The organism is Pseudomonas piscis, from assembly GCF_009380155.1.
Lineage (GTDB): Bacteria > Pseudomonadota > Gammaproteobacteria > Pseudomonadales > Pseudomonadaceae > Aquipseudomonas > Aquipseudomonas piscis.
Map to the genome: position 1 here is coordinate 1,123,672 of NZ_WHUV01000001.1, position 221,168 is coordinate 1,344,839.

220 protein-coding genes, 2 tRNA genes and 1 pseudogene (1 of these 223 running past the window's edge) are annotated in these 221,168 nt (G+C 64.1%); 120 read left to right on the plus strand and 103 right to left on the minus strand.

The features are described from left to right. Positions 1-117 precede the first annotated feature (117 nt). Positions 118-2,409 carry a beta-glucosidase BglX gene (bglX, locus tag GDH07_RS05315; RefSeq protein ID WP_152896846.1) on the minus strand — a complete coding sequence of 764 codons (2,292 nt, stop codon included), beginning with the start codon at positions 2,407-2,409 and terminating at the stop codon, positions 118-120. Between the two features lie 332 nt (positions 2,410-2,741). Here bglX and GDH07_RS05320 point away from each other — a divergent pair, with 332 nt between their 5' ends. The 5 genes from GDH07_RS05320 to GDH07_RS05340 all read left to right on the plus strand — a co-directional run bounded on the left by GDH07_RS05320 (position 2,742) and on the right by GDH07_RS05340 (position 7,054). Beyond that, the gene (locus GDH07_RS05320) at positions 2,742-3,350 is read left to right on the plus strand and encodes a LemA family protein (protein WP_022642785.1); all 609 of its coding nucleotides are present in this window, start codon (positions 2,742-2,744) and stop codon (positions 3,348-3,350) included. After that, the gene (locus GDH07_RS32645) at positions 3,350-4,273 is read left to right on the plus strand and encodes a TPM domain-containing protein (RefSeq protein WP_152896847.1); all 924 of its coding nucleotides are present in this window, start codon (positions 3,350-3,352) and stop codon (positions 4,271-4,273) included. Before GDH07_RS05320 ends, GDH07_RS32645 begins: the two co-directional genes overlap by 1 nt. 33 nt (positions 4,274-4,306) lie before the next feature. Further along, entirely contained in the window at positions 4,307-5,059 is a 753-nt protein-coding gene (locus GDH07_RS05330) for a TPM domain-containing protein (protein ID WP_152896848.1), read from the plus strand. A 30-nt stretch (positions 5,060-5,089) separates the two neighbouring features. Beyond that, positions 5,090-5,707 (plus strand): TPM domain-containing protein, encoded by a 618-nt coding sequence (locus GDH07_RS05335; RefSeq protein ID WP_152896849.1) that lies wholly within the window; start codon positions 5,090-5,092, stop codon positions 5,705-5,707. A 129-nt stretch (positions 5,708-5,836) separates the two neighbouring features. Then, entirely contained in the window at positions 5,837-7,054 is a 1,218-nt protein-coding gene (locus GDH07_RS05340) for a class I SAM-dependent methyltransferase (protein ID WP_152896850.1), read from the plus strand. Here the strand turns inward: GDH07_RS05340 and GDH07_RS05345 are convergent. Further along, entirely contained in the window at positions 7,042-7,956 is a 915-nt protein-coding gene (locus GDH07_RS05345) for a DMT family transporter (RefSeq protein ID WP_152896851.1), read from the minus strand. The two genes, GDH07_RS05340 and GDH07_RS05345, sit on opposite strands and share 13 nt — an antisense overlap. A gap of 281 nt (positions 7,957-8,237) precedes the next feature. On the opposite strand from GDH07_RS05345, the gene GDH07_RS05350 reads away from it, so the two are divergent. After that, a complete protein-coding gene (locus GDH07_RS05350; RefSeq protein WP_152896852.1) occupies positions 8,238-8,819 on the plus strand; it encodes a DJ-1/PfpI family protein in 582 nt (193 codons plus the stop codon). Positions 8,820-8,833: 14 nt separating this feature from the next. Beyond that, positions 8,834-9,136 (plus strand): ribbon-helix-helix domain-containing protein, encoded by a 303-nt coding sequence (locus tag GDH07_RS05355; RefSeq protein WP_152896853.1) that lies wholly within the window; start codon positions 8,834-8,836, stop codon positions 9,134-9,136. A gap of 147 nt (positions 9,137-9,283) precedes the next feature. Here the strand turns inward: GDH07_RS05355 and GDH07_RS05360 are convergent, their stop codons facing one another. From GDH07_RS05360 to GDH07_RS05390, 7 genes are all read right to left on the minus strand, one after another. Continuing rightward, positions 9,284-9,904: a hypothetical protein gene (locus GDH07_RS05360; RefSeq protein WP_152896854.1), complete on the minus strand. Its 621-nt coding sequence runs from the start codon at positions 9,902-9,904 to the stop codon at positions 9,284-9,286. A gap of 9 nt (positions 9,905-9,913) precedes the next feature. Then, entirely contained in the window at positions 9,914-10,204 is a 291-nt protein-coding gene (locus GDH07_RS05365; RefSeq protein WP_246195903.1) for a hypothetical protein, read from the minus strand. A 198-nt stretch (positions 10,205-10,402) separates the two neighbouring features. Then, entirely contained in the window at positions 10,403-12,964 is a 2,562-nt protein-coding gene (locus tag GDH07_RS05370) for a TonB-dependent receptor (RefSeq protein ID WP_152896856.1), read from the minus strand. Between the two features lie 121 nt (positions 12,965-13,085). Then, positions 13,086-14,048, minus strand: coding sequence for a FecR family protein (locus tag GDH07_RS05375; protein WP_152896857.1), 963 nt, complete (start codon positions 14,046-14,048; stop codon positions 13,086-13,088). Beyond that, positions 14,045-14,593, minus strand: coding sequence for an RNA polymerase sigma factor (locus GDH07_RS05380; RefSeq protein ID WP_022642796.1), 549 nt, complete (start codon positions 14,591-14,593; stop codon positions 14,045-14,047). Before GDH07_RS05380 ends, GDH07_RS05375 begins: the two co-directional genes overlap by 4 nt. 154 nt (positions 14,594-14,747) lie before the next feature. Next, positions 14,748-16,331, minus strand: coding sequence for a rhodanese-related sulfurtransferase (locus tag GDH07_RS05385; protein ID WP_152896858.1), 1,584 nt, complete (start codon positions 16,329-16,331; stop codon positions 14,748-14,750). Beyond that, positions 16,328-16,957, minus strand: a complete 630-nt coding sequence (locus GDH07_RS05390) for a cysteine dioxygenase family protein (RefSeq protein WP_152896859.1) — start codon at positions 16,955-16,957, stop codon at positions 16,328-16,330. The genes GDH07_RS05385 and GDH07_RS05390 overlap by 4 nt, the downstream gene beginning before the upstream one ends. A 106-nt stretch (positions 16,958-17,063) precedes the next feature. On the opposite strand from GDH07_RS05390, the gene GDH07_RS05395 reads away from it, so the two are divergent. From GDH07_RS05395 to GDH07_RS05430, 8 genes are all read left to right on the plus strand, one after another. Then, positions 17,064-17,963, plus strand: a complete 900-nt coding sequence (locus tag GDH07_RS05395; protein WP_022642800.1) for a LysR family transcriptional regulator — start codon at positions 17,064-17,066, stop codon at positions 17,961-17,963. Positions 17,964-18,119: 156 nt separating this feature from the next. After that, positions 18,120-18,941, plus strand: coding sequence for an ABC transporter permease (locus GDH07_RS05400; protein WP_152896860.1), 822 nt, complete (start codon positions 18,120-18,122; stop codon positions 18,939-18,941). Between the two features lie 3 nt (positions 18,942-18,944). Then, positions 18,945-19,739, plus strand: a complete 795-nt coding sequence (locus tag GDH07_RS05405; RefSeq protein WP_053135420.1) for an ABC transporter ATP-binding protein — start codon at positions 18,945-18,947, stop codon at positions 19,737-19,739. Further along, positions 19,736-20,935, plus strand: a complete 1,200-nt coding sequence (locus tag GDH07_RS05410; protein ID WP_152896861.1) for an acyl-CoA dehydrogenase family protein — start codon at positions 19,736-19,738, stop codon at positions 20,933-20,935. Before GDH07_RS05405 ends, GDH07_RS05410 begins: the two co-directional genes overlap by 4 nt. Then, positions 20,932-21,870 carry a D-isomer specific 2-hydroxyacid dehydrogenase family protein gene (locus GDH07_RS05415; RefSeq protein WP_343038173.1) on the plus strand — a complete coding sequence of 313 codons (939 nt, stop codon included), beginning with the start codon at positions 20,932-20,934 and terminating at the stop codon, positions 21,868-21,870. Before GDH07_RS05410 ends, GDH07_RS05415 begins: the two co-directional genes overlap by 4 nt. A gap of 202 nt (positions 21,871-22,072) precedes the next feature. Then, entirely contained in the window at positions 22,073-22,882 is an 810-nt protein-coding gene (locus GDH07_RS05420; protein ID WP_053135410.1) for a class II aldolase/adducin family protein, read from the plus strand. Between the two features lie 11 nt (positions 22,883-22,893). Next, on the plus strand, positions 22,894-23,856 hold the full coding sequence (locus GDH07_RS05425; protein WP_152896862.1) for an ABC transporter substrate-binding protein: 963 nt from the start codon (positions 22,894-22,896) through the stop codon (positions 23,854-23,856). Positions 23,857-23,893: 37 nt separating this feature from the next. Next, positions 23,894-25,093 carry a dipeptidase gene (locus GDH07_RS05430; protein ID WP_152896863.1) on the plus strand — a complete coding sequence of 400 codons (1,200 nt, stop codon included), beginning with the start codon at positions 23,894-23,896 and terminating at the stop codon, positions 25,091-25,093. A gap of 7 nt (positions 25,094-25,100) precedes the next feature. Here the strand turns inward: GDH07_RS05430 and GDH07_RS05435 are convergent, their stop codons facing one another. Together GDH07_RS05435 and GDH07_RS05440 are read right to left on the minus strand one after the other, a co-directional pair. Then, entirely contained in the window at positions 25,101-25,793 is a 693-nt protein-coding gene (locus GDH07_RS05435) for a hypothetical protein (protein ID WP_343038174.1), read from the minus strand. Positions 25,794-25,843: 50 nt separating this feature from the next. Continuing rightward, on the minus strand, positions 25,844-26,860 hold the full coding sequence (locus tag GDH07_RS05440) for a hypothetical protein (RefSeq protein WP_152896865.1): 1,017 nt from the start codon (positions 26,858-26,860) through the stop codon (positions 25,844-25,846). Positions 26,861-27,181: 321 nt separating this feature from the next. Here GDH07_RS05440 and GDH07_RS05445 point away from each other — a divergent pair, with 321 nt between their 5' ends. The 10 genes from GDH07_RS05445 (at position 27,182) to GDH07_RS05490 (ending at position 38,543) form a co-directional block, all read left to right on the plus strand. Continuing rightward, positions 27,182-28,759, plus strand: coding sequence for a flavin monoamine oxidase family protein (locus GDH07_RS05445; RefSeq protein ID WP_152896866.1), 1,578 nt, complete (start codon positions 27,182-27,184; stop codon positions 28,757-28,759). An 89-nt stretch (positions 28,760-28,848) separates the two neighbouring features. After that, entirely contained in the window at positions 28,849-29,346 is a 498-nt protein-coding gene (locus GDH07_RS05450; protein WP_022642810.1) for a RidA family protein, read from the plus strand. Positions 29,347-29,371: 25 nt separating this feature from the next. Beyond that, positions 29,372-31,840: a TonB-dependent receptor plug domain-containing protein gene (locus GDH07_RS05455; RefSeq protein ID WP_152896867.1), complete on the plus strand. Its 2,469-nt coding sequence runs from the start codon at positions 29,372-29,374 to the stop codon at positions 31,838-31,840. Positions 31,841-31,843: 3 nt separating this feature from the next. Beyond that, entirely contained in the window at positions 31,844-32,806 is a 963-nt protein-coding gene (locus tag GDH07_RS05460; protein ID WP_152896868.1) for an aliphatic sulfonate ABC transporter substrate-binding protein, read from the plus strand. A 289-nt stretch (positions 32,807-33,095) separates the two neighbouring features. Next, positions 33,096-33,872 (plus strand): 2OG-Fe(II) oxygenase, encoded by a 777-nt coding sequence (locus GDH07_RS05465; protein WP_152896869.1) that lies wholly within the window; start codon positions 33,096-33,098, stop codon positions 33,870-33,872. Positions 33,873-33,876: 4 nt separating this feature from the next. Then, entirely contained in the window at positions 33,877-34,626 is a 750-nt protein-coding gene (locus tag GDH07_RS05470) for a tRNA-dependent cyclodipeptide synthase (protein ID WP_053135393.1), read from the plus strand. A 73-nt stretch (positions 34,627-34,699) separates the two neighbouring features. Then, positions 34,700-36,127: an MFS transporter gene (locus GDH07_RS05475; RefSeq protein ID WP_022642815.1), complete on the plus strand. Its 1,428-nt coding sequence runs from the start codon at positions 34,700-34,702 to the stop codon at positions 36,125-36,127. 13 nt (positions 36,128-36,140) lie between these two features. Then, the gene (locus tag GDH07_RS05480) at positions 36,141-37,472 is read left to right on the plus strand and encodes an LLM class flavin-dependent oxidoreductase (protein ID WP_152897326.1); all 1,332 of its coding nucleotides are present in this window, start codon (positions 36,141-36,143) and stop codon (positions 37,470-37,472) included. A gap of 62 nt (positions 37,473-37,534) precedes the next feature. Beyond that, a complete protein-coding gene (locus GDH07_RS05485) occupies positions 37,535-37,873 on the plus strand; it encodes a YegP family protein (RefSeq protein ID WP_031321093.1) in 339 nt (112 codons plus the stop codon). 166 nt (positions 37,874-38,039) lie between these two features. Then, entirely contained in the window at positions 38,040-38,543 is a 504-nt protein-coding gene (locus GDH07_RS05490) for a hypothetical protein (protein WP_152896870.1), read from the plus strand. A 67-nt stretch (positions 38,544-38,610) separates the two neighbouring features. On the opposite strand, the gene GDH07_RS05495 is transcribed toward GDH07_RS05490, so the two are convergent. Continuing rightward, the gene (locus GDH07_RS05495; RefSeq protein ID WP_152896871.1) at positions 38,611-39,498 is read right to left on the minus strand and encodes a dihydrodipicolinate synthase family protein; all 888 of its coding nucleotides are present in this window, start codon (positions 39,496-39,498) and stop codon (positions 38,611-38,613) included. A gap of 34 nt (positions 39,499-39,532) precedes the next feature. Then, the gene (locus GDH07_RS05500) at positions 39,533-40,315 is read right to left on the minus strand and encodes an aldolase (RefSeq protein ID WP_152896872.1); all 783 of its coding nucleotides are present in this window, start codon (positions 40,313-40,315) and stop codon (positions 39,533-39,535) included. 161 nt (positions 40,316-40,476) lie between these two features. Between GDH07_RS05500 and GDH07_RS05505 the strand changes: the two genes are divergently transcribed. Continuing rightward, on the plus strand, positions 40,477-41,019 hold the full coding sequence (locus GDH07_RS05505; RefSeq protein ID WP_152896873.1) for a helix-turn-helix domain-containing protein: 543 nt from the start codon (positions 40,477-40,479) through the stop codon (positions 41,017-41,019). A 141-nt stretch (positions 41,020-41,160) separates the two neighbouring features. Here GDH07_RS05505 and GDH07_RS05510 read toward each other — a convergent pair whose 3' ends face one another. Beyond that, positions 41,161-42,180 (minus strand): DUF4917 family protein, encoded by a 1,020-nt coding sequence (locus tag GDH07_RS05510; protein WP_152897327.1) that lies wholly within the window; start codon positions 42,178-42,180, stop codon positions 41,161-41,163. Positions 42,181-42,337: 157 nt separating this feature from the next. Between GDH07_RS05510 and yiaY the strand changes: the two genes are divergently transcribed. From yiaY to GDH07_RS05550, 8 genes are all read left to right on the plus strand, one after another. Next, entirely contained in the window at positions 42,338-43,486 is a 1,149-nt protein-coding gene (yiaY, locus tag GDH07_RS05515) for an L-threonine dehydrogenase (RefSeq protein ID WP_085596077.1), read from the plus strand. Positions 43,487-43,568: 82 nt separating this feature from the next. Continuing rightward, positions 43,569-44,309 carry a PA3715 family protein gene (locus GDH07_RS05520; RefSeq protein ID WP_152896874.1) on the plus strand — a complete coding sequence of 247 codons (741 nt, stop codon included), beginning with the start codon at positions 43,569-43,571 and terminating at the stop codon, positions 44,307-44,309. A gap of 10 nt (positions 44,310-44,319) precedes the next feature. Further along, complete coding sequence (locus tag GDH07_RS05525; protein ID WP_152896875.1) at positions 44,320-45,045, plus strand: PA3715 family protein; 726 nt, start codon at positions 44,320-44,322, stop codon at positions 45,043-45,045. 3 nt (positions 45,046-45,048) lie between these two features. Beyond that, on the plus strand, positions 45,049-45,465 hold the full coding sequence (fos, locus tag GDH07_RS05530) for a fosfomycin resistance glutathione transferase (protein WP_152896876.1): 417 nt from the start codon (positions 45,049-45,051) through the stop codon (positions 45,463-45,465). Between the two features lie 126 nt (positions 45,466-45,591). Further along, entirely contained in the window at positions 45,592-46,230 is a 639-nt protein-coding gene (locus tag GDH07_RS05535; RefSeq protein WP_085596071.1) for a LysE family translocator, read from the plus strand. Positions 46,231-46,340: 110 nt separating this feature from the next. Next, on the plus strand, positions 46,341-47,690 hold the full coding sequence (locus tag GDH07_RS05540) for a sensor domain-containing protein (protein ID WP_022642828.1): 1,350 nt from the start codon (positions 46,341-46,343) through the stop codon (positions 47,688-47,690). Positions 47,691-47,816: 126 nt separating this feature from the next. Beyond that, positions 47,817-48,341 (plus strand): DUF4142 domain-containing protein, encoded by a 525-nt coding sequence (locus GDH07_RS05545; protein WP_022642829.1) that lies wholly within the window; start codon positions 47,817-47,819, stop codon positions 48,339-48,341. Between the two features lie 193 nt (positions 48,342-48,534). Then, positions 48,535-49,305: a GNAT family N-acetyltransferase gene (locus tag GDH07_RS05550; protein ID WP_152896877.1), complete on the plus strand. Its 771-nt coding sequence runs from the start codon at positions 48,535-48,537 to the stop codon at positions 49,303-49,305. 42 nt (positions 49,306-49,347) lie between these two features. Here GDH07_RS05550 and GDH07_RS05555 read toward each other — a convergent pair whose 3' ends face one another. From GDH07_RS05555 to GDH07_RS05575, 5 genes are all read right to left on the minus strand, one after another. Continuing rightward, entirely contained in the window at positions 49,348-50,124 is a 777-nt protein-coding gene (locus tag GDH07_RS05555; protein WP_152896878.1) for an AraC family transcriptional regulator, read from the minus strand. 101 nt (positions 50,125-50,225) lie between these two features. Then, positions 50,226-51,494, minus strand: a complete 1,269-nt coding sequence (locus GDH07_RS05560; RefSeq protein ID WP_152896879.1) for an NAD(P)/FAD-dependent oxidoreductase — start codon at positions 51,492-51,494, stop codon at positions 50,226-50,228. Further along, positions 51,491-51,724 (minus strand): (2Fe-2S)-binding protein, encoded by a 234-nt coding sequence (locus GDH07_RS05565; protein ID WP_022642833.1) that lies wholly within the window; start codon positions 51,722-51,724, stop codon positions 51,491-51,493. Before GDH07_RS05565 ends, GDH07_RS05560 begins: the two co-directional genes overlap by 4 nt. After that, entirely contained in the window at positions 51,721-52,842 is a 1,122-nt protein-coding gene (locus GDH07_RS05570; RefSeq protein ID WP_022642834.1) for an NAD(P)/FAD-dependent oxidoreductase, read from the minus strand. The genes GDH07_RS05565 and GDH07_RS05570 overlap by 4 nt, the downstream gene beginning before the upstream one ends. After that, positions 52,839-53,771 (minus strand): 4-hydroxyproline epimerase, encoded by a 933-nt coding sequence (locus GDH07_RS05575; RefSeq protein WP_152896880.1) that lies wholly within the window; start codon positions 53,769-53,771, stop codon positions 52,839-52,841. Before GDH07_RS05575 ends, GDH07_RS05570 begins: the two co-directional genes overlap by 4 nt. Positions 53,772-54,090: 319 nt before the next feature. Between GDH07_RS05575 and GDH07_RS32245 the strand changes: the two genes are divergently transcribed. Together GDH07_RS32245 and GDH07_RS05580 are read left to right on the plus strand one after the other, a co-directional pair. Beyond that, positions 54,091-54,243 (plus strand): hypothetical protein, encoded by a 153-nt coding sequence (locus tag GDH07_RS32245; RefSeq protein ID WP_157064368.1) that lies wholly within the window; start codon positions 54,091-54,093, stop codon positions 54,241-54,243. 109 nt (positions 54,244-54,352) lie between these two features. After that, positions 54,353-55,924 (plus strand): APC family permease, encoded by a 1,572-nt coding sequence (locus tag GDH07_RS05580; RefSeq protein ID WP_022642836.1) that lies wholly within the window; start codon positions 54,353-54,355, stop codon positions 55,922-55,924. Positions 55,925-56,042: 118 nt separating this feature from the next. On the opposite strand, the gene GDH07_RS05585 is transcribed toward GDH07_RS05580, so the two are convergent. After that, a complete protein-coding gene (locus GDH07_RS05585; protein ID WP_152896881.1) occupies positions 56,043-58,220 on the minus strand; it encodes a TonB-dependent receptor in 2,178 nt (725 codons plus the stop codon). Between the two features lie 200 nt (positions 58,221-58,420). Between GDH07_RS05585 and GDH07_RS05590 the strand changes: the two genes are divergently transcribed. Then, positions 58,421-58,975: a GNAT family N-acetyltransferase gene (locus GDH07_RS05590; RefSeq protein WP_022642838.1), complete on the plus strand. Its 555-nt coding sequence runs from the start codon at positions 58,421-58,423 to the stop codon at positions 58,973-58,975. 42 nt (positions 58,976-59,017) lie between these two features. On the opposite strand, the gene GDH07_RS05595 is transcribed toward GDH07_RS05590, so the two are convergent. Next, positions 59,018-59,392: a hypothetical protein gene (locus tag GDH07_RS05595; RefSeq protein WP_053135351.1), complete on the minus strand. Its 375-nt coding sequence runs from the start codon at positions 59,390-59,392 to the stop codon at positions 59,018-59,020. Positions 59,393-59,553: 161 nt separating this feature from the next. Continuing rightward, positions 59,554-59,841 (minus strand): hypothetical protein, encoded by a 288-nt coding sequence (locus GDH07_RS05600; RefSeq protein ID WP_031321097.1) that lies wholly within the window; start codon positions 59,839-59,841, stop codon positions 59,554-59,556. Positions 59,842-60,419: 578 nt separating this feature from the next. On the opposite strand from GDH07_RS05600, the gene GDH07_RS05605 reads away from it, so the two are divergent. The 3 genes from GDH07_RS05605 (at position 60,420) to GDH07_RS05615 (ending at position 64,047) form a co-directional block, all read left to right on the plus strand. Continuing rightward, positions 60,420-62,195, plus strand: a complete 1,776-nt coding sequence (locus GDH07_RS05605; protein WP_152896883.1) for a sensor domain-containing diguanylate cyclase — start codon at positions 60,420-60,422, stop codon at positions 62,193-62,195. Between the two features lie 181 nt (positions 62,196-62,376). Further along, positions 62,377-63,465 carry an alpha/beta hydrolase family protein gene (locus GDH07_RS05610; RefSeq protein WP_178124010.1) on the plus strand — a complete coding sequence of 363 codons (1,089 nt, stop codon included), beginning with the start codon at positions 62,377-62,379 and terminating at the stop codon, positions 63,463-63,465. A 153-nt stretch (positions 63,466-63,618) separates the two neighbouring features. Beyond that, positions 63,619-64,047 (plus strand): SMI1/KNR4 family protein, encoded by a 429-nt coding sequence (locus GDH07_RS05615; RefSeq protein WP_152896885.1) that lies wholly within the window; start codon positions 63,619-63,621, stop codon positions 64,045-64,047. 63 nt (positions 64,048-64,110) lie between these two features. Here the strand turns inward: GDH07_RS05615 and GDH07_RS05620 are convergent. The 6 genes and pseudogenes from GDH07_RS05620 to GDH07_RS05645 form a co-directional block, all read right to left on the minus strand. Continuing rightward, positions 64,111-65,592, minus strand: a pseudogene (locus GDH07_RS05620) (type VI lipase adapter Tla3 domain-containing protein); the annotation flags it as partial. 325 nt (positions 65,593-65,917) lie between these two features. Continuing rightward, positions 65,918-66,652 (minus strand): hypothetical protein, encoded by a 735-nt coding sequence (locus tag GDH07_RS05625; protein ID WP_152896886.1) that lies wholly within the window; start codon positions 66,650-66,652, stop codon positions 65,918-65,920. A 327-nt stretch (positions 66,653-66,979) separates the two neighbouring features. Beyond that, a tRNA-Gly gene (locus GDH07_RS05630) sits at positions 66,980-67,053 on the minus strand. Between the two features lie 152 nt (positions 67,054-67,205). Beyond that, on the minus strand, positions 67,206-68,090 hold the full coding sequence (locus GDH07_RS05635) for an alpha/beta fold hydrolase (protein WP_152896887.1): 885 nt from the start codon (positions 68,088-68,090) through the stop codon (positions 67,206-67,208). A gap of 324 nt (positions 68,091-68,414) precedes the next feature. Continuing rightward, the gene (locus tag GDH07_RS05640; RefSeq protein WP_152896888.1) at positions 68,415-69,107 is read right to left on the minus strand and encodes a pseudouridine synthase; all 693 of its coding nucleotides are present in this window, start codon (positions 69,105-69,107) and stop codon (positions 68,415-68,417) included. A gap of 33 nt (positions 69,108-69,140) precedes the next feature. Further along, on the minus strand, positions 69,141-69,365 hold the full coding sequence (locus tag GDH07_RS05645) for a cysteine-rich CWC family protein (RefSeq protein WP_152896889.1): 225 nt from the start codon (positions 69,363-69,365) through the stop codon (positions 69,141-69,143). 266 nt (positions 69,366-69,631) lie between these two features. Between GDH07_RS05645 and GDH07_RS05650 the strand changes: the two genes are divergently transcribed. Next, complete coding sequence (locus GDH07_RS05650) at positions 69,632-70,012, plus strand: hypothetical protein (RefSeq protein ID WP_085596054.1); 381 nt, start codon at positions 69,632-69,634, stop codon at positions 70,010-70,012. A gap of 31 nt (positions 70,013-70,043) precedes the next feature. On the opposite strand, the gene GDH07_RS05655 is transcribed toward GDH07_RS05650, so the two are convergent. Then, positions 70,044-71,156, minus strand: a complete 1,113-nt coding sequence (locus GDH07_RS05655; RefSeq protein WP_053135331.1) for an enoyl-CoA hydratase/isomerase family protein — start codon at positions 71,154-71,156, stop codon at positions 70,044-70,046. Between the two features lie 131 nt (positions 71,157-71,287). On the opposite strand from GDH07_RS05655, the gene ung reads away from it, so the two are divergent. After that, positions 71,288-71,980: a uracil-DNA glycosylase gene (gene ung / locus GDH07_RS05660; RefSeq protein ID WP_031321099.1), complete on the plus strand. Its 693-nt coding sequence runs from the start codon at positions 71,288-71,290 to the stop codon at positions 71,978-71,980. Positions 71,981-72,023: 43 nt separating this feature from the next. Here ung and GDH07_RS05665 read toward each other — a convergent pair whose 3' ends face one another. From GDH07_RS05665 to GDH07_RS05685, 5 genes are all read right to left on the minus strand, one after another. Beyond that, complete coding sequence (locus GDH07_RS05665; protein WP_152896890.1) at positions 72,024-73,052, minus strand: AbrB family transcriptional regulator; 1,029 nt, start codon at positions 73,050-73,052, stop codon at positions 72,024-72,026. After that, on the minus strand, positions 73,045-74,559 hold the full coding sequence (locus GDH07_RS05670) for a tripartite tricarboxylate transporter permease (protein ID WP_022642852.1): 1,515 nt from the start codon (positions 74,557-74,559) through the stop codon (positions 73,045-73,047). The genes GDH07_RS05665 and GDH07_RS05670 overlap by 8 nt, the downstream gene beginning before the upstream one ends. Before the next feature lies 1 nt (position 74,560). Further along, entirely contained in the window at positions 74,561-75,019 is a 459-nt protein-coding gene (locus GDH07_RS05675) for a tripartite tricarboxylate transporter TctB family protein (protein ID WP_152896891.1), read from the minus strand. A gap of 58 nt (positions 75,020-75,077) precedes the next feature. Beyond that, positions 75,078-76,064: a Bug family tripartite tricarboxylate transporter substrate binding protein gene (locus GDH07_RS05680; protein ID WP_053135321.1), complete on the minus strand. Its 987-nt coding sequence runs from the start codon at positions 76,062-76,064 to the stop codon at positions 75,078-75,080. A gap of 102 nt (positions 76,065-76,166) precedes the next feature. After that, positions 76,167-77,453 (minus strand): OprD family porin, encoded by a 1,287-nt coding sequence (locus GDH07_RS05685; RefSeq protein ID WP_152896892.1) that lies wholly within the window; start codon positions 77,451-77,453, stop codon positions 76,167-76,169. A gap of 233 nt (positions 77,454-77,686) precedes the next feature. Between GDH07_RS05685 and GDH07_RS05690 the strand changes: the two genes are divergently transcribed. Together GDH07_RS05690 and GDH07_RS05695 are read left to right on the plus strand one after the other, a co-directional pair. Next, on the plus strand, positions 77,687-78,358 hold the full coding sequence (locus tag GDH07_RS05690; RefSeq protein ID WP_022642855.1) for a response regulator: 672 nt from the start codon (positions 77,687-77,689) through the stop codon (positions 78,356-78,358). Next, positions 78,351-79,748, plus strand: a complete 1,398-nt coding sequence (locus tag GDH07_RS05695; RefSeq protein ID WP_152896893.1) for a sensor histidine kinase — start codon at positions 78,351-78,353, stop codon at positions 79,746-79,748. The genes GDH07_RS05690 and GDH07_RS05695 overlap by 8 nt, the downstream gene beginning before the upstream one ends. A gap of 10 nt (positions 79,749-79,758) precedes the next feature. Here GDH07_RS05695 and GDH07_RS05700 read toward each other — a convergent pair whose 3' ends face one another. Together GDH07_RS05700 and ygfZ are read right to left on the minus strand one after the other, a co-directional pair. Continuing rightward, positions 79,759-80,580 (minus strand): HDOD domain-containing protein, encoded by an 822-nt coding sequence (locus GDH07_RS05700; RefSeq protein WP_053135312.1) that lies wholly within the window; start codon positions 80,578-80,580, stop codon positions 79,759-79,761. A gap of 37 nt (positions 80,581-80,617) precedes the next feature. Next, positions 80,618-81,559, minus strand: coding sequence for a CAF17-like 4Fe-4S cluster assembly/insertion protein YgfZ (ygfZ, locus tag GDH07_RS05705; RefSeq protein ID WP_022642858.1), 942 nt, complete (start codon positions 81,557-81,559; stop codon positions 80,618-80,620). 149 nt (positions 81,560-81,708) lie between these two features. Here ygfZ and GDH07_RS05710 point away from each other — a divergent pair, with 149 nt between their 5' ends. Both GDH07_RS05710 and GDH07_RS05715 read left to right on the plus strand, forming a co-directional pair. Beyond that, entirely contained in the window at positions 81,709-81,963 is a 255-nt protein-coding gene (locus GDH07_RS05710; protein ID WP_022642859.1) for an FAD assembly factor SdhE, read from the plus strand. Beyond that, the gene (locus GDH07_RS05715) at positions 81,947-82,399 is read left to right on the plus strand and encodes a protein YgfX (RefSeq protein WP_343038175.1); all 453 of its coding nucleotides are present in this window, start codon (positions 81,947-81,949) and stop codon (positions 82,397-82,399) included. Before GDH07_RS05710 ends, GDH07_RS05715 begins: the two co-directional genes overlap by 17 nt. Here GDH07_RS05715 and nadB read toward each other — a convergent pair. After that, entirely contained in the window at positions 82,362-83,984 is a 1,623-nt protein-coding gene (gene nadB, locus GDH07_RS05720; RefSeq protein WP_152896894.1) for an L-aspartate oxidase, read from the minus strand. The two genes, GDH07_RS05715 and nadB, sit on opposite strands and share 38 nt — an antisense overlap. Before the next feature lie 558 nt (positions 83,985-84,542). Here nadB and rpoE point away from each other — a divergent pair. The 4 genes from rpoE (at position 84,543) to GDH07_RS05740 (ending at position 88,362) form a co-directional block, all read left to right on the plus strand. Next, a complete protein-coding gene (gene rpoE, locus GDH07_RS05725) occupies positions 84,543-85,124 on the plus strand; it encodes an RNA polymerase sigma factor RpoE/AlgU (RefSeq protein WP_022642864.1) in 582 nt (193 codons plus the stop codon). Positions 85,125-85,155: 31 nt separating this feature from the next. Then, positions 85,156-85,743 carry a sigma-E factor negative regulatory protein gene (locus GDH07_RS05730; RefSeq protein WP_022642865.1) on the plus strand — a complete coding sequence of 196 codons (588 nt, stop codon included), beginning with the start codon at positions 85,156-85,158 and terminating at the stop codon, positions 85,741-85,743. An 8-nt stretch (positions 85,744-85,751) separates the two neighbouring features. Next, on the plus strand, positions 85,752-86,708 hold the full coding sequence (locus GDH07_RS05735; protein ID WP_031321102.1) for a MucB/RseB C-terminal domain-containing protein: 957 nt from the start codon (positions 85,752-85,754) through the stop codon (positions 86,706-86,708). A 223-nt stretch (positions 86,709-86,931) separates the two neighbouring features. Continuing rightward, entirely contained in the window at positions 86,932-88,362 is a 1,431-nt protein-coding gene (locus GDH07_RS05740) for a DegQ family serine endoprotease (RefSeq protein WP_152896895.1), read from the plus strand. Between the two features lie 75 nt (positions 88,363-88,437). Here the strand turns inward: GDH07_RS05740 and GDH07_RS05745 are convergent, their stop codons facing one another. After that, entirely contained in the window at positions 88,438-89,871 is a 1,434-nt protein-coding gene (locus GDH07_RS05745) for a M48 family metalloprotease (RefSeq protein WP_031321103.1), read from the minus strand. A 222-nt stretch (positions 89,872-90,093) separates the two neighbouring features. Here GDH07_RS05745 and GDH07_RS05750 point away from each other — a divergent pair, with 222 nt between their 5' ends. Beyond that, positions 90,094-90,333, plus strand: a complete 240-nt coding sequence (locus GDH07_RS05750) for a sulfurtransferase TusA family protein (protein WP_011059792.1) — start codon at positions 90,094-90,096, stop codon at positions 90,331-90,333. A 33-nt stretch (positions 90,334-90,366) separates the two neighbouring features. Then, entirely contained in the window at positions 90,367-91,437 is a 1,071-nt protein-coding gene (locus GDH07_RS05755; RefSeq protein ID WP_022642870.1) for an AI-2E family transporter, read from the plus strand. 48 nt (positions 91,438-91,485) lie between these two features. Here the strand turns inward: GDH07_RS05755 and GDH07_RS05760 are convergent, their stop codons facing one another. After that, positions 91,486-91,959: a peroxiredoxin gene (locus GDH07_RS05760; protein ID WP_053135301.1), complete on the minus strand. Its 474-nt coding sequence runs from the start codon at positions 91,957-91,959 to the stop codon at positions 91,486-91,488. A 10-nt stretch (positions 91,960-91,969) separates the two neighbouring features. After that, positions 91,970-92,530, minus strand: a complete 561-nt coding sequence (locus GDH07_RS05765; RefSeq protein ID WP_022642872.1) for a glycine cleavage system transcriptional repressor — start codon at positions 92,528-92,530, stop codon at positions 91,970-91,972. Positions 92,531-92,856: 326 nt separating this feature from the next. Between GDH07_RS05765 and dapA the strand changes: the two genes are divergently transcribed. From dapA to GDH07_RS05820, 11 genes are all read left to right on the plus strand, one after another. Further along, positions 92,857-93,735: a 4-hydroxy-tetrahydrodipicolinate synthase gene (dapA, locus tag GDH07_RS05770; protein WP_152896896.1), complete on the plus strand. Its 879-nt coding sequence runs from the start codon at positions 92,857-92,859 to the stop codon at positions 93,733-93,735. 17 nt (positions 93,736-93,752) lie between these two features. Continuing rightward, the gene (gene bamC / locus GDH07_RS05775) at positions 93,753-94,868 is read left to right on the plus strand and encodes an outer membrane protein assembly factor BamC (protein ID WP_031321104.1); all 1,116 of its coding nucleotides are present in this window, start codon (positions 93,753-93,755) and stop codon (positions 94,866-94,868) included. Between the two features lie 4 nt (positions 94,869-94,872). Beyond that, positions 94,873-95,631: an MBL fold metallo-hydrolase gene (locus GDH07_RS05780; RefSeq protein WP_152896897.1), complete on the plus strand. Its 759-nt coding sequence runs from the start codon at positions 94,873-94,875 to the stop codon at positions 95,629-95,631. A gap of 28 nt (positions 95,632-95,659) precedes the next feature. Next, entirely contained in the window at positions 95,660-96,373 is a 714-nt protein-coding gene (gene purC, locus GDH07_RS05785; RefSeq protein WP_022642876.1) for a phosphoribosylaminoimidazolesuccinocarboxamide synthase, read from the plus strand. An 84-nt stretch (positions 96,374-96,457) separates the two neighbouring features. Beyond that, positions 96,458-96,547 (plus strand) — tRNA-Ser (locus GDH07_RS05790). A 203-nt stretch (positions 96,548-96,750) separates the two neighbouring features. Continuing rightward, entirely contained in the window at positions 96,751-97,464 is a 714-nt protein-coding gene (locus GDH07_RS05795; protein WP_152896898.1) for a GntR family transcriptional regulator, read from the plus strand. After that, positions 97,461-98,249, plus strand: coding sequence for an SDR family oxidoreductase (locus GDH07_RS05800; RefSeq protein ID WP_022642880.1), 789 nt, complete (start codon positions 97,461-97,463; stop codon positions 98,247-98,249). The genes GDH07_RS05795 and GDH07_RS05800 overlap by 4 nt, the downstream gene beginning before the upstream one ends. A 102-nt stretch (positions 98,250-98,351) precedes the next feature. Then, on the plus strand, positions 98,352-99,284 hold the full coding sequence (gene kce, locus GDH07_RS05805; protein ID WP_022642881.1) for a 3,5-dioxohexanoate:acetyl-CoA acetone transferase: 933 nt from the start codon (positions 98,352-98,354) through the stop codon (positions 99,282-99,284). Between the two features lie 67 nt (positions 99,285-99,351). Then, complete coding sequence (locus GDH07_RS05810; protein WP_152896899.1) at positions 99,352-100,230, plus strand: SMP-30/gluconolactonase/LRE family protein; 879 nt, start codon at positions 99,352-99,354, stop codon at positions 100,228-100,230. Between the two features lie 65 nt (positions 100,231-100,295). Next, on the plus strand, positions 100,296-101,618 hold the full coding sequence (locus tag GDH07_RS05815) for an MFS transporter (RefSeq protein ID WP_152896900.1): 1,323 nt from the start codon (positions 100,296-100,298) through the stop codon (positions 101,616-101,618). 69 nt (positions 101,619-101,687) lie between these two features. After that, positions 101,688-103,025: an MFS transporter gene (locus GDH07_RS05820; protein WP_085596037.1), complete on the plus strand. Its 1,338-nt coding sequence runs from the start codon at positions 101,688-101,690 to the stop codon at positions 103,023-103,025. A gap of 51 nt (positions 103,026-103,076) precedes the next feature. Here the strand turns inward: GDH07_RS05820 and GDH07_RS05825 are convergent, their stop codons facing one another. The 5 genes from GDH07_RS05825 to GDH07_RS05845 form a co-directional block, all read right to left on the minus strand. Next, the gene (locus tag GDH07_RS05825) at positions 103,077-104,093 is read right to left on the minus strand and encodes an Ldh family oxidoreductase (RefSeq protein WP_022642885.1); all 1,017 of its coding nucleotides are present in this window, start codon (positions 104,091-104,093) and stop codon (positions 103,077-103,079) included. Positions 104,094-104,190: 97 nt separating this feature from the next. Beyond that, complete coding sequence (locus tag GDH07_RS05830) at positions 104,191-105,768, minus strand: aldehyde dehydrogenase (NADP(+)) (protein WP_152896901.1); 1,578 nt, start codon at positions 105,766-105,768, stop codon at positions 104,191-104,193. A gap of 117 nt (positions 105,769-105,885) precedes the next feature. Continuing rightward, entirely contained in the window at positions 105,886-106,830 is a 945-nt protein-coding gene (locus GDH07_RS05835) for a dihydrodipicolinate synthase family protein (protein ID WP_022642888.1), read from the minus strand. Positions 106,831-107,018: 188 nt separating this feature from the next. Further along, positions 107,019-108,392 carry a fosfomycin efflux MFS transporter AbaF gene (gene abaF / locus GDH07_RS05840; RefSeq protein ID WP_152896902.1) on the minus strand — a complete coding sequence of 458 codons (1,374 nt, stop codon included), beginning with the start codon at positions 108,390-108,392 and terminating at the stop codon, positions 107,019-107,021. 298 nt (positions 108,393-108,690) lie between these two features. Then, positions 108,691-109,356, minus strand: a complete 666-nt coding sequence (locus GDH07_RS05845) for a GntR family transcriptional regulator (protein WP_022642890.1) — start codon at positions 109,354-109,356, stop codon at positions 108,691-108,693. A gap of 152 nt (positions 109,357-109,508) precedes the next feature. On the opposite strand from GDH07_RS05845, the gene GDH07_RS05850 reads away from it, so the two are divergent. From GDH07_RS05850 to GDH07_RS05860, 3 genes are all read left to right on the plus strand, one after another. Further along, positions 109,509-110,435: a LysR substrate-binding domain-containing protein gene (locus GDH07_RS05850; RefSeq protein WP_085596033.1), complete on the plus strand. Its 927-nt coding sequence runs from the start codon at positions 109,509-109,511 to the stop codon at positions 110,433-110,435. A gap of 95 nt (positions 110,436-110,530) precedes the next feature. After that, positions 110,531-111,718 carry a low temperature requirement protein A gene (locus GDH07_RS05855; protein ID WP_152896903.1) on the plus strand — a complete coding sequence of 396 codons (1,188 nt, stop codon included), beginning with the start codon at positions 110,531-110,533 and terminating at the stop codon, positions 111,716-111,718. Between the two features lie 79 nt (positions 111,719-111,797). Beyond that, positions 111,798-112,163, plus strand: a complete 366-nt coding sequence (locus GDH07_RS05860; RefSeq protein ID WP_085596032.1) for a 5-carboxymethyl-2-hydroxymuconate Delta-isomerase — start codon at positions 111,798-111,800, stop codon at positions 112,161-112,163. Between the two features lie 204 nt (positions 112,164-112,367). On the opposite strand, the gene GDH07_RS05865 is transcribed toward GDH07_RS05860, so the two are convergent. The 5 genes from GDH07_RS05865 to GDH07_RS05885 form a co-directional block, all read right to left on the minus strand. Then, positions 112,368-113,306: a LysR family transcriptional regulator gene (locus GDH07_RS05865; protein ID WP_031321117.1), complete on the minus strand. Its 939-nt coding sequence runs from the start codon at positions 113,304-113,306 to the stop codon at positions 112,368-112,370. A gap of 168 nt (positions 113,307-113,474) precedes the next feature. Next, on the minus strand, positions 113,475-114,395 hold the full coding sequence (locus tag GDH07_RS05870) for a DMT family transporter (RefSeq protein WP_152896904.1): 921 nt from the start codon (positions 114,393-114,395) through the stop codon (positions 113,475-113,477). A gap of 31 nt (positions 114,396-114,426) precedes the next feature. Next, positions 114,427-115,611 (minus strand): cyanate transporter, encoded by a 1,185-nt coding sequence (locus tag GDH07_RS05875; protein WP_053135274.1) that lies wholly within the window; start codon positions 115,609-115,611, stop codon positions 114,427-114,429. Between the two features lie 157 nt (positions 115,612-115,768). After that, entirely contained in the window at positions 115,769-116,239 is a 471-nt protein-coding gene (gene cynS / locus GDH07_RS05880; RefSeq protein WP_022642898.1) for a cyanase, read from the minus strand. 35 nt (positions 116,240-116,274) lie between these two features. Next, positions 116,275-116,934, minus strand: coding sequence for a carbonic anhydrase (locus GDH07_RS05885; RefSeq protein ID WP_152896905.1), 660 nt, complete (start codon positions 116,932-116,934; stop codon positions 116,275-116,277). A 108-nt stretch (positions 116,935-117,042) separates the two neighbouring features. Between GDH07_RS05885 and cynR the strand changes: the two genes are divergently transcribed. After that, positions 117,043-117,930 (plus strand): transcriptional regulator CynR, encoded by an 888-nt coding sequence (gene cynR, locus GDH07_RS05890; protein WP_103327014.1) that lies wholly within the window; start codon positions 117,043-117,045, stop codon positions 117,928-117,930. On the opposite strand, the gene GDH07_RS05895 is transcribed toward cynR, so the two are convergent. Then, positions 117,909-118,691: a transporter substrate-binding domain-containing protein gene (locus GDH07_RS05895; RefSeq protein WP_152896906.1), complete on the minus strand. Its 783-nt coding sequence runs from the start codon at positions 118,689-118,691 to the stop codon at positions 117,909-117,911. The genes cynR and GDH07_RS05895 overlap by 22 nt on opposite strands. A gap of 174 nt (positions 118,692-118,865) precedes the next feature. Between GDH07_RS05895 and GDH07_RS05900 the strand changes: the two genes are divergently transcribed. The 4 genes from GDH07_RS05900 (at position 118,866) to GDH07_RS05915 (ending at position 122,120) form a co-directional block, all read left to right on the plus strand. Continuing rightward, positions 118,866-119,522 (plus strand): class I SAM-dependent methyltransferase, encoded by a 657-nt coding sequence (locus GDH07_RS05900; protein ID WP_022642902.1) that lies wholly within the window; start codon positions 118,866-118,868, stop codon positions 119,520-119,522. Between the two features lie 122 nt (positions 119,523-119,644). After that, complete coding sequence (rnd, locus tag GDH07_RS05905; RefSeq protein WP_022642903.1) at positions 119,645-120,778, plus strand: ribonuclease D; 1,134 nt, start codon at positions 119,645-119,647, stop codon at positions 120,776-120,778. Next, complete coding sequence (locus GDH07_RS05910; RefSeq protein ID WP_031321118.1) at positions 120,775-121,068, plus strand: YcgL domain-containing protein; 294 nt, start codon at positions 120,775-120,777, stop codon at positions 121,066-121,068. Before rnd ends, GDH07_RS05910 begins: the two co-directional genes overlap by 4 nt. 119 nt (positions 121,069-121,187) lie before the next feature. Continuing rightward, positions 121,188-122,120, plus strand: a complete 933-nt coding sequence (locus tag GDH07_RS05915; protein WP_022642905.1) for a D-2-hydroxyacid dehydrogenase — start codon at positions 121,188-121,190, stop codon at positions 122,118-122,120. A gap of 68 nt (positions 122,121-122,188) precedes the next feature. Here GDH07_RS05915 and GDH07_RS05920 read toward each other — a convergent pair whose 3' ends face one another. Next, positions 122,189-122,782 (minus strand): nitroreductase family protein, encoded by a 594-nt coding sequence (locus tag GDH07_RS05920; protein WP_022642906.1) that lies wholly within the window; start codon positions 122,780-122,782, stop codon positions 122,189-122,191. 270 nt (positions 122,783-123,052) lie between these two features. On the opposite strand from GDH07_RS05920, the gene GDH07_RS05925 reads away from it, so the two are divergent. Both GDH07_RS05925 and GDH07_RS05930 read left to right on the plus strand, forming a co-directional pair. After that, a complete protein-coding gene (locus GDH07_RS05925; RefSeq protein WP_022642907.1) occupies positions 123,053-123,502 on the plus strand; it encodes a YcgN family cysteine cluster protein in 450 nt (149 codons plus the stop codon). Positions 123,503-123,579: 77 nt separating this feature from the next. Further along, the gene (locus GDH07_RS05930) at positions 123,580-124,815 is read left to right on the plus strand and encodes a hypothetical protein (protein ID WP_152896907.1); all 1,236 of its coding nucleotides are present in this window, start codon (positions 123,580-123,582) and stop codon (positions 124,813-124,815) included. Positions 124,816-124,825: 10 nt separating this feature from the next. On the opposite strand, the gene GDH07_RS05935 is transcribed toward GDH07_RS05930, so the two are convergent. The 4 genes from GDH07_RS05935 to GDH07_RS05950 all read right to left on the minus strand — a co-directional run bounded on the left by GDH07_RS05935 (position 124,826) and on the right by GDH07_RS05950 (position 127,085). Beyond that, the gene (locus GDH07_RS05935; RefSeq protein WP_152896908.1) at positions 124,826-125,200 is read right to left on the minus strand and encodes a YgaP family membrane protein; all 375 of its coding nucleotides are present in this window, start codon (positions 125,198-125,200) and stop codon (positions 124,826-124,828) included. A gap of 83 nt (positions 125,201-125,283) precedes the next feature. Then, the gene (locus GDH07_RS05940) at positions 125,284-125,751 is read right to left on the minus strand and encodes an RNA methyltransferase (protein WP_031321120.1); all 468 of its coding nucleotides are present in this window, start codon (positions 125,749-125,751) and stop codon (positions 125,284-125,286) included. A 220-nt stretch (positions 125,752-125,971) separates the two neighbouring features. Further along, positions 125,972-126,349, minus strand: a complete 378-nt coding sequence (locus GDH07_RS05945) for a YajD family HNH nuclease (RefSeq protein ID WP_022642911.1) — start codon at positions 126,347-126,349, stop codon at positions 125,972-125,974. Between the two features lie 49 nt (positions 126,350-126,398). Beyond that, the gene (locus tag GDH07_RS05950; RefSeq protein WP_085596022.1) at positions 126,399-127,085 is read right to left on the minus strand and encodes a spermidine synthase; all 687 of its coding nucleotides are present in this window, start codon (positions 127,083-127,085) and stop codon (positions 126,399-126,401) included. A gap of 75 nt (positions 127,086-127,160) precedes the next feature. Here GDH07_RS05950 and GDH07_RS05955 point away from each other — a divergent pair, with 75 nt between their 5' ends. Beyond that, entirely contained in the window at positions 127,161-127,466 is a 306-nt protein-coding gene (locus GDH07_RS05955; RefSeq protein ID WP_053135259.1) for a hypothetical protein, read from the plus strand. Between the two features lie 18 nt (positions 127,467-127,484). On the opposite strand, the gene GDH07_RS05960 is transcribed toward GDH07_RS05955, so the two are convergent. Then, entirely contained in the window at positions 127,485-127,958 is a 474-nt protein-coding gene (locus GDH07_RS05960; RefSeq protein WP_152896909.1) for a cyclic nucleotide-binding domain-containing protein, read from the minus strand. Positions 127,959-128,038: 80 nt separating this feature from the next. Then, complete coding sequence (locus GDH07_RS05965) at positions 128,039-130,093, minus strand: S9 family peptidase (RefSeq protein ID WP_103327023.1); 2,055 nt, start codon at positions 130,091-130,093, stop codon at positions 128,039-128,041. A gap of 109 nt (positions 130,094-130,202) precedes the next feature. Here GDH07_RS05965 and GDH07_RS05970 point away from each other — a divergent pair, with 109 nt between their 5' ends. The 3 genes from GDH07_RS05970 to GDH07_RS05980 are packed head-to-tail and all read left to right on the plus strand — an operon-like array spanning position 130,203 to position 132,042. Continuing rightward, complete coding sequence (locus tag GDH07_RS05970) at positions 130,203-130,679, plus strand: hypothetical protein (protein ID WP_022642915.1); 477 nt, start codon at positions 130,203-130,205, stop codon at positions 130,677-130,679. A gap of 33 nt (positions 130,680-130,712) precedes the next feature. After that, positions 130,713-131,489 carry a class II glutamine amidotransferase gene (locus GDH07_RS05975; protein WP_152896910.1) on the plus strand — a complete coding sequence of 259 codons (777 nt, stop codon included), beginning with the start codon at positions 130,713-130,715 and terminating at the stop codon, positions 131,487-131,489. Positions 131,490-131,499: 10 nt separating this feature from the next. Continuing rightward, entirely contained in the window at positions 131,500-132,042 is a 543-nt protein-coding gene (locus GDH07_RS05980) for a DUF2937 family protein (RefSeq protein WP_152896911.1), read from the plus strand. 16 nt (positions 132,043-132,058) lie between these two features. Here GDH07_RS05980 and GDH07_RS05985 read toward each other — a convergent pair whose 3' ends face one another. Beyond that, positions 132,059-132,979 carry a LysR family transcriptional regulator gene (locus GDH07_RS05985; protein WP_152896912.1) on the minus strand — a complete coding sequence of 307 codons (921 nt, stop codon included), beginning with the start codon at positions 132,977-132,979 and terminating at the stop codon, positions 132,059-132,061. Between the two features lie 133 nt (positions 132,980-133,112). Here GDH07_RS05985 and GDH07_RS05990 point away from each other — a divergent pair, with 133 nt between their 5' ends. From GDH07_RS05990 to GDH07_RS06005, 4 genes are all read left to right on the plus strand, one after another. Continuing rightward, a complete protein-coding gene (locus tag GDH07_RS05990) occupies positions 133,113-134,396 on the plus strand; it encodes an MFS transporter (protein WP_022642918.1) in 1,284 nt (427 codons plus the stop codon). A 67-nt stretch (positions 134,397-134,463) separates the two neighbouring features. Then, the gene (locus GDH07_RS05995) at positions 134,464-135,216 is read left to right on the plus strand and encodes a 5-oxoprolinase subunit PxpA (protein WP_085596016.1); all 753 of its coding nucleotides are present in this window, start codon (positions 134,464-134,466) and stop codon (positions 135,214-135,216) included. Further along, positions 135,213-135,917 carry a 5-oxoprolinase subunit B family protein gene (locus GDH07_RS06000; RefSeq protein WP_152896913.1) on the plus strand — a complete coding sequence of 235 codons (705 nt, stop codon included), beginning with the start codon at positions 135,213-135,215 and terminating at the stop codon, positions 135,915-135,917. Before GDH07_RS05995 ends, GDH07_RS06000 begins: the two co-directional genes overlap by 4 nt. After that, positions 135,914-136,831, plus strand: coding sequence for a 5-oxoprolinase subunit C family protein (locus GDH07_RS06005; RefSeq protein WP_022642921.1), 918 nt, complete (start codon positions 135,914-135,916; stop codon positions 136,829-136,831). Before GDH07_RS06000 ends, GDH07_RS06005 begins: the two co-directional genes overlap by 4 nt. A gap of 121 nt (positions 136,832-136,952) precedes the next feature. On the opposite strand, the gene GDH07_RS06010 is transcribed toward GDH07_RS06005, so the two are convergent. From GDH07_RS06010 to GDH07_RS06020, 3 genes are all read right to left on the minus strand, one after another. Continuing rightward, positions 136,953-138,131 (minus strand): vWA domain-containing protein, encoded by a 1,179-nt coding sequence (locus tag GDH07_RS06010; RefSeq protein ID WP_022642922.1) that lies wholly within the window; start codon positions 138,129-138,131, stop codon positions 136,953-136,955. A gap of 12 nt (positions 138,132-138,143) precedes the next feature. Next, positions 138,144-138,989 (minus strand): AAA family ATPase, encoded by an 846-nt coding sequence (locus GDH07_RS06015; RefSeq protein ID WP_022642923.1) that lies wholly within the window; start codon positions 138,987-138,989, stop codon positions 138,144-138,146. Between the two features lie 143 nt (positions 138,990-139,132). After that, positions 139,133-140,209, minus strand: a complete 1,077-nt coding sequence (locus GDH07_RS06020; RefSeq protein WP_152896914.1) for a DUF748 domain-containing protein — start codon at positions 140,207-140,209, stop codon at positions 139,133-139,135. Positions 140,210-140,334: 125 nt separating this feature from the next. On the opposite strand from GDH07_RS06020, the gene cysK reads away from it, so the two are divergent. From cysK to GDH07_RS06035, 3 genes are all read left to right on the plus strand, one after another. Beyond that, positions 140,335-141,309, plus strand: a complete 975-nt coding sequence (cysK, locus tag GDH07_RS06025; RefSeq protein WP_022642925.1) for a cysteine synthase A — start codon at positions 140,335-140,337, stop codon at positions 141,307-141,309. 226 nt (positions 141,310-141,535) lie between these two features. Further along, positions 141,536-142,474, plus strand: coding sequence for an aspartyl/asparaginyl beta-hydroxylase domain-containing protein (locus tag GDH07_RS06030; protein ID WP_022642926.1), 939 nt, complete (start codon positions 141,536-141,538; stop codon positions 142,472-142,474). A gap of 351 nt (positions 142,475-142,825) precedes the next feature. Then, positions 142,826-143,689: a DMT family transporter gene (locus GDH07_RS06035; RefSeq protein ID WP_152896915.1), complete on the plus strand. Its 864-nt coding sequence runs from the start codon at positions 142,826-142,828 to the stop codon at positions 143,687-143,689. A gap of 64 nt (positions 143,690-143,753) precedes the next feature. Here the strand turns inward: GDH07_RS06035 and GDH07_RS06040 are convergent, their stop codons facing one another. Next, complete coding sequence (locus GDH07_RS06040; protein WP_031321123.1) at positions 143,754-144,647, minus strand: DMT family transporter; 894 nt, start codon at positions 144,645-144,647, stop codon at positions 143,754-143,756. 265 nt (positions 144,648-144,912) lie between these two features. Here GDH07_RS06040 and aceK point away from each other — a divergent pair, with 265 nt between their 5' ends. The 6 genes from aceK (at position 144,913) to GDH07_RS06070 (ending at position 154,617) form a co-directional block, all read left to right on the plus strand. Next, entirely contained in the window at positions 144,913-146,634 is a 1,722-nt protein-coding gene (gene aceK / locus GDH07_RS06045) for a bifunctional isocitrate dehydrogenase kinase/phosphatase (RefSeq protein WP_053135220.1), read from the plus strand. A 91-nt stretch (positions 146,635-146,725) separates the two neighbouring features. Next, complete coding sequence (gene hrpA / locus GDH07_RS06050) at positions 146,726-150,637, plus strand: ATP-dependent RNA helicase HrpA (protein WP_152896916.1); 3,912 nt, start codon at positions 146,726-146,728, stop codon at positions 150,635-150,637. Between the two features lie 252 nt (positions 150,638-150,889). Continuing rightward, positions 150,890-152,011, plus strand: coding sequence for a beta-ketoacyl-ACP synthase III (locus GDH07_RS06055; protein WP_022642935.1), 1,122 nt, complete (start codon positions 150,890-150,892; stop codon positions 152,009-152,011). A gap of 79 nt (positions 152,012-152,090) precedes the next feature. Continuing rightward, positions 152,091-152,705: an RNA polymerase sigma factor gene (locus GDH07_RS06060; protein WP_022642936.1), complete on the plus strand. Its 615-nt coding sequence runs from the start codon at positions 152,091-152,093 to the stop codon at positions 152,703-152,705. Beyond that, positions 152,699-152,932 (plus strand): anti-sigma factor family protein, encoded by a 234-nt coding sequence (locus tag GDH07_RS06065; RefSeq protein WP_152896917.1) that lies wholly within the window; start codon positions 152,699-152,701, stop codon positions 152,930-152,932. Before GDH07_RS06060 ends, GDH07_RS06065 begins: the two co-directional genes overlap by 7 nt. Positions 152,933-153,282: 350 nt before the next feature. Continuing rightward, complete coding sequence (locus GDH07_RS06070; RefSeq protein ID WP_152896918.1) at positions 153,283-154,617, plus strand: OprO/OprP family phosphate-selective porin; 1,335 nt, start codon at positions 153,283-153,285, stop codon at positions 154,615-154,617. Between the two features lie 95 nt (positions 154,618-154,712). Here the strand turns inward: GDH07_RS06070 and GDH07_RS06075 are convergent, their stop codons facing one another. Then, complete coding sequence (locus GDH07_RS06075; protein ID WP_152896919.1) at positions 154,713-155,114, minus strand: nuclear transport factor 2 family protein; 402 nt, start codon at positions 155,112-155,114, stop codon at positions 154,713-154,715. After that, on the minus strand, positions 155,095-156,465 hold the full coding sequence (locus GDH07_RS06080) for an MFS transporter (RefSeq protein WP_152896920.1): 1,371 nt from the start codon (positions 156,463-156,465) through the stop codon (positions 155,095-155,097). The genes GDH07_RS06075 and GDH07_RS06080 overlap by 20 nt, the downstream gene beginning before the upstream one ends. An 84-nt stretch (positions 156,466-156,549) precedes the next feature. On the opposite strand from GDH07_RS06080, the gene GDH07_RS06085 reads away from it, so the two are divergent. Both GDH07_RS06085 and GDH07_RS06090 read left to right on the plus strand, forming a co-directional pair. After that, the gene (locus GDH07_RS06085) at positions 156,550-157,458 is read left to right on the plus strand and encodes a LysR family transcriptional regulator (RefSeq protein WP_083456953.1); all 909 of its coding nucleotides are present in this window, start codon (positions 156,550-156,552) and stop codon (positions 157,456-157,458) included. A gap of 70 nt (positions 157,459-157,528) precedes the next feature. Continuing rightward, positions 157,529-158,653 carry a GNAT family N-acetyltransferase gene (locus tag GDH07_RS06090; protein WP_152896921.1) on the plus strand — a complete coding sequence of 375 codons (1,125 nt, stop codon included), beginning with the start codon at positions 157,529-157,531 and terminating at the stop codon, positions 158,651-158,653. 3 nt (positions 158,654-158,656) lie between these two features. On the opposite strand, the gene aqpZ is transcribed toward GDH07_RS06090, so the two are convergent. The 5 genes from aqpZ to GDH07_RS06115 form a co-directional block, all read right to left on the minus strand. Further along, positions 158,657-159,355, minus strand: coding sequence for an aquaporin Z (gene aqpZ / locus GDH07_RS06095; RefSeq protein ID WP_152896922.1), 699 nt, complete (start codon positions 159,353-159,355; stop codon positions 158,657-158,659). A 338-nt stretch (positions 159,356-159,693) separates the two neighbouring features. After that, positions 159,694-161,526 carry an ABC transporter ATP-binding protein gene (locus GDH07_RS06100; protein WP_022642944.1) on the minus strand — a complete coding sequence of 611 codons (1,833 nt, stop codon included), beginning with the start codon at positions 161,524-161,526 and terminating at the stop codon, positions 159,694-159,696. A gap of 88 nt (positions 161,527-161,614) precedes the next feature. Continuing rightward, positions 161,615-162,178 carry a peptidylprolyl isomerase gene (locus GDH07_RS06105; RefSeq protein ID WP_022642945.1) on the minus strand — a complete coding sequence of 188 codons (564 nt, stop codon included), beginning with the start codon at positions 162,176-162,178 and terminating at the stop codon, positions 161,615-161,617. 3 nt (positions 162,179-162,181) lie between these two features. Next, positions 162,182-162,985 carry an alpha/beta fold hydrolase gene (locus GDH07_RS06110; RefSeq protein ID WP_022642946.1) on the minus strand — a complete coding sequence of 268 codons (804 nt, stop codon included), beginning with the start codon at positions 162,983-162,985 and terminating at the stop codon, positions 162,182-162,184. A 31-nt stretch (positions 162,986-163,016) separates the two neighbouring features. Continuing rightward, entirely contained in the window at positions 163,017-163,940 is a 924-nt protein-coding gene (locus GDH07_RS06115; RefSeq protein WP_022642947.1) for a PA3225 family LysR-type transcriptional regulator, read from the minus strand. Positions 163,941-163,990: 50 nt separating this feature from the next. Here GDH07_RS06115 and GDH07_RS06120 point away from each other — a divergent pair, with 50 nt between their 5' ends. The 4 genes from GDH07_RS06120 (at position 163,991) to GDH07_RS06135 (ending at position 167,658) form a co-directional block, all read left to right on the plus strand. Further along, positions 163,991-164,305 carry a hypothetical protein gene (locus tag GDH07_RS06120; protein ID WP_053135209.1) on the plus strand — a complete coding sequence of 105 codons (315 nt, stop codon included), beginning with the start codon at positions 163,991-163,993 and terminating at the stop codon, positions 164,303-164,305. A 158-nt stretch (positions 164,306-164,463) separates the two neighbouring features. Continuing rightward, positions 164,464-165,063: an FMN-dependent NADH-azoreductase gene (locus tag GDH07_RS06125; protein ID WP_022642949.1), complete on the plus strand. Its 600-nt coding sequence runs from the start codon at positions 164,464-164,466 to the stop codon at positions 165,061-165,063. A 212-nt stretch (positions 165,064-165,275) separates the two neighbouring features. Next, positions 165,276-166,139 (plus strand): carboxylate/amino acid/amine transporter, encoded by an 864-nt coding sequence (locus tag GDH07_RS06130; protein WP_022642950.1) that lies wholly within the window; start codon positions 165,276-165,278, stop codon positions 166,137-166,139. 274 nt (positions 166,140-166,413) lie between these two features. Continuing rightward, the gene (locus tag GDH07_RS06135) at positions 166,414-167,658 is read left to right on the plus strand and encodes an MFS transporter (RefSeq protein ID WP_103324890.1); all 1,245 of its coding nucleotides are present in this window, start codon (positions 166,414-166,416) and stop codon (positions 167,656-167,658) included. Positions 167,659-167,837: 179 nt separating this feature from the next. Here the strand turns inward: GDH07_RS06135 and GDH07_RS06140 are convergent, their stop codons facing one another. Next, positions 167,838-169,136 (minus strand): mechanosensitive ion channel family protein, encoded by a 1,299-nt coding sequence (locus GDH07_RS06140; protein ID WP_022642952.1) that lies wholly within the window; start codon positions 169,134-169,136, stop codon positions 167,838-167,840. A gap of 193 nt (positions 169,137-169,329) precedes the next feature. On the opposite strand from GDH07_RS06140, the gene GDH07_RS06145 reads away from it, so the two are divergent. Further along, positions 169,330-170,673, plus strand: a complete 1,344-nt coding sequence (locus tag GDH07_RS06145) for a DEAD/DEAH box helicase (RefSeq protein WP_031321130.1) — start codon at positions 169,330-169,332, stop codon at positions 170,671-170,673. Positions 170,674-170,735: 62 nt separating this feature from the next. Here GDH07_RS06145 and GDH07_RS06150 read toward each other — a convergent pair whose 3' ends face one another. Next, positions 170,736-171,011 (minus strand): hypothetical protein, encoded by a 276-nt coding sequence (locus GDH07_RS06150; protein WP_152896923.1) that lies wholly within the window; start codon positions 171,009-171,011, stop codon positions 170,736-170,738. Between the two features lie 452 nt (positions 171,012-171,463). On the opposite strand from GDH07_RS06150, the gene GDH07_RS06155 reads away from it, so the two are divergent. Genes GDH07_RS06155 through GDH07_RS06165 form a run of 3 tightly spaced genes read left to right on the plus strand, consistent with a single transcriptional unit; the run spans position 171,464 to position 175,459 of the window. After that, a complete protein-coding gene (locus tag GDH07_RS06155) occupies positions 171,464-172,591 on the plus strand; it encodes a merozoite surface protein 3b (protein ID WP_152896924.1) in 1,128 nt (375 codons plus the stop codon). A gap of 1 nt (position 172,592) precedes the next feature. After that, the gene (locus tag GDH07_RS32750) at positions 172,593-174,017 is read left to right on the plus strand and encodes a DUF6384 family protein (RefSeq protein ID WP_178124011.1); all 1,425 of its coding nucleotides are present in this window, start codon (positions 172,593-172,595) and stop codon (positions 174,015-174,017) included. Beyond that, positions 174,017-175,459, plus strand: a complete 1,443-nt coding sequence (locus GDH07_RS06165) for a coiled-coil domain-containing protein (RefSeq protein WP_152896925.1) — start codon at positions 174,017-174,019, stop codon at positions 175,457-175,459. Before GDH07_RS32750 ends, GDH07_RS06165 begins: the two co-directional genes overlap by 1 nt. A gap of 67 nt (positions 175,460-175,526) precedes the next feature. On the opposite strand, the gene GDH07_RS06170 is transcribed toward GDH07_RS06165, so the two are convergent. Both GDH07_RS06170 and GDH07_RS06175 read right to left on the minus strand, forming a co-directional pair. Next, positions 175,527-176,471, minus strand: coding sequence for an AraC family transcriptional regulator (locus GDH07_RS06170; protein WP_152896926.1), 945 nt, complete (start codon positions 176,469-176,471; stop codon positions 175,527-175,529). 67 nt (positions 176,472-176,538) lie between these two features. After that, complete coding sequence (locus GDH07_RS06175) at positions 176,539-177,285, minus strand: DUF899 domain-containing protein (protein ID WP_022642959.1); 747 nt, start codon at positions 177,283-177,285, stop codon at positions 176,539-176,541. 159 nt (positions 177,286-177,444) lie between these two features. Here GDH07_RS06175 and GDH07_RS06180 point away from each other — a divergent pair, with 159 nt between their 5' ends. Then, positions 177,445-177,837, plus strand: a complete 393-nt coding sequence (locus GDH07_RS06180; RefSeq protein WP_152896927.1) for a transcriptional regulator — start codon at positions 177,445-177,447, stop codon at positions 177,835-177,837. Position 177,838: 1 nt separating this feature from the next. Here the strand turns inward: GDH07_RS06180 and GDH07_RS06185 are convergent, their stop codons facing one another. The 3 genes from GDH07_RS06185 to GDH07_RS06195 form a co-directional block, all read right to left on the minus strand. Next, a complete protein-coding gene (locus tag GDH07_RS06185) occupies positions 177,839-178,708 on the minus strand; it encodes a DUF6279 family lipoprotein (protein WP_152896928.1) in 870 nt (289 codons plus the stop codon). 66 nt (positions 178,709-178,774) lie between these two features. Beyond that, positions 178,775-179,494, minus strand: coding sequence for a TorF family putative porin (locus tag GDH07_RS06190; protein WP_053135194.1), 720 nt, complete (start codon positions 179,492-179,494; stop codon positions 178,775-178,777). 192 nt (positions 179,495-179,686) lie between these two features. Next, positions 179,687-179,875 carry a hypothetical protein gene (locus GDH07_RS06195; protein WP_022642963.1) on the minus strand — a complete coding sequence of 63 codons (189 nt, stop codon included), beginning with the start codon at positions 179,873-179,875 and terminating at the stop codon, positions 179,687-179,689. A 349-nt stretch (positions 179,876-180,224) separates the two neighbouring features. Between GDH07_RS06195 and GDH07_RS06200 the strand changes: the two genes are divergently transcribed. Then, positions 180,225-181,061, plus strand: coding sequence for a CvfB family protein (locus GDH07_RS06200; protein WP_022642964.1), 837 nt, complete (start codon positions 180,225-180,227; stop codon positions 181,059-181,061). Positions 181,062-181,108: 47 nt separating this feature from the next. Here GDH07_RS06200 and GDH07_RS06205 read toward each other — a convergent pair whose 3' ends face one another. Then, positions 181,109-182,029: a LysR family transcriptional regulator gene (locus GDH07_RS06205; protein ID WP_152896929.1), complete on the minus strand. Its 921-nt coding sequence runs from the start codon at positions 182,027-182,029 to the stop codon at positions 181,109-181,111. 175 nt (positions 182,030-182,204) lie between these two features. On the opposite strand from GDH07_RS06205, the gene GDH07_RS06210 reads away from it, so the two are divergent. After that, positions 182,205-183,050, plus strand: coding sequence for an SDR family NAD(P)-dependent oxidoreductase (locus tag GDH07_RS06210; protein WP_152896930.1), 846 nt, complete (start codon positions 182,205-182,207; stop codon positions 183,048-183,050). Positions 183,051-183,056: 6 nt separating this feature from the next. Here GDH07_RS06210 and GDH07_RS06215 read toward each other — a convergent pair whose 3' ends face one another. After that, positions 183,057-184,217 carry an MFS transporter gene (locus GDH07_RS06215; protein ID WP_152896931.1) on the minus strand — a complete coding sequence of 387 codons (1,161 nt, stop codon included), beginning with the start codon at positions 184,215-184,217 and terminating at the stop codon, positions 183,057-183,059. A 104-nt stretch (positions 184,218-184,321) separates the two neighbouring features. Here GDH07_RS06215 and ptrR point away from each other — a divergent pair, with 104 nt between their 5' ends. Both ptrR and GDH07_RS32660 read left to right on the plus strand, forming a co-directional pair. Next, positions 184,322-185,215 carry a putrescine utilization regulator PtrR gene (gene ptrR, locus GDH07_RS06220; RefSeq protein ID WP_053135185.1) on the plus strand — a complete coding sequence of 298 codons (894 nt, stop codon included), beginning with the start codon at positions 184,322-184,324 and terminating at the stop codon, positions 185,213-185,215. Between the two features lie 134 nt (positions 185,216-185,349). Continuing rightward, a complete protein-coding gene (locus GDH07_RS32660; RefSeq protein WP_022642969.1) occupies positions 185,350-185,478 on the plus strand; it encodes a PA1414 family protein in 129 nt (42 codons plus the stop codon). 78 nt (positions 185,479-185,556) lie between these two features. Here the strand turns inward: GDH07_RS32660 and GDH07_RS06225 are convergent, their stop codons facing one another. From GDH07_RS06225 to speB, 4 genes are all read right to left on the minus strand, one after another. Next, positions 185,557-185,817: a hypothetical protein gene (locus GDH07_RS06225; protein ID WP_152896932.1), complete on the minus strand. Its 261-nt coding sequence runs from the start codon at positions 185,815-185,817 to the stop codon at positions 185,557-185,559. A 27-nt stretch (positions 185,818-185,844) separates the two neighbouring features. After that, positions 185,845-186,108, minus strand: a complete 264-nt coding sequence (locus GDH07_RS06230; RefSeq protein WP_022642971.1) for a hypothetical protein — start codon at positions 186,106-186,108, stop codon at positions 185,845-185,847. 280 nt (positions 186,109-186,388) lie between these two features. Continuing rightward, positions 186,389-187,768 carry a sodium:solute symporter family protein gene (locus tag GDH07_RS06235; RefSeq protein ID WP_152896933.1) on the minus strand — a complete coding sequence of 460 codons (1,380 nt, stop codon included), beginning with the start codon at positions 187,766-187,768 and terminating at the stop codon, positions 186,389-186,391. A gap of 802 nt (positions 187,769-188,570) precedes the next feature. Beyond that, a complete protein-coding gene (gene speB / locus GDH07_RS06245; protein ID WP_022642973.1) occupies positions 188,571-189,521 on the minus strand; it encodes an agmatinase in 951 nt (316 codons plus the stop codon). Between the two features lie 356 nt (positions 189,522-189,877). On the opposite strand from speB, the gene GDH07_RS06250 reads away from it, so the two are divergent. Continuing rightward, entirely contained in the window at positions 189,878-190,771 is an 894-nt protein-coding gene (locus tag GDH07_RS06250; RefSeq protein ID WP_031321135.1) for a LysR family transcriptional regulator, read from the plus strand. Between the two features lie 172 nt (positions 190,772-190,943). Beyond that, the gene (locus GDH07_RS06255; protein ID WP_152896935.1) at positions 190,944-191,540 is read left to right on the plus strand and encodes a tRNA-uridine aminocarboxypropyltransferase; all 597 of its coding nucleotides are present in this window, start codon (positions 190,944-190,946) and stop codon (positions 191,538-191,540) included. Positions 191,541-191,555: 15 nt separating this feature from the next. Here the strand turns inward: GDH07_RS06255 and GDH07_RS06260 are convergent, their stop codons facing one another. After that, positions 191,556-191,951, minus strand: coding sequence for a YbaN family protein (locus tag GDH07_RS06260; RefSeq protein ID WP_152896936.1), 396 nt, complete (start codon positions 191,949-191,951; stop codon positions 191,556-191,558). A 10-nt stretch (positions 191,952-191,961) separates the two neighbouring features. Next, complete coding sequence (locus GDH07_RS06265; RefSeq protein WP_053135167.1) at positions 191,962-192,549, minus strand: UPF0149 family protein; 588 nt, start codon at positions 192,547-192,549, stop codon at positions 191,962-191,964. 332 nt (positions 192,550-192,881) lie between these two features. Here GDH07_RS06265 and recQ point away from each other — a divergent pair, with 332 nt between their 5' ends. Both recQ and GDH07_RS06275 read left to right on the plus strand, forming a co-directional pair. Then, a complete protein-coding gene (recQ, locus tag GDH07_RS06270) occupies positions 192,882-195,005 on the plus strand; it encodes a DNA helicase RecQ (protein ID WP_152896937.1) in 2,124 nt (707 codons plus the stop codon). A 120-nt stretch (positions 195,006-195,125) separates the two neighbouring features. After that, positions 195,126-195,560: a MarR family transcriptional regulator gene (locus GDH07_RS06275; RefSeq protein WP_022642978.1), complete on the plus strand. Its 435-nt coding sequence runs from the start codon at positions 195,126-195,128 to the stop codon at positions 195,558-195,560. 100 nt (positions 195,561-195,660) lie between these two features. Here GDH07_RS06275 and GDH07_RS06280 read toward each other — a convergent pair whose 3' ends face one another. Then, complete coding sequence (locus GDH07_RS06280; protein ID WP_152896938.1) at positions 195,661-197,850, minus strand: patatin-like phospholipase family protein; 2,190 nt, start codon at positions 197,848-197,850, stop codon at positions 195,661-195,663. Between the two features lie 71 nt (positions 197,851-197,921). Between GDH07_RS06280 and GDH07_RS06285 the strand changes: the two genes are divergently transcribed. Beyond that, on the plus strand, positions 197,922-198,209 hold the full coding sequence (locus GDH07_RS06285; protein ID WP_022642980.1) for an Rdx family protein: 288 nt from the start codon (positions 197,922-197,924) through the stop codon (positions 198,207-198,209). On the opposite strand, the gene GDH07_RS06290 is transcribed toward GDH07_RS06285, so the two are convergent. Beyond that, positions 198,203-199,096, minus strand: coding sequence for a DMT family transporter (locus GDH07_RS06290; protein WP_152896939.1), 894 nt, complete (start codon positions 199,094-199,096; stop codon positions 198,203-198,205). The two genes, GDH07_RS06285 and GDH07_RS06290, sit on opposite strands and share 7 nt — an antisense overlap. 46 nt (positions 199,097-199,142) lie before the next feature. After that, a complete protein-coding gene (locus GDH07_RS06295) occupies positions 199,143-199,958 on the minus strand; it encodes an AraC family transcriptional regulator (protein WP_053135158.1) in 816 nt (271 codons plus the stop codon). Positions 199,959-200,090: 132 nt separating this feature from the next. Between GDH07_RS06295 and GDH07_RS06300 the strand changes: the two genes are divergently transcribed. Then, positions 200,091-200,912: a UDP-2,3-diacylglucosamine diphosphatase gene (locus GDH07_RS06300; RefSeq protein WP_022642984.1), complete on the plus strand. Its 822-nt coding sequence runs from the start codon at positions 200,091-200,093 to the stop codon at positions 200,910-200,912. Positions 200,913-201,049: 137 nt separating this feature from the next. Here GDH07_RS06300 and GDH07_RS06305 read toward each other — a convergent pair whose 3' ends face one another. Continuing rightward, positions 201,050-201,361 carry an Mpo1-like protein gene (locus GDH07_RS06305; RefSeq protein WP_022642985.1) on the minus strand — a complete coding sequence of 104 codons (312 nt, stop codon included), beginning with the start codon at positions 201,359-201,361 and terminating at the stop codon, positions 201,050-201,052. A 159-nt stretch (positions 201,362-201,520) separates the two neighbouring features. Between GDH07_RS06305 and GDH07_RS06310 the strand changes: the two genes are divergently transcribed. Next, on the plus strand, positions 201,521-202,582 hold the full coding sequence (locus GDH07_RS06310; protein WP_152896940.1) for an AraC family transcriptional regulator: 1,062 nt from the start codon (positions 201,521-201,523) through the stop codon (positions 202,580-202,582). Here the strand turns inward: GDH07_RS06310 and GDH07_RS06315 are convergent. After that, entirely contained in the window at positions 202,539-203,993 is a 1,455-nt protein-coding gene (locus GDH07_RS06315; RefSeq protein ID WP_053135149.1) for a TrkH family potassium uptake protein, read from the minus strand. The genes GDH07_RS06310 and GDH07_RS06315 overlap by 44 nt on opposite strands. Positions 203,994-204,116: 123 nt before the next feature. Between GDH07_RS06315 and GDH07_RS06320 the strand changes: the two genes are divergently transcribed. Further along, positions 204,117-204,683: an NAD(P)H nitroreductase gene (locus GDH07_RS06320; RefSeq protein ID WP_022642987.1), complete on the plus strand. Its 567-nt coding sequence runs from the start codon at positions 204,117-204,119 to the stop codon at positions 204,681-204,683. An 80-nt stretch (positions 204,684-204,763) separates the two neighbouring features. Here GDH07_RS06320 and GDH07_RS06325 read toward each other — a convergent pair whose 3' ends face one another. From GDH07_RS06325 to GDH07_RS06350, 6 genes are all read right to left on the minus strand, one after another. Continuing rightward, positions 204,764-206,104 (minus strand): sensor histidine kinase, encoded by a 1,341-nt coding sequence (locus GDH07_RS06325; protein WP_343038176.1) that lies wholly within the window; start codon positions 206,102-206,104, stop codon positions 204,764-204,766. A gap of 64 nt (positions 206,105-206,168) precedes the next feature. Further along, the gene (locus GDH07_RS06330) at positions 206,169-206,606 is read right to left on the minus strand and encodes a Spy/CpxP family protein refolding chaperone (protein WP_053135142.1); all 438 of its coding nucleotides are present in this window, start codon (positions 206,604-206,606) and stop codon (positions 206,169-206,171) included. A gap of 193 nt (positions 206,607-206,799) precedes the next feature. After that, the gene (locus GDH07_RS06335) at positions 206,800-207,477 is read right to left on the minus strand and encodes a response regulator transcription factor (protein WP_152896941.1); all 678 of its coding nucleotides are present in this window, start codon (positions 207,475-207,477) and stop codon (positions 206,800-206,802) included. Positions 207,478-207,484: 7 nt separating this feature from the next. Then, the gene (locus GDH07_RS06340) at positions 207,485-207,895 is read right to left on the minus strand and encodes an SH3 domain-containing protein (RefSeq protein WP_022642991.1); all 411 of its coding nucleotides are present in this window, start codon (positions 207,893-207,895) and stop codon (positions 207,485-207,487) included. 109 nt (positions 207,896-208,004) lie between these two features. After that, complete coding sequence (locus GDH07_RS06345) at positions 208,005-208,304, minus strand: YciI family protein (protein WP_022642992.1); 300 nt, start codon at positions 208,302-208,304, stop codon at positions 208,005-208,007. A 1-nt stretch (position 208,305) separates the two neighbouring features. Then, on the minus strand, positions 208,306-208,902 hold the full coding sequence (locus tag GDH07_RS06350) for a septation protein A (RefSeq protein ID WP_022642993.1): 597 nt from the start codon (positions 208,900-208,902) through the stop codon (positions 208,306-208,308). Positions 208,903-208,989: 87 nt separating this feature from the next. Between GDH07_RS06350 and GDH07_RS06355 the strand changes: the two genes are divergently transcribed. The 5 genes from GDH07_RS06355 (at position 208,990) to rluB (ending at position 213,679) form a co-directional block, all read left to right on the plus strand. Then, positions 208,990-209,850, plus strand: a complete 861-nt coding sequence (locus tag GDH07_RS06355) for a PHP domain-containing protein (RefSeq protein ID WP_343038177.1) — start codon at positions 208,990-208,992, stop codon at positions 209,848-209,850. A gap of 13 nt (positions 209,851-209,863) precedes the next feature. Further along, on the plus strand, positions 209,864-210,493 hold the full coding sequence (locus tag GDH07_RS06360) for an L-threonylcarbamoyladenylate synthase (RefSeq protein ID WP_031321142.1): 630 nt from the start codon (positions 209,864-209,866) through the stop codon (positions 210,491-210,493). Positions 210,494-210,613: 120 nt separating this feature from the next. Continuing rightward, entirely contained in the window at positions 210,614-211,312 is a 699-nt protein-coding gene (locus GDH07_RS06365; RefSeq protein WP_174435383.1) for a segregation and condensation protein A, read from the plus strand. 12 nt (positions 211,313-211,324) lie between these two features. Further along, positions 211,325-212,320 (plus strand): SMC-Scp complex subunit ScpB, encoded by a 996-nt coding sequence (gene scpB / locus GDH07_RS06370; RefSeq protein WP_152896943.1) that lies wholly within the window; start codon positions 211,325-211,327, stop codon positions 212,318-212,320. A 177-nt stretch (positions 212,321-212,497) separates the two neighbouring features. Beyond that, on the plus strand, positions 212,498-213,679 hold the full coding sequence (rluB, locus tag GDH07_RS06375; RefSeq protein ID WP_152896944.1) for a 23S rRNA pseudouridine(2605) synthase RluB: 1,182 nt from the start codon (positions 212,498-212,500) through the stop codon (positions 213,677-213,679). Between the two features lie 77 nt (positions 213,680-213,756). Here rluB and GDH07_RS06380 read toward each other — a convergent pair whose 3' ends face one another. Next, entirely contained in the window at positions 213,757-214,722 is a 966-nt protein-coding gene (locus GDH07_RS06380; protein ID WP_053135133.1) for a M29 family metallopeptidase, read from the minus strand. A gap of 63 nt (positions 214,723-214,785) precedes the next feature. Then, positions 214,786-214,923 carry a hypothetical protein gene (locus tag GDH07_RS32250; protein ID WP_022643000.1) on the minus strand — a complete coding sequence of 46 codons (138 nt, stop codon included), beginning with the start codon at positions 214,921-214,923 and terminating at the stop codon, positions 214,786-214,788. Between the two features lie 1,024 nt (positions 214,924-215,947). Here GDH07_RS32250 and GDH07_RS06385 point away from each other — a divergent pair. Both GDH07_RS06385 and arfB read left to right on the plus strand, forming a co-directional pair. Beyond that, positions 215,948-217,369 carry an amino acid permease gene (locus GDH07_RS06385; protein WP_022643001.1) on the plus strand — a complete coding sequence of 474 codons (1,422 nt, stop codon included), beginning with the start codon at positions 215,948-215,950 and terminating at the stop codon, positions 217,367-217,369. A 114-nt stretch (positions 217,370-217,483) separates the two neighbouring features. Further along, positions 217,484-217,897 (plus strand): alternative ribosome rescue aminoacyl-tRNA hydrolase ArfB, encoded by a 414-nt coding sequence (gene arfB, locus GDH07_RS06390; RefSeq protein WP_022643002.1) that lies wholly within the window; start codon positions 217,484-217,486, stop codon positions 217,895-217,897. On the opposite strand, the gene GDH07_RS06395 is transcribed toward arfB, so the two are convergent. The 5 genes from GDH07_RS06395 to GDH07_RS06410 all read right to left on the minus strand — a co-directional run. Continuing rightward, complete coding sequence (locus GDH07_RS06395) at positions 217,894-219,093, minus strand: MFS transporter (RefSeq protein WP_085595927.1); 1,200 nt, start codon at positions 219,091-219,093, stop codon at positions 217,894-217,896. The two genes, arfB and GDH07_RS06395, sit on opposite strands and share 4 nt — an antisense overlap. A gap of 107 nt (positions 219,094-219,200) precedes the next feature. Next, positions 219,201-219,383, minus strand: coding sequence for a hypothetical protein (locus GDH07_RS06400; RefSeq protein WP_022643004.1), 183 nt, complete (start codon positions 219,381-219,383; stop codon positions 219,201-219,203). Between the two features lie 77 nt (positions 219,384-219,460). Continuing rightward, the gene (locus GDH07_RS32665) at positions 219,461-219,592 is read right to left on the minus strand and encodes a hypothetical protein (protein WP_022643005.1); all 132 of its coding nucleotides are present in this window, start codon (positions 219,590-219,592) and stop codon (positions 219,461-219,463) included. 190 nt (positions 219,593-219,782) lie between these two features. Next, the gene (locus GDH07_RS06405; protein WP_022643006.1) at positions 219,783-220,973 is read right to left on the minus strand and encodes an amino acid aminotransferase; all 1,191 of its coding nucleotides are present in this window, start codon (positions 220,971-220,973) and stop codon (positions 219,783-219,785) included. Beyond that, a protein-coding gene (locus tag GDH07_RS06410) for a 4a-hydroxytetrahydrobiopterin dehydratase (RefSeq protein WP_007930096.1) crosses the window boundary here: on the minus strand, positions 220,973-221,168 show its 3' portion. Its footprint extends 161 nt past the window's final position; 196 of the gene's 357 nt are visible here — the last part of the coding sequence; the start codon falls outside the window, past its right edge; it ends in the stop codon at positions 220,973-220,975. The genes GDH07_RS06405 and GDH07_RS06410 overlap by 1 nt, the downstream gene beginning before the upstream one ends.

The window sequence follows — 221,168 nt, forward strand, 5'->3', positions numbered from 1 at the left end:
TCCTGCGGACCTTTGCGCAGCCTCCCAGGCTCGGCAGCGGCTGCAGATATTGCAGCGATTGCGGGGATTGCAGAGGCAGCCGGCCGACGCAGGTCATGCGCCAGCCGGTGAGGGGGATCAGAGCAGTTCGAAGCTCTGTTGCTGGACGTCCTGGGAATCCAGGCCGATCTGTACGTTGAAGTCGCCAGGTTCGGCGGCGTACTTGAGCTGGGCGTTGTAGAACTTCAGGTCGTCTTCGTTGATGTCGAAGCGGATGACCTTCTCTTCGCCGGCCTTGAGCATGACCTTCTGGAAGTTCTTCAGCTCCTTGATCGGACGAATGATCGAGCCGGCCACATCCTGGATGTACAACTGCACCACGGTCTCGCCATCACGCTTGCCGGTGTTCTTCAAGGTCACGCTGGCCTCCAGCTTGCCGCCCTTGTGCAAGGTGGTGGCGGACAGGGCCATGTCCGACAGGCTGAAGCGGGTGTAGCTCAAGCCATAGCCGAACGGGAACAGCGGGCCGGTGATGTCATCGAAGTACTGCGAGGTGTAGTTGCCCGGCTTGCCCGGGGTGAACGGCCGGCCGATGGTCAGGTGGTTGTAGTAGGTCGGGATCTGGCCCACGGAGCGCGGGAAGGTGATCGGCAGCTTGCCCGAGGGGTTGTAGTCGCCGAACAGCACGTCGGCGATGGCGTTGCCGCCCTCGGTGCCGCTGAACCAGGTTTCCAGGATCGCGTCGGCCTGCTGGTTTTCCTCCAGCAGGGTCAGTGGCCGGCCATTCATCAGCACCAGCACCAGGGGCTTGCCGGTGGCCTTGAGGGCCTTGATCAGCGCCCGCTGGCTGGCCGGGATGTTCAGCTCGGTGCGGCTCGAGGATTCATGGGACATGCCCCGCGACTCGCCCACGGCGGCGACGATCACGTCAGAAGCCTGGGCTGCCTTCACGGCCTCGTCGATCATCTGTTGCGCCGGGCGTGGGTCGTCCACCACTTCCGGGGCGTCGAAGTTGAGGAAGTTCAGGTAGTCCACCACCTTCTTGTCGTCGGTGATGTTCGAGCCCCTGGCGTAGACCAGCCGGGCCTGGTCGCCCAGCACATTGCGCATGCCGTCGTAGAGGGTCACCGATTGCGCCGGCACGCCGGCGGCGGCCCAGCTGCCCATCATGTCGATCGGGGCCTTGGCCAATGGGCCGACCACGGCGATCCTGGCGGTCTTTTTCAGCGGCAGGGTGTCGTTCTGGTTCTTCAACAGCACCAGGCTGCGCCGGGCGATATCCCGGGCGTCGCTGCGGTGCAGGCGGCTCTCGGCGTTGGTGTCGGCCGGATCGTCCTCGGCCTTGCCGATGCGCAGGTACGGATCCTTGAACAGGCCCATGTCGTACTTGGCCCCCAGGACTTCACGCACGGCGTTGTCGATGTCCTTCTCTTCGATCTCGCCGGACTTGAGCAGCCCGGGCAATTCCTTGCCATACAGCGAGTCGTTCATGCTCATGTCGATGCCGGCCTTGATCGCCAGCTTGGCGGCCTCGCGACCGTCCTTGGCGACGCCATGGCGGATCAGTTCGATGATCGCGCCGTGGTCGCTCACCGCCAGGCCCTTGAAGCCCCACTCCTTGCGCAGCAGGTCGTTCATCAACCAGGTGTTGGAGGTGGCGGGCACGCCATTGATCGAGTTCAGGGCCACCATCACCCCGCCGGCACCGGCGTCGATCGCCGCGCGGTAGGGCGGCAGGTAGTCCTGGTACATCTTCACCGGGCTCATGTCGACGATGTTGTAGTCGCGACCGCCTTCCACCGCGCCGTACAGGGCGAAGTGCTTGACGCTGGCCATGATGCTGTCGGGTGCCGCCGGGCTCTTGCCCTGGTAGGCGTTGACCATCACCTTGGCGATTCGCGAGACCAGGTAGGTGTCTTCGCCGAAGCCTTCGGAAGTCCGTCCCCAGCGTGCATCGCGGGAGATGTCGACCATCGGTGCGAAGGTGATGTCCAGGCTGTCGGCGCTGGCTTCCTGGGCGGCGATACGCCCGGAGCGGCCGATGGCGTCCATGTCCCAGCTGGAGGCCAGGGCCAGGCTGATGGGGAAGATGGTCCGGTGGCCGTGGATCACGTCGTAGGCGAAGAACATCGGGATCTTCAGGCGGCTGCGCATGGCCGCGTCCTGCATCGGCCGGTTTTCCGGGCGCGAGATGGAGTTGAAGGTGGCTCCGATATTACCGGCGGCGATCTCCTTGCGGATCAGTTCCCGGGGCATTTCCGGGCCGATGCTGATCAGGCGCAACTGGCCGATCTTTTCCTGCAGGGTCATCCGCTTGAGCAGATCGGTGATAAAGGCTTCCTTGTTCTCCAAGGGGACCGGGGCAGACTCGGCCAATACAGGGTGACTGGCCAGGCTGACCAGCAGCCCCAGCAAACACAGCTTCTTCATGAATTTGTTCTCAAGGGCTCAAGACCGACGCATGAGTGACGCGCCGAACAGCCAAAATTTAGGGGGCAGCTATTGTTGTTCAGATAATTCCCGCACACTTCAGACCGTGTGAAAACTGCTGCATTCGGCAATACGGCGTTAAAAACAGGCTTGTCTTGCCTTGACTCGCGACGTTTTCACACAGTCTTATTTCTGAACTCTTTTTCGCGCTGGGCATCTTTTAGCCCATCAGCCCGATGCATTCCAGTAGCGTTGGCAGATTTTGCCCTGCCAGGGCCTGAAAACACGGGCAAAAGATTCTCTTCAACCAGGTTGTGCAAGGAGCCTCACCCATGAACCTCACCCAAAGCCTGCGCTCGAGCTGGCCTGTCGCCGCCCTGTTGCTGCTCACCAGCCTGCTCAGCGGCTGCGGCATCAACAACATTCCTACCCTCGACGAGCAGGTCAAGGCCGATTGGGGCCAGGTGCAGAACCAGTACCAGCGTCGTGCCGACCTGATTCCCAACCTGGTGGAGACCGTCAAGGGCTACGCCAAGCACGAGCAGGAAACCCTGACTGCGGTGATCGAGGCCCGGGCCAAGGCGACCTCGATCCAGGTGGACGCCAGCACCCTGGATAACCCGGAAAAACTCAAGCAGTTCCAGCAGGCCCAGGACCAGTTGAGCGGTGCCCTGAGCCGCCTGATGGTGGTTTCCGAGCGCTACCCGGATCTCAAGGCCAACCAGAACTTCCTGGCCCTGCAATCCCAGCTCGAGGGCACCGAGAATCGTATCGCCGTGGCCCGCCGTGACTTCATCCTCGCGGTGCAGAAGTACAACACCGAGATCCGCACCTTCCCCGGTCGCCTGTGGCACAGCCTGATGTACAGCGACTTGCCGGTGCGTGAGTCGTTCGAGGCCACCAGCCCCGACGCCGACAAGGCCCCGCAAGTGAAATTCTGATGAACCACGGGCAGCGCGTGCTGCGAGGCGCGCTGCTGTGGCTATGGCTGGTGAGTGGCGCCGTACTGGCGCAGCAACCAGGGCCAACGCCCACGGATGGGGTGCAGTTGCGTTCGGCGCAACCCACTGTCCAGGTCGAGCCCGCACCGGCTACTGCGACAGCGGTGCCGCTTGAAAGCCTGTTCCCCAAGCTGACGGGCAGGGTGGTGGACACGGCGCAGATGCTCACGCCTTCGGCGCAGGTCTACCTGACGCAGATGCTCGAACGGCTCGAGCAGAGCACCACCGACCAGGTGGTGGTGGTCACTGTGCCGAGCCTGGGCGGCTACAGCATCGAGGAGTTTGGCCTGCGACTGGGGCGGCACTGGGGGATCGGCCAGAAGGACAAGAACAACGGAGTCCTGCTGCTGGTGGCCAAGGACGATCGCAAGGTGCGGATCGAAGTGGGCTACGGCCTGGAAGGGCGGATCGACGATATCTGGGCGCACCTCATTATCAACGACTCGATCATTCCGTATTTCAAGGATGAGCTGTACTCCTCCGGGATCATTACCGGCACCACCTCCATCGTGCGTCTGCTGGAGCCCAACAGCACGCGGATGCTGGCGCACCGCTGGGTGGTGCAGAGCTGGTACCAGCAGATCGAATGGATGTGGTGGTTCAAGGTGTTGTTCTTCCTGGTGTTCGCCGTCTTGCCCCTGGGCGCGATCCTGGCTTCGTGGCGCAACAGCGAGACTGAACCAGGCCGTGCCAGCGATGATCCGCCCACACGTGAACCCAGGGCCGAGCGTGATTCGGGATCGAGCAGTTCATTCGACTGGTTCGACTCCGGCAGTTCGAGTTCCGGCTCAAGTTCCGATTCGGATGGTTTCAGGGGCGGCGGTGGCGGTTTTGGTGGTGGCGGGGCATCCGGCAGTTGGTAGTGCAAGCGAAAAGTCATTGAGGACGAGGTGCTGATGCGACTCTATAAAATCGGCCTGGTGCTGTTGCTCTGGGTCTTGGCGATTTCGGCCCAGGCCGAGCTGAAGTTCCCGGCCCTGAGCGGGCGGGTGGTGGACGATGCGCAGATGCTCGAGCCGGCCACGCGCGCCCAGTTGACCCAGGAACTTGCAGCCCATGAGCAGGCCACCAGTGAACAATTGGTGGTGGTGACCCTGGCGAACCTGCAGGGCGCCACCATCGAGGATTATGGCTACCAGCTGGGGCGCCACTGGGGCATCGGCCAGAAGGACAAGAACAACGGCGCGCTGCTGATCGTCGCCCGGGATGAGCGCAAGCTGCGCATCGAAGTGGGCTATGGCCTGGAGGATCGCCTGACCGATGCCCAGGCCTCGGTGATCATCAACCAGGTCATCACCCCGGCGTTCAAGAACGGGCAGTTCAGCAAGGGCATCAGCGACGGGGTTTCGGCGATGCTCCTGGTGCTGGGCGGCACGCCGCTGGATGAGCCAGCCACCGCTTACGGCACGGGTGAGAGCAGCGCTCAGGATGATTTTGTCCAGCGTCACCCGTTGCTGTTCATCTTCCTGGTGCTGCTGTTCATCCTGGTGATCATGGTCGCGCAGGCGCTCGGTTTGATCTCCACCACCAGCGGCCGCGGTGGCGGTGGTGGCTTCGGAGGCGGCGGATTTGGCGGCGGGTCCGGCGGTGGCGGTTTCAGCGGTGGCGGCGGCAGCTTCGGCGGCGGTGGTTCGTCCGGTGGCTGGTAACTCAAAATAAAAAATCGGATATCCAACGACATGGCATTACTCAGTGAATTCGAACAACGGCAGGTGGCCGAAGCCATTGCCCGGGTGGAGCAGCAAACCGACGCCGAACTGGTGACGGTGCTGGCCGCCCGAGCCGACGACTACGCCTATATCCCGCTGCTCTGGGCCAGCCTCGTGGCGCTGGTGGTGCCAGGCCTGGTGCACTACACCACCGGCTGGCTGAACATGCACCTGTTGTTGCTGGCGCAATGGGCGACCTTCATCGTGCTGTGCCTGGTGTTCCGCCTGCCGCGGATCACCACCCGGCTGATCCCGCGTTCGGTAAGGCATTGGCGGGCCTCGAACCTGGCCCGGCGCCAGTTCCTCGAGCAGAACCTGCACCACACCGTGGGTGGTACCGGGGTGCTGATCTTCGTCAGCGAGGCCGAGCGCTACGTGGAGATCCTGGTGGACGAGGGTATTTCCAAGCGCCTGGACGACAAGCGCTGGGACACCATCGTCCGCGCCTTCACCCAGCAGGTGAGGCAAGGCCAGACCTTGCAGGGCTTTCTCGACTGCATCGACTCCAGTGGCGAGCTGCTCAAGGAGCATGTGCCCCTGACCCAATCGCGCAACGAGCTGCCCAACCGCCTGGTGGTGCTCAACTGAGCCCTGAGGGCTCGGTTGCTGAAGAATCTGCGCCGTCGGGTCAATAACTCCGTGCCCCGACGGCCTATCCCCCCTAAAATACCCGCCATTTCCCGATTCGCTCCCCGCACCGCCCGAGGCTCCAGCCCCATGTCCGTCACCGCACCTTCCGTCCGGCCCGCGCCGGACCACCATGCCCAGTTCCTGCAATTGCTGGAGACCAGCCTGGCGCAAAACGCCTTCATCAAGCTGGTACTGGCCAAGCACGTGGGCGCCGAGGCGGACCTGCAACGGCTGATCATCAAGCAGCTGACGGTCAAGGAGCAGCCGTGCCTGTCCTTCGTCTATCGCTACAAGACCCGCGATATCACCAAGAACCTGCCCCTGGCCGAAGGTGTGGCGAGTATCGCCGGGCTGCTCCCGGCCTCTTTCAAGAATGCCCACTTGCTGACCCTGTCCGATGAGGTCCAGCTGGAGTACAGCAAGAAGGGCAAGAGTTCGTTGTTCAAAGGCAAGCCGCAAACCCAGCGCGATGTGCCGTCCGCCGAGCACAACCGCGAGAAGAACCGCTTCCTCGACCTGGATCGGCCGTTCCTCGCCGACCTGGGCGTGACCAACAAGCAGCACGAGCTGATTCCGGCGATGTCGCGCAAGTGGAAGCAGATCAACAAGTTCATCGAAGTCTTCAGCCATGCCCTGGGCAGCTCGCCGATCGACCTTGCGCAACCGGTGCGAGTGGCGGACTTCGGCTCAGGCAAGGGGTACCTGACCTTCGCCATCCACGACTACCTGCGCAATACCCTCAAGGCCCAGGGCGAAGTCACCGGGGTCGAGCTGCGCGAGGACATGGTGACCCTGTGCAACGCCGCCGCGCAGCGCCTGGAGCATCCCGGCCTGGTGTTCAAGTGCGGTGACGTGCGCAGCGTGGCCCCCAGCGAACTGGAAGTGATGATCGCCCTGCATGCCTGCGACATCGCCACCGACTACGCGATCCACACCGGCATCCGCTCCGGGGCGGCGATCATCATGTGCTCGCCGTGCTGCCACAAGCAGATCCGCCAGCAGATCCAGAGCCCGGCGTTGCTCAAGCCGATGCTGCAATACGGCCTGCACCTGGGGCAGCAGGCGGAGATGGTCACCGACAGCCTGCGGGCGCTGTTCCTCGAGGCCTGTGGTTACGAAACCAAGGTCTTCGAGTTCATCTCCCTGGAGCACACCAACAAGAACAAGATGATCCTTGCGGTCAAGCGCGCCGAACCCCAGGACCCGACCCAGTTGCTGGCGCGGATCGACGAACTCAAGGCCTTCTACCGCATCAGCGAACACTGCCTGGAAACCCTGCTCAAGGCCGACGGCTACCTCGGCTGAGGGCTGGCCGGCGGGGTGGGGAGCGGTGCCGCGGGGCGCACTGCGGTGTTGCGCCCCAGGACCACTGTGAGGATCACGCCCACCGCGAACACCCAGGTGATGGGCTGCACCTGTTCACCGAAGAACAGGGCGGAAAAGGCGATGGTGAAGAAGATCTGCAACAGCTGGATCTGGCTCACCCGGGCAATTCCACCCATGGCCAGTCCGGCATACCAGGCGAAAAATCCCAGGAACTGGGAAAACAGCGCAACGTAGCCGAAGGCCCACCAGGTCCTCATGGAAATCGCCCCCTGATGCTGCGCCGCCAGGTACCACACCGGACCGATCAGCAGCGGCGTGGACAGCACCAGTGCCCAGCAGATCACCTGCCAGCCGCCCATTTCCCGCGCCAGCCGACCCCCTTCGGCATAACCCAGGCCACCTACGGCTATCGCCCCGAGCATCAGCAAGTCACCGGCCTGGATGCTGCCCGCGCCGCTGATCAGCGCATAACCCAGCACCAGCGTGCTGCCCAGGGCCGCACAGGCCCAGAAGGCCTTCGAAGGTCGCTCGTGGGACAGCCACGCCGCATACAGCGCCACGCACAATGGCTGCAGGCCGTTGACCAGGGCGCCATGGGACGCGGGCAGGGTTTGCATGGCCCAGGCCGACAGCACCGGAAAGCCGAGGATTACCCCGAGAATCACTACGCTCAGGCCCTTGACCTGTTTCCAGGTCGGCCATTTCTCCCGGCGCCAGAGCAGCAGCAAGGCTGCCGGGACCGCCGCGAACAACGCCCGCCCCAGGCCGTTGAGCAACGGGTGCATTTGCTCCACCACGATCCGGGTGAAGGGCAGGGTCAGGCTGAAAATGATGACACCCAGCAGGCCGAGGACCATGCCGGTGTTTTCGCGTGAGGACATGATGGCTACCAGAATTCGCACAGGGACACAGGTGCTTGCATCTAGCCATAAAGCCGCGTGACCCTGCTGCTACAGCTAGGTACAGAGTTGTCCGTACAGTTGGAGAACAGCAGCCACAAGCCACAAGCTGCAAGAGTCAGGGCATCCACTTGCAGCCTGCAGCCTGCAGCCTGGCGCTTGAAGCTTGCCGCTGTAGTACCCCGTTATTACCCGGGCTGGTGAATTGGAACTACCTTGAACACTTCTTCTGCCCACGTCTTTCCCTGAAAGGAGTCCATTCCATGGCCGCGAAAAAAATCCTCATGCTGGTTGGCGACTACGTCGAAGACTACGAAGCGATGGTGCCGTTCCAGGCCCTGCAGATGGTCGGGCACACGGTGCACGCCGTGTGCCCGGACAAGAGCGCCGGGCAGACCGTGCGCACCGCCATCCACGACTTCGAGGGCGACCAGACCTACAGCGAGAAGCCCGGGCACCTGTTCGCCCTGAACTTCGACTTCGCCAAGGTGCAGTCCAGCGACTACGACGCGCTGCTGATCCCCGGCGGCCGTGCCCCGGAATACCTGCGCCTGAACGAACAGGTGCTGCAACTGGTCAAGGAGTTCGACCGGGCTGGCAAGCCGATTGCCGCGGTGTGCCACGGTGCGCAACTGCTGGCGGCGGCGGGCATCCTCGAAGGCCGCGAATGCAGCGCCTACCCGGCCTGCGCTCCGGAAGTGCGGTTGGCGGGAGGCACCTATATCGATATCCCCGTGACGCAAGGCCATGTCCAGGGCAACCTGGCCACCGCCCCGGCCTGGCCGGCCCATCCCAATTGGCTGGCCGGTTTCCTGGGCTTGCTGGGCACCCGCATCAGCCTGTAAGCGAGGACCGCGCCATGTGCGAGCTGTACGTCAAGGCCGACCCGATCCTCTACGAATCGCGTTCGCGTTCGCTGCGCATCTGTGGCGTGGTCACCACCTTGCGCCTGGAAAACCAGTTCTGGGACATCCTCAGCGAGATCGCCGAAGTGGACGGCATGACTACCAACCAGCTGATTGCCAAGCTGTATGAAGAGGTCATGGACTACCGTGGCGAGGTGGTGAACTTCGCCTCCTTCCTGCGGGTCAGCTGCACCCGCTACCTGAGCCAGCGACGCACCACCGCCCCCAACCTCAACCTGGTTCGCCTCAACCGATGAGCCGTAGCCACTGCTGAGCCTGCGAAGCTGCGCACGCTCCGAAGGGGCGCAAGGTCTGCGCTGTAGATGTCAAGCAAGGTCCTGCGGACCTTTGCGCAGCCGCAAAAGCTCGACAGCGACTACAGGGCCTCTGCTCAAGGCTGAAGGTCACAGCCCCAGGCGCACCAGCTGGCGCAGGTCGGCGATCACCGCCGGGTTGCCGCCTTCGAGCACATCCAGGCGAATCTGCGCGATCAGAGATTTCAGCAGTTCGGTCTGGGTCATCCGCGTCGCCTGCAGCAGGCGCGCGAGATCCTCGGCCACATAGTGGTTGACCTTCAGCGACAGGCGTTTCATTGCATTCACGGCAGGTATCTGGCGGACCTCGGCCTGTTGGGCCAGGTACTGGGCGAAGTCGTCGTGCACTTGTTCCAGGGCAGGTACAAGGGGGGCGCTGAAGTAATAGCTGAAGAACAGCTTGCGCATCTGCACCCCGGCGTCTTCGGCCACCGAGTGCATCGCGGCGTCCAGCACGTCGAGGTAGACCGCAGGCAGCCGCGCCTCGATGGAGGTCAGTTGCTGGCGGCGCGCTTCCTTGATCGCCGGGGTCGACTGGGGGGGAATGGCTACCGTGGTAGCGCACTGATCGCAGACCCCCACCAGGATCTCCCGGGCCTGGCCGTTGCCGTCGCTGAAGGGCACGTCGCGCCGGGTGTAGGTAATGCCCACGACCTGCTGGCAATGCTCACAAAGTGCCTTGCCCCGGTCGCCCTGCAGATAGAGTTTCATGGGTTGTCCTCATCGGTGAACGCTGATGAACCACGCATCTGGCTCGATAAAGTAGAACTTGATGTACCAGCCCGCCTTCCTTAGCACATGGAAGGCAAGGTCCGGGGCGCTGTGGTGGGCACTGCACTGGTGGTCGCTGCCCTTGCAGGCGACGATGACCTCGATCAGTTGGCCGGCCGAAACCTCGCCGGTGGCCAGCAGGTTCTTGACCTCGATCGAGCCGCGTGCGGCATGTAGATAGTTACCGCTCTGTAGTGCATTGATCAGGTCCCGCCTGACCTTCCTGAAACCTCTGTCCATGATGCTTGTCTGTTTGTACGATAATATTCGTACGAGATCAATGGAGCGTTGGCTGAAAGCGCCCAAAGGCATTCCAACGGTTTTCAGGGGGGAGGTCGATCCTAGCCCAGGGAGGGCCAGTGGGAGGGCGAAGCTAAAGGTTTGCAATACATCGGTGGTGCTTCGCCTGGCGCAGCGTGCTGTGCCAGGCGAAGGCCTTCAGAAGAACCGCGTCACGCTGATCTTGGCGTTGCGCCCCAGGCTGTAGGCGTTGTCGCCACTGAGCGGCGGGCGGTAGTCGCGGTTGAACATGTTGTCCAGGGTGAAGTTGACTTCGGTGCCCTTGAGGTAGGCCTGCTGGGGTTTCCAGTTGGCGAACAGCCCGTGCACGTTGTAGCGGTCGTTGCCGTACTGGTTCCAGTAGGAGTCGCCCAAGTCGCTGGCCGGGCCGCTGGGGTACTTGTCGCTGGGCAGGCGGTCGGTCTGGCGCACCCATTGGCCCTGCCAGCCCACCTGGGCATCCCACTGGGGAATCTTCAGGCCCAGGGTCGCCACCCATTTGCGCGGCGGAATGTCCCGGGCCCAGACGTTCGGCCCCCAGGGGTTGGTGTAGGCGCCCTGGTGCTTGCCGGTGATCCACGAATAGGACAGGGCGCCGAATAGGTAGGTGGAGTCGTAGTAGCTTTCGACTTCGAAGCCCTTGATGGTCAGGTCGCCGATATTGCGATACACCGACATCGGCGACTCCTTGCACACCTGGGCGATGCTCTTGCCGGTGCTCAATTGTTCCGCGCAGCCGATCCCGGTGGCCTTGAGAATCTCGTCGCTGATCTTGTTCTGGAACACCGTGGTGCGGATCTGCGCGCTGTCGTTGTCGGTCAGCAGCTTGGAGAAGTTGTGGATGGTTCCCGCCCGCAGCGCGGTGATGCGTTCCGGGTCCAGGTTGCGGCTGGTGGCCGAGCGGGTGCTGCCGGGGGCCTGCACTTCGTACTGTTCGTCGATCACTGGCGCGCGCCAGGTCTTGCTGTAGTCGGCGAACAGCGCCAGGTTCGGGTTGACGTTCCAGTACGCCGAGAGTCGTGGCGACCAGCCGGTGTAGGTCTTGTCGCCATAGTCATGGCCGTCCTTGGGGTTGGTGCTGTTGTACAGCGGCGCGTCGTTTTCCTGGCCACGGTTGCGCACATGGTCATAGCGTAGCGACGGGGTCAGGGTGAAGTCCCCTAGGGTCACCGCGTCCTGAATGTAGAAGGCGTTGTTGTCGACCTTGCCATGGGGCATGAACCCCGGCTGGTAGTGGCCGTAGTTGTACTTGGGCACTTCATAGGTCTTGCCCGGCATCCACATGTCCACCTTGCGGGTGTGCTTGCGGATCTGGCTGCCGAGAGTCAAGGCGTGGTCCAGAGGACCGGTGCTGAAGCGGCTGATGTTGGTCACTTCGAGGATCTTGTCCTCGTAGCCCACGGTGATCTTGCGCCCGCCGGTGACCGGTTGATAGAAGGCGGTCGGGCCGCGTTCGTCGGTCTGATCGGTCTTGGAGTTGGAATACTGGACCTTGAGGTCGACCCAGGGGTTGTCCACCGGCTGGTACTCGTACTTGGTCAGCCAGGTGGTGTCTATGGTGTTGCGCTGGGCCAGGTAGCGCTTGGTGGCGCCGTCATAGCCGTACTTGTCGATGTTGGCCTTGCTTGGCGGCTCCGGGTAGTTCTTGGCCGAGAAGGGCGCCCAGATATCGCTGTCGGAGCTGCTGTAGGTGAAGCCCAGGCGCTGCTCGTCGGTCAGTTGCATGTTGAGCTTGAATAGCTGGCCGTCCAGGTCCTGGGCGGTATTGGGCAGGCGCTTGGGGTTGACCAGGTACTGGTTGCGCGGATCGGGGATCGAGCTGGCCAGCTTCATGTCGTCGCCATCGCGTTTGGTCCAGTAGGCCAGGGCATCGAAGCGATGATCGTCGGTGCGGCCATAGACCGCAGAGGTGTAGGCCTGCTGATGGTCGTTGCTGCTGTAGCCGTACTTGACCATGGCACCGACATTGCGTCCGTCCTGCAACAGGTCCGGGGCGTCTTTGGTCTCGGTGTGCACGGTGCCGCCGAAGCCGCCGTTGCCGGTCTTGGGCGAGTGCGGGCCCTTTTCCACCTCGACCCGGCGGATCAGTTCCGGCTCGATGAAGATCACCCCTTGCTGGTAGCGCTCGAAACCGCTCTTGGTGGCGCCGTCGACGGTGATCGGCACATCCTCGGCGTCTCCCAGGCCCCAGATATTGATGGTCTGGCCACCCGGTTTCAGCGAGCCGCCCAGGCTCACGCCGGGCAGGGTATCGATCAGGCTGACCACGTTGTTGGCCTGGTGGCGATCGATCTCCGCCTGGTTCAGGGTCGAGCGGCCGACGCTGGAGGAGTCCACCACCGAGCCGTTGCCGATCACGCTCATGGCCCCCAGTTGCAAGGCCGAGCCGCTGCTCTGGCTGGTTTCGGCAGGGCGCACGATATAGGTGTTGTCGACTTTGACCAGGCTGAACTGGCCATTGCGCAGCAACTGGCGGATCGCCTCTTCCGGGCTGTAGTCGCCTTGCAGGGCTGGCGCCTTGGCGTTACGCAGCAGTTGCTCGTCGAACAGCAGCTGGATTTTCGCTTGCTGGGCGATCTGGCTCAGGGACGCGGCCAGGGGCTGCGCCGGCAACTGGAAATGGAGTGATCCGGCATGGGCCTGCAGGCTGAAGGCCAGGCAGGCGGCCAGCAGGGTCGGGCGGGTACGGACTAACGGAACAGGCAAGAGCGCGCGAAACATGACTTCCCCCAGAGCGGCTTAAAGGCCAGAAAAGCGCTGCGGACAAATCGCAGACGGGAGGAAGACGGGGCAGTGAAAAAAAACCTCATATGCAAATGAAAAATATTCTCATGTATCGCATTCAACGGGCTTCGATCTTCACCTGGCCATCGGCCAGGGTCACGGTTTTAACCGGTATCAGCGCGGGCAGGGCCTTGATCAGCGCATCCGGATCGTTGACGTCCAGGTTGCCGGAAACCTTGTATGCACCCAGTGGACCTTCGGCCAGTTGCACCGGCTGGCGGCGGTAAAGGTTCAGCTCGTCCACCAGGCTGGCCAGGTCGCGGTTGCGAAAGGCCAGGTGCCCGGTACGCCAGTCGGCCACGTCATCGTTGTCCAGGGTCTGCTGACGCAGGGTGCCCTTCTGCAAGTCGTAGATGGCTCGTTGCCGAGCGCCCAGCAGTGCCAGGTCGTCGGTCCGGCCGTCGGGGCTGAAGGCCACCTGGCCATGGGCGACGCTGACCACCAGCTGGTGCTGGCCGCGCCGCACGTCGAAGGCGGTACCCACCACCCGCACCTTGGCTGCACCGCTGTGGACCCACAACGGACGCTCCTTGTCGGCGGCCACCTCCAGGTACAGCTGGCCCTGTTGCAAGTAGACATCGCGCTGCTGCGCACTGAAGTCGACCTTCACCCGGGTGTTGGCATTCACATACAAAGTGCTGCCATCGGGCAACTTGAAAGCCCGGGCCCCGTGTTCCTGGGCCGCGATCTGCTGGACATGGGGAGCCGGGGAGGTTCCCAGGTTGAGCGCCAGCACCGCGCACAGCACGGCGGCGGCCGCTGCCAGGGCCGGGCGCCAGGTCGGTGACTTGCGCCGGGGCAGGGGGATCGGACGGCTCAGTTGCTGCAACTGCGCCAGGTCGACCCAGAGTTCTTCGAATTCGGCATAGGCCCGGGCATGGGCCGGATGTGCCATCCAGGCATCGAAGGCCTTGCGGCTGGCGCGATCCGGGTCGTTGCGGTTACGGGCGAACCAACTGGCGGCCTCGACATCGATCTGCTCGCTGTCGTTGTCGTCGTGGCGGCCGGGAAAGCGGGTCATTCAGGCAGCTCCTTGCCGTTTTCTCGTTGTAGGTGCTGCTTGCAGTGCAGCAGGGCAAAGGCGATGTGTTTTTCCACCATGCTGATGGAAATCCCCATGCGCTCGGCAATCTGCGCCTGGCTCAGCCCTTCGAAGCGGTGCAGCATAAGGGCTTCGCGGCGGCGCGGCGAGAGCTGGGCAAGGACTTCCTTCAATTGTTCCAGGCGTTGCAGGCGCTGGGCGGCGGGCAGCGGCTCATGCCGTTCGTCGGCCAGGGGCTCGTTGTCGAAGCTTTCTTCGGGATGGGCCTCCTGGTGCGCCTTGGAGCGCACCTGCTGGCGCCGCCAATGGTCACGCAACAGGTTGCGTGCCATCTGGAACAGGAAGGCCCGGGGCTGTTCCACCTGGGCCCGATCACGGTAGTCGAGCCACTGGGTGAATACGTCCTGGGTCATGTCCGCCGCGTCGCTGGCGTTGTCCGTGCGCTTGCGCAGGAAATGCAGGATATCCGCATAGAACCCGCGAACTGAGTCCACCGAAGCAGAGTCGGGCTTGGAGCGAGACATGGATATCCTTCTTGACGACGCGTTGGGCAGGAGGTCGCGAATGATATCGAGAATTATTGCTATTTGTCACTTGGCCATTTGATGGCACTTTCCAGGCGCCCAACAGCCCCCCGCAACGGCTTGTCGACCCGTGCCGACAAGCCGTTGGCTGCCTTCAGATCACGAAGAACCCATGGGTGCCATCGCGTCCCAGCTGCGCCACCAGGCCGAACTCCCAGTCCAGGTAGGCCTGCATGGCGTCCCGGGGATTGTCGGTGCCCTCATAAGGGCGCCGGTAGCGATCGATGCGAGGCGAGGCCAGGCGCTGCTGGCCTTGCTCCACGGGCAGCCCGGCTTCGATCCAGGCACTGGTGCCGCCGCTGAGAACGAACACCGGGCGTTGGGCCAGGGCCTGCAAATGCGGGGCGACGAAGCGCGCCAGCAGGCTGCTGCCGCAGGTGAGGACGAAGCGCTCGGGCGGCGGCAGTTGCTCCAGGGCCTGGGCCAGTTGGCTGGGCAAGACCCACCAGGCACCAGGGATATGGCGTTGTACATGGTTGGCGCTGGCAGTGACGTCCAGCACCAGGGTGCCGGGCTCGCGCAGCCAGTCGGCCAGGGTCCGCGGACTGATTTCCTCGACCGCCGGGCTGTCCGGCAACGGCGCCTGCCACGCCCCGCGCACGCTGAAATCGCTGCCCCGCAAGCCGTCGAGCACGGCCACTTGCCAGCCCATCTGCGCCAGCCAGGAAGCGCTCATGTTGGCCCGCACGCCATCGTCGTCCACCAGCACCAGGCGCGCGCCGCGCACGCTGGCGAAATGGTCGGTCTCCTGCACCAGCTGGCCGCCTGGGGTGGAGCGGGCAGCGGGCAGGTGGCCGGCGGCGAATTCTTCCGGGCTGCGCACATCGAACAGGTAGCTGGTGCGCTGGGGTTCGGCCTGCCAGCGGCGCCACTGGGCCAGGTCGATGCGCGCCACGTCGGCCCGATCGGCCACCGCCCGGGCCGCGGCCTGGGCTTGCGCGCGATGGGCGCCGACGTGTGCGCTGAAGCGCCGCTGCTGGCCGTGTTCCAGGGCCTGGCCGGCGAGTGTCCAGCCGATGGTGCCGTTGCGCAGGGCCGCCACCGGGTTGGGAATACCTGCGTTCACCAGCGATTGGGTGCCGATGATGCTGCGGGTGCGTCCGGCGCAGTTGACCACCACCCGGGTTTGCGGATCGGGCGCCAGTTCGCGGACCCGCAGCACCAGCTCGGCCCCGGGCACGCTGGTACTGCCAGGGATGCTCATGGTCTGGTACTCGTCGAAGCGCCGGGCGTCGAGCACCACCAGGTCGGCTTGTTGATCGAGCAAGGCCTGCAACTCCTCGGCGGCCAGCGATGGCGTGTGGCGCTCGGCCTCCACCAGTTCGCCAAAGGCCTTGCTCGGTACGTTGACGTCCTTGAACAACTCGCCACCGGCGTTGCGCCAACCGTCGAGGCCGCCCGCAAGCAAGGCGACATCGCTGTAGCCCAGTTGCCGCAGGCGGGTCGCAGCGCGTTCGGCCAGACCTTCGCCCTGGTCGTAGAGGGTGATGGCGGTATCGCGCCTGGGGATGCGCGCATACACCTCCAACTCCAGTTTCGACAGCGGGATATTGGCGGCGAACAGCGGATGGGCTTCGGCGAAGGGCGCTTCTTCACGCACGTCCACCAGGGCCAGCTCCTGGCGTTCGAGCAGGGCCTGGCGAATCTGTGCCGGGCTGCGGGTCGGGAAATCGGTCATTGCAGGGGCTCCTTCGACAGGTCCCAGAGGTTGGGCAGCAAGGTATTGGAATAGCCGGAGATGAAGAGCTTCTCGTGACCGTCCAGGTCGTGCACCCCACGCCGCACCGCGCCGATGTTGGCACCGTAGACATGGATGCTGATGGACACCCGGTCGGCATGGGCGTTGGTCACCTGGTGGATATCGCCAATATTCGGTGACACCGCTTCCACCTGGCCCGGCACCAGGCGCACCGGTGCCCCGGCAGGTTGCAGGCGGCCGCCGGCCAGGCGCTCGAAGCCCTGGGAGTCCTCGGCGCCGCGCAGCATGCCGATCAGGCCCCAGGTGCGGTGGTCATGAATCGGCGTGCGTTGGCCCGGGCCCCAGACGAAGCTGACGACGCAGAAGCGTTGGCGCGAGTCGACGTGCAGCAGGAATTGCTGGTAGCGCTGCGGATCGGCCTGGGCGAAGGCGTCGGGCAGCCAGTCGTCCTGGCTCACCAGGCGTTGCAGCAAAGCCGCGCCCTGGTCCAGGACCCGGGCTTCGTCGGGATGACTGTCGAGCAATTCGGCCAACTCGCCGATGAAGCCGCGCAGGCGGGCCAGGTTGGGTGAGGCGATGGAGACGGTCGAGGCGTTGTGGGGCATGGATTCCCTCCGTGGACACAGGACGAGCGACACGAACTACACGGTCGAGCTAAAAGGTATTATTCTTATCGAACATTTTTCCAGTCATTTATTATGCGAAAAAAGAATGAAGATAGATGATCTGAACGCATTCGTGGCGGTGATCCGCTGCCAGACCATCAGCCAGGCCGCCGACGCCCTGCAACTGACCCAGCCGGCCATCACCCGCCGGGTGCAGAACTTCGAGGAGGCGCTCGGGGTCGAGCTGCTCGATCGCAATACCAAGCCGCTCAAGCCCACCAGCATGGGCCTCCGGGTGTATGGCCAATGCCTGGAAGTGCTGCGCAGCATCGATGCGCTGAACGAGCTGGTGGCCAGTGACGGCGCTCCCAGCGGCGCCCTGCGCATCGGCGTGCCACAGACCATCGGCGATGTGGTGCTGCTCGATGCCCTGAGCCAATTGAAGGCCCTCTACCCGCAGTTGCAGACCTCGGTGGCCACCGGTTGGGGCAGCCACCTGCTGGGCAAGGTCGAGAACGGCGAGCTGGATGTGGTGGCCGCGCTGTTCCCTGCCGGCAAGGTGTTTCCCGAGGCGGTGGTGGGGCGTTCCCTGGCCAGCATGAGCCTGGTGGTCGTGGCGGCTCGGGGCGAAGCACGCAAGCGCTCGTGCAAGCTTGCCGATTGTTACCAGCGCGGCTGGGTGCTCAATCCCGATGGCTGTGGTTTCCGCGCCGGACTGCAACGGGCCCTGAGTGCCCAGGGCCTGTCGCTGCAGATCAACCTGGAGACCTTCGGCACCGAGCTGCAACTGGGGCTGATCGCCAATGGCCTGGGGTATGGCCTGGTGCCGCTGCCGTTGTTGGAAAACAGCAGCCACCGGGACAAGCTGGAGATAGTGCCGGTCAGTGATTTCAAGCCGGTGATCGACCTCTGGCTGATCCATCCGCGCTTCCTCGGCAACCTCCAGGAGCCGGTGAGCATGTTCGGCGAAATGGTGGCCGCCCGTGTCGGCCAGTCACCGTCCTGAATGGCGTGGACAGCTCGCCGATATTAAAGTTAATTGCATATATTGATTGTCAGTTAATGCAATTTTTGTATATTAATTTAGAACCAAAACGAATTTCACGGACGTTTTTTATGTAGTTAGCATGGGATTCGAACGCGCTGAAATAGGGATGTTGAAATGCCTGAGCAAGCCCCGCTCAAAGTCTTCGGCCATTGGACCGCAAGCCCTGGATATCGGGCCCTGGTGCAGCTGCTGCTACGCCTGGCCAGCCCCTTGCTGCTGCTCTTGCTGTGGGAGCTGGCCGCGCGCACCGGGTTGTTGCCGGCGCGAGTCATCGCCGCCCCCAGCACCATCGGTGCCACCCTGTGGCAGATGCTGGGCAGCGGTGAACTGGGCGGACATCTGTGGGTGTCCCTCAAGCGGGCTTTCGCTGGCCTGGCCATCGGCGTCAGCCTCGGTACGCTGCTCGCCCTGTTGGCTGGCCTGTCACGCGGTGGCGAGCTGGCCATCGATTCGCCGATGCAGATGCTGCGTACCTTGCCGTTCCTGGCCATCGTGCCGCTGTTCATCCTCTGGTTCGGGGTCGGCGAGACGCCCAAGATCGCCCTGATCGCCCTGGGCACCACCTTTCCCATCTACCTCACGCTGTTCTCCGGCATCCGCAGCCTCGATCCCAAGCTTGTGGAAGCCGCGACCCTGCTGGGCCTCAAGCGCTGGGAACTGATCGTCCACGTGATCCTGCCCGGGGCCCTGCCGGCGTTCTTCGTTGGCCTGCGCTATGCCTTCGGCATCAGCTGGCTGGGCCTGGTGGTGGTGGAGCAGATCAACGCCAGCGCCGGCATCGGCTACCTGGTCAACGACGCCCGGGACTTCATGCGCACCGACGTGATCGTGATCTGCCTGCTGGTCTACAGCGTGCTCGGCCTGGGCATCGATGCCCTGGTACGGGGCCTTGAACGTTTCGCCCTGGCCTGGCGGCCGATTTTCATCAGGAGTTGAGCCATGCACCTGTCATCTTCGCCACCGAGCCCGACTGCTGCTGGCCATTCGCCGGCCGCTGTCGAAGGCCGTGGCATCACCCGGCGCTTCGCCGGGCAAGCGGTGCTCGACGAACTGGACCTGGACATCGCCCCGGGAGAGTTCGTCGCCTTGCTGGGCCGCAGCGGCTCGGGCAAGACCACTTTGCTGCGCGCCCTGGCCGGCCTGGAACCCATCGACGCCGGGCGCTTGCAGGTACCGACGGCCATGGCTGCGGTGTTCCAGGAGCCACGCTTGATGCCCTGGAAGCGCGTTTGGCGCAACGTCGCCCTCGGCGTGCGTGGCGAGCAGGTGCGCCAGCGGGCCCAGGCGGCGCTGGAGGAAGTGGGCCTGGCCCATCGCCTGGCGGCCTGGCCCGGCACCTTGTCCGGTGGCGAGGCCCAGCGTGTGGCCCTGGCCCGGGCCCTGGTGCGTGAGCCGCAGCTGTTGTTGCTGGACGAACCCTTTGCCGCCCTCGACGCGCTGACGCGGATCCGCATGCATCGGTTGATCATCCGCCTGTGGCAGGCCCATGCCCCGGCGGTGCTGCTGGTGACCCACGATGTCGATGAAGCGCTGCTGTTGGCCGACCGCGTGCTGGTGCTGGCCAACGGGCGCATTGCCGAACAACTGCCGATCCGCCTGCCGCGCCCGCGCCAGGCCGGCCTTCCCGGGTTCCAGCAACTGCGTGGGCAGTTGCTGCAATTACTGGGCGTCGAAACCGAGGCCGAGCCGGCCTCCCTTGTTGCCCCACCCCTGAGCAGGATTGCCAGCCGATGAGCCTTTGCACCGAACCATCCATCGCCACTGCGGCGCCCCTTGAGCTGGACTCCGTAGCGTTCGCCGACCTGCTGCAGCAGTTGAGCGAGGAGTTTGCCGCCACGGCGGCCCACTATGATCGCCACAGCGAGTTTCCCCATGCCAACCTGCAACGCCTGCACCAGCATGGTCTGCTGGCCTTGACCGTACCCCGGGCCCTGGGCGGCAGCGAGGCGACCCTGGCCCAGGCGCGGCGGGTGATCGGCGCCGTGGCCCAGGGCGAACCTTCCACCGCCCTGGTGCTGGTGATGCAGTATCTGCAGCACACGCGCCTGCAGCAGAACACCGCCTGGCCCCTGCACCTGCGCCAGCAAGTGGCCCGCGAAGCGGTGCAGGATGGGGCGTTGATCAATGCATTGCGGGTTGAGCCGGACCTGGGCACTCCCGCTCGTGGCGGCCTGCCGGCGACCCTGGCGCGGCGGGTCGAGGGCGGCTGGTCGCTCAGCGGTCGCAAGATCTACTCCACCGGCATTCCCGGGCTGACCTGGCTGGCGGTGTGGGCCCGCAGCGACGAGCCCGAGCCCCGCGTGGGTACTTGGTTGGTACACCGTGACAGCCCGGGCATCCGCATCGAGGAAACCTGGGACCATCTGGGCATGCGTGCCACCGGCAGCCACGATGTGATCTTCGACGAGGTGTTCGTGCCCCTGGAACAGGCGGTGGACATCCAGCCGGCCAACGCCCCGCGACCTTCGGAGCTGGACAGCAAGGGCGTGCTCTGGCTGGCGGTCTTGCTGTCGGCGATCTACGACGCGGTGGCCCGCGCCGCCCGCGACTGGTTGCTGGGCTGGCTCGCTCAACGGGCCCCGGCCAACCTCGGCGCGCCGCTGTCGAGCCTGCCGCGTTTCCAGGAACTGATCGGGCGTATCGATGCCTTGTTGCTGAACAACCGGGTACTGCTCGACGCCGCCGCCGAAGGGCGGATCGCCGCCAGCGAGGCCACCCAGGTCAAGTACCTGGTCACCAGCAACGCCATCAGTGCGGTGGAGTTGGGGATCGAGGCCATCGGCAACCCGGGGCTGGCCCGGGGCAATCCCATCGAGCGCCACTATCGCGATGTGCTGTGCAGCCGCATCCATACGCCGCAGAACGACGCCATCCTCGGCGCGGTGGGGCGTGCCGCGTTCGCCTTGCCCAGCCGTGGAGCCCAGGTGTGACGCGCATCGCCAGCCAGCTCGATGCAGACTTCAACCGGCAGTTGCGCCAGTGGCTGCCCGGGATCGAGGTGCTGGACCTGCCCCGGGGCATTCCCGCCGGCTTGCCCGCAGATATCCAGGTGCTGCTGGCCGCCCCCCATGCCGACTTGCGCGACGCGGCGCAGCCACCGACCGGCTGGCCCTTCGGCCTGGGTTTCGTGCAACTGGCCAGTTCCGGCCTGGATTATTTCCCGCGCTGGCTGTTCGAGCACCTGCCGGTGGCCAGTGCCCGGGGCTGCACTGCGTCCAGCATCGCCGAGTTCGTCCTGGCGGCGATCTTCGCCGCCGCCAAGGGATTGCCCCAGGTGTGGGTCGAGCGCGCCGAACATTGGCAGCAACGACCGCTGGCGGCGGTGGCCGGCAGCACCCTGGGCTTGTTCGGTTTTGGCAGCATTGCCCGGGAGCTGGCGCCCAAGGCCCTGGCCCTGGGCATGCGGGTGCTGGCCTTGCGGCGTTCGCCGCAGCCTTTGCAGGTGCCCGGAGTGGAAGCGGTGAGCGACCTGGGGCAACTGTTTTCCCGCGCCGACCACCTGTTGCTGGCGGTGCCGCTGACCGAGCAGACCCGCCAGGCGATCGACGCCGATGTGCTGGCCATGGCCAAGCCGGGGCTGCACCTGATCAATATCGCCCGGGGCGCGCTGATCGATCAGCCGGCGCTGCTCAAGGCCCTGGACAGCGGGCGCATCGGCCTGGCCAGCCTGGATGTGGCTGATCCCGAGCCGTTGCCCGAGGGGCATCCGTTCTACCGCCATCCACGGATTCACCTGTCGCCGCACACCTCGGCCAACTCGCCCGGGGTCTACCTGAATATCGCCCGGCTACTGGAGCGCAACCTCCGGCGTTGGGGCGATGGTTTACCCCTGGAGAATCCGGTGGAGATCCAGCGTGGCTACTAACCTGCGGTGCCTAGGTCTTCCGGTGATCGCCAGGCAAAGCCCTGCGGGCCTCTTCGCAGCCTCGCGGGTTCGGCAGCGGCTACAGGGCCCCTGGCGGTTTGTGTAGCCGCTGCCGAAGGCTGCGTAGCAGGCGCGGGGATCTTGAGACCGCAGAAGGGCTGGCGGGAGCAGGGTATTGATGAGCATTTCAAGGAGAGTGGATATGACCGCACATTTTCGTCCCGCGGTGTATGACTTGCCCCGCGATGGGCATACGGTTTTTCGCTGGGAGCACCCGCCGCGCCAAGCCAGCGTCGAGCTCGAGCGATTGCAACGCAAGCAGAGCCTGGCGGCGGCGTTCCGGGTCTTCGCCCGGTTGGGTTTCGACATGGGCGGGGCCGGGCATATCACGGTGCGCGACCCGGAGCACCCGGAGCATTTCTGGGTCAACCCGGTGGGGGTGTATTTCGGCCATGTACGGGTCTCCGACCTGCTGCTGGTGGACCCTGACGGCGCCGTCGTCGAAGGCGAGGGCGCGTTGAATCTTGCAGCCTTCGCCATTCATGCGGCGCTGCACCAGGCCCATCCCGAGGTGGTGGCCGCCGCCCATGCCCACTCGTTGCACGGCAAGGCCTGGTCGAGCCTGGGTCGCCTGCTGGACCCGCTGACCCAGGATGCCTGCGCCTTCTATGAGCGACACGCGCTGTTCGACAACTTCTCCGGGGTGGTGCTGGAGGCCAGCGAAGGGGCGCGGATCGCCGCCGCCTTGCACGGGCACAAAGCGCTGATCCTGCAGAACCATGGCCTGCTCACGGTGGGCGAGACCGTCGAGGCGGCGGCCTGGCGCTTCATCGCCATGGACAACGCCGCCCAGGCCCAACTGCTGGCGGAGGCTGCCGGTACGCCCCGGCCCATTCCCCATGAAGTGGCCCGCCACACGGCGCGCCAGGTGGGCACCGAGTTCGGCGGCTGGTTCAGTTTCCAGCCCTACCGCGAGCGCATCCTGCGCGAAGAAGCGGATTTTCTCGATTGAGGACAGCCAGCATGCAGCGTCGTCGTTTCCTGCAACTCTCGGCCCTTGCCGGCCTGGTCGGCGCCTTGCCGCGCCTGGGCCTGGCAGCCGCCACCGATTGGTCCGGGGTCACTTTGAACGTCGCCACCTACAAGGGCGCGGCCCCGAGCTTCTTTACCCAGGCGGGTATCGAACCACCCCCTTACCAGGTCAAGTACGCCGAGTTCACCGGCGGCAACCTGAGCTTCGAGGCCCTGGTCAGCGGCACCCTGGACATCTCGCCGATGAGCGAGATCCCGCCGATCTTCGGCATCAAGAACCAGGCCCCGGTGAAGTTGATCGCGGTGCTCACCGGCGACGTCAACAACCAGGCCTTCATCGTGCCCAAGGGCTCCACGGTGCAGTCGGTGGCCGAGCTCAAGGGCAAGCGCATCGGCTACATCCGTTCCACCAGTTCCCATTATTTTTTACTCAAGGCGCTGAAGGAGCAGGGGCTGGGTTTCGCCGACATCGTGCCCATGGCCCTGACCCCGCAGGATGGTTTCGCCGCGTTCCAGAACGGCGCCCTGGATGCCTGGGTCAGCTTCGGCTACTTCATCCAGCTGGCCGAGTTGCGTGCCGGGGCCCGGGTGCTCAAGACCGGGCAAGGCTACCTGTCGGGCAACTACGTGATCGCCGCCAACCAGCAGAGCATCGCCGACCCGCGCAAGCATGCGGCGATCACCGACTACATCCTGCGCGAGTACCGCTCCTGGCAGTGGATCGCCAGCCACCCCGAGGAATGGGCGACCCGCAGCGCGCAGATACTCGGCATGCCCCGGGAAGTGTTCCTGGCCCAATACCGCGCCCAGAGCGGCCCGCGCTTGCTGCAACCGGTGGACGATGCGGCGGTGAAGTCCCAGCAGGACGTGGCCGATCTGTTCTACGAGGCCGGGGTGTTGCCCCAGCCGCTGGATGTTTCCGGCCTCTGGGACCGCAGCTTCCATTGGGGCTGAGGGCCTGAGTGTCCTTCCAACCGGCCCTGGAGGCCCCATGCTGCGCCGATCCTTGCTGACCCTGGCCCTGGCCAGCTCGTGGGCACTGGCCCAGGAGCCCGCCGCGGCCCTGCACCAACGCCTGACCGTACTCGACAGCCACCTCGACACCCCGATGCAACTGGCCCGGCCGGGCTGGGACATCCGCCAACGCCATCGCTACCAGGACGACCTGTCCCAGGTCGATCTGCCACGGATGCGCGAGGGCGGCCTGGATGGCGGCTTCTGGGCGATCTTCACGCCCCAGGGGCCGCTCGATGCCGAAGGCCGGACCCAGGCCAGCGAGCACGGCCTGGCGGTGCTGACCCGAATCCGCGACCTGGTGGCCGCCCATCCCCAGGACTTCGCCCTGGCCCTGCGCGCCGAGGATGTGCCGGCCATCGTCGGCCGTGGCCAGCGCGTGGTGTTCATCAGCATGGAGAACGCCGAGCCCCTGGCGGCCGATCCCCAGCGGCTGCTCACCTACCATCGCCTGGGCCTGCGCATGCTGGGGCTGGTGCATTCGGCCAACAACGATTTCGCCGATTCGGCCACCGCGTTGCCGCAATGGCGGGGCCTGAGCCCCGCCGGACGCGAGTTGGTGAGCGCGGCCAATCGCCTGGGCATCCTGCTGGATGTGTCCCATGCCTCGGACCAGGTATTCGACCAGGTGCTGGCCCTGTCCACGGCGCCGATCATCGCCTCCCATTCCAGCAGCAGGGCGATTACCCACCATCCACGCAACCTGGATGACCAGCGCTTGCGCCAGCTGGCGGCCAAGGGTGGGGTGGTGCAGGTCAACAGTTTCCCCAGCGACCTGATCGACGCCGTCCCCAACCCCGAGCGTGCCAAGGCCCTGGGGCCGCTGTACCGCGAGTTTCGCCTGGCCGCCAGCCTCAGCCCCGGACAAGTGGCGGACCTGGCCGAACGCATCCGCCAGGTGGAGGCCCGTTACCCGCAACCCAGGGCGACCCTCGACGACTACATGAAGCACCTGCTGCATATCCTCGACGTGGTGGGGCCTGAGCATGTGGGCATCGGCGCCGACTGGGATGGCGGTGGCGGGGTCGAGGGGCTGGAGGATGTGACGCAACTGCCACGCATCAGCGAACGCCTGCTGGCGGCGGGCTACAACGAAGCCGACCTGGAGAAAATCTGGGGCGGTAACTTGCTGCGGGTGCTGGCAGCGGCCCAGGCCAAGGCAGTTGCGGATAACTGAGCCCAGGTCAGGCCAGGTGAAAGGCTTGTCTGATTCGCTGGAGCACGGCGGGCAGTTCTTCGTTCAGGCCAAGGGTTGCCGGCTCAATCGACTGTTCGGCCAGCAGCGCCAGGCACCGGCTCAATTCCTCGGCGATGGCTTGGGGCAACACTATCGATCGGGGGGCCAGCAGCACCGAAAGGCTGAGAATGTCATTGCGATGCTTGCGAATATTCCTGCTATCGACACTTTCACCGTTGCTCTGTTGCTGGGTCAGGTTCAGCCAGGCATGAGCCTTGAGTGGGATCAGGCGATCGGCCCCGATGTGGCTGATGAAGTCGGTTTGCTGTATGCCGCCCAGCAGGAAGTTGTAGTAACGGTCGTCGAGCAGGATGGCGGACAGGCTCGATACGGCTTCTTCGACGGGAAGCGGGCTCAAGGTTGCCCCCTCGGCGAGGTCGATTCCACTGGGGCTGCGTGAGAAAAGTTCGAGCTGCGCTGGAAAGCTGTCGTCTTGCGGTGTGGTGAATCGATAGAAGACCGGCCTGTCGTTACGTTGCCTGATCCGATAACCACCATGGCGCACAAAGTCCCAGAAGCTGGCGGCGAAGGAGCTGTCCAGGGCCTCGACGATCAGCACGATGTCCAGATCCCTGGTGGCCCTGAATGCCTGGCCGGCTTCCTCCATGCTCAGGTAGGCGGCTACCCCGCCGATCAGCACATAGCGATCGCTGTAGTCGGCAAAGAACTCTCGAAAACGCTCCAGCCCCCTCACCATTGCATGTCTTCCTCCAGTTGGCCCAGGGCGATCTGGATCCGTTCATCCTTGCTCTCCTGCAGGCTCAGGAGCAGCGAGAAAGGATCGACCCAAGGCTTGGCCCACGCATAGATCGTGGGTTCGTAGGTCCAGATTTCCAGCGCGCAGACTGCTTCGTCCCGAGCGACTTCGATGATCGTCGCGTCGATGCCCTGGAGACTGGCCAGGGTTTCACTCGAGCAGGCATAGATCGGCAACCGGGGGGCGACCAACAGTGTCTGGCCTGCCAGGGCCGACTCGCCCGCGAGCAGCAAAGGTTGCCCATCGAGCTGCGGGACCGTATTCAGCCACAGGGTTCTCCTAGTCGGGGAACGCATGTGTTTCCTGGCGTTGCGCCAGAGCTGGCGGGCAGGAGTGTGGATCTCGATGTGTTGCTGGCGATCTGCGCCCAGCGTGACCAGATCCAGACTCTTGAGCTCCTTCACTGCCCGCGAGATGGTCATCTTGGAGTATTTGAACGGTTGGCCCAGGGTCGCCTGGGAGAGCTGCAGGGAGGATGTGCAGTTGTTCATCAGCAGGTGAATCAGCATGGCTTGGGTCGCCGGGCTCAGGTGTTCGATCTTTTCCTGACGGGCCCGGAAGTATTCCCGCAGATCCAGGCCCAGCTCGGGAATGAACAGCTGGTTGCCTGGCACGATGAACTGCACGCCTGCTTCGATTAGCCGCTTGCGTTCATAGGAAGCCAGTGCGGGCGCCACCAGCAGCAGTGGTGCATCGGTCAGCTTGCGCAGGGCCTGCAGGTGTTTCTTGATATCGGGAAGGCTGATGGACACCTGCTGGTTTTGCATGAGTACGATACAGGCCTGCCCCAGCAGCTTCATCTCCAGGCAGGAATAGGTGCTGGTCAGGTAATGGGGGAGTTTGGCGGCCTGGGACCAGGTAGCGAATGTTGGCCGGTCGCCTAGCACGGTTTCGATATAGGCGGCCAACAGCAGCAGATCTGCTTCGATTGGCTGGAAATCTTGAGTCATGACTCACCCTTGGTAACTATTTTTTTGAACGGTATCATCTTAAATGTTACCGTTCAATAATTATGTTATAGGCTTGGGCGAGTGGAGCCAGGCTAGTCTTTTCCACGCAGTGCACTGAGGCTATGCAGGGGTGAATATTTATGCGTGTGACGCAGTTCATAATCGTTTGAATATGAAACAAAGTAATATTTGCATATGCTTAAAATGTATTTCTCTTATTAAATAAGCGCCCCTAGGATGGCCTCACATAGACCCAAGTGACTGCACAAGTCGCCGGGCTATAACCGAACGTACTATCCATCCGCAGCAGGGAGCGCTGGCATGCCACTGACCAGAAGACAATTGATCGCCCGTATCGCGGCGGTCGGCGGCGTCCAGGCGGCGAGTGCGGTCATGGGCTTGTTCGGCGTGGCGGGCAATGCCGAGGCGGTCGAGGAAAACTACGCCTCGTTGCCGGCCATACCGGTGGGCAAGGGCGCCAGGGTGGTGGTGATCGGTGCCGGGATCGGCGGCCTGGTCAGTGCCTATGAGCTGCACAAGGCCGGGTTCAAGGTGACCTTGCTCGAGGCCCGCGACCGGGTCGGAGGGCGCAACTGGACGGTGCGCGGCGGCGATCGGGTGGAGTACAGCGATGGCAGCGCGCAAGTGGCGCGCTTCGATCCGGGGTTCTATCTCAATGCCGGCGCCGGGCGCCTGCCCAGCCACCACCAATTGATGCTCGGCTACTGCCGCGAGCTGGGGGTGGAGCTGGAGGTGCTGGTCAACACCAGCCGCAATGCCCTGGTCCGCCCTGACTTGAACCAGCCGGCGCTGCAGATCCGCCAGGCGGTCAATGACAGCCGCGGGCATTTTTCCGCACTGCTGGCCAAGGCGGTCAATCGCCACGCCCTGGACCAGGAGCTGAGCGCGGCGGATCGCGACAACCTGCTGAGCTTCCTCAAGACCTGGGGCGACCTGTCGGACAAGCTCGAGTACCTGGGTTCGGCCCGCTCCGGCTACAAGGTCTGGCCCGGGGCCGGCGACCAGCTGGCGCAGAAGAACGATCCACTGCCCTTGCAGACCCTGCTCAATCCGGCGCTGACCACGGCGCTGATGATCGACGAATACCCGGAGTTCTCGCCCACCATGTTCCAACCGGTGGGTGGCATGGACCGCATTCCCCAGGCCTTTGCCCGGCACTTGAAGGGGCAACTGCGGCTGCACAGCGAGGTGCGCTCGATCAGCAACCGCCAGGACAGCGTCGAGGTGACCTACCTGGACCGGCGCACCGGCCGCAGCCAGCGCCTGGTGGCCGACTATGTGATCAGCTCCTTGCCCTTGCCGCTGCTGGCCCGGGTCGAGAACAACTTCAGCGCACCGGTGCGCCAGGCCATCGCCGCCGTGCAGTTCGGCTACGCCAACAAGGTGGCCTGGCAGTCGCGGCGCTTCTGGGAGAGCCAGTACCAGATCTACGGCGGGCTGTCCTTCATCAACCAGGAGGCCTCGGGGCTGTGGTATCCCAGTGGCGGCTTCAACCAGCCCGAGGGGGTACTGGTGGCGGCCTACAACAATGGCGAGACCGCGCGCAAATTCGGCGAGAAGAGCCTGGCCCAGCAGATCGAGATCTCCCGCCAGGCAGTGGAGTTGCTGCATCCGGGGCACAGCCATGAACTGCGCAATCCGCTGGTGATCGCCTGGAGCCGGATTCCCTACAACTTCGGGCCCTGGATCAGCCATGAAGTGGTCGAGCCGGACTACAGCCTGCTCAATCAGCCCCAGGGCCGGGTCTACCTGACCAGCGACGGCCTGGCGCACAGCGGCGTGGGTATCTGGCAGGAGGCCGCCGCCGGCGCCGCCCGCCGGGTGGTGCGGCAACTGTTCCAGCGGGCGCAAGGCGCATCGCTACAACAAACGGCCTGAACCGGCCGAGCATTCATAAAAACAGCGGTAACCCATGCCGGGTAGCGGACCTCCGAGGCTGGCAACCACAACCTTGGGAGCGTCTTTGCATGTCTTTGAAAAATACCGTCGTAGGGCTGGGGCTGCTGTTCGCTGCCGCCAATAGCTGGGCCGCAGGAATCCAGCGCATACCGTCCACCTATCCCAATTCGCCGATCCTGCAGGCCGTGACCCTGCCGGCCAATAGCGAGGTGACCTACCTGTCCGGCCTGTTACCGGACCCGGTGGACCCCAAGGCCGCCAAGGAGCAGATCCACGCGGTGGGCAATACCGAGGCCCAGGCGCGGGTGGTGCTGGGCAAGGTGCGAGCGATCCTCGCCAGCCAGGGCTTGGGCCTGGGCGATGTGGTGCAGCTGCGCATCTACCTGGTGGGCGATCCGGCCCTGGGCGGCAAGCTGGACTTCGATGGCCTGCAAACCGCCTTTCGCGAGTTCTTCGGGACCCAGGAACAGCCGCTCAAGCCAGCCCGGACCACGGTGCAAGTGGCGGGACTGGTCCTGCCCGGCGCCTTGATCGAAGTCGAAACCGTTGCCGCCCGAGCGCGCTGAGCATTCTTCGAAAGGATCTGAAGTCATGGGTATTTCCTTGCATAAAATCGCCTTGGGCGCTGCCCCCCTGGGCCTCGGCCTGCTGGGCCTGGCCCCGGCGCAACAGGTGCTGGCCGCCGACGAGACCCTGGGCACCGTGGTGGTCACCGGGGTGCGTGGCAGCCAGCAGCGCACGGTCACCGACAGCCCGGCGCCGATCGATGTGATCGACAGCGAGCAACTGCGCAGCATTGGCCAGAACGGCCTGAAAGAGATGCTCGGACGGCTGCTGCCGTCGTTCAACGTGCCCACCATCAACGGTGGCGGTACCGCGTTCCTGGTGCGTGGGGTGAGCATGCGCGGCCTGGGCGGCGACCAGGTGCTGGTGCTGATCAACGGCAAGCGCCGGCACAACTCGGCGCTGATCAACAACGGAGCGCGGGTCGGTAACGCCTCGGTGCCGGTGGACCTGGACCTGATCCCCACCGCCGCCATCGAGCGTATCGAGGTGCTGCGCGATGGCGCGGCGGCCCAGTACGGTTCCGACGCCATCGCCGGGGTGATCAACATCATCCTCAAGCGCAATGCCGAGGGCCTGACGTCCGACACCAGCCTGGGCCAGTACTACGACGGCGACGGCACCACCGGCCACGAGGCCTTCAACTGGGGCAGCAAGCTGGGGGACAACGGCGGGTTCATCAACCTGTCCTGGGACGCCAAGCTCCAGGAACCCTACGAGCGTTCCAGCGCCGCCAGCGGCCAGCTGTATTTCAACCAGCCCGATGGTTCGCCCGACCCCAGGGAAAGCCATCGCCAGGGCTGGGGCACCGAGTACGGCCTGGGGCGCGATCGCACCACCAGCCTGGCCTATAACGCCGAATTGCCCCTGGAGGACGACCTCAAGCTGTATTCGTTCTCCACCTTGAGCTACCGCAACAGCAACAAGGACCTGGGGCACCGCAAGCCCACCGACATCACCAGCCTGGCCGGGGTGCCCAACGCCCCGTACCCCAACGGTGGCCAGGCCCGCCGTGAAATCCGCGAGACCGATTTCCAGGTCGCCGGCGGCGCCAAGGGCCTGTCGGGCGGCTGGGACTGGGACCTGTCCAGCACCTATGGCAAGGACCGCGGGGTGCTGGACACAGCCAACAACCTGAACATTTCCAACGGCCCCTACAGCCAGCACGACTTCCACCTGGGCAACCTGGTGTTCGACCAGTGGACCAACAACCTGGATTTCTCCCGGGCCCTGGACATCGGCTGGAGCAGCCCGCTGGAAACATCCTTCGGTGTGGAATACCGCTGGGAGAAGTACGCGCTGGAGGAGGGCGAGGCCAACTCCTATAACCAGGGCAGTTATGTCCCGGCCACTGGCCCCTTCGCCGGCGTGGTGCCCGACCCGGGGCTGTTCTCGGTCAACGGCACCACCCCCGAGGATGCCTACAGCCTCAAGCGGCATAGCGAGGCGGCCTATATCGACCTGGGCCTGAACATCACCCCCAACTGGTACGTGGGGGCGGCGGCGCGCTACGAGAAGTACAACCTCGGGGTGGGCGACACCACCAGCGGCAAGCTCACCACCCGTTACGAGTTCCTGCCCGGCTACGCGGTGCGGGCAGCGGTGAGCAACGGCTTTCGCGCGCCGTCCCTGGCCCAGAGCGTGTTTTCCACCACCAGCACCGTGACCCAGTTCGGCGCGGCCGGCACCACCACCTCGGTGCGCACCAAGCAGATGCGTCCCAACTCGCCCGAGGCCATCGCCCTGGGCGCCAAGGACCTGGAACCGGAAACCTCGCGCAACTACAGCCTGGGCTTTACCGCCGAGCCTACCGAGCGCCTGCGCCTGACCGCCGACTTCTACTTGATCGACATCGACAAGCGCATCCTCCAGACCGGCATCCTCAAGGGCCCGGCGGTGTCGCAGATCCTGGTGGAGAACGGCCTGTCGCCCAACCTTGCCGGGCAGTACTACACCAACGCCGCGGACACCCGGACCAAGGGCGTGGATGTGGTGGCCGACTACAGCCAGTCGTTCGGTGAGTACGGCACGGCCAAGTGGAGCATCGCCTACAACCACAACAAGACCACCATTCGCGACCTGGCCGACACCCCGGCGGCGCTGTCGCGGCTGGGGGCCGGTTATGTGCTGTTCGACCGCCAGCAACAGATCGACCTGACCCAGTCCACGCCCAAGGACAAGTGGATCCTGTCCACCAACTACAAGGTCGGCGACTGGACCACCAACCTGCAGCTGACCCGTTTTGGCGAATACACCGAGGGCTCGAACATCCCGGCCAACGACCGGACCTACAGCGCCAAGTGGATCACCGACCTGGACGTGGCCTACGACGTGACCCAGAACCTCACGGTGGCGGTGGGGGCCAATAACCTGTTCGATGTCTACCCGGACAAGATCGGCCTCAAGGCCTGGGCCGGCACCTACGAGTACGGGATGTTCTCGCCCTACGGCCTGGGTGGCGGCTACTACTACAGCCGCGTCAGCCTGGCGTTCTGAGTGATGGCCGAATCTACCGGCAAGTCCTGGCGCCAGCGCTTGGGCCAAGTGATCGCACTATGCGGCGGCTTGCTGCTCGGCGCCCAGGCCCTGGCCGAACCGACGCTGCGGGTCTCCAGCCAGAAGCAGTCGCTGAAGATCCTGTTGCAAGCGGCTGGGGAGCTGGAGCAGGTGCCGTATCCCATCGAATTCGCCTCGTTCGCTGCCGCCGCGCCCACCGCCGAGGCCCTGGCCGCCGGGGCGGTGGACATCGGCAGCCTGGGAGATGCGCCGTTCGTGTTCGCCGCCGCGGCTGGGGCGCCGCTCAAGACGGTGGGGGTGATCAAGCTCAAGGTCACCCCCACGGCGGTGGCGATCGTGGTCAGGGACGCCTCGCCATTGCAGGACGCCAGCAGCCTCAAGGGGCGGCGCATCACCACCACCCGGGGGTCCATCGGCCATTTCCTGGCGCTGGCGGCGCTGCGCTCGGTGGGCCTGCATGGCAGCGATGCGCAGTTCATCTTTCTCCAGCCTGCCGAGTCCCGCAGCCTCTTGAGCAACGGCCAGGCCGACGCCTGGGCGACCTGGGACCCCTACACCAGCATGGTGCAGCTGGAAGGCGGCACTCGGGTGCTGGTCAGCGGCGCGGGGTTGTTCGCCGGGCATATGCTGCTGGTGGCCAACGACCAGGCGATTGCCGAAAAACCTGCGCAGATCGCCGATTTCCTGCGTCGCCTGGGGCGTGCCTATGCCTGGGCCAACCAGCACCAGGAGGCGTTCTCGCGGATCCAGGCTAGCTACAGCGGGCTGCCGGTGGAGGTGCACCTGCGTTCCAACCATTATTCCGAACCCCGGCGTATCGCCGTGGGGCCGCCGGTGGTGGAAGACCTGCAACGCACCGCCGACCTGTATCGGGAAGAGGGCATCATCCAGAAGTCTTTCGACGCCTCGGCCCATATCGATCGGCAGTTCAATGAAGTTGAATGAAAGATGGCGGTTTGATTAATAAAGCTCAGGAGGAAAGAGTAACTACCAAATTGAAGATGTGAATCTTTCAAGTTAACTATCAGTGAATTTAATACTTGTTTTGCAGCCTGTTAAAAGGACCTGTGATGGCCGGTATTTGCCTGATTTCCGATACGTTTTTAAGTTTGGATGTTAGAGATAAAGGGTATTTCACAAGCCTTTGGCGACTGCCTAAGGTGGCCTTGCAACAAATTCTTACGTTCCATCCAGATGCACTTCATCGCTACTTCCAGGGAATAAGGGAGCTTGCATGTTCACAGTCACTACTGCCGACAAACTTGAAGCGCGGCACATTATCGATGTGGTGGAAAAACGCTCTTACGGCGTTCAGCTCAAGGGTTTCTGTCCGCCGGATACCTTGCAGGTGGCACGCGACCACCTGTACCAGCAGGACCTGCGCAGTGCCTTCAGCCAGCAGCAGGAGTTCGTGCGCATCGGCAAGGCCTATATCGAGATCCAGGATGAGCAGAGCCGGGCCGAGTACCACGCCCTGGCGCTGCCCAACATCCGCAAGATCCGCAACCTGTTCCGCCCGCTGGCCTCGCCCATCGATGAGCTGCGCCTGCTGCTGGACGAGGTCTGGCCCCAGGGGGCGCACCTTTTGCAAGTGGACGGGCAGAAGTGCTTTGTCGGTATCGCCCGTTTCCAGGGCTCGGGGGTCGATCTCACGCCCCATACCGACAAGCTCGAGCGCAATGCGCCAGAGGGCCACAGCCCACCGTTGCTGACCCAGCTGTCGACCAACATCTACCTGGAGATTCCCGAGGACGGTGGCGAGCTGGAGATCTGGGGCATCGAGCCGGACGAAGAGGAATACGAGCGCCTGCGCGGCGAACGGGCCTACGGCATCGAACGCCATCTGCTGCCGCCGCCGGACTTCGTGGTCAAGCCCGAGCCCGGCGACCTGATCCTGCTCAACCCGCGGCTGATCCACGCGGTGCGACCCTCGGCCACCAGCACCCGGCTCACCCTCGGGGTCTTCATCGGTTACTACGGCGAACAACAACCTTTGGCCTACTGGAGCTGAATTCATGAGCAAGGTGCAGGAAATCAACCTCAAGGCCTACTTCAACAAGGGTGGCGAAGAGCATCAGTTCGAGGGCAAGCGGGTGGTACTGGCGGTCAGCGTCGGCCAGGAGTACCACGAGGACCAGAAGCTGCGCTCGACCATCCACCTGATCAACCAGTCCGGCTTCAGCCACGTCAAGGTGGTGGTGGCCGACACCCTGCAACGGCACAACAAGCATGGCCAGTCGCCGGGGGAGGCGCTGTCGGCGGCGATCCGCGATGGCGATGCCTGGCTGGCGCGCAACCAGGTGATCCTCGATGGCCTGCGGGTGCCCTACCACATCACCCGCTGGAACCAGGAGCTGGCCAGTGATCGTTATGCCGAACTGCGCCAGCAACTCAACCTGGTCTACCAGCAGCAGGTGGAACTGCGCGAGGCCATCGACAGCACCATCGGCGTGTTCATCGAGCGCCTGCGCCTGCGTGACGAGCATGCTGACCTGGAGCGGGCAGCGGCCCAGTGCCGGGAATACATCCTCGAGGAGATCCCGATCATCCTGCCGCTGTGGGCCGACGAGGGTTACCACTACGTGCTCTATCCGCAGCAGATGACCACGGCCATGGCTACCAGCCGCGACTTGCTGATCGAGCCCCACAGCCCGGACCGGGTGCGCTGGTTGCCGCTGAAGTTCAAGAAGCGCGGAATCCCGATCCCGTTCACCTTGCCCGGCGCCATCCACCCGAACTGGACCAGCGGCGCCATCGCCATCTGAGTCCGTGTTTTTTCTGCCAATGGCCGTCGCCGTGGGGCACGGCCAACGGGATTCGTGAATTCAAGGAGTTTCCATGGGCGTTTTTGCGCAACAGCAACGCAAATGGTGGGCCTTGCTCGGAGTGAGCATCGCCAGTTTTCTCGGTTGTGTGGATTTCACCATCGTCAATACCGCGCTGCCGGCCTTGCAGGCCGACCTCGGGGCGGCGGTGGACAGCCTGCAATGGGTGATCAACGGCTTCATCCTGGCGTTGTCCAGCTTCATGGTGCTGGTGGGGCGGCTGGCCGACCTGCACGGTCGCAAGCGCGTGCTGTTCATTGGCCTGAGCGTGTTCGGCCTGGCTTCGCTGGCGGCGGGCCTGGCCGGGCAGATCGACACCCTGATCGCGGCCCGGGTGCTCCAGGGGCTGGCTTGCGCGGTGCTCTACACCGCCTCGGGCGCCATCGTCTCCAGCACCTTCGACAGTGCCGAGCAGGGCCGGGCCTTCGGTGTGCTGTTCGGGGTCAACGGCGTGGGCCTGGCGGCCGGGCCGGTATTGGGCGGGTTGATCACCAGCAGCTTCGGCTGGCAGTGGATCTTTTTGATCAACGTACCGTTCGTGCTGCTGAGCCTGGGGATCTGCAGCTTCAGCGTCAGGGAGTCGCGAGCGGCGCAGGCCGGGACCCGGCTCGACGGCTGGGGCGCCTTGCTGTTGCTGATCGGCCTGCCGAGCCTGGTGCTGGTGATCGTCCAGGGCGCGGCCTGGGGCTGGGGATCGCCGCCGGTCCTGGGCCTGGCGCTGTTGGCGCTACTGGCCCTGGGCGGGTTCGTGGCAGTGGAGCGGCGGGTCGCGGCACCGATCATCGATCTCAAGCTGTTCGCCAACCGGCGTTTCGTCGCGGCGGTGGTGGCGAGCTTCAGCCTGGCGGTGTTCTATTGCGTGGCGTTCTTCGTCATGCCGCTGTACCTGGCGCAGATCCGTGGCGCCTCGGTGCAGGCCAGCGGCCTGTTGCTGCTGCCCACCACCCTGGGCGTGGCGTTGCTGTCGCCGCTGGTGGGGCGCCTGGTGGACCGCAAGGGGCCGGGGTTGCTGATCAAGGCCGGGCTGGCGCTGTTCATCCTGTCGGCGCTGTTGCAGGCCGGGTTCGAGCGCCAGACATCGTTGCCCTACCTGCTGGGCGCCTTCGTGGTCATGGGCCTGGGTTGGGCGAGCATCCTCGGGCCATCGACGGTGCTGGGGATTTCCTCGGTGCCCCAGGAGGTGGGGTCGGTGGCCATGGGCTCGCTGATGACCTTGCACAATGTCGGCGGCGGTATCGGCTTGGCCGTGGGCGTCGGTTTGTTCCATCAGTTCGCCGCTGCGCCGGCGGGCGATGTCCAGGCGGCCTTTCTCAATGGTTATCAGACGGTAATGGGCTTCCTGGCATTGGTCAGCCTGCTGGCCTGGAGTGCGGTGAGCTTGTTGCTGCGCGCCGCAACCGCCCCGGCGCCGGTGGCGCAGGAGGAAACCAGCCGTGGCTGAGCGCGGCGGGCAGATGGGGCTGGGGGCGTTTCTTTCCGGCTCCGGTGCCCATGGCGGTAGCTGGCGTCACCCCCTGGCGGATGCCGATGCGTCGTTGAATTTCGCGCGTTACCGCCACTATGCGCAGACCCTGGAACGGGGCTGTTTTGATGCCCTGTTCCTCAACGACAACGTGGCGGTGGGCGAGCTCGATCCGCGAGTGCTGGCCCACAGTTCCTACAGCCTGCGCTGGGACCCCTTGACCCTGCTGCCGGCCCTGGCGGTGGTGACCCGGCGTATCGGCCTGATCGCTACCGCCAGCACCTCCTACAACGAGCCGTACAACCTGGCGCGCAAGTTCGCCTCCCTGGATCACCTGAGCGGCGGACGGGCTGGCTGGAACCTGGTGACCGGGCTGATCGGCGGCGAGAACTTCAACCATCCCCAGCCCCCCGAACATGACCTGCGCTACGAGCGGGCCGAGGAGTTCTTCGATGTGGCCAGCGGCCTGTGGGATAGCTGGGCCGATGATGCCTTTCCCCGGGACAAGGCCAGCGGCGTATGGCTGCACCCGCACCGTATGCACCTGCTGCAGCATCGTGGCCGGCACTTCCAGGTCCAGGGCCCGTTGAATGCGCCAAGGCCTCTGCAGGGCTGGCCGGTGATCGCCCAGGCCGGCTCCTCGGGACCGGGGCGCGAGCTGGCGGCACGCTGCGCCGAACTGGTGTTCACCGCCCAGACCGATCTGGCCCAGGCCAAGGTTTTTTATGCTGGGCTCAAGGAACGGCTACCCCATTACGGGCGGCATGCCGGCCAGTTGAAGATCTTCCCGGGGATCGCTCCCACCGTGGGCCGCAGCCTCAATGAGGCCGAGGAGAAGTATCAGCAGTTGCAGGAGCTGCAGGATCCCCAGGCGCAGCTCAAGGCCTTGTCCTATCTGCTGGACCTGGGCATCGACCTGTCGCGCCTGGCGCTGCATGCGCCAGTACCGTTGCCGGACGACGGCAGCTCCACCGAACGCCACCAGAGCCGGCGGCAACTGGTGGTGGAGCTGATTCGCCGGGAGCGGCCGACCGTGGCCCAGTTGCTGCGCAGCCTGTCTGCCAGCGGGCACAAGGTGCTGGTGGGCACCCCGGAGCAGATCGTCGATGAACTGGTTACCTGGTACCAGGAGTACGCCGCCGATGGCTTCAATGTGCTGTTCACCCATTTGCCGGGGGCCATCGACGACTTCGTCCGGCTGATCACCCCGCAATTGCAGCGGCGTGGCCTGTTTCGCCAGCGCTATACAGGGCGCACTTTGCGCGAGCACCTGGGGCTGGCACGGGTGCCGAACCGTTTTTTCGGTCCGGGGCGGCATGGCTGAATCGTCAGCAGCGGCTTTACTGCAAAGGCGTAGCATCTATTGATCAGCCAAGGAGCGACAGCATGTCTGGATGGTATGAGTTGAAGAAAAGCAGCAACGGTCAGTTTCGTTTCGTGCTCAAGGCCGCCAATGCCGAGGTGATCCTCACCAGTGAGCTGTACACCACGCGCGCGGCGGCGGAAAACGGCATCGCCTCGGTCCAGGCCAACAGCCCGCTGGACGAGCGCTATGAGCGCAAGAGCGCCAAGGACGGCAAACCCTATTTCAACCTCAAGGCAGCCAATCACCAGATCATCGGCAGCAGCGAGCTGTATTCCACCGATGCCGCGCGGGACAAGGGGATCGCCAGCGTCAAGAGCAATGGCCCGACCCACAACATCAAGGACCTGACGGCGGTCTAGCCCATGACCGGGCCCGGCCGCCGGGTGGCGGTCGGCGTCCGTGGTGCGGTTTCCTGGCGGCGGAATTTTGTCGACAAGGGCCACGCTGGTTTATCCTGCGTACCGGATCATCCTGGAGCGAACCAGGGTGAGGCCCTCGAACACTGTCCAAGGGAACTGCGACATCATGCTTCGTTCGTTGATTGCGCTGCTCGCGTTGCTGGCGCTGGGCGGCTGCCAGACCTGGCACAGCCTGCCTCCCGTGCAGCTGGAGCCGGCGCGCGAATTGCCGGTGATCCACGTCAGCGGCATGGGTGACCTGACGTCCGCGCCGCTGCGCGAGGCCCTCGCCCGGCGCGGGGCCTTCGCCGACGTGCAAAGGGGTCATGACCCCGAAGGCTATAACGTCATCGTCCTGGCCCAGAGCGATCTGGAGGACCAGCACAACCTGCCCCTGACCCTGCTCAGTGCCTGCACGCTGTTCATCGTGCCGGCACCGGTGAGCTGGAACAGCCAGATGATGTTCCACTTAAGCCGTGGCGATCGTCCATTGGCCAAGTACATGATCGACAACCGCACCCGGGCCTGGCGTGGGCTGTTCAACCCCGATGGCGGGCGCAACGAGCATCTGCAGCGTATCGCCGACGACTTCATCGCGCAGATGCGCAAGGATCCCAGTTGGCGCGAATAGCGCCGTGGCACCAGGCACAAGGCCCGAGCGGTTCGCACCGTTCGGGCCTTGTACTTTCAGCGGCAGTTCAAGCCAGCTGGTGCAACAGCCCCTGCAATTGCTGGCGGGCGGCCTGGGCCAGGGGGAACACCGGCCGGCGCGGTTCGCCGGCGGCCAGGCCCGTGAGCTCCAGGCCAGCCTTGACCGTGGCAGGCAGGCCGCCCTTGAGGATGAACTCTAGCAATGGCAATTGCCGGTAGAACAGGGTGCGGGCGCGCTCCAGGTCGTTGTCGCGCGTCGCCTGGTAGAGGTCGAGGTTGAGCTGCGGGATCAGGTTCGCCGCCGCGGTGCACCAGCCCCGGGCACCGGCGGCGAAGGCTTCCAGCGCCAGGGGGTTGCAGCCGTTGTAGAACGGCACCTGGCCTTCGCCGAGCAGTTGCAGCTTGTGCATGCGCTGGATATCGCCGGTGCTTTCCTTGACCAGGGTGACGTTCTCCACGCTGTGGAAGATCTTCAGGATCAGTTCCACCGACATGTCGATGCCGCTGGTGGCTGGGTTGTTGTAGAGCATGATCGGCACGCCGATGCTGTCGCCGATGGCCTGGTAGTGGGCGAGGATCTCGGCCTCGCCGAGCTTCCAGTAGGAGGCGGGCAGCACCATCACCACATCGGCGCCCCGGGCTTCGGCGAAGCGCGCGCGGCGGATGGCCTTGGTGGTGGTCAGGTCGGAAACGCTGACGATGGTCGGCACCCGCCGGGCCACGTGGCGGATGCTGAATTCACTGACCTGCTCCCATTCGGCGTCGCTCAGGTAGGCGCCTTCGCCAGTGCTGCCCAAGGGGGCGATAGCGTGTACGCCGGCGTCGATCATGCGATCGATGGAGCGGCCGAGGGCTTCCAGGTCCAGGCCTTCGCCGTGGGCACTGAAGGGGGTGACGGTGTAGCCGATAATGCCGTGAATGTTGGGGGTGGACATGGTGCAACTCCTGCAAGGCATGAAAGGGGGCGGATCAGTTCAGGCAGTCGGCGTGTCGTTTTAGGTTTTGCCGGGCGTAGTAGTTGAAGGCCGCGCCGTGGCGCTTGGGCTTGGAGATCCAGTCATGGGCTTCGCGGCCCAGCTCCGGGAGGATCGGCTTGATGCTGCCGGCAGCCATGGCCAGCAGTTGCAGGCGCGCCGCACGCTCGATCAGTTGGGCGATCACGCAGGCTTCCTCGATGCTGGCGCCGGTGGACAACTGGCCGTGGTGCGAAAGCAGGATCGCGCGCTTGTCGCCCAGGGCCGCGGAGATGATCTCGCCTTCTTCGTTGCCCACCGGCACGCCCGGCCAGGGTTCGAGAAACGCGCAATCCTCGTACAGCGGGCACAGGTCCATGTGCGAGACCTGCAGCGGCACTTCGAGCATCGACAGGGCCGCGACGTGGGTCGGGTGGGTGTGGATGATGCAGTTCACGTCCGGCCGGGCGCGATACACCCAGCTGTGGAAGCGGTTGGCCGGGTTGGGCATGCCGTGGCCTTCCAGGACTTCCAGGTCCTCGTTGACCAGCAGCAGGTTGCTGGCGCTGATTTCGTCGAAGCCCAGGCCCAGTTGCTGGGTGTAGTAGGTGCCCGGCTGCGGTCCGCGGGCGGTGATCTGCCCGGCCAGGCCGGAGTCGTGGCCATGCTCGAATAGAATGCGGCAGGTCAGGGCCAGCTTTTGCCGGTCGGTCCACGTATTATCCGCCAGGGTATTGTGCATCTGGGTCAGGGCTTGCTTGACCAGTTGCTCCTTGGGCAATGCTAATGTCTTGGCCATTTTCGGGGTCCTTTGATCGGTGCGATGGACGTCGGGTCTACAGCTCACCCGCTGCTTGCGAGGTCGTTGGGTGAGTGCGAATGACACTAAAGAGGCTATATGACACTTTGTGTCATTGGCAAGCACCAATCGTTGCTTCCTAGATGGATTAATCGCTCTACATGTCTATCCGTTTGAAATTATTGAGAAAAAAACTTGGCGTGACCCTGGAGGCCCTGGCCGAGAAATCCGGCATGACCAAGAGCTACCTGTCCAAGGTCGAGCGGGGGCTGAACACGCCGTCGATTTCCGCCGCGTTGAAGCTGGCCAAGGCCTTGAACGTCAAGGTCGAGGAACTGTTCGCCGAGGACAGCATCAGCCTCGACAGCTACAGCCTGGTGCGCAGCCACGAGCGCCAGTCGCTGGCGGCCAATGAACAGACCCCGGGTTATGCGGTGCTGGCCCATCAGGTCAGCGAGCGCAACCTGCTGCCGTTCATCATCTACCCGGCCCGGGAGTTCAGCGACAAGACCTTCAAGGAGCACCTGGGGGAGGAGTTCCTGTTCGTCCATGAAGGCCGGGTGGAAGTGGATTTCATGAACGAACGGGTGGTGCTCGAGCGTGGCGATGCGCTGCATTTCAACGCGCAGAAACCCCACCGCATCCGCTCCCTGGGGGACGAGCAGGCGCAGTTGCTGGTGGTGGTGCACAGCGCCGAGGAGTGATGCGCTACACCGTCGCCGCTGGGCTGGCGAAGCGGCGACAAGGCTCGCTGGGCCGTGCGTCGATCTCGTTGCCCGGGTGATCGTGCGGCCGCTGCGCGCCCGTGCGGCAGCGGCTACACGGGGCGTTTGTGGTCGATTGGCTCAGCGCTCTACCGGGACTGCCAGCGCCGGGTCGCCCAGGGCGTGGGTCCTGGAGTCGAAGAAGCGCAGGTTCAACTCCAGGCCTTCGAACAGCTTGGCGTAGTGGCGCTTCTGGTGCTGGACGAACGCCGGGCTGCGCGGGTAGACGGAGATGGCCAGGGTGCCGGCGCCGCACTGGCGGATCGCCTGGACCAGGTGGGCATCCTGGGGGCCCAGGTTATGGCCGAAGATGCACAGGGCACCCTGGTGGTCCAGTAGCTGCTGGTAGCAGAACGACAAGTAGTCGCTGCTGCGAATGGTCTTGAGCTTGTCCGCCAGGGGGCCTTCGTTGACGAACAACGGCACGTCGTCCAGCGTCTTGAGGGTGTTGTTGATGGCGAAGTTGCCCAGCAGGGTGCCTTCGGTGGAGGTCAGCTTGCGTGCGCTGCCATCGAGGTTGCGCACCAGGTGCAGGCCGCCGTGCAGGTAGAGAATGCGGGTTTCAGGGGGCTGGGTGCCAGTCAGGTCGAAGGCCGGTTCGCTGCCCTGGAACAGGTCGTTCAGGCCCTGGGGGGCGTGCTGCACGGCCCAGTAGTTGAGCAAGTCGTAGTTGCTGGTGAATACCGTGGGGTATTGCCGAAGTTCGCCGTTGATCGCCGCCAGGCTCTCGGGTTGTACCAGGCTCCAGGGAAGGTGCATGGCGTGCACGCTGTTGATCAGCGCTTCCTTGATCGCGTAGTAGCGGTTGCGCGGTGCCGCCGAGCTGATGGCCAGGGCCTTGTTGACTCGGCTGGTGGTCTTCAGCGCACCCAGGACCTGCTCGAAGCTGCGGGTCTGCAAGGCCTCGAATACGCTGAGCTCGGATTGGCCGAGGGGTTTTTCCACGACGCTGCGGACATTTTCGAACAGCGAGTCGTAGGCGAAGTTTTTCCACACCGCCCGGCTGGCGCCGTTGCCGATCAGCAGGCCGGTGAACCGGGTGCTTGCGCGCAGGGCATTCCAGTCTTCAAGTTGGGCATCAAATTCCTGGAAATCCTTCATTGCGGTCATCGGTCTCGGGGCTGTAGGTGGTCGGGGCGCGACTTTATCACGACCGACCCTTGCGCCAGATCAAGAACGCCAGTGACCGATCGGTCGATTCTGTCCCATAGACATTGAATCAAGACCCTGAACGGGGCCCCCGCCTGGAGATTTCCTGATGAGTAGCACCTTCTTCATCCCAGCCGTCAACATCATGGGCATCGATTGCCTCGACGAGGCCATGAGCGCCATTCGCAACTATGGTTTTCGCAAGGCGCTGATCGTGACCGATGCCGGGCTGGCCAAGGCTGGCGTGGCCGGGATGATCGCCGAGAAGCTGGCCATGCAGGACATCGACTCGGCGATCTTCGATGGCGCCAAGCCCAACCCGAGCATCGCCAACGTCGAGCAGGGCCTGGCCCAGCTGCAGCAAGCCAAGTGCGACTTCGTGATCTCCCTGGGAGGCGGTTCGCCCCATGACTGCGCCAAGGGTATCGCCCTGTGCGCCACCAACGGTGGGCATATCAGCGACTACGAGGGCGTCGACCGTTCGAGCAAGCCTCAACTGCCGCTGGTCGCCATCAATACCACCGCCGGCACCGCCAGCGAAATGACCCGCTTCTGCATCATCACCGACGAGTCGCGCCACGTGAAAATGGCCATCGTCGATCGCAACGTCACGCCGTTGTTGTCGGTCAACGACCCGGCACTGATGGTGGCGATGCCCAAGGGCCTGACCGCGGCCACCGGCATGGATGCCCTGACCCACGCCGTGGAGGCCTATGTGTCCACGGCGGCTAACCCGATCACCGATGCCTGCGCGTTGAAGGCCATCAGCATGATCAGCCACAACCTGCGCCAGGCGGTGCATGACGGCGGCGACCTGGTAGCGCGGGAGAACATGGCCTATGCCCAGTTCCTGGCGGGCATGGCCTTCAACAACGCATCCCTGGGGTTCGTGCACGCCATGGCCCACCAGTTGGGTGGCTTCTACGACTTGCCCCATGGCGTGTGCAATGCCGTGCTGCTGCCCCACGTCCAAAGCTTTAACGCGACGGTCTGCGCCGAGCGCCTGACCGACGTGGCCCATGCCCTGGGCGCGGATATCCGTGGTTTCAGTCCGGAAGAGGGGGCCCAGGCGGCGATCACCGCCATTCGTACCCTGGCCCGTGACGTGGAGATCCCCGCTGGCCTGCGGGAGCTGGGCGCCAAGCTGCAGGACATTCCGACCTTGGCCGCCAACGCACTTAAGGATGCCTGTGGCCTGACCAACCCGCGTCCGGCGGAGCAGCGCCAGATCGAGGAGATTTTCCGCAACGCGTTCTGAGAGGGCACGAGGGTGGATTGAAAGACCAGGCTCTGGAGAGGATAGTGCGGCCTTCGCCCCGCCTCATCACAAGGAGCCGTGAATGATCCGTCCATCGTCCCTGATCCAGATCCTGGGTGGCATCGGGTTGCTGTTGGGCAGCGCGGCGGTCGCTGCCCAGTGCCTGCCGCCGCCACGCAATGCCCAGGTGCCGGGGTTTTCCCTGTGCAAGGAGTGGCCGGCCTTCGCTGGCCAGAGCATCAGCCTGCTGGCCGAACTGACGCCGGATCCGGCGGTGGCCGATACCTCCGGCGACGGCACTTACGATCTGCAACTGGCGGTGCTGGATCGCCAGGACGGACAGGCGCTGGCCAGCTACCGGCAGCCGGTGGCCTTCGTCTCCGACGCCATCCACCTGGACAGTCTGAAGCTCGACACCGGGCGCTTCCAGCTGGCCCCGCAAGTGCGTGCCTTCGGCGTCAGGGCTGCATTCTCCGGCTCTTCGCGGGTCAATCCCTTCGATCAGGTGCTACTCAGCCTCTACGTGCGCGAAGGGGCCCGGCTGCGTCCGGTGATGGAGAAGTTCGTGGCTTATTCCTACAGCGGCGAGTGGGATGGGCAATGCACCGGGCAACGAGTCGAGATCACCCGTACCCTGGATATCGCCAAGACCAGCAGCCATGGTTATGCCGACCTGATCGTGCGTTCAGTGAGCGTCACCACCCTCGGCGAAGGCCAGGGCGAGCAGTGCCAGTCCCGATCCGTCACCAGCAAGCCTGTGCTGAGCACCCTGCATTACGATGGCCAGCGCTATGTGTTGCCCAATGAACTGAACGGGATTTGAAGACGTGTCGATGAAGCGCTGTGGAGTTGGCCCTGGGCTGGCGTTATTGGGTTTGCTGGTGGTCACGGCGGCCCGGGCCGACTGTGATGACCGCGTCGATGTTCCTGGGCAGTTGCATGCTTGCAAAGCCTGGCCTGCGCAACCTGGGATGAGCATCAGTGCCCGAGCGACCCCGATGCCCGGGCCTGAGGATGCCGACACCCGCAGCTACAGCCTGGATGTGGCCCTGGTGGATAGTGACTCCGGTTGGGCGGTGGCCAGCAACTACAAGGATTCGGCATTGTTCTGCGATGCCGTGGCCGTGCAGGGCCTGCAGATCGATACCGCGCGTTATCGCTTGAACCGGGCGGAGCAGGCCTTTGGCCTGCGGGTTCTTTACAGCCATGACTCCAGCGCCGCTCCTTATGAGAAATCCGTGCTGACCCTCTACCGGCGCGAGGACAAGGAACTCCTGCCCTTGCTGGAAGAGCTGGTGGTGGCTGAGAGCTCCGGAGAGTTCGGCTGGGAAGGCCAGTGCTCGGGGCATTCCCGGGCGATGCGCCGGACCTTGCAGATGGGCCCTGGCCAGCGTCATGGCTACGCCGACCTGATCGTGCGTACCCGCGAAATCAAGACCGAGCATTTCAAGGTCGGCGACGGCTGCGACAGTCGTGACCTGCCTGCTCGCAACAGTACCTTGACCTTGCACTACGACGGTGTGCGTTATCCGATTCCTGACGCCTTGAAAGGATCCTGATCCATGTTGACCGGCCTCAACCACCTGACCCTGGCGGTTACCGATGTGCCCCGCAGCCTGGCTTTCTACCATTCGCTGCTGCAACTGCGCCTGGAGGCCAGTTGGGATGGCGGCGCCTACCTGTCCCTGCCGGGCCTGTGGTTGTGCCTGTCGCTGGATGGGCAACGCCAGGCGCCTGCGGTGGCCGACTACACCCACTATGCGTTCAGCCTGGAAGCGGGTGATTTCGATTCATTCGTCTCGCGCCTGCGTGAAGCTGGGGTGCAGGAGTGGCGCGACAATCGCAGCGAGGGAGCTTCGTTCTATTTTCTCGATCCGGACGGGCATCGGCTCGAGGCCCATGTCGGCGACCTGGCGTCACGCTTGCAGGCCTGTCGCCAGAGGCCCTATGCCGGCATGCGTTTCTATCCGGCCGGCTAGAAGCGCAGCATCCTGTTCGACAGTTGAACAAGCCGCTGGTGGTCGGCCCCCGGGATCATGCAGAATCCTGCACATTCATCCTGTGCCTGGCGGCTGCGCCTGGCCCGTCGACTTGGAGTCTTGCCGATGACCTCATCGCTGTTGCTGGCCGTTATCACCTCGGGTTTCATTTATGCGATCACCCCGGGCCCTGGGGTGCTGGCGGTGTTCGGCATCGGGGCAGCCCGTGGGCGGCAAGCCGGGGCAGGCTTTCTCTGCGGGCATATGGTCGGTGATGTGGTGTGGTGCAGCACGGCCTTGGTGGCCATTGTCGGCGCCCGGGAAATCGGCAGCGAAGCCTTCAATATCCTGGGTTTCCTCAGTGGCCTGTATCTGTTCTGGCTCGGTTTGCGGGCCATTCGCAGCAAGGGCGGCAGCGCCGACAACCCCCAGGGTGCAGCGCGCAATCCCTTCTGGCACGGGATCCTTTTCGGCCTGACCAACCCCAAGGCCTATCCGGTGGCGGTGGCCACATTCACGGCATTGCTTTCCAGCCGGGCCGAGATGCTCAGCTGGTCGATGTTGCCCGGCCTGATCGCCCTGAGTTTCCTTGGCGGTCTTGCGGCATACGCTATTCTCATCGGCATCGTCGGTGCCCGTCAGGTGCGGGGCTGGTACCAGCGCCATGAGCTGGCGATCACCCGGGTGTGTGGCGTGATGTTCATCGGGTTCGCGGTCAACGCCCTGGTGCATGCGGTGCCAGGGCTGGTCGGCAACAAGTCGTAAGCAGGGCCGTTCGCAGGTTGCGGCGGTGTGCAGTCGGTGCCAGGCACCGGCTGACCGGGCTCAAGGGATGGGTACTCAAGTGCATTCTTCATGGGTAGTAGCTTTCTCTGATGGCAACCAAGAACTCCGCGCCTCTGGCCAGTTTCATCGACCTGCTCCTGGACGCCGTGTGTGCGGTGGATGCGGACGGTCGCTTCGTGTTCGTCAGCGCCGCTTGCGAACGGGTCTTCGGCTATACCGCCGATGAGCTGGTCGGCCGGCCGATGATCGAACTGGTGCATCCGGATGACCGTGAGCGCACCTTGCAAGCCGCCCGGGAAATCATGGGTGGCGCGCCCAAGCCCAATTTCGAGAATCGCTACCTGCGCAAGGATGGCAGGGTGGCGCACATCCTCTGGTCCGCGCGGTGGTCGGAAGTCGACCAGTTGCGCATCGCCGTGGCCCGGGACATCACCGAGCGCAAGCAAGCCGAGTCCCGGCAGGCGGCGCTCTACGCGATCTCCGAAGCCGCCCATGCTTCCGAGGACCTGCTGGCGCTGTTCAAGCACGTGCACCGGATCATCGGCGAGTGGCTGCCGGCGGTGAACTGTTCCCTGGCCCTGTATGACGAGCGCTCCGAAAGTCTGGGTTTTCCCTATCACGTGGATGACTGCGAAGGCAGCCCGGAGCTGCCGGGGACCCTGATCGGGCGCTTTTGCGGCGAGGTCCTGCAACGCGGCCAGCCGTTGCTGCTGACGGCCGAAAACCCGTCGACGAGGGAGCTATGGGAGCAGTTCGCTGCTCTGCAGGGGCCCCGTTGCTGGCTTGGGGTACCGCTCAATGCACAGAAGGGCACCATCGGCGTGCTGGTGGTCAAGAGCGCGCCGGGTTCCCCAGGCTATGGCGAGCAGGACCAGGAATTGCTGCAGTACGTCAGCGCCCAGTTGGCCGCGGCCATCGAACGCAAGCAGTTGCATGCCCGGCTGCACTACATGGCGGAGTACGACCAGCTGACCCACTTGCCCAACCGCGAGTTGCTGCGTGAGCGCCTGCGCCAGGCCCTGGCTCGCGCTCGGCGGGAGTCGGGGCGCATGGCGCTCTTGTATGTCGACCTGGACAGGTTCAAGGAGGTCAACGATACCTGCGGCCATGCGGTGGGCGACATGCTCTTGCAGGCGGTGGCCAACCGGCTCAAGGGCTGTGTGCGGGAGGTCGACACCGTGGCGCGGATCGGTGGCGACGAGTTCGTGATCCTCCTGGAGAACGTGCAACATGACGACGATGCCCAGCGGGTGGCAGACAAGATGCGCCGGGTGCTGGGCGAACCGCTGCGCCTGGATGGCCATTCATTGAACATCCTGCCGAGCATCGGCATTGGCCTGTATCCCGAGCACGGCCTGGAGGAGAAGCAATTGTTCAAGCATGCCGACGAGGCCATGTACGCGGCCAAGCGAGCCCACAAGAGCCGTTCCAACGCCTGAGCGCGGGGCCGGGGGATGGCTGCGCGCACCGTTCGTCGTTCCGGCTAAACCTTCGCCGGCTTGGGTTTTCCGATGCAGACGGGAGTCGCCACTCCCGATGATTCACTGCAACAGGAGAGCCGTACCATGAACGCCATCGCCACTGGCATGCGCAGCGCCGGCCTGGCGCTGTTTCTGGGCCTGTGGGCCAGCTCAGCCCTGGCCCAGTCTCCCGCCGCTTTCATCGACGACGCCTCGGCCAAGGGCATGGCCGATATCGAGGCCAGCCGCCAGGCGCACCAGCAAACCTCTTCCAGGGCCGTCAAGGAATACACCATCCAGGTCATCAACGACCGCACCACGGCCAACCAGCATCTGGCCAAGATTGCCAAGCGACTGGACTTGCCGGTGGCTCCGCGCGAGCAGGTGATGAGCAAGGCCAGGTCCCTGGTCCCGGTCGTCGCCGAGGGCGAGGACTTCGACCGTGCCTATGCCGCGAACCAGATCCGCAGTACCGAGGAAGCGATCCGCCAGATCCGCCAGCAGGCCCAGGACAGCCAACTGCCGGAACTCAAGGCTTTTGCCGAGGAAACCCTGCCCATGCTGGAAAACCACTTGCAGTTGGCCAAGGCCCTGCAGGCCGGTCGACTGCCGGGCTACCTGGAGGGCTGATGGGAAGGGCCTGCCCGAGCCGGGCAGGCCCTGGCTTCAGGTGCGCAGTCGGGTACTGCGGGCTGCTCCGGTTACACCTGCGAACATTCCTTCGCAGAATAAAACAGGATTGTGCTGGAGCCTCGTGGGCTGCGGGCTTAACGTGGCCGGGATGTGACGCCGCTCGGCGTCACGAGGTTCAAGGAGACAGCGCATGACGCATGCAGGGACTTCGGTCATCGACCTGTACCACCAGGCGGAAGACTATTTCTTCGTATCCATTTCCCAGTTCTATCGGCGTTTCGGTCCGGACCTGGGTGCCTATTGCACCGGCGTCGAGGCCAGCAGCCTGAACTTGCTGATCATGCGCGGCCTGGGCGTCGATAGTGCCGCGCAGTTGGCCGAAGGCGTGGCCTTCCTGCAGCGTACCGACATGCCGTTCTGCGTGGTGGTGCCCGAAGAGCATGTGTCCCGCGTCAGCGAGCAATTGCGCCAGCAGCGCCTGCAGCCGGCGGACCGCACCACCTGCATGGTCTTGGACCTGGCAGCCTATGCAGTACCACCGACCGTGCGAGGGCTGGCGGATGTGCGCGGTACCGATGACTGCCTGGAGGATTGGGGCGTGCCGGTGCAAAGCGCATTCGCCTCCAGCGGCGGCGGAATCGAGCAGTACCTGGCCCGGCATCGGGCGGCGGCAGAGGCCGGCCGGAACCTGCGCCATTTCGTGCTGTACGTCGACCAGCGACCGGTGAGTGCCCTGACTTTGTCGATGGGACCGGGCGTGGCACGGCTGGACGATATCGGCACCCTGCAAGAGTGCCAGGGGCGGGGGTATGCCACGGCGCTGATCCACTCGGTACTGGCCATCGCCAAGCGGGATGGGGCCGGGATCTGTGTACTGGAAGCGTCCCTCGATGGCCTGTCGATCTATCGCAAGGTGGGGTTCCGGCGCCTGTTCGACTACTGCACCTTCTGCGAGGAATGAAGCCCTGCCAGCCACCGGCGGGCAGGGCCTGGAGAGTGGCCGTCAGCGTCCGGCATTGAGGCGGAACTGGCGCGGGCTCAGGCCGGTCAGCGCCTTGAACTGCCGGCTGAAGGCGCTGTGGTCGGTATAGCCGCATTGCAGCGCCACTTCGGTGATGGGTTCTTCGGTGACCAGCAGGCGCGAGGCGTGCTCCAGGCGGGCCTTGTGGATCATCTGGCGTGGCGTGAGGTGGAAGATGCGCTTGCAATAGCGCTCCAGCTGGGCGATGGACAAGTTGGCGATGCGGGTCAGGTCTTCGAGGCGGATGGCTTCGCTGTAGTGTTCGCGGATGTGCCGGTCCACCGCCGCCAGGCGTTCATAGGCCGGATGGGTGTCGCGGGCGGCCTGCAGGTCCAGGGAGATGCCGGCCATGCCGATGATCTGCCCATCACGCCCGTGCAGCGGCAGCTTATGGGTCAGGCACCAGCCGGGTTCGCGGCTGCCGTACAGGTGCAGTTCCAGCTGGCCCTTGATGGTGATGCCCTGGCGCAGAACCCGTTGGTCCTGTTCGGTGTAGACCGGCCCGAGCATCTCGGGGAAGACCTCAGCGGAGGTCTTGCCCAGCAGTGGCCGGATGTTCTTGAAGCCGCAACGCTGGGCCAGGGTCAGGTTGGCGCTCAGGTAGCGCGCGTGCAGGTCCTTGATGAAGAACACCACGTTGGGAACGCAGTCGAGCAGGGGCATGATCAGTTCCATGCTGGCCAGCAGGCTGTCGATATCCCGGGGGCGCTGGGCGGCAATGGCCTGGGGCAAGTGGTGGAGCTGTGCGCTATCGATCATCGTCGTCCTCTCTCCGGGGGGCTTGCTGGGGGCTCGATTGGGCCATGGGGCATGCCAGTGCGGGCCTGGGCCAGCCGGGAAGATGGCCCGGCCGGCGGTCCTCAGGTACCGGAATGCTGTTGTTCAGCGTCTTGCATCAGGGTGGCGATCCGTGCCGGCACCAAGGGTGCCCGTGGTGGTGGGGCGCTCCAACCGAACAGCTGCTGGGCGGCGTTGGCGCAGACCCGGCCTTGGCAGGCTCCCATGCCGCAGCGGCTTTGCAGCTTGGCGGTGGTCCAGTCTGGGGCCGCAGCCACCGCGGCGTAGGGGACATCCTCGCAGCGGCAGAGCAGGGTATCAGGCCGGGCCAGCTCCAGGACCTGCGGGCGCAAGGCGAAGTGTTTCCGCAGTTGACCGGCAAAGCGCTGCCAGCGTTGTCTCTGGCGTACCAGGCTGGCAACCCGATCGGTCTGTCCGGTGGCCATGCAACCGGCGATCTCGCCTTCGACCAGGGCCAGTTCGCTGCCACCGATACCGGTGCATTCGCCGGCAGCGTAGACGTGGGACAGGCTGCTGCGCTGTTCGGCATCGACGGCGATCGCGCCTTGTTCCAGGCGACAGCCCAGGTGGCTGGCCAGGCGAGTGTTGGGTACCAGGCCGAAACCGCAGGCCAGGTAGTCGCAGGCGATCTCCTCGACGCGTCGGCCCAGGCGGATGCGCACGGCTTCCAGGTGTTGGTCCCCGAGCGCTTCCACCACGTGGGCGTTGCCACGATAGGCCGGGGTCGCCAGGCGCAAGGCCTGGGCCAGCTTGTTGGGCCAGCGCCACAGCTGGCTGCTGAAGCCCAGGAGGGCGCCTGTCGAAGCCTGTTCCAGTACCCGGGTCACTCGGGCCCCGGCCTGGCGAGCGGTGGCGGCACTGGCCAGCAGCAACGGTCCGCTACCGGCGATGACTACTGAGCGCCCGGCCAGTTGCAGGCCATTCTTCAGGAGCGCCTGCAGGCCTCCGGCACCGGTGACGCCGGGCAGGGTCCAGCCGGGAAACGGCAGCAGCAGTTCCTGGGCCCCGCAGCACAGGATCAACTGTTCGTACTCCACCTGCCAGGCTTGCCGGGCATCTTCCAGCAGTAGGCGGCGCGGCCCCAGGGCACAGACGATGCGGGTAGCGCCCAGGTAGCGCACCGTCGGATGTTGCAAGGCCTCGAAACGCTCGGCCTGGGCGGCGCTCGGTGGATGGTCCGGGCCGTTGCGCCAGATCTGGCCGCCAGGGCGCGGGTTGTCGTCCACCACCAGGATCGAACGGGCGTTGCGGCTTGCGGCCCTGGCCGCCGCGAGGCCTGCCGGGCCGCTGCCGACGATCAGTACTTGGCATTGCAGGCGTGGGGCGGTCATTGGCTGCGCTCCACCTGCATGCCGTCGCGGCACAAGGTTTGGCAGGCCAGTTGGCGGTGGCCATCGATGGTCATCCGGCATTCATGGCAGATACCCATGCCGCAGAAGGGGGCCCGAGGCCGACCAGTGCAGGACGTACGGGTGCGCAGGTCGCCGCTGGCGGCCAGCGCGGCGGCGACGCTGATGCCTGGGCGCACCTGCAATGGCTGCTGGTCCAGGTAGATGATCATGGGGTCTCTCCAGTCAGGGCGGCGAAACGCCCGGGCAGATAGGGGCGTGGATCGATCGCCGGGCGTTCGCCAAGCAGCAGGTCCGCCAACAGCCGGGCACTGCCAGGGGCGGTGGTCACGCCCAGGCCTTCGTGTCCGACCGCCAGCCACAAGCCGGGTTGGCGTGGGTGCTCGCCGAGGATCGGCAGGCCATCGGGAGTGGCGGCACGAAAGCCGGTCCAGGCGCGGATGCCGTTGAGCTGCGCCAGGTCCGGCAGGTAGTCCACGGCACGACGCAGCATCGTCGCCAATACCTGCGGGTCAGCCTCTGGATCGAGGATGTCGAACTGGCGGGACGAGCCGATCAGCAACTGGCCGGTGGGACGCGGCTGGACGTTGAACGCCACCGAGGCGCCGTCGCTGGCATGGGCGCTGGCGGCATATCCCAGTTCCACCAGCTGATGGCCGACCTGGCGTGGATAGCGGTCGGTGATCAGCAGGTGGCCCTTCTTCGCCCGCAAGGGCAGTGCCGGTAGCAGGCTGCGGGCGCCTAGTCCGTTGGCCAGCAACACCCTGGGAGCACGCAGCAGGCGGCCGTCGTCGAGCTCCAGCTGGTCCCCGGCAAGACTCCGTACATGGGCACGCAGGCGCTTGATTCGCGGATGGCTGTCCAGCAACCACTGGGCGGTGGCGGGAGCGTAGAGGATGCCGTCGCCGGGGACTTTCAGCGCACCGCCCAGCCCCTTGCGCAGCATGGGTTCCAGCGCCGCTAGTTGCTGGCCGTCGAGCATCTGCGTGGCCACCCCATGCTCGGCCAGGATGCCTTGCTTGGTCCGTGCCAGGTCCATCTCGCCGGCATCGGCGGCCAGCCACAGGGTGCCGCAGCCACGATAGGCACAGGCCTCGGGCAGGCGTTCACGCAAGCGCCGCCAGAGCTCCAGGGAGTAGTGACTCAGGGCCAGTTCCGCCGGGTTGTCATCCATGACCACCAGGTGGCCCATGCCCGCACCGGTGGCGCCGCCTGCGGCATCGTCCAGCACCAGGACCTGCAGGTCACGCCGGGCCAGTTCGTGGGCGCAGGCGGCGCCGATGATCCCGGCGCCAACCACTATCACATCGGCGGTGGGCGCCTGGCTCACGAACCGATGCCCCAGGCGAACGGATCGCTGTCGTCCAGCAGCAGGGTGGCTTCGGCGCTGATGTGGGCGCTGCCCCGCAGGATCGGGATGATCTGTTCGCCGGCGGTTTCGTAGTAGGCGCTGAACTGGCTGCCGATGACGCTGGCCTGGCGCCAGATCTGGCCCGGGGCGAGCTTGCCGTCCGCCGCCAGGCACGCCAGCTTGGCGCTGGTACCGGTGCCGCAGGGCGAACGATCGTAGGCCTTGCCGGGGCACAGTACGAAGTTGCGACTGTCGGCCTGGAGATCTTCGGCGAACAGTTCGATATGGTCGATCACCCCGCCTTGGGCGCCGGTGATGCCGTTGGCCTCGAGAGCCTGGCGCACGTTCCAGGTGTATTGGGTCAGGGCCTCGACGTTGTCCAGGGCGATGCGCTGGCCATGCTCGCTGATCAGGAAGAACCAGTTGCCGCCCCAGGCGATATCGCCGTGCACCAGGCCCACGCCGGGGACTTGCACGGCCACCTGGTGGCGGTAGCGGTAGGCGGGCACGTTGCGCACGCTCACCGAGAGGTCGTCGTGCAAGGTGGCTTCCACCGTGCCCACCGGAGTCTCGATGCGGTGCACGCCGCAGTCGATCCGTCCCAGGTGGTAGAGCGAGCGCACCAGGCCAATGGTGCCGTGGCCGCACATGCCCAGGTAGCCGCTGTTGTTGAAGAAGATCACACCGGCACAGGCGTCGGGCGCCTGCGGCTCGCAGAGCAGCGCCCCGACCAGCACATCGCTGCCCCGGGGCTCGAGGACGCAGGCGCGGCGCCATGGGTCGTGCTGGTCGCGCAGGATCTGCAGGCGTTCGGCCATGGAACCTTGGCCAAGCCCTGGGAAACCATCGATGACCAGGCGAGTGGGCTCGCCGCCGGTGTGGGAGTCGATCACGGAAATTCTGTTCATGGCAGCACCTGATGAAAAAGAGCTACAGAGTGGGCCAGGGGAGGGCTGCGCCGCTTGTGGGTTTTCGCTGCTTGCGATGACGAAATCAGCATAGTTGTGAATGCCGGGAGATAGCCCTGGAGGTGCTCGGCCCTGGCGGCTGGCAGCGGGAAAAATGGCGCAGCGCTGCATCTGATGGTGCTGGAGAGGAATGGAAAAGTGTGCCGATTTCGTCTATTTCGCGGAGGAAAACCCTCAAGCTGCCACGAGGATAAAAAGCGACTCTGGTTTTTGTTTCCAGCCCTGATCGGCTGGAACGATTTCATATAAGGAAAAGACCATGAGCCGTACAGCCTTCAGTCACAGCGGTGCCTTGCCCACCGCACCTACTGTGTTCGAAGCCCGTTCATTCCTTGATCCGCAGGCCCCTGGCGAGCTGTCGCCAGGCCTGCCGGACCCCTCGGTTGCAACCCTCCCAGGCACCGGCTGCTGAAGGCTGCCGGCCCCGCGACTCAAGGACCACGACACGCGATGAACGCCGATGGCTCCCTCGGCGTGACATCCGATCTGCCTATTCCAATAACCCATAAAGGCGCGCCTCCATGTCAGGCAAAGGTAAATTCAAGAAACAACTCTCTCTGGTGGACCTGACCTTCATCGGTCTGGGTGCGATCTTCGGTTCCGGCTGGTTGTTCGCCGCCAGCCACGTCTCGGCGATCGCCGGGCCGGCGGGGATCTTCTCCTGGCTGCTGGGCGGTTTCGCCGTACTGCTGCTGGGTATCGTCTATTGCGAGCTGGGGGCGGCCCTGCCCCGTGCCGGCGGCGTGGTGCGCTACCCGGTGTTCTCCCATGGTCCGTTGCTGGGCTACCTGATGGGCTTCATCACCCTGATCGCCTTCTCCAGCCTGGTGGCGATCGAAGTGGTGGCGGCCCGGCAATATGCTGCGGCCTGGTTCCCCAGCCTGACCCATGAAGGCAGCAGCAATCCGACGCTCATCGGCTGGTTGGTGCAGTTCGCGCTGCTGTGCCTGTTCTTCTGGCTCAACTACAACAGCGTCAAGACCTTCGCAAAATCCAACAACTTCATCAGCCTGTTCAAGTTCATCGTGCCGTTGCTGGTGATCGGGGTGTTGTTCACCTTCTTCAAACCCGACAACTTCCACGTCCAGGGCTTTGCCCCGTTCGGCATGTCGGGGATCGAGATGGCGGTTTCGGCCGGGGGTATCATCTTCGCCTACCTGGGCCTGACGCCGATCATCTCGGTGGCCAGTGAAGTGCGTAATCCGCAGCGCACCATTCCCATTGCCCTGATCCTTTCTGTGCTGCTCTCAACCTTGATCTACGGCCTGTTGCAACTGGCCTTCCTGGGCAGCATTCCCACCGAAATGCTGGCCAACGGCTGGAGCGGCATCAGCAAGGAGTTTTCCCTGCCATACCGCGATATCGCCCTGACCCTCGGAGTGGGCTGGCTGGCCTACCTGGTGGTGGCCGATGCGGTGATCTCCCCCAGTGGCTGCGGCAACATCTACATGAACGCCACGCCGCGAGTGGTCTATGGCTGGGCTCGCACCGGCACCTTTTTCAAGATATTCACCCGCATCGACGAACAATCCGGCATCCCGCGCCCGGCGCTGTGGCTGACCTTCGGCCTGTCGGTGTTCTGGACCCTGCCGTTCCCGTCCTGGGAGGCCTTGATCAACGTGGTGTCTGCGGCGCTGGTACTGAGCTACGCGGTGGCGCCCATCACCGTCGCCGCCTTGCGCAAGAGCGCTCCGGAGCTGGCACGGCCTTTCCGGGTCAAGGGTTTTGCGTTGCTGGGGCCGGTGTCCTTCGTGATCGCCGCGCTGATCGTCTACTGGTCAGGCTGGGGGACGGTGTCCTGGCTGCTGGGGCTGCAGATCCTGATGTTCGTGATCTACCTGCTGTGCAAGCGCCTGGTGCCCACCGACCACCTGAGCCTGGGCGAACAGGTACGTTCTTCCCTGTGGCTGATCGCTTTCTACGCGTTGACCATCGGCATTTCCTACCTGGGCAGCTTTGGCGGGATCGGCGTCCTAGCCCATCCGTTCGACACCCTGACGGTCACGCTCATGGCCCTGTGCATCTACTACTGGGGAGCCAACACCGGAGTGCCCAGCGCCAAGCTGGCATTGGATGGCGATGAGTCGGAGTGACAGGCTCGACCTGATCCTGGGCGAAGTGAACTGATCGCCCGGGAACCTGGATTCAGGTCAGGCACGAAAAAGGCCGGCGTCACGAGCATGTGCAGCCGGCCTTCGTGTATTCAGGACATCAGAAGCGGACGTTGGCCGCCAGCTCTGCGGAACGCCCAGGGGCGACGATGGCGAACATGCCGACGTGGGACGCGTCGTAGTAGGTCTCGTCGGTGAGGTTGAGCAGGTTGAGTTGCAGGTCCAGGTTCCGGTTCACCCGATAGGCCAGCATGGCGTCGTAGCGCCAATAGGAATCGAGGCTGCGGGTGTTGGCGTCGTCGGTGTAGCGCTTGTCGACGTAGTTGGCCCCGGCCCCGACCTTCCAGCGATCGGTGAGGCTGTAGGTGGTCCAGGCCGAACCGCTGTTGGGGGCGATGAACTTGGCGCGATTGCCGTCGAAGTTGGTGTTCCTGCCTGAGGCGTACTTGACCGTCCTGGCGTCCAGATAGGTATAGCCTGCCATCACTTCCCACTGGTCCGTGAGATGGCCGGTGGCGCCCACCTCAAAACCCTTGACCTCGACATTGCCATCCAGGGTCACTTCGTTGCTGATCGGGTCGTAGGTCCGGGCGTTGGACTTTTCGGTCTTGAAAACGGCGGCCGTCAGGGCCAGGCGCTGATCGAGCAGGTCCCACTTGGTGCCCAGTTCGATGCTGCGGCTCTTTTCCGGATCCAGGTTGCTCAAGCGCCCGCCGGCGGCGCCATCGGCTCCTCCCGATTGGCCTGCGGTTTCCCCTGATGGGTTGAACGAGGTGCCGTAGGACAAGTAGATGCTGGCGTAGGGCTGGGGCTTGAAGACGATACCGCCCTGGTAGGTCCAGATGTTGCTGCGATTGCTCTGCACGGCGTCCCGGACGTGGTAGCTATCGAAGCGTGCGCCAAGGTTCAGGTCCCACTGCTCGTGCAGGGCCAGGGTGTCCATCACGTACAGGGCGCGGTTGTTGTGCCGGGTGACGTCGTGGTTGCCATTGCCTCGTGCTACCGGGGCATGGGGATCGCGGGGGTTGGGAGTGTGCAGGTCGCCTGGGTCGGAGCCTCGACGGGAGGGCGAATAGCGGTTCTTCACATCGATCCGCTCGCGGGAGAACTCCAGGCCCGCGCTGTAGCTGTGGCCGATGGGACCGGTGTCGAATTTACCGAAGATGTCGGTCTGGTTGATCAACGAAGTGTTGACCACGTTCCTGCCGCGAGCCGGACCGCGCATCACCACACCGGCCAGTTCATTGCCGATGGAGTCCGTATCGGTGCCGAAAGTCGGCCGGCTCATGATGTAGTCCTGCATGCTGCGCCCTTGCCGTGTGGTGTTGCGCAGGGTCAGCTGGTCGTTGAAGTCGTGTTCCAGTTGCAGGGTGGCGATATCGGCGGAGGTCTTGCGGAAGTCGCGCTTGGCAAAGCCGTAGAAGTTGTCCCGATCGACCTTGACCGGCTTGCCCGTGATGGCCGACACCGGATGTCCCTGGTCGGGGATATCGTCGCTCTGCATGTGGTAGTAGCTCAGCGTGCCACGGGTATCGGTGTCCAGGCCGAAGGAAAAACTCGGCGCCAGGCCCCAACGGGTGACTTCGACATCATCGCGTCCGGGAGTATCTGCTTCGTGTTTCATGGCGTTCAGCCGCAGGGCCATGTTTTGTTCGGGCAGGTACTGGTTGAGGTCGAGGGTGCTGCGCCGCAGGCGGTCGGAGCCCAGGGTCAGGCTGGCGGACGTGAAGGACTCGCGCTTTGGAGTCTTGCTGATGAGGTTGATGCTGCCGCCGGTGGAGCCGCGCCCGGAGTAGACCGAGCCTGGTCCCTTGAGGATTTCGATCTGCTCGACGTTGAAGGCCTCGTGGGTCATGCGTCCAACATCGCGAATGCCATCGATCATGATGTCGGTGCTGGCTTCGAAGCCCCTGATGAAAGGGCGATCGCCCAGTGGCGTACCACCTTCGCCGGCGCCGAAGGTGATGCCGGGCGTCGTTCGCAGTGCGTCGGCCAGGGTCGAGACCGCGCGTTCCTGCATCAGGGTTTCGGTGATGATGGTCACCGACTTCGGGGTTTCTCGCAGCGGTGCGGTGAACTTCACCGATTCGGAAGTCTCACGCTTGTATCCGGGTTCGTGCTCGCCCCTGACATGGGTGGTATCGAGAGTGACGGCTGCGGCATCGGATGAGTGGCCGGGGGGTTGCGTGGCGACTGCCAGGCCGGCCTCACCGAATGCCAGCAGGCCAAGGGATGTGGGCAGCAGCTTCCATGGATGTGGGCGGTTGGGATTGGACATTGAGATTGCACTTCCTGTTTATTTGGAAGTGATTCTCAATTGCGATCATGTGTCATTCAATCAGAAGGGTCTGAACGATCATGTCCAAAGGTGTCGGCGCGCCAGGTAGCGGCCTTGGCAGGTGGATTTACTGCCGGCAGTGATTCTCTTTTGCCTGGCGCTGCGGTTTCATGGGCAACCTTCGACCAGGAAAACGAGCCATGGAACTGCATTTCGAAACCCCCAACCTGCTGTTGCGACCCCGGACCCTCGAGCACTTCGAAGCCTGCCTGCGCATGGACCAGGATCCGCAGGTCACGCAATTCATCCCTGGAACCTGGGACGGTGGGCAATGGCACCGGGATTTCCTGCGGGGGCGGATGTCCCGGGATTTCGGCGAGCGTTGCGGTTACTGGGCGATTTTTGCCAGGCAAGAGCCGGAAGAGTTCCTTGGCTGGGTCTCGTTCATTCCGTTCGAGGCCGTGGGGCCGGAGCTGGAGATGGGCTGGCGCCTGGTGCGTCGGGCCTGGGGACGTGGAGTGGCCTCCGAGGCCGCTAGGCGCATCGTCGAGCATGCCTTCGCCGATCCGTCCATCGACCGGCTGGTGGCCGACGCCCATGTGGACAACGCCGCGTCGCTGGCGGTGGCTCGCAAGATCGGTTTTCGGGTCAGCCACGATGGCGAGTTCGAAGGTGTGCCCAGCCGCTTCCTGGAAATGACCCGCGAAGACTTTCAGCGGCACCAGGCCGAAAGCCGCTCCCCGGCTATTCGCTGACAGCGCGGGCGAGGTGCCGGATCCCGGCGCCTCGCCTGGCACTCACAGATGGCGACCGACCCACCACAGCACCAGGAAGGCGATGCCGGCGGCCAGGGCCGAGAGCTGGAATAGATTGATCAGCCACTTCAGGCCGAGGGGGAAGTTGCGATAGTCGCGCACGCTCATTCCACCGTTGCGCAAGAACAGGTGGGGCATGGCGAACATGCCGCCAATGCACAGCAACATGAAGAAGCGGCTCAGGGGATCCTTGCCCAGCAGCGGCATGCGGATGGCGATGACTCGGCACCGCGACAGATGCCTGACCATGTCATCGAGCCTGAAATAGCCCAGGTAGATCTGGATCGCCAGGGAAACCAGCGCGGACACGACCACCAGTACCCAACCGGCGGTGTAGATATCTTCGGCATTGCACATAGCTGTTCAGTGACCTCCTCAAGCCTCGCGCCTTGGCGTTCGGCGTAGCGCTCCTCCAGTGGGCCCTGCACGCAGGGCAGCCGAGCACCATACCATCCCCGGAGCGGCGTTGGTCATGCCCGACGACTCTGTGCCGGCCGGTGGGCGAGGGGAGACAAGGGCTAGAGCTTGGCGCAACGCTCCACGTCGGCCTGGGTGGTGACCTGGGTCTCGATGCCCAGGCGGTACTTGCAGTAGTCGATGATCATCTGTCGTTGTTCGCCGGTGAGCTTCTCCACCTTGCGGTAGTCACCATCATTGGCGTGGATGTTGAAGAACTCCAGGCGCAGGCTTGGCGAGTGCTTGATGAACCAGCGGGTATGGGTCTCGGCTTCCTCCAACTCGGTGTAGTAGCCGACGTTGAGCAGGACCAGCAGGGCGAGGAACAACAGCACGAGAAGTTTTTTCACAGGCGACGCCTTCCATGGATGGGCACCTTGGTGCCGGGGCGGCAATGCTCCCGGGGCAGACCCCGCTTTGCAAGCCCTACTGGAGCACGGTTCCTGTCATTATTTGTCACGAATGCTCCGGGCAGGTTCAGCTGGCAGACAGGTGCCGACTGCTAAAAAACTCCACGCCCGGCAGGAGCTGGGCAGTGACAGGGGGCAAACAGGCCGGGACCAGGTCCCGGCCTTTCCTTGCAATAGCGACACAAGCAGCAGCGAAGCAAACGATCCTTGGATCGTTTTTTTTTGCCCGCGGTCAGCGTCAGGATCGGCAGTGCGCCAGGACCGGGGAATTGTGCGGGTACCCGCGTCCTCGGGAGCGCAAGCTCTGGCACGGTTCTTTGCGGGCGATACTGCTGGGGCGTTGGATGACCGTTCGTCCGACGGATGGAATTGGCAAGCACTAGTCACTACGGCATGCTGTCGATGGATATCGTAGTGCCACTACTTGGTCGTAGGGCAATTCTCCGGGTGTTGTACTCCCCCCTTCGCTACTGAGATAGGTTTTTTGATGATGGTGTTGATCCTGTCCGAGTCGCGGCATGCCGGATAAGGCATTGGCCGAGGAGCAGCGCCTGGCCGCCTTGTATGCCCTCGAGCTGCTGGATACGGCCCGCTGCGAAAGCTTCGATCGCATCTGCCGCCTGGCCGCGCAGTTCTTCAAGGTCCCCACGGCGCTGATCACCCTGGTGGATCGTGATCGGCAGTGGTTCAAGTCGCGGGTGGGTTTTGCCGTCGAGCAGACGCCGATCGATCAGTCGTTCTGCGCCTACACGATCAAGTCCGATGAGGTGTTCGAAGTTCAGGACGCTCGCCAGGACGTGCGGTTCCATGCCAATCCGCTGGTGACCGAGGGCCCGGGCATAGGTTTTTATGCCGGGGCGCCCTTGATCACTTCCACGGGGCACGCCATCGGCAGCCTGTGCGTTATCGATAAGCAGCCGCAGCGGCTCGATGCCGCCGAACGCCAGCAACTGCGCGACCTGGCATCTTTGGTGATGGAGCAGATCGAGCAACGCCAGCGCCAGACCCGCCGTGATCCGGTCAGTGGCCTGCCCAACCGCGAGCAGTTCCAGTGCGACCTGCATGACCTGGCGGACGAACACCCCGGGGAGCGACGGGTGCTGGTGCTGGTGGATGCGGTGGACATGACCGTGGCCCATGAATTGACCCTGGCCCTGGGCATGGCGCCGTTCGAGATCATCGTGCGTTTTCTTGCCCAGCAGTTGCTCGCCTACCTTGGGCGGCATGTGCGGGTCTATCACGTCTCGGCCAAGCGCTTCGGCTTCCTGCTGCCGGCCGCACCTGGGGTCGAGCGTTTGCTGGAGGGCCTGGTGCGCCGCCTGCGCCGCCAGCCGCCGGGCCTGGAGTTGCCGATGGTCCCCGGAGTGTGCGCGGGCATGGTGGAGTTTTCCACGGACCATGACGCCGTGCCGGACGTGTTGCGCAAGGCCATGTTCGCCCTGGAGCTGGCTGCCTTGGAGCGCTGTACCTGGGCGCCCTACGACCTGGTGCGCGACCAGGCCTACCGGCGTGCCTTCAACCTGGCCGCGGACATCGGCGAAGCCTTGGACACCGGGCAGATCTACCTGATGTTCCAGCCGCGCTTCGCCCTGCCCGATGGTGCCCAGGTCAGTGCCGAGGCGCTGATCCGCTGGGACCATCCCTGGCTGGGACCGATTTCCCCTGCGGAGTTCATTCCGGTGATGGAGCGCAATGCCCAGATCCACCAGGTGACCCACTGGCTGATCGATGCGGTGTTGCACAAGCTGCACCTATGGAGCGCCAGTGATGTGCAACGCTTGTCGATCAACCTGTCACCCCAGGATTTCGAGGACCAGGACATCGCCGATGTGTTGCGCGATGCTTGCCTGCGCCACCGCATCAATCCCCGACGCCTGGAAGTGGAGATCACCGAAGGCGCCTGGTTGCGCTCCAACCCGAAAGTGCTGGAGCAGTTGAGCAAGATTCGCGCCCTGGGCATGGATGTGGCCATCGACGATTTTGGTACCGGCTACAGCAACTTCGCTTATCTGCACCAGATTCCGGCCAATGTGGTGAAGCTCGACAAATCCATGGTCACTGACCTTGAGAGCAGCGCCCAGCACCAGAAGATCACCCGCTCGGTGATCGCCCTGGCCCGCGAACTGGGCTACCGCACCGTGGCCGAGGGCATCGAGAGCTTCAAGTGCCTGCAGATGTTGCGGTCCTTCGGCTGTGACGAGGCCCAGGGCTACTTCCTGGCCCGGCCCATGGCCCAGGATAAATTCCTGGCCCGTAGCGAAGCGCAGCGCTTTCCGTTGCAGGGTGGTTTCTAGGGCCGCAAGCCGTTGCTTGAGCCCCGTTGCCATCGGGCGTTTAACCTTTCTATACAAAATCCCCACACTTGGAGATGAACGGCCCTGGGGCGCTCGTTAGGCTGGGGTCGGCAGGTCTCCTGATACCAGGAGGACGCTGCCGTCTCATTTCCGATCCGAATGACCAAGGGATTGCTCGATGATGAAGTTCGTCAGAGTCATGGCGAGTTGCGGTGTAGTGATTCTCAGCCTGGCCAGTTGCAGCAATGCCGCGCTGGAGCAGCCATATGCGCGGCGCTGCGAGTTGCCGGTGGCTGGCCTGCAGGCCAGGCAGGTGCCGGCGCCCAGCGGCGCCTGGTGCGTGGGCAAGGCTGCTTTCGCCTTGCGTGATCCGGCGCGTGCGGAGACCTTTTCCCAGGTCGCCGGCGCCCGCCGCGAGCTGGCATTGAAAGTCTGGTATCCGATCGTTGCGCCTGCCGGCAGGCTGCCCCGTGCCGAGTACGCCGAACCCGAGGCCCTGGCCGCGATGCAAGCCGGAAGCGCGGTGGAGGTCGCCAGCCATTCGGCGGCCGGAGCCAGGATGGAAAAGCGCCGCCAGTATCCGGTGTTGCTGTTTTCTCCCGGCTTGGGAGCAGTGGCCGAGCTCTACAGCAGCCTGCTGGAAGACTTGGCCAGCCGTGGCTACGTGGTGGTAGCCATCAATCACCCCTACATTTCCGGGGTCACGGTGCTGCCGGGAGGCCGGGTGGTCCCGGTCCTGGACGTGCTCGAGCAGGACGAGGAACAACTCGCGGCCGCCGCGCCTTCGGTGGTGGCGGACCTGCGCAGTACCCTCGATTGGCTGCAACTGCGTAACCAGGAGCCGGAGCACCTGCTAGGCGGACACCTGGACCTCGAGCACGTCGCAGCCCTGGGCCATTCCTTCGGTGGTTCGGCTGCCTTGCAGGCGACGCGCCTGGACCCGCGCCTGCGGGCGGCGGCCAACCTCGACGGCAGCATCCAGGGCGAGCTGGCCGGTCCCTGGAACAAACCCATGCTGTTATATGCGGCTGGCCAAGACCCACGGGACGCCAGCATGGACGCGGTGTGGGCAGCCCGTCGGGGGCCTGGGGCATACAAGGTGCTGGAGAATGCCGGGCACCATGACTTCACCGATGGGCGCTGGGTGCTCCCGGCGTCGGTCATCAAGGCCATGGGCGACGACTTCGGCAGTATCGATCGCGGCCTGGCGGTACGGACCTTGCGCCAGGATCTGGGCGAATTCTTCGCCCGCTACCTGAGCCGTCCCTGATGTGTGGAGAGCCCAGGCATGGAAGGCCGGTCGCAAGGTTGGCCTCAGGTTTTTGCTTTGCTTGCTCCGTGTCGGGTTTTCAGTAGGTGCCGGTATGCGTTATCGTGCGCCGCGCCCCGAGCCAGAGGGGCGATGCGACCCAGGCGAGGAATCATGGGCAAGGCGAGAGTGATAGGTACCACCATCGAGGCGATCCGCGCTGCCGAGGCGGCATTGGGGCGGGCCTTGCCCCGATCGTTCAGGGATTGGCTGCTGGAGCACAACGGCAAGGCGCTAGGTGCGCTGGAGGTGTTTCCGGTGTTCGATGCCCGTGATCCACGCAAGACCTGGGAGTCGATCGTGCGCCACTTCCAGGGCGGCTGGCAGGCTTGGCTGGACAACTTCGAGGGGCGAACCGTGGAGTGCTCCAGCCTGCTGCCGTTCGCCCAATTCGGGACCGGCGATTACTACTGTTTCGACTATGCCTTGCTCGGCGATGCCGGCGAGCCGCGGGTGGTGCTGTGGTCCCATGAGACTGGCCGAACCTCTGCCGTTGCAGACAGCTATGGGGCCTTCCTGGTCACGACCGATCAGCCGCGGTAGCACCCCGGCTGGCGCCGCACAGGGTTTTCATTCCGCGAAGCGCTACCGCACTGCTGTCGGCTGCGCTGAAGGCACGGCTGGCGGTTTTTCGGTTCTGGCGGTTTGCGGCATCAGGTTGACGCCGAAATGATCATTGCCTGAAGGCTTCCTGCCAGGTGTTGGCGAGGTCACGGCAATGATCGTCGCCTGTTCCGGGCGGCGCATCGGCATGACTACGCTGGTGTCCGCGTTGAGGTAACTGGCCATCGTCGCCAGAGTGAGGCCAACAAACGGTGAGGCTGAGCCGGTGTCACCCAAACGCTGGGTCAAATCGTAGCTTTCGCGCGAGTCGAGCAAATCCAGCGGACTGTGTGCGGCGCTGAGTGCCGGCAGCAGTTGTGCCAGGGGGGTGGTGTGCGGACCACCGTCAAAGAACACTCGAACCGCTTTCTGAGCGAGTCCGTCAGTGGCCTCTTTCCAGCCAGAGGCCAGTTTGGCGGTCAGGGCGTCACCCTTGAGGCGTTCGCCATTGTCTGGCCGCAGCAAGGACACCGTGACCGGTCGATGCAGTTTGGCCAGCACTGGTTGCGCATCCCATTGTTCGAACGCACGCTGAGTCCAGGGTTGAGGAATGAAGGTCGTAGGCTGGAACTCCACTGCGGGTTTATTCCTGCCCCAGCCAGTGAACTCCGGGTCGATTCTGTTCGCGTTGACCTTGGCAAATTGCGCGTAGTAACGCAGCCACTCGACGCGCTCGGGGCGCCCGACAACCATGGCAACCATGGTGTCGGTGAGTTCGCCCGGCTTGCGTGGGCCAGGTCCACCGATCAGCGGCGCCTTTTTCGCCGACAGCGCAAACGACATGCTGAACCCTTCTACGTTGTAGACCAGGACAGCGGGGAGGTCAGGGTTCTGTTCGAACAGACTGAACAGATTTTCCACCAGGCCTTCGGGAGTATCACTGCAGACCACGCCATCTTGCAGGTTGCGCACGCGATGCCAGTGAAGGCCTGCTTCCGGGCGGTAGCGGTTGACCATGTCCGAGAGCATTTCCCGGGTTCTTTGCGGGGAGTAGCGCAGGTTCGGTGTGTCGGGACTCCAGCCACGAACGACCGTGATGGTCGGAATCGGCCACTTCTCAATGAAGTTGCGCAGGCCCAACTCCAGCGCATCGGCCTTGCGCTTGTCATAGGCCATGTCTTTGTCGTCGCCATCCACCGGATACTGTTTCGGGTCGGTGGGTAGGATACTGCCCACGTGGAGGGCTTTGGCCTGCTTTGCATTCTGCTCCTGCAAGGCTTTCCAGGCCTGGCCCTGACGGAACACGTCGAGGCTCAGGCCAATGGCGAGTACATCCAGAGTGTCCAGGTGGGATGAGGAGGCAGGGGCGCGATAACGGGCATCAACCGGCATGGTGGCGTTCCCCTTGGCCGAGGCATAGGCAGTCACGGGTGAAGCTGCGCTGGCAAAACAACGGCTAACCGTGGATGGGTGTTCAGCCGCCTGAACCAGAGGGCTGGTCAAGAGCAGGCCGGTGAAAAACCAACTAGCAACCTCGAGGCGCATCAGGCGATGCCCCCCAAACGGGCAGGCTCGCCTTTTATGAATGTGGTCCGGGGCTGGGTGGCCACTGTTGGGCCTGTCGAATGATTGGTGGGTACAGGCCTTTTCGGCTGGGCGGGGTCAGTCATCGTGTATTTCCTCCATGAACATTATCCCGTTGGTTCCGACGATTGGGGGTAAGCGTCTGTCCGGGTTGTTGGCTGCTACCCGACGCAAGTCGGCGGGTGTCGTGATGAGCAGACCTTATGAGTCGATGAGCCTCATTTGGCTCCCATCGGGTGATGACTCCAGCACGCCGCCAGGGCATGACGGATTTATCGGCTGAGGCCTATGGGCGCTGCACCTCAAATATGAAGGGGTCGCCCTGAGTCGGGAAGCGCAACAGGTACTGCGCTACCGGTTTCTTTTCATCAGGCACCCGATAATCCACTGTCAGCCCGGTCGGGTTGTTTTCCTGCTCCGCGCCCTGGTAGGCGTTTTCCGGATAGCTGAACAGGTGGCGGGGCGACTTGCGAATGGCCGAACAAGAGGCGAACAGCGGCGGTAACGCGTACAAATGCTGACCGTGTACCAGCAACACCTGGGTATACCGATCACCATGGCCACTGCTGAGGTACTGCATTTCCACGCAGGTCGCGGCGCCTTGGTGCCAGACCGTGGCTGTCGCCAGGTTTTCCGGATCGATGGGATCGCCGACGGGCCATTGCGATGGGGCGAGGTTGATTGCATCGTGCAGTGGCCAACGCTGTGTGCCGATCGTGAGGGCCTCGCCATCGAAGACCATTTCGGGCGTATCTTTAGGCGGATCGAGATTCAGCCCACCGGGTGCGCTCCACAGCTGGTCAAAACGCTCGAGCGCCGGGCGCATGGCATTGACCCACAGGCATTGCCGTGGCGACTCCGAGCAGGGCATGGCCAGTTCAGTACCGGGTCCTGTGAACAGGTTGTCGCCCAGGGACTGATAAAAAGCACGGTAATCGGTGAAGCGTACCGGGGATGCCTGTAGCAGAAGGGGCAGGCTCGCGCCGAAAAGCAGGCTAAGACAACGGGTGAGTGTTCTCATCGATGCTCCTTGGCGCTGGATGCCTTGATGGATCCCGCAGGGGGGGGCCAGAAGATCGTTTTGCCGGTAGCAACAACCCATGACTGAGCCTGACCCACTTTGAACGATGAGCTAAAAGACACATGTCACAAGGCTTTCAGCGGTTTTAGTAAAGAACTAACCGTCCTAGCCTTTTTCCGATGGGGCAATATGAAACGCCGAAGGCACCTATGGGGCGGTGCTGGCTGAGGTCTCGCTGCTGTTTGCGGATGCATTCGCAAGCGGACCTCGAAATGCTCCCAGCTGATTGCAGTCATGTACATGCACCGCTGGAGGCCTTGAAATACTTGGAGCGGGTGAAGGGAATCGAACCCTCGTTATCAGCTTGGGAAGCTGGAGTAATGCCATTATACGACACCCGCTCGAACGGCTGACTTTGTACCAGATGTGGCCGTGGATTTGAAGTTTTTCTTTATCCGATCTGTACTTGCGTGCCCCTTCGATATTGCCAGGGCGCGCCACGCGTCCGCTATTCATGAGGTTCGAGGACGGTGGCGGCCTGTGGGAAATCCCATCAACTGGCACGCGCATGCTGGCCCAGGGCGTAGTGCGGGCGCGCCTGGTGCTCATGCTGGCCTGGCTTGAGGAAGCTCAGCAGGGCCCGGCGGCTGTCGCGACAGGCGGCCTTGTGCTCCATGTCGAGAAAGTGCCCGGTGGCCTGGATGGTGCTGAAGCTCGAATGCCGCACATGGTTGGCGAACAACTGGGCATCCTTGGCCGAGGTGTACTCATCCCATTCGCCATTGATGAACAATACCGGGACCTGGATGTTGCGCGCCGCCTTGACGTAGCACTGGCGATCGCCGTGCAGCATGTGGCTGATGTGGAAGTGCATCTGCCCGTACTCATGCTCGGCCAGGCTGCTCACATGGCGGTAGTTGAAGCGCTTGAACAGCGATGGCAGGTGCTTGCCGATGGTGTCGTTGACCAGATGGCCGACGCGATGGCGGTCAAGGCTGCCAAGGTAGTCGACTCCACGCTCCAGGTAGTCGCGCATCGGATCGTTGATCACCGGCGAGAACGAACTGATCACTGCCTTTTCGATGCGCCGTGGACGCTGGGACAACGCCTGCAGGGTCGCGGCCCCACCCCAGGAAAACGACAGCACATGCGCGGCGGCGAAGTGTTCGATGAGCTCCAGCAGGATCTGCCCCTCGATTTCCTTGGTCAGCATGCGCTCATGCCGGTTATGGGCCTTGGAGCGACCTGCATAGGGCTGGTCGTAGAGCACCACGTTGAACTGCGGATGGAGGTTCTTCACGGTCTGGGCAAAGGACGCCGTGGTCGCCATCGAGCCATTGACCAGGACGATGGTCTTTTCTGCGGCCTCTGCGCGATAGAACTCCGTGTAAACCCGATACTGACCCTGTATATCCAGCACAGCGATTTCTGGCCTCATGTCATAAGACTCCTGGCAAGCGGGTATGCGCGCATACGATTGAGTGTGCACGGTCAATGTGACAGGTAGGCATACGCCTGGAATCGAAGCCCATGTCGATCCGGTAAGGCAGGTCGACGGGTGTTGTTATAGGCGGGCGGTTACCGGGGGAATGCAGAGCTGGCAGGGCTCAGGCCGGTGGAAGACTTATTGGTTTTCTTTTGTGACTGGTCGGTCACTATTCGGCCGACGGACTGATTCAAGCAGGGCAATCCCGAACCTGCAAGTGCCGTTGGGTAAATTGTTCGACAGCTTCCGCCCAGTGGTCGTCCTGTACCCAGGCCTTCAGATCAGGGCGATCTCGGCGGCGCTGAGCGCCCGGTATGCACCGGGGGCCAGGCCCGCGTCGAGCACTAGCGGGCCCATGCGCTCGCGATGCAGACGCAGGACCTTGTTGTCGAAGTGGCCGAACATGCGCTTGACCTGGTGGTAGCGCCCTTCGACGATGCTCAGCCGGGCGCTGCGGGGGCCAAGGATCTGCAACTGGGCAGGCAGGGTGGTGAGGTCTTCGAAAGTGAAATACAGGCCGCGGGCGAAGGTCTCGACATATTCGGGGCCGATCTCCTGCTCGGTCTCCACGTAGTAGAGCTTGGGCAGCTTGGTCTGCGGTTGGGTCAGGCGCCGTGACCAGCTGCCGTCGTTGGTGATCAGCATCAGCCCGGTGGTGTTGTAGTCCAGGCGTCCGGCGATGTGCAGGTCCTGTGGATCGGGCTCGTGGATCAGTTCGAGCACCGTCTTGTGCTCGGGATCGCGAGTGGCGCTGACGCAGCCCATGGGCTTGTGCAGCATGAAGTAGCGTGCGGGCTTGCCGGCCTGAAGCAATTCGTCATCCAGTTCCACCCGGCTGAACTCGCGGACTTCGACCCTGGGATCGCTGACCGCCTGGCCATCGATGCGCACCCGGCGCTGGGCCAGGAGCAGCCGTACCTGCTGGCGGTTGAAACGTGGCAGGTTGCTGAGGAAACGATCAAGGCGCATGGGACAGGGCAGCGGGCGGCAGTGGATGCGGGTTCATGGTCGGGGGTTCGCGCCTTCGCCGTGGCTCAGTTGCGCCTCGACCCCGGCGCAGCGCGGACACAGGCAGGACTGGTTGCGCAACTCTGGCGGCAGGGCTTGGATGATGGCCGGGTCGATGCTCACGCCGTAGCACCAGCAGGCCCGGCCGGCACTGCGTGGGTCAGCCAGGGTGCAGTCGTTGCGGGCGCCACAGGCGGGGCAGGACTCGGGTCGGTTCATGGTCGGGGCGAGAGCGGCCTGGTACGGGACGAAGGAGCGTGCAGGGTGTCTGCCGATGGCCGGCGGGTCAAGTCGTTGCTGACGGTTCGCCGGGGTTTTTCATCGGGCTGGGGGGAGGATACCGGTGGTCGCAGACATGTATCAATGTGTTGCATAAAACGCACTGAAAGGCGTTTTCACGGTCAGATATTTCGTCAATTGGCCATTTGCCGATTGCCGCCCGCCAGCGTCGCTGGTGTGGCTTCTTCGCGGTCCAGGAGGCCGCCATGTATCGTCGACTTCTGCTGATTGCCTTGCTGGGTTCCAGCCTCTCTGCCTGCGCGCCTTACTACGCCGGGGACTACTACGATTCGCAGATCTACAGCTCCCCGGCGCCGGCCTATTACTACGGTGGCGGTTCTTCCTATTACTACTCCACCGGGCGTGGTTACCACGCGCCGCGCTACTACCAGCCTGCGCCCCGGTATTACCAGCCGTCCCCGCGTTACTACCAGGCGCCGCGCGCGTTGTACCGGCCATATCCGGACCGGGGCTGGGGCGGGCACGACCGCCGCGGCAACTGGAACAACAATGGCGGCAGCCATGATTGGGGCGGCCATGGCCACCATGACCGTGGCGACCGTGGCCGGGGAGGGCGCGGCCACTGATCCACGGTTGTCGATTCTTTCCTGGGACTAACTAGTAGTCGGTGAGGTCCGCCAGTGGATGGCGGCCTTCCCAGACCTTGTGGAAGTGCGCCTGCACCACGGCCTCCGGCACTCCGTTGATGTCCGCCCAGTGCCAGTGTGGCCGCTGGTCCTTGTCGATCAGGCGCGCGCGTACCCCCTCGGCGAATTCCGGGTGGCGGCAACAGTTCAGGCTCAGGGTGTATTCCATCTGGAACACTTCGGCCAGGGACAGGTAGCGCGCCCGGCGGATCTGTTCCCAGACCAGGTGGGCGGTCAATGGGCAGCCTTCGCCCAGGGTCTTGGCCGCACGGCTGTAGAGGGTGTCCGGATGGTCGCGCAGCTGGCTGATGGCGCGCCAGGCGCAGGCCACGTCGCTGACATCCAGCCATTGGTCGATCTGTGGTCGGCGGGGCAGCCACTGGGCTTCGGGCAACTGCCCCAGGGCTTCTTGCTGCAGGGCGCGGAACAAGCTGTTGAGCTGGCGCGGAGTCTGTTCCTGCCAGTTCAGTTGCAGCAGGCCCTCGATCAGTTCTTCTTGCTGTTCATCCAGCAGGAAACGGTCGGCGAGATCCAGGTCCAGGGCATCGCGGGCGTTGATGTGGGCGCCGGTGAGGCCGAGGAACAAGCCGAGCTTGCCGGGCATGCGCGAAAGGAACCAACTGGCCCCCACGTCGGGATACAGGCCGATGCTGATTTCCGGCATCGCCAGGCGGCTGCTGGGGGTGACGATTCGGATTCCAGCCCCCTGCAACAGGCCCATGCCGCCGCCGAGCACATAACCATGCCCCCAGCAGATCAGCGGCTTGGGGTAGGTGTGCAGGCGATAGTCCAGGCGATATTCGGCGGCGAAGAAATGCCCGGCCAGGGCCGGCACCTCGCCCGGATGCGCCAGGCAGGCCTGGGCCAGGCTGCGAACCTCGCCCCCGGCGCAGAAGGCCTTGGCGCCGTTGCCGCGCAGCAGGACACAGGCCACTTGCGGATCCTTGGCCCAGGCTTCGAGACGCTCGGCCAGTTGCTGGATCATGGGCAGCGAGAGGGCATTGAGGGACTTTTCCGCGTCCAGGGTGGCGATGGCGATACGCGCGCCACCGGTGGCGGTGAGTTCTTCGACGTGCAGGTTCATCGTGACCTCGTTGCTAAACAAGAGCGGTCAGTATGATCGCTGTGGGGGAAAGTGCCGGTTATGTGTCAGATCAATTGACAAGCGAAGTCGGCTTTCCTAGGGTGCGGCCATTGTTTTTCTCGGGCATGGCCATGACTGCTGACGATCGTATCAAACTCGAACCGAGCTGGAAGGCGGCCCTGCGGGCCGAATTCGAACAGCCCTACATGAGCGAACTGCGGGAGTTCCTGCGCCAGGAACACGCTGCCGGCAAGGAGATCTATCCGCCCGGCCCGCTGATCTTCAACGCCTTGAACTCGACCCCGCTGGACAAGGTCAAGGTGGTGATCCTCGGCCAGGATCCCTACCACGGCCCGGGCCAGGCCCATGGCCTGTGCTTCTCGGTGCAACCCGGAGTCCCGGCGCCGCCTTCGCTGGTGAACATCTACAAGGAACTCAAGCGCGACCTGAATATCGATGCGCCCAACCATGGCTACCTGCAGAGCTGGGCCGAACAGGGCGTGCTGCTGCTCAACACCACCATGACCGTGGAGCGGGCCAACGCCGCCTCCCACGCGGGCAAGGGCTGGCAGTTCTTCACCGACCGGATCATCGAGGTGGTCAGCGAGCACCAGCCGCACCTGGTGTTCCTGTTGTGGGGCGCCCACGCCCAAAGCAAGCAGAAGCTGATCGATAGCACCAAGCACCTGGTGCTGACCTCGGTGCATCCATCGCCGCTGTCGGCTTATCGCGGCTTCCTCGGCTGCGGGCACTTCAGCCGTACCAACAAGTTCCTCGAGCAGAGCGGCGAGACCCCGATCGACTGGCGCCTGCCAGCGCTGTAGGCCAGCCCTGTGGTCGCTGCCCAGACTGAGTCTGCGGCAGCGGCTACGGGCCCTTGTTCCAGTGGCGGAACAGGGGCTCGGCGAGAAACAGCACGAACAGCAAGCGCATCACCTGCATCGCCGTCACCAGCGGCACCGAGAGTTGCAGCACCTCTGCCGTCAGGCTCATTTCCGCGATTCCCCCCGGCATCATGCCCAAGGTCAGCGAGCGCAGGTCCAGCTGGGTCAGCAGGCTCAGGCACCAGGCCGCGAGACCGGCGATCAGCATGCTCATGGCCGTACCCAGCAGGGTGCGCCCCATGAACGAAGGCGCCCGGCGAAAGAACTGGCGGTTGAAGTGGCATCCCAGGCCGCTGCCGATCAACCACTGGCCCATCTGGCTGGCGCCATCGGGCAGGCCGGTGTGCAGGTTCCAGGCGATGCTGGCCACAGCGCTGAGCAGCAACGGGCCGAACAGCCACGGGTTGGGTTGGCGCAGCCGCTGCCAGAGCCAGGCCAGCAGCGCGCCGGCGGGGAACAGCAGGGCCAGCCAGCGCCAGTCGACGCTGGCGCTGTGCAGCACCGGCGTCCCCTGGCCCAGGAGGTACTTGAACGCCGCCGGTACGCACAGCACTACCGCCAGCACCCGCAGGCTCTGCCCGGCCGCTACCCGGCTGAGCACCGCGCCGTTGCGCGCGCCGAGATTGACCATCTCCCCGGAGCCGCCGGGCATGCTGGAGAAGAACGCGGTGGCGCGGTCTTCACCGGTACGCCGCAGCAGCCAGACCGCCATCACGCTGGACAGGCTAGTGACCAGGGCACCGCAGAAAATCAGGCCGAAGTGGCTCATCACCTGGTCCATCACCGCCGGGGTGAAGTGCAGGCCGATGCCGATGCCCACTATCCATTGTCCGCACTTGCGTCCGCCGGGGATCTCGGCCAACTGCCAGGGCGTCAGGCAGCGCACCAGGATGATCGCCAGCAACGAGCCGACCATCCAGGGCAGGGGCCAGCCCACCAGGCTGGCGAGATAACCGCCAGCCAGGCCCACCAGTGGCGTGCCCCACCATTGCCGCAAAGCGCCTTCAGACATCGGTCACCACGCGCTGGCGGGCCGAACGCTTGCGCCAGATACGCAGCAGCGGCAGGCACAGCATGCACGCCGTCAGTACCCAGACCCCGACCGTGATCGGGCTCGACCAGAGGATCTCCAGCGCGCCATTGGAGATCGACAGTGCACGGCGCAGGTTCTGCTCCATCAAGCCGCCGAGGATGAAGCCCAGCAGCACCGGCGAGAGCGGGAAGTCGAGCTTGCGCAGGATGTAGCCGAAGATGCCGATGCCCACCATCAGGAACAGGTCGAAGGTGGTGGCGTGCACGGCATAGACGCCGATCGCGGTGATGATCGCGATGGCCGGCACCAGGGCCCAGTTCGGCACCGCGAGGATGCGGGTGAAGATGCGGATCATCGGGATGTTGAGGATCACCAGCATGATGTTGGCGATGAACAACGAGGCGATCAGGCCCCAGACGATGTCCGGCTGTTGCTGGAACAGCAGCGGCCCCGGCGTGATGTTGTACAGCGACAGGGCGCCGATCATCACCGCCGTGGTGCCCGAGCCCGGCACGCCCAGGGTCAGCATCGGCACCAGGGCGCCGCAGGCCGAGGCGCCGATCGCGGTTTCCGGAGCCGCCAGGCCGCGCTTGTCGCCCTGGCCGAAAGTGCCGCTGGCGCCAGCGATGCGTTTCTCGGTCATGTAGGCCACGGCGCTGGCCAGGGTCGCCCCGGCCCCGGGCAGCACGCCCATGATGAAGCCCAGCAGGCCGCAACGGATGTTCACTGCCAATACCGAGGCCGCTTCCTTGAAGTTGAACAGCATGCGCCCGGTGGCCTTGACCGCTTCCTGGCCGCGGTGGGTCTTCTCCAGCAGCAGGAGTATCTCGCTGATGGAGAACAGACCCAGCACCAGCACCACGAACTGGATGCCGTCGGCCAGGTGGATGTTGTCGCCGGTGAAGCGGTACACACCGCTGTTGGCATCGATCCCCACTGCCGACAGGAACAGCCCGATCAGCGCGGCGATGAAGGTCTTCAGCGGCTTGTCGCCGGCCATGCCGCCGAGGGCGACGATGGCGAACACCATCAGCACGAAATACTCCGCCGGGCCGAAGGCGATGGCCCACCGGGCCAGCAGCGGGGCGAACAGCACCATGCCGCAGGTGGCGATGAGGGCACCGATGAACGAGCTCCAGGCCGACAGCGACAAGGCCACGCCGGCCAGGCCCTGGCGAGCCATCGGATAACCGTCGAGGGTGGTCATCACCGTGGAGGCCTCGCCGGGGATGTTCAGCAGGATCGAACTGATTCGCCCGCCGTACTCGCAGCCCAGGTAGACCGCCGCCAGCAGGATCAGCGCCGACTCCGGCGGCAGGCCCAGGGCGAAGGCGATGGGGATCAGCAGCGCCACGCCGTTGATCGGGCCCAGGCCCGGCAGCAGGCCGACCACGGTGCCGATCAGGGTGCCGGTGAGGGCGGTGACCAGGTTGTACGGGCTCAGCGCGACGCCGAAGCCCTGGCCGAGATAGCTCAAGGTATCCATATCAATTCTCCAGAACGTCGAGCAGGCCCAGGGGCAGGGGCACGTCCATGACCCGATCGAACAGCCAGTACAGGCCGATGCTGAGCAGGCTGACGATCACCAGGCTGGGCAACCAGCGGCCGCCATACAGGCGGGCGATGGGGACGCCGACGAGGATCCCGGCGAGGATGAAGCCCAGGGGTTCGAAGGTGCCGGCCAATACCAGCAGCAGGGCCACGCAGAGGGCGATCTTGACCAGGGTTTCACGGTCCAGGGGCGGTTCGTCGTCGCTGTGCTTGATCGGTGTCGGGCGCACCAGCAGGTACAGCAGCGCCAGGCCCATCAGGCCGAGCATGAGTAGCGGAAAGGCCCTTGGGCCCACGGGTTCGTAGGAAAAGGCCGCCTGGTAGGGCCAGGCCATCAGTGCCAGGCCAGCACAGGCCAGCAACAGCACCGAGGCGAATAGACGTTGAACGAGCATGGCTAACTCCCGGGCCCGACCCTCGCAGCGCAAGGGCCGGGCCGTCAGAATGGGGCGGTCACTGGATCAGGCCGAATTCCTTGGCCAGGGCCTTGTAGTCGGCCACCTGTTTCTTCACGTAGGTGTCCAGCTCCGGGCCGGTCATGGCGAAGGGGAACAGCTCGCGCTGGTCACGCAGCTTGGCGAACTCCTCGGAGGCCAGGAGCTTGTCGAAGGCGTTTTTCCACCAGGCGTATTCCTCGTCGCTGACCTTCGGCCCCAGATAGAAGCCGCGCACCACCGGCCAGACGATGTCGTAGCCCTGTTCCTTGGCAGTGGGGATGTTCTTCATTTCCGGCTCGTCCAGGCGCTGCTCGGAAAACACCGCCAGCAAGCGCATGTCGCCGGCGAGGATGTGCGGCATGGAGTCGGAGATGTCGGTACTGCCCACCTGGATGTGCCCGCCCAGCAGGGCTGTGGCGATTTCCCCGCCGCCCTCCAGGGCCACGTAGCGCAGGTCCCGCGGGTTGATCCCGGCGGCCTTGGCGATCAGCGCGGTTTGCATCCAGTCCTGGCTGCCGACGGTGCCGCCGGAGCCGATCACCACCTTGCTCGGATCTTTCTTCAGGGCCGCGACCAGGTCATCGAGAGTCTTGTAGGGCGAATCGTTCTTCACCGCGATGGCGCCATAGCTGGTGCCCACGGCCGCCAGCCAGTGCACGGCGTTTTCATCGAAGCGCCCGAACTTGCCCTGGGCCAGGTTCAGCAGCGAACCGCTGGACCAGGCCACCAGGGTCCCGGCATCGGCCGGGCGCTGGGCCACGACCGCGTTATAGGCCACGGCCCCGACGCCGCCGGGCATGTAGGTGACGCGCATCGGTTTGCTGAGGATCTTCTCGTTGACCAGGGCGCTCTGCACCAGCTTGCAGGTCAGGTCGAAGCCGCCGCCGGGGGAGGCCGGGGCGATGCATTCCGGGCGCTTGGGTTCGGCGGATGCGGCCAGCAGCTGGCCGGTGAACAACAGGCAGCCGGCGGCGAGGGCCAGTTTACGCAATGAAAAGTCCATGAGTGTCTCCACAGGAGTTGTTATCGGTATGCCCGGGTCGTCCTCGATCCTTGGGCGCAGGGGCCGGCCTGCCAGCACCGGCCGTGGGCGCGGCCTGTGGGATCACCACAGGGCCACGCTGTAGCTCACCAGCAGGCGTACTTCGTCCGCGTCGCGAGCCGAATAGTTGGAGCGGTAGGTGGCATTGCGCAGGCGCACCGCGACGTCCTTGAAGGTGCCGCTCTGCACCACGTACTTGATCTCGGTGTTGCGTTCCCATTCCTTGCCGGTGTCGCCGTTCTTCAGGGCGATGTTGTCGCCGCTCAGGTAGCGGGTCATGAAGCTCAGGCCGGGAATCCCCAGCTTGGCGAAGTCGTAGTCGTAGCGGGCTTGCCAGGAACGTTCCTCGGCGCCGGCGAAATCGTTGATCTGCACGAAGTTCACCAGGTAAGGGTCGCTGCCATCCACGTAGGGAAAGGCGCTGGAGCCGGACAGGTGCTGATAGCCGGCGCTGAGTTTATGCCCGTCCAAGGCATAGCTCACCAGGCCGTTGAGGGCGCGGTTGTCGATCTTGCCGCCGCGGGCCTGGCCCTGGTCGTTGCTGATGGCCAGGCGCAGGTCGCTGGCGAAGGTGCCGGGCCCCATGGGGCGCGACGCCACCAAGCCGACAAAGTGCTGGTTGTAGACGTCGTCCAGCTGGGAGAAATGGTAGCTGGCGGTGATCTTGTCGCTGAGCTTGTAGTCCAGGCCGCCGAAGTTGAAGTGTTTGCCGGCCACGTTGCCGGCGAAGCGACCGTTCTTGTTGTTGAGGCGGATGTCCTCGTAGTTGCTGTCGTCGCGGTCCTTGGCCTTGTCCAGGCGGCCGCCGGTGAAGGTCAGGTTCTTGATTTCCCTGGACGTCAGCAGGCCCCCCTGGAAGGTCTGCGGCAAGATCCGCCCATCGTTGGGCTTGAGGATCGGCAGTTCGGGGATCAGGCTGCCGATCTTCAGCTCGGTAGCAGAGAGCCTGACCTTGCCGGTCAGGCCGAGCTTGGAGTACTGGTTGGCCGCGCGCCCATCGTCGTGGGTCGGCAAGAGGCCGGTGCCGGTGCGGTCGGGGCTGGAGTCGAGCTTGACCCCGAGCATGCCCAGGGCATCGACGCCAAATCCCAGGGTGCCTTCGGTGTAGCCCGACTGCAGGTTGAGCATGAAGCCCTGGGCCCACTCGTCGCGCTTGGATTGCTGGGCGCTGGTGCCGTCGCGAAAGTCGCGATTGAAGTACATGTTGCGGGTTTCGAAGGTGGCGCTGCTGTCTTCGAAGAACGCGGCCTGGGTCAGCGGAGCGGCAAGGGCGGCGGCGCTGGCGAGGGCGGTCGGGGTCAGGCGGGAGAAACGCACAGGCGCGCTGGCCTGGGAGTGCGTGGATGGCATCCGGTGGTACTCCGATATTGTTCTTATTCTGATGAAAACGCTTCGAGGCGCTTTGCATGTCGGCGGAACTCGGCAAGGCTGCCGAAACTTTCCGTAACAGGACTCTAAAGGGCCAACCTTTCGCTAACCTTTCAGCCAGCTTTCAAGGTTTTCGGGCTTCACAGCAGCGGTTGCGGCGGTACACTCCGCGCGCAAAAGTACTGTCGATTCCCCCCTGAACGAGGTGCAAAACCATGCGGGTCCTGCTGGTCGAAGACCATCTGCAACTGGCTGAAAGTGTCGCCCAGGCGCTCAAGAGCACGGGCCTGACCGTGGACGTGCTGCACGACGGGGTGGCCGCCGACCTGGCGCTGAGCAGCGAGGAATACGCCATGGCGGTGCTGGATGTCGGCCTGCCGCGCATGGATGGCTTCGAGGTGCTGGCGCGCTTGCGTACCCGTGGCAAGAACCTGCCGGTGCTGATGCTCACCGCTCGCAGCGACGTCAAGGACCGGGTGCACGGGTTGAACCTGGGGGCCGACGATTACCTGGCCAAGCCTTTCGAGCTGACCGAGCTGGAGGCCCGGGTCAAGGCCCTGTTGCGCCGCAGCGTGCTGGGCGGCGAGCGCCAGCAGCGGTGCGGAGTGCTGGCCTACGACCTGGATACCCGGCGCTTCACCCTGGGCCAGGAGCTGCTGACCCTGACCTCGCGCGAGCAGGCGGTGCTCGAGGCCCTGATCGCCAGGCCCGGGCGAGTCATGAGCAAGGAGCAGCTGGCGTCCCAGGTGTTCGGCCTGGATGAGGAGGCCAGCCCGGACGCCATCGAGATCTACATCCACCGTTTGCGCAAGAAACTCGATGGCCACGCGGTGGCTATCGTCACCTTCCGTGGCCTGGGCTATCTGCTGGAAAGTCGCGATGCATAGGCCCAGCAGCCTGCGCTGGCGCCTGTTGTGGAACCTGGCGCTGTTGCTGGTGGTATTGATGCTGGCCAGCGGCCTGAGCGCCTACTGGAACGGTCGCGAGGCCGCCGACACGGCCTACGACCGAACCTTGCTGGCCTCGGCGCGGACCATCGCCGCCGGTTTGTCCCAGCGTGATGGCAGTCTCAGCGCCAACGTGCCCTATGTGGCCCTGGACACCTTCGCCTATGACAGCGCAGGGCGGATCTACTACCAGGTTAACGATATCCACCAGCAGTTGATTTCCGGCTACGAGAACCTGCCGGGACCACCGCCGGGCACCCCGCGCACCGATGACTATCCGGCCCTGGCGCGATTCTACGATGCCACCTACCAAGGGCAGAACGTACGGGTGGTGAGCCTGCTCAAGGCGGTCAGCGAGCCGAACATGAACGGCATGGCGGAAATCCGCGTGGCCGAAACCGATGAAGCCCGGGTGGCCATGGCCCGCAGCCTGATGGCCGATACCCTGTTGCGCCTGGGGATGTTGGCCATCGGTGCCTTGCTCCTGGTGTGGTTTGCGGTGAGTGCCGCGTTGCGGCCGCTGGAGCGCTTGCGCAGTGCGGTGGAGGAGCGCCAGCCGGATGATTTGCGCCCCTTGCCACTGGTGTCGGTGCAGCATGAACTGGGACCGTTGGTACGAGCCTTGAACCATTTCACCGAGCGCCTGCGCGGTCAGTTCGAGCGCCAGGCGCAGTTCATCGCCGATGCGGCCCATGAGCTGCGTACCCCCCTGGCGGCGCTCAAGGCGCGTCTCGAACTGGGGCTGCGCTCCCATGAGCCGCAGACCTGGCGTTCGACCCTGGAGAACGTGGCCCAGGGCACCGATCGCCTGACTCACCTGGCCAACCAGTTGTTGTCCCTGGCCCGGGTGGAAAACGGTGCCCGGGCCATTGCCGAAGGCGGGGCGCAGTTGCTCGACCTCAGCCAACTGGCTCGGGAGCTGGGCATGGCCATGGCGCCCCTGGCCCATGCCCGGGGCGTGTCGCTGGCCCTGGAGGCTGATGAACCGGTATGGCTCAAGGGGGAGCCGACCTTGCTCAATGAGCTTTTGAGCAACCTGGTGGATAACGCCCTGGCCCATACGCCGCCGGGCGGCAACGTGGTGCTGCGGGTCACGGCGCCGGGAGTGCTGGAAGTGGAAGACGACGGTCCGGGGATTCCCCTGGAGGATCGCGACCGGGTCTTCGAGCGCTTCTACCGGCGCAACCAGCAGGTGGCCGGATCAGGCCTGGGCTTGGCCATCGTCGGCGAGATCTGCCGCGCGCATCTGGCGCAGATCAGCCTGCATGACGGCCAGCCGTCGGGCTTGATGGTGCGGGTGAGTTTCAGCGCTGGCCAGGAGCCCCTGTAGGGGGCACCACTCAGTAGAGCATCGAACGCGACTCTTCGAGGTCGCGGCACATGGCCTGGTCTTCCGGGTCGATCTTCAGCTTCTTGAAGGCGGGCACGCTGAAAGCATCGATTCGCGAGAGGGGGTGGTCGGTGTCCTTGTGGCAGTACAGGGTTGCTACCTGGACCAGGTCGACGTAGTCGATCCCGGCGGATTGACGCTTGAAGTCCAGGTACTGCTCGGGGATCTGCACCAACTGCTCGGGGAATTCCCAGACCTGCAGCAACTTGTTCCCCAGCAATGGATGGATCTGTTCGATCACGTGGTTGAGGCTGACCGAATCGGCCAGCAGCTCGTAGTGATCTTCGGCGTAGGTCAGGATCGGCAGCACGCCAATCTGGTGCACCAGGCCGCCGAGCGCCGCCTGGTCCGGCTTGAGCTGGCTGTAGCTGCGGCACAGGGCATAGCTGACCCCGGCCACCTCCAGGCTGCGCCGCCAGACGTCGCGCATCTTGCGTTCCACCACCTCGGAGCGGGCGTTGAAGATCTGCTCCATCACCAGGCCGATGGCCAGGTTGCTGCTGTAGTTGACTCCAAGGCGGGTGATGGCGGTGTGCAGGTCGGTGACTTCCTGGGCCGCCCGCAGCAGAGGGCTGTTGACCACCTTGATCAGTCGCGCCGACAGGGCGGTATCGCGACCTATGACCTTGCTCAGGGTGCTGACACTGATTTCCGGGTCTTCGGCGGCCTGGCGAATCTGCATGGCCACCTCCGGTAGGGTTGGCAGGACCAGGTCATCGTTGTCGATGGCCTCCACCAAATCCTGTTGGACCTTTTCCGCCAGCTCAGTCATCTCGGTTCTCTAGGGTGTTGCAGGAAAGGTCAGGCGATCAGCGCTGGATTTCGCGATCACGGTCCAGCTGGTACGGCAGGTCGAGCAATTGCAGGCCCGGTCCTTCGGGCGTTCCCAGGTGCAGGTTGTCATCTTCCACGGCCTCGGCCTGCACCACCGCCAGTAATTCGATCCGCTCCGGGGCGCGGGCCGCCAGGACCACTTCACCGATGGCGCTGCCGTGGGTCGGGGAAAACAGCGGGGTACCGGGCTCCGGCTGTTCGTCCGCTGCCAGGGCCAGGCGGTACAGGCGGCGCTTGAGCTTGCCCAGGTACTGCATGCGGGCGACGATTTCCTGGCCGGTATAGCAGCCCTTCTTGAAGCTGACGCCGCCCACGGCCTGCAGGTTGAGCATCTGCGGGATAAACAGTTCGCGGGTCTGTGCCATGACCTGGCCCAGGCCGGCGCGGATCTGTCCCAGCAGCCACTGGTTCAACTGGCCTTCGGGTAGTTGCGCAGCCAGTTGCTGGCCCAGGCTGGCGGCGCGTTCGGCCGGGACCCAGAGCTCGGCGCGGTCGGTCGAGACGCGTACGGCGATCAGGCCGTCTGCCCGGGCCACGGCGCCGTCTTCCTGGGGCAGTTCCAGGCCCAACTGGTCGAGGACGGCTTGGGCCGAGGACAGGCCGAAACGTGCCCAGCTGGTGCTTTCATCGCTGAGCTTGGCCTTGGAGAACACCGCGTATTTCTTCAGGTCAGCCAGTTGCGCCTCCACCAGCTCACCGGCCATGGCCAGCAGGCAGCCGTCACCCTCCAGGAGGATACGGAAACTGGATTGCATGCGGCCTTTCTGGGTGCAGCGGGCGCCAAGGCTGGATTGGCTGTCGCTGAGGTAGTTGAGGTTGCAGGTCAATTGGCCCTGCAGGAATTTGCTGGCATCGGGGCCGCGGACGGCGAGTACGCCTTCGTGGGACAGGGGGCAGAAAAAAGCGGAGTCAGCCATGGTTCATCGCAGGGTAAAAAGTATGGGGCACATAATAAGGGGGCGCCTTTGAAATGGATAGTTCACAAAGGATAGGCGGTGGCCGACCAAAGCCGACTGTCATCACCTGTCCCGGGCTGTATACTGGCGCCCTATTTGAGGAGCGTTCCATGGTTGAAGATGTTGAACTGAATCGCCTCTACTGGCACAGCCGTCGCGGCATGCTCGAACTGGACGTGTTGCTGGTGCCGTTCGTCAAGGAGGTGTATCCGCATCTCAACGAAACGGATCGCCAGTGCTACCGCAACCTGCTCGAGTGCGAGGACCAGGACATGTTCGGCTGGTTCATGGAGCGCAGCGAATCCCCTGATCCCGAGTTGCAGCGCATGGTGCGCATGATCCTGGATCGTGTCCAACCCAAGTAAGCTGTTCGAGAGCCGCTGGCGGGCGTCCATGCAACTGCTGGCGGCTTATCTGTTGGCCCAGGCTTTCGCCCTGGGTGCCGTTTTTCTTCTCGATATCCCGCTTTTCGCCAAGCTCCTGGGGCTGTCGCTGTGCCTGTTGCACGCCGCCTGGGCGCTGCCTCGGCAAATCTTGTTGAGTCACCCCCGGGCCTTCACCCGCCTGCGTCACGGTGTCGCCGGCTGGCAGTTGTGGAACCGCGCCGGTGGCTGGCAGGCGGTGCAGTTGTGTCCCGATAGCCTGGCGCTGCCGTTGATCGTGGTATTGCGTTTTCGCCTGAAGGGCCGGCGCCGGATCCACTCCGTCTGCGTCCCGCGGGATGCGCAGGCGGCCGACGAGCATCGGCGCCTGCGGGTGCGGCTCAAGTTCGCTCGCGATAGGTGGGCGGCTGCAGAATAGTGTCCCGGGCCTCGGGGAGCATCTGCGGGTAGTCGAGGGTGTAGTGCAGGCCCCGGCTTTCCTTGCGGGCCATGGCCGAGAGAATCATCAGCTCGGCGACCTGGGCCAGGTTGCGCAGTTCGATCAGGTCGCGGCTGACCTTGTAGTTGCTGTAGAACTCGTCGATCTCGTCCAGGAGCAGGCGCACCCGGTGCTGTGCCCGTTGCAGGCGCTTGTTGGTGCGCACGATGCCCACGTAGTCCCACATGAACCGCCGCAGTTCATCCCAGTTGTGCGCGATGATCACGTCTTCGTCGGAATCGGTGACCTGGCTGGCATCCCAGGCGGGCAGGGCGATAGGCAAGGCGATCTGCGGCAGTTGCCGGAGGATGTCGGACGCCGCCGAGCGGGCATAGACGAAGCACTCGAGCAGCGAATTGCTGGCCATGCGGTTGGCCCCGTGCAGGCCGGTGAAGCTGGTCTCGCCGATGGCATAGAGACCTGGCACGTCGGTCTGGCCATGCTGGTCGACCATGACTCCGCCGCAGGTGTAGTGGGCCGCCGGCACCACCGGGATTGGCTGCCGGGTGATGTCGATGGAGAACTCCAGGCAACGTTCGTAGACCGTGGGGAAGTGGCTCTTGATGAAAGCTTGCGGTTTGTAGCTGATGTCCAGGTAGACGCAGTCGATACCCAGGCGCTTCATTTCATGGTCGATGGCCCGGGCGACGATGTCCCGGGGCGCCAGCTCGGCCCGCGGATCGAAGCGCTGCATGAAACGCTCGCCGTTGGGCAGCTTCAGGTGGGCGCCTTCGCCGCGCAGGGCTTCGGTCACCAGGAAGTTCTTGGCCTGCGGGTGGTACAGGCAGGTAGGGTGGAACTGGTTGAACTCCAGGTTGGCCACCCGGCAGCCTGCGCGCCAGGCCATGGCGATGCCGTCGCCGCAGGCACTGTCGGGGTTGCTGGTATAGAGGTAGACCTTGGCCGCGCCGCCAGAGGCGAGGATCACGAAGCGTGCACTGAAGGTGTCGACTTCACCGGTGGCGCGGTTGAGTACGTAGGCACCCAGGCAGCGCTCGCCCTCCAGGCCCAGGCGCTTCTCGGTGATCAGGTCGACCGCGACCCGCTGTTCCAGCAGTTCGATATTGGGATGCTGCCGGGCCTTGGCCAGCAAGGTGGTGAAGATGGCAGCGCCGGTGGCATCCGCGGCATGGATGATCCGCCGATGGCTGTGACCACCTTCACGAGTCAGGTGGAATTCGAAGCCGTTGTCATCGTTGCCGGCTTCTTCGTCACGGGTGAAGGGGACCCCCTGGTCGATCAGCCACTGGATCGCTTCTCGGCTATGTTCCACGGTGAAGCGCACAGCGTCTTCGTGGCACAGGCCGGCACCGGCATTGAGGGTGTCGTCGACATGGGACTCGACCGTGTCGGTGTCGTCCAGCACCGCAGCCACGCCGCCCTGGGCGCGATAGGTCGAGCCGTTGGCGAGGTTGCCCTTGCTCAGGACCGCAATCCGCAGGTGGCTGGGCAGGGTCAGGGCCAGGCTCAAGCCGGCGGCACCGCTGCCAATCACCAGAACATCGTGTTGAAACTGTTGGCTCATTTGAAGGATTCCGCTCAAAGCGACCCGGTACGGGGTTGGCGCAAGACGCCTGAATCGGCAAGTCAAAGCAGCCACACAGCCCACTAGTATATAGAGGGGGGGAGCGGCACAATAGCCGCGCCTGCATGGCATTGTGCGACTTCGCTGAGTAAAAGCGTTGCTCCCGGTCAGCCAGGGCTCAGGCCGCTACCAGGCCTGGCAGGGACGTTCGAGGGCACAGGGCTGTTTTTCTCTTTAGCGTTACACAAACTTCGTCCGGCACGGCTATAAAGATTGGGAACTTTTGCCAAGGCCCCAAACTCAATAGAAGGTTGCCTGAAAGAAGGGACAGCGTCGGTTTTATCCAGGGTTTTCAGCCTGTTTTCCAGGGGTGAAAATCGACGACAGGATTATTCGCGCAGCCGGCCTTGCCCGCGCTGCGTTTTTCGTGCGTGCCGGATCAGAGCCCGCAGGAAACTTGCTTGGAGGGGGAGAACTTTTGCGAAAAGCCCGAGTCTATGTTTGCAAGCCTGATCGATTAGTAGCGCAAGCCTCCTCCGAGCTTATCGAGGAGTGTTCATGCTAACCCAGGAAGAGGATCAGCAGCTGGTCGAGCGCGTTCAGCGTGGCGACAAGCGAGCGTTCGATCTGCTCGTGCTGAAGTACCAGCACAAAATTCTCGGGTTGATCGTGCGTTTCGTGCACGACACCCATGAAGCCCAGGATGTCGCACAGGAAGCCTTTATCAAGGCGTACCGTGCACTAGGTAATTTTCGTGGTGACAGCGCGTTCTATACGTGGCTTTACCGTATCGCCATCAATACGGCGAAAAACTATCTGGTTTCACGCGGCCGCCGGCCGCCGGATAGCGATGTCAGTTCTGAAGATGCGGAGTTCTATGACGGCGATCACGGCCTGAAGGATCTCGAATCACCGGAGCGTTCATTGCTACGGGATGAGATCGAGGGCACCGTCCATCGAACCATCCAGCAACTGCCTGAAGATTTGCGTACGGCTTTAACTTTACGTGAATTCGATGGTCTGAGTTACGAGGACATTGCCAGTGTCATGCAATGTCCGGTGGGTACCGTGCGCTCCCGGATTTTCCGCGCTCGGGAAGCCATCGATAAAGCCCTGCAGCCGTTGTTGCAGGAAACCTGAGACAGCGGCGACAGCCAAGAGAGGAACCGCCATGAGTCGTGAAGCCCTGCAGGAATCGCTGTCCGCGGTGATGGATAACGAAGCGGACGAACTGGAATTACGTCGGGTATTGAATGCCGTCGACGAAGTGGAAACCCGTGAGACCTGGGCTCGTTATCAAATCGCCCGGGCGGCCATGCACAAGGAGTTGCTGCTTCCACGCCTGGATATCGCCGCTGCCGTTTCTGCAGCCCTGGCTGATGAAGCCGTACCTGCCAAGGGTTCCCGTGGGCCATGGCGTAGCCTGGGTCGCCTGGCGGTAGCTGCCTCGGTGACCGTTGCGGTCCTGGCGGGTGTGCGCTTGTACAACCACGATGAGATCGCGGGTGTCGAGCTGGCTCAGCAGGCTGGCCAGCCCACCCTGGCCGCGCCACAGGTCAAAGGCCCAGCGGTATTGGCCGGCTACAATGAGAATTCGGAAGCCACTGGCCCCATGGCCAATGGCGTATTGCAAGGACAGCCAGGCTGGCATGACCAGCGTCTGCCCAGCTATCTGCGTCAGCATGCCCAGCAAGCTGCACTCAAAGGCACTGAAAGCGCATTGCCTTATGCTCGTGCGGCAAGCTTGGAAAACCGCTAAGGAGGATCATGCGCGCCATCCCTCTACTCTCGCTTCTGCTCAGTGGCTGGTTTGTGGTTCCAGCCCACGCCGACGAAGCCCAGGACTGGTTGCAGCGTCTTGGGCAAGCGGAACAGCAGCAAAGCTTCCAGGGCACCTTCGTTTACGAGCGTAACGGTAGTTTCTCTACCCATAACATCTGGCATCGTGTCCAGGATGGAAAGGTTCTCGAGCGTCTAGTCCAGCTCGATGGGTCTGCTCAAGAGGTAGTACGTGTCGATGGTCGCACCCAATGTGTCAGTGGCACGCTGGTGGCGGGGTTGGGAGATTCTCCCGACTCCGTAGCGCGTGCGCTGGATCCTCAGAAACTCAAGAATTGGTACGACCTTGCCGTCATCGGCAAGTCGCGGGTGGCAGGGCGTCCGGCGGTGATCGTCTCGGTCTCGCCGAAGGACCAGCACCGCTACGGCTTCGAGTTGCACCTGGATCGTGAAACCGGGCTACCGCTCAAGTCCTTGCTGCTCAACGACAAGGGGCAACTGCTCGAGCGCTTCCAGTTCACACGCCTGGATACCAGCGATGTTCCTGGAGATGCCGAGCTGCGTGCCACCGCCGATTGCAAGCCTGTCACCCTTGATAGTGACAAGGCTTCGGCAGTCAAGGCTGCACAAACCTGGCGTTCCGACTGGCTGCCGCCGGGCTTCGAGTTGACCAGCAGCAGTGCCCGCAAAGATCCGGAAACCAAGGTGATGGTCAACAGCCTGCTGTATGACGATGGCTTGGCACGGTTCTCTGTATTCCTCGAGCCGCTCAACGGTGCAACCGTCACCGACACCCGGACCCAGCTTGGGCCCACTGTGGCGGTATCGCGTCGCCTGACCACGCCCGATGGCGAGATGATGGTCACGGTAGTCGGGGAGATCCCGATCGGCACCGCCGAGCGTATTGCCTTGTCGATGCGTTCAGACTCTATCGCTAAGCAATGAAGCTTTATTGGTTGTGCAAGAGGTCAGTGATGGCTACTCCACAATTGAGAAGATGAAATGTTTGGCCAGCAAATTCATTTGCAAAATCCCCAGAGTTTTTTTATAGGTCAGAGCCTTTCGGTTCTGACCTTATTTGTCGTTCCTGGAACAAAACTGCCGCCCGCTTGGTGTCGGCGCTGTTCGTTCCCTATCGCTTAACCACGCTCGTCGTAACGGGAGCCGTATGTCGATACCACGCTTGAAGTCCTACTTCACCATCCTCGCCACTGTGCTGGTGCTTGGCCAGGCCGTTTCTGCCCAGGCGGCTGAACTGCCTGATTTCACCCAGCTGGTCGAGCAGGCATCGCCTGCGGTGGTGAACATCAGTACCACGCAGAAACTGCCTGATCGCCGGGTCTCTTCGGGTCCCATGCCCGACCTCGAAGGCCTGCCGCCGATGCTGCGGGAGTTCTTCGAGCGCGGCATGCCACCACAGCAGCGTTCTCCACGTGGGGACCGCCAGCGTGAAGCCCAGTCCCTGGGGTCGGGTTTCATCATCTCCCCGGATGGCTACATCCTGACCAACAACCACGTGATCGCCGACGCCGACGAGATCCTCGTGCGCCTGGCCGATCGCAGCGAATTGAAGGCCAAGCTGGTCGGTACCGATCCGCGCTCCGACGTGGCGTTGCTGAAAATCGACGGCAAGGACTTGCCCGTACTGAAGCTGGGCAAATCCCAGGATCTGAAGGCCGGCCAATGGGTCGTGGCCATTGGCTCGCCGTTCGGCTTCGACCATACCGTGACCCAGGGCATCGTCAGCGCCATCGGTCGCAGCCTGCCGAACGAAAACTATGTGCCGTTCATCCAGACCGACGTGCCAATCAACCCGGGTAACTCCGGCGGCCCGCTGTTCAACCTGGCGGGCGAGGTCGTGGGGATCAACTCGCAGATCTACACCCGTTCCGGCGGCTTCATGGGCGTGTCCTTCGCTATCCCGATCGATGTGGCCATGGACGTTTCCTCCCAGCTCAAGGCGGGTGGCAAGGTCAGCCGTGGCTGGCTCGGCGTGGTGATCCAGGAGGTCAACAAGGACCTGGCCGAGTCTTTCGGTCTGGAGAAGCCTGCCGGTGCGCTGGTCGCGCAGATCCAGGATGATGGCCCGGCTGCCAAGGGTGGCCTGCAGGTGGGAGATGTGATCCTCAGCCTCAATGGCCAGCCGATCGTCATGTCCGCCGACTTGCCGCATCTGGTCGGTGCGCTGAAAGCCGGCGCCAAGGCCAACCTGGAAGTGATCCGTGACGGCAAGCGCAAGACTGTCGAGCTGACCGTCGGCGCTATCCCTGAAGAAGACAAGGATCTGAGCCAATTGTCCAAGTCCGGCGTCGAGCGCAGCAGCAACCGCTTGGGCGTGGCCGTGGTCGAACTCAGCGCGGAACAGAAGAAAGCCTTTGATCTCAAGGGCGGCGTGGTGATCAAGGAAGTACAGGACGGCCCTGCAGCGCTTATCGGCCTGCAGCCCGGCGATGTGATCACTCACTTGAACAACCAGGCGATCAGCTCGACGAAGGAATTCACCGAAATCGCCAAGGCGCTGCCGAAGAACCGCTCGGTTTCCATGCGCGTATTGCGCCAGGGACGAGCCAGCTTCATTACCTTCAAGCTGGCTGAGTAACTCGCCAGCTCCAGGCCTCGCCCAATAAAAAGCCCGCCTCACAAGAGGCGGGCTTTTTTATTGTGTCGTCCAGGGTCAGCGCATCATGTCCTTGATCATCTGTTCCTGATCCATCATCTCGCGCTGGCGAGCATCGATCCGTGACGACAGTGGGAAATTGCTGCCGGCGCGGCGCTTGGCGAAATCCAACTGCTGGATGGCCTGGCCATAGTCCCCCACCAAGGCGAAATACTCGGCGCGTGCCTGGTGCAGGCCGATGATGTTGCCGGACAGGCCGCGGGTTTCCGCCACCAGGTACCAGACGTCCGGATCGTCGGGGCGGCTCTTGAGCAGACTTTCCAGAGCCTTTTCCGCATCGGCCGGACGATTCTGCTTGAGCAGCAGGTCGACCCGGATCTGATGCAGCGGATAGTTGTTCGGATATTGGCCGAGCAAGCGCTCCACTCGCGCCTGTGCGTCCGGCAGGCGATTGCTGTTCATGTCCAGCTCGATCTGGGCCAGGTTGTAGGTGATGTCATTGGCCGATTTGGCCAGTAACGGCTTGAGGTTCTCCCGGGCTTCGTTCCACTGGCTGCCCTTGATCTGGGCGATGGCCAGGCCGTAGCGCGCAATGTCGTTCTTTGGATTTTCGTCGAGCTGGGCGCGGAAGCGCTTGGCAGCCAGGCCGGGCGATTCCTCATAGTTCAGTTGCACCCGTGCGCGGATCAGTTGGTAGCGCAGGCTATCCTCGATGCCGCCGGGCTTGGCTTGTTCGGCACGGTTGCGAGTGTCGGCGATCCGCGACTCGGTGACCGGGTGAGTCAGGAGGAACTCCGGTGGCTTGGCGTCGAAGCGGTATTGGCGCATCAGGCGTTCGAACATGGTGGGCATCGAGCGCGGATCGTAGCCAGCCTTCTCCAGGTTGAGGATGCCGATCCGGTCGGCTTCCTGCTCGTTTTGCCGAGAGAAGCGTCGCTGCTCCTGGATCGCCGCGGCCTGGGTGCCGGCGATGGCGGCGATCCCGGCGTCACCGGCACCGGTGGCGGCAATCACGATGCCGGCCAGCAGGGCGGCCATCATCGGCACCTGCATCCGGCGTTGCGCCTCGACACCACGGGCGAAGTGGCGCTGGGAAAGGTGCGCCAGCTCGTGGGCCAATACCGAGACATATTCACCCTCGGTCTGGGCGTTGAGGAACAGCCCGCCGTTGACGCCGACTATTCCGCCCGGTGCGGCGAATGCGTTGAGCTGGGGGCTGTTGATCAGGATGAATTCCAGGCGCCGGTCGTTGACCTGGCTGGTCTCCACCAGCTTGTAGACGCTGGTTTCGACGTAGTCCTTGAGTTGTGGATCACTCAGTTGCGAGACCTGGCTGCGAAGCAAGGACAGCCAGGCCCGGCCCAGCTGGTATTCCTGTTGTGGAGAGACAATGGCTGAACTGGCGTCGCCAAGTGACGGCAGGTCGTCGGCGAAGCCCGGTGAGGCGAGCAGGCAAGCGAGCGTCAGCAGAGTAGGGCGCAACAAATTCATGCACAGAGCCTTAATCGACAAAGGCTCTACTGTAGCTGGACACCTGTCCGGGAGCCAGACAAGGCTGGTGAAAACTCTGAAGGGACAAAGGTGCTTTTCGGCAAATTACTGCGTCTACGTCTGTAGGCCTTTGGCGCGCTGGATTTTTGCGCCTGCTGGTTATCGGCTGCCTGGTCCCTCGGGGTATCCTAGCGCCCTTGCATTTACCTCCGGAGTAACACCATGACCGATGTCGTCGCCCATGATGCCGAGTTGGACGCCAGCGGGCTGAACTGCCCGTTGCCGCTGCTCAAGGCCAAGATGGAGCTCAATCGCCTGGCCAGTGGTGCGGTGCTCAAGGTCATTGCCACCGATGCCGGCTCCCAGCGCGACTTCCGCACCTTCGCCCGCCTGGCCGGTCATACGCTGCTGCGCGAAGAGGACGAGGCGGGAGTCTATCGCTACTGGTTGAAAAAGGCCTGACGCCGTTCACCGCTTTCATCTTAAGGATCACTGATGTTCAAAGTGCTACGCGACTGGATACAGCGCTATTTCTCGGACGAAGAGGCGGTGGTGCTGGCTGTCTTGCTGTTCCTGGCCTTCACTGCCGTACTGACCCTGGGCGGCATGCTCGCGCCGGTGCTGGCGGGCATGGTCCTGGCTTACCTGATGCAGGGGCTGGTGGTGAGCCTGGAGCGCCTGCGGTTGCCGGGTGGCGCCGCAGTGGGGCTGGTGTTCGCCCTGTTCATGGGAGTGTTGCTGCTGTTCATCCTGGTGGTGGTGCCGCTGCTCTGGCATCAGTTGATCACCTTGTTCAACGAGCTCCCGGGCATGCTTGCCAAGTGGCAATCGTTATTGTTGCTGTTGCCCGAGCGCTATCCGCACCTGGTGTCCGACGAGCAAGTGCTGCAGGCCATCGAGGTGGCGCGGGGCGAGATCGGCAAGTTCGGGCAATGGGCTCTGACGTTCTCGCTATCGAGCCTGCCGTTGCTGGTGAACATCATGATCTACCTGGTGCTGGTGCCGATCCTGGTGTTCTTCTTCCTCAAGGACCGGGCCATGATCAGTCGTTGGGTCATCGGCTACCTGCCACGGGAGCGGACACTGATCACCCGCGTGGCCCATGAGATGAACCGGCAGATCGCCAACTACATCCGCGGCAAGGTCATCGAGATCGTCATCTGCGGTGGTGTTACTTATATCGCTTTCGTCACCCTGGGCCTGAACTACGCGGCGCTGTTGGCGTTGCTGGTGGGAATCTCGGTGGTGGTGCCCTATGTCGGCGCGGTGGTGGTGACGGTGCCGGTGGCGTTGATCGCCCTGTTCCAGTGGGGGTGGAGCGACCAGTTCATCTACCTGATGGCGGTCTACGGGATCATCCAGACCCTGGATGGCAACGTGCTGGTGCCGCTGCTGTTCTCCGGGGCGGTGAACCTGCATCCGGTGGCGATCATCTGCGCGGTACTGTTGTTCGGCGGGCTCTGGGGCTTCTGGGGGATCTTCTTCGCGATTCCCCTGGCCACCCTGTTCAAGGCCGTGCTGGATGCCTGGCCGAGGAAGGACCCGATGGTGGCGCCACTGCTATAGCGGTGGAGCAGATGCAAGCGGGGCGGCTGATCGGCCGCCCCGTTGGTTTCAGGCCTTGCTCAGGGCCTGGGCTGCGGCCAATACCGCATCGACATGGCCCGGGACCTTCACTGCGCGCCATTCCTGGCGCAGCACACCGTCCTTGTCGATGAGGAAGGTGCTGCGGTCCACACCCATGTATTCCTTGCCATAGAGCTTTTTCAGCTTGATCACGTCGAACAGCTGGCAGACGGACTCGTCCTTGTCGCTGATCAGTTCGAACGGGAACTCCTGCTTGCACTTGAAGTTCTCGTGGGACTTCAAGCCGTCGCGGGAGATACCGAAGATCTCGGTATTGGCCGCCTGGAAGGCCTTGTACTGGTCGCGAAAGCCCTGGCCTTCGGTGGTGCAGCCCGGGGTGCTGTCCTTGGGGTAGAAATACAGCACCACCTGCTTGCCCTTGAGGCTGGACAGGCTGACGGTCTGGCCGCTGGTGGCGGGGGCCTGGAAATCGGCGACGGGTTGGTCGATAGCTACGGCCATGGGGGATTCCTTACATGGGGTTCTGTGGGCGCCAGGGTTCGATCAGGGCGTCGAGGTTCATGGCGTCGGCGAAATCCAGGAACTGGTCGCGCAGCCAACTGATCTGGGTCCCGGCGGGCAGGGTCACGGTAAAGGTGGCATTGAGCATGGTGCCGCCGGTCTGTGGTGCCTGGTAGGTATCGCAGGTCAGGTTTTCCAGCTCCACATGGTGGTCGATGAAGAACTGGCACAGCTCGTTGATGATGTCCGGGCGGTAGGCCGCACTGACATAGGCCACATAAGGCAGGGCCTGTGGGCGGTTCTCCAGGGCCGCGCTGCGCACCACGTTGGCGGTGAAGGCGTGCTTCTTGGCCAGGAAGGGCAGGTTGCTCTCCAGGCGTGCCAGGGCATCCCAGCTGCCGGAGACCTCCAGCACCAGCGCGCTGCACTCGCCGTGCCGGGTCAGGCGCGAGGTCACCACGGCGCAGCGGTTTTCATGGCTGGCGCGGCACAGGACGTTGGTCAGCTCCATGGGGTTGGCGCCGAGGGCACTGATGACAAGGAATTGTTCGCGAACTGTGGGGGTGGACATGCAGCGTTCCTAAAGCGATGAGCGGTCGATACTTTCAACAAGCCTGGGCCGGGCAAGCGTCGCCGGTGGCCTTCCGAAGTCCTGGACCACAAGCCGGTGGCGGGCCCCGGGATCCATGGAATCGAGGCAGGCAACGCGGGAATGGGGCTTTGGGGAAGCGGCAGGCAGGCGATAACCCGGCCCATGTGCTTATCAAGTAGCAATCAAAGGCTGAAGGGTAGCGAAAACCATCGCTCAGGGGAATGCTCAGGGTGCGGGACTTCGCTTGTGCAAGGAACTTGGCGCCAGTACCATTACGGCTCTCTTTTTCCGGCAGGAGCGGTTGCATGATTGCGGGCAGTATGGTGGCACTGGTCACACCCATGGATGCACAGGGGAATCTCGACTGGGACAGCCTGAGCAAACTGGTGGACTTCCACCTGCAAGAGGGCACCAACGCCATCGTGGCGGTCGGCACCACTGGCGAGTCGGCGACCTTGGACGTCGATGAGCACATCGAGGTGATTCGCCGGGTAGTCGACCAGGTGGCGGGGCGCATCCCGGTGATCGCCGGCACTGGCGCCAACTCGACACGCGAAGCGATCGAACTGACCACCAATGCGAAGATCGCCGGCGCCGATGCCTGCCTGCTGGTGACCCCGTACTACAACAAGCCGACCCAGGAAGGCCTGTACCAGCACTTCCGCACCATCGCCGAAGCCGTCGACATCCCGCAGATCCTCTACAACGTGCCAGGCCGCACCGCTTGCGACATGCAGGCCGAGACCGTGGTCCGCCTGTCCACCGTGAAGAACATCATCGGCATCAAGGAAGCCACTGGCGACTTGGAGCGTGCCAAGGCCATCCTGGCCGGTGTACGTAGCGATTTCCTGGTGTACTCCGGCGATGACGCCACAGCCGTGGAGCTGATCCTGCTGGGTGGCAAGGGCAATATCTCGGTGACCGCCAACGTCGCGCCGAAGGCCATGAGCCAGATGTGCGCTGCGGCCATGGCTGGCGATGCTGCCAAGGCCCGGGCGATCCACGAGACCCTGATGCCGCTGAACAAGACTCTTTTCATCGAATCCAACCCTATTCCCGTGAAATGGGCCCTGCACGAGATGGGCTTGATGCCGGACGGTATCCGTCTGCCGCTCACCTGGCTCAGTGCCGCCTGTCACGAACCGCTGCGGCAGGCCATGCGCCAGTCCGGCGTATTGGTTTAATTGAGGAAGTACAACGCATGAAGCGAATGGCCGGACTTTCCGCACTTGCCTTGATTATCTCCAGCACCAGTGGCTGCGGTTGGATCTGGGGCCCGGAAGGCTACTTCCGTGACCGGGGTAGCGATTACCTGCAAGCGCAACAAACTGCACCGATGCAACTGCCGCCGGATATCCAGACCTCCAAGCGTCTGGATCCGCTGCTGCCGATCCCGCGTAACGTTGCCGACGATAACGTCAAGGGCGAGTACGAAGTGCCTCGTCCACAACCGCTGTCGGCCATTGCCGATTCCAGCGACTACAGCCTGCAGAAGAGCGGCGATTCCCGTTGGGTCATGGCCCAGCATCCACCGGCCGAGGTCTGGCCAGTGGCGGTACAGTTCTTCCAGGACAACGGTTTCCGCCTGGATCAACAGCGCCCGCAGACTGGCGAGTTCACCACTGCCTGGCAGCGTTCCGACGAACTCTCCGCCGCCGTGGCCAAGCGCCTGGGCAGCGCCGGCGTCGCCGCCGATAGCGAGACCCGGGTACGGGTACGCATCGAGCCGGGCGTACAGCGCAACACCAGTGAAGTCTATGTGGTCAGTGCCGAGCGTCCTGCCGGTAGCACCGCCGATGTGGAGTTCACCAATCGTTCGGTCAACACCGGCCTGGACGCTGCGCTGGTGGATGACCTGCTGGCCAGCATGAGCCGTACCTCCGAGAAGGGTGGCTCGGTATCCCTGCTGGCGGCCCGTGATTTCGACGCTCCGAGCCGTGTCAGCCTCAGCGAGGACGGCAGCGGCAACCCGGTGCTGAACCTGGGTGCCGACCTGGATCGAGCCTGGTCCAGCGTGGGTCGTGCCCTGGAGCAGGGTGAATGGCGGGTCGAAGACATCAACCGCAGCCTGGGCCTGTACTACATCAACCTGGCGGAGAAGGCCGAGAAAAAGAACGACGAGCCGGGCTTCTTCGGCAAGTTGTTCGGCAGCAAGCCAGCCAAGGAAGAGATCGAGGCCCGTGCCGAGCGTTATCAGGTACGCCTGAGCAAGGTGGGCGAGAACGTCCAGGTCACCGTCGAGAAGAACATCAACACCGTGGCGCCCGCCGATGTGGCGCGCAAGGTGCTGGGGATGATTCAGGACAACCTGGGCTGATTGGATGCGTTTCGCCGTTCTCGGCAGCGGTAGCCAGGGTAATGGCACCCTGATCGCCAGCGGCGATACGCATGTACTGGTGGATTGTGGTTTCTCCCTGCGGGAAACCGAGCGGCGCCTGTTGCGCCTGGGCGTCGCCCCGGAGCAACTGAGCGCCATCCTGGTGACCCACGAACATGCCGACCATGTGCATGGCGTGGGTTTGCTGTCTCGGCGCTACAATCTTCCGGTCTACCTCAGTCAGGGAACCTTGCGTGGAATGCGCAAGCCAGTGGCGGCCATGGGCTTCGTGCAGGGTGGCGAGCGATTGCAGATCGGTGAGCTGCGTATCGACGTGATCGGTGTCGCCCATGATGCCCTGGAACCTACGCAGTTCGTCTTCAGCGATGGCCGGCGGCGCTTCGGCCTGCTGACCGATCTCGGTTCCTACGGTTCCGAGGTGTTGGACGGCTACCGCGGGCTGGATGCCCTGATGATCGAGGCCAATCATTGCCAGGAAATGCTAGCGCGGGGTCATTACCCGTATTTCCTCAAGCAGCGTGTCGGTGGTGACCTGGGACATTTGAACAACCAGCAGGCTGCAAGCCTGGTGGCCGAATTGGGATGGCAGGGCTTGCAACATCTGGTCCTGGCTCATCTGAGCAGCAAGAACAACCTGCCGCAGCTGGCCCGGCAATGTTTTGTCGACACCCTCGGGTGCGACCCGGACTGGCTGCAACTGGCCGATCAAGATTCAGGGCTCGACTGGCACCACATCGCCTAGCCCACCTACTTAGCAAGCGGAGCCCATCATGGAAAAACGTGAAGAACTCTACCGCGGCAAAGCCAAATCGGTTTACAAGACCGATGACGCCGACCGCCTGGTCCTGCTGTTTCGCAACGACACCTCGGCGTTCGACGGCAAGCGCATCGAGCAGTTGGATCGCAAGGGGATGGTGAACAACAAGTTCAACGCCTTCATCATGCAAAAACTCGAAGCTGCCGGCGTGCCGACCCAGTTCGACAAGCTGCTGAGCGACAACGAATGCCTGGTGAAGAAGCTGGACATGATTCCGGTTGAGTGCGTAGTGCGCAACTACGCCGCCGGTAGCCTGGTCAAGCGCTTGGGTGTGGAAGAGGGCATGAAGCTCAATCCCTACACCTTCGAACTGTTCCTCAAGGACGACGCCAAGGGCGATCCCTTCATCAACGAATCCCACGTGGTGGCATTCGGCTGGGGCACCGCTGAACAGCTGGCCCGCATGAAGGAACTGTCGCTCAAGGTCAACGAGGTCCTGGGCAAGCTGTTCGACGACGCCGGCCTGCTGCTGGTGGACTTCAAGCTGGAGTTCGGCGTGTTCAGCGACGGTTCCATCGTCCTGGGTGACGAGTTCAGCCCGGATGGCTGCCGCCTGTGGGACAAGGACACCAAGAAGAAGATGGACAAGGACCGCTTCCGCCAGGGCCTCGGTGATGTGATCGAGGCCTACGAAGAAGTGGCCCAGCGCCTCGGCGTACCGCTGTAATCGACGCAAGCATCTGATAGCACGGAAAAAATTTGCCTAGGGGGCTTCGCTTCCGGCAAAGGTGCTGTTATGATGCGCGCCGTTGGAGAGATGCCAGAGTGGCCGAATGGGACGGATTCGAAATCCGTTGTACCTTCGCGGGTACCTAGGGTTCGAATCCCTATCTCTCCGCCATTATTGAACAAGACTAAGCCCCTGAAATCGCTAAGGTTTCAGGGGCTTTTTCGTTTTTATGCCTTTTACCCTGTCCCTCGGCTTACTCCAAGGCGCACGCAAGCCCCTACGCTGAATTTCAAGCGGACCTGCATTGAGTGTTTGACATATTTGATTTGTGATCACATATTGTCGGCACAAGAATCACAATACAGGTACGCCCCATGTCCGAAGGTCCAATCCCTCTTCCTACGTTGCGTCAGGTTTCGCGCGATACCTTGCAAGAGCAGGTGTACCGGCAAATCCGCGAGGCCTTGATGAGTGGCCGTTTCCAGCCCGGTCAGAAGTTGACCATCCGTGGCCTGGCCGAAGCCTTGGGCTCCAGCCCTATGCCGGTGCGAGAGGCTCTGCAGCGCCTGAGTGCGGAAAATGCCTTTGAAGTCACCGAGACTTCTCGCCTACGGGTACGAATGATGACCGTGGAACGTCTGCGGGAGATTCGTGATGCCCGGGTGGCCTTGGAGGGGCTGCTGGCAGAGAAGGCGGTGCAGCACATGCAGCAAGGCGACATGCAGGAGATCGCCGAACTCTGCCGGCAGATGCGCAAAGCCGCCGATGAAGTGGATGTTTCCCGCTACCTATGGACCAACTTCGCCTTCCATCGGCGTATCTACGCCGTGGCTCGCGCCGAGCTGACCATGGCTGCGGTGGAGAACTTCTGGTTGCACATGGGGCCTTGTTTCGCCCTGGTGGCCCCCGACAAGGTTCACCTGCAGCGTTCCATGGAGGCCCACGACCGGATCGTCGCGGCCCTGGCGGCCGCTGATGCGCCTGCTGCCCGAGCAGCGGTCACCGACGACATCATGCAGGCCGCCGACTCCCTGGCCCGTTTGCTGGCCAAGACCTCCAAGGCTGTGGCCAAAGGAGGTCGGGCATGAGCGTCCTGCAACGTTTGCAGCCTTATCCGGGCCTGCGGGTAATGATTTCCGGTGGTGCGGCGGGTATCGGCGAAGTGCTCGCCCGTGCCTATCTCGAAGCTGGGGCCGAGGTCCATGTATGCGATGTCAGCGAGGCGGCCTTGGCGGCGTTTCGCGACCGCCATCCCCAGGCTTTGGCCAGCCGGGCCGATGTCGGTGATCCGCAGCAGATCGAGGCGTTGTTCCAACTGCAGGTCCAGCGCTTCGGCGGCCTGGATGTGCTGGTCAACAACGCCGGTATCGCCGGGCCCACCGCGGGTATCGATGCGGTCAGCGATGCCGACTGGCAACGCACCATCGATATCAATCTAACTGCCCAGTACCGTTTTGCCCATCATGCCGTGCCTTTGCTCAAGGCCTCGAGCAATGCCCACCTTTTGCATATCGCCTCGGTGGCCGGACGCCTGGGTTATGCCTGGCGCACTCCATATGCGGCGACCAAATGGGCGATCGTCGGCTTGATGAAGTCCCTGGCCGCCGAGCTCGGCGCCAGCGATATCCGGGTCAATGCCCTGTTGCCGGGGATCGTCGAGGGACCGCGCATGGACGCGGTGATCCAGGCCCGGGCCGAACAGACCGGGACCCCCGTCGCGCAGATGCGCCAGCAGTATCTGGATAAAATTTCCCTCAAGCGCATGGTCAGCGCCGAGGACGTGGCCGCCATGGCGCTATTCCTCTGTTCGCCGGCGGCCCGCAACGTCACCGGCCAGGCCATCAGCGTCGACGGTAACGTCGAGTACCTCTAGCAGGCCGTACATGCGGCCAACCCTGCCGAAGGACTCGGCGGCGGATTTCATCAGCGACACCCTGGGATTTTTTTCTTCAAGAATAAAAGTCGGAGTACCGTCATGCCCGGAAAAACCCCTGTCATCATCACCTGTGCCGTCACCGGGGCGATCCATACCCCGTCCATGTCACCGCACCTGCCGGTTACCGCCGGGCAAATCGCCGCAGAAGCCATCGCCGCTGCCGAGGCCGGCGCCGCCATCGTCCACCTGCACGCCCGGGACCCTGAGGATGGGCGGCCGAGCCAGGACCCGGAGCTGTTCCGACGCTTCCTGCCACAGATCAAGTCGGCCAGCGACGTAGTGATCAACTTGACCACCGGCGGAGCGCCGACCATGGGGGTCGAAGAGCGCCTGCAACCGGTGCTGGAGTTCAAGCCGGAACTGGCTTCGCTGAACATGGGGTCGATGAACTTCGGCCTGTACGAAATGCTCAACCGCTTCACCGAGTTCAAGCACGACTGGGAGCGTCCGTACCTGGAAGAGAGCGACGATCGGATCTTCCGCAATACCTTCCGCGATATTGCGCACATCCTCAGCGCTTGTGCGCAAAACCGTACGCGCTTCGAGATCGAGTGCTACGACATCGGCCACCTCTATACCGCGGCCCATTTCCTTGAGCGCGGCTTGCTCAAGGCGCCGCTGTTCATCCAGTCGGTGTTCGGCCTGCGGGGCGGGATCGGCGGTCATCCCGAGGACCTGGCCCATATGCGGCGCACCGCCGATCGCCTGTTCGGCGAGGACTATCACTGGTCGATTCTTGGCGCCGGACGCAACCAGATCCCCCTGGGGACCATGGGCCTGGCCATGGGCAGCCATGTCCGGGTGGGCCTGGAGGACTCGCTCTGGGATGGTCCGGGCAAGCTGGCCGCCAGCAATGCCGATCAGGTGCGGCGCATCCGCACGGTGATCGAGGCCTTGGGCGGCCGTGTGGCGACGCCGGATGAAGCCCGGGCCATGCTCGGGCTCAAGGGGCGCGACCAGGTCGCTTTCTAGGCGGCACATCCAGCCTGGGCGGAGCCTGTCCGCCCATCCCGCACAACAACAATAAAGGGATAACACCATGCGTATCGAAGTCCTGGTGGATGTCAAAACCAATCTCGGCGAAGGTCCGGTCTGGGACCAGGAACAACAACGGCTGTACTGGGTCGACAGCGCCGATGGGCGAATCCTGCGCTGTACCGTCGATGGCTCCGAGCTCAGGGCCTGGGACGTGGCGCAGAAAATCGGCTCCATGGCTCTGCGCCGCTGTGGTGAGCAAGCGCTGGTCGCCCTGCAGGAAGGGCTGCATAACCTGGACCTGCGTAGCGGCGAACTGCAGTTGATCGTGGATCCGGAGCCCGGCCTGCCGCACAACCGGCTCAACGATGGCAAGGTCGACCGCCAGGGGCGTTTTGTCTTCGGCTCCATGGATACCCGCGAAGAAAGCCCCAGCGCCAAGCTCTATCGGTTGGACCCGGACCTCAGCCTGCATACCCTCGATAGCGAGATCATCGTTTCCAATGGCCCGTGTTGGAGCCCGGGAGGCGACATCCTGTATTTCGCCGACACCTGGTCAGGGGAAATCCGTGCCTACGACTACGACACCACCACGGGTGCGGTGCGTAACCGGCGGACCTTCGCCAAGGTCGATACCGCCGCCGGCGGTGCCGCCGATGGTTGCACCGTGGATGCCGAGGGCTACCTGTGGCAGGCCCTGGTCTATGCCGGCCAGCTGGTGCGCTACAGCCCGGACGGGCGGGTCGACCGGGTCATCGAGATGCCAGTGAAGAAGGTCACCAGCCTGACCTTCGGCGGACCGGACCTGGACATCCTGTTCGTCACCTCAATGGCCCGGCCGCCATTGCCACGCTTCCCAGCGGACGGCCAGCAGCGTGGGGCCTTGTTCGCCATCCATGGCCTGGGTGTGCGGGGTATCGCCGAGCGTCGGTTCGCCGGCTGAAGCAGTCCCCCAATCCCTTCTGCAATCCCGTGTCAGTGCGCGTCATCACGCGCCTGGAGAGGCCCATGGCTATCGTCAAGAAAGCTTCGCTGCGCCAGATTCATCGTCACTCCTGGGTGTCTTTGCTGGTCTGCTGGATGATCTGGATCCTCAATGCCTACGACCGTGAGATCGTCTTGCGGCTGGGGCCGACTATTTCCAAGCACTTCGAATTGTCCGCCGAGCAATGGGGGACGCTCGCGACCCTGATCATGCTGGCCCTGGCTTTGCTGGATATTCCCGGTTCGATCTGGAGCGACCGGCATGGTGGCGGCTGGAAGCGTGCGCGTTTCCAGGTCCCGCTGGTGCTGGGCTACACCGCCATTTCGTTCCTGTCCGGATTCAAGGCCCTGAGCGGCAATCTCGCCGCGTTCGTCGCCTTGCGCGTAGGCGTCAACCTGGGCGCCGGCTGGGGGGAGCCCGTAGGGGTGAGCAATACCGCCGAATGGTGGCCGGTGGAGCGCCGCGGGTTCGCCCTTGGGGCGCACCACACCGGTTACCCGATCGGCGCCATGCTCAGCGGCCTGGTGGCCAGTTTTGTCATCGGTACCTTTGGCGAGGACAACTGGCGCTATGTGTTCTTCTTCGCCTTCGTCGTGGCCGTACCACTGATGCTGTTCTGGGCACGCTACTCCACGCCCCAGCGCATCACCCAGCTGTACCTCGACATCGCCGCCAAGGGCATGACCCCACCGGACAGCACTCCCGTGACCCAGGCCAAGGGCCAGGCGTGGCGTACCTTCGTCGCGACCCTGGGCAATCGCAATATCGCCCTCACGGCCGGCAATACCCTGCTTACCCAGGTGGTGTACATGGGCGTGAACATCGTCCTGCCGGCCTACCTGTACAACATCACCGGCCTGTCCCTGGCCGAGTCCGCGGGCATGAGCGTGGTCTTCACCCTGACCGGGATTCTCGGGCAACTGATCTGGCCAGCGCTGTCCGACATCATCGGTCGGCGCTTGACCCTGATCATTTGCGGGCTATGGATGGCCGCCAGTGTCGCGGCTTTCTACTTCGCCAGCACCCTGGCGCTGGTCATCGTCATGCAGTTGCTGTTCGGCCTGGTGGCCAATGCAGTGTGGCCGATCTACTACGCCGTGGCCTGCGATTCGGCCGAGCCCTCGGCTACTTCCACCGCCAACGGCATCATCACCACCGCGATGTTCATCGGTGGAGGCATGGCACCGCTGCTGATGGGCAGCCTGATCGCCTCCGGCGGAGGCTGGACCAGCCTGCCGGGCTACAGCCTGTGTTTCTTCGTCATGGCCGGTTGTGCCCTGGGCGGCGTGCTGCTGCAGCTGTTCGCCCGGCATGCGCAACCGCCGCTGGCGCAACCCGAGTTCTAGAACAACACCGATGCGCTCCCCGGCCATTGCTGGCGGGGCGCCAAAGCCGCTCGATATGAGGCCCGTACCATGCATACCGCCGCACCCACCGCTCCCCGGGACCAGCAGCAGTTGACCCGCCTGATGTTTCGCAAACTCATGCCATTGCTGATCGCAGCCTATGTGCTGAGCTTTCTCGACCGCACCAATATCGCCCTGGCCAAGCACCAGCTGGATGTCGACCTGGGAATATCCGCCGCGGCCTATGGCCTGGGCGCTGGATTGTTCTTCCTGACCTACGCGCTGTCCGAAGTACCGAGCAACCTGATCATGCACCGGGTCGGCGCGCGCTTCTGGATTGCCCGGATCATGGCGACCTGGGGCCTGATCTCGGCCGCCATGGCCTTCGTCCAGGGCGAGACGTCCTTCTACGTGCTGCGCCTGTTGCTGGGCATCGCCGAGGCGGGGTTGTTTCCCGGCGTGATGCTGTACCTGACCTACTGGTTCGACCGCCAGCAGCGGGCCCGGGCCACTGGTTACTTCCTCCTGGGGGTATGCCTGGCCAATATCATCGGCGGCCCGTTGGGCGCGGCGTTGATGAAGATGGATGGCTTGCTGGGCTGGCATGGCTGGCAGTGGATGTTCCTGCTCGAAGGCTTGCCGGCGGTGTTCTTCGCCTGGGTGGTCTGGCGCCACCTGCCGGATCGTCCGGGCAAGGCTCGCTGGTTGAGTGCAGAAGAAGCCCAGTCCATCGAACAGCGACTGGCCAGGGAGGCCGACGAAGGAGCGGGGCAGGGCGGGCATTCGTTCAGGCAGTGCTTCACCCCGCAGATCCTGCTGGCGATCTTCGTGTACTTCTGCCACCAGATCACCATCTATACCGTGATCTTCTTCCTGCCCAGCATCATCGGCAAATACGGCAGCTTGAGCATCATGAGCGTCGGCTTGTTGAACTCCCTGCCCTGGATCGCCGCCGCCGTGGGAGCCGTCGCTTTGCCCCGGCTGGCCAACAGTGCCCGGCGCTCGCGACAATTGCTGGTCCTGGGACTGCTGGTGATGGCCTCGGGATTGCTGATCGCCGCGGTTTCCGGGCCGGTATTCAGCCTGGTGGGCTTCTGCGTCGCTGCGCTGATGTTCTTCGTGGTGCAGTCGATCATCTTTCTGTATCCCGCTTCCCGGCTCAAGGGCGCGGCCCTGGCAGGTGGCCTGGGTTTCGTGAACTGCTGCGGCTTGCTGGGCGGGTTTGTCGGGCCCTCGGTGATGGGCGCGATCGAAATGACCACGGGCGACGCCATGAACGGTCTCAAGGTCATCGCCCTGGTCTTGCTGGTAGCGGCGCTGGTGGCGTTGCGTTTGCGCCAGGGACAGGAGGAACGGAGCTATACGGACGCTGTGGCCGGCCGGCCGGTCAAGCAGCACTCGATGTGATGGCCGTGGCCGGCCGGCCCCGCAACGAGCAAGTCGGCCGGCCGCTGCGGATTATCTGTCCAGCAGCTTGAGGATGTCCTCATACAAGGCCTTGGGCAGGAATACCCCGGCGTCCTTGCTGCGCTTGCGGGCCTCATAGCGACGCTGGGATGGCAGGCGCGCGCCCTGCTGCACGATCCCATCGAACAAGGCTTGCGCACGCTGGGCGCCTTCTTCGGGCTTGCCGTTGGAGAACAGTTGCGGATCGAAGGCCAGGATCAGTTCGCCGTGCAGTGGCGTGGCGCCCACGCCGGCGTCGAAGGCCATGGATTCCATGCTCGTCATGTCGTTGATCAGGGCGCCTGCCAGGAGCTCGACCATGGCCGCCAGGGCCGAGCCCTTGTGCCCGCCGAAGGTGAGCATGGCACCCGACAGCGCGGCCAGCGCATCGGTGGTGGGCTGGCCGTCGCTGTCGATGGCACAGCCTTCGGGCAGCGGGCTGTTGGCCCGTCGGTGCAGCTCGATATCTCCCCGGGCGATGGCGCTGGTGGCGAAGTCGAAGACGAAGGGATCGCGACCTGGGCGTGGCCAGCCGAAGGCGATGGGGTTGGTGCCGAACACCGGTTTGCTGCCGCCAGCCGGAGCGACCCAGCTATGGCTTGGCGTGAGCGCCAGGGCGGCGAGTCCCTGGGCCGTCAGCGCCTCGATTTCCGGCCAGAGGGCCGAGAAGTGATAGCAGTTGTTGATCACCATGGCCGCCACGCCGATCTGGCGAGTCTTGCGCACCAGTACCGGCAGTGCCGTTTCGAATGACAACAGCGAGTACCCCCGGTGGGCGTCGACCGCGACGATACCGGCGGAGCGGTCGCTCAGGGTGGGCAGGGCCTGTGGGTCGACCTGGCCTTCGCGCATGGATTTCACGCAGACCAGCAACCGATACAGGCCATGGGAGTGGCACTCGTCGGCTTGTCCGCTGGTGACGGTGCGCGCGATGGCTTGAGCATGCGCCTCGGAAAAGCCGTTGCTTGTCAGTACATCGCTGGACAGTCGATAGGCTTGGTCGAGCGACAGATTAATCAAGTCAGACATGGAACTTATCCTTGGGTCCTGGGTGAACGATGGATAGGTCGAGGGCCGGCCCGGCGCAGTGCCGGGTCGGCTCTCTACAAGCTGCTGCGGGACGTCTTCAGCTCTGGCGCTGGCCATTGACCAGGCGTGACAACGCCATGGGGTTGGCGCCCTGGATGGCCAGTGGCAGCAATGCGTCCGGGAAGTTCTGGTAACAGACCGGCCGCAGGAAGCGCGCGATGGCTGCGGTTCCCACGGAGGTGGAACGCGAGTCGGAGGTGGCCGGGAAAGGCCCGCCGTGGACCATCGCGTCGCATACCTCGACACCGGTCGGCCAGCCGTTCACCAGGATCCGTCCAGCCTTGCGCTCCAGGGTCGGCAGCAGGTTGCGAACGGCCTGGGCGTCGGCCTCGTCCAGGTGCAGCGTCGCGGTCAGTTGCCCCTCCAGGTGCTCGGCGACCTGCAGTACTTGGGCTGCGTCTTCACATGTCACCACCAACGAGGCGGACCCGAAGATTTCCGCCTGCAGCGCTGGCTCCCGCAGGAAGTCCTGGGCACTGGCCACGAACAGGTGGGTCTGGCACTGGTTCGGTCCTGCGCCTTCCAGCCCGGCCCCGAGCACTCGTGCCCCGGCATTGCCGGCCAAGGCTTGCAGGCCGTTTGCATAGGCCCTGAAGATGCCCGGGGTCAGCATGGTCTGGGCGGGGCTGCGCTGGACTGCCTGGGTAGCCGTGGCGAGGAAGGCGTCCAGGGCATCGCCCTTGATGGCGATGACCAGCCCAGGGTTGGTGCAGAACTGGCCGGCTCCCTGGTTCAGCGAGGCGACGAACCCCTCTGCCAGTGCGGGGCCGCGGTTGTGCAGGGCATGCTCGAACAGGAAGACCGGGTTGATCGAACTCATCTCGGCATAGACCGGGATGGGTTCCGGGCGAGCCTGGGCCGCCTGGGTCAGGGCGACACCGCCACTGCGCGAGCCGGTGAAGCCCACGGCCTTGATTCGTGGATCGCTCACCAGGCCGATCCCAATCTCCGCTCCCGAGCCGTACAGCAGCGAAAACACCCCGGGGGCCAGGTCATGTGCGGCCACCGCTCTGCTGATGGCCTGGCCTACCAGTTCGCTGGTGCCAGGATGGGCGCTGTGTGCCTTGACGATCACCGGGCAGCCTGCCGCGAGGGCTGAAGCGGTATCGCCGCCGGCCACGGAGAAGGCGAGGGGAAAGTTGCTGGCGCCGAAGACGGCCACCGGACCGAGGGCGATGTGCCGCTGGCGCAGGTCGGGGCGTGGCAGCGGCTGGCGCTCCGGCAGGGCTTCATCGACACGTACGTCGAGCCATTCGCCGGCCCTTACGGTTCGCGCGAAGGTGCGCAATTGGAGGCAGGTGCGTCCGACTTCGCCCTGAATGCGGGGGCGGGGTAAACCCGACTCCGCCACGGCGCGGTCCACCAGGGCGTCGCCCAGTGCTTCGATCTGTCCGGCGATGCCTTCCAGGAAGGCCGCGCGTTGTTCCAGCGAGGTTTCGCGATAGCTGTCGAAGGCGGACCAGGCCAGGGCGCAGGCCTGGTCGACATGTTCGCGGGAGCCGCCGGGGTACCCAGGCTCCAGTGCCTGGTCGGTCGCCGGGTTGATGGCCTTGATCGCGTCGCGGTTGCCCGGCACGGCTTGCCCGCCGATGAGCATCTTTCCTGTCAGGTCCATATCAGGCCTCCTGAGATGACTAAGGTGTTTGCCTGCCGCCTGTTCGAAGACCCGGGGCAGGGGAGAAATGCGAGCGGCGCGCATGGGCGCGCCGCTCGAGGGGGGCGACCTGCGCCGTCAGGCCAGGTTGTTTTCCTTCAGCCAGTTGGCGTACCAGGTACGGAACAGCTGGTACTGGGCCTCGGCGTAGTTGCGCTGGGCATCGCTCAAGGCGTCGGTCTCGTTGAAGTGCAGGGTGTATTCCAGGTCGCCGTTGAGCACCATCAGGTGCTTGTAGTAGAGGACCAGGTCGCCGCCTTCATCGAACGACGACAGCACGTGCAGCGCCGACTCCAGCTCCAGCGCCAGGCGGCGGGCCTTGGCATCGCCTTTGGCGGCCTGTTTGCTCAGGGCCACCAGTTGCAGGACTTCACGAGGCAGGGCGTTGCCGATACCGGTGATCGAGCCGGTGGCGTTGCAGTTGACGAAGCCGTTCACCACGTCGGTGTCCACGCCCACCATCAAGGTCACGGCGTCATCCTTGGAGGTGATGAACTCCGCGGCATAACGGCTGGCTGCGGCACCCCCGAACTCCTTGAAGCCGATCAGGTTCGGATGCTCGCTGCGCAGTTCGAAGAACAGGTCCGCGCGGGTGGCGAAACCGTAGTGGGGGCTGTTGTAGATGACCGATGGCAGGTTCGGCGCCGCGGCCAGGATGGCCTTGAAGTGGGCCTTCTGCGCGACCAGCGAGGCACCGCGGGACAGTACGCGGGGAATGACCATCAGGCCATGGGCGCCGACCTTGGCCGCGTGGGCCGCGTGGGATACCGCTTCCTTGGAGTTGACGGCACCGGTGCCGACGATGGTCGGGATGCCGGCGGCCACCAGGCGGGCAACGCCTTCCTGGCGCTGGGCTTCGGTGAGCAGCGGCCAGTCGCCCATGGAGCCGCAATACACCACGGCGCTCATGCCCGCCTCGATCAGCTCGCGGCCCTTGCGTACCAGGGCGTCGAAGTCCGGTTTGCGATCTGGCGTGCACGGGGTCATCAGTGCGGGGATGGTGCCGGTGAAAATATTGCTCATGACGCTACCTCATGGTTGTTGGGTTTGTTGTAGCTACATCTATGGCTCGAACCGGGTCGCTCGGTTTCTGGTTCATTGCGCATAATCGAATATCGTATACGTTATATAATCGATGCTTGGCGAAGTAAAGCCTTGGGTGTCATTTGCGTGGGGTGGGGCAATACGGGCTCATCCATGAGCCTGGGGGATCAGCGTCCCGCGGTCCGGCTGGCGGAGTCCTGGTCAACTTCCCGCAACGACATGCCACGGGTTTCCCGGGCTGCGCCCACGGCGATGATCGAGATCACGGCCGAGGCCACCAGGTACCAGGCGATGGGAGTCGAGCTGTTGTATTCCTTGAGCAGGGTGATGGCGATCAGCGGCGCCAGGGAGCCAGCCAGGATCGGCGCCACCTGGTAGCACAGCGACAACGCGGTGTAGCGCACATGGGTCGGGAACAGCTCCGACATCAGGGCCGAGTAGGGCGCGTAGGTCATGGACTCGATGGCCAGGCCCAGGGTGATCGCCGCCATGATCAGCCAGTTGTTGCCGGTGTCCATCATCGGGAAACCGACGAAGCCCCAGACCCCGGTGAGCACCGCGCCCACCAGGTACACCGGCTTGCGCCCGATGATGTCGGACAGGTAGCCCATGAGCGGAATCATGAAGAAGTGCAGCAGGTGGGCGCCGAACATCAGCAGCAGGATCTGTGAGGTGTCCTTGTGCACCACCAGCTTCAGGTAGGTGATGGAGAACGTGACGACTATGTAGTACAGGATGTTCTCGGCGAACCGCGCGCCAATGCCGATCAGCACTTCACGCCAGTGCTTGGTCACGACCTCGACGACGCCCAGTTGTTCCTTCTCGACCTTCTGCTGGCGGGCCTGGGCCTCCTTGAAGATCGGTGCGTCATCGACCCGGGTACGGATCCAGTAGCCGATCAGCACCACCACCGCGGAGAACCAGAAGGCCACCCGCCAGCCCCAGTCGAGGAACTGCTCTTCGGAAAGATTGGAGGACAAGAGCAGCAGGATCACCGTGGCGATCAGGTTGCCGGCCGGCACTCCGGCCTGCGGCCAGCTGGCCCAGAAGCCGCGACGGTTATCCGGGCTGTGCTCGGACACCAGCAGCACCGCGCCACCCCATTCGCCACCGAAGGCGAAACCCTGGATCAGGCGCAGCAGCACCAGGAGGATGGGCGCGGCATAACCGATCCGTTCGAAGGTCGGCAGGCAGCCCATGAGGAAGGTGGTGATGCCCACCACCACCAGGCTGATCTGCAACAGGTGCTTGCGGCCGACCTTGTCACCGTAGTGACCGAACACCAGCCCGCCGATGGGCCTGGCCAGAAAGCCCACGGCATACAGGGCGAAGGCGGCGATGATGCCGTCCATCGCGCTACCGGTCTGGCGGAAGAACAACTGGCCGAAGACCAGGGCCGAGGCCGTTCCATATAGAAAGAACTCATACCACTCGGCCACGGCGCCAGCCATCGCCGCGGCCACCACCCGCTTGATCCCCGCAGGTGCCTTGGTCGCCGTTCGTTCCAGTTCGCGAGGTGTCGCAGAAGTCGTCGAGGTCATCGATGTCGCACTCCGATAGGTATTGTCAGGGGGAGTTTCGCTAGGGCTTCGAGCCTTGTGCCGGTCCGATGGAGGCCTTGGGTAGGAGGGCCGAAGTCCTATTTTTATACGGTATTTCGTATACGATATATTTCAAAGCAAGAAAGAGGCCAAGCCTTTGCATTGCCTTGGCCATGGCGCCAAGGCGCGGATCTGCTGGGGCGCACGCTCAAGAAGTGACGGTGGGGATGGGCGGGGAGGGGCAGGCAGGTGTTACGGCAAGTGGCACTGGCGGCAGCCGTGCCACGCAAAGGAGCATTCAGTGTGGCAGGTGTTCGTACAGGCTCTGGCACACCCCGTTGATATGGGTCTCGATTAACCGGGCGACGAGCTCGACATCCCGCGCGCGGCAGGCGGCGACGATATCCTTGTGCTCGTGGTCGGCCCGGTCCTTGCCCGCCGAGAGGCTCATCTGCATGCGCAGGTAGCGCTCGATCTTGTCGTGGATCGAACGAATGAGGTTGACCAGGAAGGGCCGCTGGGCCGGTTCATAGAGGCAGGCATGCAGCTCCCAGTTGAGCTCGGCCCAACGTCCGATATCGTCTTCGCCGACGAATTCGGCGCAGATGGCCTCGGCCCTGGCGAAGGTTTCCTCGGTCATGTTCGGCACGGCCAGGCGGATTGCCTTGACCTCCAGCAGCACCCGCACCTCGAACATCTGCGCCAGCTCGGGTTCGGAGATCCGGGTGACTAGGGCGCCACGATTGCGGTGGAAGTCCACCAGCCCTTCGGCTTCCAGGCGCTTGAGCGCTTCGCGAACCGGGATCTTGCTGACGTTGAACGCCTGGGCGATATCGTCCTGGCGAACGGGTTCGCCTTCGGCAAGCTGGCCGGAGATGATCGCTTCACGCAGGTGCTTGGCAATGATTTCCGAGGTCGAGGGCGTCACGCCCAGGTTCGGCGCTTTGTTGAAGGGAAGTGGCACGGAGGTTACCGAAAGCGGTTGAGGGTGCGGATATCTTATACGAAACCCCGGAGCCTGGAAAAACCGCACCATGCCAAGCCGCCACATCCGCCTGGACGCCAGCCCCCGGGCCTTTCTACACTGGGCGCCGACTGGGTTATGGAACATCGCCGATGAATCGCAATGAACTGCGCAAGGCCGACATCAACCTGATGGTGGTATTCGAGGCGCTGATGCTCGAACGCAACGTCACCCGGGTGGCGGAGAAGCTGTTTCTCGGCCAGCCCACCATCAGCTCCGCGCTCAATCGGCTGCGGGCGATGTTCAACGATCCGCTGTTCATTCGCGTCGGCCATCGAATGGAGCCCACTGCCCGTGCCGAGCAATTGATCCAGCACCTGTCGCCGGCCCTGGACGCCCTGTCCTCGGCCCTGAGCCTGACCCATGATTTCGATCCCGCCAGCAGCACCATGACCTTTCGCATCGGCCTGTCCGATGACGTCGAGTTCGGTCTGTTGCCGCCCTTGCTGCGGGCCTTGCGCCAGGAGGCGCCGCAGGTGGTGGTCGTGGTCCAGCACGTGGACTACTGGCGGATTCCCGACCTGCTGGCCTCCGGCGATATCACCGTCGGCATCAGCCAGACCCGCGGCCTGCCGGCCAATGCCAAGCGCAAGTTGCTGCGCCATATCAACCCCAGCGTGCTGCGCGCCGATGCCAGCGACACGCCGATGAGCCTCGACGAATACTGCTCGCGGCCCCATGTGCTGGTGTCCCACACCGCCAACGTCGCCGGCTTCGCCGATGAGTGGCTGGCGGAGATCGGCCGCACCCGCCAGGTGGTGCTTTCGGTGCCGCAGTACAGTTCGCTGCCGGCGCTGCTGGCCGGGACCAAGCTGATCGCCAGCCTGCCGGACTACGCCGCCCAGGCCATGGCGACCACCGGGCAGTTGTACTGCGAACCGTTTCCGTTCAAGACCCCGACCCTGGACCTGTCCATGGTCTGGCTCAGCCACGTCGACACCGACCCAGCCGAACGCTGGCTGCGTTCGCGCCTGGAAGCCTTCATGAGCGAGCGCACGCCACTACCGCTGGCTACCTGATCGGTGGTTCCCGCCGGGCCGCGCTGGCATTGTCGGCGGCACCTGCTTTGCTCAGTACAAACCCCGAGCAAATCCTCCACCGGCGGAGAGTGTCCATGATTCGATCCCGTTCCCTGCTGCGTGGTCGCGGCAGCCATGACAGCGGCAAGGTGGGCATGGTCGAGCTGTTTTTCGACCTGGTGTTCGTGTTCGCCGTGACCCAGTTGTCCCACGCGCTGCTGGTGCACCTGTCGCTGGCCGGCGTGCTGCAGGTGGCGTTGCTGATGGTGGCGGTGTGGTGGGTGTGGATCTTCACCTCGTGGATCACCAACTGGCTGGACCCGGAGACCCTGCCGATCCGCCTCGGGCTGTTCGTGTTGATGGTGGCCGGGTTGTTGCTGTCGTCCTCGATTCCCAAGGCTTTCGGTGACCGTGGCCTGCTGTTCGCCGCAGCCTATGTGTTCATGCAGGTGGGACGTACCGCCTACTCGCTGTGGGCGGTGCGTGGCGAGCCGCTGAACATGACCCGCAACTTCCAGCGCATCCTGCTGTGGTTGATGTTCTCCGGGGTGTTCTGGATCGCTGGCGGCCTGCTCCAGGGCCCGGGACGCCTGGCCTGCTGGACCCTGGCCCTGGGCATCGAGGTCTTGGCGCCATCGCTGTATTTCTGGGTACCGGGGCTTGGCCGCTCGACCCTGGAGGACTGGAATATCGAAGGCAACCACATGGCCGAGCGTTGCGCGCTGTTCGTGATCATCGCCCTGGGCGAATCGCTGCTGGTCACCGGCGCCACCTTCGCCGAACTGGCCACCACCGGCCAATGCTTGCTGGGGTTCATCGTCGCGGTGCTGGGTAGCATCGGCATGTGGTGGGTGTACTTCGACAGCGGCGCCGAACGCGCCCATCACCGCATCGCCCATTCCACCGACCCCGGGCGCCAGGCGCGGATCGCCTATACCTACATTCACTTGCTGATCGTCGCCGGGATCATCGTCAGCGCGGTGGCCGACGAACTGGTGCTCATCCATCCGGACCACGCTCGCCAGGCGGGAATACTGGTGATCATCGGCGGGCCCTGGTTGTTCCTGCTCGGTTGCGCCTTGTTCAAGTGGGTGATGAACGACCGGCCCTGGCCGCCGCTGTCGCACCTGGCGGGGTTGGCCGGTCTGACGCTGCTGTTGCCGGTGGCCTTGGGCCAGGTGTTTTCCGCCCTGGCGCTGGGCAGCCTGACCACCCTGGTGATGCTGTTGGTGGCGGCCTGGGAAACCCTGGCTCTGCGCGAGCGCGCAGCGGCAAGGCAATGACACCAATGGATGATTCAAGGCCCTCGGCGCTTGTGTAGTATTGAACGCCCTTTTTCCCTGAATGACCGGGAGCTTTGCCATGCCGCACCTGCATATGGAATACACCGCCAACCTGCCGCAACTGGATGCCGACAAGGCACTGCTGCGCTTGAACCATGCGCTGGTGGCGTCCGGGCAGTTCTCGGATGAGTTCGATATCAAGAGCCGGGCGGTGAAGGTCGAGGCGTTCCGGGTCGGCACCGGCCTTGGCGAGCGTGCCTTCGTCCACGTCAAGCTGGCGCTGCTCAGCGGCCGTTCGCCGGAAATCAAGAAGCAGTTGTCCGATAGCTTGCTGGTGGTGCTGCAAGACCTCGCGCCCTGGCCGGCAGAGCTGCAGGTCCAGCTGTGCGTGGAACTCCTGGATATCGACCGGGCCTCCTACACCAAGGCCGCCATCGGTCTCTGACCAAGGCTGCCAGCGCAGGCGCGTTGCCAGGTATTCAACAGGCGCCTGGCAGGCCGTTGAAAAACGTCGGCGAGGCAGTCAGAGCAAGGCAAGAACAGGCGAAAAAGCGCAGTTTACGAGTGGTCAATGAGCATTTTGACCGGGCTAGCGCACCAGCTTGTTTTAACGCAGCGATGGCAACGCAGGTAGTTTTTCAACGGCCTGCTAGAGCAGGCCCGGTTCGGCGCAGACCTTGACCACCTGCTCGCGCAGCCAGGCCTGGGCGCTGTCCTGGTCACTGGCCTGGCTCCATTGCATGTCCAGGGTGAACCCCGGCAGGCCGGCGGGCGCCTCGCAGTGGTTGAACACCGCCTCGTTGGCCAGCAGGGCCTGGATGCGCCGGGGCAGGGTGAGGATGAAGTCGGTGCCGGTGATCATCTTCAGCGCCGCGCTGTAGCTGTTGGAGCGGGCGGCGATCTGGCGTTTCCGGGCCTGACGGGCCAGCCAGCCATCCACCATGTTGCTGTCGGATGTCCAGGGCGTGGGGAACACATGACGTCGCTCGACGAACGACTGCAGGCTGAAACGTGCTTGCGTGGGCGGCGTCGCGCGTTTGTCGAAGACGCATACCAACTCGTCTTCCAGCAGCACCTGGGACTGGAGATCGGCGTGGCTGCGGTGGAAGTTGGGGCCGAAGCAGATCACCAGGTCGAGGCTGCCGTCGCGCAACTCGTCGACGGGAATGTCCGCTTCCAGCTTCTGCACGTTGACCGTCACCGGCAGGTCGGCGTAGTCGAAGCCCTTGAGCAGGCGCGGCAGGATCAACAGCTCGAAGTACTCGGGGGCGCAGAGGTTGAAGGTCACCGCCTGGTGGGTCGGATCGAAGGCCGGCACCCCGCTGTGGCACAGGTTGATGCTCTCCAGGATCCTCAGCACGTGGCTGTACATGCTGGTGGCCTTGTAGGTCGGACGCATGCCGGTGCGGGTGTGGATGAACAGTTCGTCCTGAAAGCCCGTGCGCAGTTTCTTCAGGCAGTAGCTGACGGTCGACTGGCTGACGCACAGGGTTTCCGAAACCCCGGTGACACTGCTTTGCTCATACACGGCAACGAAGACCATGAGGTCCTGCATGTCGAGTTTCCTGAGCACATTGCTGATGAGCATCCGTTCCATCCCGCTGGGCACCTGGCGCCGGTGGCGCACAAACCGGGTCGATGCTAGCGGAACGATCGTCCTAGTTAAATGCCCGGGGTGGGGAATCGCGGACAGCATCGGGACATAAATTTCCGATAATACGACTTGGTCATTCAGGCCCGCGAAACTGTCCCGTATTCAGGGGGGATTTGCCGCCATGGCTGGCTGCGGGCGACTGCTGCGCACCAGGCCGAACATGCCCAGCGCCACCAGCAGGGCGCCGATCATTTCCCCGAGGCGCGGTGCCTGGCCCAGCCATGACCAATGGAACAGGGTCAGGAACAGGGTGCTGAGATAGACATAGGAAATCACCGTGGAAGGGGCGATGACGCCGATGGCCCGGTGCAGCAGCCAGAAGGTCGCCAGGGTGGCGAACAGCGCCAGGTACAGCAGCCACGCCAGGTCGTGGCCGGTGAGCAATGCCGCGCTGCGCCAGCCGCCGCTGGCCAGGCAAGCGATGAACAGGAACAGCGAGCCGAACAGCATGTTCCAGAAGGTCATGGCCGCCGGGCTCCGGCCTTGCAGGGACCGGGCCTTGAAGCTCTGGCTCAGGGGCGGGTAGGCGGCCATGGCCAGACAACCCAGGGCGTAGACCCCCACGGCGTACCACGAGGGCCATTGGCCTGGCGCGCCCCCCTTGAGGATCAGCAGCAGCGCGCCAGCAGCGGCCGTCAGCATCGGCAGCAGCCTACGCTTGCGGCTGTCGCCGGGCAGCAGCCAGCCTTCGAACAACAGGGTCAGCAGCGGTACCAGGGTGTACAGAGTCCCGGTATTGACCGCCGAGGTGTAGCGCAGCGCCTCGAACAGCGAACCGAAGTACAGCGCCAGCAACAGGCCCAGCACACCGTGGGCCGCCAGCCCGGAGAGGTTCGGCACGCAGAAGCCCTTGAACCACAGCAGGGGTACGAACAGCAGCGCCGAGAACAGCAAGCGCAAGGCGGTCAGCAGTACCGGGTCGATGGCTTGGCCGACCTGGGCGGCGGCGAAGAACGAGGCGGCGATCAGCGCCGCCCAGAGCAGCATGCCGAGGTTGGCCTGGGTGAAGTTCACAGGGTTCATGCAGGCCTCCCGGGCCGGGGTACAAGGCGGCTCAACGAATGTGCCTGGCGTAGTGCCGGGGGTCGAAGCGCAGCACCATGAAGATCATCAGCAGCATCACTGCGGTCAGCGACCACCAGGCCCATTCGAAGCTGCCCAGCTGGTCGCGGATCAGGCCCGCCAGCAGTGGCGACAGCCCGGCGATCAGGTAGCCGATGCCTTGCACGAAGGCCGTCAGGCCGCCGGCGCGGCGCGGGTCGTGCAGATGGTCCAGGGACACGATCAGGCTCATGGGGAACAACCCGCCGATACCCAGGCCCAGCAGGCACGGCCAGAGCAGGCTCAGGTGCCGTGGGCTGAGGATCAGCCCGCAGAAGCCGGCGATGACCAGCAGCAACAGCGCCACCAGGACCAGGCGCCGATCCTGGCTGCGGTTGGCGATGGCTGGGGTGATGAGCCCGGAGATCACCTCCATGGCAGTGAGCAAGCCCAGCAGCAGGCCGGCGCTCTGTTCGCTCCAGCCGTTCTCCACGTAGTAGGGCGCGAGCCAGGCCAGCACGCAGGTGTAGGAGGCGGTGCCGAGACCGAAGAACACCGCCAGCAACCAGGCTCGGCGATTACCGGCGAACGACTCGCGGCCACCGCTGGCGCCCGGCAGGCTGGGCAGGGAGCGTCGCTGGGCATACCAGAACACCAGGGCCAGCAAGGCCAGGGCGGCCCAGATCGCCAGGGCCAGGCGCCAGCTGCCGCTCTGGTTCATCACCAGGGGGGCGAAGGAGGCGGCGATGGCCGCGCCGCCCATGATCGAGGTGACATACAGGCCCATGAACAGCGAGACATTGTCGGCGAAGCGCGACTTGATCAGCGCCGGCATCAGCGCCTGGATCAGGGCGATGCCGATACCGGCCAGCACGGCGCTGAGGATCAGCTGCGCCGCCGAATCCATGAACAATCGCGAGGCCGTGGCCAGGCCGATGATCAGCAACGACAAGACCACGGTGCGGTGTTCGCCCAGGCGCCGGGCGATGTCCATGCCGAAGAACATCGCCAGGCCCATGGCCATGACCGGCAGCATGGTCAGCAGCGAGGCCAGGCTGAAACTCAAGGGAATATCGCCACGAATGCCCGAGAGCAACGGGCCGACGGCGGCCATCGACGGCCGCAGGTTGAGTGCCACCAGGACCACGCTGACCATCAGCCAGAGTGCGGGGCGGGAGGTTGCACGAACGCTTTCCATAACCAGACCTTCAATAAGCAGTGGGCTGATTAGGCGGTGCCGTGCGTGCCGGGGGCAAATCAGAAAGTTTGCCGCACTATTTAAAAACTAAATAAGACTTAAGCGGAAAGCTCCAAGCCGCAAGCATGCGCTTGAGGCTTGAGGCTTGCCGCTGCTCTTAGAACGGCTTGGTCGGCAGGTACTTGCCATCCAGGGTGATCACCGCGCGGGAGCCGCCTTCGGGGTCCTCGACCTTCTTGATGTCCAGCTTGAAGTTGATGGCGCTGATGATGCCGTCGCCGAACTGCTCGTGGACCAGGGCCTTGAGGGTCGAGCCGTAGACCTGGAGCATTTCATAGAAGCGGTACACGGTCGGGTCGGTGGGGATGCCACCAGGGATGCTGCCGCGCGAGGGAATGCTCTGCAGCAGGCGGCTGGCGTCCTGATCCAGGCCCAGTTTGTCGCACACCAGGTCGGCTGCGGTGGCCGGCAGGGCGTGCTGGCCCAGCAGGGCGGCGGTGACGAAGGCCAGGCTCAGGCCGGTGCCGTCGGTGAGGTCCTGCCAGGACAGGTTCTTGCGCGCCTTGGCGTCGATGATGGTGTCGGCCAGGGCCAGGCGTGGGGCTTGGGCAAATTGGGATTGCAGCATGGGTGGATTCCTCTTGGGTGAGTGAAGGTTGCTGCTCAGGCAGCGGTCGAAGGGCGGCTGGCCAAGGCGCAGGTATGCGGGTGCTCGGCCAGGGAGACGAAGCGCCGGGTAGGGCCGTCGAGGGCGGCGATGGCGCCGCTCTCGATGTCGTAGACCCAGCCATGCAGGTTCAGCCGGCCCTGTTCCAGGGCCAGGGCCACCGAGGGGTGCGTCTTCAGGTTAGCCAACTGGGCGATGACGTTGTCCTGTACCAGGGCGTCCAGGTGTTCGGCGGGCGAGGCATGGCGCCGCGCGGCGTTGATCACCCGGGCCGATTCGGCGTGGCGCAGCCAGTTGGCCACGGCTGGCAGGTGATCCAGGCATTTGCAGGTGGAGAGGGCGGTCATGGCGCCACAATCGGAGTGGCCGCAGATGACGATATCGCTCACCCCCAGTACCGCCACCGCGTATTCCACCGTGGCTGATACGCCGCCGGGCTCGGGGCCGTAGCTGGGCACGATGTTGCCGGCGTTGCGGATCACGAACAGGTCGCCGGGCTCCTGCTGGGTCAGCAGTTCCGGTACCACCCGGCTGTCGGAGCACGTGACGAACAGCGTGCCGGGGCTCTGGGTGCTGGCCAGTTGCTTGAACAGTTCGCTGCGCTGGGGGAAGGCTTCGCGCTGGAACTTGAGGAAGCCGTCGATGATGTGCTGCATGGGGGTCTCCTTGCGTCGCTGATGGGGCAAGGATGGGAGTTTTCAGCTATAGCGTCCAAGACCGGTTTATTATGCTTTCCATAAGTCATGCCTATAGTTGGAGCCGTCATGCTCTTGCGTCATATCCGTTACCTGCTGGCCGTTGCCGAGCACAGCAACTTCACCCGCGCCGCTGAGGCGCTGCACGTGTCGCAGCCGACCTTGTCGCAACAGGTCAAGCAACTGGAGGAGTCCCTGGGGGCGCCCTTGTTCGATCGTTCCGGGCGCAGCGTGCGCCTGACCGACGCTGGCCAGGCCTATGTCGCCTATGCCCGGCGTGCCCTGCAGGACCTGGAAGCCGCCCGGCGGGCCATGCATGACGTACAGGACCTGAGCCGTGGCTCGTTGCGCCTGGCCCTGACCCCGACCTTCACCGCCTACCTGGCCGGGCCTTTGCTCAGCCGCTTCAACCAGTGCTATCCGGGCATCCGCCTGAGCATCGAGGAAATGACCCAGGATCGCCTGGAGGCGGCCCTGGCCGAAGATCGCCTGGACCTGGGCATTGCCTTTGCCGGCGAACACCTGGCGGAAATCGAGCCCCAGGATCTGTTCAGCGAGACCCTGAGCCTGGTGGTCGGCCCGCAGTACCAGGCCCGGGAGCAAGAGCCGCTGGATGCCGCAGCGCTGGGGCGTCAATCGCTGGCGTTGCTCAGTGGCGACTTCGCCACCCGCCGCCATATCGACCTGTATTGTCGCCAGCAGGGCATTGCGCCATGCATTGCCATCGAGGCCAATTCGGTCAGTGCGCTGGTGGAGATCGTGCGTCGCGGGCAGTTGGTGACGTTGTTGCCCAGTGCCATAGCCCGGGAACAACCAGGCTTGCGCGCGCTGGCCCTGGCCTCACCCCTGGCGCCGCGCAGCGTGGTGCTACTGGGGCGCCGGGGTGCCTATCGCAGTGCGGCTTGCCAGGCCTTCCGGCAGTTGCTGGAGCAGGATTACGGCGCCGCCAACCACTGATTGACCACCTGGTCGTAGGCGCCGGTGGCCTTGCTCAGGTGCAGCCACTGGTCGACGTAGCTCTTCCAGGCCACATCGTCCCGGGGCAGGAGGAAGGCCTTCTCGCTGTACTGCAGGGCATGCTCGGGGTTGACCGCACACAGCCCCGGCTTGCGCCGCTGCTGGAAGCGCGCCTCCGAGGCATCGGTGATCATCACGTCGGCCTGGTGGTTGAGCAACTGGTCGAAGATGTTCACGTTGTCGGCGAACAGGGTCAGGTTGGCGTTGGGCAGGCGCGTGCGGGCGAAGACCTCGTTGGTGCCTCCCGGGGGTTCGATCAGGCGCACCGAGGGCTGGTTGATCTGTTCCACCGTCTGGTAGCGCTTGAGATCCTGGCAGCGCACCAGGGGGATCTTGCCGTCGACGCCCAGGGGCTGGCTGAAGAAGGCCTTCTTCTGGCGCTCCAGGGACACCGAGACGCCGCCGACGGCGATGTCGCACTGCTGGCTCTGGAAGTCCGCCATCAGGCCCTTCCAGGTGGTGTTGACCCACTTCACCCGGACCCCGAGGCTCTGGGCCAGGGACTCGGCGAGGCTGATGTCGATGCCCTCGTAGTGCCCGTCGTCGCGCAGGTAGCTGTAGGGCTTGTAGTCGCCGGTGGTGCAGACCGTCAGGTGGCCGCTTTCCAGCACCTGGTCCAGGCGTGAGGTCGGCTCCTGGGCCAGGCAGAGGGCGGGGGCCGCGAGGCCCAACAGGGTACTGAGCAGAAGGCGCGGGAGCATCGAGTCGTTCCTTGAATGGCGGCAGGGCATAGTGCAGGAGCCATGTCGGGCCGGGCAAGGGCCCGGAACCCGGCGCACAACTGCGGCCAATGGCGGTTTGACCGGGTTTCGACCTTTTTTTCACGAATGGCTGGTTAACCTGTGGCCCAGGATCACCACCAGAGCTCACCCGTCATGTCGTCCCACCCCCCACCGTCCATCGAGCTGGAGTTCGCTCGGCGCTACGACCAGGAGCACGCGCGCGTCTGCCGTGAACCTCGTCCTACCGGGATGGGCGCGCGCCTCGGGTTGTGGCGCATGGCGCACCTGGTACGCCATGCGCTGAAGGTCGCCGGCGAACCGGGGCTGATCCTCGACGTGGCCTGCGGTGCCGGGCGCTACTGGCCGTTGCTGGCCGAGCATGGCAACCGGGTGATCCTCGCGGCGGATCCATCCCAGGACATGCTGAATCATGCCCAGACCCATCATCCGGCCGGCCTGATGAAGCGGGTCAAGACCTTCCACAGCTCGGCGTTCGATATCGGGCTGTCGGCCAACGCGGTGGACAGCATCATCTGCATGCAGTTGTTCGCGCACATCCTCCATGGCGAAGATCGCCTGGCCCTGCTGCGCGAATTCCACCGGGTCAGCCGTGACTCGGTGATCGTCGCCGCCCGGGTCGAATTCTTCCTCAAGGCCTGGCGGCCAGCGGTGCAAACGGGCCTGCCAGTGACCGACAAGGCGCAGCTGGAAAAAGAGTTCGCCGAGGCTGGATTCGAGATCCTCAGCCACCAGGACTTGCTGCCTGGTTGCGCACCTTCACGGGTCTACGTGCTGAGAAAACAGGGTTAGTCCCGGCTCTCGGACTATTCTTGCTCTCCGGCAGCAGATTTCACGCTTGCTCTTATCGGGTCAATGCTCGGAAATCGCCGGGGGCGATATATACTGCGCGCCATTCTTCAAGGGAGAGCCGTGTGGCCATCGATATTCACTGGATTCGCGACAACGATAGCCTCGGTCAGCTTTGCGCCGAATGGCAGCAATTGCCCTTCGTCGCCCTCGACACCGAATTCATGCGGGTCGACACTTTCTACCCCATCGCCGGCCTGTTGCAGGTAGGCGATGGGCAGCGCGCCTACCTGATTGACCCTTTGACCATCGACAACTGGCAACCCCTGGCCGAATTGCTGGAGAACCCGGCGGTGGTCAAGGTGGTGCATGCTTGCAGCGAGGACCTGGAAGTCCTGTTGCGCCTGACCGGCAGCCTGCCCGCGCCGTTGTTCGATACGCAACTGGCGGCCGCCTACCTGAACCTGGGGTTCTCCATGGGCTACTCGCGCCTGGTGCAGGAAGTCCTGGGCATCGAATTGCCCAAGGGCGAGACCCGCTCCGATTGGCTGCAGCGCCCGCTGTCGGAAACCCAGGTCAGCTACGCCGCCGAGGATGCCGTGCACCTGGCCCAGGTGTTCAGCCAACTGCGTCCGAAGCTGTCCGAGGACAAGTATCGCTGGGTGCTCGAGGACGGCGCCGAACTGGTGGCCAACCTGCGCCGCGAGGTGGACCCCAACGAGGTCTACCGCGATGCCAAGCTGGCCTGGAAGCTGTCCCGCGCCCAACTGGCGGTATTGCGCGAGCTGTGTGCCTGGCGCGAGCGGGAAGCCCGCGCCCGTGACCTGCCACGCAACCGTATCGTGCGTGAGCATGCGCTCTGGCCCCTGGCCAGGACCCAGCCCGATACCCTGTCGGCGCTGGCCAAGATCGAAGACATGCATCCGCGCACCGTGCGCCAGGATGGCGAGTTCCTTCTCGACCTGATCAAGCGCAGCGCCAAGCTGGGCCCGGAGCACTGGCCGCCGGCCCTGCCCGAGCCATTGCCGATCGAAGCCTCGGCCCTGCTCAAGCGCCTCAAGGCCGTGGGCCAGGCCGAAGCCGAGCGCCTGGGCATCGCCCCGGAGCTGATGCTGCGCAAGAAAACCCTGGAGAGCCTGCTCAAGAGCGGCTTCCCCAGCGGACCCTACCAATTGCCCGATTCGCTGCGTGGCTGGCGCCGCGAATTGATGGGCCAGGCGCTGCTGGATAGCCTGGCCACCGCCGGAGAACAGCCTTGAAACGTATCTGCTCCATCTACAGAAGTCCGCGCAAGAACGAGATGTACCTCTATGTGCTCAAGAGCGAAGCACTGGAGCGTGTGCCGGAAACCCTGCTGGCGGCTTTCGGCAAGCCGCAGCATGCCTTCGACCTGGTATTGACCCCGGAGCGCCAGCTGGCCCGGGAAGACATCCAGAAGGTGCTGGAGAACCTCGACAAGCAGGGATATCACCTGCAGATGCCACCGGCGGAAGACGAGTACATCGAGCACTTGCCCGAAGAGCTGCTGCGCCGCAATGATCCGGTCTGACTCCTAGGCGCTCGATCCCGGGCGCTTTCCCTGTGCACCTGACTGACCTGGCCGCCGCCTGGAACGATGGAGCGATACTCCGTCGGCGGTGGCCTGTACCGTTTTTTAAGGTTTGAACCATGCGCGTTCTGATTGCCGAACACGATCACGCTGTTTATGCCCGCCTGTTGCGTCAGGCGGCCCCGGACCTGGATGTGCTGACCAGCGGCGATTCCGCCGAGCTGGCTCGCCTGGCGGTGGACTGCCCGGTATGGCTGGGCCAGCCGGACCTGCTGGCGACCCTGCTGCGCCAGGGGCACAAGCCCCAGTGGTTGCAATCGACCTGGGCCGGCATCACGCCGCTGCTGGCCGACGGCTTGCCCCGGCATTACCGGCTGACCCGGGCGGTGGGGATCTTTGGCCAGGTGATGGCCGAGTACGTGCTGACCTACATCCTGGGCCATGAGCGTGAAGTGCTGGCGCGGCTGGTCAGCCAGGTGGAACGCAAGTGGGACAACCGCCTGGGCCAGAGCCTGGTGGGGCGCAAGGTACTGATCGTCGGGACTGGCGATATCGGCCAGAGCGTGGCGCAGTTCCTGGTGCCGTTCGGGGTCAAGCTGTATGGCATCGCCAGCCGGCCCCGGGAGCAGGCGCCCTTCGTCGAAGTGGCCGGCCTGGAGGACCTGGGACGCTTGGTGGGGGAGGTGGATTATGTGGTCAACCTGCTGCCCAACACCCCGAGCACCCACGACCTGTACGACGCGGCGCTGTTCAAGCAGTTCAAGTCCACCGGGCTGTTCATCAACGTCGGCCGCGGGGTCTCGGTGGTCGACGCGGACCTGGTGCAGGCTCTAAAGGATGGCCACCTGGCGGGCGCGGTGATCGATGTCTGTCGCCAGGAACCGCTGCCACAGCGGCATCCGTTCTGGACCGCCTGGGGCTTGCTGCTCACCGGCCACAGTTCCGCCCCCACCTCGCCGGAGCTGATGGTGCAACTGTTCGTGGAAAACCTGCGGGCCTACCAGGCCAAGCAGCCCCTGCGCGGCGAAGTGGACTTCGCCCGGGGCTACTAGGACGCCGGAGTGGCAAGCTCCAAGCTCCAAGCTTGAGGCTTGAGGCTTGAGGCTTGAGGCTTGAGGCTTTAGAGGTTGAAGTCGCCTTCGGATACGGTTTCGCTCAGCGGGCGACGCGGGCTCGGTACTTCGCGGGCCTGCAGGTACTCGGCCAGGGTCGACTTGTCGCCCAGCTTGCCCACCGCGACGGCGGCGTGCAGCGCATAGCCATCGGGAATCTTCAGCTCCTTGCGGGTCAGTTCCTGGTCGAAACCAGCCATGCCGTGGGTGTGCCAGCCACTGAGGCTGGCCTGCAGCGCCAGGTGGCCCCAGGCCGATCCGGTGTCGAAGGTGTGCCACAGGGCCGGGGTTTCCTCGCTGGCGCCAGGGGCGGCGAAGGTGGTCTTGGAAATCACGATCACCAGCGCCGAGGCGTGTTGTGCCCAGCCGCGGTTGAACTCGTTGAGCAGGCCCAGGAAGCGCTCCCAGTTCGGCGTGTCTCGCCGGGCATAGAGAAAGCGCCAGGGTTGCGAGTTGTAGGCCGAAGGCGCCCAGCGTGCGGCTTCGAAGAAGCTCAACAGGGTTTTCTCAGGGATGGTTTCTGCGGTGAAGGCTCGTGGCGACCAGCGCTCGGTGAATTGCGGGTGGATGGCGTGGTCGGCAACGCGAGGATTGGCGCTCATGCAAAGACTCCATACAACGTTGGGAAAATGGAATAACCGGCAGGCGCAGTTGGCTGGGCGCAGAGGCTTTCCTGACCCCGTGGGGTGCGCCGGATACAACGCGGTGAGCGTGGATGGCATCCGGGGCGAGGGTCGGTTCGGAAAGCAAAGCTACTGTGCCCATTGGCGGCTGGCAAGCTCCGGGCTACCGACAGTCGCCAATGCTTGGCCCGCCGGGCCTTCGGCACTAGACTGGCGGCCTTTTCACCCTCGGATACTGATGCTTGAGCCATGGCCGCCAAAGTCGAACCTTTCTGGATACGCAAGACCCTCGAACAACTCGACCAGGAGGAATGGGAGTCGTTGTGCGATGGCTGCGGCCTGTGCTGCCTGCAAAAGCTCGAGGATGAGGACGACAACAGCGTCTACTACACGCGTATCGCCTGCAAGCTGCTGGACCTCAAGACCTGCCAGTGCACCGACTACCCCAACCGCCGCGAGTCGGTGCCCGACTGCATCCAGCTGACCCCGGGCAAGGCCGACGAGTTCAAGTGGCTGCCGCCCACCTGCGGCTACCGCCTGGTAAGCGAAGGCAAGGACCTGCCGCTCTGGCATCACCTGGTGTGCGGCGATCGCGATGCGGTGCACCACGAGCGGATTTCCCAATCCGGACGCATGCTCGCCGAGGGCAGCGTTGCGGAAGATGATTGGGAAGACCATCTGATTTTCCGCGCGGGCTGAGCTTGCCCGGCCGCCTTTTCAAGGCCGCATGGGCTGGGTGCACGGCTCGCAGACAGGATCTCAAGCAAGGAGTGTGTATGAGGGTGGGGGCGAAGCTGGCGCTGGCCTGGGTGCTGCTGGGATTGAGCGCAGCGGCTGTCGCGGCGAAGAAGGTCGATCTGGATTATCACGTGCGGTTCCTGTCCCAGGGCGACCAGGCTGAAGTGCGCCTGACCCTGGCTGACGGCGCGGCGCTGCGCAGCCTGGACTTCGACCTGGGCAAGGACGGCGACTACAGCGACTTCAAGGCCGATGGCCAATGGCAGGCCGCCACCACCGAGGCGGGTGGCCGACGTGGCACCTGGCGCCCGGCCGGCGGCAAGGCCAGCCTGAGCTATCGGGTACGCCTGAGCCACAGCCCGAAGAAGGGCAGCTACGACAGCCGCAGCACCGCCAACTGGGCCTTGTTGCGCGGCGAGACGCTGGTGCCGCCGGCCCGGCTCGACCAGCAAGATGGCGTCGAGCTGGTGGCGCGCCTGGACTTCGAACTGCCCAGCGGCTGGAAGAGCGTCGAGACCGCCTGGCCACGTATCGGCAAGCACCGCTTTCGCATCGATAACCCCGAACGCCTGTTCGATCGCCCCGCCGGCTGGATGCTCGCCGGTAACCTGGGCAGCCGCCGCACCCGCCTGGGCGCTACGGAAGTCAGCGTGGTGTCGCCCCTGGGCCAGGGGATGCGGCGCATGGATGTTTTGACCCTGCTGACCTTCGTCTGGCCCCAGGTGCAAGCGGTGTTTCCACGCCAGCCGGGCAAGCTGCTGATCGTCGGCGCCGCCGATCCGATGTGGCGGGGCAGCCTCGCCGGTCGCGATTCGTTGTACCTGCATAGCCGCCTGCCGCTGGTCAGCGAGAGCGGTGCCAGTCCGTTGCTGCGCGAGTTGGTGCAATCCTTGGGACGCATCAACGATAGCCAGCACAGCGACTGGATCAGCGAAGGCCTGGCCGAGTACTACGCCATCGAGCTGCTGCGCCGGGCCGGTGGCATCAGCGACGAGCGCTACCAGGTACTGCACAAGCGCCTGGTGCGGGACGGCCAGGGCGTCAGCAGTTTGCGCGGCGAGCAAGTGAATGCAGCGACCGTGGCCCGGGCCGTGCTGCTGTTACAGGAACTGGACCGGGAGATTCGCCTGAAGACCCGCAACAAGCGCTCGCTGGACGATGTGCTGCAAGGGGCGATGCGCCTGGAGCGCGTCACTACCGCTGAGTTCATCCAGCTGGGCGAGAGCGTGCTGGGCGGGTCGTCCCAGGTGCTGGACAGCCCGCTGCTGCGCTGAGTCGCCCGCTTCAGGCCTTGGCTTCGGGCGCCTTGGCCGCTTCCTCGACCGTCTTGGCGGTGCGTTCCGCGACATCGGCGTTGGCCTTGAGATCGCGCAACTGCGCCCCGGCGCGCTCGATCCTGCTTCGCACGTCCTGCATGTCCCGGCGGCTCTTTTCCAGCAGGCTCTTGGCCGAGCTGTGTCCGGTGATGCCGCGGGCCAGGGCCACGCCGCCGATCGCCATCTGCACCAGGCCGAACACGCCACCCCGGCGCAGGCCCTTGCCCATCATCACCACGCCGCCGGCCAGCGAGCCGATGCGTTCCCAGCCCTGGACGTTCTGCTGTGGATGGCTCTGGAACGGGGTCGACTCGATGGATTGCAGCTGTTTGCGCTCGCTCATGATCAGTCTCCTTGGGGAGGTGGGGGATATAGGGCTGACTGCACCGGGACCTTGCCGGTTCCCGGAGATTGGGCGCAGATGATTCAGAACTTGGGGCCGGAGCGGGTGTTGTTGCCCTTGGCCAGGCGATCGTAGAGCACCACGTTGACCGTCGCCGCGAGGTTCATGCAGCCGTTGGTGGGGATGTAGATCACGTCTTCGCACCAGTCGCGGATCTCCTTGTCCAGGGAGCCGTCTTCCGGGCCGAAGATGTACAGGGCGCGGTCCGGGTGGGTGTACTCGGGCAACGGGCGAGCGCCCTCAACAAGTTCTACCGCGACCGGGATGCAGCCCAGGGGAAGGATCTTCTTCAGGTCGTCGATGCCGATCAGCGGAATGTCCTGGTGGACCTTCTTGGTATCGGTGACGAAGTCGCGGGCACGCTCATAGCGCTTGCCGGTGTAGAACACCGAGGCGACGCCATAGCAGCCGGCGGCGCGCATCACCGAACCGACGTTCTCCGGCGACTTGGGGTTATACAAACCGATGCAGCTGTACCTTTTGTTTGCCACGAGCGGGGAGCCTTGGAGAAAAAAAGCGCGATTATACGGGGATTGTCCCAGGGCCGGGGGGGCTTGTTGTGGCGAGGGAGCTTGCTCGCGCTGGCGTGCGCAGCACGCCAGGCAGCGGTCGATGCGGTGTAGCAGGCCGGCCGGGGACATAGGCTTTACGGCTGCCTTGCAGTCGAACGGGAGCAAGCTCCCTCGCCACAAGGTGCCCGGCCGCCGGCGCTTACTCCGGGTCTTTGTTCATCAGTCCGGCCAGGGCAGCGAAGGGGTTGTGGGTCGCCTTGGCGATCTTCGGCGTGCTCAGGGAGCCTTCGCCGAAGTACTGCTGGTCGGTGTAGCGCGAGTGCTCGTTGTCATGGCAGTACAGGCACAATAGCTCCCAGTTGGAACCGTCCTGGGGGTTGTTGTCGTGGTTGTGGTCGCGGTGGTGCACGGTCAGCTCGCTCAGGCGCTTGCCGGAGAATTCCCGGGCGCAGCGACCACAGACGTGCGGGTACATTTTCAACGCCTTGTCGCGATAGCCCATTTCCCGATCGCGCTGGGCATCGGCAAGGATACGATCCAGCTTGGACGTGTTGGACGAAGGAGTGGACGAACTCATGGGTTCACCTTTGTAGAAGGACTAATGACGGTAATGGACAAAGTTTAGCTCAGGCCTTGAGCTTCTCGGCAATCCAGATGGTGTGCCGGGTGCCGCGATTGCCATGGGCGAAGACCTGTACTTCCTCGGCCTTGAAGCCGGCCTTGCGCAGGCGCTCGGAGAACTGCCGGTCGGCGCTGGCCGACCACACCGCAAGAATGCCCTTGGGCCGCAGGGCTCGGGCGCAGGCAGCCAGGCCGGCGCTGGAGTAGAGCCAGCTGTTGGCTTTCTGGGTCAAGCCTTCGGGACCGTTGTCGACGTCTAGCATGATCGCGTCGAAACCCTGGGGCTCGGCCTGCAGGACCTTGGCCACGTCCTCCAGGCGGATCACCGTGCGTGGGTCCAGCAGCGGCCGGCCGGACTTTTCGCCGAGCGGGCCACGGTTCCATTCCACCACCCCGGGCACCAGTTCGGCGACCACCACTTCGGCGCTCTTGCCCAGGTGCTTGAGAGCCGCGGCCAGGGTGAAACCCATGCCCAGGCCGCCGATCAGCACTCGCGAATCAGGGCGTCCGGCGACCTTGCTGCAAGGGATCTGTGCCAGGGCATCTTCGGAGCCGTGCATGCGCGTGTTCATCAATTGGCCACCGTCGCCGCCCTGGATCTTGATGACGAAATCCTCACCGTATTCGAACAGGCACAAGGCACCGCCGTTTTCAGGAATCGCAGTAGTGTCCAGCAGTACGAAACGTTTCATGGAGATCTCATTGAGGAAGGCAAAACGCCCCGGTTGGGAGTAGCCTGACGCCAGACAATAGCAATGGAGCCATTGATGAAGCGCACTATTCTAACGGTGATCGCCCAAGCGGCGCTCGCCCTCACCGCTACCCTGGCGCTCAGTGCTGGCCCGGCTTTGGCCGACGAGCCGCAAAGCGCCCCGGTGGTCACGCCGACGCCGACCCTGGGGACGCCGGGAACCGCCACACCGACCCCCTATCCGCAAGTGACCCCGCCCAGCACGCCGAAAGCCGGCAGCAGTGGCAGCGCGCCGTTGCTGCCACCCATCGACATGCCCAAGCCGCCCAAGGACCAGACCCTGCCAGGGCTGGAACAGAACGACAGCAAGAGCGGGCACTAGGTCCCCGGGTTTCGTGGTTCAGATCTGCTGCGCGAGCAACTGGCCGTCGGCCATGCGCAGGCGCCTGGACAGCGACACGGCCAGGGCGCGGATGATCTTGGCGGCGATCTTCGGCGCGTCGTTGAGCATCTTCTCCAGGGAGTCCTTGCCCAGGTTGAGCAGTTGGCAATCACTGGCGGCCACGCAAGTGGCCGAGCGCCGCTCGCCATCGAGCACCGCCATTTCGCCAAAGGCGCGCCCGCTGCGCAGGGTAGCGACGCTGACGAGCTGGCCATCATGGCCGCGCTTCTGCACCGCCACCTGGCCACTGTGGATGATGCACATGAAGCTGCCGGCATCGCCCTCATGAAAGATCACATCGCCCTGGGCGATGCTGTTGATGCTGAAGTAGCCGGCGGCGGCGTTGAAGTCGGCGGGCAGCAACTGGTCGAACAGGCCGCAGTCCATCAGCCAGTCGCGGATTTCATTGTTCAGGAGAGTGGGTTCGGACATGGGTCTTTTTCTTGTGTCTGTGGCTCGGGCCCGGATCGGCGGCGGTCCTGGGTTAAGACAGGAGCGCCGCCGGGAGTTCCTCAGCCCAGGCCCAGAATGTTCAGGACAAAGGCATATTCGAGGGCTACGTCACGCAATCCCTGGTAGCGCCCGCTCATGCCGCCATGGCCGGCGCCCAGTTCGGTCTTGAGCAACAGCAGGTTGTCGTCGGTCTTGGTGGCGCGCAGCCTGGCCACCCACTTGGCCGCTTCCCAGTACTGCACGCGGCTGTCGTTGTAGCCGGCGATCACCAGGGTGGCCGGGTACGCCTGGGCCCGGACGTTCTCATAGGGGGCGTAGGCCTTGAGCCGGGCATGCACCTGCGGCTCCTCGGGGTTGCCCCATTCGTCGTACTCGGTGACGGTCAGCGGCAGTTCCGGGTCGAGCATGGTGTTGAGCACGTCGACGAACGGCACTTCGGCAATGGCCACCTGGAACAGCTCGGGGCGCTGGTTGAGCACCGCGCCGATCAACAGGCCGCCGGCACTGCCGCCGCTGATGGCCAGTTGGCCGGAGGTGGTCAGGCCCTGGGCGACCAGGTGCTCGGCACAGGCGATGAAGTCGTCGAAGGTGTTCTGCTTGTGCTCCTGCTTGCCGGCGCGGTACCAGGCTTCGCCCAGTTCGCCGCCACCGCGCACGTGGGCGATGGCGAAGGCCACGCCGCGATCGAGCAAGCTCAGGCGGGCATGGGAGAACCAGGGGTCGAGGCTTGCGCCATAGGCACCGTAGCCGTACAGGTAGAGGGGCGTGGGCTGGCCCAGGTACTCGCGCTTGATCACCAGGCTGATGGGCACCTGGGTGCCATCGGCGGCGGTGGCCCACAAGCGCTGGCTGACGTAGGCGTCGGCATCGAACTCGCCCAGCACCGGAGTCTGCTTGAGGACTTGCTGCTGGCCGTCGGCCAGTTGCAGCTGGCGTATCTGGGCCGGGCGGTTGAGGGCTTCGTAGCGCAGGCGGATACGCTCGCTGCCGAACTCCAGGCTGTTCTGCACATGCAGGCTGTAGGCTGCATCCGGCAATTGCACGCGGTAGCCGGGCAGGCCTTGGGGGCGCACTTCGATGATCGGCAGGCCACCTTCACGCAGGCTCAGGGTCATGGCCCCGGCATTGAGGGTCACGCCGTCGAGCATCACTTCGGGATCGTGCGGCACCAGCAGTTGCCAGGTGTCCTGGGTGGGGACGCCGCCGGTGTCCTGCGCCTGGTAGAGGGCGAAGTTGATGCCATCGCGGTTGCTGCGGATGAACCAGGTCCACTGGCCATCGAGCAGGCCGTGGTCGACATCGTATTCATGGTCTTCGGTGCGCGGCGCGACGCAGGTGAACGGCAGGTGCGGCTGATCGGCGTCCAGGACCCAGGTTTCGCTGGTGGTCTTGCTGCCCATGGATAGCAGCAACTGGCGTTCGGAACTGGCGCGGTAGCAATGCAGGAAAAAGCGCCCGTCGGGTTCGTGGAATACCTGCTCAGCGGCGCTGTCGCCCAGGCGGTAGCGCAACAGCTTGTGCGGGCGATGGGTCTCGTCCAGCTCGCCGAAGAACAGGGTCTGGCTGTCGTTGGCCCAGGTCATGCTGCCGTCGCATTGCTCGAATGGCAGTTCGCTGACCTGGTCGTTGGCCAGTTCCTTGACGAACAGGCTGTAGATTTCCTCGCCGCTGGTGTCGAGGCTGTAGGCCAGGCGCTGGTGGTCGGGGCTGATGCTGAACGCACCCAGGGCGAAGAATCCGCCGTTGGCCAGGACGTTCGGGTCCAGCAGCAGCTGCTCACGGCTTTCGTCCACCGCCAGGCTGTCGTCCGCCGGGCGTGGGCAGCGGTAGTGGCGTGGATACTCGTCGCCGGCGGTGGTGCGGGTGTAATACAGGTACGGTCCCCAGGGCGAGGGCAGGGACAGGTCGGTCTCGAGGATCCGTCCCTTGATCTCCTGGAACAGCGCTTCGCGCAGGGGCGCCTGGCGGGCAAGTTGCTGTTCCTGGTAGCTGTTCTCCGCCTTCAGGTAGTCGAGCACCGCGTCGGTGTCGCGCTCCTGCAGCCAGGCATACGGGTCAGCGCCATCGGCCTTGTGGGCGATCGGGGCGTTGGTGTCATGGGCGGGTAGGGGCATGGGAGGCTCTCGGACGATGACAAATGAGGGCTTGGCAGACGGCGGTGCAGCCTGACACGGGAAAAGTCGTTATCATAAGCGCCTCTTTGCCTGCCTTGCCACGGACACCATGACCGAGAACGACTATCTGATCGCCTGGGGGTGCTACGCCTTCGCCGCCTTGGGCTGCCTGCTGGTGTGGATGCGCCTGACCCGCTGGATGTGGCGCTGGTTGCGCGAGCCGCTGCGCGTGCTGGTGGCGGTGCTGCTGTTCAGCCCGACCATCATCGACCCGGTCAAGGACAAGCTCGCTCCAGCCGTGGCCATCACCGCCCTGGACGTCGCCTTCAAGGTGGGCAACAACGCCTGGCGCGCGGTATCCGACCTGTTCATGTACGGCATGATCGCCTTCGGCGTGTACCTGCTGTTCGTGCTGATCCGCTGGCCCATCGAACGCGCCGCCCGGGAGCGCCGGCAGCGCAACGAAGCGGCGAAAGCCGCGGCCAAGGCCGCCGAGGTCGAAGATGACCAGCCCTTTGGCAGCGCCGGCAACGACCGCTACGGCCGCCCGTCCGTGGGTGGCGCGCGGGTCGAGCCACGCCTGTAACCCCGTTTCCGGCACTGCAGCGAGAGTCCGAGCATGTGTGAATTGTTGGGCATGAGCGCCAATGTACCGACCGATATCGTCTTCAGCTTCACCGGGCTGATGCAGCGTGGCGGCCGGACCGGCCCCCACCGCGACGGCTGGGGCATCGCCTTCTACGAGGGCCGCGGCCTGCGCCTGTTCCAGGATCCGGCCGCGAGCAGCGAATCGGAAGTGGCCAACCTGGTGCAGCGCTACCCGATCAAGAGCGAAGTGGTGATCGGCCACATCCGCCAGGCCAACGTCGGCAAGGTCTGCCTGGCCAATACCCATCCTTTCGTCCGCGAGCTGTGGGGCCGCAACTGGTGCTTTGCGCACAACGGCCAACTGGCGGATTTCCACCCCGAGGCCGGTTTCTACCGGGCCGTGGGCGACACTGACAGCGAGGCGGCATTCTGCGACCTGCTCAACCGGGTCCGCACGGCTTTTCCCGAGCCGGTGGAGATCGAGCGATTGCTGCCGATACTGATCCAGGCGTGCGGCGAGTACCGCGGCAAGGGCGTGTTCAATGCCCTGCTCAGCGATGGTGACTGGCTGTTCTGCTTCTGCTCCACCAAGTTGGCGCAGATCACCCGGCGCGCACCGTTCGGCCCGGCTCGCTTGAAGGACGTCGACGTGATCGTCGACTTCCAGGCCGAGACCACCCCCAACGACGTGGTCACGGTGATCGCCACCGAACCCTTGACCGAAAACGAAACCTGGACCCGCTACCAGCCGGGACAGTGGAGCCTGTGGCGGCGCGGCGAATGCGTCAGCCAGGGCCAGACCGAATAAGGACATCCCTATGTTGCTCAGTTATCTGCGTCTGGTGCTGTTCGCCGCCGGTCTGTTGATCGGTGTGCAGGTGCCGGGTTTCATCAACGATTACGCCAAGCGTGTCGAAGCCCACCTGATCGAGTCGCAGAACAGCCTGCAGGGCTTCCAGGCCACGGCGCAGCAGTTCTTCAAGGGCGACCTGAACGCCCTGGTGGCCCATTACCGGGCCAGCGACGACCCGGTGTTTCGTAGCGATGCCCAGAGCCTGAGCGCCTTGCTCGGCCGCCAGCTGGCCCTGGACAAGCAGTACCAGGCGATGCAAGGCCCCTGGTACATCCGCTTGCTGCAAGTGGTACTGGCGGCCGACCCGGCGATCCGCCAGGAAACCTGGGATGGCTACAGCTACCAGATCCTGTTGACCCCGGAGGCGATGTCCTGGGCCATGGGCGGCGCCATGTTGCTGTCCTTCGGCCTGGAGTGCCTGTATCGGCTGATCGACTGGGTCGTTCTCGGCGGTCGCCGCCAGCGCCAGAGCCGGCCTATCGAAGAGCGCGACCTCAAGGGCCTCTGAGCCCGCGTCGCAGCGCCTACGGGGACGGCGCCAGGAGCAGGTGCTCCTGGCCGACCTGCTGGGCGTAGCGCTGTACCACGCGCTGGCACAGCTGCACGATGTCTTCCACCAGTTCCACCCCCACTCGCCACGACACCACCACCTGCAGGTTCGGCGGGCGCTGCTCGATGTCCAGCAGCGTCAGCTCGCCATGGGCCAGTTCCTCGCGCACCAGGACCGGCGGCAAGGCGCCGATGCCGAAGCCGTCACGCAGCAGCCGAGTGATGGCCGATACCGAATTGACGCAGTTCAGGCGCGGTGCCAGTACACCGCTGGCCTGCATCAGGCTCAGGATCTGCTGGTGGGGCAAGGAGTTCTTCGAGTAGGTGACGATCCGCTCCCGGGCCAGCTCCACCAGCGAGCCGTAGTGGCGGTTGTAGATCGAGTTGCTGGCGGCGACCCAGCACACCGGATAGCTGGCCAGTTCCAGGCTGCGGATGCTTTCCTGGCGCAGCAGGTCGGTTTGCAGCACCAGGTCGAGAAAGCCTTTTTGCAACTGCTCGCACAGGTTCAGCGAGGTGTCGGCCACCAGCTCGATTTCCACCTGGGGATAGTGATCCATCAGCTGTGCCACCAGGGGGCTGAGCCAGGTGTGGATCACTGTATCCATGACTCCGATGCGCAGCCGTCCGACCTTGCTTGAGGGCGCTTCGATCGACTGCTTCAGCACCTGCAGGGTATCGAGCATCTGCTCGGCATGTTCCAGCACCTTGAGGCCTTCGGGGGTCAGGCTGACGCCCCGCGAATCGCGCCGGAACAGCTTGACCCCCAGCTCGTCCTCGAGCACGGCGATGCGGCTGGAAACCGCGGCCTGGGTGGTGCAGAGCTTTTCCGCGGTCAGACTGAAGTTCTTCAGCCGTGCGACCCAGACGAAGGTTTCGAGGAACTTGAGATTCATGGGATCAACTTTTCTTATGCCTTGGAGCGGCTTTTATTAGTTGGACGTGGGCGCTGCCCGAGTCGAAAAATGCGCCGACCCACGATATGCGTCGTCGTGGTCCAGAACAACACCAATAATCCTGGAGATCGCCATGAGTGCGCCCGAACCACAGGCCGCCAAGGCCCCGCATCGCGTCGGCCCGTTCGACTGGTATCGCGACATCAATCAGCAGGAACGCCGGGCGTTCTGGAGCTGCAAGATCGGCTACGGCCTGGATGGCATGGACACCCAGATGCTCAGCTTCGTGATCCCGACCCTGATCGCCCTGTGGGGCATCACTTCGGCCGAAGCCGGCCTGATCCATACCAGCACCTTGCTCGCCTCGGCCCTGGGCGGCTGGATCGCCGGGATCCTGTCCGACCGCATCGGCCGGGTCCGGACCCTGCAGCTCACCGTCTTGTGGTTCGCCTTCTTCACCTTCATTTGTGGCCTGGCCCAGAACTATGAACAGCTTCTGGTGGCCCGGACCCTGATGGGCTTCGGTTTCGGTGGCGAATGGACCGCCGGTGCGGTGCTGATCGGCGAAGTGATCCGCGCCAAGAACCGTGGCAAGGCCGTGGGCATGGTGCAGTCCGGCTGGGCATTGGGCTGGGGCCTGACGGCGTTGCTCTATGCACTGTTGTTTTCCCTGCTACCGCCGGAAGATGCCTGGCGCGGTCTGTTCATCCTCGGCATCCTGCCGGCGATCTTCGTGATCTTCGTCCGGCGCCTGGTCAAGGACCCCGAGGTCTACCGGGAGACCCGGGCCAAGGAAGCGCCGAGCAATCCGCCGCGCTTCTACGAGATCTTCGCCCCGGGGATTCTCAGCACCACGCTGCGTGCCTCGCTGCTGGCGGCCGGAGCCCAGGGCGGCTACTACGCCATCACCTTCTGGCTGCCCACCTTCCTCAAGACCGAGCGCGGCCTGAGTGTGCTCAGCACCGGCGGCTACCTGGCCATGGTGATCTTCGGATCCTATGTGGGTTATGTGATCAGCGCCTACCTGACCGATATTCTGGGGCGCAAGAAGAACTTCGTGCTGTTCGCCGCCGGCTCCTTCGCCATCGTCCTGCTTTACACCCAGATGTCGGTGAGCAACGAGGCGATGCTCTGGCTGGGCTTTCCCCTGGGGTTCTTCGCTTCGGGCATCTTCAGCGGCATGGGGGCCTTCCTCACCGAGTTGTTCCCCACCCGTATCCGTGGTTCCGGGCAAGGCTTCTGCTACAACAGCGGGCGCGCGGTGGCGGCCCTGTTCCCGCTGTTGATCGGCCTGCTCAGCCAGCATGTGCCCCTGGGCGTGGCCATCGGTACCTTCGCCGCGGTGTCCTATGGCGTGGTGGTGCTGGCCGCCCTGAGCCTGCCGGAGACCCGTGGCAAGGAACTCGAGGCGCGCTAGCTGATAACCTGCGGATACTGCACCCGGCCCCGTGGCCGGCACTTATAAAAACACAGGAGCACCGACCATGAGCCGCCTGTTATTGAACTGCGACATCGGCGAAAGCTTCGGCAACTGGACCATGGGCCTGGATGCCGAGGTCATGCCCTTCATCGATTGCGCCAACATCGCCTGCGGTTTCCATGCCGGCGATCCGGGCATCATGCGCAAGACCGTGACCCTGGCCCTGGCCAATGGCGTGCGTATCGGCGCCCACCCGGCCTACCAGGACCTGGCGGGTTTCGGGCGCCGGTCCATGAGCTATTCCGCCACGGAGATCCAGGATCTGCTGCATTACCAGGTCGGCGCCCTCGATGGCATCTGCCGGGCGCAAGGCACTCGTGTCAGCTACATCAAGCCCCACGGCGCCATGTACAACGACATGATGGCCAACCCAGCCCAGCTGCGCGCGGTAATCCAGGCCGTGGCCGCCTACGACCGGCAATTGCCGCTGATGCTCATGGCCACCCGCGACAACCGCGCGGCCCAGGCCCTGGGCGATGAGCACGGCGTGACCCTGTGGTTCGAGGCCTTCGCCGACCGCGCCTACGACAGCGCCGGGCACCTGGTCTCGCGCCAAGTGCCGGGCTCGGTGCACCACGACTCGGACACCATAGTCCGCCAAGCCCTGGCCATCGCCCGTGGCGAACCGCTGGTGGCCAGCGATGGCAGTGCCTTGCTCCTGCAGGCCAATACCCTATGCGTGCACGGTGACAACGCCAGCTCGGTGGCGGCGGTGCAGCGCATCCGCGAGGCCCTGAACCAGCAGTCCGACTCATGAACTACCGGGTGGAGGTGGCGGCCATCGATTGCCTGATGGTGCGCCTGTTCGATGGGATCGCCGAAGACCACATGCCCTGGATGCTGGCCGCCGCCGAGCGCCTGCGCCAGGGCTTCGGCGTGGGTTTGATCGATCTGGTGCCGTCGTATACCACGCTGATGGTGCACTACGACCTGCGCAGCCTGGACCCGGCCCAGGCCCGCGAGCTGATCGATGCGGCTCTGGCGGGCCTGGTTCCGCTGGATGCCGGAGGCGGGCGCGAGCATGTGTTGCCGGTATGGTACGACCCCAGCGTCGGGCCGGAACTGGCGCTGCTGGCGCGGCGCAGCGGCTTGCCGGTGGCCGAGGTGATCCGCCGGCACAGCCAGTACGAATATCGGGTGTTCGCCCTGGGTTTCGCTCCCGGTTTCGCCTTCATGGGCCTGGTGACGCCTGAACTGGCGGCGCCCCGGCTCGATACCCCGCGCAAGCGCGTGGCGGCGGGCAGCGTCGGCATCGCCGAACGCCAGACCGCGGCCTATCCGGCGGTGTCGCCGGGGGGCTGGAACCTGATCGGGCGAACCCCGAGCCGCTTGTTCGACCGCGAGCGCGAGGGCTACAGCCTGTTGCAGCCGGGAGACCGGGTGCGCTTCGCGGCAGTGGAGCGGGCCGAGTTCCTGCGCCTGGGTGGTGACGACAGTCCGCTGGAGGTGCCGGCATGAGCCGTTTGTCGATCGAGGCCAGCACGCCCTTGTGCCTGCTGCAGGACGCCGGGCGGTTCGGTGTGCGCCACCTGGGCGTGACCCAGGGCGGGGCGCTGGACTGGGTGTCGATGTCCTGGGCCAACTGGCTGCTGGACAATGCCCTGGACGCACCGGTGCTGGAGATCACCCTCGGCGGCCTGACCTTGCTGGCCGAGGACTACTGCCTGCTGGCGTTGGCCGGGGCCGACCTGGGGGCCTATGTGGATGAGCGCCCGCTGACCCCGGGGCGCAGTTTCGTCCTGCAGAAGGGCCAGCGCTTGCGCTTTACCCAGCCGCATTCCGGGGCCCGGGCCTATCTTGCGGCCCCTGGCGGTTTCGACGCGCCGCAGGTATTGGGCAGTTGTTCCAGTGTGCAGCGCGAGGCCCTGGGTGGCCTTGACGGGCAGGGGCGGGCGTTGGGCGAGGGCGGGGTGCTGGGGTATTCCGGAACCGGTGGTGCGCTCAAGTGCTTGTCGGCCGCACAGCTGGCGGATTGGCAATGCGCTGCACCGCTGGAACTGATCCTCGGGGCCCAGGTCGGCCAGTTCAGTGGCCTGAGCCTGTTCGATGCCTTCAACCGCGACTGGACCCTGGACAGCCGGGCCGACCGCATGGGCGCCAGGTTGTTGGGGCCGGTGCTGGAGTACCAGGGCCAGCCGATGATTTCCGAAGGCATCGCCCTGGGGGCGGTCCAGGTGCCGCCGGATGGCCAGCCGATCATCTTGCTCAACGACCGGCAGACCATCGGCGGTTATCCGCGCCTGGGCGCATTGACGCCCTTATCCCTGGCCCGGCTGGCGCAATGCCTGCCCGGCAGCAAGGTGCGCCTGGCGCCGGTGGTGCAGGAGACCGCGCATCGGCAGCAGTTGGCGTTCTTGCGCCGCTTTGTGTAATGGCTGGCGGCCGCTGTGCGCCGGTACGCAGCCTGCGGCAGCGGCTACAGGGTACTGATCTGTAGCCGCTGTCGAGCCATGGCGAGGCTGCGAAAAGGCCCGCAGGGCCTTGCTTGACGGCCTACTTGGACAGAAACCGCATGCCTTCCTCCAGGCCACGCAGGGTCAGCGGATACATCTGGTCCTCGATCAGCTCGCGCACGATGTTGGTGGACGCGGTGTAGCCCCAGGTGTCCTTCGGGTAGGGGTTGATCCAGATGAGCTTCTTGTACTTCTCCATGAAGCGCTGCATCCACACGTAGCCGGCTTCTTCGTTCCAGTGCTCGACGCTGCCGCCGGCCTGGGTGATTTCATAGGGCGCCATGGCGGCGTCGCCGACGAAGATCACCTTGTAGTCGGCGCCGTACTTGTGCAGCAGGTCCTGGGTCGAAGTCCGTTCCGAACCGCGGCGCAGGTTGTTCTTCCACACCGACTCATAGATGAAGTTGTGGAAGTAGTAGTACTCCAAGTGCTTGAACTCGGTCTTGCAGGCCGAGAACAGTTCCTCGCAGATCTTCACGTGGGCATCCATGGAGCCACCGATGTCGAACAGCAACAACAGCTTGACGCTGTTGCGCCGCTCCGGACGCATCTGGATGTTCAACAAGCCGGCATCCCGGGCCGTGTGGTCGATGGTGCCGTCGATATCCAGCTCCTCGGCCGCGCCCTGGCGAGCGAACTTGCGCAGCCGGCGCAGGGCCACCTTGATGTTGCGGGTGCCCAGTTCCACCGAGTCGTCGAGGTTCTTGTATTCGCGCTGGTCCCAGACCTTGGCCGCCTTGCCCTGGCGCTTGCCGGCATCGCCGATGCGGATGCCCTCGGGGTTGAAGCCGCCGGAGCCGAAGGGGCTGGTGCCGCCGGTGCCGATCCACTTGTTGCCGCCGGCGTGGCGTTCCTTCTGTTCTTCCAGGCGCTTCTTGAACTCTTCGATCAGTTTGTCCAGGCCGCCCAGGGACTGGATCTGCGCCCGCTCCTCATCGCTGAGCGAACGCTCGAACTCCTTGCGCAGCCAGTCCTCGGGGATCAGTGCCTGCAGGTGGTCGTCGAGTTTCTCCAGGCCGTTGAAATAGGCGCTGAAGGCCCGGTCGAACTTGTCGAAGTGGCGCTCGTCCTTCACCAGCACCGCCCGGGCCAGGTAGTAGAACTCGTCCATGTCGGCGAAGGTCACGCGCTGCTTGAGCGCGTTGATCAGGTCCAGCAGCTCGCGCACCGACACCGGTACCTTGGCGGCGCGCATTTCATTGAACAGGTTGAGCAGCATGCCGATGCCCTCTTAACGACCGCCGCGCCGGCTCATGAAGGCCAGGCGTTCGAGGAGCTGTACATCCTGCTCGTTCTTCACCAGGGCGCCGGCCAGCGGTGGGATGGCCTTGGTCGGATCGCGTTCGCGCAGTACCGCCTCGCCGATGTTGTCGGCCATCAGCAGCTTGAGCCAGTCCACCAGTTCGGAGGTCGAGGGCTTCTTCTTCAGGCCCGGCACCTTGCGTACGTCGAAGAACACATCCAGCGCCTCGCTGACCAGGTCCTTCTTGATGTCCGGGTAGTGCACGTCGACGATCTTCTGCAGGGTCGTGCGGTCAGGGAAGGCGATGTAGTGGAAGAAGCAGCGGCGCAGGAAGGCGTCCGGCAGTTCCTTCTCGTTGTTGGAGGTAATGATGATGATCGGCCGCTGCTTGGCCTTGATGGTCTGGTCGATCTCGTAGACGTAGAACTCCATCTTGTCGAGCTCTTGCAGCAGGTCGTTGGGGAACTCGATGTCGGCCTTGTCGATCTCGTCGATCAGCAGGATCACCCGCTCCTCGGACTCGAAGGCTTCCCAGAGCTTGCCCTTCTTCAGGTAGTTGCGGATGTCGTGGACCTTGTCCACGCCCAGTTGCGAATCGCGCAGGCGGCTCACCGCGTCGTACTCGTAGAGCCCTTGGTGGGCCTTGGTGGTGGACTTGATGTGCCAGGTGATCAGCTTGGCACCGAAGGATTCGGCCAGTTGCTCGGCGAGCATGGTCTTGCCGGTGCCGGGTTCGCCCTTGACCAGCAGCGGACGCTCCAGGGTGATGGCGGCGTTGACCGCCAGCTTCAGGTCATCGGTGGCAACGTATGCGCTGGTGCCTTCGAACTTCATCTGCAATTCCTCGAACGGTGACGACGAGCTGCCCGGGGCAGGTCGCTTGAATGGACACGAATGGCGCGACTATAACGCGGCGCTCGCTTGACTGTGAACGCAGACGCCCCATTCAGTCTCTGAATGGAGCGTCACGGGGTGACTCAGTCAGTCGACGGCTTGGGTTGTTCATAGCGGGCATTGAAGGCCTGGATGAAACCGTTGCGCAAAATCTGCAAAAACGCCTGGAATGTGCTGACATCCTGCTGGTGTACGTTGCCACTGAGCTCGACCCGGGTGGCGAACTGGTTCTTGCGCTGGTTCTTCAGCAGGGTTTCCCCGGCGCCCACCAGGGCTTCCCAGACCGAGCGGAACACATTCTTGTCGCGGTTCTCCACGTCCTGTTGCCAGTCGAAGACTTCCACGTCCCGCAGCAGCGGCTTGATGTAGCCGCGCAGTTGGCCCTTCTCGGCCTGGGCCTCGATCACCAGGTCGCCGTGCCCGGCCTTGAAGTCGAACTTGCCGTAGGCCGAGGCGAAGTCGTTGAAACGCCTGAGCTCGATATCCCGGGCCCGAAGGCGGAACTCGAACTCCTCGAAGTTGCTCAGGGGATCGAAGGTGGCGCTGGATTCCAGGGGCGCCTGGCCCAGCAGCAGGGCCTTGCCCTCGAAGCGGGCGTCGCGCTTGCCCTGGGTGTCGACCACGTTGGTCAGGTTGTAGAAGCTGGCATTGACCTGGGTCGCGCCCAGGTTCACCGGTGGATTGGAGCCGAAGTTGCGAAAGTGGAGGGTGCCGTCGTCGATCCGCACTTCATCCAGGGTGATGGGCAACAGCTTGCCCAGTTGCGCCCGCCAGTCGGTGCCGGCACCGGTCTGCGAGGCCTGGCGGTCGCTGCCGCCATCGACGAAGTTCACCTGTGGCTGGACGAACTGCACCCGCGCCACCACCGCATGGTCGTACCACAGCGCATGCCAGCTCACCGCCAGGTCGATCAACGGCGCCTTGACGAAAGGCACCGGTACCTTGCCGCTGACCTTGACGATCTCCAGGCCGTTGATGCGGTAGGCGCCGCGCCACAGGGCCAGGTCGACATCGCTGACCCGGCCGCGGTAGTCGCCCATGTCCGCGAGCTTGTCGTTCAGGTAGTCACGCACCAGGTAGGGCAGGGCGATGTGCAGGCCGACCAGCAGTACGACCAGGCCCGCCAGGGTCCACAGGGGCCAACGATAGCGACGTTTCATGGGGCAGCCTCCAGTCCTATAAAGGCATTGACTGCCCAGGCTCCAGGTCGTTCGGCACGACTGGACGCTCAAGGATGCCAGGCATACCCTTGGGGACTTCTTCACTGCTGCATAAGGACCCAGCCATGAGCCGAATTTTTGCTGACAATGCCCATTCCATCGGTAATACGCCCTTGGTGCAGATCAACCGCATCGCCCCGCGTGGGGTGACCATCCTGGCCAAGATCGAAGGGCGTAACCCGGGCTACTCGGTGAAATGCCGGATCGGCGCCAACATGATCTGGGACGCCGAAAGCACGGGCCGGCTCAAGCCGGGCATGACCATCGTCGAACCCACCTCGGGCAACACCGGGATCGGCCTGGCCTTCGTGGCGGCTGCCCGTGGCTACAAGCTGATGCTGACCATGCCGGCCTCCATGAGCATCGAGCGACGCAAGGTGCTCAAGGCCCTGGGGGCAGAGCTGGTGCTGACCGAGCCGGCCAAGGGCATGAAGGGCGCGATCGACAAGGCGGCGGAAATCGTCGCCAGCGACCCAGGCAAGTACTTCATGCCGCAGCAGTTCGATAACCCGGCCAACCCGGCGATCCACGAAAAGACCACTGGCCCGGAGATCTGGAACGACACCGATGGCGCGGTGGACGTGCTGGTGGCGGGTGTCGGCACCGGTGGCACCATCAGCGGCGTGTCGCGCTACATCAAGAAGACCCAGGGCAAGCCGATCCTCGCGGTGGCGGTAGAGCCGGCCACCTCGCCGGTGATCAGCCAGAAGCTCGCCGGGCAGGAGATCAAGCCCAGCCCGCACAAGATCCAGGGCATCGGCGCCGGTTTCGTACCCAAGAACCTGGACCTGGAAATGGTCGACCGGGTCGAGCTGGTGACCGACGAGGAGTCCAAGGCCATGGCCCTGCGCCTGATGCAGGAGGAGGGCATCCTCTGCGGGATTTCCTGCGGCGCGGCGATGGCGGTGGCGGTACGCCTGGCAGAAACCCCGGAAATGCAAGGCAAGACCATCGTGGTGATCCTGCCGGACTCCGGCGAGCGCTACCTGTCGAGCATGCTGTTCAGCGACCTGTTCACCGAGCAGGAGACCCAGCAGTAACGTCGGCTGGCCGTCGGTCCATGGCGCTGGCCCCATGGGCCGATGGCTGATCCATATCAGTCGCTGCTTGTGCGGCTTATGCTACTTAACGCCTTTGTTGCACGACCGTTAATGCTGAATGTTCGGTCGTGCGGGTTTTTCCGGGGTTCAGGAGTGTTTATCATGACCGGCTGCCAGGTCGGGTGATCGCTCCCCCCACCGGTGCCTATTTCCAAGGAGTTGTTGCATGAGCTTTTCCTTTGCCGCCAAGTTCGCGGTGTTGTCGCTGTTCATCGGCAGCATCCTTTTCGTGCATTTGCGCGGCAAGGCGCGCCTGCCGGTACTGCGCCAGTTCGTCAACCATTCGGCGCTGTTCGCTCCCTACAATACCCTGATGTACCTGTTTTCCGGCGTGCCCTCCAAGCCGTACCTGGACCGCAGCAAGTTCCCCGAGCTGGATGTGCTGCGCGACAACTGGGAAACCATTCGCGACGAGGCCATGCACCTGTTCGACGAGGGTTACATCCGCGCCGCCGAGAAGAACAACGATGCCGGTTTCGGTTCCTTCTTCAAGAAGGGCTGGAAGCGCTTCTACCTCAAGTGGTACGACAAGCCGCTACCCTCGGCCGCTGCCCTGTGCCCCAAGACCGTCGAGCTGGTGAGCGCCATCCCCAACGTCAAGGGCGCGATGTTCGCGCTGTTGCCCGGCGGCAGCCACCTGAACCCGCACCGTGACCCCTTCGCCGGCTCGCTGCGTTATCACCTGGGCCTGTCGACGCCCAACTCCGATGCTTGCCGGATCTTCGTCGACGGCGAGGAATACGCCTGGCGCGACGGTGAGGACGTGATGTTCGACGAGACCTACGTGCACTGGGTGAAGAACGAAACCGAGATCACCCGGGTGATCCTGTTCTGCGACATCGAGCGTCCGTTGAGCAGCGGCCTGATGACCCGCATCAACCGTTGGGTCAGTGCCCAGCTGGGGCGTGCCACCGCACCGCAGAACCTGGACGACGAGCGGGTTGGCGGCATCAACCAGGCCTACGCCTGGAGCAAGCGTTTCAGCGACAGCTTCAGTGGTGTGGTCAAGCAGTGGAAACGCCGCAATCCCAAGCTGTACCGCATCCTGCGCCCGGTCCTGGCGGTGGTGGTGCTGGTTATCCTGTGGAAATGGCTGTTCGGATAAATCTTGCAATGAATATCGGGCGCTGGTTATATTCGGCGCTCGATGAGTCAAGCGACTCATTCTTTTCCTCCTTCGAGAACCCTTGGCACATGGCCTTATCCCTCATCAACGCGGTAGTGGTTTCAGCGGTCAACGCTGGCGTCGTGCCGTGCGGGAATCAGCAGCCTGTGCAGATCGGTCAGAACCCCCCTCCTGTCAGTAGCACGCCGGTATACGCAGTCGTATCGCCGTCGGGCGTTGGCTTCTCGGGCTGACTCAGCAACCGCTGCTGTTTCCTCCGCCCGCCTGAAAAAACACTACTGAACTTCAGCTCCGGCTGAATTGGCTTCTTGCCTGACTACAGGTGGTTTCATGTTGCTCATTTCGAAAAAGTCCGCTTTTGCGGCGGCCTCCACGAGTCTGTTCGTCCTGCTCTGGAGCAGCGGCGCGATCTTCTCCAAATGGGGGTTGGCCCATGCCTCGCCCTTCGCCTTCTTGCTGGTGCGCTTCGCCATTGCCCTGGCCGGCCTGGTGCTGCTGGTGCCGCTGCTCAAGCTGCGCTGGCCCAGGGGCCGCCGGGCCATGGGGTTTGCCGTGGCCACGGGCCTGGTGCTGCTGGGCGCCTACCAGATCTTCTACATCCTGGCCCTGGACCTGAAGGTCACCCCTGGGGTGATGGCCACCATCATGGGGGTGCAGCCGATCCTCACCGTGGTGCTGATGGAGCGCCAGCGCTCCTGGAGCCGTCTGTTCGGCCTGGGCCTGGGGCTCGCCGGCCTGATCATGGTGGTGTACCAGGGCATCGGCCTGGCAGGTATCTCGATCTCCGGCATGCTCTGCGGCCTGCTGGCCCTGGTGAGCATGACCGCCGGCTCGATCATGCAGAAACGCATCACCGATAACCCGCTGGGTACCCTGCCGGTGCAATACCTGGCCGGGCTGATGTTGTGTGCGTTGTTCGTGCCGTTCCAGCCGTTCCACTTCGAATACGACGCAGGCTTTCTGATCCCGGTGCTGTGGATGGGGCTGGTGGTTTCGGTGCTGGCCACCTTGCTGCTGTACCGCCTGATCGCCCAGGGCAACCTGGTGAATGTCACCAGCCTGTTCTACCTGGTGCCGGCGGTGACGGCGCTGATGGACTATCTGATCTTCGGTAATCGCCTGGCGCTGCTGAGCCTGTTCGGCATGGGCCTGATCATCGTCGGGCTGGTGTTCGTGTTCCGCAAGAGCGCCTGATCGAGGTGCACCGGCCGGGTGCAATGCCCGGCCGGTGGCTGTTTTTCCTGCAACTATCTGTTGCTCAGGCCGCGGTCTTCGCCGCTGGCCTGAGGACCAGCCACAAGGCCGCGGCGATCAGCACCCCGCCATACAGATGGCCCATGGACAGCGGCTCGTCCAGCAACAGGGCACCCCAGAGCACGCCGAACGGCGGGATCATGAAGGTCACGGTCATGGAGCGCACCGGGCCGATGGAGCTCAGCAGGCGGAAGTACAGGACATAGGCGAAGGCAGTGCAACCCAGGCCCAGGCCCAGCAACGACAGCCAGACACTCACGCCGCCCCAGCTGGCCGGTGGCTGGCTCAGGGCGCTGTAGGCGAACAGCGGCAACAGGAACAGCGTGGCGCCGAGCATGCTGCCCAGGGCCGAGAGGCGGCTGTCCAGGCCCCCGGCCTGGTCCAGCCAGCGCCGTGCGAGGAAGCCGGCGAAGCCATAGCAGGTGGTGGCCAGCAGGCAGGACAGGGCGCCGAGCGCCAGTTCATGGTCGAAGGCCACCGGCCCGGCGCGGCTCAGGATGCCGACCCCGAGCAGCCCCAGGAACACGCCGGCGAGCTTGGCCGGAGTCAGGCGCTCATGGAAGAACAGGCCGCCGATCAGCACCCCCATCAGCGGCGTCGTGGCGTTGAAGATCGCCGAGTAACCGGCAGGCAGCACCAGGGCCGCCACCGAGTACAGGGTGGCGGGCAGCCCCGAGTTGATCACGCCCAGCAGCAGGACGGTCTTGAACTTGCCGTGGAAATTCCAGCTGACGCGCATCAGCGCCAGCATGGCCAGCAAGCCGATGGCGGCGATCGACACACGAAAGAAGGCCGTGGGCACGCTGCCCAGGACCGGGGCGATGATGCGCATGAACAGAAAGCTCGCGCCCCAGATGGCGGCTAGCGACAACAGGCGCAACAGATCGACAGGTCTCACGGAAGGTTCCTTGGATGGCAGGGCGGGAATCTTGCCCAGCGCGGGTGGGCATGGCAAACCTTATTGGTGCACGGGCCGGGCCAAGCCTGCACTCCGATTGTTGCGTTCGATTGTCGTGCCGGATTTTCCCGGGGCCGACCCCTGGCGACCGATACAGGGCGACCGATACAGGGCGAGGCGACCGTCGGGTCACAAAAATGCGCTTCTCCTCGGGCCATTGCAGTGGCTAAGCTCAGGCAATCCAAATTCCCGTAGAGGTCTTCCTATGCCGCAGTCATGGCCCGCCGCCGACATCGCTCGAATCATCCTGAGTGGCTTCGACGACTACCGCGACAACTTCCGCCGGATCGCCGATGGCGCCCGGCATCGCTTCGAACAAGCGCAATGGCAGGAAGCGCAGAGGGCCTCCACCGCGCGGATCAACCTCTACGAGGAGAAGGTCGGGGAAACCGTGGCCCGACTGCACCAGGCCTTCAGCGACGAGGTGCTGATGGACGTCAGCCAATGGCCGTTGGCCAAGAGCGCCTGCATCGGCATGATCGACCTGCGCCTGGACGATGAACTCTCCGAGACCTGGTACAACTCGATCTTCTGCGGGCTGTTCAGCCATGACCTGATCAGCGACGGCTGCATGTTCATCCATACCACCCGGCCCAGCCTGCGCCGCGCCCGGGCTGCCCAGACCCGCAGCTATACGCCTCGGGGCGAGCTGTCGAGCATGCTCAGGCAGATATTCACCGACTACCGCTTCAGCGTGGACTACGCCGACCTGTCCGGGGATATGCGGCGCCTGGAGGCGCAACTGCGCGAGAACTTGCCGGATTGGGTCTGCAAGGACCCGGAGCTGACCGTGGAGCTGTTTTCCTCGGTGCTCTACCGCAACAAGGGCGCCTACCTGGTGGGGCGCATCTATACCCACGAGGAGCAGTGGCCGCTGGTGATCCCGCTGCTGCACCGCGAAGGCCGGGGCATCCAGGTCGATGCGCTGATCACCGATGAGGCCGAGGTCTCGATCATCTTTTCCTTCACCCGTTCCTACTTCATGGTGGATGTATCGGTGCCGGTGGAGTTCATCGGGTTCCTCAAGCGCATCCTGCCGGGCAAGCACGTCGCCGAACTGTACACCTCCATCGGTTTCTACAAGCACGGCAAGTCGGAGTTCTACCGGGCGCTGATCAACCACCTGGCCAATACCGACGATCGTTTCATCATGGCGCCCGGGGTCCGCGGGATGGTCATGAGCGTGTTCACCCTGCCGGGCTTCAATACCGTGTTCAAGATCATCAAGGACCGCTTCTCGCCGTCCAAGAACGTCGACCGGGCCACGGTGATCGAGAAGTACCGGTTGGTGAAGAGCGTCGACCGGGTAGGGCGCATGGCCGATACCCAGGAGTTCGCCGACTTCCGCTTCCCCCTGTCCAAGTTCGATCCGGCCTGCCTCGAGGAGCTGCTGGAGGTGGCGCCGTCCACCGTGGTGGTGGAGGGCGATACGGTGCTGATCCGCCACTGCTGGACCGAGCGGCGCATGACCCCGCTCAACCTCTACCTGGAGCACGCCAACGAAGCCCAGGTGCGCGAGGCCCTGGAAGACTACGGCCTGGCCATCAAGCAACTGGCGGCGGCCAATATCTTCCCAGGCGACATGCTGCTGAAGAATTTCGGGGTTACTCGCCACGGCCGGGTGGTGTTCTACGACTACGATGAAATCAGCTACCTCACCGAAGTCAATTTCCGCCATATCCCGGCGCCGCGCACGCCAGAGGACGAGATGGCGTCCGAGCCCTGGTACTCCATCGGCCCCCACGATGTGTTCCCCGAGGAGTTCCCGCCGTTCCTGTTCGCCGATATCGGCCAGCGCCGCCTGTTCGACCAGTTGCACGGCGAGCTGTACAACGCCGATTACTGGAAGGGACTGCAGGACGCGATCCTCGCCGGCAAGGTGATCGATGTCTTCCCGTACCGGCGCAAGGGGCGCGACGAGGAATAACGCGGCGAAAGGCCCTCACAAGCTGCAAGCTAAAAGCGCCAAGCTGCGTTAACCTTGCGGCTTTTCGCTTGAAGCCAGTCGCTGCTTTCCCATGACCGACCAATCGCCTGCTATCGACCAACTACTGAAAAACCTCGATCAAGCCATGCTCGCCGACCGCCACCGGTTGCGTCGGCAGCTGCTCGAACTGCGCAAGAAGCCCGACGAGGCCAAGCTCGCCCAGTGGCTGGAGCGGATGCAGGCTTCGTGCAACCTGGTGACGGCGCGGCGCGACAGCGTGCCCACTATCCGCTACGACGACAGCCTGCCGATTGCCGCCAAGCGCGACGAGATCAAGGACGCGCTGCTCAAGCACCAGGTGCTGATCATCGCCGGCGAGACCGGTTCGGGCAAAACCACCCAGTTGCCCAAGATCTGCCTGGAGATCGGCCGCGGCCAGCATGGCCTGATCGGCCATACCCAGCCCCGGCGGATCGCCGCCCGCAGCGTTGCCAGCCGGGTCGCCGAAGAACTGGCCACGCCCCTGGGGGCGCTGGTGGGTTACCAGGTGCGCTTCGAAGACCAGAGCGATGCCAACACCCTGGTCAAGCTGATGACCGACGGCATCCTGCTGGCGGAAACCCAGAACGACCGTTTCCTCGAGCGCTACGACACCATCATCGTCGACGAGGCCCACGAGCGCAGCCTGAACATCGACTTCCTCCTGGGCTACCTCAAGACCCTGCTGCCACGGCGCCCTGACCTCAAGGTGATCATCACCTCGGCCACCATCGACCTGGAGCGCTTCTCCAAGCACTTCGACGATGCCCCGATCGTCGAGGTCTCCGGTCGTACCTTCCCGGTGGAAACCTGGTACCGGCCCTTGACCCTGGAGCAGGACGAGGATGGCAACCGCGTCGAGGACGACCTGACGGTGGACCAGGCGATCCTCGCCACCCTGGACGAGATCGCCGCCCATGAGCGCAGCGAGCGCCGCAGCCCCGGCGATGTGCTGGTATTCCTGCCGGGCGAGCGGGAAATCCGCGATGCCGCGGAAATGCTGCGCAAGGCCCAGCTCAAGCACACCGAGATCCTGCCCTTGTACGCGCGGCTGTCGCCGGCCGAACAGCAGCGCATCTTCCAGTCCCACCCGGGACGGCGGGTGGTGCTGGCGACCAACGTCGCCGAGACCTCGCTGACGGTGCCTGGCATTCGCTACGTGATCGACAGCGGTACTGCGCGCATCAGTCGCTACAGCTACCGGGCCAAGGTCCAGCGCCTGCCCATCGAGGCCGTTTCCCAGGCCAGCGCCAACCAGCGCAAGGGCCGTTGCGGCCGGGTCGAGCCGGGCATTTGCGTGCGCCTGTACAGCGAAGAGGATTTCCTCGGCCGGCCGGAATTCACCGATCCGGAGATCCTGCGGACCAACCTGGCGGCGGTGATCCTGCAGATGCTCCACCTGCGCCTGGGTGAAATCACCGCGTTCCCCTTCATCGAGCCGCCGGACGGCAAGGCCATCAGCGACGGCTTCAACCTGCTGCAAGAACTCTCGGCGGTGGATCGCAACAGCCAGCTGACGCCCCTGGGCCGGCAGCTGGCGCGTTTGCCGGTGGACCCGCGCATGGGCCGCATGCTGCTGGAGGCGGCGCGCCTGGGCAGTCTCCAGGAAGTGCTGATCGTCGCCAGTGCGATGTCGATCCAGGATCCGCGCGAGCGCCCACCGGAGCGCCAGCAGGCGGCGGACCAGGTCCATGCCCAGTGGAAGGACGCCGACTCGGACTTCGCCGCGCTGGTCAACCTGTGGCGTGGTTTCGAAGAACAGCGCCAGGCCCTGACGGCCAGCCCGCTGCGCAACTGGTGCCGCAAGAATTTCCTCAACTACCTGCGCCTGCGCGAGTGGCGCGACGCCCATCGCCAGTTGAGCCTGATCTGCCGTGACTTGCAGTTGAGCCTGAACAAGGAACCGGCGGACTACCAGAAACTGCACAAGGCGGTGCTGGTGGGCCTGCTGAGCCAGATCGGCCAGAAGACCGAGGATGGCGACTACCTGGGCGCCCGCCAGCGGCGCTTCTGGATCCACCCGTCCTCGGGCCTGGGCAAGAAACGCCCGCAGTGGCTGATGACCGCCGAGCTGGTGGAGACCACCAAGCTCTATGCGCGCATGGTGGCCAAGATCGAGCCGGACTGGATCGAACCCCTGGCCGGGCACCTGGTGAAGAAGAACCACTTCGAACCCCATTGGGAAAAGAAACGCGGCCAAGTGGTGGCCTACGAACAGATCACCCTGTTCGGCCTGATCGTGGTCGGCCGCCGGCCAGTGCACTACGGCCCGGTGGACCCGGTGGTATCCCGCGAGCTGTTCATCCGCGAGGCCCTGGTGCGGGGCGAGATCCAGTCCAAGGCCAAGTGCCTGACGGCCAATACCCAGTTGCTGGAGCAGCTCGATGCCCTGGAGGCCAAGGCTCGGCGCCGGGACATCCTGGCGGATGAGGAAACCCTGTTCGCTTTCTACGACGCACGCTTGCCGGCACAGATTCACCAGACCGCCACCTTCGATAGCTGGTACCGGGTCAACAGCCAGAAAGACCCGCAACTGCTGATCATGCGCGAGGAAGACGTGCTGGCCCGCGAGGCCAGCGAAGTCACCGCCAGGCAGTACCCGGACACCCTGCATATCGGCGACCTGGAGCTGGCCCTGAGTTATCACTTCGAACCCAACCATCCCCGCGATGGCGTGACCCTGCGGGTGCCGGCGCCGCTGTTGCCGGCGTTGCCTGCCGAGCGCCTGGAATGGCTGGTGCCGGGCCTGATCGAAGCCAAGTGCATCGCCCTGGTACGCAACCTGCCCAAGGCCCTGCGCAAGAACTTCGTGCCGGTGCCGGACTTCGTCAAGGCGGCCTTGCAGCGCATGGACTTTGCCGACGGCTCGCTGCCCCAGGCCCTGGGGCGCGAGTTGCTGCGCATGACCGGCGCGCGGGTCAGCGACGAAGCCTGGAGCGAATCCGCGCAGCAGGTGGAAAGCCACTTGCGGATGAACCTGGAAATCGTCGATGCCCAGGGCAAGTTCCTCGGCGAAGGCCGGGACCTGGCCGAACTCACCGCGCGCTTCGCCGAGGCCAGCCAGGCTGCCCTGGCGGTGCCGCAGACCGCCAAGAGCCAGCAGCCGGTGGAAGCCAAGGTGTTCGCCGCGGTGGCGCAGAAGACCCAGCAGAAGATCGCCGGGTTGTCGATGACGGTCTATCCGGCCCTGGTGGAAGAAGCCGGGACGGTCAAGGAAGGGCGCTTCTCCACCGCTGCCGAGGCCGAGTTCCAGCATCGCCGGGCCTTGCAGCGCTTGCTGTTGCAACAGTTGGCCGAGCCGGCCAAGTTCCTGCGCGGCAAGCTGCCGGGGCTCACCGAACTGGGCCTGTTGTACCGCGAGCTGGGGCGGATCGAGGCCCTGGTGGAAGACATCCTCCTGGCCAGCCTCGACAGCTGCATTCTCGACGGCGAGGCCAGCCTGCCCCGGGATGGCGCTGGCCTGGCTTCCCTGGCCGAACGCAAGCGTGGTGCCTGGACCGAACATGCCGAGCGCCTGGCCCGCCTGACGCTGGAGATCCTCAAGCTCTGGCACGGCCTGCAGAAGCGCTTCAAGGGCAAGATCGACCTGGCCCAGGCGGTGGCCCTCAACGATATCAAGGCCCAGCTCGGCAACCTGGTGTACCCGGGCTTCGTCCGCGAGACTCCGGCCCTGTGGTTCAAGGAGCTGCCGCGCTACCTCAAGGCGGTGGAGCTGCGGTTCGACAAGCTGGGCAGCCAGGTGCAGAAGGACCGGGTGTGGAGCACCGAGCTCGCCGGGCTCTGGGCCCAGTACCAGGCCCGGGCCCAGAAGCACGCCCAGGAAGGCAAGCGTGACCCGCAGCTGGAACTGTACCGCTGGTGGCTGGAAGAGTACCGGGTATCGCTGTTCGCCCAGCAATTGGGGACCAAGGTGCCGATCTCCGACAAGCGCCTGAACAAGCAGTGGAGCCAGGTGGAGGCTTGATCCATGCAGGCCCGGCTCCCCGGAGCCGGGCTCCGTCGATCTTGCAATTGCGGCGAAACGCCAGAGGTTATGGCAAACTTCGCCGTCATAAATGCCGGCCCCGGCAGCCTGTACTCCAGGCGACCCGGGCGAAGCGGAATAAAGCGATGCCAGGAAAGCGCTCCAGCACAGGCTGAGCAGCGGGGCGCTCCCTTTACGGTTTGGCACGAGGGTGCCAATACCTTCTGCCTCATACACACTAGAGGAACGACCGTGCATAACGTCGTCATCAGCGGCACCGGCCTGTTTACCCCGGCCAACAGCATTTCCAACGAAGAGCTGGTGGAGTCCTTCAACACCTACGTCCACCAGTTCAACAGCGACAACGCCGCCGCCATCGAGCGTGGCGAGGTGCAGGCCCTGACCGAATCCAACGCCGCCTTCATCGAAAAAGCCTCGGGCATCAAGAGCCGCTTCGTCATGGACAAGGACGGCATCCTCGATCCGCAACGCATGACTCCACGCCTGCCGGAACGCTCCAACGACGAGTGGTCGGTGCTCTGCCAGATGGCCGTGGCCGCCGCCGAGCAAGCCCTGCAACGGGCCGGTCGCACTGCCGCCGACATCGACGGGGTGATCGTCGCCTGCTCCAACCTGCAGCGCGCCTACCCGGCCATCGCCATCGAGGTCCAGGCCGCGCTGGGTATCCAGGGTTTTGGTTTCGACATGAACGTCGCCTGTTCCTCGGCCACCTTCGGCATCCAGGCCGCCTGCAACAGCGTGCAGCTGGGCCAGGCCCGGGCGATCCTGATGGTCAACCCGGAAGTCTGCACCGGGCACCTGAACTTCCGCGATCGCGACAGCCATTTCATCTTCGGCGATGCCGCCACCGCGGTGGTCATCGAGCGTGCCGACCAGGCCACCTCGGCCCACCAGTTCGAGATCGTCAGCACCAAGCTGTTGACCCAGTTCTCCAACAACATCCGCAACAACTTCGGCTTCCTCAACCGCACGGCGGAAGAAGGCATCGGGGCCCGGGACAAGCTGTTCGTCCAGGAAGGTCGCAAGGTATTCCGTGACGTCTGCCCGATGGTGGCCGAGCTGATCGCCGCCCACCTGGAAGAAAACCAGCTCAACGTCAGCGACGTGAAGCGTTTCTGGCTGCACCAGGCCAACCTCAGCATGAACCACCTGATCGTCAAGAAACTGCTGGGCCGCGAGGCTACTCTGGAAGAGGCTCCGGTGATCCTCGATACCTATGCCAACACCAGTTCGGCGGGGTCGGTGATCGCTTTCCACAAGTACCAAGACGACCTGGCCAGTGGTGCCCTGGCGGTGCTCAGCTCCTTCGGCGCGGGCTATTCCATCGGCAGCGTGCTCCTGCGCAAGCGTTGATCGGCGCGGGCCGGGTGTGGCGCGAGGCGCCTGCGAGGCGTCACACCCGGGCAACCCCGCATGATTGAACGAGGCACGAATGGCTGCTGTTGATGACACGCAACTGCTCAAGCGCCTTCTGGCGGGCGAACAGAAGGCTTTCAAGGAACTGGTCGGTACCTACCAGAGCGCCATGCGCGCGGTAGCCTACGCCATCGTCGGCAACCGGCACGCTGACGAGGTGGTGCAGGATGCCTGGCTTTCGGTGGTACGCAACCTGTCGGGCTTCCAGGGGCGTTCCAGCCTCAAGACCTGGCTGCTGACCATCACCGCCAACGCGGCCAAGGGCCGCTACAAGCAGAATCGCCGCGAAGTCCTGCTCGATGACCTGCCCGCGCCCCATGGCACGGTGGGCGACGAGCGGTTCTCCTCCAGTGACGGCCACTGGCTGGTGGCGCCCTTCGCCTGGCACGAGGACACCCCCGAAGCGCTGCTGACCGAAGCCGAGCTGCGTGATTGCCTGGAGCACACCTTGCTCAGTCTCTCCGAGCTACAAGGCAGTGTGCTGAAGCTGCGTGAGCGCGAGGGATTGGAGCTCGAGGAAATCTGTAATCTTCTGGGGATCACCCTGTCCAATGTCCGGGTACTGCTGCACCGGGCGCGGTTGAAGGTGTTCGCCACGGTGGAGCATTTTGAGGAAACCGGCCAATGCTGACCTGTAAGGAACAAGTGGCGCGCTCCAGCGATTATCTCGATGGCCAATTGAGCTTTCGCGAACGCTTGATGGTTCGCCATCACCTGCTGTTCTGCCCCAATTGCCGGCGTTTCATTCGCCAGATGCGCCTGCTGCAGGCCACCTTGCGCGTGTTGCCGGAACCACCGCTGGAAGGTCTCGACGAACTGGCCGAACGCCTGGTCGCCGAGAGTAAACGCGAGCGCTGAGCGTCATGAAGCCGCGGATGTCGCCAGGCATCCGCCGCGATGTTTTTCTGCCTGTTCCTGCCAGGGAATCACGTTCGTGATTCCCCCTCCCGTCGTGCTCGCTGCGCGGTGGTCCGCACAAAAATAACCATTTCGTCATCTTCGGTATTGTCCCTGAAAACAGTCGCAAACCGCTCTAGGACGGGCCTTTCGCCTTATTTCTTTTCGAAGTAAAAAAGTTCCTCTGTAATCAAATCTTTATTTTCCAGCAACCTGGCTGAAATCCTCGAACCCCAAGATTCCCCCCGACACCAGCGGCCCAGTCCGCGTGTTTTCCAACGCTACAGACCACCAATTAGGGGAACTCTTCGATGATCCGTAAGCACTTCGCCGGTTTTGCCGCCAGCGCCCTGGCCCTGGCAGTGACCGCCCAGGCTTTCGCTGGCACCGTCACCACCGACGGCGCCGATATCGTAGTCAAGACCAAGGGCGGCCTTGAGGTTGCTACCACCGATTCCGCCTTCAGCTTCAAGCTGGGCGGTCGCCTGCAAGCCGACTATGGCCGTTTCGACGGGTTCTATACCAAGAATGGGAATACCGGTGACGGCGCCTACTTCCGCCGCGCCTATCTGGAATTGGGCGGTACCGCCTACAAGGATTGGAAATACCAGATCAACTACGACTTCTCCCACAACTCGGGTTCTTCCGATGATGGTTACTTCGACGAAGCGACCATTTCCTATGTGGGCTTCAAGCCGGTGACCATCCGCGCCGGTCGTTTCGACCAGGACTTCGGCCTGGAGAAAGCCACCAGTTCCAAGTGGATCACCGCCATGGAGCGTAACGCCGCCTACGAGCTGGCCGACTGGGTCAACTCCCACGAGAACGGCATGGGCCTGCAGGTCAGTTCCGTGGTGGCCGACATGGCCTACCTGTCCGGTAGCGTGTCCGCCAAGGACATCAACGACAGCGACGGCGATAGCGTCAAGCAGTTCAACGCCCGTGCGGTGTTCGCCCCGATGCACGAAACCGGCAACGTCCTGCACTTCGGCCTGGACTTCGCCAGCCGCGATCTTGGTGACACCGCCTTCGACTCACGGATTCGCCCACGCCTCGGCGCGCGTGGTATCGCCACCAACGGCGGCAACGATGCCGGTGCCAACGGCAACCGCGCTACCTTCGGCGGCGGTGCCGGCCTCAACGCTTCGAACCTGACCGCTGCTGGCGCCTACGACAACGACCGGGTGTTCGGCGGTGAATTCGCCTTCGCCAGCGGTCCGTTCTCGGCCCAGGCCGAATACCTGACTCGCAAGATGAAGGCCGACAGCGCCTCCTACAAGGACGTCAAGGCCACCGGCTTCTACGGCCAACTGGCCTACACCCTGACCGGCGAGTCCCGCGTGTACAAGCTCGATGGCGCCAAGTTCGACACCATCAAGCCCGAGAACAAGCAGTACGGTGCCTGGGAAGTGTTCTACCGCTACGACAACATCAAGGTCGATGACAAGAACATCGTGACCTCCACCGCGACCCGCGAAGTGGGCGATGCCAAGGCCAACATGAACACCATCGGCGTCAACTGGTATGCCAACGAGGCGATCAAGGTTTCCGCGAACTACATCAAGGTCAACACCGACAAGATCACCAACAGCGTTGGCGACGACAGCGGCGATGCCCTGGTAGCCCGCGTGCAGTACGTGTTCTAAGGCTGTCGCAACAAAGTCGAGCTCTTTCTCATCCGTTATAGCTCCTCTCGTTTTGACCCCGCCCTGGCGGGGTTTTTTTTGCCTGTCGGCCAGGCTCAGGGACAGTTGGTTTCATGCAGGTAGAGCCACTGCGCCGAGTCGCCCTGGATGCGGATCAACGCCAGGGACAGGCGCGCTGTCGCCACTTGATCCAGGCGATGGGTCTCCTTGTAGCGAATCGCCGCGCACTGGCCTTCCTGCCATACGCAGCGCAGGTCGCTGACCTCGATCTGCAAGCCTTGGCGGGCGCCCAGGGCGCCGCGAAACAGCTGCTCGACCTGCTCGCGATCGGCCATGGTTCCGGCGGTGGTGACCATCTGGAAGTCCTCGGCCAGCAGTTCCATGACCTGTTCGATCGGTGCCGCGCTGTCGCCCTGGGAGTGAGTGAAGACGCCATGGATCAACTGGTGGATCTGGTGAACGCTGTGCAGTGCCTGTTTAACGATCGACTGGTGCATGAAGGACCTTCTTCGGTGGGGTGAGCTTGCCGAGCAGCGGCAGGATGAGCAGGCCGGCCAGGGCGGCCAGCAGCAGGCTCAGGTGAAAGGCGCTGGTGGCCGGGACATGCCCGAGCAACAGGTTGTAGAGCATCAGCAACCAGGCGGCGCCGAGGCTGAAGGCCATCTGCCGGTTGATGTTCCAGATCACGCTGGCCTGGTGTGTATCGCTGCCGCTGAAGTCCAGCAGGGCGGTGGTCTGCGCGGTATTGGCGCCGGCGCCGCCGCCCAGGCCCATGAGCAGGTAGGCACCGATGAGCAATGGCAGGTCGCGGCTCGAGTCGACCCAGCACAAGGTGGCGATACCGGCGCTGTGTAGCACCAGGGCGATGGCGAACAGCCGGGCGGCGCCGAGCTTGTTGTAGAAGCGCCCGCAGGCCAGCATCGCCAACAGCGCGCCGGCGGCGTACAGCAGCATGAACATCCCGCTGTGCCGGGCGCTCAGGTGCAGGTTGTCCTGGAGAAAGAACAGGCTCAACAGGTTGACCCCGGTGAAGATCCCGGGAATGGCGTGGTAGATCGCCACCGACAGGCCGAGGCGGACATTGCCCAGCAGGCGCAGGTCGACGATGGGCTGTGGATTGCGCCGGCAATGCCAGCGGTATGCCTGGGCGAACGCCAGGCCGCCGGCCAGGCAGGCCAGGGCCTGCTGGGTCGGATATCCGCTGCCGTACAGCGACATGCCCAGGAGCAGTCCGGCCAGGGCGCAGCTGACCAGCAACAGGCCGCGCAGATCCGGGCGCCTGGCCACCTGGCGGTCTTCATTGGCGATCCAGCTCCAGGCCAGCAGCGTGGTCAGTAGCGACAGGGGCAGGCTGGCGAAGAACACCCAGCGCCAGGAGCCCAGGTCGACGATGGTTCCGCCCAGGGTCGGCGACAGCGCCGGCGCCAGCAGCGCCACCGCCATCACCAGGGTCGAGATCCGCGCCCGCTGCGAGCCCTGGAACAGGTTGAAGGTCAGGGCCTGCCCGAGGGGGATCAACAGGCCGCCGGCCATGCCCTGGAGCAAGCGCCAGGCCACCAGCGGCAGGAAGCCTTCGGCCAGCCCGCAGAACAGCCCGGCGAGACTGAACAGCAGCATCGAGGCGGCGATGACCTGGCGGTTGCCCAGGCGTGCCGCCAGCCAGGGGCTGATGGGGATTACCAGGGTCAGGCCGAGGATGTAGGCGTTGGCCACCCAGGCCACGCTGGCGCTGGAAACCTGCAACTGGGTGGCGATGCTGGGCAGCGCCACCGCCGACATGAAGATGTTCACGCAATCGATGAAGAAGCCGAGGAGGAATACCACCGCCACTTTATATCTGTAGGTCATGCCGCCTCCCGTTTTGCCCGCAGCTTAGGGAGCCTGGGCCGAGCCTGTCGAGGCGCCTATACTTGATTCATTGTTCTAGGAAATTTGACAGTGAACGAGAACCTGCACGGCCAGTTGCACCGGATCCAGACCTTTCTCGCGGTGGTGGACTTTGCCTCCTACACCCGTGCCGCGGATTACCTGGGAATCAGCAAGGCCATGGCCAGCTTGCATATCAAGACCCTGGAGCAAGTGCTGGCGACGCCCTTGCTGACCCGGACCACGCGGCATATCGCCCTCACGGAGACCGGCCAGGATCTCTACGATGAATTCAAGGGAATTGTCGCCAATATCGATACGGCCTTCGACAACGTGCTGCATGGGCGCAACCGGGTGTCGGGCAAGCTGCGCATCAGCTCCACCGCCGAATACGCCCAGGCCTTCATCCTGCCGCTGCTGCCGCTGTTCACCGCGCGTTATCCCGAGGTGCGCCTGAGTTATCACTTCAACTCGTCGTTGAACGACCTGGTGGCGGAGAAGCTCGACCTGGTGATCCGCCTTGGGCACCTGGTCGACTCGGGGTTCAAGGGCCGCCAATTGGCGGACTACGGCATTGTCCTGGTGGCCAGCCCGGGGTTGCAGGAGAGCCTCGCCGTGAGCCGACCCGAGGAGTTGGCGAACTGCCCCTGGATCGGCAACAGCAACCTGGGCGGGCCGCCGGGCTGGACCTTCAGCCACCCGCGCCGGGGCGAGGTGCAGGTGCGGGTCACGCCCGGGCACGAGTCGAACTCGGCGTCGGCGATCCGCGCCATGGCCCTGGGCGGGATGGGCCTGGCGGTGTTGCCGGAGTGGCTGGTCCTGGGCGACCTGGGCGAGGGACGGCTGGTACGGGTGCTGCCCGACTACAGCCTGGCCCGGCAGCCGGTCCATGTGCTGTTTCCCAACAGCCCGCACTTGCCGCGCAAGTCCCGGGTGTTCATCGACTTCCTGGCCGAGCACCTGGGCCCTGCCTGAGTGTCTCGGCGCGGCCGTCGATGGGGGGATATACTCGGCGGGTCGTTCGAGCTGACTCCCGGGGAACCTGATGCCGCTGCAATCCTTGAACAGCCTTTCCGCCGTCGATCCCGTGCAATGGGATGGACTGCTCAAGGATGGGCAACCCTTCGTCCGCCACGCCTTTCTCAGTGCCCTGGAAGACAGCGGCAGCCTCGGGCCACGTTCCGGCTGGCAAGCCGAACACCTGCTGCATGTGGAAGATGGCCGGCTGCTGGCGGCGCTGCCCAGCTATCGCAAGTGGCACTCCTACGGTGAATACGTGTTCGACCATGGTTGGGCCGAGGCCTGCGAGCGAGCGGGCATCGACTACTACCCCAAGTTGCTCAGCGCGGTGCCATTCAGTCCGGTGAGCGGTGCGCGGGTGCTGGCGGCGACCCAGGCCGACGCGCTGGAGCTGCTCAAGAGCTTGCCCGGCTACCTGGAGATCGAGGGGCTATCCAGTGCCCATGTCAATTTCACCGACGACTTCAGCGACCAGGCCCTGGAGCGCCAGGCGGACTGGATGCTGCGCCTGGGCTGCCAGTTCCACTGGCACAATCGCGGCTATCGGGATTTCCAGGACTTCCTCGATACCCTGAGTTCGCGCAAGCGCAAGCAAATGCGCAAGGAGCGCGAGCAGGTGGTGGGGCAGGGCATGGACTTCCAGTGGCTGGAGGGGGCCGAACTCAGTGAGGCGCAGTGGGACTTCGTCTATGCCTGCTACGCCAACACCTATGCGGTGCGCCGCCAGTCACCCTACCTGACCCGCGACTTCTTCAGCCTGCTGGCCGAACGCATGCCCGAGGCGATCCGCGTGGTCCTGGCCTGCCAGGGCGGGCGGCCGGTGGCCATGGCTTTCAGCCTGATCGGGGGCGGCAGTTTCTATGGGCGCTACTGGGGCTGCCTGGCGGAGTTCGACCGCCTGCATTTCGAGACGTGCTTCTACCAGGGCATGGACTATGCGATCGCCCATGGGCTGCAGCGCTTCGACGCCGGAGCCCAGGGCGAGCACAAGCTGATTCGCGGTTTCGAGCCGGTGCTCACCCGCTCCTGGCATTACCTGCGCCATCCCGGGTTGAAGACTGCGGTGCAGGATTTCCTCCAGCGTGAGCGGGCCGGCGTCCAGGCCTATGCCGAACAGGCCAGGGACGCCTTGCCCTACCGCCAGGCCTGAGCCTCAGCGGTCTTCCTGGCCCAGCCAGCGGTAGACCAGGCCACCGACCACCGCGCCGAGGATCGGCGCCAGCCAGAACAACCACAATTGCTGCAGCGCCCAGCCGCCGACGATCAAGGCCGGGCCGGTGCTGCGAGCCGGGTTGACCGAGGTGTTGGTCACCGGGATCGAGATCAGGTGGATCAGGGTCAGCGCCAGGCCGATGGCGATGGGCGCAAGCCCCGCCGGGGCGCGTTTGTCGGTGGCGCCGAGGATGATCACCACGAACATGCCGGTCATCACCAGTTCGCAGACCAAACCCGCAGCCAGCGAATAGCCGCCGGGCGAGTGCTCGCCATAACCATTGGCGGCCAGCCCCGAGGCCAGCTCGAAGCCGGGCTTGCCACTGGCGATGAAGTACAGCAACGCCGCGGCGATCACTGCGCCGATCACCTGGGCCACCACGTACGCCGGCAGTTCCCTGGCCGGGAAGCGTCCACCCACCACCAGGCCCACGGATACCGCGGGGTTGAGGTGGCAACCGGAGATATGGCCGATGGCGAAGGCCATGGTCAGGACGGTCAGGCCGAAGGCCAGGGCGACCCCCAGCAGGCCGATGCCGACATTGGGAAAGGCCGCCGCGAGTACGGCGCTGCCGCAACCGCCCAACACCAGCCAGAAGGTACCGAGCATTTCAGTCATGGAACGCTTGAACAACGACATGGGAGAGTCCTTGATAGGTCGACCTATCAACGCGCTACAGCTGTTATGCATCCAGCAGATTAACTACAGGTTTCGCTCCGCAACCTAGGCTCAGTACAGCAGGCTTTGGCGGCAATTCCACCCGCCCATGAAAAACGCCAGGCCCCGTGGGCTGGGGCTCTGGCGTCTTTTCGGGGTGTTGTGCAGACCCTGTAGCCGCTGCTGGGCCTGCGAAGCTGCGCCAGGGCCCGCAGGGCCTTCCAATGATGGCGCCGGCTACCCGATCTTGCGGCCGCCGCGCGCCCGTACGCAGCCTGCGGCAGCGGCTACACCAACCACCTGTAGCCGCTGCTGAGCGCTCAGTCGATGCCGACGAAGCCGCCGGTCTGGTGTTGCCACAGCCGCGCATACAGGCCGCCGTGGGCCAGCAGTTCGGCATGGGTGCCGGTTTCGGCGATGCGGCCCTGTTCCAGCACTACCAGGCGGTCCATGCGGGCAATGGTGGAGAGCCGGTGGGCAATGGCGATCACGGTCTTGCCCTGCATCAGGGTCTCCAGGCTTTCCTGGATCGCCGCTTCGACTTCCGAGTCCAGGGCCGAGGTGGCTTCGTCCATGATCAGGATCGGCGCGTCCTTGAGCAGCACCCGGGCGATGGCGATGCGCTGGCGCTGGCCGCCGGACAGCTTGACCCCGCGCTCACCCACGTGGGCGTCGAAGCCGGTGCGGCCCTGGGCGTCGGACAACAGCGGGATGAACTCGTCGGCCCGGGCCTTGTGCACGGCTTCCCAGAGTTCCTCGTCAGTGGCGTCGGGACGTCCGTAGAGCAGGTTGTCACGGATCGAGCGGTGCAGCAGCGAGGTGTCCTGGGTGATCATGCCGATACGCTCGCGCAGGCTTTCCTGGGTCACCCCGGCGATGTCCTGGCCGTCGATCAGGATCTGCCCGCCCTGCAGGTCGTAGAGGCGCAGCAGCAGGTTGACCAGGGTCGACTTGCCCGCCCCGGAGGGGCCGATCAGGCCGATCTTTTCCCCGGGACGGATGTGCAGGTTGAGATCGCTGATGACCTTGTTGGCCTTGCCGTAGTGGAACTCGACATGCTCGAAGTTCACCCCGCCTCGGGTCACTTCGAGCTTGGGTGCCTGTTCGCGGTCGGTCAGTTGCAGCGGCTGGGCGATGGTCTGCAGGCCGTCCTGGACCATGCCGATGTTCTCGAAGATGCCGTTGATCACCCACATGATCCAGCCGGACATGTTGACGATACGGATCACCAGGCCGGTGGCCAGGGCGATGGCCCCGGCGCTGATCAGCGACTGGCTCCACAACCACAGGGCCAGGCCCGTGGTGCCGGCGATCAACAGGCCGTTGAGGGTGGTGATGGTGACGTCCATGGAGGTCACCACGCGACCGGCCAACTGGCTCTTCTCGGTCTGTTCGGCGATGGCCTCGCGGGCGTAGCTCTGCTCGAAATGGGTATGGGCGAACAGCTTCAGGGTGGCGATGTTGGTGTAGCCGTCGACGATTCGTCCCATGAGCTTGGAGCGGGCGTCGGAGGCATCCACCGAGCGTTTCTGGATGCGCGGCACGAAGAACCGCATGGCGCCGATGAAACCGACGATCCACAGCAGCAGCGGGATCATCAGGCGCCAGTCGGCATCGGCGAACAGCACCAGGGCGCCGACCGCGTAGATGGTCACGTGCCACAGGGCGTCGATCACCTGCACCGAGGAGTCCTGCAGCGAGTAGCCGGTCTGCATGATGCGCTGGGCGATGCGCCCGGCGAAGTCGTTCTGGAAGAAGTTCAGGCTCTGGCGCAGCACGTAGCTGTGGTTCTGCCAGCGGATCAGGCTGGTCATGCCCGGGGTGATGGTCTGGTGCATCAGCAGGTCGTGCAGGCCCACCATCAGCGGACGCAGCAACAGCGCCACCACTGCCATCCAGGCCAGTTCCAGGCCATGGTCGCTGAAGACCTGGACGCTGGGCGTGCCCTGGGCCAGGTCGATGATGGTGCTCAGGTAGCTGAACAGCGACACCTCGATCAGGGCCACGAACAGGCCCACCACCAGCAGGGCGACGAAGCTCGGCCAGACTTGCTTGATGTAGTGGAAATAGAAGGGCAGGACCCGGTTGGGCGGGGCGGTCGCGGGGGTGTCGCGGAAGATATCGATCAGTTGTTCGAAACGACGATAGAGCATGGGGTCTGCAGCCCGTTGTACGGGCTCTCCTGTGCTATAGCGGACGGGGCGCCGGGTAGGGCGCCGCCGTCGGGGACAGGCTGCGTGATCAGTCGATGCGCTTGGCCGACTTGATCAGTACCGGGTCGACCGGGACGTTCTGCATGCCTTGCTTGGTGGTGGTCTGGGAGTTGACGATCTGGTCCACGACTTCCATGCCGTTCACCACCTTGCCGAATACCGCGTAGCCGGCATCGCGGCCCGGATCGAGGAAGGCGTTGTCGGCGACGTTGATGAAGAACTGGCTGGTGGCCGAGTTGGGGTTCGAAGTCCGGGCCATGGCCAGGGTGCCGCGCACGTTGTGCAGGCCGTTGGAGGCTTCGTTCTTGATCGGGTCACGGGTGTCCTTCTGCACCATCTGCGCGGTGAAGCCACCGCCCTGGACCATGAAGCCGGGGATCACCCGGTGGAAGATGGTGTTGGAGTAGAAGCCGCTGTCGACGTAGTCGAGGAAGTTCTTGCTGGAGACCGGCGCCTTGACCGGATCCAGTTCGATCTCGATCTTGCCGAAGCTCGTGTCCAGCATGACGTGGGGTGCCTTGGCCGGTTGCGCTGCCATCAGGTTGGCGGCGAAGAGTACGGAACCGGCGACGAGGGCGATTTTTTTCAGCATGGGTCAGTGATCCTGGGTGGTGGTGTCGACTGTATTGATGAAGTGCAGCAGGGTCTGGTTGAAGCGCTGCGGTTGGTCAAGCGGTGTGGCGTGCCGGGAGTCCTCGATCACCACCAGCTGCGCGTGCGGCAGCAGTTTGACGTAAGCCTCCTTGAGCGCCACCGGGGTGTAGTCGTGGTCGGCGCTGACGACCAGGGTTGGACAGGTGATACGGCCCAGGCGTTCCTGGACTCCCCAGCCGACGATGGCGTCGAAGCTGGCGAGATAAGCACGTTTGTCGTTTCTTGCCCAGCGTTCGGCCATCTTCTGCCGCAACTCGGCTTGCTCGGGCTTGGGAAACAGTCGCTGGCCCAGGGCCTTGCCGATGGCCGCCATGCTCAGCAGCCGGGACATGCTCCAGCGCTTGAACCACTGCCAATAGTCGTCGGCCGAGCGCAGCTTGACCTCGGGCGCGCTGTTGACGATGCACAGGCTCTTGAACAGGTGCGGCTGGTCCACTGCCAGCTGGAAGCCGATCATGCCGCCCATGGACAGCCCGACATAGTGCACCGGCCCCAGGCCCAGGTGTTCGACCAGGGCCATGAGGTCGGCGGCAAATCCAGGGATGCTGTAGCGCTCCCGGGGCTTGTCGGAGCGGCCATGGCCGCGTACGTCCGGGATGATCAGGCGATAGCGGGTCGCCAGTTCCGGGACCTGCTTTTCCCAGTCCTGGGCGCTGGAACCCAGGCCGTGGACCAGCAGCAGGGGCTCGCCCCGGCCGTATTCTTCGTAGTGCAGGGTGCAACCTTCATGCTCGAAATACGCCATGGCAGAACTCCTTGTTCTGGTGGTTGGGACTTCAGGCTTGCTCGGGGGCGGCGAACGGCGCGTCCAGCGGCGCGGTGTCGAAGGTGCGCAGCAGTTCCACGAGGATCTGCGTCGCCGGGCCCAGGGGTTTGTCCTTGTTGGAGTAGAGGAAGAAGGTCGGATGGCGGCTGCCGCCCTGGTCCAGGGGCAGCACCTTGAGCAGGCCTTCGTTCAGCTCGCGCTCGATCATGTGCCGTGGCAGCCAGGCAAAACCCAGGCCGCTGCTGACGAACTTCGCGGCGGTGGCCAGGCTGCCCACGGTCCAGCGCTGCTCGGCACCCAGCCAGCCCACGTCCCGCGGTTGCTGGCGGCCGGAGTCGCGGATCACTACCTGCAACTGGCTTTCCAGGTCCTGGAAGGCCAGTTGTCGTTGCAGGCGGTGCAGGGCGTGCTCGGGATGGGCCACGGCGACGAATTCCACCGAACTCATCTCGGTCCCCAGGTAGCCGGGGATGTTGAAACCGCTGATGGCCAGGTCGGCAACGCCCTCGAGCAGCACTTCCTCGACCCCGGACAGCACTTCCTCGCGCAGGCGCACGCGGCAGCCGCGGCTCTGCGGCATGAATGCGGTAAGGGCGCGGACCAGGCGCGCATTGGGGTAGGCGGCATCCACCACCAGGCGGACCTCGGCTTCCCAGCCCTGTTCCATGTGATGGGCCAGGTCTTCGAGCTGGCTGGCCTGCTTGACCAACTGCCGGGAGCGGCGCAGCAGCACGCCGCCAGCTTCGGTGAGCACCGCCTTGCGCCCATCGATACGCAGCAGCGGCACGCCGAGCTGGTCCTGCATGCGTGCCACGGTATAGCTGACCGAGGATTGCGAACGATGCAGGGCTTCGGCGGCTTGGGCGAAGCCGCCGTGATCGACCACGGCCTGCAGGGTGCGCCATTGATCCAGGGTCACGCGGGGCGCTTTCATGAGGGGCTCCTCTTGTCCTAAGCTGGCGCTCCCGCATTGGAGAGCGCCGAATGAGAAAATTCTGTTGTGTGCTGCTGGCCCTGTTGCCCCTGGGGGCCTGGGCCTATCCCATCGATGTCGACAAGCAACTCAACGGCCTGGGCATCGACTACACCGCCTACGACACCGATGAGGACATCGGTTCCATCCAGTTGAACAACTATGGCAAGACCGACGCTACCTGCACCGTGGTGTTTCGCAACGGTCCCGAATCGCCTCGCACCCGCCGGGTGGAGGTCGCGGCGGGGCAGAGCCGGAACGTCACCGCCAAGTTCAACCGCAAGATCATCAAGCTGCGCCTGGACCTGAACTGCCAGGCCAAGTGACTCCAGTGAAGCCAGGGTCGACGACAACGTTGGGACTGGCTTCGCTTATAAACGAAATTATTGATTGGTTATAGCAGTTATTTGCGCTTTTTCATCGATATATCTCTGTTTAATCTGCGCCCCATCGACTTACGCATACCCCGATGGAGGCTTCACCCATGTCCCGCGTCCTGATCATCGAAAGCAGTGCCCGCCAGCAGGATTCCGTATCCCGCCAACTGACCCAGACCTTTATCCAGCAGTGGCAAGCGGCCTATCCGGCGGACTCGATCACCGTGCGCGACCTGGCTCGCAACCCGGTGCCGCACCTGGACGCCAACCTGCTGGGCGGCTGGATGAAGCCTGCCGAGCAACGCAACGCCGCCGAGCAGGATTCGCTGCAACGCTCCAATGAGCTGACCGAGGAGCTGTTGGCGGCCGACGTCCTGGTGATGGCGGCGCCCATGTACAACTTCGCCATCCCCAGCACCCTCAAGGCCTGGCTCGACCATGTGCTGCGCGCTGGGGTCACCTTCAAGTACACCCAGACCGGTCCCCAGGGCCTGCTCACTGGCAAGCGTGCCTTCGTGCTGACGGCCCGTGGCGGGATCTACGCCGGCAGCAGCACTGACCATCAGGAACCCTACCTGCGCCAGGTCATGGCCTTCATCGGGATCCACGACGTGCAGTTCATCCATGCCGAGGGCCTGAACCTGGGTGGCGATTTCCACGAGAAGGGCCTGAACCAGGCCAACGCCAGGCTGGCCCAGGTGGCCTGACGGGTTAATCCCCAGATAATCGCGGGATGTTCAAGTAGCTCCTGCGTACCCCCTTCAAGCCGGTTCGCGCATCGAACCTCCCTTTGCACTGCGTGCTCCTTCAGTGCCAATGCCCGATCGAACGCCTTGCGAGATCGGGCTTTTTTTTGCCGGCGATTTCACCCGCGCCGGCAAAACCGTTATCGTCGCCGCCATCCAAAGATGAGGCGAGCATGGGCTATCTACTTGTTGTCACCCTGATCCAGGCGTTTTCCTTCAATCTGATCGGCGAGTACCTGGCCGGGCATGTCGATAGCTACTTCGCGGTGCTGGTGCGGGTGCTGCTGGCCGGGTTGGTCTTCATTCCGCTGACCCGCTGGCGCCGGGTGGAGCCGGCCTTCATGCGCGGCATGCTGCTGATCGGCGCGCTGCAGTTCGGCATCACCTATGTGTGCCTGTACCTGAGCTTCCGGGTGCTGAGCGTGCCGGAGGTGCTGTTGTTCACCATCCTCACGCCGTTGCACGTGACCCTGATCGAGGACGCCCTGAACCGGCGCTTCAATCCCTGGGGCCTGCTGGCGGCCCTGGTGGCGGTGGCGGGCGCCGCAGTGATCCGTTATGACCGGATCAACCCGGACTTCTTCATGGGTTTCTTGCTGCTGCAATTGGCCAACTTCACCTATGCCGCCGGGCAGGTGCTGTACAAGCACCTGGTGGCTCGCTACCCCAGCGACCTGCCGCATTACCGGCGTTTCGGCTACTTCTACCTGGGAGCCTTGCTGGTGGTGTTGCCGGCGTTCCTGCTGTTCGGCAAGGCGCACTTCTTGCCGGATGCCCCGGTGACCTGGGCGGTGCTGCTGTTCCTCGGGCTGGTGGCCACGGCCCTGGGGCTGTACTGGTGGAACAAGGGCGCCTGCCTGGTCACCGGCGCGACCCTGGCGGTGATGAACAACCTGCATGTGCCGGTGGGCCTGTTGCTCAATTTGCTGATCTGGAACCGCCATGAAGACCTGGGACGCCTGGCCCTTGGCGGGCTGGTGATCCTGCTGGCGGTGTGGGTCAGCCGCCATGGCCAGCGCAGGGTGGCCACGGCGTGAAGGTTACGGGCTCCAGCCAGATTGGGTAGCGGTTCTACGCAGCTGTTACCCCCATCCCCAGGAGCGATGCTTTGCCCAGGACCCGCCACATCGGCGGGTTCTTTTTTGTCACTGTTTTTGCCATTTAAAACAAATAGTTAGCTAGAGAAAGGGAAGGACCAAGCGCAAGGTGACGCGGCTGGCCATGAAATTGCATCTATATGTATATACAAGACATTACAAGATGGGGCTGGCTTTGCTGAAACCGGCTCCAGGCAAGGGAGGGCGTTGCGCCATGAAGTTCCAGGTATTCCACGGCTGGTATGTGGTGTTGGCCACCCATGTGCTGTTGGCGCTGATCTTTGGCGGTGCCTATTCCTTCGGTGCGTTCTTCTCGCAGATCCAGGCCAATTTCGCGGTGGGGAGCTTTTCCGTGGCCTCGGTGTTTTCCCTGACTGCGTTGATCTACTACGCCATGGGGGTTGTCGCCGGCGTGCTGGCCGATCGCACTTCCACCCGGCGGGTAGTGGGGGCCGGCATCTTGTCCCTGGCCCTGGGTTTTTTCTGCGCGAGCCTGGCGTCCGGGTCGTTGTGGTGGTTCCTGCTGTGCTTCTGCGTGCTGGTGGGACTGGGCGTCGGCCTGGTGTATGTGCCGGCGGTGGCGGTGGTCCAGCGTTGGTTCGTCAGGCGGCGCAGCCAGGCCTCGGGCCTTGCCCTGGCGGGAACCGGGGTCGGGACCTTTGCCGGGCCGCTGCTGGCCGGCTGGCTGATGGAGCATTTTTCCTGGGAGGCGACCTTGCAGATCTTCGCCGGCGCGATCCTGCTGCTTGGCCTGGGTGCCACGGCCCTGATGCGCAGCGGCCCCCAGGAGTTGGGGCTGTTTGCGGACGGCCTGCCCGCCATGGCCGAGCGGCCCCAGGCGGCCACGGCTGGCTTGCGCCTGAGCGAAGCCCTGGGCATGGCGCGCTTCTGGTGGTATTTCGCGGCGATCCTGTGCGGTTCGGTGGGGTTGTTCGTGGCGTTGGTGCACATCAATCCCTATGCCCGGCAGGCAGGGCTGGGGGTATCCGCAGCCAACTTGCTGATTGGCCTGATCGGCGTTGGCAACGTCGGCGGTCGCCTGTTCCTCGGCAGCCTGGGCGACCGGATCGGCAGCCGGCGTCTGCTTATCGCCCTGACCTTGGTCCTGGTGCTGTTGAACCTGCTGTGGCTGGTGGCCGATGGCTTCATGGCCCTGGCGTTGTTCGCCCTGTGCTTTGGCGTGGCCAACGGCGGTTGCATTTCGCTCTACCCGGCGGTGGCGGCCGATTGGTTCGGCACCGCCAACCTGGGGGCAATACTCGGCGCCCTGTACATGTCGGTAGGTATCGCGGCATTGCTGGGCGGCAGTCTCGCCGGCTGGTTGTTCGACCTGTACCAGGGCTACGGTGCGGCGATTTGCCTGGGGGCTGCGTGCGCGTTGCTGTCCGTGCTGTTCATCCTGCTGGCTTGCCGTTCGCTGCCTGACCCGCTGTCGCAGGCAGCACCGACGGCAGCCTGAAAACACCAGGAATCGGGGACTGGCGTTTGCATTGGGCGAGGTGATCCCCTAGCCGGTCGACGCTCGATTGCTCGCGATGCTTGTCAAAGTTAGCGCGTGTTTACGGGGTAAACGCAGCGCTCTGAAGCCCATCGCGGGCAAGCCTCGCTCCTACCGTTGCCTTAGCTGATCGGCATTAGTCAGAGCGCCTGCTTCTGGCTCGGGCCGATATGGCTGGCACCCAGCACCGCCGGTAGCAGGCCGGCGCGCAGGTCGTTGCCGCTGGGTTGCTGGTACAGGCTCAGGCCGAACTCCGGCATCACCGCCAGCAGGTAGTCGAAGATATCCCCCTGGATCCGTTCGTAGTCGGCCCATACCGTGGTGCGGGTGAAGCAGTAGATCTCCAGGGGAATGCCCTGGGCCGTGGTCTGCATCTGTCGCACCATGCAAGTCATGTTCGGTTGGATCTCGGGGTGACTCTTCAGGTAGGCCAGGGCATAGGCGCGGAAGGTGCCGAGGTTGGTCATGCGCCGGCGGTTGGCCGACAGTGCGGCAACGTTGCCCTGGGCCTCGTTCCAACTTTTTAGCTCGGCCTGCTTGCGCCCGATGTAGTCGGTGAGCAGGCGTACCCCGCTCAGCCGCGCCTCTTCGTCGTCATGCAGGAAACGCACGCCGCTGGCGTCGATGAACAGGCTGCGCTTGATCCGCCGACCGCCGGACTGCTGCATGCCGCGCCAGTTGCGGAACGATTCGGACATCAGTCGCCAGGTGGGGATGGAAACAATGGTCTTGTCGAAGTTCTGCACCTTGACCGTGTGCAGGGTGATGTCCACCACGTCGCCATCGGCGCCCACCTGGGGCATCTCGATCCAGTCGCCGACCCGCAGCATGTCGTTGCTGGTCAGTTGCACGCTGGCGACGAAGGACAAGAGGGTGTCCTTGTACACCAACAGGATCACCGCCGACATGGCGCCCAGGCCCGAGAGCAGCAACAGCGGCGAACGGTCGATGAGGGTGGCGACGATGATGATGGCGCCGAACACGTACAGCACCATCTTCGCCAGTTGCACATAACCCTTGATCGAGCGGGTGCGGGCGTGCTCGGTGCGGGCGTAGATGTCCAGCAGGGCATTGAGCAGGGCGCTCAGGGCCAGGAGCTGGAACAGGATGGTGAAGGCCATGGCCAGGTTGCCGAGGAACAGCTGGCTGGCCTGGCTCAACTCCGGCACCAGGTGCAGGCCGAACTGGATCACCACGGACGGAGTCATCTGTGCCAGGCGGTGGAACACCTTGTTCTGGCGCAGGTCGTTGAGCCAGTGCAGGGCCGGTTGCCGCCCCAGCAGCCGCACGCCATGCAGCACCAGGTAGCGGGCCACCCGTCCGAGTACCAGGGCGACTACCAGCAACAGGGCCAGGCCCAGGCCGGCGTGGAGGAGCGGGTGTTGGTCGAGGGCTCCCCAGAGGTCCTGGGTATCGAGCCAGAGCTGTTTGAAGTCCATGGGCTAAAACGATTCTTCTGTGTGGCACAAGGGGGGGATTAGAGCATCTAACCCCGGCAAAGTTACGGCTTGAGAAAAATCGGCTAACAAAAAACCAACTCTTTGCCACCGTTTGCACAAAGAAACTCGGCCTGGGCCTCCGAAACCGTTACCCTATGCAGCTGTTTTTTTGCACATCTTCGAGGTAGCACCCGTGTTTTCCCAATTCGCCCTGCACGAACGCCTGCTCAAAGCCGTGGCCGAGCTTAAATTTGTCGAGCCGACTCCGGTACAGGCCGCGGCTATTCCGCTCGCGCTGCAAGGGCGTGACCTGCGGGTGACGGCACAAACCGGTAGCGGCAAGACCGCGGCCTTCATCCTGCCGATCCTCAATCGCCTGATCGGCCCGGCGAAGATCCGCGTCAGCATCAAGACCCTGATCCTGCTGCCGACCCGGGAGCTGGCCCAGCAGACCCTGAAGGAAGCCGAGCGTTTCTCCCAGTTCACCTTCATCAAGTCCGGCCTGATCACCGGTGGCGAGGATTTCAAGGTCCAGGCCGCCATGCTGCGCAAAGTGCCGGATATCCTCATCGGTACCCCGGGTCGCCTGCTGGAACACCTCAACGCCGGCAACCTGGACCTCAAGGAAGTCGAAGTGCTGGTGCTCGACGAAGCCGACCGCATGCTCGACATGGGCTTTGCCGAAGACGTGCAACGCCTGGTGGATGAGTGCCCGAGCCGCCAGCAGACCATGCTGTTCTCCGCCACCACCGGTGGTTCCGGTCTGCGGGAAATGGTCGCCAAGGTCCTCGACAACCCTGAGCACCTGCAACTCAACAGCGTCAGCCAGCTCAACGAGACCACGCGCCAGCAGATCATCACGGCCGACCACAACCAGCACAAAGAGCAGATCGTCAACTGGCTGCTGGCCAACGAGACCTACCAGAAGGCCATTATCTTCACCAACACCCGGGCCATGGCCGACCGCATCTACGGCCGGCTGGTGGCTCAGGACTACAAGGCGTTCGTCCTGCATGGCGACAAGGACCAGAAGGACCGCAAGCTGGCCATCGACCGCCTGAAGCAGGGCGGGGTGAAGATCCTGGTGGCCACCGATGTCGCCGCCCGCGGCCTGGACGTCGAGGGCCTGGACCTGGTGATCAACTTCGACATGCCTCGCAGTGGCGACGAGTACGTGCACCGCATCGGCCGTACCGGCCGCGCCGGCAACGAAGGCCTGGCCATCTCGCTGATCTGCCATGGCGACTGGAACCTGATGTCGAGCATCGAGCGCTACCTCAAGCAGAGCTTCGAGCGTCGCACCATCAAGGAGGTCAAGGGCACCTACGGCGGTCCGAAGAAGGTCAAGGCCTCGGGCAAGGCCGCTGGTACCAAGAAGAAAAAGACCGATGCCAAGGGCGACAAGAAAAAGTCCCTGGCCAAGTCGCCGACCAAGCGCAAGAGCGCCAACCGGCCCAAGAGCGACGGCCCGGCCCTGGTCAGCCAGGACGGCCTGGCGCCTCTCAAGCGCCGCAAGCCCGCGCCGGCCGCTGAGTAAGGCGCTGGCCTGAGGCCACTGAAAAGCCCGGACCTGGTCCGGGCTTTTTGTTTTCCGGACTTTCAGTGGTCGGCTTTTTTCTCGGCGTCGGCCAGTTCCTTGAGGCGTTGGTCGATCAACTGGCAATCGTCGGGCAGATCCTTGCTGGCGCTGCCCAGGTTCATCTTCTGCAGCTCATCGTTGATTTCCTTGGCCTTGGCCGGGTTTTGCTCGGTGATCTTGCTGACCTCCCGGGCCAGTTGCTCGCGCTTGGCGGTGGCTTCGTCCGGGGTACAGGCCCAGGCGGGCAGGGCCAGCAGCAGGCTGCCGGCGATGATGAGCAGGTTCAGGGTTTTCATGGGCTGCGCCTCATGTGGTGGACAGGGGGACATCCGGTTGAGGCGCCTGGAACGGGCAAAGTTCAGTTGGATGGAACAGGTGGCGGGCAGCCTGATCGTCTTTCCAGGATACGGCCTCCCGCCAGCGGCTTAGGGTAATGATGGCACTCTGCTAAAAGTGCGGGCGCAGACGAGAACTTTCAGTCCAGGGCTCTGTTACCATTCGACGCGCAAATCCACTCGGCAGAGCCTCTGATTGGGGTTTTCGGGGCTCGGCCGCGGTCTGCCCCAGGTACCGCCTGCACGGGATGTGCAGGAACAGTCTGCTGATTTCCAGAGGGCTGCGCTTTCTACGCGAAGCCTTCGATGCTCTTGTCTGTACCTGATTCCGAGGGGTGCAAGCCCCTTTGCCTATTCACCTGTCAAAGGATGATGGAGCCCTTCGACCAAGGCTCCACGCTGGGAATACGCCCATGAACTACCTCGAACGCTCCATGTCCGCCCTCCGCTCGATCGGTATCGATTTTCCCGCTCAGGAGGCACCCGTGTTGGCGCTGCTGGACAAGGTGACGGTGTACGACCCCAGCCGGGTGACCAATATCGCCGCGACCCTGCAACAGTCCACGGTGTTCAACGCTTCGGTGCGCGACAAGCTGCAGAGCATGGATATCAGTACCCGCTATGCCGATATCGCTGCCAGCTTCGATTCAATCCAGGCCGATGCGCAGCAGATGATGGAGTGGATGGCCGACGGCAAGCTGCAGTTCTCCGAGCGGATTCAACTGGCCTGGCTGAATATGCGCCGAGGCTCGATTCCTGACCGTTTCGAGGACATTCGCAAGAACTACCTGGCGGTGGCCAAGTCGGCCAATGAGCAGATCCAGCTGGAAAGCCTGATTCTCGAGGCTTACCAGGATTATCGCCTGGCCATGAAGTCGGCCGAAATCGATGCCTGCGAGGTGCTTAAGGTCGCCCAGGCGCAGTTGGACGTGGGGCGCAAGGCCTTGGCGGACGCTGGCGCAGCGCTAGAGGTGGCCGACCTGGAGGCGGCCGAGCGAGTAAGGCTGGAGCTGGCGCGGGATGTGGCGTTGCGCAACCTGCAGGATGAGGACAAGCGCTTCCAGATCATCACCGACATCGCCGATCACTTGAAGGCGGGCTACAGCGCAGCGGAGTTGGTGTTCGCGCGTCTGAGCCAGTACCGCTCGGTGAAGGAGCGTCTCTACCAGCGCGCGGTAAGTTTTTTCGCCACCAATGAGATCGTGTTTACCGGCCTGGCGGCGGGCTTCACGGCGTCCGGTGGGTTGGCCGAGGTCACCCAGACTCTCAATGCCATGAACGATGGCATCAACTCCAGCCTCGAAGCCCAGGCCAAAGCTGGTGGCGCGCAGCTCGAGGCCGCGCTGAAGGCAGGCTATGGGACTAATTTGAAGGCCAGTTCCGTCAAGGCCCTGGCCGAGGCGGTAGTCGATTTTCAAGCCAGCAGCCTTAGCTTGATCCAGGAGCTGCGCAAGGAATCGGCATCGGCAGCCGCCGAGATCGAGTCGATCACCGAGGACAGCAAGCGGCGCTTCAGCGCGCTCCTGCAAAAGGGGCTGTGAGGTGAGCAGTATTTCCCTCACCGAACAGATGGGGGCCATGGCGCTGATCGACGAACTGCGATACAGCCAGGCCGAAGTGCAGAAGCACCTGGACTTGCCCAGGCACCGGCTGTTGGTGGCCGAGCGGATTCGCGAGTACTACCGCTCCAGGGGCATTGAGGTCGAGGATGCCTTGGTCGAGGAAGGCGTGCGCAATTTTTTCGCCAATCGCTTGACCTACGCGGCCCAGCCGATAGGGGCCTGGGCCAAAGGCCTGGCGCGAATCTATATCGCTCGCGCTCGATGGCTGATGCCTGTGGCGATGCTCCTTGTCTGTTTTACAGGCGCGGCCTTCATGGCGCGTCCGGCAGTCAATTTCCTAAGCGAGCTGTGGCTGCGCAGCACCCAGGATCAGCTAGATCAGGCACGAGCCCAGGTCGATGCGCGGGGTGTGCAGTTGGACCGCCTGCAGAAGCGCCTGTCCAGCCTGGAGTCGCAGGCGCTCATCGCTCATTTGGAAGCTGCGATTCGGTTGCTCGAGCCTGTGCGTGAGATCTTGGAGAAGGCGCGCCTGGCGCAGCCGATCAGCCTGCCGACGAAAGCCAGCTCCGCGCGCCGGACAGAAGATGCCGCGCTTGCTGCGTCGCTGGCCAAGGAACTGCAACAGCAGGTCCTGGAGCTCAAGGCTCTGGAGCCGCGACTGGACGCTGTGGCGCAGCTGCTGGCAGCTGATACCAAGCTGAAGGCCCGGGTGACAGGTGCGTCATTCGCCGCGCTCGGCACCACCTATCCGGCACTTGCTGCGGCGGCAACCAAGGCCCGCGCCATGGTGAACCAGGCCGATATCCAAGGCCTTCCGGCGGTACAGGCGGCGCTTGAGCGCCTGGATGGGCTGTTGGCGCAAGCAATCGCGATCAGCCCTTACCTCGCGCAACTGCAAGATGCTCGGGACAATCTGTACAAGATGCGGTTGAGCAAGGCCGATAGCGAGAAGTTCCAACCCTTGCTCGCCCGGGTCGACCAGGCCACCAAGGACATGGATGCGGCAGGTGCCGAGCGTTGGTTGCAGGAGATCGAGCGACTGCGGGCTGTCGCGGCTATGCCCTTGACTCTGGAAGTGGTCAGTCGGGTTGGAGAGAAGTCGATGGTCGAGCGCAACTATGACCCCACCGGTGGCAAGAGCTGGTATCTGCTGACCGAGGCCATAGATGTATCGGGCAATGTGGTGGAGGTCCCTATCACCAGCATCGAGAGCGGCGAGCGACGTTACACCGCGATTTTTGGGGTGCGAGTCAGTCACGCGACGTATCAGGCGGCCAAGCAGGACAAACTGCAGGATGGCCATGTCGATGATCGCTTGATGGGACGCAAGGCTGCCAATTCACTGACCTTCACCTTCGTCAAGGGCCCGGTCAAAAGCAAACCTGATTACATCCTGGAGTGGTAATGAGTGCGAGCAGCATGATGGCCTCTCTTAGCGCCAACTCTCGGCGCTACGAGATCGAAATGCGCAGGCTCCAGAAGGAACTGTCTTCTGCCCATAAGCAGGACTTGCGCCTGCAACAGAAGATCACTGGGGTATTTCCACGGATCGCCAATCTGCAGCTGGAGGGGGGCGCGCAGCTGTCGGATGAAGTGCAGAGCCTGCTGGAGCAGCGCGAGGGAATCGAGTCTGGCCTGCGTGAGCAATTGGCGCAGGTAGATGAAGCGATTGCCAGGCATCTTCAGGAGATGGCGACGGTTTCCCTGGACATGGAGGCTGTCGTCGCTGATCTCGAGCAGCGATTGATAGTGGAGCCTGGGTACCAACGGCAAGCGGCGTTACTCGCTGAAGCCGTCGAGTCTTGCAACGCGTCGATGGCTTCTTACCAGGAGTTGCGCGACGAGTGCCACGCCAAGCTCCAGGACTTTCAGGCCGAGCCGCTGTACCTCTACCTCAAAGGCCGCGGCTTTGGCTCTGAGCGTTACGTTGGCCGGACGTTCTTTCGGACGCTGGATCGATGGATCGCCCGGTTGTGCAATTTCCCCCAGAACAACGCGACCGAGCAGAGCCTGCTGGCCATGCAGAAGGCCAACGAGGATGCCCAGTTGCAGCGTGATGGCCAGCGGGACATTCAGGAGGCCGAACTGGCACGGCTGTATCAGGAGGCCCTGGCGGATACCCAATGGCCGGTGTTGGAGGCGTCCCTGACAACCGAGCGTGACGCAGCGGAGGCCGGCAAGGCCCAGGCCAATTCCCTGCATGAACGGCTGGAGCTGTTTGTTTCCAGGAAGGACGAGTACTTTGCCTTGACGGTCGAGTTGCTGTCCCGGCAGTTGGCCGAGATGGATGCGCTCAAGCTTGAGCACCTGGCAGGGCAGACGGCGACCTCCAAGGACGATGAGCTGGTGAAGAAAGTGGGGAAATTACGTGCCGAACTTGATGACTTGCGGCAGCGGATACCACATCTGGAAGGGGCGATCCAGGATGCAGAACACGACTATGATATGGCGAGCCGGCTTGAGGACGACCTGTTTTGCAATGGATACATCAGCCACCTGTACGACTACTCCTGGGGCCTGAACTTTGACGCGTTGGTGGCCGGCTTCATGGCAGGCGAGCTGTCTTTTTCACAGGTGGCGAATGAAGTAATGCGCCATCGCCGGGAGTTCGAGCCAGCTCCGCGTCCCAGGAGCAGCGGCTCCAGTAGCTCGGGCAGTCTTTTCAGCAGTTCTTCACGCAGCGGTTCCAGCAACTCGAGCAGCCGATCCGGCAGTTCCTCAAACAGCAGTTCCGGTAGCTCTAGCCGTTCATCGAGCAGTAGTGGTGCAGCGCAGAGCTCCAGCGGCTCGTTCAGTTCCTCCCGGTCGACGGGAGGTGGTGGGTTCTCCACCAGTGACAGTCTCTAGCGCATCCATGAGGAGTTTAAAACGGGGCAGCCTTGGCTGCCCCGTGTCGTTTCTGCTCTGTCGTGGCTTACAGCGCCTTGACCGGAAAGCAGATATCGAACTCCAGATCACCGGTTCGATCGCTCCAGGCGTCCATCGGATACAGCTCGAAGGCTGGCCGCGCGTCGGGCTGCATACCGCTCTTGGGCAGCCAATCGCGACACAACTCGCTCCAGGTATCGGCGATATCGGGGCCTTTGCCCTGGTAGTGCGTGATTGCATAGAGGCCACCGGGCAGGGTGGTGACGACCGCGGGAGCCCGGCCCTTGAAGTCGAGGGGGACTTCGACGCAGGCGTCGTAGCGGCACTTCTCGGGTGGGGTGACGTAAGGGTCGTCATGGCCGATGCCGTAGCGTGCGCGGCCCATGAGCCCGTTCTCGGCCATCCAGGGGATGACGGCCTGCTGCCAGAACAGGCCGATCCCCGGCCCGTAGGCGCCGGTATAGCGCAGGTAGGCGACGCGTACGGGGGGTAGTTCCTTGATGGTGACCTTCATCGTGAGCTCCTTCAGGTGGATGAAGGCATCAGGGTCGTCGAAAGCCGGGATGTGGGTCTGATCAGGATTGCGCAATTGCCGCAGGCGGCGTTCGCGAATGTCGTCCAGACGGCGGTGCCAACGCTTGGGCTCGGTATCGCGCCAAGTGCTGGGCGAGACCGAGAAGTGCTGCTTGAACGCCCGGGAAAAGGCCTCGCCGGAGCCGAAACCCACTTCCAGGGCAATCTCCAGGATGGAGGCTGCGGGGTGGCTGGCCAGCAGGTGCGCGCCACGGGCCAGGCGCCGGCGCCTCAGGTAGACGCCCAGGGGTTCACCGACCCAGGCGCTGAACAGGCGATGAAAATGATAAGGCGAGAAATGCGCCACCTGCGCCAAGTCACCCAGCTCCAGGGGTTGGTCCAGGTGTTGGTCGATATGCTCCAGCACCCGGTTCATGCGCAGGGTGTATTCGTGGAGACTGTGGTAGGCGGGGGTCATGCCTACAGCTTAGCTGGCGCTGTGGTGGGACCGCTAGCGCGGCCCCACCATCGATCGTGCCGAGTGTTCAGTCGTCGCAGCAACATCCCGCCCCCTGTTTCGCACCTGGGGTTGGCGCATAGCGGTCATGGTGGCGAACCCAGTTCATGATCGGCCCCTCGTTGCGCCCCTTGGGCGTGAGGTCGAGGAAGTTGTACGCCCCCAGCAGCAGGTCCAGGCCCCGGGCATAGGTGGAGTAGGTGTGGAATATCTGTCCCTGCTCGTTGCGATAGAACACGCTCAAGCCGGGCAGCTCCAGCTCGTTGCCGCTCACTGGCGCATAGTTGTAGCTGGCTGTGGCGCTGGCCAGCTGTTCGCTGTCGAAGCTGACGCCGAAGTCCTGGTTGAAGTCGTCGCCTGCGCTGGAGAGCCAGTCGAAGCGCCAGCCCATGCGCTGGCCAAAGGCCTGGAACTGCTCGTAGGGCGCATGGGACACCGCCACCAGCGCCACGTCATGGTGGGCCAGGTGCAGGTTGGCCCCATCGAAATGATCGGCCAGGAATGAGCAACCCTTGCAGCCTTCTTCCCAGCCGTCTGCGAACATGAAGTGATAGACCACCAACTGGCTGCGACCGCCGAACAACTCGGCCAGCGTCAGTGCACCATGGGGCCCGTGGAAGCGGTAGGGCTTGTCGATCCGTACCCAGGGCAGTGCCCGGCGTTCGGCGCTGAGCCGGTCACGTTGGCGGGTGAAGGCCTTTTCGTTGAGCAGGTGCTGCTTGCGTGCTTCCAGCCATTGTTCCCGGCTGACCACGGGATGGTCGCTGATATCCATGACGTCGTTCCTCAGGGCGGGGGATGGGTTCTACACACGCTAGTCGTTTGGTGGGCAAGCAGATCGACAAGCTGCCAGGTGGTGCGAATTTCCTGAACGGCTGGCGTAGCCACCGGTCACAACCCAGGCAAGGCATTGCATTCTGGAGGTTGAATCGAAATGGCGACTTACAACTGGGATCTGATCGAACGCTTGCTGCACGAAGTGCAGAACGGTGCTGGCCACAGCTTCACCCCACGGCCTTATGCCGAGCAGCATGCGGCGGCCATGGCCGCCGAAGGCGAGTCCACGGGCAACCTGGATGAACTGAAGACCACCGCCACCGAATACGAAAAACTGCTGCTGGACCGCGGGTTCATCCAGAGCAGGCCGGAGCAGGAGGGCGGTAATGGCGAGAACTTCATGCTCACGCCCCGGGGCTCGAGCCTGTTGTGCTTGCTCGACAGCAGCATTCCGGGCAACGAGCATCCACGCCAGGTGCTGGACGAACAGGCCGATGCCCTGGACCCACTGACCTTCGACGAACTGGCGTCCAAGGCCCAGATCGCCTGAGTCAGGGACGGCGGGCGTCCTGCAGGCATTTCAGGTTGGTGAAGTCCTGGCGCACGCCGTCGATCTTCTTCAGCAGGCGCTGGCGTTGCTCGGGACTGCTGCTGGCCATCAGGTCCACCACGAGGCTGCGTGCGGCCTGTTCGGTGTGCTCGTAGGCCTGGCGGTAGTCGGCGGTCCACAGGCTTTCGCGGTCCACCAGCAATTGTTCGATGCGCTGCGGGAAGTCGCTGGCCCGCCGCTGCTGTACTGCAGCGCTGAACAGCGCCTGCCAGTGGGCGCGGTTGGCGAGCCACTGGCGGTTCTGCTCGCCCAGAGAGACGGACCATCGCTCGACACGCAGGCGTTGTTGTGGGTTCAAGGTACCGAGCCAGGCCCTGAGGCGTTTTTCCATGCGCTGGCTGCGCTGTTCGATCTGCCGTGCCAGGGGCGGCTGGAGGTACTGCTCGCGGTGTTCCTGCAGGTCCTTGGCCAGGGAGCTGTTCATCTGCGCCACTTGCCGCTCATCCAGGCCTTGGAGCAACTCCACGGCCGACGGGGTGATCTGGCGGGCGATCTCGGCGATGGCTTGCTTGGCTTCACGGGTGCGTGCCTGCAGCGCCGCATCATTGACCTGGTTGTCTCGGACCATCGACTGCAGGCGGTCGAGCCAGTCCAGGTAGCCTGGTAGCTGGGTGCTGCAATGCCAGCTCAGGTGCTGCTGCAGGCGCTGGTTGAGCCAGCTCTTCTGCTCGCTGTTCATATCCAGGTAATCGTCAAGGGTCCAGGGAATGATCACGTCCAGGTTGCGGTAGGCCAGGCCCACCCGGCTACAGGCACCCAGCAGCAGGCTGGCGATCAGCAAGGCGATGAGGAAGTAGTACCGGCGCGACATATCCAGGTCCTTGGGTGTGCGGGTTGCTGCATCTGAACCCCGATGGCCCCCGGCAGTTCAGCTCTTCTAGTAGAAGCTCCGCTCGGCCTTGAAGGTCAGCAGGCCGTCGCAGCGGCTGTTGTGTCCAGAATAGGCCGGGCAATCGCTGCCGTTGAGGCTGGAGTCGCTGTAGATCAGGTTGAGATCGATCCCCAGCCATGGGCGGGAGAACTTGATAGACCAGTCGTTGAAGCTGGAGATGTAGCCGCCCTTGGCCACCGACACGGCATTGTTCAGGCGGTAGGTGCTGTACTTGACGCTGACCCCGATCCCGAACGGAGGGTTGCCGCCCAAGTCGGCGAACAGGGTGCTGTTGCGTCGGTCCGGGTCGTTGCTGAAAGCCGCGCCGAAACGGCTGCCCAGCAGGCTCAGGCCGCCGTAGAGCTGCTGGCTGTCCTGGGTGCGCAATTGCGGATAGTTGTAGTGGATCACTCCCAGTTCATAGCCCAGGTTCTGGTCGAGGGGCTGCTTGAAGCCCAGGTAGGAATCGACCTCCAGGCGGCTCGCGGGGCTCAGGCCCAGGCTTGGCGACCACTGGCCGAAGTACCAGCCGCTGTCGTGGTCCAGGTCGAGGCCGCCATGGAAGGAGCCGCTGGAAGATGGTTTGACCAGGCCCTGGGCCATGCTGCGGCTGGGGCTGGTGCCCAGCTTGAGGTCGAAGTCGCCCAGCTCGCGCTGGAAGATCTGCGCTTGGGCCAGCGGGCACGCCAGGGCCAGGCAGATGGCCAGGAAAGTGGGTTTGCGCATGCAGCACTCCTTGGACTGCGGGGAGTGACAGCCTGGGATGGCTGAAACGATTTATCCAGAGGGCTGCAAGGATACCGGTCGTGGCCTGCAGGTTCGGGCCGTTCGTCGATTTTTGCGGGAGCGGGGGGAGAAGGTAGCGCCGGTCCCGACGCTTGGAGCAAGCGTCAGGGGACCAGGAAAAGCGGGGGAGTATTACTTCTTGCCGAGGCTGATCTGCTTGGACGGGCTGAAGGTCTGGCCGCTGACGCCCTTGGCGATCTGCTGGATCTGGCCACCGGATTTCAGGAAGGCCGCGACCTGTTCATTGATCGATTCGCTGGTTTCCACCACGGGGACAGGTTTGACTTTGCTGCTGGAGTTTTTTACTCGCATGATTGCCATTTAACCTTTGGGAAAATTAATTTGGCCAGCCATCCTAACAGACTCGCCCGATAATTGTTTGTTTCCCCGGGTGTTAGTGCAGGTCGGAGTTTATTCTTGCTCTTGAAGCGGTATCTCGAATATGTCGCTAAGTCGCTGTTTTAAATAAGACCTGCCCGGCCAGTGGCGGCTGCGGCGCGAGGGAGAATGGCCAAGATGGCGACCCCTGGCCTGACGAATGGGCTGCAGTCTGTCGCCAAAGCCAGGAAAACCGCAGCCTGGCGCGGATTTTCCGCCGCGGTGCCACAGCGGCGCCAACCTGGCCATGGAAAACAGGTAGAATGCCGCCCACGCAATGAGGGTATTGGAAATGGCTTTAGTCGGGCGTTACAACAGTTTGCAAGTGGTTAAACATACCAACTTCGGTTTGTATCTGGATGGCGGTGCGGATGGCGAGATATTGCTGCCCAATCGTTATATCCCCAAGGATATTCCCAGTGAAGATGAAGACTGGCTGAACGTTTTTGTTTACCTGGATAGTGCAGACAAGTTGATTGCAACAACCGAGAAGCCGAAAGTCCAGGTCGGTGAGTTCGCCAGCCTCAAGGTCGTCGAAGTCAACAGCATCGGCGTCTTCCTGGACTGGGGACTGTCCAAGGACCTGCTGTTGCCGTATTCCGAGGAAAAGCGCCAGCTCAATGCCGGTGATTACTGCGTGGTGCATGTCTACCTGGACCGCCACACCCGTCGCATCACCGCTACGGCTCGCCTGGATCGTTACCTGGACAAGACCCCGGCCAATTACCAGGCCGGCCAGGAAGTCGACCTGCTGGTGGTGGAGTCCACCGACATGGGCTTCAAGGCGATCATCAACAACAAGCACTGGGGCCTGATCCACAAGAACGAGGTGTTCAAGTTCCTGCGTTCCGGCATGCAGGAAAAGGGCTTCATCAAGGAGCTGCGTGCCGATGGCAAGATCAGCCTCAGCCTGCAACCTGTGGGGGCCCAGGCCGCCAGCAGCCTGAACGCCAAGATCCTGGCCAAGCTGCGGGAAAACAACGGCACCCTGGAGGTCAGCGACAAGAGCGACCCGGCCCTGATCAGCCGCCTGTTCGGGGTCAGCAAGGGCAATTTCAAGAAGGCCATCGGCGCCCTCTACAAGCAGGGCGAGATCGTCATCCACGCCGATCGTATCGAGCTCAGCTAAGGCTCGTTCCCTTCCACTCCGGGGGCTTGGCGTCCCCGGGGCGGCTCTCAGGCCACTTCGGCGGACGCCGTTGGCGCAAAATCCAGCAAGTCGATGAAGTTCTCCAGCAGTGGCGAGGCATTGAGCCGGTTGTGGCTCATGTACAGGCCGATGCCGGGATTCGGCTTGCGCCCCAGCGCTGTCAACGGGCGGAACACCACCTTGTCCCGCAGGGTGGTATCGGCCACCGATTCCGGTACCAGCGCCACTCCGAAACCACAGGCTACCAAGCCGATCTGGGTATGGACCCGCGCCGCTTCCTGGACCACCCGGGGCTGGAAACCGGCGGCTGCGCACAGGCCCATCAACTGGCTGTGGTATCCGCTGCCCAGGGGCTGGGGGGTGAACACGAAAGGCTCGTCGGCAAACTCCTGCAAACGCACCTCCTGGCTGTTGGCCAGTGGATGCCCGGCAGGCAGGGCCATGACGATCCGCTCGTCGAGGATCAAGCGTGATTCGATGGAGTCGGCAGGCAAGGGCAACAGGCGCATGAAGGCGATATCCGCCTCGCCCGCCAACAGGGCCTTGGCCTGGCTGGCGGAGGGCATCTCGCGGATGACCAGCCGGACCTTGGGATAGCTTTCGCGAAAACGCCGCAGGCCATGGAGCAGGCCATCGTAGTAGGTCAGGGACAGGGTGCAGATGGTGAGCTGGCCGGCGATACCTGCACCGACCTGGCGCGCTTGCTCGATACCCTGCTCCAGGTCCTTCAAGGTGCGGTAGGCGACATCGAGGAATGTCGAGCCGGCCGGGGTCAGCCTGACCTCGCGTCGGTTGCGGATGAAGAGGCCGAAGCCGAGCTTCTGCTCGAGGCGATGGATAGCCTGGCTCAGGGCCGGTTGCGCCATGAACAGGCGGTTGGCGGCCTTGTGGAAGTTCAGTTCCTCGGCGACCGCGATGAACTGCCTGAGCAGGCGGGTCTCGACCATTTCTCGCATTCCCTCGTTGGCATTGAGCGACAGGCCGCCATCATAGAGGCGCCGCCGGCAGGCTCCAACCGGGCCCGGGCTGATAGCTGCGGGGTATCAGTGGCGCATCGATAAAGTATCAAGTCCTCCCGTTGTTTGTTGTTAAGGTGCGGGCGACACAACAGGAGAGGCCAACATGGATTTCAAGGGTAGGACTGCCATCGTCACCGGGGGCGGACGCGGCCTGGGCCTGGACTATGCCCGCGCGTTGGCCGGGCTGGGCGCCCGGGTGGTGATCAGCGACCTGGGCACCGATCGCCTGGGCGCGGGCGCCGATGAGCAGGTGGCCGTCACCGCGGCGCGTATGCTGCAGGCCGAAGGCGGGCAGGTGGTCGCCCATGCCGGCGACCTGGCCGATGAAGCCACGGCCCGGCAGTTGGTGGCCCTGGCCGTCGATACTTTCGCCGGGGTGGACATCATCATCCATAACGCCGGCTGGGTCGGTTACCAGGGCATCGAGGACACCGACCGCGAGTTTCTTTCGCGGGCGCTGGACGTCAACGTGCAGGCGCCGACCTGGTTGTGCAAGCACGCCTGGCCCTATCTCAAGCGTTCTGGCGCGGCGCGGGTGGTCCTGACCACCTCGGACCGGGCCATGTATCAGCAGTATGCCCAACCCGGGCTGTTGGCCTATGCGGCCGGCAAGATGGCCCAGTTGGGCATCATGAATGCCCTGGGCATGGAGGGGCGGGAGCACGGGATCCTGGTGAACGCCGTCTCGCCGGTGGCCAAGACCCGGATGTGGGGCGTGACCGAGGCCCCGGTCGAGCTCAAGCCGGAATGGGTGACCCCGGGAGTGCTCTACCTGGCCAGCGCCGCTTGCCGTGATAGTGGCTACGTACTGCGGGCCAGCAATGGCCAGTTCACCGCGACCCGCTTCAGTGAGAACCCCGGGGTCGACTATCCCCGGAGCCTGGCTCGGGTCGCGGCGAGCAGTGTCGAGGATGTCGCCCGCCTGTGGGAGCAAATCAAGGAAGGCTGAGCGGCCTCAGGACAGCGCCGCGCACGAGGGCTGCAGCCGTTGTTGGCTCAGCAGCAGGCCCCCGCCAAGCAGCAGGCCGCTACCAGCAACCAGCAGGGCCAGTTGCAGGCTGCCACTGAAGTGGCTGCTCAGCGCCGCCAGGAGTGGGCCGCTCAACTGGCCCACGGCGAAACAGGCGGTGAGCAAGCCGGTGTTGCGCTGGACGGCGTGGGGCGCCAGCTCCCGGGAACGTTGCATCACCAGTTGCATGCAGGCCAGGAACGGCGTGCCGCACAGCAGCACCCCCAGCAACAGCCCCCAGCCGCTGTCCAGCAGGCAGGCGAAGACGCCGATGGCCTGTAGCCACAAAGTCGCGACCAGCCAGTGGCGGGTGCTGTCCGGATAGTGCCGGCGCAGGCTGACCAGCAATACCCCCAGGGCCGCGACCATGCCGAACCCGGGCCAGAACAGATCGGCCTGCCATTGGCCATGGAATTGGGTGCTGGCCATTTGCGCGAGAAAGGTCGCGGGGATGATGTAGCCCATGCCGTACAAACCGTAGACCAGCCCCAGGCGGCCCACGCCAGGCTCGCTCACGGGGTTGGCCTGGCCGGTACCCTGCGGGCCGGTGCCGGCCTGGGGCAGGATCGGCAGGATGACCAGCAGCATCAACAAGGCCACTGCGGCGTACAGCAGCCACAGGTCGGCCGAGTCGTGCCCCAGCAGATTGGAGCCCAGGGCCAGCAGGCCGGTGAGCATGATGCCCAGCCCGGGGCCGGCGAACACCAGTGCTCCCAGCCGCGGGCGCCCGGCAGCCTGGGCCAGGGGCTGGCTCAAGGCGGTGATCATCACCAGAGCCCAGGCGCTGGCCACCCCGGCGCCGAAACGCAGGAGCAAATGCGGCCAGAAGCCCTGGGCCCAGAACGACGCCAGGGTCAGCAGCACGCACAGCCACAACCCTCCCAGCAGGCGCCCGCGCACCTGGGACGGGCGTCGTGCCAGCATCGCATCCAGGGCGCCGATGAGATAACCCAGGTAGTTGGCGGCGGCTATCAGTCCGCCGGCAGTCAGGTCGACCTGGCCTTCGCTGATCAGGTGCGGCAACTGCGGGGTCAGGGCGAAGCGGCCAATGCCCATGGCCAGCATCAGGGCAACGAAACTGGCGAGCAGACGGATCAGGGGAGACATGGTCGTTGTTCCAGTGACAGGGGGGATGACCGTCAGGCTAGAGTCGATTGACTTTCGTTAAAAATGAATAATATTGAGCAACTTGTTCAGTTTTGGAGAAGGTTATGGAGTTCAGCCAACTGCGTATCTTCCAGGCCGTAGCCGAAGAAGGCTCCATCACCCGGGCCGCCGAGCGCTTGCACCGGGTGCCGTCGAACCTGTCGACCCGGCTCAAGCAATTGGAGGATCAACTGGGCGTCGAGCTGTTCCTGCGCGAGCGCCAGCGCCTGCAACTGTCGCCGGCGGGCAAGGTGTTGCTGGACTATGCCGCGCGCCTGTTCGCCCTGCACGACGAGGCCCAGGTAGCGGTGCTGGGGGGCCAGCCGGCCGGCGACTTTGTCCTGGGTACCATGTACAGCACGGCGGCCATTCACCTGCCGGGGCTCCTGGCGCGATACCACCGTACCTATCCGGCGGTGAACCTGCATGTGCAATCCGGCCCCACGGGCGAGCTGCTCGAAGGGCTGCTCGCCGGACGCCTGGATGCCGTGCTGGTGGACGGGCCGATGGAGCTGGCGGGGCTGGACGGCGTGCCCTTGTGCAGGGAGAACCTGGTGTTGATCAGCGAGATCGATCATCCGCCGGTGCACACGGCCCTGGATGTCGAGGGGCGGGCGGTATTCACCTTTCGCCAGGGCTGTTCCTATCGCACTCGCCTGGAGTCCTGGTTCGCCCATTACCATGCGGCAATGGGCCGGGCCATGGAGATCGAGTCCTACCAGAGCATGCTGGCCTGCGTGATCGCCGGTTCAGGGATTGCCCTGATGACTCGTTCGATGCTCGACAGCCTGCCCGGGCGCGAAAGCGTGGCGGTGCATCCCCTGGCCGAGCCGTTCGCCCACTGCACCACCTGGTTGATGTGGCGCAAGGGCATGGTGGGGGCCAACCTCAATGCCTGGATCGAACTGCAACAAGGCTCCGCTGGTCCGATAGAGCAGTCGGTGCGTGCCTTGGCATGAGCGGTCCTGGGCGATTGGCCATAATCCAGTAACAGTTCATTGCCATTACAGGGCAGCGCGCGGGAAAACTTAGGACTATTATCTGCTTGAGGCGGCGTATGACAGCCGCTTGGCATGACCCTTGAGGGGGCACTATGAAAGACAAACTGCAAAGCTGGCTGCACGACCTTGGCGTTGCACTGGGCCTGATCGAGCCACCGCTGCAACCGGTGCCGATTCCTACCGAGGAAGAACTGCGGCGCCGTCGGCAACGTCGTCGCTGATCTCGCTGCGAGAGCGGGGACAGGCCCCGGCTCTCGCCCGCAGCTCCCTGACGCCGGGCCGCAAGCCGGCCCTGCGAATCAATCCTCTTGTCGCCGTGACATCTCCAACAACCACTCGATCAGCTCCTGAACGCAGCGCAGTTCCTGGAGCGCGCGTTGTTCCTCGCCGGTGGGAACGCACAGGCCGAAGCGGTCCTCCAGGCGCCAGAGCAACTCTTCCAGATCATCCCGCTCCAGCCCAAGGTCCCTGAGCTCGCTGTCGTCGTCCAGGCAGGTGCGTTCGCCCAGCCAGCAGCGAATGAGCGCATGCACGGCCCGACGGGCTTCGCTGCGGTTCATCGGACCGCCTTGGGCGATGATCGCGGGTCACGGATGCATGGGGCGAAGGTCCCGGCGCCGGGTCTTTTCCAGGATGAACAGGCTCAGTTCGCTGATGGAGTGGATCCAGTACAGGTCGTGTTCGGCGTCGAGTCGGATGTCGAACTCGTTTTCCAGGCTGTGCAACAGGGCCTTGAGGTCCAGGGAGTAGGTGTCGCTGGTTTGCGCCTGGCTGGGAGGGGTCCGCCATTTCTGCGCCATTTGGGCTTCGATGGCCTGGCGGATGCTTTGCTGGATGTCGAAACGGTCCATAAACACCTCGGGGCAGGGGGAGAGGTTTTTATTGTTATGACCCCGTCCAAGGGTGATGCGATAGCGCGCACAGATGCTGCCAGCGATCCTTGTACCGTTCTCCTGCAGGAACGATCGTCGCTGAGTCAGAGTACAGCACAGGATTTTTGCCGCAGGGGTGACCATTCGTCCCCTGGGAAATGCCACAAGCCTTGTGCTGCGTTGCCTGGGCGTAAAAAAAACGGGTGCGGCCACCGACGCCGCACCCGTCGAAGAAAAACTTCAGCTACCGCTCTTCAGCTCAGATCGCGCTGGCCAGCGGGGCCGTGCGCCGCGAAGCCAGGCTGACCACCACGAAGCTCACCAGGCCCGCCATCAGGCTGTAGTAGATCGGAGTGTTGGCATCCAGGCCGTCCTTGAACATGAACACCAGGGCGGTGATGAACCCCAGGCTCATGCTGGCGATGGCTCCGGCGGTGGTGGCGCGCTTCCAGAAGATCGCCCCGATCAGCGGGATCAGCATGCCGCCTACCAGCAGGTTGTAGGCCAGGGTCAGGGCGCTGATCACGTCGTTGACCACCAGCGCGATACCCAGCACCACGATGCCGGTGAGCAGGGTGAACAGGCGGTTGATCCCCAGGCTCGATTGCTTTCCGCCACGCAGCCGTGGCAGCAGGTCCTCGGTCAGGGTGGTGGAAGCGGCCAGCAGGCCGGCGCTGGCGGTGGACATCATGGCGGCCAGGGCGGCAGCGATCACCAGGCCACGGATGCCGTCCGGCAACGAAGCCTTGACGATGGCGGCGAAGGCGTTGTTCGCGTTATCCAGATCCGGCAGCAGCACGTGGGCGGCCATGCCGATCAGGGCGCAGGCCAGGCCGTAGAGCACGCAGTAGAAGCCCGCCAGGGTGCCGGCGTACTGTGCGACTTTCTCGGTCTTGGCGGTGAATACCCGCTGCCAGATGTCCTGGCCGATCAGGATGCCGAAGAAGTAGATCATGAAGTAGGTGATGATGGTGTCCCAGCCGATGGTGGTGAAGCTGAAGCTCGCCGCCGGCAGCTTGGCCACCAGCTCATCCCAGCCACCGACGCGGTAGAGGCAGATGGGCAGCAGCAGGAGCATCAGGCCGACGGTCTTGATCACGAACTGGACGATGTCGGTCAGGGTCAGCGACCACATGCCGCCGATCGCCGAGTAGATCACCACAACGCCGCCGCCCAGCAGCACCGAGAGCCAGAACGGCAGGTTGAACAGCACTTGCAGCACGGTCCCGATGGCGAGGATCGAGGTCACGCCGATCATCAGCGCGTAGGCCAGCATGATCACCGCGCTGGCCTGGCGGGCCATGGGGTTGTAGCGCTTTTCCAGGACCTGGGTCACGGTGAAGATCCGCAGCTTGAGCAGCGGCTTGGCCAGGAGGAGGTTCAGGGCGATGATCCCGGCGCCGAGGGCGGCGCACAGCCAGAAGCCGGAGATGCCATGGACGTAGCCCAGGCGCACGGTGCCGACGGTGGACGCGCCGCCCAGCACGGTGGCGGCCATGGTGCCCATGTACAGGGTCGGTCCCAGGTTGCGGCCGGCCACCAGGTAGTCTTCGTGGGTCTTGGCCTTGCGCATGCCGTAGTAGCCGAGCACCAGCATGCCGGCGGCGTAGATGAGTACGACGAATAGATCTAGAGCCATGATGGCGTGTCTCCGATTATCTTTTTTATGTGAAACAAACAGGTCATGTACCGCGGTGGCTGGCGCGCCACCGTGCGCGGGTCAGGCGGCTTGGCGCAGGGAGCTACGCCGGGAACGAGGGGCATGCTGGTGGTCGCACGAATCCTCGGGGCGGTAGGTCTGGGCAGGTTTCGGGCAGGGGCCCGACAGAACGTTGCCGCAGCTACCTAGCGAAGAGGGGACGAGGGAGGGCGACAGGCCGCGCAGCGAGCCACTGAGGCGTTCGGGCACAGTAAGTCGGATGCCGGCGGGGATAGGGCGCAGGCGGTCGCGGGCTCTCGCGTTGCGTGCGTGGCCGGGGATCTGTTCGACCCTGTTGATTTCAGTACCGCTAAGGCGTGTTTCTTTGTTGTTGTTATTCATGATCTGCTCCGATCACATTGGCTAAGGGGGTGGCAGCCTTTCCGGCATCGCGGACAAAAAATCGTGGCAGGCCAGCCATAGGCCTTCTTGTTGTTGGCGCAACCCGAGGGTGGCGCGCTCCTGGCTAAAGTGTCGCTCCCCTTGCATGCGCGACATCGTGGCCACGTCATGAATTAACCCGCCGGCATCGGCTTGCAGGCCGGCGCCAACGTTGTTCGCGCTACGTGTCCGTACCACGAAACCATCCCTGGTCCGCCGCCGACCCTGCGATGCCGGTTCGGCATCACGGGGCAGCGACGGTTGGGGACGGTGGTGACGCAAGCCGGCATCGGCCGTTGGCGCCGCGAGCCATCCGGCTGCGGCGTCGAGTACGTAATGCCAGTGGCTCATGCCTTGGTTCTCAGCGATGAGTCACGCCGGGCAACACGCAGAGCATTTCGTAGAGCAGGTTGGCCCCCAGCAGCGAAGTGTTGCCGGTGGTGTCGTAGGGTGGCGAGACCTCCACCAGGTCGCAGCCCACCAGGTCCAGGCCCTGGCAGCCACGGACGATTTCCATGGCCTGGATGGTGGTCAGGCCGCCGATTTCAGGGGTGCCGGTGCCTGGTGCCCAGGCCGGGTCGATGCCGTCGATATCGAAGCTCAGGTACACCGGACCGTTGCCGACCTTCTCGCGGACTTCGGCCATCAGCGGGGCCAGGGACTTGTGCCAGCACTCTTCGGCCTGCACCACACGGAAGCCCTGCTTGCGGCTCCAGTTGAAGTCCTCGGCGGTGTAGCCCTGGGCCCGCAGGCCGATCTGCACCACGCGGTCGCAATCCAGCAGGCCTTCTTCCACGGCGCGGCGGAAGGTGGTGCCATGGGCGATCTTCTCGCCGAACATGTGGTCGTTGACGTCCGCGTGGGCGTCGATGTGCACCAGGCCGACCTTGCCGTGTTTCTTGTGGATGGCCCGCAGGATCGGCAGGGTGATGGTGTGGTCGCCGCCCAGGGTCATGGGAATGACGTTGTGCTCGAGGATGGCGTCGTAGGCTTCCTCGATGATGCGCACGGCGTCCAGCAGGTTGAAGGTGTTGATGGCCACGTCGCCGATATCGGCCACGTTCAGCGAGTCGAACGGCGCAGCGCCTGTGGCCATGTTGTAGGGACGGATCATCACCGATTCGGCGCGGATCTCCCGCGGGCCGAAGCGGGTGCCGGAGCGCAGCGAGGTGCCGATGTCCAGGGGAACGCCGACGAATGCGGCATCCAGGCCGGCAGGGGTGGTGACATGGGGAAGACGCATCATGGTGGCGATGCCGCCGAAACGCGGCATTTCGTTGCCGCCCAGTGGTTGGTGGAGAGTCTTGTCCACGGGATAGGCCTCATCGTTGTTCTATTTATGGGGTCGAGGCGCAGCAGGTCCTGCCCATTCGACCGAGTGAGGCCGATTCTGCGAAATGTAGTGCGGGGAAAGAATCGCTACGAGCAAATACTTAGTTCAGATTTTTCTAAACTAATTGCAGCGGGCAGGCTAGACTCTGGCGCGCTTTCCAAGGCCCTGCATGGCGCAGGCGCTCGCTCCCGGCTGGTGGTGCAGTCGCCGTCATCCGGGTTGCCGGGGCTGATTTGAATTGCACATGGACGTCATCGCAGTTACTCGACCGCCCAGCGTCGCGAGCCTGTGCGCCACAGGGAAGGTGTCTTTTTCACCTGCTAGCGGAGCCTGTCATGGCCAACGCTTTACCTGATCTGAAACTATTGCGCATCTTCGTCAGCGTGGTGAGGCATCAGGGGTTTGCCAATGCCCAGCATGAGCTCAATCTGTCGACGTCGGCCATCAGCACCTACATGAGCCAGCTGGAAGCGTCCCTAGGGTTGGTGTTATGCCACCGGGGGCGGGGCGGGTTCAGCCTGACCAGCAAGGGCGAGTTGTTCCACCAGGAAACCCTGCGCCTGCTGGGTGAGCTGGAGGGCTTCGAACAGTATGCCGCCGCGCTCAAGGGCGAGTTGCGCGGCACCCTGAACCTGGGGGTGATCGACTCCACCGTGAGCGACAAGGCCCTGCCGTTCGCCGAGGCGATTGGCGCCTATAGCCAGGAACACCCGGCGGTACACCTGCACTTGTCGGTGATGAGCCCCCACGAGCTGCAATTGGGGGTGCAGGATAATCGCCTGGACCTGGCCATCGGGGCTTTTTCCACGCGCATGAGCGGCCTGGTGTACATGCCGCTGTACCGCGAGCAGCACTGGCTGTATTGCAGCAACCGCCATCCGCTGTACAGCGAGCGGCGGATCCCCGAGCAGGTGATCACCCAGCAGCGCATGGTGGGGCGCGGTTACTGGAGCCAGGCCGAGTTGGCCCGGCATGGCTTCAAGCATAGCGCGGCGACGGTGGAGAGCATGGAGGCGCAGTTGATCCTGGTGCTCTCCGGGGCCTATATCGGCTACCTGCCGGAGCACTATGCCCAAGCCTGGGCCGACAGGGGCGATCTGCGGGTGCTGCTGCCCGCGACCTTCGGTTACCAGGCGCCGTTTTCCATGATCATGCGCCGTGGCCGTGGCCGGGAGCCCTTGATCCAGACTTTCCGGGACCTGCTCAAGGCCCAGTTGAACCAGGTCTAGCTAGCAGGCCGTTAAAAAACTACCTGTGTTGCCATCGCTGCGTTGAAAACAGGCTGGTGCGCCAGCCCGGTCAAAATGCTCATTTACCACGCGTAAACTGCGCTTTTTCGCTTGTTTTCGCCTTGCGCTGGCTGCCTCGCCTACATTTTTCAACAGCCTGCAAGGAGTTTTCATGTCTCGAACACGTTGCGAGCGATGCCTGCGTCCAGCTGGCCATTGCCTGTGTCCGCTGATTCCACGGTTATCCAGTCGCACCCGGGTATTGGTGTTGCAGCATCCGAGCGAGGTCAATCACGCCCTGAATACCGCGCGGCTGGCGGCACTGGGGCTGAGCAACGCCGAGCTGAGGGTCGGGGAAGTGTTCGAGGACCTGCCGGAGCTGCTCGGGCGTCCCGGATACCAGCCGCACCTGCTGTTTCCGGCGGACGCTGCCCAACCGCTGCGGGCCTACTCGCCAAGCCAGGAGCCAATGTTGCTGGTGGTCCCCGATGGTACCTGGCGCAAGGCGCGCAAGCTGCTGCATCTCAACCCGCTGTTGGCGCAATTGCCCCGGGTCACCCTGGAGGCTACGCCAGCCTCGCGTTATCGCCTGCGCAAGGCCCCCGGTCCCGGTGCCCTGTCGACCCTGGAGGCCATAGTCGAGGCGTTGCAGGTCCTAGAGGCACCGGCTTCGTTCGAGCCGCTGCTGCGTCCCTTCGACGCCTTGATCGAAGGCCAGATCGCCGCCATGGGCGCCGAAACCTACCAGCGCAACCACGCCAAGCCCTGATCCCGCTCGGGTTTTTCAGGGCCGGCGCAGGGTCTTCTGGCGCAGGATGTAGATGCTCACCAGCACCGCGCTGGTGAGCATGAAACCGCGGGCCCAGGGCAATGGCACCAGGTAGCAGGACAAGCCGATGCTCAGCCACATCAGGCCGATTGCATAGACCTTGCCCTTGAGCGGAATGCCGTTGCCTTCCAGATAGTCGCGGATCCATGGACCCAGGCGCGGGTGGTCTACCAGCCATCGGTAGAAGCGCGGAGAACTGCGAGCGAAGCAGGCGGCCGCCAGCAGCAGGAAAGGAGTGGTGGGCAGTACCGGGAGGAAGATGCCGAGTACCCCTAGCGCTACGCTCGACCAGCCGATGGCCAGTAGAACGTAACGCAACAGCAGGGGACGCTGGCCTATGGGCTTGGCCATAGGCTCAGGCTCAGTGGTGGCGAGGCTTGAGCAGTGCCGGTTTTTCGTCGGGGGCGTTGCACAGCAAGTACAACGCGGTCAGTGCTTCAGGAATCTGCACGATCATGTCGTCCATCAGGTTGGCATCGCTGGCGATGTCGGAGAACTCGGGCTGTTCGTCGAACAGGCCGGAACCCACCATGATCGGCAGGAGCATCTCGCTGACTTCTTCCTCGGCGGTTTCGAACCAGGCCGCTTCACGCAGGAATACGCCTTCCATGAAGCCGATGCACCAGCCGCGCAGGTCGGAGTCGTCCGGGTCGTCGCCCAGGTCGAGATCGCAAGGCAGTTCGAATTCTTCATCCGAGGCCAGCTGGCGCGCGATGTGCGCCTTCAGGGCCAGCAGGGTCGATTCGATGGCTTCGCGCTCGGCGGCATCGCGGTAGTGCGGCTCCTCGGCGAAGAGGGTGTCGATCCATTCACGCTCAGGGACGCTTTCCGAGCAGATCGACAGCGCGGTCAGGTAGCCGTGAGCGGCCACGTAGTCCAGCGCCTCGTCGTGCAGATCATCTGCATCGAGGAAGACTTGCAGGCGGGTTAGTTGCTCAGCGAAGGACATTGACGGCTACCTTGGGGAATAAACGATGCTGAATTCTAGGCTTTCTTGAGCGCCCAGGCCAGCCACGATGCAGCTGCGAGCGGTTCCAAAGGTTACCAGCGGTCCATTGTCGGCACCCTTTGCGGGGGAGGGCTCGGGTATACTCGCGCGTTTCGTGTGACCCGCCAGGCCGATGGCCAGGCCGGGTCCGCCCGCCCAGGCCGGTGCCGAGGTTCCAGGCACCGGTGCAAGTGGGCGTTGCAACCTGGCGGCGACGCCGTGCCAAGCCCCATCGCACAGGCGACCGGGCAACGGCGTCCCCCTGGTGATTTCCGTAATTTTTGGAGTTTTTCATGCTCGAACAGGCTCAGCGCGTCCTCAAGGACATCTTTGGCTACGACAGTTTCCGTGGTCGCCAGGGGGCGATCATCGAGCGCGTGGCCAGCGGTGGCGACGCGCTGGTGCTGATGCCCACCGGTGGCGGCAAGTCCCTGTGCTTCCAGGTCCCGGCATTGTTGCGCTCTGGCCTGGCGGTGGTGGTGTCGCCATTGATCGCGCTGATGGAGGACCAGGTCGCCACCCTGGAGGAGCTGGGAGTCGCAGCTGCGGCGCTGAACTCTACCCTGAGCCCCGAGCAGCAGCGTGACCTGGCGGTGCGTATCCGGCGTGGCGAAGTGAAGATGCTCTACCTCGCTCCCGAGCGGTTGGTCCAGCCGCGGATGCTGGCGTTCTTGCAGAGCCTGGATATTGCCCTGTTCGCCATCGACGAAGCCCACTGCGTATCCCAATGGGGGCATGACTTCCGTCCCGAGTACCTGCAACTGGGGCAACTGGCGGAAATGTTCCCCGAGGTGCCGCGAATCGCCCTGACGGCCACCGCCGACAAGCGAACCCGCGAAGAGATCGTCAATCGCCTGCACCTGGAGAACGCCGAGCGCTTCCTGTCCAGTTTCGACCGGCCGAACATCTTTTATCGGATCGTGCCCAAGGAGCAGCCGCGCAAGCAGTTGCAGGCGTTTCTCAACGAGCGGCGCAGCGATGCCGGGATCGTCTACTGCCTGTCGCGCAAGAAAGTCGACGAGGTGGCGGCATTCCTCTGCGAGCAGGGCTTCACCGCCTTGCCCTACCACGCGGGGTTGCCGGCCGAGTTGCGCGCCTATCACCAGAAGCGCTTCCTCAACGAGGAGGGGCTGATCATGGTGGCGACCATCGCCTTCGGCATGGGTATCGACAAACCCAACGTACGTTTCGTCGCCCACCTGGACTTGCCCAAGTCCCTGGAGGCCTACTACCAGGAAACCGGGCGTGCCGGTCGTGACGGCCTGCCGGCCGATGCCTGGATGGCCTATGGACTGCAGGACGTGCTGATGCTCAAGCAGATGCTGCAGAACTCCGAGGGCGACGAGCGCCACAAACGCCTCGAGCAGCACAAGCTCGACGCGATGCTGGCGCTGTGCGAGGAAACCCGTTGCCGGCGCCAGGCGCTGCTGGCCTATTTCGATGAAGACATGCCGCAGCCCTGCGGTCATTGCGACAACTGTGTCGATGGAGTGCAGACCTGGGATGCCACCGAGCCGGCGCGCCAGGCGCTGTCGGCGATCTACCGCACCGGCCAGCGCTATGGCGTCGGGCACCTGGTGGACGTGCTGTTGGGCAAGGACACGGAAAAGGTCCGCAGCTTCGGTCATCAGCACTTGTCGGTGTTCGGTGTCGGCAAGGCCCGTAGCGAAGGCGAGTGGCGCTCGCTGTTCCGCCAACTGGTGGCTCGCGGGTTGGCCGACATCGACCTGGAAGGCTACGGCGGCTTGCGCTTGAGTGACAGTTGCCGGCCGCTGCTCAAGGGCGAAGTCTCCCTGGAGCTGCGCCGCGATCTCAAGCCGCAAACCACGGCCAAGAGCACCAGCCAGGCCAGCCAGCTGGTCCGGGGCGAAGAGCGCGAGCAGTGGGAGGCGCTGCGGGCGTTGCGCCGCAAGCTGGCGGAAGAGCACGGCGTGCCGCCCTATGTCATCTTCCCTGATTCGACCTTGCTGGAAATGCTCCGCAGCCAGCCTGGGTCCTTGGCCGAGATGGCTCGGGTCAGCGGTGTCGGTGCCCGCAAGCTGGAGCGCTATGGCGCGGCGTTCCTCGAGGTGCTGGGCGGAACTGCCGAGGCGCCGAAGGTGGTTGCCGATATTCGTCATGAACTGATCACCCTGGCCCGTGCCGGCATGACTCCGGTGCAGATCGCCGGTCAGTTGCAATGCACCGAAAAGAACGTCTACACCCTGCTCGCCGAAGCGATCGGCAAGCAGCAATTGTCCCTGGAGCAGGCGCTGGATTTGCCCGAGGACTTGCTGGGGGAAATCCAGGACGCGTTCCTCGATGGCGAGGGCGAGCTGCCGCCGGTGGCCGAGGTGATCGAGTTGTTCGCCGGCCGGGTGCCCGAGGGCGTGCTGTACTGCGTGCGTGCGGCGCTGCAATCGGAGTTCGAGATTTAACTTGGGTGCGTCAATGTTGTAACGATTCAGTGCCTTACAGAACTTGCCTACTGGCAAGGGGCATGCTTAGCTGACTAATAATTAGTTTTTCTTTATTTTCAGCCTGATCATGAGTGTTTTATGCCGTTGACCGATGAACACCGTTTTGGCATGCAGCTGGCGCAAATGTCCCGCGGCTGGCGTGCTGAACTGGACCGCCGCCTGGCTGGCCTGGGCCTCTCGCAAGCCCGCTGGCTGGTGCTGCTGCACCTGGCCCGTTTCGAAGAAGCGCCGACCCAGCGCGAGTTGGCGCAAAGCGTCGGCGTGGAAGGGCCGACCCTGGCCCGTTTGCTCGATAGCCTGGAAACCCAGGGCCTGGTCCAGCGGCAATCGGTGATGGAAGATCGCCGGGCGAAGAAGATCGTCCTCTGCCCTTCGGCGCGCCCCCTGATCGATCAGATCGAGACTATCGCCACTGCCTTGCGCCATGAATTGTTCATTGGCGTCGATGAAGAGGACATGCGGGTTTGCATGCGTGTCCACGGACGTATCCTGGCCAACCTGGAAAAGTCCTGAAGCCTGCGACCGGGGTCGCCTGACTCCGGTCTTCATCATCTCCCATCATTGCTGATCCTGCTGGTCGCCACTGCGCCAGCGGGCCGCTGGCGCACGCTTGTCAGAAGGTCTGGCCCAGGTTCAGCGACAGTGCCTTCTGGTTTTCGTCGTTGAAGCCATAGCTGAAATTCAGCGGCCCCAGTGGCGTATCGAAGCCCAGGAAGATACTGGCCGCGTTGATGTAGCCGCTGTCGAAGGCGTTGTCGTTGTTCCAGGCCCGGCCCCGTTCCAGGGAGCCGCCCAGGTACAGCGGGAAATCCAGGGGCAGGTAGGCGCGTGGTGTGAGCCGGCGGAAATACACCGCGCGGGCCAGGCTGATGTTCTGTCCCGACAGGGCGTCTTGGCGAAACCCCGACAACTGTCGCGCACCGCCCAGCAGGAAGCTGGACGTCACCACGTCGGCAGTGTCCAGGGTCCGCCCATAGCGCCCGCCGAGGATGAAGGTGTTGGGGCCGCTGCTCAGGGCCTTGTCCAGCTTGAACTCCCATTGGCGGTAGTGCTTGTCCGAGCCCAGGCCCGGTTCGAACTGGCGCAGGGTCAGGCGAATGTCTTCACCCGAGTGGGGGAAGTAGACGTTGTCCAGGGAGTCGAAGGAGTACTGCAGCTGGTAGTAGCCTTCGTTGAAGTGCAGCTTCGGCAGGTCCTGGTCGCCGATGCGTACATCGGCGTTGCCCCAGGCTTCGCCCACACCGAAGCGCACCTCGCCGCTGTTGCCGATCTGCCGGCCCAGGTTGAGGCCGAAGCCGTAGCGCTCGACGCGATATTCGGCGATGGGGTCGTTGTCCAGGGTGGCCTCGACGTTTTGCGACTGCGCAGTGATGAATGGGGCGACGAAGTAGCGCGAGCCGGCATCCAGCGGTTGGTAGAACTCGCTGTACAGCTCCTGGCGGTCGCCGATCTGCAGTCGCGTCAGCCACTCCGCGCCGAGGCTGTTGATGCCGTTCATGCGGTAGCTGGCGCCGATGTTGAAGGCGCTGTCGCCGCGCAAGTCATCGGACAGGCTCAGGCCCAGGCGCAGGTAATCGGTGCCGCTGCGCTTGCCCCGGGCGCTGATCACCAGGGTATTGTCCTGGCCCTTGTGGATCACCCGGTATTGCACCTGCTCGAAGAAGTCCAGGCCGTAGAGGGTGCCCATGTCGGTTTCCAGGCGGCCCAGGTCCAGGGGCTCGCCGATGTGCTGGCGGATGTAGTAGCGGATGACGTCGTCACTGACCTTGGAATCGTTTTCCACCTTGATCTGGCTGATGATCGGCGTGCGCTGGCTGGGCTGGCGGGCGGCGGTGAGCTGCGCGGGCTGCGGATTTTCCCGGCGCAAGTGGGCCAGTCGGGTGTCGAGGATCCGGGTGGCGCGGTAGCCAGCGTCGATAATCTCCTGGGCGCGGCCGAAATCGGTGACGCCGAATGCCGAGAGTGCCGGCTGGACCAGCACGTCGTCCTTGTGCAGCGCGGCCAGCTGTTCCTCGGAGTTGCGCCGGGTCATCAGGGTGATGGACTGGGTCAGCACGTCGACCACTGTGTTGAGCTGCTTGCGCGAGCGTAGCGGCGTGCCGATATCCACCACGATGGCGATATCCACACCCATTTCCCGGGCCACGTCCAGCGGGATGTTGTCGGTCATGCCGCCGTCCACCAGCAACCGGCCGTCGAGTTCCACCGGGGCGAATACCGCCGGGATCGACATGCTGGCGCGAATCACCTGGGGCAGGTGGCCCTTGCGGAACACGACTTTTTCACCACTGGCGATATCGGTGGCTACCGCCCGGAACGGGATCGGCAGCTTGTCGAAATCGCGGGTGTCGCTGGCGTGGGCCAGCTTGCTTTCCAGCAACAGGGCGAGGTTCTGGCCCTGGATCACGCCCAGCGGCAGGCCCAGGCTGCCGTCGTCGCGGAAACTGAGCTTCTGCTTGACCAGGAAATCGCGGTCATCCTGCTTGCGCCGAAAGGGTACGTCTTCCCGGGGCGGCGCATCGGACAGGGCCTGCTTCCAGTCGATCTCCAGGGCCAGCTTCTCCAGCTCGTCGATCTGGTAGCCCGAGGCGTAGAGCCCGCCGATCACCGCACCCATGCTGGTACCGGCGATGGCGTCGATGCGGATGCCTTGTTCTTCCAGGGCCTTGAGCACCCCGACATGGGCCAGGCCGCGGGCGGCGCCACCGGACAGCACCAGGCCGATTTTCGGATGCGCAGGCTCGGCGCAATGGGCGATCACGGGGAGCAGGCAGAGCAACAGGCAAGACAGCAAGCGGCGCATCAGGCTTCTCGGGGCTGGCGATAAAGCCGGCTATTATAGCGACGCCCTCGAACTCAGGACCCGGCCGTACCATGACTGAACGTAAACCCGAAGTGATCATCACCTATTGCACCCAGTGCCAGTGGCTGCTGCGAGCGGCCTGGCTGGCTCAGGAGCTGTTGAGCACCTTCAGCGACGACCTGGCCAAGGTCTCCCTGGAGCCCGCCACCGGCGGTACTTTCCGCATCCAGTGCGATGGCGTGCAGATCTGGGAGCGCAAGGCCGATGGCGGTTTTCCCGAAGCCAAGGTGCTCAAGCAACGGGTCCGCGACTGCATCGATCCCGAGCGTGACCTGGGCCACAACGACCGGTCTCAGTGAGAGCCTGCCTGGGCGGTTTTGCCCTGGCTGCCTGAACCCGCGGACAGGCGGCTGGAGACCACGATCGCAGTGATGATCAAGGCTCCACCCAGCAGCATGCGCAGGGTCGGGTTCTCGCCGAACAGCACCCAGGCCACGGTGATCCCGTAGACCGGCTCCAGGGCGAAGACCACCGCCGCGGTGCGTGCCTTGATCACCGCCAGGCTGGCGACGAACAGGCTGTGGGCCAGGCCGGTGCAGAAGATGCCCAGCAGGCTGATCCACAGCCAGTCCATGGCGGGTACCTCGGGCAGTTCCGGCGCCGCCACCGGCAGCAGGCAAAGGCCCACCACCAGGTTCTGGCACAGCGCCGCCTGTACCGCTGGAATCCGTCCCGAGCCGGCGCGGTTGTTCAGCGACAGCAGGGAGAACAGCAAGCCCGAGGCCACGGACCAGAGCAGGCCGGTGGTGGCCTGGCTGGCGAGGTCGAAGTCCGGGGTAACCAGCACCAGGCCGATGCTTACCAGGGCTACCAGCACGATCTCGTTGATGCGGATCCGCTCGCGGAAGATCAAGCCTTCGAGAATCACCGTGAAGGCCGGGAAGCTGGCAAAACCCAGGGTGGCGATGGCCACGCCGGCGATCTTGACCGAGACGAAGAAGCTCACCCAGTGGCCCGCCAGCAACAGGCCGCTGAGCAGCAAGCGCAACCAGTCGCCGGTGGCCAGCCGCTGCCAGGGCGCATTGCTGGCCAGGCCGGCGAAGAACCCCAGGGCGAGCACGGCAAAGGCCGCGCGGCCGAACACGATGACCGCCGGTGAAGCGGCGGCCAGTTTGCCGAACACACCGGTCAGGCCGAACATCAGTGCGCCGATATGCAGGGCGCCAAGGGCGGTACGCGGGGTCATGTCATTCCTTAACGCAAGACGGGCCGTGATGGCCGGGACGATGGGCTCAGTCTACGGGGCCGGCACCGATGTCGTCTGTCGCGAGGCTGCCGGCTTTTGTCGAGCAACTCGCGCGCGCTTCTTGGCGCAACTGGCGGGGCGAGCGGCCGAATTCGCGCAATATCGCCGCCGAGAAAGCGCTCTGGGAGCCATAGCCTACGCGGTCGGCCACCTCGCCGATGGGCATCGACGAGCCACGCAACAGTTCCACGGCCATGTGCAGGCGTCGGCTGCGCACGTAGTCCATGGGCGTGCGCCCGCATTCGGCGATGAAGCGCGCGTGCAGGCGTGTGCCGGACAAACCGGCGATTCGCGCCAGGTCGGCCACCTGCAAGGGATGGGCGGCGTGGCGATCGATATGGGCGTTCAGCGCGGCAAAGGGCAGGCGTCGTTCACCAGGGTGGCCAGCGGCCGGATGGTTGAGGCTGGCCAATAGCAGCACCGCCCCTTGCTGGGCGATCAACGGGTCGTCCACCGGGCTGTCCGCCAGCCAGTTGACCAGGCGGCTCTGGTTCGGCGCCAGGACCTGGCGCCGCGGGCTGTCGAGCAAGCGTCGGCTGGCCTCGGCATGTTCTCCCAGGGACTGGCCGAGCCAATGTTCGCCGGGTATGTCCAGCACCAGGCACTGGCTGCCGCCGGGGCTGCCGCAGATATGCCGGGCGCCGGCCGGCACCACCACGAAGCTCTGCTGCCGCACTTGGCTGCCCTGGCCCTCGACCTCGAAGTCGAGTTGGCCCGAAAGGCCGAATACCAGTTGCGCATGCTCGTGGCTGTGGGCGATCAGGTCGTGGCTGTAGTGGCGCAGGGTGAGGATAGATCCCATCGCGATCTCCTTGGCAGGCCCGCAGTCTACACCGGCCGTCGGGCCTTTCGCGCTGTCATCGCTCTGCCGCATATCTGTCATGGGCCATTAACCGCTTGGGAGCAAGCTCGCAAAAAATCCCGGAGAGCGTCCATGACCCATGCCGAACTCGCCAAACCCAGTCGCAAGCAGCGGGTACGCACCCTGTGGATCTCGGATGTGCACCTGGGCACCCGGGATTGCCAGGCCGAGCACCTGGCGCAGTTTCTCAAGAGCTATCACGCCGACCGCATCTACCTGGTGGGCGACATCATCGATGGCTGGAAGCTGAGGGGTGGGATGTACTGGCCCCAAGCCCACACCAACGTCATCCGTCGCTTGCTGACCATGAGCAAGCGCGGCACCGAGGTGATCTACGTCACCGGCAATCACGACGAATTCCTGCGGCGCTATTCCAAGCTGATCCTGGGCAACATCCAGTTGGTGGACGAGGCGGTGCACGTCACCGCGGATGGCCGCCACCTGCTGGTGATCCACGGCGACCAGTTCGACGTCATTACCCGCTATCACCGCTGGCTGGCGTTCCTGGGCGATTCGGCCTACGAGTTCACCCTGACCCTCAACCGCTGGCTCAACCACTGGCGGGCGCGCTACGGCTATGGCTACTGGTCGTTGTCGGCCTACCTCAAGCACAAGGTCAAGACCGCCGTGAGCTTCATCAGTGATTTCGAGGAAGCCATCGCCCATGAATGCGTCAAGCGCGAGCTGCACGGTGTGGTCTGCGGCCATATCCACCATGCCGAGATCCGCAAGGTGGGCGAGGTGGAGTACCTCAACTGCGGGGATTGGGTGGAATCCTGCACGGCGCTGATCGAGCATTGGGATGGCACCATCGAGCTCTATCGCCTGGCCGAAGCCCAGGCCCGCGAGGCCCAGCTCAAGGCCGAGCGCATGAAGCTGGCCGAACCTGCCTGAATCCTGGGGTTTGGGTTTGCCTGAGCCGGGCTGACCGGCTCGGGCAGGCCGTCTTGAAGCTATTCAGCGCATTTACCTGTCGGCGATGAGCCTGGCGCTACCTTTGCAGCAACATCTCCCCCCGGCAGCGGCCCGGCCTAGAAGGGCACCTTGCCCAGCAGCATGTCGCGGTACATGACGAAGTCGCCCAGCAGGCTGTACAGCGGATGCTGGAAGGTCGCGGGGCGGTTCTTCTCGAAGAAGAAATGCCCGACCCAGGCGAAGCCGTAGCCCGCCACCGGCAAGGCCAGCAGCAACAGCCAGGCACCTTTGCCGATGGCCAGGGCCAGGAGGAAGATCACCAGGGTGGTGCCGATGAAGTGCAGGCGGCGGCAGGTGCTGTCGCTGTGCTCGCTCAGGTAATAGGGGTAGAACTCGGCGAAGCTGTGGAACTGGCGGACGTTTTCCATGGCTGCGGTCTCGGTGCTTGTTGTTATGTGAGCGGGTGTTCTGCAAGGAGCCTACCTGAGTCTAGAGTCCTGGGCCGCAGCGGCCAGTGACAATAGGCGCCACTTTAGTATCCTTGCGAAATTGGCCGTTACCTGCGGCTCATCATATAAGAAGCCCTCATGAGCGAACGAACCACGTCGGCGAGCTGGACCCTGGGAATCGTCAAGGCCCTGGAAATGGATGGCCTGGATTGTCGTGTCCTGTTCGAGCAGCTGGGGCTCGACTATGCCGCCCTGGAAGATCCGGACGCGCGTTTCACCCAGGACTCCATGACCCGGCTGTGGCAGCGGGCGGTGGAGCTGTCCGGCAACCCGGCGATCGGCCTGAACATGGGCAAGGTGGTGCGCCCGGCGTCCTTCAATGTGGCCGGTTATGCCCTGATGTCGAGCCGGACCCTGGCCGAGGGTTTCCAGCGGCTGGTGCGCTACCAGCGGATCATTGCCGAAAGCGCCGACCTGAGCTTTCGCCTGTTGCCCGAAGGTTATGCGTTGATCCTCACGGTGCATGGCGACCACCTGCCGCCGACCCGGCAGAGCGCCGAGGCGTCCCTGGCCTGCGCCCTGGCCCTGTGCGGCTGGCTCACCGGCCGTGACCTGCGGCCACGCAAGGTGATGCTGCAGGGACCGCAACCCGAGGACACCCAGCCCTACAAGGACATGTTCCATGCGCCGCTGATGTTCGCCGCGCCCTTCGATGCGCTGATCTTCGAGCGGACCGACATGGAGAGCACGTTGCCCACTGCCAACGAGGCCATGGCCCAGCTGCACGACCGGTTTGCCGGCGAGTACCTGGCGCGTTTTTCCGAAAGCCGGGTGACCCACAAGGCGCGCCAGGTGCTATGCCGCCTGTTGCCCCAGGGCGAGCCCAAGCGCGAGCGGGTGGCGCAGATCCTGCACCTGTCCCAGCGCACCTTGCAGCGTCGCCTGCAGGAAGAGGGCACCAGCTTCCAGGCGCTGCTCGACGACACGCGCCGGGAGCTGGCCGAGCAGTACCTGGCGCAGCCGAACATGACCTTGCTGGAGATCGCCTATCTGTTGGGGTTCGCCGATCCGAGCAACTTCTTCCGGGCCTTCCGCCGCTGGTTCGATGCCACGCCCGGCGAGTACCGGGCGCGGCTGGCGGAGTTGCCGGCCTCGGTCAATGACGCCAGAACGCCGGAATACACAACACGAACACCGTGATGATCTCCAGGCGTCCCAGGAGCATGCCCAGGGACAGGATCCACTTGGCGGCATCCGGCAGGGTGGAGAAGTTGCCCGCCGGGCCGATGGTTTCCCCAAGGCCCGGGCCCACACCGGAAACGGTACTGGCGGCGCCGGTCAGGGCGGTCATCCAGTCCAGGCCCAGCAGCGACAAGGCCAGGGCGATCACGCAGATGGTAATGGCGAAGAAGAACGAAAAAGTCAGGATCGAGCGGACGATTTCCTCGTCCAGGCGATGACCGTTGTACTTCTGCTTGATCACCGCCCGAGGGTGGATCAGCTGGTTGAGGTTGGCCTTGAGCAGGATGTAGGCCACCTGGAAGCGGAAGATCTTGATCCCGCCGGCGGTAGAACCCGAGCAGCCACCGACGAAACCCAGGTAGAAGAACAGCATCAGCGAGAAATTGCCCCACAGGCTGTAGTCGCCCAGGGCGAATCCGGTGGTAGTGACCACCGAGGTCACGTTCAGCGCCACGTGGCGCAGGGCATCGAGCCAATGCAGGTTGGTGGTCCACCAGTACCAGGTGCCCAGTACCAGCCAGGTCACCAGCAGCATGGCCAGCAGCCCCTGGACTTGCTGGTCCTTGAGCAGCGCCCGGCGGTTGCCACGCAGGGTGGCCACGTACAGGGTGAACGGCAGGCTGCCGAGGATCATCACCAGCACGGCCACCCAGTGCACCGCTGGTTGCTTCCAGTGGGCCAGGGATTCGTCCGAGGTGGAGAAGCCGCCGGTGGAGATCGCCGACATGGCGTGGTTGATGGCATCGAACACGTTCATCCCGGCCCACCAGAACGCCAGGCTGCCGATGATGGTGATGCCCACGTAGGTGGCGACGATCAGCCGGGCCACCATGTGCGAGCGCGGCATGACCTTCTCCGAGCGGTCCGAGGATTCGGTCTGGAACAGGCGCATGCCACCGATGCGCAGCAGCGGCAGGATCGCCACCGCCATGCCGATGAAGCCGATGCCTCCCAGCCAGTGCAGCAACGAACGCCAGATCAGGATCCCCGGGGACATGTCGTCCAGTCCACTGAGCACCGTGGAACCGGTGGCCGTGATGCCGGACATGCTCTCGAAGAACGAGTCGGTGTAGCTGATGTGCTGGGTCAGCAGGAACGGCAAGGCGGCGAAGATGCACACCACCACCCAGCTGGAGACGGTCAGCAGGTACATGTCCCTGGGGCGCAGGTGCACATGCTCGGGCCGTCCCGGGAGCACCAGGGCCAGGCCGGCGATGAAGGTGATCAGGCTGGCCCAGAGGAACGACGGCAAGTCGCCTGTGCGCTCGAAGATCACCAGCGTCGCCATGGGCACGACCATGGCGATGGCCAGGGTGATCAGGAAGATGCCGATGATGAAACCAATGATCCTGAGGGTCGGCAACGCCATGTGTTCAGCTCGGGCTGGAAGAGAAAGGCGCTCATTCTACCTGCGGGGCAGGGCATGTAAACCAGGCATCCGGTTAGCGGATACCGCTAGAATAGCCGGACATTTTTTCCAAGGAGGTGGCCGATGGAGGCTCTCGACGCTTTGCTCAACCGTGTTTCCGTGCCACGCCTGGTGGAGCCTGCTCCCAACGCGCAGCAGCGTGAGGCGCTGTTCGCCGCGGCCCTGCGTGCTCCCGATCATGGTCAATTGCGGCCCTGGCGGTTCCTGACGGTGGAGGGCGAGGCGCGCGACAGCCTGGGCGAGCTGCTGGTCGAGGCGGTGCAACTGCAAGGTGGCGAAGTGACCCAGGCGGCAGTGGACAAGGCCCGCGCCATGCCGCTGCGCGCGCCACTGGTGGTCGTGGTGGTCGCCCGCTTGCAAGAGCACTTCAAGGTACCCCGCAGCGAGCAACTGCTGGCTGCGGGCTGTGCGGCCCATGGCATCCTGCTGGCGGCCTACGCCCAGGGCATCGGCGCCGTGTGGCGTACCGGCGAGCTGTCCTACTCGCCCCATGTGGCCAAGGGCCTGGGCTTGGCTGAAGAGGAAGAAGTCATCGCCTTCCTGTATCTGGGGACACCACTGAACGAGCCGCGGATCGCGCCCAAAGTCGATACCAGCGAGTTCGTCAGCGCCTGGACCGCCAAGGCCTGACCGGCTCCAGCGATCTCGCGTTACCAGCGGGCAAGTACGTCGTCACCGGCTCTGGTGGCAACGACTTGCCCGTTGTGCATTCAGGCCTGGACCACGGCGCCGGGGACCAGCGGCAGTTCCAGGGTGGCGATGAAACCGCCCTGGGCATGGTTGTCCAGGATCAGGCTGCCGCCGTGGCGTTCTGCCGCGCGGCGCGCGATGGCCAGGCCCAGGCCGTGCCCGGCGGTGCTTTGCCCGGGGGCACGGAAGAACGGCTCGCCCAGCTGGGCCAGGTACTCCTCGGGCGCCCCGGGGCCATGGTCGCGCACGCTGATCAGGATTCGTTCGCCCTGGCGCCGGGCCTGGACCTCGATCGGTTGCCCGGCCGGGTTGAAGCGCTGGGCATTGCGCAGCAGGTTGTCCAGGGCCCGTTCGAGAAGGGTGGGCCAGCCACGTATTTGCAGCTGGGGCTGGGCCTCGATCTGTACCAGTTGCTCGGAGCAAGCCAGCTGTGCGTCTTTCTGCAAGGCCAGGAGCAGGGCATTGAGGTCCACCTGCTCGGCACTGGCGTTGTCGGCATCGACCCGGGCCAGGACCAGGATCTCGCTGATCAAGGCTTCCAGGCGATCGCATTCACGGGTCAGTCGTGGCCAGAGCTGTTCGCGTTCCTGGGGTGCGGCCCGTTCCGCCAGCGCCAGGGCGATGCGCAGGCGTGCCAGGGGCGAGCGCAGTTCATGGGATACGTCGTGCAGCAGTTGGCGCTGGCTGCCGATCAGCCCCTGCAGGCGCGAACCCATGCGGTTGAAGTCTCGGGCCAGCACGCCAAATTCGTCACGGCGGTTGGCCAGGCGGGCCAGGCTGTTCTGCTGGTAGGTAGTCTGGCCCAGGTCGTGCACCGCGCCTCGCAGGCGGCTCAGGGGGCGGGTGATCGATAGCGTCACCAGCAGGCTGAACAGGGTCAGCACCACCAGGGCGATGGCCAGGGCGCTGAGGGGCCAGGTGAGGCTGTCGCGATGCCAGGCGTTCAGCTCCGGGTGCGGAATGCGGTAGATGAACAGGTAGGTGTCGTCGGTTCGCGGGCTGGTGTATTCGGCTGTCAGGCGGCGCCAGGGCAGGCGTCGGTCATCGTTGTTCTGTCGTGCCTCGAAGGCGGCCGCGCGGCGTGGGAAGGTGCCGCGTACCACCGGGTCGCCGCTTTCGTTGAGCACCTGGACGTCGATGTGATATTGGCGCTTGCGCTGCTGGAGGACTTCCTGGGCAGCGTCTTCGCCTTGTTCCTCGTAGGTCTGCGTCCATTGCTCGGCAAGGTTGTTCAGGCCCGGGTGGCGGCTGAGGATCCAGGCGTCCTGGTTGAGCATGTGGCCCAGCAGGATCGACAGCCCGGCAACCAGGGCAATGGCCAGCCAGAAGCTGGCCAGGACACGCCAGAACAATGAACGCACAAAGACTCCTTGAATGCACGAAGCCCAGTGGCGGGGCCACTGGGCTGGTGGGGACGCTAGCGCATTATTGCGCTTTTTGCGGCTGTTGCGCTTTCCAGGCCTTGAACTGGGCCCATTCGGCGCGGCGTTCTTCCTGTTTCTTGAGGTTGGCGTCGAACTGCTTCTGTTGTTCAGGCTTGAGCAGGGCGCGGATATCGGCCTGGGTCTTCTGGTGCTTGGCGGCCAGCTCGTCCTTCATGGCCTTCTGGTCGGCCGGGGAGAGTTTCTCCAGGTATTTCTCCACGAGCGCCTTGCGTTCGTGCATTTGCTCGCCCATCAGCTTGCCGATCTGCTGGCGCTGTTCGCGGCTTAGGTCCAGCTGGCTCCAGGGGCCTTTGCCACGCATGTGCTCGCTATGCCGTGGGCCATCCATCGGGCCCATGGGGCCGTTGCCTTCGGGCATGGCCATGGCCACGGTCGGCAGGGCGGCGGCGAACATCAGGGCGATCAGGGTCTTGCGCATGGTGTGTCTCCTTGTCTCATTCCCGGTCGGTTCCGGATGAGTTCAGGTTACGCACATCAAGGTCAGCGGCGGTCAACTGAGGGTAAAGCTTGGGTAAAGACGCGAGGCCGGCCTCCTGACAAAACCGCCATAGGTGACGTTGTCGCTTGTTCCAGGGTGGCGATCCCGTAGCCAGGCGGCTACGGGCCGGTGGTTAGAGGCTGTAGTAGTAGCCGCGGCTGCGCAGGGCGACGATCCGGGGGCGGCCGTCTGGATGGGGGCCGATCTTCTTGCGCAGGTTGCTCACGTGCATGTCCAGGCTGCGGTCGTACAGGGTCAGCTTGCGACCCAGGGCGATCTGTGCCAGTTCCTGCTTGTCCAGGGGTTCGCCCGGTTGCTTGAGCAATGCTTCGAGCAGGCGGCTTTCGGAAACCGTCAGGCTGATGTCCTGGCCGTCTAGGGCGACCACTCCGCGTACCGGGCTGAAGCACAGGTCGCCCAGTTCCAGCTGGCTGGAGGCTGCTACCGGGTGGCTACGGCGCAGCACGGCACGCAGGCGGGCGGTGAGTTCGCGAGGGTCGCAGGGCTTGGCCAGGTAGTCGTCGGCGCCCAGCTCCAGGCCGAGGATACGGTCCAGGGGTTCGCCACGGGCCGAGAGCATCAGTACCGGCAGTTCGGGGTGGTCGTTGCGCAGTTGCTTGAGCAGCTCCAGGCCGCTGCCATCGGGCAGCATCACATCCAGCACCACAGCTGCTGGTGTGTGGTCGGCCAGGGCCCGGCGGGCGCTGAGGCCGTCATGGCAGGCACGAACCTGGAAGCCTTCCTGGCTCAGCCAACTGCTCAGGAGCTCGCACAGCTCCTGGTCATCATCAATCAGTAACAGGTCGCTCATGAATCACTCAATTTAGCCATTGTCGACGTCTGCGGTGCCCGCCACTGGCAAAGATACCGCAGAGCAGGGCGATGAGGGCCACGCCGCCGCCGGTGATGAACCATTGCTGCTGTTCGGTCAAGAGGCGCGGCGTCGGGTTGGCCTGGGCCTCCTTGAGTTGCAGCTTGAGACGCTGGTTCTCCTGGCGCAAGCGGGCCAGTTGTGGGCTTTCCCGTTCGGCATCGGCACTTTGCAGCTGTTTGCTCAATTCCTCGCGCTGGCGCTCGCTTTCCTTCAAGCGTTGCTGCAGCTCGGTGATCTGGCTACCAGCGCTCAGGGACAGCGGCGTCGAGTACCCGCCTTCCTGGGTTTCCTCGGCGAGGGCCGGGGCCCCGATCGACAACATGACCAACAACAGGCACAACGGACCTTGGCGCATCGAAACTCCTGATTCCAATCGGATGTTGGGCAGGTTGTCGGCCGTCAAACGAGAATAATGAGCGATTGAGAGCGCGATGAACCGGGAAGGTTCACCGCGTGGGAGGGGGTTACGGCATGGATTGCTTGAAGGGCTTGACCAGAACGTTGCCATAGACGCCAGCGGTCACGAACGGATCGGCCTCGGCCCAGGCCTGGGCGGCGGCCAGGGAATCGAACTGGGCGACGATCAGGCTGCCAGTGAAGCCCGCTGCGCCCGGATCTTCGCTGTCCACCGCTGGATGCGGGCCGGCCAGCACCACCCGACCCTCGGCCTGGAGCTGCTTCAGGCGCTCCAGGTGCGCCGGGCGCGCGGCCTGGCGTTTTTCCAGGGAGTTGGCGACGTCTGTGGCAATAATTGCGTAAAGCATGTCAGTCCTCGGTTTTCGGAGTGGTGGAGTCGGTGTCATGTAGATGGCGCGACAGGTAGATACCCTGGCCCACCAGGAACAGTACAGTCATGCCCAGGCTGCCGAATACCTTGAAGTCGACCCAGATGCTCTGGAAGGTGAAGGCGACGAACAGGTTGGCCGCGCCACAGAACAGGAAGAACGCGATCCAGGCGATGTTCAAGCGGGTCCAGACTGCGTCCGGCAGGCTCAGGGCGTGGCCCATGATGCGCTTGATCAGCAGTTTGTCGCCGATGAAGTGGCTGCCGATGAAGGCCAGGGCGAACAGCCAGTTGACCACCGGGGCTTTCCACTTGAGGAAGGTTTCGCTGTGGAAGGCCAGGGTCAGGCTGCCGAATACCAGGCAGGCGATCAGGGTCAGCCACTGGCTTTTCTCCAGCTTGCGCTGGGAGATGAACAGCGCTCCGTAGACCACCAGGGAACTGATGATCAGCACCGCCGTGGCGCTGTAGATGCCGCCCAGGGTGACTTCGTGACCGGCGAGGTCGACGACGCGAGGGTCGATTTTGTAGACGATGAAGAACAGGAACAGCGGGATGAAGTCGATGAATTGTTTCACAGTGGCAGCCAGAAGCAGGATGTGTCGGCATAATAACAAACATCCCAGGTAGCGAAAGCGCCAGCTGATTCGAGGTTTTACCGTCCCGTGAACATTGATTTGCACTGCCATAGCACGGCCTCCGACGGCGCCCTGGCGCCCGCGGCGGTGGTGGCCCGGGCGTACGAGAAAGGTGTGCGAATCCTGTCCCTGACCGACCACGATACCGTCGAGGGCCTGGCCGAGGCGCGCACCGCCGCCCGGGAGCTGGGCATGCAGTTGGTCAACGGTGTCGAGCTGTCCTGCACTTGGGGCGGTGCAACCATTCACGTATTGGGGTATGGCTTCGACGTCGAGGCCCCGGCGCTGGTGGAGGCCATTGGCAAGCTGCATGAGGGGCGTTGGCTGCGTGCCGAGGAAATCAGCCGCAAGCTGGCCCTCAAGGGCATGCCGGGGGCCCTGGAGGGCGCCCGGGCGATCCAGCAGGAGCTGGGCGACAGCGGTAATGCCCCGGCGCGCCCGCATTTCGCCGACTATCTAGTGCGTGCGGGTTTCGTCAAGGATCGTGCCGAGGCGTTTCGCAAATGGCTCGGTGCCGGCAAGCTGGGAGACGTCAAGCAGCACTGGCCGACCCTTGAGGAAACCGTCGCCACCCTGCGCGAGGCCGGCGCCTGGGTCAGCCTGGCCCATCCCTGGCACTACGATTTCACCCGCAGCAAGCGTCGCCGGCTGATTGCCGACTATATTCAAGCCGGTGGCCACGCCATCGAGGTGGTCAATGGTCACCAACCAGCGGAGCAAGTGGGCAGCCTGTCCATCCTTGCCCGTGAATTCGGACTGCTGGTCAGCGCCGGCAGTGACTTCCATGGCCCGGGGGGCTGGTCCGAGATCGGTGAGTACCGCCCGGTCCCCGAGGACCTGCCGCCACTTTGGTGTCGGTTCAAGCATGAGCCAATTATTGCCGCCTGAGCAGGTAGAGACAGTGAGTCAATTTTTCCAGATCCACCCGGAAAACCCCCAGCCACGCCTGATCAAGCAGGCCGTGGAGATCATTCGTGGCGGCGGTGTGGTGATCTATCCCACGGATTCGTCCTACGCCGTTGCCTGCCAGATGGGCGACAAGGGCGCGATCGAGCGGGTACGGCGCCTGCGCCAACTTGACGACAAGCACAACTTTGCATTGATCTGCAGCGATCTCTCGCAACTGGGGCTGTTCGCCAAGATCGATACCGGCACCTTCCGCCTGCTCAAGGCCCATGTGCCCGGGCCCTATACCTTCATTCTCAATGCCACCCGTGAAGTGCCGCGCCTGCTGTTGCATCCCAAGCGCCGCACCATCGGCCTGCGGGTGCCGAGCAATCCCATCGCCCTGGCGTTGCTGGCCGAACTGGGCGAGCCGCTGATGAGCGTCAGCCTGATCATGCCCGGCGATACCGAGGCCTTGAGCGACCCGCACGAGATGCGCCAGTTGCTGGAGCACCAGGTGGACCTGATCATCGACGGTGGTTTCGGCAGCACCGAATCCTCCACGGTGATCAGCCTCGCCGACGGCGAGCCGCAAGTGATCCGCGTCGGTTGCGGCGATCCAGCGCCCTTCATGGCCGAGGCCTAGATGTCTGCAGTGGAAACCGTCGACGAGCAGGCCGGCGCCCAGCAGGAGCTGCCATTCGCCATGGTCTACGGCCAGGCGGTCATGGAAATGCCCCTGGACCTGTACATCCCGCCCGATGCCCTGGAGGTCTTCCTCGAAGCCTTCGAGGGCCCGCTGGACTTGCTGCTGTACCTGATTCGCAAGCAGAACATCGACATTCTCGATATCCCGGTGGCGGAGATCACCCGCCAGTACATGGGCTACGTGGAGCTGATGCAGTCGGTGCGCCTGGAGCTGGCGGCCGAGTACCTGGTGATGGCGGCCATGCTGGCCGAGATCAAGTCGCGCATGCTCTTGCCGCGTTCGGCCGAGATCGAGGAAGAAGAACAGGACCCCCGCGCCGAGCTGATCCGCCGCCTGCAGGAATACGAGCGCTTCAAGGCCGCCGCCGAAGGCATCGACGAGTTGAGCCGGGTCGGTCGCGAGGTGCTGGTGCCCAAGCTCGATGCGCCCCAGGCCCAGGTGCGCAAGCTGTTGCCGGACGTGGCGCTGGAAGAGGTGCTGATGTCCATGGCCGAGGTCTTGCGCCGGGGCGACATGTTCGAGAGCCACCAGGTCAGCCGCGAGGCCCTGTCCACCCGGGAACGCATGAGCGATGTGCTGGAACGCCTCAAGGGCGGCGGTTTCGTGCCCTTCGTCGAGCTGTTCAGCGCCGAGGAAGGGCGCCTGGGGGTGGTGGTGACCTTCATGGCGATCCTCGAACTGGTGAAGGAGTCCCTGGTCGAGCTGGTGCAGAACGAGCCCTTTGCGGCCATCCACGTACGGGCGCGAGCCGAATAACGAGCTTAAATCATGAATCTGAACGAACCCCGCGAGCTGGCCTCCCTGCTCGAAGCCTTCCTGTTGGCCTCGGGAAAGCCCCAGTCCCTGGAGCGGCTCTACGAGCTGTTCGAGGAGGCCGAGCGGCCTGACCCGGCGGTCTTCAAGAAGGCCCTGGCGCTATTGGGCAAGTCCTGCGAAGGACGGGCCTTCGAGCTCAAGGAGGTGGCCTCCGGCTATCGCCTGCAGATCCGCGAGAAGTTCGCTCCCTGGGTCGGCCGTCTCTGGGAAGAGCGGCCTCAGCGCTATTCCCGGGCGTTGCTGGAAACCATGGCGCTGATCGCCTACCGCCAGCCCATCACCCGCGGCGAGATCGAGGATGTGCGTGGCGTGGCGGTCAACAGCAACATCGTCAAGACCCTGATCGAGCGCGAGTGGATTCGAGTGGTGGGGTATCGCGATGTGCCTGGCAAGCCGGCGATGTTCGCCACCACCAAGGCTTTTCTCGATCACTTCAACCTCAAGAGCCTTGACGAGCTGCCGCCGCTGGCCGAGCTGCGCGAGATGGAAGCCGAGCCGGTGCTGGAGTTCGACGATGCGCCGGTGCCCGAGCATCTGCAGCAACTGGCCGACGCCAGCGCCGAGCCCGAGCCGCCCCAGGAGGAAACCAGCTTCCATACCTTGTTGCTGGAGCTGGACTCCATGGAGGAAGGGCTCAAGACCGATTTCGACGATCTGCACCGTGACGATCCCGAGCAGGACCAGCTTCACGAGGCGCAGGAGCCGAGTACCACCGCTGCTGACGAGCCGCCTGAACCTGCCAGCGGTGAGCCGCTGGAGCCTCTGGCGGACTTCCCGGTGGACGAGTCGCCCGAGGCGCCAGGGGACGATGTGCTGGGTGTCGCCGAGGCCCGGGCCAAGCTGCTGGCTGCCGTGGCGGCCCTGGAACCCCAGCTGAGCGAAGAAGAAGCCGAAGCCCGGGCCCTGGCCGAGGCGATCGAGCAAGAGCGGCGCCTGCTGGAAGATTGACGCGCGGCCGCCGGCCAGCGGAAAAGCGCCACGATGGCCGATGATCGACTAGTCTGTGATGCGCAACGGCCGCCATCAGCGTATGATTCGCCACCTTTTGGCGAGCCCATCGCCATAGAACCTGTTTCCATGCCTTCAGGCTGCTCGGCCTGAAGCGACACACCGGGAGGTGCCCAGATGAGCGACAAAGACCAGAACGACCAGGAAATCCGTCCAGCCGGCGAGAAGCTGCAGAAAGTCCTCGCCCGCATCGGCGTCGGCTCGCGCCGCGACGTCGAGACCTGGATCAGCCAGGGCCGGATCAAGGTCAACGGCGTGGAGGCCACCCTGGGCCTGCGCGTCGACCTGCACGATGCCATTTCCATCGATGGCAAGGTGGTCAAGCGCGAAGAGGCCGCCGAGTCGGTGCGCCGCGTGATCATGTACAACAAGCCCGACGGCGAGATCTGCACCCGCGACGACCCGGAAGGCCGCCCGACCGTATTCGACAAGTTGCCGCGCCCGCGCGAAGGCCGCTGGATCAATATCGGCCGCCTGGACATCAACACCACCGGCCTGCTGATGTTCACCACCGACGGCGAACTGGCCAACCGCCTGATGCACCCCTCTTTCGAGATGGACCGTGAATACGCGGTACGGGTGCGTGGCGAGGTGGATGACGAGATGATCGAGCGCCTCAAGGCGGGTGTCATGCTCGAAGACGGCCCGGCCAAGTTCACCGATATCCAGCAAGCTCCCGGCGGCGAAGGCTTCAACCACTGGTACCACTGCGTGGTGATGGAAGGTCGCAACCGTGAAGTGCGCCGCCTGTGGGAATCCCAGGGCCTGGTGGTCAGCCGCCTGAAGCGCGTGCGTTTCGGCCCGGTGTTCCTCAACTCCGACCTGCCCATGGGCCGCTGGCGCGAAATGAGCCAGTACGAAGTCGATGTGCTCAGCGCCGAAGTCGGCCTGACGCCGGTAGCCATGCCGCAGCTCAATGCCAAGTCCAAGGACCGGCTGGAGCGCATGCAGCGCAAATCCTCGCGGCCGATGGCCAAGGGCGAGCGTGTGCGTACCCTGCGCCCGGCCAATGGTGCCCCGGTCGCCCCGCGTGCCCCGCGCGAACCGCAACTGGAAGCCGAACGCCCTGGCCGCAAGCCGGCTGGCCGCCAGGATGGCGAGCGCGCTCCACGGGCCCCGCGCCCGGCAGCCGGCCGTGGAACTCCGGTGGCCGAACGTCCGGCGGATACCAAGCGTCCTGCGCCGAAGTCCAAGCGCCCAAGCCCAGGCCTGGACCAGGATGCGCCGTCGGGCAAGCGCCGTGGCGCTCCAGCCGGTGGCGGCCAGCGTCCGGGTTTCGGTCGACGCAAGCCGGAATAAGCCCATCCCGGAATGAAACAACGCCAACCTTAGGGTTGGCGTTTTTTTTGCCTGCAATCCTGGCCGGTTTTGCCGAGCTAGAAGGCGAACTGACCGTTGAATACCGGCTTGCGGTCCGCTGCCAGTACCCCGGAGCTGAAGATCAGGTCCAGGTGGTGGCTACCCTTGGCGCCACCGCCCAGGCCCAGGTGCAGCCCGCAATGGCGTTCTTCGAAACCGGAGTTGCGCCCATACAGCGACTTGATGCCTTCGTTGGTGCCGATACCCAGTTCCTCGATGCGCCGGTTCGATGGGTTGGCATCCAGGTACTTGTTGAAGTCGTTGACCAGGCCGGGCACCTGGCTCGCCACTTGGCGGATGCTCGAGTTCTCGATCCACAGCTCCAGCGGCACCTGCAGGACCCCGTATTTACGGGCGAAGGGGATGGTGCTGAGGAAGGTGCCGAGGAACTTCACATGGCCATTGATCTCGTCGCTGTGGGTGGCGATCTCGCCCGGCGCCAGGTCGTAGTTGCCCACGCCATTGATATCCGTCCACTTCTTCACCGTGTGAAGTGGCGCCTCGAAGTACGACCCCAGGGGGTCGCTGAAGCTCAGGATGCTGGCCTGGGACAGGCGGCGGATCAGGGTTGCGTTGAGGTCGGCGATTCGCTGGGGTTCGACGCTGAAGGTGTCGTAGAAGTACTCGCCGTAGTCCTTGAACAGCAAGGATTTCTTCCAGTGCTCGGCCATCAGTCCATGGAGCGGACGGAGGAACTCCGGACCGTCGGGGCGCGGCTGGGGCAGGGTCGAGGAGTCGTAGAAAAAAATGTACAGGTCACATTCGGTGATGGCCCGGACGAGGTTCTCGGCCGGCTCCAGGTCCAGGCGCAGGGCACTGATGGTCAGCGGCGTGGCCTGGCGGGCTTGTTCGATGATGGCCAGGGTCATGGCCTGGTACTCGGCGGTATGGCCGATCAGTACCTTGGCGGTTGCCAGGCCGTTGAGGGCCGGGTGCCGTTCCAGGTAGTACAGGAAATGACGGATGGCGCGAGTCTGGTCCATAAAACCTCCCTGTAGGACAAAGATGACCGGAACAGGCAGGGCCTGCTCCGGTCCGCGGACGTCTTACATCGGCCACATGGCGGTGCCGAACGGCACCACGGCATCGGCTTGCATCATTTCCACGGCCGCATCGTGGGTTGCAGCTTCGAACCAGTCGTCCAGTTGCAGTTCGGTTTCCAGCTCTTGTTCCAGTGCTTGCATGGTGCTTCTCCTGAATGACATTGCGCTTGGCAGTCCATTGGTGGAACGGATCGACAGCAGTGAACGGGATGGTTGCCGAAGCCGCCCATTCGTTCCTCGAGCTTGCCGGGTGACTGAGCCGGCAAGTGGCTGGAAACCTAGACCAGGGTGTTTTGAAGTGCAAAAAAATAATTAGATTATTTTCTGATGAACTTTATTTTCTATTTCTCCTGGAAAAATTCACCCCGGAAAACAGAATCCTAGGCAACTTCTCTCGGCTCGGGCGCACTAGCGTCAATTTGCAGTCGGTCCAGGCCTGGTAGCGGAATGGCAAATCTACGTTACGGCTTGTAAAGGATTGTTTACGAAATGCGGCGCTTTGCCCCGTGGATAGGAGATCGCTCTGCGCCTGTAAGGAAAATCTTCCGCAGGGCCGCCCGTCATGGTCCGCCAAGGGCTCTGGCCCGCTTGTTCCAGGCCCCTCGGGCAGGTGAGATGTACACCTGCCTGCGTACAGGTGCATAACAAGAAGGAGGCGCAATGAACGCCGTAACCGACTTCCATCGATCCCCTTCGAAGAGCGTCGACCGTCGCTTTTCCATCGACGACCCCACTCGGTCCGTCTCATTTTTCGCCGCCGATGCCGAGCATCGAGCAGGCCACGCAAGATCCCGGTTACCGGCACGCTGATACAGCGATGTCTGGCGGCAGGGGGTCAGGGGTGTACAATGCCCGGCGTTTTAACTGTGACCCCACTGCGTACCCGCGCATTTTGCGTCTGGACAGCGGTTTCCAGCCTGCCTGCATAGCCCTGGAAACACCTGCACAGAACCAATAACTCAAGGTTATCCACCTTGTTCATTCCGTCGCGTCACGAGCGTGATGGGTTCGATTTCGTCACAGATAAAAACAAACAGGTGACGCATGACCGTTAAAAAAACGCTGAACTTCTGGTGCCTGCGCTGGGGTTTGATCCGCGCCGCTTAAGCCTTCACCGGGCGGCAACGTCTGCAAATATCATCAAACCTTGCGTGAGAAAGTTTTCATGAGTGGACAAAACTCGCAGTCAGGCGAGCTGAAACGCGGCCTGAAAAATCGCCATATCCAGTTGATCGCCCTGGGTGGCGCAATCGGTACTGGCTTGTTCCTGGGGTCGGCCGGGGTGCTCAAGTCCGCCGGGCCGGCGATGATCCTCGGCTACGCCATTTGCGGCTTCATCGCCTTCATGATCATGCGCCAACTGGGCGAGATGATCGTCGAGGAGCCGGTAGCCGGTTCCTTCAGCCACTTCGCCCACAAGTACTGGGGCGGCTTCGCTGGTTTCCTCTCCGGCTGGAACTGCTGGATCCTCTATATCCTGGTGGGCATGTCGGAGCTGACCGCGGTCGGCAAGTACATCCACTACTGGTGGCCGGACGTCCCGACCTGGGCCTCGGCAGCCGCGTTCTTCGTCCTGATCAACGCCATCAACCTGGCCAACGTCAAGGTCTTCGGCGAGGCCGAGTTCTGGTTCGCCATCATCAAGGTGGCGGCGATCGTCGGCATGATCGCCCTGGGCAGCTACCTGCTGGTCAGCGGCCATGGCGGCCCGCAGGCGTCGGTGAGCAACCTGTGGTCCCATGGCGGCTTCTTCCCCAATGGTGTCAGCGGCCTGGTGATGGCCATGGCGATCATCATGTTTTCCTTCGGTGGCCTGGAGATGCTCGGTTTCACCGCGGCCGAGGCCGACAAGCCGAAGACCGTGATCCCCAAGGCGATCAACCAGGTGATCTACCGCATCCTGATCTTTTACATCGGTGCCCTGGTGGTGCTGCTGTCGCTGACTCCCTGGGATTCCCTGCTGACTACCCTCAACGCTTCCGGCGATGCCTATAGCGGCAGCCCGTTCGTCCAGGTGTTCTCGATGCTGGGCAGCAACACCGCGGCGCACATCCTCAACTTCGTGGTCCTGACCGCGGCGCTGTCGGTGTACAACAGCGGCACCTATTGCAACAGCCGCATGCTGCTGGGCATGGCCGAGCAGGGCGATGCCCCGCGGAGCCTGGCCAAGATCGACAAGCGCGGCGTGCCGGTGCGTTCGATCCTCGCCTCGGCGGTGGTGACATTCGTCGCGGTGGTGCTCAACTACCTGATCCCGCAGCATGCCCTGGAGCTGCTGATGTCCCTGGTGGTGGCGACCCTGGTGATCAACTGGGCGATGATCAGCTACTCGCACTTCAAGTTCCGCCAGCACATGGACCGCACAGGCCAGACCTCGCTGTTCAAGGCCCTGTGGTATCCCTATGGCAACTACATCTGCCTGGCGTTCGTGGTGTTCATCCTGGGCATCATGCTGATGATCCCCGGCATCCAGGTTTCGGTGTACGCGATTCCGGTGTGGCTGGTCTTCATGTGGGTTTGCTATAGCATCAAGAACAAGCGTGCTGCCCAGCAGCCGCTGCAGGCCGCCGGTTCCGCGCTGAAATAAGCGCCCTCGCTGCCTCGACAGACCCGGCATCGGCCGGGTTTGTCATTTCTGGCTCCGGCGCAATGGCGGGGGAATGGGCGTATCCTGTGGGCCGCTAAAAAGGATTCCTGTTCCATGCTGGTGATTTCCAACAACGTGCATCTGCCCGATGCCGAGATCGAGCTGACTGCCATTCGCGCCCAGGGCGCCGGTGGGCAGAACGTCAACAAGGTGTCCAGCGCCGTGCACTTGCGCTTCGACATTCCCGCCTCATCCCTGCCGCCCTTCTACAAGGAGCGCCTGCTGGCGCTGAGTGACAGCCGGATCACCAGCGACGGGGTGGTGATTCTCAAGGCCCAGCAATACCGCACCCAGGAGCAGAACCGCGCCGATGCGCTGTTGCGCCTGGTGGAGTTGATCCAGGGCGCCATCAAGGTGCAGAAGAAGCGCCGCCCGACCAAACCGACCCTGGGGTCGCAGAAGCGTCGCCTGGAAGGCAAGGCCAAGCGGGGCAACATCAAGGCCGGGCGCGGCAAGGTGGATTTCTAGGTCGCGCTACGGTCCTGGCGCTGTCGTGGTGCCTGGCGATACAGGTACAGGCTCAGCAACAGCCCGCTGCAAGAGGCCAGGGCGGCGAACAGGAAGATCGAGGCAAAGCCTGTGCTGGCGGCGATCGCCCCGGCCAGCGGCCCGGTGATGCCCAGCGACAGGTCGACGAACAGCGAATAGGCACCGACCGCCGCGCCTCGGCTGGAGGCGGGCACCAGGTTCACCGCCTCGACGCCCAGGGCCGGGAATACCAGGGAGAACCCGAAGCCGCTCAGCGCCGCGCCGGCCAGGGCCCAGTGGGCGTCGCTGGCCAGCCACAGCAGCAACAGTCCCAGGGTCTCCACCGACAGGCAGGCGATCGCCACGCGAAAGCCGCCGAGACGGTTGATCAGGTTGCCGAACAGCAGCCGCGCACCGATGAAGCTGGCGCCGAACAGGCTCAGGGCCAGCACTGCGTTGGACCAGTCCCGGGTGGCGTAGTAGAGGGTGATGAAGGTGGCGATGGTGCCAAAGCCGATGGAGCCCAGGGCCAGCCCGCAGCCATGGGGGAAGACCTTGCCCAGCACGTGGATGAACGGCAGGCGTTCGCCGGCGACGATGGGCGCGGCGACCTTGGGCCAGGCCAGCAGCAGGCCCAGCACGGCCAGCAGGATGATGCTCACGCCCATGCTCCACAGCCCCAGGCGGTCGACCAGCATCACGCCCAGGGGCGCGCCGATGGCCAGTGCGCCGTAGCTGGCGATGCCATTCCAGGAAATCACCTTGGCGGTATTCTGCGCGCCGACCCGGCCGATGCCCCAGCCGATGGAGCCCGAACCCACCAGGCTTTCCGCGCTGCCCAGTACCAGGCGCCCCAGCAGCAGGCTGGCCAGGCTCAGGACCGGCCATGCTTGCAGCCAGGCCGAAGCCAGCATGAACACGCCGCTCAGGCCGCAGCCCACGAGGCCGTACATCACCGCGCGCTTGCTGCCCTGGTTGTCGATGATGCGCCCGGCGTAAGGGCGGCTGAGGAGGGTGGCCAGGTATTGCACGCTGATCACCAGGCCGGCGATCACCGCGCCGAAGCCCAGGTCGCTATGGACGTAGCCGGGAAGCACCGCCAGGGGGATGCCGATATTCAGGTAGCCGATGAAGGTGAACAGGACAATGGAAACGACTTGCAGCGTGACCGCCAAGGGGCGCTGGGTATCTGGCATGGGAAGGGGTCCGCTACTGCAGCTAGATAGATAGGCTGCTCATGATACCGGTGCAAGGGCGGGTGCAGGGGAAGAAATCGATGTGCCCCATGGGCTCGGGTACAAGCTCAGGTGTCCTGGCTGCCCAGCAGGCGAGTGGTGACCAGGGCGGCGAGGGCGTTTTCCCGGGTACCGAAACGAGCCAGCAGGGCGGCTTGTTTTTCCGGGGTGAGGCGGTTCCATACCTCGATCATCTGCTGCGTGGTGCCAATCAGTGCGTTGGCCTGGGTTTCGTCGAAGGTATCGGTCATCGAGGGCTCGGGAGAGGGTTCAGGCGGTGTGGAAAGCGCTTGAGTAGCGCTTTCCACACTGTCTGGCTACAGCTTCTTCAGTCTTCGCTGTCGGCCTTGCGGCTGTCGGCGGCTTCTTTCGCAGCAGGCTGTTCGGCGCTGGTTTGCGGCGGGGTTGTCTGCTCAGTTTCGTGCAGGCTCGGGAAGGGGAGATTCGGGATCTCGTGCATATCGTTGCTCCTCGCAAAGTCTGTTTTTTAAATCGCTGGGTAGGTCCGCGCTTTTAAAAAGCCTGGGCAGGATACAGCACTGGAAATGACAAAAAGATTTTTATCGCACTTTTCAGGATGAAAGGGTGTTCATCGAGGGCCGATCGCCGACGAGGAGGCGCCAGGGCCATCCTCGTCGGCAAGCCCTTGGCTAGACGACCCGGGCGATGGCTTCGGCCAGCTGATCCAGGCGGCTGGCGTCGATCCCGGCCACGTTGGCGCGGCCCGAACTGACCATGTACACGCTGTGGTGTTCACGCAGTTCCTGGACCTGGGCGGGGCTCAGGCCGGTATAGGAGAACATCCCGCGTTGCACGCCGATATGGGCGAAGCGCTCGGCCAGGCCATAGGGTTGCAGGGCTTGCACCAGGCCGGCACGCAGTTGCGCGATGCGCAGGCGCATGGCTTCCACTTCGTCGCTCCAGAGGCTCTTGAGCTGCGCATCGCCGAGGATGGTCGCTACCACGGCGGCACCGTGGTCCGGTGGCGTGGACCACAGGTTGCGAGCGATGTGCGCCAGTTGGCTGCGCACATCCAGCAGCTTCTCGGCATCCTGGGTGCAGACGATCAGGGCGCCGGTGCGGTCGCGATACAGGCCGAAGTTCTTCGAGCAGGAACTGGTGATCAGCACTTCCGGCAGCTCGGCGGCGAACAGCCGGACGGCCCAGGCATCCTGCTCCAGGCCATCGCCGAAGCCCTGGTAGGCGAAGTCGATCAGCGGCAGCAGCTTGCGGCTGCGCACCACCTCCAGCACCCGTTGCCAGTCGGCCTGGCTCAGGTCGAAGCCGGTGGGGTTGTGGCAGCAGGCGTGCAACAGCACCACGTCGCCTTCCGGCACCTGGTTCAGGGCCGCCAGCATGGCCTCCACATCCAGGCGGTTGTCACTGCCCACGTAGGGGTAGTGGCTGACCTTGACCCCGGCCGCGGCGAAGATGGTCTCGTGGATCGGCCAGGTCGGATCGCTCAGCCACACGCCACGGCCCGGCAGGCAGTGGGCGATGAAGTCAGCGCTCAGGCGCAGGGCGCCAGTACCGCCTGGGGTCTGGGTAGCCCCGGCGCGTTGCTGGGCGATGAGCGGCGAAGCGCTGCCCAGCACCAGTTCATTGATCACCTTGCCGAAGGCCGCGTCGCCGTGGCCGCCGATGTAGATCTTGGTGTCCTGGCTCTCCACCAGGCGCTGTTCGGCCAGTTTCACCGAACGCGGGATCGGCGTCAGGCCCTGGGAGTCCTTGTAGACCCCCACGCCCAGGTCGAACTTGCGCGGGTTGGGGTCGCTGGCGTAGGCCCCCATCAGGCCGAGAATCGGGTCGCCAGGCACACGACCGATTGCGTCGAAATGCATTACTTGCGTCCTTCTGCGGTCTTGGCCACTTCGTCGGTGCGGGCGGCCATGATGAAGTCGTTGCGGTGCAGGCCCTTGATGGAGTGGCTCCACCAGGTCACGGTCACCTTGCCCCATTCGGTCAGCAGGCCCGGGTGGTGGCCTTCGGCCTCGGAGATCTCGCCCATGGCGTTGGTGAAGGCCAGGGCGAACTTG

Bases quoted from the DNA above. Each gene is read 5' to 3' on its own strand.
- GDH07_RS05610 (WP_178124010.1), top strand. From the start codon at position 62,377: ATGAAGTTCGTCAGAGTCATGGCGAGTTGCGGTGTAGTGATTCTCAGC.
- GDH07_RS05380 (WP_022642796.1), bottom strand. From the start codon at position 14,593: ATGTCTCGCTCCAAGCCCGACTCTGCTTCGGTGGACTCAGTTCGCGGG.
- GDH07_RS05900 (WP_022642902.1), top strand. From the start codon at position 118,866: ATGTCGTCCCACCCCCCACCGTCCATCGAGCTGGAGTTCGCTCGGCGC.
- GDH07_RS05420 (WP_053135410.1), top strand. From the start codon at position 22,073: ATGACCGCACATTTTCGTCCCGCGGTGTATGACTTGCCCCGCGATGGG.
- GDH07_RS05525 (WP_152896875.1), top strand. From the start codon at position 44,320: ATGAAGCGCTGTGGAGTTGGCCCTGGGCTGGCGTTATTGGGTTTGCTG.
- GDH07_RS05565 (WP_022642833.1), bottom strand. From the start codon at position 51,724: ATGATCATCTACCTGGACCAGCAGCCATTGCAGGTGCGCCCAGGCATC.
- GDH07_RS06065 (WP_152896917.1), top strand. From the start codon at position 152,699: ATGCTGACCTGTAAGGAACAAGTGGCGCGCTCCAGCGATTATCTCGAT.
- rluB (WP_152896944.1), top strand. From the start codon at position 212,498: ATGAGCGACAAAGACCAGAACGACCAGGAAATCCGTCCAGCCGGCGAG.
- GDH07_RS05740 (WP_152896895.1), top strand. From the start codon at position 86,932: ATGTCGATACCACGCTTGAAGTCCTACTTCACCATCCTCGCCACTGTG.
- GDH07_RS06385 (WP_022643001.1), top strand. From the start codon at position 215,948: ATGAGTGGACAAAACTCGCAGTCAGGCGAGCTGAAACGCGGCCTGAAA.
- bamC (WP_031321104.1), top strand. From the start codon at position 93,753: ATGAAGCGAATGGCCGGACTTTCCGCACTTGCCTTGATTATCTCCAGC.
- GDH07_RS05925 (WP_022642907.1), top strand. From the start codon at position 123,053: ATGGCCGCCAAAGTCGAACCTTTCTGGATACGCAAGACCCTCGAACAA.
- GDH07_RS06210 (WP_152896930.1), top strand. From the start codon at position 182,205: ATGGATTTCAAGGGTAGGACTGCCATCGTCACCGGGGGCGGACGCGGC.
- GDH07_RS05555 (WP_152896878.1), bottom strand. From the start codon at position 50,124: ATGATCGATAGCGCACAGCTCCACCACTTGCCCCAGGCCATTGCCGCC.
- GDH07_RS06215 (WP_152896931.1), bottom strand. From the start codon at position 184,217: ATGTCTCCCCTGATCCGTCTGCTCGCCAGTTTCGTTGCCCTGATGCTG.
- GDH07_RS06335 (WP_152896941.1), bottom strand. From the start codon at position 207,477: ATGAGCGACCTGTTACTGATTGATGATGACCAGGAGCTGTGCGAGCTC.
- GDH07_RS06135 (WP_103324890.1), top strand. From the start codon at position 166,414: ATGAAGTTCCAGGTATTCCACGGCTGGTATGTGGTGTTGGCCACCCAT.
- GDH07_RS06140 (WP_022642952.1), bottom strand. From the start codon at position 169,136: ATGGACTTCAAACAGCTCTGGCTCGATACCCAGGACCTCTGGGGAGCC.
- nadB (WP_152896894.1), bottom strand. From the start codon at position 83,984: ATGAGCCAACAGTTTCAACACGATGTTCTGGTGATTGGCAGCGGTGCC.
- GDH07_RS06015 (WP_022642923.1), bottom strand. From the start codon at position 138,989: ATGAAGTTCGAAGGCACCAGCGCATACGTTGCCACCGATGACCTGAAG.
- GDH07_RS05645 (WP_152896889.1), bottom strand. From the start codon at position 69,365: ATGAACCGACCCGAGTCCTGCCCCGCCTGTGGCGCCCGCAACGACTGC.
- GDH07_RS05345 (WP_152896851.1), bottom strand. From the start codon at position 7,956: ATGTCCTCACGCGAAAACACCGGCATGGTCCTCGGCCTGCTGGGTGTC.
- ptrR (WP_053135185.1), top strand. From the start codon at position 184,322: ATGGAGTTCAGCCAACTGCGTATCTTCCAGGCCGTAGCCGAAGAAGGC.
- scpB (WP_152896943.1), top strand. From the start codon at position 211,325: ATGAATCTGAACGAACCCCGCGAGCTGGCCTCCCTGCTCGAAGCCTTC.
- GDH07_RS06150 (WP_152896923.1), bottom strand. From the start codon at position 171,011: ATGAAAACCCTGAACCTGCTCATCATCGCCGGCAGCCTGCTGCTGGCC.
- GDH07_RS05915 (WP_022642905.1), top strand. From the start codon at position 121,188: ATGCGCGTTCTGATTGCCGAACACGATCACGCTGTTTATGCCCGCCTG.
- GDH07_RS05405 (WP_053135420.1), top strand. From the start codon at position 18,945: ATGCACCTGTCATCTTCGCCACCGAGCCCGACTGCTGCTGGCCATTCG.
- GDH07_RS05945 (WP_022642911.1), bottom strand. From the start codon at position 126,349: ATGAGTTCGTCCACTCCTTCGTCCAACACGTCCAAGCTGGATCGTATC.
- GDH07_RS05795 (WP_152896898.1), top strand. From the start codon at position 96,751: ATGTCCGAAGGTCCAATCCCTCTTCCTACGTTGCGTCAGGTTTCGCGC.
- GDH07_RS06020 (WP_152896914.1), bottom strand. From the start codon at position 140,209: ATGAAACGTCGCTATCGTTGGCCCCTGTGGACCCTGGCGGGCCTGGTC.
- hrpA (WP_152896916.1), top strand. From the start codon at position 146,726: ATGACCGACCAATCGCCTGCTATCGACCAACTACTGAAAAACCTCGAT.
- GDH07_RS05625 (WP_152896886.1), bottom strand. From the start codon at position 66,652: ATGAGAACACTCACCCGTTGTCTTAGCCTGCTTTTCGGCGCGAGCCTG.
- GDH07_RS05870 (WP_152896904.1), bottom strand. From the start codon at position 114,395: ATGAACCCTGTGAACTTCACCCAGGCCAACCTCGGCATGCTGCTCTGG.
- GDH07_RS05825 (WP_022642885.1), bottom strand. From the start codon at position 104,093: ATGTCTGACTTGATTAATCTGTCGCTCGACCAAGCCTATCGACTGTCC.
- abaF (WP_152896902.1), bottom strand. From the start codon at position 108,392: ATGACCTCGACGACTTCTGCGACACCTCGCGAACTGGAACGAACGGCG.
- GDH07_RS06165 (WP_152896925.1), top strand. From the start codon at position 174,017: ATGAGTGCGAGCAGCATGATGGCCTCTCTTAGCGCCAACTCTCGGCGC.
- GDH07_RS05370 (WP_152896856.1), bottom strand. From the start codon at position 12,964: ATGTTTCGCGCGCTCTTGCCTGTTCCGTTAGTCCGTACCCGCCCGACC.
- GDH07_RS05640 (WP_152896888.1), bottom strand. From the start codon at position 69,107: ATGCGCCTTGATCGTTTCCTCAGCAACCTGCCACGTTTCAACCGCCAG.
- GDH07_RS05470 (WP_053135393.1), top strand. From the start codon at position 33,877: ATGAGCAAGGTGCAGGAAATCAACCTCAAGGCCTACTTCAACAAGGGT.
- GDH07_RS05765 (WP_022642872.1), bottom strand. From the start codon at position 92,530: ATGTCCACCCCCACAGTTCGCGAACAATTCCTTGTCATCAGTGCCCTC.
- GDH07_RS06185 (WP_152896928.1), bottom strand. From the start codon at position 178,708: ATGTCGCGCCGGTACTACTTCCTCATCGCCTTGCTGATCGCCAGCCTG.
- GDH07_RS05760 (WP_053135301.1), bottom strand. From the start codon at position 91,959: ATGGCCGTAGCTATCGACCAACCCGTCGCCGATTTCCAGGCCCCCGCC.
- GDH07_RS05330 (WP_152896848.1), top strand. From the start codon at position 4,307: ATGCGACTCTATAAAATCGGCCTGGTGCTGTTGCTCTGGGTCTTGGCG.
- GDH07_RS05735 (WP_031321102.1), top strand. From the start codon at position 85,752: ATGCGCGCCATCCCTCTACTCTCGCTTCTGCTCAGTGGCTGGTTTGTG.
- GDH07_RS05595 (WP_053135351.1), bottom strand. From the start codon at position 59,392: ATGTGCAATGCCGAAGATATCTACACCGCCGGTTGGGTACTGGTGGTC.
- GDH07_RS06285 (WP_022642980.1), top strand. From the start codon at position 197,922: ATGACTGAACGTAAACCCGAAGTGATCATCACCTATTGCACCCAGTGC.
- ygfZ (WP_022642858.1), bottom strand. From the start codon at position 81,559: ATGGCTGACTCCGCTTTTTTCTGCCCCCTGTCCCACGAAGGCGTACTC.
- GDH07_RS06180 (WP_152896927.1), top strand. From the start codon at position 177,445: ATGGCGACTTACAACTGGGATCTGATCGAACGCTTGCTGCACGAAGTG.
- GDH07_RS05505 (WP_152896873.1), top strand. From the start codon at position 40,477: ATGTCTATCCGTTTGAAATTATTGAGAAAAAAACTTGGCGTGACCCTG.
- GDH07_RS06330 (WP_053135142.1), bottom strand. From the start codon at position 206,606: ATGCGCAAGACCCTGATCGCCCTGATGTTCGCCGCCGCCCTGCCGACC.
- GDH07_RS06155 (WP_152896924.1), top strand. From the start codon at position 171,464: ATGAACTACCTCGAACGCTCCATGTCCGCCCTCCGCTCGATCGGTATC.
- GDH07_RS05575 (WP_152896880.1), bottom strand. From the start codon at position 53,771: ATGAACAGAATTTCCGTGATCGACTCCCACACCGGCGGCGAGCCCACT.
- GDH07_RS06075 (WP_152896919.1), bottom strand. From the start codon at position 155,114: ATGCACCAGTCGATCGTTAAACAGGCACTGCACAGCGTTCACCAGATC.
- GDH07_RS32665 (WP_022643005.1), bottom strand. From the start codon at position 219,592: ATGCACGAGATCCCGAATCTCCCCTTCCCGAGCCTGCACGAAACTGAG.
- GDH07_RS32660 (WP_022642969.1), top strand. From the start codon at position 185,350: ATGAAAGACAAACTGCAAAGCTGGCTGCACGACCTTGGCGTTGCACTG.
- GDH07_RS06105 (WP_022642945.1), bottom strand. From the start codon at position 162,178: ATGCTGAAAAAAATCGCCCTCGTCGCCGGTTCCGTACTCTTCGCCGCC.
- GDH07_RS05450 (WP_022642810.1), top strand. From the start codon at position 28,849: ATGTCTTTGAAAAATACCGTCGTAGGGCTGGGGCTGCTGTTCGCTGCC.
- GDH07_RS05485 (WP_031321093.1), top strand. From the start codon at position 37,535: ATGTCTGGATGGTATGAGTTGAAGAAAAGCAGCAACGGTCAGTTTCGT.
- GDH07_RS05860 (WP_085596032.1), top strand. From the start codon at position 111,798: ATGCCGCACCTGCATATGGAATACACCGCCAACCTGCCGCAACTGGAT.
- GDH07_RS06235 (WP_152896933.1), bottom strand. From the start codon at position 187,768: ATGGCTCTAGATCTATTCGTCGTACTCATCTACGCCGCCGGCATGCTG.
- GDH07_RS05480 (WP_152897326.1), top strand. From the start codon at position 36,141: ATGGGGCTGGGGGCGTTTCTTTCCGGCTCCGGTGCCCATGGCGGTAGC.
- GDH07_RS06380 (WP_053135133.1), bottom strand. From the start codon at position 214,722: ATGGACCAGACTCGCGCCATCCGTCATTTCCTGTACTACCTGGAACGG.
- GDH07_RS05980 (WP_152896911.1), top strand. From the start codon at position 131,500: ATGTTGCTCAGTTATCTGCGTCTGGTGCTGTTCGCCGCCGGTCTGTTG.
- GDH07_RS05965 (WP_103327023.1), bottom strand. From the start codon at position 130,093: ATGCCCCTACCCGCCCATGACACCAACGCCCCGATCGCCCACAAGGCC.
- GDH07_RS06255 (WP_152896935.1), top strand. From the start codon at position 190,944: ATGTCTCGAACACGTTGCGAGCGATGCCTGCGTCCAGCTGGCCATTGC.
- GDH07_RS05675 (WP_152896891.1), bottom strand. From the start codon at position 75,019: ATGCTCGTTCAACGTCTATTCGCCTCGGTGCTGTTGCTGGCCTGTGCT.
- GDH07_RS05605 (WP_152896883.1), top strand. From the start codon at position 60,420: ATGCCGGATAAGGCATTGGCCGAGGAGCAGCGCCTGGCCGCCTTGTAT.
- GDH07_RS06295 (WP_053135158.1), bottom strand. From the start codon at position 199,958: ATGGGATCTATCCTCACCCTGCGCCACTACAGCCACGACCTGATCGCC.
- ung (WP_031321099.1), top strand. From the start codon at position 71,288: ATGACTGCTGACGATCGTATCAAACTCGAACCGAGCTGGAAGGCGGCC.
- GDH07_RS05755 (WP_022642870.1), top strand. From the start codon at position 90,367: ATGTTCAAAGTGCTACGCGACTGGATACAGCGCTATTTCTCGGACGAA.
- GDH07_RS05500 (WP_152896872.1), bottom strand. From the start codon at position 40,315: ATGGCCAAGACATTAGCATTGCCCAAGGAGCAACTGGTCAAGCAAGCC.
- GDH07_RS05410 (WP_152896861.1), top strand. From the start codon at position 19,736: ATGAGCCTTTGCACCGAACCATCCATCGCCACTGCGGCGCCCCTTGAG.
- GDH07_RS05580 (WP_022642836.1), top strand. From the start codon at position 54,353: ATGTCAGGCAAAGGTAAATTCAAGAAACAACTCTCTCTGGTGGACCTG.
- GDH07_RS06195 (WP_022642963.1), bottom strand. From the start codon at position 179,875: ATGGCAATCATGCGAGTAAAAAACTCCAGCAGCAAAGTCAAACCTGTC.
- cysK (WP_022642925.1), top strand. From the start codon at position 140,335: ATGAGCCGAATTTTTGCTGACAATGCCCATTCCATCGGTAATACGCCC.
- GDH07_RS06320 (WP_022642987.1), top strand. From the start codon at position 204,117: ATGGAGGCTCTCGACGCTTTGCTCAACCGTGTTTCCGTGCCACGCCTG.
- yiaY (WP_085596077.1), top strand. From the start codon at position 42,338: ATGAGTAGCACCTTCTTCATCCCAGCCGTCAACATCATGGGCATCGAT.
- bglX (WP_152896846.1), bottom strand. From the start codon at position 2,409: ATGAAGAAGCTGTGTTTGCTGGGGCTGCTGGTCAGCCTGGCCAGTCAC.
- GDH07_RS05920 (WP_022642906.1), bottom strand. From the start codon at position 122,782: ATGAGCGCCAATCCTCGCGTTGCCGACCACGCCATCCACCCGCAATTC.
- GDH07_RS05375 (WP_152896857.1), bottom strand. From the start codon at position 14,048: ATGACCCGCTTTCCCGGCCGCCACGACGACAACGACAGCGAGCAGATC.
- GDH07_RS05365 (WP_246195903.1), bottom strand. From the start codon at position 10,204: ATGGACAGAGGTTTCAGGAAGGTCAGGCGGGACCTGATCAATGCACTA.
- GDH07_RS05490 (WP_152896870.1), top strand. From the start codon at position 38,040: ATGCTTCGTTCGTTGATTGCGCTGCTCGCGTTGCTGGCGCTGGGCGGC.
- GDH07_RS05875 (WP_053135274.1), bottom strand. From the start codon at position 115,611: ATGGAAAGCGTTCGTGCAACCTCCCGCCCCGCACTCTGGCTGATGGTC.
- cynR (WP_103327014.1), top strand. From the start codon at position 117,043: ATGCTCTTGCGTCATATCCGTTACCTGCTGGCCGTTGCCGAGCACAGC.
- GDH07_RS05835 (WP_022642888.1), bottom strand. From the start codon at position 106,830: ATGAGCAATATTTTCACCGGCACCATCCCCGCACTGATGACCCCGTGC.
- GDH07_RS05540 (WP_022642828.1), top strand. From the start codon at position 46,341: ATGGCAACCAAGAACTCCGCGCCTCTGGCCAGTTTCATCGACCTGCTC.
- GDH07_RS05695 (WP_152896893.1), top strand. From the start codon at position 78,351: ATGCATAGGCCCAGCAGCCTGCGCTGGCGCCTGTTGTGGAACCTGGCG.
- GDH07_RS05850 (WP_085596033.1), top strand. From the start codon at position 109,509: ATGAATCGCAATGAACTGCGCAAGGCCGACATCAACCTGATGGTGGTA.
- GDH07_RS05895 (WP_152896906.1), bottom strand. From the start codon at position 118,691: ATGCTCCCGCGCCTTCTGCTCAGTACCCTGTTGGGCCTCGCGGCCCCC.
- GDH07_RS06030 (WP_022642926.1), top strand. From the start codon at position 141,536: ATGAGCTTTTCCTTTGCCGCCAAGTTCGCGGTGTTGTCGCTGTTCATC.
- GDH07_RS05855 (WP_152896903.1), top strand. From the start codon at position 110,531: ATGATTCGATCCCGTTCCCTGCTGCGTGGTCGCGGCAGCCATGACAGC.
- GDH07_RS05425 (WP_152896862.1), top strand. From the start codon at position 22,894: ATGCAGCGTCGTCGTTTCCTGCAACTCTCGGCCCTTGCCGGCCTGGTC.
- GDH07_RS06010 (WP_022642922.1), bottom strand. From the start codon at position 138,131: ATGCTGCTCAACCTGTTCAATGAAATGCGCGCCGCCAAGGTACCGGTG.
- GDH07_RS06230 (WP_022642971.1), bottom strand. From the start codon at position 186,108: ATGGACCGTTTCGACATCCAGCAAAGCATCCGCCAGGCCATCGAAGCC.
- GDH07_RS05535 (WP_085596071.1), top strand. From the start codon at position 45,592: ATGACCTCATCGCTGTTGCTGGCCGTTATCACCTCGGGTTTCATTTAT.
- GDH07_RS05995 (WP_085596016.1), top strand. From the start codon at position 134,464: ATGAGCCGCCTGTTATTGAACTGCGACATCGGCGAAAGCTTCGGCAAC.
- GDH07_RS05655 (WP_053135331.1), bottom strand. From the start codon at position 71,156: ATGAACCTGCACGTCGAAGAACTCACCGCCACCGGTGGCGCGCGTATC.
- aqpZ (WP_152896922.1), bottom strand. From the start codon at position 159,355: ATGTCGTTGTTCAAGCGTTCCATGACTGAAATGCTCGGTACCTTCTGG.
- GDH07_RS05400 (WP_152896860.1), top strand. From the start codon at position 18,120: ATGCCTGAGCAAGCCCCGCTCAAAGTCTTCGGCCATTGGACCGCAAGC.
- GDH07_RS32645 (WP_152896847.1), top strand. From the start codon at position 3,350: ATGAACCACGGGCAGCGCGTGCTGCGAGGCGCGCTGCTGTGGCTATGG.
- GDH07_RS06115 (WP_022642947.1), bottom strand. From the start codon at position 163,940: ATGAAAGCGCCCCGCGTGACCCTGGATCAATGGCGCACCCTGCAGGCC.
- GDH07_RS05780 (WP_152896897.1), top strand. From the start codon at position 94,873: ATGCGTTTCGCCGTTCTCGGCAGCGGTAGCCAGGGTAATGGCACCCTG.
- GDH07_RS06205 (WP_152896929.1), bottom strand. From the start codon at position 182,029: ATGGTCGAGACCCGCCTGCTCAGGCAGTTCATCGCGGTCGCCGAGGAA.
- GDH07_RS06405 (WP_022643006.1), bottom strand. From the start codon at position 220,973: ATGCATTTCGACGCAATCGGTCGTGTGCCTGGCGACCCGATTCTCGGC.
- GDH07_RS05830 (WP_152896901.1), bottom strand. From the start codon at position 105,768: ATGGACCTGACAGGAAAGATGCTCATCGGCGGGCAAGCCGTGCCGGGC.
- arfB (WP_022643002.1), top strand. From the start codon at position 217,484: ATGCTGGTGATTTCCAACAACGTGCATCTGCCCGATGCCGAGATCGAG.
- GDH07_RS06035 (WP_152896915.1), top strand. From the start codon at position 142,826: ATGTTGCTCATTTCGAAAAAGTCCGCTTTTGCGGCGGCCTCCACGAGT.
- GDH07_RS06225 (WP_152896932.1), bottom strand. From the start codon at position 185,817: ATGAACCGCAGCGAAGCCCGTCGGGCCGTGCATGCGCTCATTCGCTGC.
- GDH07_RS06345 (WP_022642992.1), bottom strand. From the start codon at position 208,304: ATGCTTTACGCAATTATTGCCACAGACGTCGCCAACTCCCTGGAAAAA.
- aceK (WP_053135220.1), top strand. From the start codon at position 144,913: ATGCCGCAGTCATGGCCCGCCGCCGACATCGCTCGAATCATCCTGAGT.
- GDH07_RS06005 (WP_022642921.1), top strand. From the start codon at position 135,914: ATGAGCCGTTTGTCGATCGAGGCCAGCACGCCCTTGTGCCTGCTGCAG.
- GDH07_RS05670 (WP_022642852.1), bottom strand. From the start codon at position 74,559: ATGGATACCTTGAGCTATCTCGGCCAGGGCTTCGGCGTCGCGCTGAGC.
- GDH07_RS06265 (WP_053135167.1), bottom strand. From the start codon at position 192,549: ATGTCCTTCGCTGAGCAACTAACCCGCCTGCAAGTCTTCCTCGATGCA.
- GDH07_RS05350 (WP_152896852.1), top strand. From the start codon at position 8,238: ATGGCCGCGAAAAAAATCCTCATGCTGGTTGGCGACTACGTCGAAGAC.
- GDH07_RS06315 (WP_053135149.1), bottom strand. From the start codon at position 203,993: ATGGCGTTGCCGACCCTCAGGATCATTGGTTTCATCATCGGCATCTTC.
- GDH07_RS05460 (WP_152896868.1), top strand. From the start codon at position 31,844: ATGGCCGAATCTACCGGCAAGTCCTGGCGCCAGCGCTTGGGCCAAGTG.
- GDH07_RS05700 (WP_053135312.1), bottom strand. From the start codon at position 80,580: ATGACTGAGCTGGCGGAAAAGGTCCAACAGGATTTGGTGGAGGCCATC.
- rpoE (WP_022642864.1), top strand. From the start codon at position 84,543: ATGCTAACCCAGGAAGAGGATCAGCAGCTGGTCGAGCGCGTTCAGCGT.
- dapA (WP_152896896.1), top strand. From the start codon at position 92,857: ATGATTGCGGGCAGTATGGTGGCACTGGTCACACCCATGGATGCACAG.
- GDH07_RS05340 (WP_152896850.1), top strand. From the start codon at position 5,837: ATGTCCGTCACCGCACCTTCCGTCCGGCCCGCGCCGGACCACCATGCC.
- GDH07_RS05990 (WP_022642918.1), top strand. From the start codon at position 133,113: ATGAGTGCGCCCGAACCACAGGCCGCCAAGGCCCCGCATCGCGTCGGC.
- GDH07_RS05335 (WP_152896849.1), top strand. From the start codon at position 5,090: ATGGCATTACTCAGTGAATTCGAACAACGGCAGGTGGCCGAAGCCATT.
- GDH07_RS05495 (WP_152896871.1), bottom strand. From the start codon at position 39,498: ATGTCCACCCCCAACATTCACGGCATTATCGGCTACACCGTCACCCCC.
- GDH07_RS05955 (WP_053135259.1), top strand. From the start codon at position 127,161: ATGAAGCGCACTATTCTAACGGTGATCGCCCAAGCGGCGCTCGCCCTC.
- GDH07_RS05820 (WP_085596037.1), top strand. From the start codon at position 101,688: ATGCATACCGCCGCACCCACCGCTCCCCGGGACCAGCAGCAGTTGACC.
- GDH07_RS05550 (WP_152896877.1), top strand. From the start codon at position 48,535: ATGACGCATGCAGGGACTTCGGTCATCGACCTGTACCACCAGGCGGAA.
- cynS (WP_022642898.1), bottom strand. From the start codon at position 116,239: ATGCTGCAATCCCAATTTGCCCAAGCCCCACGCCTGGCCCTGGCCGAC.
- GDH07_RS05810 (WP_152896899.1), top strand. From the start codon at position 99,352: ATGCGTATCGAAGTCCTGGTGGATGTCAAAACCAATCTCGGCGAAGGT.
- GDH07_RS06200 (WP_022642964.1), top strand. From the start codon at position 180,225: ATGGCTTTAGTCGGGCGTTACAACAGTTTGCAAGTGGTTAAACATACC.
- GDH07_RS05590 (WP_022642838.1), top strand. From the start codon at position 58,421: ATGGAACTGCATTTCGAAACCCCCAACCTGCTGTTGCGACCCCGGACC.
- GDH07_RS05950 (WP_085596022.1), bottom strand. From the start codon at position 127,085: ATGAAACGTTTCGTACTGCTGGACACTACTGCGATTCCTGAAAACGGC.
- GDH07_RS05355 (WP_152896853.1), top strand. From the start codon at position 8,834: ATGTGCGAGCTGTACGTCAAGGCCGACCCGATCCTCTACGAATCGCGT.
- GDH07_RS05320 (WP_022642785.1), top strand. From the start codon at position 2,742: ATGAACCTCACCCAAAGCCTGCGCTCGAGCTGGCCTGTCGCCGCCCTG.
- GDH07_RS05975 (WP_152896910.1), top strand. From the start codon at position 130,713: ATGTGTGAATTGTTGGGCATGAGCGCCAATGTACCGACCGATATCGTC.
- GDH07_RS06400 (WP_022643004.1), bottom strand. From the start codon at position 219,383: ATGACCGATACCTTCGACGAAACCCAGGCCAACGCACTGATTGGCACC.
- GDH07_RS05635 (WP_152896887.1), bottom strand. From the start codon at position 68,090: ATGAGGCCAGAAATCGCTGTGCTGGATATACAGGGTCAGTATCGGGTT.
- GDH07_RS06305 (WP_022642985.1), bottom strand. From the start codon at position 201,361: ATGGAAAACGTCCGCCAGTTCCACAGCTTCGCCGAGTTCTACCCCTAT.
- GDH07_RS05360 (WP_152896854.1), bottom strand. From the start codon at position 9,904: ATGAAACTCTATCTGCAGGGCGACCGGGGCAAGGCACTTTGTGAGCAT.
- kce (WP_022642881.1), top strand. From the start codon at position 98,352: ATGCCCGGAAAAACCCCTGTCATCATCACCTGTGCCGTCACCGGGGCG.
- GDH07_RS05935 (WP_152896908.1), bottom strand. From the start codon at position 125,200: ATGAGCGAGCGCAAACAGCTGCAATCCATCGAGTCGACCCCGTTCCAG.
- GDH07_RS05455 (WP_152896867.1), top strand. From the start codon at position 29,372: ATGGGTATTTCCTTGCATAAAATCGCCTTGGGCGCTGCCCCCCTGGGC.
- GDH07_RS05750 (WP_011059792.1), top strand. From the start codon at position 90,094: ATGACCGATGTCGTCGCCCATGATGCCGAGTTGGACGCCAGCGGGCTG.
- GDH07_RS05385 (WP_152896858.1), bottom strand. From the start codon at position 16,331: ATGACCGATTTCCCGACCCGCAGCCCGGCACAGATTCGCCAGGCCCTG.
- GDH07_RS05710 (WP_022642859.1), top strand. From the start codon at position 81,709: ATGGTTGAAGATGTTGAACTGAATCGCCTCTACTGGCACAGCCGTCGC.
- GDH07_RS05865 (WP_031321117.1), bottom strand. From the start codon at position 113,306: ATGCTCATCAGCAATGTGCTCAGGAAACTCGACATGCAGGACCTCATG.
- GDH07_RS05970 (WP_022642915.1), top strand. From the start codon at position 130,203: ATGACCGAGAACGACTATCTGATCGCCTGGGGGTGCTACGCCTTCGCC.
- GDH07_RS06290 (WP_152896939.1), bottom strand. From the start codon at position 199,096: ATGACCCCGCGTACCGCCCTTGGCGCCCTGCATATCGGCGCACTGATG.
- GDH07_RS05390 (WP_152896859.1), bottom strand. From the start codon at position 16,957: ATGCCCCACAACGCCTCGACCGTCTCCATCGCCTCACCCAACCTGGCC.
- GDH07_RS05475 (WP_022642815.1), top strand. From the start codon at position 34,700: ATGGGCGTTTTTGCGCAACAGCAACGCAAATGGTGGGCCTTGCTCGGA.
- GDH07_RS06060 (WP_022642936.1), top strand. From the start codon at position 152,091: ATGGCTGCTGTTGATGACACGCAACTGCTCAAGCGCCTTCTGGCGGGC.
- GDH07_RS06110 (WP_022642946.1), bottom strand. From the start codon at position 162,985: ATGGCGTATTTCGAGCATGAAGGTTGCACCCTGCACTACGAAGAATAC.
- GDH07_RS06100 (WP_022642944.1), bottom strand. From the start codon at position 161,526: ATGCTCTATCGTCGTTTCGAACAACTGATCGATATCTTCCGCGACACC.
- GDH07_RS06080 (WP_152896920.1), bottom strand. From the start codon at position 156,465: ATGACCTACAGATATAAAGTGGCGGTGGTATTCCTCCTCGGCTTCTTC.
- GDH07_RS05650 (WP_085596054.1), top strand. From the start codon at position 69,632: ATGTATCGTCGACTTCTGCTGATTGCCTTGCTGGGTTCCAGCCTCTCT.
- GDH07_RS06125 (WP_022642949.1), top strand. From the start codon at position 164,464: ATGTCCCGCGTCCTGATCATCGAAAGCAGTGCCCGCCAGCAGGATTCC.
- GDH07_RS06190 (WP_053135194.1), bottom strand. From the start codon at position 179,494: ATGCGCAAACCCACTTTCCTGGCCATCTGCCTGGCCCTGGCGTGCCCG.
- GDH07_RS06275 (WP_022642978.1), top strand. From the start codon at position 195,126: ATGCCGTTGACCGATGAACACCGTTTTGGCATGCAGCTGGCGCAAATG.
- GDH07_RS06300 (WP_022642984.1), top strand. From the start codon at position 200,091: ATGACCCATGCCGAACTCGCCAAACCCAGTCGCAAGCAGCGGGTACGC.
- GDH07_RS05440 (WP_152896865.1), bottom strand. From the start codon at position 26,860: ATGACTCAAGATTTCCAGCCAATCGAAGCAGATCTGCTGCTGTTGGCC.
- GDH07_RS32250 (WP_022643000.1), bottom strand. From the start codon at position 214,923: ATGCAAGCACTGGAACAAGAGCTGGAAACCGAACTGCAACTGGACGAC.
- GDH07_RS06090 (WP_152896921.1), top strand. From the start codon at position 157,529: ATGCCGCTGCAATCCTTGAACAGCCTTTCCGCCGTCGATCCCGTGCAA.
- fos (WP_152896876.1), top strand. From the start codon at position 45,049: ATGTTGACCGGCCTCAACCACCTGACCCTGGCGGTTACCGATGTGCCC.
- GDH07_RS05585 (WP_152896881.1), bottom strand. From the start codon at position 58,220: ATGTCCAATCCCAACCGCCCACATCCATGGAAGCTGCTGCCCACATCC.
- GDH07_RS05615 (WP_152896885.1), top strand. From the start codon at position 63,619: ATGGGCAAGGCGAGAGTGATAGGTACCACCATCGAGGCGATCCGCGCT.
- GDH07_RS06340 (WP_022642991.1), bottom strand. From the start codon at position 207,895: ATGCGCCAAGGTCCGTTGTGCCTGTTGTTGGTCATGTTGTCGATCGGG.
- GDH07_RS05685 (WP_152896892.1), bottom strand. From the start codon at position 77,453: ATGCCATCCACGCACTCCCAGGCCAGCGCGCCTGTGCGTTTCTCCCGC.
- GDH07_RS05510 (WP_152897327.1), bottom strand. From the start codon at position 42,180: ATGAAGGATTTCCAGGAATTTGATGCCCAACTTGAAGACTGGAATGCC.
- GDH07_RS06395 (WP_085595927.1), bottom strand. From the start codon at position 219,093: ATGCCAGATACCCAGCGCCCCTTGGCGGTCACGCTGCAAGTCGTTTCC.
- GDH07_RS05690 (WP_022642855.1), top strand. From the start codon at position 77,687: ATGCGGGTCCTGCTGGTCGAAGACCATCTGCAACTGGCTGAAAGTGTC.
- GDH07_RS05560 (WP_152896879.1), bottom strand. From the start codon at position 51,494: ATGACCGCCCCACGCCTGCAATGCCAAGTACTGATCGTCGGCAGCGGC.
- GDH07_RS05930 (WP_152896907.1), top strand. From the start codon at position 123,580: ATGAGGGTGGGGGCGAAGCTGGCGCTGGCCTGGGTGCTGCTGGGATTG.
- GDH07_RS05730 (WP_022642865.1), top strand. From the start codon at position 85,156: ATGAGTCGTGAAGCCCTGCAGGAATCGCTGTCCGCGGTGATGGATAAC.
- GDH07_RS06070 (WP_152896918.1), top strand. From the start codon at position 153,283: ATGATCCGTAAGCACTTCGCCGGTTTTGCCGCCAGCGCCCTGGCCCTG.
- GDH07_RS06120 (WP_053135209.1), top strand. From the start codon at position 163,991: ATGAGAAAATTCTGTTGTGTGCTGCTGGCCCTGTTGCCCCTGGGGGCC.
- GDH07_RS05430 (WP_152896863.1), top strand. From the start codon at position 23,894: ATGCTGCGCCGATCCTTGCTGACCCTGGCCCTGGCCAGCTCGTGGGCA.
- GDH07_RS06170 (WP_152896926.1), bottom strand. From the start codon at position 176,471: ATGACCCCCGCCTACCACAGTCTCCACGAATACACCCTGCGCATGAAC.
- GDH07_RS05395 (WP_022642800.1), top strand. From the start codon at position 17,064: ATGAAGATAGATGATCTGAACGCATTCGTGGCGGTGATCCGCTGCCAG.
- GDH07_RS05445 (WP_152896866.1), top strand. From the start codon at position 27,182: ATGCCACTGACCAGAAGACAATTGATCGCCCGTATCGCGGCGGTCGGC.
- GDH07_RS05520 (WP_152896874.1), top strand. From the start codon at position 43,569: ATGATCCGTCCATCGTCCCTGATCCAGATCCTGGGTGGCATCGGGTTG.
- GDH07_RS05665 (WP_152896890.1), bottom strand. From the start codon at position 73,052: ATGTCTGAAGGCGCTTTGCGGCAATGGTGGGGCACGCCACTGGTGGGC.
- GDH07_RS06310 (WP_152896940.1), top strand. From the start codon at position 201,521: ATGAGCGAACGAACCACGTCGGCGAGCTGGACCCTGGGAATCGTCAAG.
- GDH07_RS06000 (WP_152896913.1), top strand. From the start codon at position 135,213: ATGAACTACCGGGTGGAGGTGGCGGCCATCGATTGCCTGATGGTGCGC.
- GDH07_RS05800 (WP_022642880.1), top strand. From the start codon at position 97,461: ATGAGCGTCCTGCAACGTTTGCAGCCTTATCCGGGCCTGCGGGTAATG.
- GDH07_RS05745 (WP_031321103.1), bottom strand. From the start codon at position 89,871: ATGAATTTGTTGCGCCCTACTCTGCTGACGCTCGCTTGCCTGCTCGCC.
- GDH07_RS06250 (WP_031321135.1), top strand. From the start codon at position 189,878: ATGGCCAACGCTTTACCTGATCTGAAACTATTGCGCATCTTCGTCAGC.
- GDH07_RS05885 (WP_152896905.1), bottom strand. From the start codon at position 116,934: ATGCAGCACATCATCGACGGCTTCCTCAAGTTCCAGCGCGAAGCCTTC.
- GDH07_RS06130 (WP_022642950.1), top strand. From the start codon at position 165,276: ATGGGCTATCTACTTGTTGTCACCCTGATCCAGGCGTTTTCCTTCAAT.
- purC (WP_022642876.1), top strand. From the start codon at position 95,660: ATGGAAAAACGTGAAGAACTCTACCGCGGCAAAGCCAAATCGGTTTAC.
- GDH07_RS05815 (WP_152896900.1), top strand. From the start codon at position 100,296: ATGGCTATCGTCAAGAAAGCTTCGCTGCGCCAGATTCATCGTCACTCC.
- GDH07_RS05680 (WP_053135321.1), bottom strand. From the start codon at position 76,064: ATGGACTTTTCATTGCGTAAACTGGCCCTCGCCGCCGGCTGCCTGTTG.
- GDH07_RS05545 (WP_022642829.1), top strand. From the start codon at position 47,817: ATGAACGCCATCGCCACTGGCATGCGCAGCGCCGGCCTGGCGCTGTTT.
- recQ (WP_152896937.1), top strand. From the start codon at position 192,882: ATGCTCGAACAGGCTCAGCGCGTCCTCAAGGACATCTTTGGCTACGAC.
- GDH07_RS06280 (WP_152896938.1), bottom strand. From the start codon at position 197,850: ATGCGCCGCTTGCTGTCTTGCCTGTTGCTCTGCCTGCTCCCCGTGATC.
- GDH07_RS06260 (WP_152896936.1), bottom strand. From the start codon at position 191,951: ATGGCCAAGCCCATAGGCCAGCGTCCCCTGCTGTTGCGTTACGTTCTA.
- GDH07_RS06175 (WP_022642959.1), bottom strand. From the start codon at position 177,285: ATGGATATCAGCGACCATCCCGTGGTCAGCCGGGAACAATGGCTGGAA.
- GDH07_RS32245 (WP_157064368.1), top strand. From the start codon at position 54,091: ATGAGCCGTACAGCCTTCAGTCACAGCGGTGCCTTGCCCACCGCACCT.
- GDH07_RS05465 (WP_152896869.1), top strand. From the start codon at position 33,096: ATGTTCACAGTCACTACTGCCGACAAACTTGAAGCGCGGCACATTATC.
- GDH07_RS05960 (WP_152896909.1), bottom strand. From the start codon at position 127,958: ATGTCCGAACCCACTCTCCTGAACAATGAAATCCGCGACTGGCTGATG.
- GDH07_RS05985 (WP_152896912.1), bottom strand. From the start codon at position 132,979: ATGAATCTCAAGTTCCTCGAAACCTTCGTCTGGGTCGCACGGCTGAAG.